This window comes from Antrihabitans stalactiti, from assembly GCF_012932915.1.
In the GTDB taxonomy this organism is placed as follows: Bacteria; Actinomycetota; Actinomycetes; order Mycobacteriales; family Mycobacteriaceae; genus Antrihabitans; species Antrihabitans stalactiti.
This window is the reverse complement of the sequence record NZ_VCQU01000011.1, coordinates 1-230,082: the sequence shown is the minus strand read 5'-3', so window position 1 is coordinate 230,082 and position 230,082 is coordinate 1. Positions and strand designations below refer to the sequence as shown.

At 63.5% G+C, this 230,082-nt stretch carries 216 protein-coding genes, 5 tRNA genes, 1 other RNA gene, 1 pseudogene and 1 riboswitch (1 of these 224 only partly in view); of the genes and pseudogenes, 119 read left to right on the top strand and 104 right to left on the bottom strand.

Features of this window, described 5'->3' with window-relative positions; translation table 11 throughout:
* The 4 genes in view from FGL95_RS26830 to FGL95_RS26815 are tightly spaced (at most 60 nt apart) and all read right to left on the bottom strand, a layout consistent with a single transcriptional unit that may run on beyond the window.
* A protein-coding gene (locus FGL95_RS26830; RefSeq protein WP_338080039.1) for an ABC transporter ATP-binding protein crosses the window boundary here: on the bottom strand, positions 1-470 show its 5' portion. The gene continues 1,387 nt to the left of window position 1, outside the view; the window shows 470 of its 1,857 coding nt (coding positions 1-470); it begins with the start codon at positions 468-470; the stop codon falls past the left edge of the window.
* Positions 467-1,393, bottom strand: a complete 927-nt coding sequence (locus FGL95_RS26825) for an ABC transporter permease subunit (protein WP_169593122.1) — start codon at positions 1,391-1,393, stop codon at positions 467-469. The genes FGL95_RS26830 and FGL95_RS26825 overlap by 4 nt, the downstream gene beginning before the upstream one ends.
* Positions 1,390-2,367, bottom strand: a complete 978-nt coding sequence (locus FGL95_RS26820) for an ABC transporter permease (RefSeq protein ID WP_169593120.1) — start codon at positions 2,365-2,367, stop codon at positions 1,390-1,392. Before FGL95_RS26820 ends, FGL95_RS26825 begins: the two co-directional genes overlap by 4 nt.
* A gap of 60 nt (positions 2,368-2,427) precedes the next feature.
* Complete coding sequence (locus tag FGL95_RS26815) at positions 2,428-2,910, bottom strand: DUF4190 domain-containing protein (protein WP_169593119.1); 483 nt, start codon at positions 2,908-2,910, stop codon at positions 2,428-2,430.
* Between the two features lie 121 nt (positions 2,911-3,031).
* On the opposite strand from FGL95_RS26815, the gene FGL95_RS26810 reads away from it, so the two are divergent.
* Positions 3,032-3,862: a Cof-type HAD-IIB family hydrolase gene (locus FGL95_RS26810; RefSeq protein ID WP_169593117.1), complete on the top strand. Its 831-nt coding sequence runs from the start codon at positions 3,032-3,034 to the stop codon at positions 3,860-3,862.
* Between the two features lie 7 nt (positions 3,863-3,869).
* Here the strand turns inward: FGL95_RS26810 and FGL95_RS26805 are convergent, their stop codons facing one another.
* A complete protein-coding gene (locus tag FGL95_RS26805) occupies positions 3,870-5,972 on the bottom strand; it encodes an N-acetylmuramoyl-L-alanine amidase (protein WP_169593115.1) in 2,103 nt (700 codons plus the stop codon).
* 295 nt (positions 5,973-6,267) lie between these two features.
* On the opposite strand from FGL95_RS26805, the gene FGL95_RS26800 reads away from it, so the two are divergent.
* The gene (locus FGL95_RS26800) at positions 6,268-7,623 is read left to right on the top strand and encodes a SpoIID/LytB domain-containing protein (RefSeq protein ID WP_240963317.1); all 1,356 of its coding nucleotides are present in this window, start codon (positions 6,268-6,270) and stop codon (positions 7,621-7,623) included.
* Between the two features lie 52 nt (positions 7,624-7,675).
* Here FGL95_RS26800 and FGL95_RS26795 read toward each other — a convergent pair whose 3' ends face one another.
* The 4 genes from FGL95_RS26795 to FGL95_RS26780 form a co-directional block, all read right to left on the bottom strand.
* Entirely contained in the window at positions 7,676-8,428 is a 753-nt protein-coding gene (locus tag FGL95_RS26795) for a hypothetical protein (RefSeq protein ID WP_169593112.1), read from the bottom strand.
* A gap of 23 nt (positions 8,429-8,451) precedes the next feature.
* Positions 8,452-10,770, bottom strand: coding sequence for a TPR repeat domain-containing protein (locus tag FGL95_RS26790; RefSeq protein WP_169593111.1), 2,319 nt, complete (start codon positions 10,768-10,770; stop codon positions 8,452-8,454).
* Entirely contained in the window at positions 10,767-11,078 is a 312-nt protein-coding gene (locus FGL95_RS26785; protein ID WP_169593109.1) for a hypothetical protein, read from the bottom strand. Before FGL95_RS26785 ends, FGL95_RS26790 begins: the two co-directional genes overlap by 4 nt.
* 103 nt (positions 11,079-11,181) lie before the next feature.
* A complete protein-coding gene (locus FGL95_RS26780) occupies positions 11,182-11,646 on the bottom strand; it encodes a MarR family transcriptional regulator (protein WP_169593107.1) in 465 nt (154 codons plus the stop codon).
* A gap of 58 nt (positions 11,647-11,704) precedes the next feature.
* On the opposite strand from FGL95_RS26780, the gene FGL95_RS26775 reads away from it, so the two are divergent.
* Positions 11,705-12,907 carry an FAD-dependent oxidoreductase gene (locus tag FGL95_RS26775; protein ID WP_169593106.1) on the top strand — a complete coding sequence of 401 codons (1,203 nt, stop codon included), beginning with the start codon at positions 11,705-11,707 and terminating at the stop codon, positions 12,905-12,907.
* 1 nt (position 12,908) lies between these two features.
* Here FGL95_RS26775 and FGL95_RS26770 read toward each other — a convergent pair whose 3' ends face one another.
* Positions 12,909-14,972, bottom strand: a complete 2,064-nt coding sequence (locus FGL95_RS26770; RefSeq protein WP_169593104.1) for an AMP-binding protein — start codon at positions 14,970-14,972, stop codon at positions 12,909-12,911.
* A 113-nt stretch (positions 14,973-15,085) separates the two neighbouring features.
* Between FGL95_RS26770 and FGL95_RS26765 the strand changes: the two genes are divergently transcribed.
* From FGL95_RS26765 to FGL95_RS26675, 19 genes are all read left to right on the top strand, one after another.
* The gene (locus FGL95_RS26765) at positions 15,086-15,502 is read left to right on the top strand and encodes a DUF5990 family protein (RefSeq protein WP_169593102.1); all 417 of its coding nucleotides are present in this window, start codon (positions 15,086-15,088) and stop codon (positions 15,500-15,502) included.
* A gap of 31 nt (positions 15,503-15,533) precedes the next feature.
* Positions 15,534-16,751 (top strand): cytochrome P450, encoded by a 1,218-nt coding sequence (locus FGL95_RS26760; RefSeq protein WP_169593101.1) that lies wholly within the window; start codon positions 15,534-15,536, stop codon positions 16,749-16,751.
* On the top strand, positions 16,748-17,323 hold the full coding sequence (locus tag FGL95_RS26755; protein WP_169593099.1) for a TetR/AcrR family transcriptional regulator: 576 nt from the start codon (positions 16,748-16,750) through the stop codon (positions 17,321-17,323). The genes FGL95_RS26760 and FGL95_RS26755 overlap by 4 nt, the downstream gene beginning before the upstream one ends.
* A 55-nt stretch (positions 17,324-17,378) precedes the next feature.
* A complete protein-coding gene (locus tag FGL95_RS26750; RefSeq protein ID WP_169593098.1) occupies positions 17,379-18,134 on the top strand; it encodes a MerR family transcriptional regulator in 756 nt (251 codons plus the stop codon).
* Positions 18,135-18,331: 197 nt separating this feature from the next.
* Positions 18,332-19,537, top strand: a complete 1,206-nt coding sequence (glf, locus tag FGL95_RS26745) for a UDP-galactopyranose mutase (protein ID WP_169593096.1) — start codon at positions 18,332-18,334, stop codon at positions 19,535-19,537.
* The gene (locus FGL95_RS26740; RefSeq protein WP_338080038.1) at positions 19,534-21,441 is read left to right on the top strand and encodes a glycosyltransferase; all 1,908 of its coding nucleotides are present in this window, start codon (positions 19,534-19,536) and stop codon (positions 21,439-21,441) included. Before glf ends, FGL95_RS26740 begins: the two co-directional genes overlap by 4 nt.
* Positions 21,425-21,973 (top strand): phosphatase PAP2 family protein, encoded by a 549-nt coding sequence (locus tag FGL95_RS26735; protein WP_338080037.1) that lies wholly within the window; start codon positions 21,425-21,427, stop codon positions 21,971-21,973. Before FGL95_RS26740 ends, FGL95_RS26735 begins: the two co-directional genes overlap by 17 nt.
* Positions 21,970-22,893: a decaprenyl-phosphate phosphoribosyltransferase gene (locus FGL95_RS26730; protein WP_169593094.1), complete on the top strand. Its 924-nt coding sequence runs from the start codon at positions 21,970-21,972 to the stop codon at positions 22,891-22,893. The genes FGL95_RS26735 and FGL95_RS26730 overlap by 4 nt, the downstream gene beginning before the upstream one ends.
* The gene (locus FGL95_RS26725) at positions 22,874-24,814 is read left to right on the top strand and encodes an arabinofuranosyltransferase AftB family protein (RefSeq protein ID WP_420838092.1); all 1,941 of its coding nucleotides are present in this window, start codon (positions 22,874-22,876) and stop codon (positions 24,812-24,814) included. Before FGL95_RS26730 ends, FGL95_RS26725 begins: the two co-directional genes overlap by 20 nt.
* A 234-nt stretch (positions 24,815-25,048) precedes the next feature.
* On the top strand, positions 25,049-26,098 hold the full coding sequence (locus tag FGL95_RS26720; protein WP_206072328.1) for an alpha/beta hydrolase: 1,050 nt from the start codon (positions 25,049-25,051) through the stop codon (positions 26,096-26,098).
* A gap of 216 nt (positions 26,099-26,314) precedes the next feature.
* Positions 26,315-28,192: an alpha/beta hydrolase-fold protein gene (locus tag FGL95_RS26715; protein WP_169593092.1), complete on the top strand. Its 1,878-nt coding sequence runs from the start codon at positions 26,315-26,317 to the stop codon at positions 28,190-28,192.
* 34 nt (positions 28,193-28,226) lie between these two features.
* On the top strand, positions 28,227-31,289 hold the full coding sequence (locus FGL95_RS26710) for a hypothetical protein (protein ID WP_169593091.1): 3,063 nt from the start codon (positions 28,227-28,229) through the stop codon (positions 31,287-31,289).
* Positions 31,290-31,355: 66 nt separating this feature from the next.
* Positions 31,356-31,868 (top strand): DUF732 domain-containing protein, encoded by a 513-nt coding sequence (locus FGL95_RS26705; RefSeq protein ID WP_169593089.1) that lies wholly within the window; start codon positions 31,356-31,358, stop codon positions 31,866-31,868.
* A gap of 7 nt (positions 31,869-31,875) precedes the next feature.
* Positions 31,876-32,841, top strand: coding sequence for a cutinase family protein (locus FGL95_RS26700; RefSeq protein WP_169593087.1), 966 nt, complete (start codon positions 31,876-31,878; stop codon positions 32,839-32,841).
* Positions 32,842-32,949: 108 nt separating this feature from the next.
* The gene (locus FGL95_RS26695) at positions 32,950-33,936 is read left to right on the top strand and encodes an LLM class F420-dependent oxidoreductase (protein ID WP_169593086.1); all 987 of its coding nucleotides are present in this window, start codon (positions 32,950-32,952) and stop codon (positions 33,934-33,936) included.
* A 206-nt stretch (positions 33,937-34,142) separates the two neighbouring features.
* Complete coding sequence (gene fadD32 / locus FGL95_RS26690; RefSeq protein ID WP_206072327.1) at positions 34,143-36,053, top strand: long-chain-fatty-acid--AMP ligase FadD32; 1,911 nt, start codon at positions 34,143-34,145, stop codon at positions 36,051-36,053.
* A 145-nt stretch (positions 36,054-36,198) separates the two neighbouring features.
* Positions 36,199-41,067 carry a polyketide synthase Pks13 gene (pks13, locus tag FGL95_RS26685; RefSeq protein ID WP_169593166.1) on the top strand — a complete coding sequence of 1,623 codons (4,869 nt, stop codon included), beginning with the start codon at positions 36,199-36,201 and terminating at the stop codon, positions 41,065-41,067.
* A complete protein-coding gene (locus FGL95_RS26680) occupies positions 41,064-42,608 on the top strand; it encodes an acyl-CoA carboxylase subunit beta (protein WP_169593084.1) in 1,545 nt (514 codons plus the stop codon). Before pks13 ends, FGL95_RS26680 begins: the two co-directional genes overlap by 4 nt.
* 111 nt (positions 42,609-42,719) lie before the next feature.
* A complete protein-coding gene (locus FGL95_RS26675) occupies positions 42,720-44,906 on the top strand; it encodes an outer membrane protein assembly factor BamB family protein (protein WP_338080041.1) in 2,187 nt (728 codons plus the stop codon).
* Here FGL95_RS26675 and FGL95_RS26670 read toward each other — a convergent pair.
* From FGL95_RS26670 to FGL95_RS26660, 3 genes are all read right to left on the bottom strand, one after another.
* Positions 44,903-46,069 (bottom strand): sugar ABC transporter substrate-binding protein, encoded by a 1,167-nt coding sequence (locus FGL95_RS26670; protein ID WP_169593081.1) that lies wholly within the window; start codon positions 46,067-46,069, stop codon positions 44,903-44,905. The genes FGL95_RS26675 and FGL95_RS26670 overlap by 4 nt on opposite strands.
* Positions 46,070-46,150: 81 nt before the next feature.
* Positions 46,151-49,468 (bottom strand): arabinosyltransferase domain-containing protein, encoded by a 3,318-nt coding sequence (locus FGL95_RS26665; protein WP_420838091.1) that lies wholly within the window; start codon positions 49,466-49,468, stop codon positions 46,151-46,153.
* A 39-nt stretch (positions 49,469-49,507) separates the two neighbouring features.
* Positions 49,508-52,708, bottom strand: coding sequence for an arabinosyltransferase domain-containing protein (locus tag FGL95_RS26660; RefSeq protein WP_338080036.1), 3,201 nt, complete (start codon positions 52,706-52,708; stop codon positions 49,508-49,510).
* 186 nt (positions 52,709-52,894) lie between these two features.
* Here FGL95_RS26660 and FGL95_RS26655 point away from each other — a divergent pair, with 186 nt between their 5' ends.
* From FGL95_RS26655 to FGL95_RS26645, 3 genes are all read left to right on the top strand, one after another.
* Positions 52,895-54,658 (top strand): sensor histidine kinase, encoded by a 1,764-nt coding sequence (locus FGL95_RS26655; protein ID WP_338080035.1) that lies wholly within the window; start codon positions 52,895-52,897, stop codon positions 54,656-54,658.
* A 126-nt stretch (positions 54,659-54,784) separates the two neighbouring features.
* Positions 54,785-56,521 (top strand): sensor histidine kinase, encoded by a 1,737-nt coding sequence (locus tag FGL95_RS26650; protein ID WP_338080034.1) that lies wholly within the window; start codon positions 54,785-54,787, stop codon positions 56,519-56,521.
* Between the two features lie 46 nt (positions 56,522-56,567).
* Positions 56,568-58,130: a protein kinase domain-containing protein gene (locus FGL95_RS26645; protein WP_169593079.1), complete on the top strand. Its 1,563-nt coding sequence runs from the start codon at positions 56,568-56,570 to the stop codon at positions 58,128-58,130.
* 50 nt (positions 58,131-58,180) lie between these two features.
* Here the strand turns inward: FGL95_RS26645 and FGL95_RS26640 are convergent, their stop codons facing one another.
* A complete protein-coding gene (locus tag FGL95_RS26640; RefSeq protein WP_338080033.1) occupies positions 58,181-58,486 on the bottom strand; it encodes a DUF4242 domain-containing protein in 306 nt (101 codons plus the stop codon).
* 73 nt (positions 58,487-58,559) lie between these two features.
* Entirely contained in the window at positions 58,560-60,215 is a 1,656-nt protein-coding gene (locus tag FGL95_RS26635; protein ID WP_169593078.1) for a LuxR C-terminal-related transcriptional regulator, read from the bottom strand.
* A 105-nt stretch (positions 60,216-60,320) separates the two neighbouring features.
* Between FGL95_RS26635 and FGL95_RS26630 the strand changes: the two genes are divergently transcribed.
* The 3 genes from FGL95_RS26630 to FGL95_RS26620 all read left to right on the top strand — a co-directional run bounded on the left by FGL95_RS26630 (position 60,321) and on the right by FGL95_RS26620 (position 62,620).
* On the top strand, positions 60,321-60,869 hold the full coding sequence (locus FGL95_RS26630) for an HNH endonuclease (RefSeq protein WP_169593076.1): 549 nt from the start codon (positions 60,321-60,323) through the stop codon (positions 60,867-60,869).
* A 52-nt stretch (positions 60,870-60,921) separates the two neighbouring features.
* Positions 60,922-61,164: a WhiB family transcriptional regulator gene (locus FGL95_RS26625; protein WP_169593074.1), complete on the top strand. Its 243-nt coding sequence runs from the start codon at positions 60,922-60,924 to the stop codon at positions 61,162-61,164.
* A gap of 151 nt (positions 61,165-61,315) precedes the next feature.
* A complete protein-coding gene (locus tag FGL95_RS26620; protein ID WP_169593073.1) occupies positions 61,316-62,620 on the top strand; it encodes a cytochrome P450 in 1,305 nt (434 codons plus the stop codon).
* 42 nt (positions 62,621-62,662) lie between these two features.
* Here the strand turns inward: FGL95_RS26620 and FGL95_RS26615 are convergent, their stop codons facing one another.
* From FGL95_RS26615 to FGL95_RS26605, 3 genes are read right to left on the bottom strand one after another with little or no spacing between them, the layout of a single operon-like run.
* A complete protein-coding gene (locus FGL95_RS26615) occupies positions 62,663-64,504 on the bottom strand; it encodes a galactan 5-O-arabinofuranosyltransferase (RefSeq protein ID WP_169593154.1) in 1,842 nt (613 codons plus the stop codon).
* Between the two features lie 45 nt (positions 64,505-64,549).
* Complete coding sequence (locus FGL95_RS26610; RefSeq protein WP_169593071.1) at positions 64,550-65,311, bottom strand: decaprenylphospho-beta-D-erythro-pentofuranosid-2-ulose 2-reductase; 762 nt, start codon at positions 65,309-65,311, stop codon at positions 64,550-64,552.
* Positions 65,312-65,324: 13 nt separating this feature from the next.
* Positions 65,325-66,722 carry a decaprenylphosphoryl-beta-D-ribose oxidase gene (locus tag FGL95_RS26605; RefSeq protein WP_169593070.1) on the bottom strand — a complete coding sequence of 466 codons (1,398 nt, stop codon included), beginning with the start codon at positions 66,720-66,722 and terminating at the stop codon, positions 65,325-65,327.
* Positions 66,723-66,758: 36 nt separating this feature from the next.
* On the opposite strand from FGL95_RS26605, the gene FGL95_RS26600 reads away from it, so the two are divergent.
* Complete coding sequence (locus FGL95_RS26600; RefSeq protein WP_169593068.1) at positions 66,759-67,217, top strand: GtrA family protein; 459 nt, start codon at positions 66,759-66,761, stop codon at positions 67,215-67,217.
* Here FGL95_RS26600 and FGL95_RS26595 read toward each other — a convergent pair.
* The 3 genes from FGL95_RS26595 to FGL95_RS26585 are packed head-to-tail and all read right to left on the bottom strand — an operon-like array spanning position 67,204 to position 70,543.
* The gene (locus FGL95_RS26595) at positions 67,204-67,830 is read right to left on the bottom strand and encodes a pyridoxamine 5'-phosphate oxidase family protein (RefSeq protein ID WP_169593067.1); all 627 of its coding nucleotides are present in this window, start codon (positions 67,828-67,830) and stop codon (positions 67,204-67,206) included. The two genes, FGL95_RS26600 and FGL95_RS26595, sit on opposite strands and share 14 nt — an antisense overlap.
* A gap of 50 nt (positions 67,831-67,880) precedes the next feature.
* Positions 67,881-68,537: a Crp/Fnr family transcriptional regulator gene (locus FGL95_RS26590; protein WP_169593065.1), complete on the bottom strand. Its 657-nt coding sequence runs from the start codon at positions 68,535-68,537 to the stop codon at positions 67,881-67,883.
* Complete coding sequence (locus FGL95_RS26585; RefSeq protein WP_169593063.1) at positions 68,534-70,543, bottom strand: adenylate/guanylate cyclase domain-containing protein; 2,010 nt, start codon at positions 70,541-70,543, stop codon at positions 68,534-68,536. The genes FGL95_RS26590 and FGL95_RS26585 overlap by 4 nt, the downstream gene beginning before the upstream one ends.
* A 120-nt stretch (positions 70,544-70,663) precedes the next feature.
* On the opposite strand from FGL95_RS26585, the gene FGL95_RS26580 reads away from it, so the two are divergent.
* Positions 70,664-71,098: an AMP-binding protein gene (locus FGL95_RS26580; RefSeq protein WP_169593062.1), complete on the top strand. Its 435-nt coding sequence runs from the start codon at positions 70,664-70,666 to the stop codon at positions 71,096-71,098.
* 69 nt (positions 71,099-71,167) lie between these two features.
* Here the strand turns inward: FGL95_RS26580 and FGL95_RS26575 are convergent, their stop codons facing one another.
* Positions 71,168-73,315 (bottom strand): molybdopterin-dependent oxidoreductase, encoded by a 2,148-nt coding sequence (locus tag FGL95_RS26575; RefSeq protein WP_169593060.1) that lies wholly within the window; start codon positions 73,313-73,315, stop codon positions 71,168-71,170.
* A 91-nt stretch (positions 73,316-73,406) separates the two neighbouring features.
* Between FGL95_RS26575 and FGL95_RS26570 the strand changes: the two genes are divergently transcribed.
* On the top strand, positions 73,407-75,680 hold the full coding sequence (locus FGL95_RS26570) for a helix-turn-helix transcriptional regulator (protein WP_169593058.1): 2,274 nt from the start codon (positions 73,407-73,409) through the stop codon (positions 75,678-75,680).
* A gap of 7 nt (positions 75,681-75,687) precedes the next feature.
* Here FGL95_RS26570 and FGL95_RS26565 read toward each other — a convergent pair whose 3' ends face one another.
* Together FGL95_RS26565 and FGL95_RS26560 are read right to left on the bottom strand one after the other, a co-directional pair.
* The gene (locus FGL95_RS26565; protein ID WP_169593056.1) at positions 75,688-75,981 is read right to left on the bottom strand and encodes a putative quinol monooxygenase; all 294 of its coding nucleotides are present in this window, start codon (positions 75,979-75,981) and stop codon (positions 75,688-75,690) included.
* An 18-nt stretch (positions 75,982-75,999) separates the two neighbouring features.
* Entirely contained in the window at positions 76,000-76,566 is a 567-nt protein-coding gene (locus FGL95_RS26560; RefSeq protein WP_169593054.1) for a dihydrofolate reductase family protein, read from the bottom strand.
* Positions 76,567-76,645: 79 nt separating this feature from the next.
* On the opposite strand from FGL95_RS26560, the gene FGL95_RS26555 reads away from it, so the two are divergent.
* Entirely contained in the window at positions 76,646-77,311 is a 666-nt protein-coding gene (locus FGL95_RS26555; protein ID WP_169593053.1) for a winged helix-turn-helix transcriptional regulator, read from the top strand.
* On the opposite strand, the gene FGL95_RS26550 is transcribed toward FGL95_RS26555, so the two are convergent.
* The 6 genes from FGL95_RS26550 to FGL95_RS26525 all read right to left on the bottom strand — a co-directional run bounded on the left by FGL95_RS26550 (position 77,306) and on the right by FGL95_RS26525 (position 84,186).
* A complete protein-coding gene (locus FGL95_RS26550) occupies positions 77,306-79,822 on the bottom strand; it encodes a polynucleotide kinase-phosphatase (RefSeq protein WP_169593051.1) in 2,517 nt (838 codons plus the stop codon). The two genes, FGL95_RS26555 and FGL95_RS26550, sit on opposite strands and share 6 nt — an antisense overlap.
* Positions 79,815-81,227, bottom strand: coding sequence for a 3' terminal RNA ribose 2'-O-methyltransferase Hen1 (locus FGL95_RS26545; RefSeq protein WP_420838090.1), 1,413 nt, complete (start codon positions 81,225-81,227; stop codon positions 79,815-79,817). Before FGL95_RS26545 ends, FGL95_RS26550 begins: the two co-directional genes overlap by 8 nt.
* 64 nt (positions 81,228-81,291) lie before the next feature.
* Positions 81,292-82,509: an alpha-hydroxy-acid oxidizing protein gene (locus FGL95_RS26540; protein WP_169593050.1), complete on the bottom strand. Its 1,218-nt coding sequence runs from the start codon at positions 82,507-82,509 to the stop codon at positions 81,292-81,294.
* Positions 82,510-82,518: 9 nt separating this feature from the next.
* Complete coding sequence (locus tag FGL95_RS26535) at positions 82,519-82,671, bottom strand: hypothetical protein (protein WP_169593048.1); 153 nt, start codon at positions 82,669-82,671, stop codon at positions 82,519-82,521.
* A 170-nt stretch (positions 82,672-82,841) separates the two neighbouring features.
* Positions 82,842-83,324, bottom strand: coding sequence for a hypothetical protein (locus tag FGL95_RS26530; protein ID WP_169593046.1), 483 nt, complete (start codon positions 83,322-83,324; stop codon positions 82,842-82,844).
* Between the two features lie 94 nt (positions 83,325-83,418).
* Positions 83,419-84,186 carry an alpha/beta hydrolase gene (locus FGL95_RS26525; protein ID WP_169593045.1) on the bottom strand — a complete coding sequence of 256 codons (768 nt, stop codon included), beginning with the start codon at positions 84,184-84,186 and terminating at the stop codon, positions 83,419-83,421.
* An 82-nt stretch (positions 84,187-84,268) separates the two neighbouring features.
* Between FGL95_RS26525 and FGL95_RS26520 the strand changes: the two genes are divergently transcribed.
* Entirely contained in the window at positions 84,269-84,817 is a 549-nt protein-coding gene (locus FGL95_RS26520; protein WP_169593043.1) for a DUF4282 domain-containing protein, read from the top strand.
* On the opposite strand, the gene FGL95_RS26515 is transcribed toward FGL95_RS26520, so the two are convergent.
* Both FGL95_RS26515 and rfbA read right to left on the bottom strand, forming a co-directional pair.
* Positions 84,814-85,395, bottom strand: a complete 582-nt coding sequence (locus FGL95_RS26515; RefSeq protein WP_169593042.1) for a dTDP-4-dehydrorhamnose 3,5-epimerase family protein — start codon at positions 85,393-85,395, stop codon at positions 84,814-84,816. The two genes, FGL95_RS26520 and FGL95_RS26515, sit on opposite strands and share 4 nt — an antisense overlap.
* A gap of 2 nt (positions 85,396-85,397) precedes the next feature.
* The gene (gene rfbA / locus FGL95_RS26510) at positions 85,398-86,273 is read right to left on the bottom strand and encodes a glucose-1-phosphate thymidylyltransferase RfbA (RefSeq protein ID WP_169593040.1); all 876 of its coding nucleotides are present in this window, start codon (positions 86,271-86,273) and stop codon (positions 85,398-85,400) included.
* A 123-nt stretch (positions 86,274-86,396) separates the two neighbouring features.
* Between rfbA and rfbB the strand changes: the two genes are divergently transcribed.
* Positions 86,397-87,401: a dTDP-glucose 4,6-dehydratase gene (gene rfbB, locus FGL95_RS26505; protein ID WP_169593039.1), complete on the top strand. Its 1,005-nt coding sequence runs from the start codon at positions 86,397-86,399 to the stop codon at positions 87,399-87,401.
* A gap of 7 nt (positions 87,402-87,408) precedes the next feature.
* Here rfbB and FGL95_RS26500 read toward each other — a convergent pair whose 3' ends face one another.
* The gene (locus FGL95_RS26500) at positions 87,409-88,929 is read right to left on the bottom strand and encodes a DUF2142 domain-containing protein (protein ID WP_169593037.1); all 1,521 of its coding nucleotides are present in this window, start codon (positions 88,927-88,929) and stop codon (positions 87,409-87,411) included.
* The gene (locus FGL95_RS26495) at positions 88,919-89,875 is read right to left on the bottom strand and encodes a glycosyltransferase (RefSeq protein ID WP_169593036.1); all 957 of its coding nucleotides are present in this window, start codon (positions 89,873-89,875) and stop codon (positions 88,919-88,921) included. The genes FGL95_RS26500 and FGL95_RS26495 overlap by 11 nt, the downstream gene beginning before the upstream one ends.
* A 60-nt stretch (positions 89,876-89,935) precedes the next feature.
* Between FGL95_RS26495 and FGL95_RS26490 the strand changes: the two genes are divergently transcribed.
* From FGL95_RS26490 to FGL95_RS26475, 4 genes are read left to right on the top strand one after another with little or no spacing between them, the layout of a single operon-like run.
* Entirely contained in the window at positions 89,936-90,400 is a 465-nt protein-coding gene (locus FGL95_RS26490) for a GtrA family protein (protein ID WP_240963316.1), read from the top strand.
* Entirely contained in the window at positions 90,397-90,711 is a 315-nt protein-coding gene (locus FGL95_RS26485; RefSeq protein ID WP_169593032.1) for a hypothetical protein, read from the top strand. The genes FGL95_RS26490 and FGL95_RS26485 overlap by 4 nt, the downstream gene beginning before the upstream one ends.
* A 44-nt stretch (positions 90,712-90,755) precedes the next feature.
* Complete coding sequence (locus tag FGL95_RS26480) at positions 90,756-92,612, top strand: glycosyltransferase (protein WP_169593030.1); 1,857 nt, start codon at positions 90,756-90,758, stop codon at positions 92,610-92,612.
* A 38-nt stretch (positions 92,613-92,650) separates the two neighbouring features.
* On the top strand, positions 92,651-94,099 hold the full coding sequence (locus FGL95_RS26475) for a glycosyltransferase family 39 protein (RefSeq protein ID WP_338080032.1): 1,449 nt from the start codon (positions 92,651-92,653) through the stop codon (positions 94,097-94,099).
* Here FGL95_RS26475 and FGL95_RS26470 read toward each other — a convergent pair.
* On the bottom strand, positions 94,080-94,667 hold the full coding sequence (locus FGL95_RS26470; protein ID WP_169593027.1) for a TetR family transcriptional regulator: 588 nt from the start codon (positions 94,665-94,667) through the stop codon (positions 94,080-94,082). The genes FGL95_RS26475 and FGL95_RS26470 overlap by 20 nt on opposite strands.
* Before the next feature lie 21 nt (positions 94,668-94,688).
* Between FGL95_RS26470 and FGL95_RS26465 the strand changes: the two genes are divergently transcribed.
* Positions 94,689-95,084: a hypothetical protein gene (locus FGL95_RS26465; protein ID WP_169593025.1), complete on the top strand. Its 396-nt coding sequence runs from the start codon at positions 94,689-94,691 to the stop codon at positions 95,082-95,084.
* A complete protein-coding gene (locus FGL95_RS26460) occupies positions 95,081-95,578 on the top strand; it encodes a hypothetical protein (RefSeq protein ID WP_169593023.1) in 498 nt (165 codons plus the stop codon). The genes FGL95_RS26465 and FGL95_RS26460 overlap by 4 nt, the downstream gene beginning before the upstream one ends.
* Here FGL95_RS26460 and FGL95_RS26455 read toward each other — a convergent pair.
* The 9 genes from FGL95_RS26455 to FGL95_RS26415 all read right to left on the bottom strand — a co-directional run bounded on the left by FGL95_RS26455 (position 95,567) and on the right by FGL95_RS26415 (position 105,140).
* The gene (locus FGL95_RS26455; RefSeq protein WP_169593022.1) at positions 95,567-97,669 is read right to left on the bottom strand and encodes a putative bifunctional diguanylate cyclase/phosphodiesterase; all 2,103 of its coding nucleotides are present in this window, start codon (positions 97,667-97,669) and stop codon (positions 95,567-95,569) included. The genes FGL95_RS26460 and FGL95_RS26455 overlap by 12 nt on opposite strands.
* A 41-nt stretch (positions 97,670-97,710) precedes the next feature.
* Positions 97,711-98,568, bottom strand: a complete 858-nt coding sequence (locus tag FGL95_RS26450; RefSeq protein ID WP_169593019.1) for an SDR family oxidoreductase — start codon at positions 98,566-98,568, stop codon at positions 97,711-97,713.
* A 72-nt stretch (positions 98,569-98,640) separates the two neighbouring features.
* On the bottom strand, positions 98,641-99,693 hold the full coding sequence (gene rsgA, locus FGL95_RS26445; protein WP_169593016.1) for a ribosome small subunit-dependent GTPase A: 1,053 nt from the start codon (positions 99,691-99,693) through the stop codon (positions 98,641-98,643).
* Positions 99,694-99,852: 159 nt separating this feature from the next.
* Entirely contained in the window at positions 99,853-100,701 is an 849-nt protein-coding gene (locus tag FGL95_RS26440; RefSeq protein WP_169593013.1) for an SGNH/GDSL hydrolase family protein, read from the bottom strand.
* Positions 100,698-101,867, bottom strand: a complete 1,170-nt coding sequence (locus FGL95_RS26435) for a lipase family protein (protein WP_169593010.1) — start codon at positions 101,865-101,867, stop codon at positions 100,698-100,700. Before FGL95_RS26435 ends, FGL95_RS26440 begins: the two co-directional genes overlap by 4 nt.
* Positions 101,868-101,994: 127 nt before the next feature.
* Positions 101,995-102,885, bottom strand: coding sequence for a galactofuranosyltransferase GlfT1 (glfT1, locus tag FGL95_RS26430; protein WP_169593009.1), 891 nt, complete (start codon positions 102,883-102,885; stop codon positions 101,995-101,997).
* Complete coding sequence (gene wzt, locus FGL95_RS26425) at positions 102,878-103,678, bottom strand: galactan export ABC transporter ATP-binding subunit Wzt/RfbE (protein ID WP_169593007.1); 801 nt, start codon at positions 103,676-103,678, stop codon at positions 102,878-102,880. Before wzt ends, glfT1 begins: the two co-directional genes overlap by 8 nt.
* 8 nt (positions 103,679-103,686) lie before the next feature.
* Positions 103,687-104,553 carry a galactan export ABC transporter permease subunit Wzm/RfbD gene (wzm, locus tag FGL95_RS26420; protein ID WP_169593006.1) on the bottom strand — a complete coding sequence of 289 codons (867 nt, stop codon included), beginning with the start codon at positions 104,551-104,553 and terminating at the stop codon, positions 103,687-103,689.
* Positions 104,554-104,573: 20 nt separating this feature from the next.
* On the bottom strand, positions 104,574-105,140 hold the full coding sequence (locus FGL95_RS26415; RefSeq protein WP_169593005.1) for a bacterial proteasome activator family protein: 567 nt from the start codon (positions 105,138-105,140) through the stop codon (positions 104,574-104,576).
* A gap of 159 nt (positions 105,141-105,299) precedes the next feature.
* Here FGL95_RS26415 and FGL95_RS26410 point away from each other — a divergent pair, with 159 nt between their 5' ends.
* Entirely contained in the window at positions 105,300-106,499 is a 1,200-nt protein-coding gene (locus tag FGL95_RS26410; RefSeq protein ID WP_169593004.1) for a cysteine desulfurase-like protein, read from the top strand.
* Positions 106,500-106,502: 3 nt separating this feature from the next.
* On the opposite strand, the gene FGL95_RS26405 is transcribed toward FGL95_RS26410, so the two are convergent.
* The gene (locus FGL95_RS26405) at positions 106,503-107,489 is read right to left on the bottom strand and encodes an NAD(P)H-quinone oxidoreductase (RefSeq protein ID WP_169593003.1); all 987 of its coding nucleotides are present in this window, start codon (positions 107,487-107,489) and stop codon (positions 106,503-106,505) included.
* A gap of 85 nt (positions 107,490-107,574) precedes the next feature.
* Positions 107,575-108,123 (bottom strand): hypothetical protein, encoded by a 549-nt coding sequence (locus FGL95_RS26400; protein ID WP_169593002.1) that lies wholly within the window; start codon positions 108,121-108,123, stop codon positions 107,575-107,577.
* Between the two features lie 297 nt (positions 108,124-108,420).
* On the opposite strand from FGL95_RS26400, the gene FGL95_RS26395 reads away from it, so the two are divergent.
* The 3 genes from FGL95_RS26395 to FGL95_RS26385 all read left to right on the top strand — a co-directional run bounded on the left by FGL95_RS26395 (position 108,421) and on the right by FGL95_RS26385 (position 109,866).
* The gene (locus tag FGL95_RS26395) at positions 108,421-108,855 is read left to right on the top strand and encodes a MarR family winged helix-turn-helix transcriptional regulator (RefSeq protein WP_169593151.1); all 435 of its coding nucleotides are present in this window, start codon (positions 108,421-108,423) and stop codon (positions 108,853-108,855) included.
* A 10-nt stretch (positions 108,856-108,865) separates the two neighbouring features.
* Positions 108,866-108,953: transfer RNA gene (locus FGL95_RS26390), tRNA-Ser, on the top strand.
* Between the two features lie 34 nt (positions 108,954-108,987).
* Complete coding sequence (locus tag FGL95_RS26385) at positions 108,988-109,866, top strand: alpha/beta fold hydrolase (protein WP_169593001.1); 879 nt, start codon at positions 108,988-108,990, stop codon at positions 109,864-109,866.
* An 8-nt stretch (positions 109,867-109,874) separates the two neighbouring features.
* Here the strand turns inward: FGL95_RS26385 and FGL95_RS26380 are convergent, their stop codons facing one another.
* A complete protein-coding gene (locus FGL95_RS26380) occupies positions 109,875-110,708 on the bottom strand; it encodes a class I SAM-dependent methyltransferase (protein WP_169593000.1) in 834 nt (277 codons plus the stop codon).
* A gap of 672 nt (positions 110,709-111,380) precedes the next feature.
* Between FGL95_RS26380 and FGL95_RS26375 the strand changes: the two genes are divergently transcribed.
* A complete protein-coding gene (locus tag FGL95_RS26375; RefSeq protein ID WP_169592998.1) occupies positions 111,381-112,124 on the top strand; it encodes a dienelactone hydrolase family protein in 744 nt (247 codons plus the stop codon).
* 186 nt (positions 112,125-112,310) lie between these two features.
* Positions 112,311-113,261, top strand: coding sequence for an alpha/beta hydrolase (locus tag FGL95_RS26370; RefSeq protein ID WP_169592995.1), 951 nt, complete (start codon positions 112,311-112,313; stop codon positions 113,259-113,261).
* On the opposite strand, the gene FGL95_RS26365 is transcribed toward FGL95_RS26370, so the two are convergent.
* Positions 113,262-113,807 carry a hypothetical protein gene (locus FGL95_RS26365; protein WP_169592993.1) on the bottom strand — a complete coding sequence of 182 codons (546 nt, stop codon included), beginning with the start codon at positions 113,805-113,807 and terminating at the stop codon, positions 113,262-113,264.
* A gap of 138 nt (positions 113,808-113,945) precedes the next feature.
* On the opposite strand from FGL95_RS26365, the gene FGL95_RS26360 reads away from it, so the two are divergent.
* Positions 113,946-114,917 (top strand): alpha/beta hydrolase, encoded by a 972-nt coding sequence (locus FGL95_RS26360; RefSeq protein WP_169593149.1) that lies wholly within the window; start codon positions 113,946-113,948, stop codon positions 114,915-114,917.
* Here FGL95_RS26360 and FGL95_RS26355 read toward each other — a convergent pair.
* Together FGL95_RS26355 and hisC are read right to left on the bottom strand one after the other, a co-directional pair.
* Complete coding sequence (locus tag FGL95_RS26355; RefSeq protein WP_169592990.1) at positions 114,914-116,566, bottom strand: 5'-nucleotidase C-terminal domain-containing protein; 1,653 nt, start codon at positions 116,564-116,566, stop codon at positions 114,914-114,916. The two genes, FGL95_RS26360 and FGL95_RS26355, sit on opposite strands and share 4 nt — an antisense overlap.
* Positions 116,567-116,634: 68 nt before the next feature.
* On the bottom strand, positions 116,635-117,705 hold the full coding sequence (gene hisC / locus FGL95_RS26350; RefSeq protein ID WP_169592987.1) for a histidinol-phosphate transaminase: 1,071 nt from the start codon (positions 117,703-117,705) through the stop codon (positions 116,635-116,637).
* Between the two features lie 52 nt (positions 117,706-117,757).
* Here hisC and FGL95_RS26345 point away from each other — a divergent pair, with 52 nt between their 5' ends.
* From FGL95_RS26345 to FGL95_RS26320, 6 genes are all read left to right on the top strand, one after another.
* Positions 117,758-118,441, top strand: coding sequence for a dienelactone hydrolase family protein (locus FGL95_RS26345; protein ID WP_169592985.1), 684 nt, complete (start codon positions 117,758-117,760; stop codon positions 118,439-118,441).
* Positions 118,442-118,514: 73 nt separating this feature from the next.
* A tRNA-Ser gene (locus FGL95_RS26340) sits at positions 118,515-118,606 on the top strand.
* Positions 118,607-118,630: 24 nt separating this feature from the next.
* A tRNA-Arg gene (locus FGL95_RS26335) sits at positions 118,631-118,703 on the top strand.
* 104 nt (positions 118,704-118,807) lie between these two features.
* Positions 118,808-118,869: riboswitch (guanidine-III (ykkC-III) riboswitch) on the top strand.
* Positions 118,870-118,880: 11 nt separating this feature from the next.
* Positions 118,881-119,195 carry a DMT family transporter gene (locus FGL95_RS26330; protein WP_169592983.1) on the top strand — a complete coding sequence of 105 codons (315 nt, stop codon included), beginning with the start codon at positions 118,881-118,883 and terminating at the stop codon, positions 119,193-119,195.
* Positions 119,196-119,271: 76 nt separating this feature from the next.
* Positions 119,272-119,892 carry a ClpP family protease gene (locus tag FGL95_RS26325; protein WP_169592981.1) on the top strand — a complete coding sequence of 207 codons (621 nt, stop codon included), beginning with the start codon at positions 119,272-119,274 and terminating at the stop codon, positions 119,890-119,892.
* On the top strand, positions 119,889-120,476 hold the full coding sequence (locus tag FGL95_RS26320; protein ID WP_169592979.1) for a ClpP family protease: 588 nt from the start codon (positions 119,889-119,891) through the stop codon (positions 120,474-120,476). Before FGL95_RS26325 ends, FGL95_RS26320 begins: the two co-directional genes overlap by 4 nt.
* A 6-nt stretch (positions 120,477-120,482) precedes the next feature.
* Here the strand turns inward: FGL95_RS26320 and FGL95_RS26315 are convergent, their stop codons facing one another.
* The 8 genes from FGL95_RS26315 to FGL95_RS26275 form a co-directional block, all read right to left on the bottom strand.
* Positions 120,483-120,824, bottom strand: a complete 342-nt coding sequence (locus FGL95_RS26315; RefSeq protein WP_169592977.1) for a helix-turn-helix domain-containing protein — start codon at positions 120,822-120,824, stop codon at positions 120,483-120,485.
* A gap of 127 nt (positions 120,825-120,951) precedes the next feature.
* Positions 120,952-121,275: a hypothetical protein gene (locus tag FGL95_RS26310; protein ID WP_169592975.1), complete on the bottom strand. Its 324-nt coding sequence runs from the start codon at positions 121,273-121,275 to the stop codon at positions 120,952-120,954.
* Positions 121,276-121,386: 111 nt separating this feature from the next.
* The gene (locus FGL95_RS26305) at positions 121,387-122,274 is read right to left on the bottom strand and encodes a short-chain dehydrogenase/reductase (protein ID WP_206072363.1); all 888 of its coding nucleotides are present in this window, start codon (positions 122,272-122,274) and stop codon (positions 121,387-121,389) included.
* A gap of 11 nt (positions 122,275-122,285) precedes the next feature.
* Entirely contained in the window at positions 122,286-124,595 is a 2,310-nt protein-coding gene (locus FGL95_RS32070; RefSeq protein ID WP_206072325.1) for a diiron oxygenase, read from the bottom strand.
* Positions 124,596-124,661: 66 nt separating this feature from the next.
* Positions 124,662-125,402, bottom strand: a complete 741-nt coding sequence (locus FGL95_RS26290) for a pirin family protein (RefSeq protein WP_169592971.1) — start codon at positions 125,400-125,402, stop codon at positions 124,662-124,664.
* Between the two features lies 1 nt (position 125,403).
* Entirely contained in the window at positions 125,404-126,021 is a 618-nt protein-coding gene (locus FGL95_RS26285) for an FMN reductase (RefSeq protein WP_169592967.1), read from the bottom strand.
* On the bottom strand, positions 126,018-127,118 hold the full coding sequence (locus tag FGL95_RS26280; protein WP_169592964.1) for a CE1758 family FMN-dependent luciferase-like monooxygenase: 1,101 nt from the start codon (positions 127,116-127,118) through the stop codon (positions 126,018-126,020). Before FGL95_RS26280 ends, FGL95_RS26285 begins: the two co-directional genes overlap by 4 nt.
* Positions 127,119-127,240: 122 nt before the next feature.
* Positions 127,241-128,551: a serine/threonine-protein kinase gene (locus FGL95_RS26275; RefSeq protein WP_169592961.1), complete on the bottom strand. Its 1,311-nt coding sequence runs from the start codon at positions 128,549-128,551 to the stop codon at positions 127,241-127,243.
* A gap of 163 nt (positions 128,552-128,714) precedes the next feature.
* Here FGL95_RS26275 and FGL95_RS26270 point away from each other — a divergent pair, with 163 nt between their 5' ends.
* From FGL95_RS26270 to FGL95_RS26245, 6 genes are all read left to right on the top strand, one after another.
* Positions 128,715-130,046, top strand: a complete 1,332-nt coding sequence (locus FGL95_RS26270) for a cytochrome P450 (protein WP_169592959.1) — start codon at positions 128,715-128,717, stop codon at positions 130,044-130,046.
* A gap of 74 nt (positions 130,047-130,120) precedes the next feature.
* Positions 130,121-130,615, top strand: coding sequence for an RNA polymerase sigma factor (locus FGL95_RS26265; protein WP_169592956.1), 495 nt, complete (start codon positions 130,121-130,123; stop codon positions 130,613-130,615).
* Positions 130,608-131,189 (top strand): hypothetical protein, encoded by a 582-nt coding sequence (locus FGL95_RS26260; RefSeq protein WP_169592955.1) that lies wholly within the window; start codon positions 130,608-130,610, stop codon positions 131,187-131,189. The genes FGL95_RS26265 and FGL95_RS26260 overlap by 8 nt, the downstream gene beginning before the upstream one ends.
* Positions 131,186-131,665, top strand: coding sequence for a hypothetical protein (locus FGL95_RS26255; protein ID WP_169592952.1), 480 nt, complete (start codon positions 131,186-131,188; stop codon positions 131,663-131,665). The genes FGL95_RS26260 and FGL95_RS26255 overlap by 4 nt, the downstream gene beginning before the upstream one ends.
* Positions 131,619-132,164 (top strand): carboxymuconolactone decarboxylase family protein, encoded by a 546-nt coding sequence (locus FGL95_RS26250; RefSeq protein WP_169592950.1) that lies wholly within the window; start codon positions 131,619-131,621, stop codon positions 132,162-132,164. The genes FGL95_RS26255 and FGL95_RS26250 overlap by 47 nt, the downstream gene beginning before the upstream one ends.
* Positions 132,165-132,188: 24 nt before the next feature.
* On the top strand, positions 132,189-132,728 hold the full coding sequence (locus FGL95_RS26245; protein ID WP_169592948.1) for a hypothetical protein: 540 nt from the start codon (positions 132,189-132,191) through the stop codon (positions 132,726-132,728).
* On the opposite strand, the gene FGL95_RS26240 is transcribed toward FGL95_RS26245, so the two are convergent.
* From FGL95_RS26240 to FGL95_RS26210, 7 genes are all read right to left on the bottom strand, one after another.
* A complete protein-coding gene (locus FGL95_RS26240; protein ID WP_169592946.1) occupies positions 132,725-133,573 on the bottom strand; it encodes an oxygenase MpaB family protein in 849 nt (282 codons plus the stop codon). The genes FGL95_RS26245 and FGL95_RS26240 overlap by 4 nt on opposite strands.
* Positions 133,574-133,642: 69 nt before the next feature.
* Entirely contained in the window at positions 133,643-134,041 is a 399-nt protein-coding gene (locus tag FGL95_RS26235; RefSeq protein ID WP_169592943.1) for a RidA family protein, read from the bottom strand.
* Positions 134,025-134,726 carry a DUF998 domain-containing protein gene (locus FGL95_RS26230; RefSeq protein ID WP_240963314.1) on the bottom strand — a complete coding sequence of 234 codons (702 nt, stop codon included), beginning with the start codon at positions 134,724-134,726 and terminating at the stop codon, positions 134,025-134,027. The genes FGL95_RS26235 and FGL95_RS26230 overlap by 17 nt, the downstream gene beginning before the upstream one ends.
* 5 nt (positions 134,727-134,731) lie before the next feature.
* Positions 134,732-135,142: a DNA mismatch endonuclease Vsr gene (locus tag FGL95_RS26225; protein ID WP_169592941.1), complete on the bottom strand. Its 411-nt coding sequence runs from the start codon at positions 135,140-135,142 to the stop codon at positions 134,732-134,734.
* A 78-nt stretch (positions 135,143-135,220) separates the two neighbouring features.
* On the bottom strand, positions 135,221-135,604 hold the full coding sequence (locus FGL95_RS26220) for a DUF4189 domain-containing protein (RefSeq protein ID WP_169592937.1): 384 nt from the start codon (positions 135,602-135,604) through the stop codon (positions 135,221-135,223).
* A gap of 137 nt (positions 135,605-135,741) precedes the next feature.
* On the bottom strand, positions 135,742-136,593 hold the full coding sequence (locus FGL95_RS26215; RefSeq protein ID WP_169592934.1) for a hypothetical protein: 852 nt from the start codon (positions 136,591-136,593) through the stop codon (positions 135,742-135,744).
* Positions 136,590-137,735, bottom strand: a complete 1,146-nt coding sequence (locus tag FGL95_RS26210; protein WP_169593147.1) for a DNA cytosine methyltransferase — start codon at positions 137,733-137,735, stop codon at positions 136,590-136,592. The genes FGL95_RS26215 and FGL95_RS26210 overlap by 4 nt, the downstream gene beginning before the upstream one ends.
* A gap of 239 nt (positions 137,736-137,974) precedes the next feature.
* Here FGL95_RS26210 and FGL95_RS26205 point away from each other — a divergent pair, with 239 nt between their 5' ends.
* Genes FGL95_RS26205 through FGL95_RS26195 form a run of 3 tightly spaced genes read left to right on the top strand, consistent with a single transcriptional unit; the run spans position 137,975 to position 142,211 of the window.
* Positions 137,975-139,750: an ABC transporter ATP-binding protein gene (locus FGL95_RS26205; RefSeq protein WP_277351822.1), complete on the top strand. Its 1,776-nt coding sequence runs from the start codon at positions 137,975-137,977 to the stop codon at positions 139,748-139,750.
* Positions 139,737-141,566 carry an ABC transporter ATP-binding protein gene (locus FGL95_RS26200; protein WP_169592931.1) on the top strand — a complete coding sequence of 610 codons (1,830 nt, stop codon included), beginning with the start codon at positions 139,737-139,739 and terminating at the stop codon, positions 141,564-141,566. Before FGL95_RS26205 ends, FGL95_RS26200 begins: the two co-directional genes overlap by 14 nt.
* A 36-nt stretch (positions 141,567-141,602) precedes the next feature.
* Positions 141,603-142,211 carry a putative glycolipid-binding domain-containing protein gene (locus tag FGL95_RS26195; RefSeq protein WP_169592929.1) on the top strand — a complete coding sequence of 203 codons (609 nt, stop codon included), beginning with the start codon at positions 141,603-141,605 and terminating at the stop codon, positions 142,209-142,211.
* A gap of 39 nt (positions 142,212-142,250) precedes the next feature.
* Here the strand turns inward: FGL95_RS26195 and FGL95_RS26190 are convergent, their stop codons facing one another.
* Positions 142,251-143,195 (bottom strand): prephenate dehydrogenase, encoded by a 945-nt coding sequence (locus FGL95_RS26190; protein WP_338080031.1) that lies wholly within the window; start codon positions 143,193-143,195, stop codon positions 142,251-142,253.
* 96 nt (positions 143,196-143,291) lie between these two features.
* On the opposite strand from FGL95_RS26190, the gene FGL95_RS26185 reads away from it, so the two are divergent.
* The 6 genes from FGL95_RS26185 to FGL95_RS26160 all read left to right on the top strand — a co-directional run bounded on the left by FGL95_RS26185 (position 143,292) and on the right by FGL95_RS26160 (position 146,304).
* Positions 143,292-143,831, top strand: a complete 540-nt coding sequence (locus tag FGL95_RS26185; protein ID WP_169592926.1) for a tRNA adenosine deaminase-associated protein — start codon at positions 143,292-143,294, stop codon at positions 143,829-143,831.
* 14 nt (positions 143,832-143,845) lie between these two features.
* On the top strand, positions 143,846-144,295 hold the full coding sequence (tadA, locus tag FGL95_RS26180) for a tRNA adenosine(34) deaminase TadA (RefSeq protein ID WP_169592923.1): 450 nt from the start codon (positions 143,846-143,848) through the stop codon (positions 144,293-144,295).
* 96 nt (positions 144,296-144,391) lie between these two features.
* The gene (locus tag FGL95_RS26175) at positions 144,392-144,583 is read left to right on the top strand and encodes a CsbD family protein (RefSeq protein ID WP_169592921.1); all 192 of its coding nucleotides are present in this window, start codon (positions 144,392-144,394) and stop codon (positions 144,581-144,583) included.
* 42 nt (positions 144,584-144,625) lie between these two features.
* A tRNA-Ser gene (locus FGL95_RS26170) sits at positions 144,626-144,716 on the top strand.
* Positions 144,717-144,997: 281 nt separating this feature from the next.
* Complete coding sequence (locus FGL95_RS26165; RefSeq protein WP_169592918.1) at positions 144,998-145,213, top strand: hypothetical protein; 216 nt, start codon at positions 144,998-145,000, stop codon at positions 145,211-145,213.
* A gap of 95 nt (positions 145,214-145,308) precedes the next feature.
* A complete protein-coding gene (locus FGL95_RS26160) occupies positions 145,309-146,304 on the top strand; it encodes an alpha/beta hydrolase (protein WP_169592916.1) in 996 nt (331 codons plus the stop codon).
* 1 nt (position 146,305) lies between these two features.
* Here FGL95_RS26160 and FGL95_RS26155 read toward each other — a convergent pair whose 3' ends face one another.
* Positions 146,306-148,462 (bottom strand): MMPL family transporter, encoded by a 2,157-nt coding sequence (locus FGL95_RS26155; RefSeq protein ID WP_169592913.1) that lies wholly within the window; start codon positions 148,460-148,462, stop codon positions 146,306-146,308.
* Between the two features lie 104 nt (positions 148,463-148,566).
* Here FGL95_RS26155 and FGL95_RS26150 point away from each other — a divergent pair, with 104 nt between their 5' ends.
* Together FGL95_RS26150 and FGL95_RS26145 are read left to right on the top strand one after the other, a co-directional pair.
* Complete coding sequence (locus tag FGL95_RS26150) at positions 148,567-149,127, top strand: TetR/AcrR family transcriptional regulator (RefSeq protein ID WP_169592910.1); 561 nt, start codon at positions 148,567-148,569, stop codon at positions 149,125-149,127.
* 29 nt (positions 149,128-149,156) lie between these two features.
* A complete protein-coding gene (locus tag FGL95_RS26145) occupies positions 149,157-149,612 on the top strand; it encodes an Rrf2 family transcriptional regulator (protein WP_169592908.1) in 456 nt (151 codons plus the stop codon).
* Here FGL95_RS26145 and FGL95_RS26140 read toward each other — a convergent pair.
* Complete coding sequence (locus tag FGL95_RS26140; RefSeq protein ID WP_338080030.1) at positions 149,609-151,039, bottom strand: threonine/serine exporter family protein; 1,431 nt, start codon at positions 151,037-151,039, stop codon at positions 149,609-149,611. The genes FGL95_RS26145 and FGL95_RS26140 overlap by 4 nt on opposite strands.
* Positions 151,040-151,161: 122 nt before the next feature.
* Here FGL95_RS26140 and FGL95_RS26135 point away from each other — a divergent pair, with 122 nt between their 5' ends.
* Positions 151,162-151,767, top strand: coding sequence for a TetR/AcrR family transcriptional regulator (locus tag FGL95_RS26135; RefSeq protein ID WP_169592902.1), 606 nt, complete (start codon positions 151,162-151,164; stop codon positions 151,765-151,767).
* Positions 151,768-151,801: 34 nt separating this feature from the next.
* On the top strand, positions 151,802-154,123 hold the full coding sequence (locus FGL95_RS26130) for an MMPL family transporter (RefSeq protein ID WP_169592899.1): 2,322 nt from the start codon (positions 151,802-151,804) through the stop codon (positions 154,121-154,123).
* Here the strand turns inward: FGL95_RS26130 and FGL95_RS26125 are convergent.
* The 4 genes from FGL95_RS26125 to FGL95_RS26110 are packed head-to-tail and all read right to left on the bottom strand — an operon-like array spanning position 154,116 to position 157,196.
* On the bottom strand, positions 154,116-154,430 hold the full coding sequence (locus tag FGL95_RS26125) for a hypothetical protein (RefSeq protein ID WP_338080029.1): 315 nt from the start codon (positions 154,428-154,430) through the stop codon (positions 154,116-154,118). The two genes, FGL95_RS26130 and FGL95_RS26125, sit on opposite strands and share 8 nt — an antisense overlap.
* Positions 154,427-155,965, bottom strand: coding sequence for a radical SAM protein (locus FGL95_RS26120; RefSeq protein WP_169592897.1), 1,539 nt, complete (start codon positions 155,963-155,965; stop codon positions 154,427-154,429). The genes FGL95_RS26125 and FGL95_RS26120 overlap by 4 nt, the downstream gene beginning before the upstream one ends.
* Complete coding sequence (locus tag FGL95_RS32065; RefSeq protein WP_206072323.1) at positions 155,962-156,414, bottom strand: hypothetical protein; 453 nt, start codon at positions 156,412-156,414, stop codon at positions 155,962-155,964. Before FGL95_RS32065 ends, FGL95_RS26120 begins: the two co-directional genes overlap by 4 nt.
* Positions 156,411-157,196: a prolipoprotein diacylglyceryl transferase gene (locus tag FGL95_RS26110; RefSeq protein WP_338080028.1), complete on the bottom strand. Its 786-nt coding sequence runs from the start codon at positions 157,194-157,196 to the stop codon at positions 156,411-156,413. The genes FGL95_RS32065 and FGL95_RS26110 overlap by 4 nt, the downstream gene beginning before the upstream one ends.
* An 82-nt stretch (positions 157,197-157,278) precedes the next feature.
* On the opposite strand from FGL95_RS26110, the gene FGL95_RS26105 reads away from it, so the two are divergent.
* Genes FGL95_RS26105 through tgt form a run of 3 tightly spaced genes read left to right on the top strand, consistent with a single transcriptional unit; the run spans position 157,279 to position 162,190 of the window.
* Positions 157,279-159,036 carry an ABC transporter ATP-binding protein gene (locus FGL95_RS26105; RefSeq protein WP_169592894.1) on the top strand — a complete coding sequence of 586 codons (1,758 nt, stop codon included), beginning with the start codon at positions 157,279-157,281 and terminating at the stop codon, positions 159,034-159,036.
* Positions 159,033-160,949, top strand: a complete 1,917-nt coding sequence (locus FGL95_RS26100; protein WP_169592892.1) for an ABC transporter ATP-binding protein — start codon at positions 159,033-159,035, stop codon at positions 160,947-160,949. Before FGL95_RS26105 ends, FGL95_RS26100 begins: the two co-directional genes overlap by 4 nt.
* A 23-nt stretch (positions 160,950-160,972) precedes the next feature.
* Positions 160,973-162,190: a tRNA guanosine(34) transglycosylase Tgt gene (gene tgt / locus FGL95_RS26095; RefSeq protein ID WP_169592889.1), complete on the top strand. Its 1,218-nt coding sequence runs from the start codon at positions 160,973-160,975 to the stop codon at positions 162,188-162,190.
* Here tgt and FGL95_RS26090 read toward each other — a convergent pair.
* Positions 162,167-162,913: a queuosine precursor transporter gene (locus tag FGL95_RS26090; protein ID WP_338080027.1), complete on the bottom strand. Its 747-nt coding sequence runs from the start codon at positions 162,911-162,913 to the stop codon at positions 162,167-162,169. The genes tgt and FGL95_RS26090 overlap by 24 nt on opposite strands.
* A gap of 64 nt (positions 162,914-162,977) precedes the next feature.
* Between FGL95_RS26090 and FGL95_RS26085 the strand changes: the two genes are divergently transcribed.
* Positions 162,978-163,553: a DUF4190 domain-containing protein gene (locus FGL95_RS26085; RefSeq protein WP_169592886.1), complete on the top strand. Its 576-nt coding sequence runs from the start codon at positions 162,978-162,980 to the stop codon at positions 163,551-163,553.
* Here FGL95_RS26085 and gluQRS read toward each other — a convergent pair.
* The 4 genes from gluQRS to FGL95_RS26065 are packed head-to-tail and all read right to left on the bottom strand — an operon-like array spanning position 163,543 to position 166,092.
* Complete coding sequence (gene gluQRS, locus FGL95_RS26080; RefSeq protein ID WP_169593137.1) at positions 163,543-164,421, bottom strand: tRNA glutamyl-Q(34) synthetase GluQRS; 879 nt, start codon at positions 164,419-164,421, stop codon at positions 163,543-163,545. The genes FGL95_RS26085 and gluQRS overlap by 11 nt on opposite strands.
* Positions 164,421-165,005 carry an LURP-one-related family protein gene (locus FGL95_RS26075; RefSeq protein WP_169592884.1) on the bottom strand — a complete coding sequence of 195 codons (585 nt, stop codon included), beginning with the start codon at positions 165,003-165,005 and terminating at the stop codon, positions 164,421-164,423. Before FGL95_RS26075 ends, gluQRS begins: the two co-directional genes overlap by 1 nt.
* Positions 165,006-165,015: 10 nt before the next feature.
* A complete protein-coding gene (locus FGL95_RS26070) occupies positions 165,016-165,573 on the bottom strand; it encodes a TIGR03086 family metal-binding protein (RefSeq protein WP_169592881.1) in 558 nt (185 codons plus the stop codon).
* 51 nt (positions 165,574-165,624) lie between these two features.
* Positions 165,625-166,092, bottom strand: a complete 468-nt coding sequence (locus FGL95_RS26065) for a DUF309 domain-containing protein (protein WP_169592878.1) — start codon at positions 166,090-166,092, stop codon at positions 165,625-165,627.
* A 72-nt stretch (positions 166,093-166,164) separates the two neighbouring features.
* Between FGL95_RS26065 and FGL95_RS26060 the strand changes: the two genes are divergently transcribed.
* The 3 genes from FGL95_RS26060 (at position 166,165) to FGL95_RS26050 (ending at position 169,288) form a co-directional block, all read left to right on the top strand.
* The gene (locus FGL95_RS26060; RefSeq protein ID WP_169592876.1) at positions 166,165-166,968 is read left to right on the top strand and encodes a maleylpyruvate isomerase family mycothiol-dependent enzyme; all 804 of its coding nucleotides are present in this window, start codon (positions 166,165-166,167) and stop codon (positions 166,966-166,968) included.
* A gap of 95 nt (positions 166,969-167,063) precedes the next feature.
* Entirely contained in the window at positions 167,064-167,285 is a 222-nt protein-coding gene (locus tag FGL95_RS26055; protein WP_169592872.1) for a hypothetical protein, read from the top strand.
* The gene (locus tag FGL95_RS26050; protein ID WP_169592869.1) at positions 167,282-169,288 is read left to right on the top strand and encodes a hypothetical protein; all 2,007 of its coding nucleotides are present in this window, start codon (positions 167,282-167,284) and stop codon (positions 169,286-169,288) included. Before FGL95_RS26055 ends, FGL95_RS26050 begins: the two co-directional genes overlap by 4 nt.
* Before the next feature lies 1 nt (position 169,289).
* Here FGL95_RS26050 and FGL95_RS33040 read toward each other — a convergent pair whose 3' ends face one another.
* Positions 169,290-169,388, bottom strand: a complete 99-nt coding sequence (locus FGL95_RS33040; RefSeq protein ID WP_338080026.1) for a DUF202 domain-containing protein — start codon at positions 169,386-169,388, stop codon at positions 169,290-169,292.
* Positions 169,389-169,527: 139 nt separating this feature from the next.
* Here FGL95_RS33040 and FGL95_RS26040 point away from each other — a divergent pair, with 139 nt between their 5' ends.
* The 9 genes from FGL95_RS26040 (at position 169,528) to FGL95_RS26000 (ending at position 177,928) form a co-directional block, all read left to right on the top strand.
* A complete protein-coding gene (locus tag FGL95_RS26040; RefSeq protein ID WP_169592866.1) occupies positions 169,528-170,646 on the top strand; it encodes a ferredoxin reductase in 1,119 nt (372 codons plus the stop codon).
* Between the two features lie 26 nt (positions 170,647-170,672).
* Positions 170,673-171,806, top strand: a complete 1,134-nt coding sequence (locus tag FGL95_RS26035; protein WP_169592863.1) for a fatty acid desaturase family protein — start codon at positions 170,673-170,675, stop codon at positions 171,804-171,806.
* Positions 171,807-171,922: 116 nt separating this feature from the next.
* Entirely contained in the window at positions 171,923-172,363 is a 441-nt protein-coding gene (locus tag FGL95_RS26030; protein ID WP_169592860.1) for an Rv0361 family membrane protein, read from the top strand.
* Positions 172,364-172,468: 105 nt separating this feature from the next.
* Entirely contained in the window at positions 172,469-172,711 is a 243-nt protein-coding gene (locus FGL95_RS33200; RefSeq protein ID WP_169592857.1) for an excalibur calcium-binding domain-containing protein, read from the top strand.
* A 589-nt stretch (positions 172,712-173,300) separates the two neighbouring features.
* Positions 173,301-174,230 (top strand): hypothetical protein, encoded by a 930-nt coding sequence (locus tag FGL95_RS26020; protein ID WP_169592855.1) that lies wholly within the window; start codon positions 173,301-173,303, stop codon positions 174,228-174,230.
* Positions 174,230-174,472, top strand: coding sequence for a hypothetical protein (locus FGL95_RS26015; protein WP_169592852.1), 243 nt, complete (start codon positions 174,230-174,232; stop codon positions 174,470-174,472). The genes FGL95_RS26020 and FGL95_RS26015 overlap by 1 nt, the downstream gene beginning before the upstream one ends.
* Positions 174,473-174,895: 423 nt before the next feature.
* The gene (locus FGL95_RS26010) at positions 174,896-175,558 is read left to right on the top strand and encodes a hypothetical protein (RefSeq protein WP_169592850.1); all 663 of its coding nucleotides are present in this window, start codon (positions 174,896-174,898) and stop codon (positions 175,556-175,558) included.
* 25 nt (positions 175,559-175,583) lie between these two features.
* Positions 175,584-176,531 carry an McrB family protein gene (locus tag FGL95_RS26005; protein WP_206072322.1) on the top strand — a complete coding sequence of 316 codons (948 nt, stop codon included), beginning with the start codon at positions 175,584-175,586 and terminating at the stop codon, positions 176,529-176,531.
* Complete coding sequence (locus tag FGL95_RS26000) at positions 176,528-177,928, top strand: 5-methylcytosine restriction system specificity protein McrC (protein ID WP_169592848.1); 1,401 nt, start codon at positions 176,528-176,530, stop codon at positions 177,926-177,928. The genes FGL95_RS26005 and FGL95_RS26000 overlap by 4 nt, the downstream gene beginning before the upstream one ends.
* Here the strand turns inward: FGL95_RS26000 and FGL95_RS25995 are convergent.
* The 6 genes from FGL95_RS25995 to FGL95_RS25970 form a co-directional block, all read right to left on the bottom strand.
* The gene (locus FGL95_RS25995) at positions 177,907-179,163 is read right to left on the bottom strand and encodes a DNA-methyltransferase (protein WP_240963312.1); all 1,257 of its coding nucleotides are present in this window, start codon (positions 179,161-179,163) and stop codon (positions 177,907-177,909) included. The genes FGL95_RS26000 and FGL95_RS25995 overlap by 22 nt on opposite strands.
* A 61-nt stretch (positions 179,164-179,224) precedes the next feature.
* Complete coding sequence (locus tag FGL95_RS25990) at positions 179,225-179,437, bottom strand: helix-turn-helix domain-containing protein (RefSeq protein WP_169592845.1); 213 nt, start codon at positions 179,435-179,437, stop codon at positions 179,225-179,227.
* Positions 179,438-179,584: 147 nt separating this feature from the next.
* Positions 179,585-180,730, bottom strand: a complete 1,146-nt coding sequence (locus FGL95_RS25985; RefSeq protein ID WP_169592844.1) for a hypothetical protein — start codon at positions 180,728-180,730, stop codon at positions 179,585-179,587.
* Between the two features lie 425 nt (positions 180,731-181,155).
* A complete protein-coding gene (locus tag FGL95_RS25980) occupies positions 181,156-181,908 on the bottom strand; it encodes a cysteine peptidase family C39 domain-containing protein (RefSeq protein WP_169592842.1) in 753 nt (250 codons plus the stop codon).
* Between the two features lie 7 nt (positions 181,909-181,915).
* Positions 181,916-182,824, bottom strand: a complete 909-nt coding sequence (locus tag FGL95_RS25975) for an ATP-grasp domain-containing protein (RefSeq protein ID WP_169592840.1) — start codon at positions 182,822-182,824, stop codon at positions 181,916-181,918.
* Positions 182,825-182,849: 25 nt separating this feature from the next.
* Positions 182,850-183,722, bottom strand: a complete 873-nt coding sequence (locus FGL95_RS25970; protein WP_169592837.1) for a hypothetical protein — start codon at positions 183,720-183,722, stop codon at positions 182,850-182,852.
* Positions 183,723-184,066: 344 nt separating this feature from the next.
* Here FGL95_RS25970 and FGL95_RS25965 point away from each other — a divergent pair, with 344 nt between their 5' ends.
* From FGL95_RS25965 to FGL95_RS33195, 13 genes and pseudogenes are all read left to right on the top strand, one after another.
* Complete coding sequence (locus FGL95_RS25965; RefSeq protein ID WP_169592835.1) at positions 184,067-184,393, top strand: hypothetical protein; 327 nt, start codon at positions 184,067-184,069, stop codon at positions 184,391-184,393.
* A 131-nt stretch (positions 184,394-184,524) separates the two neighbouring features.
* Positions 184,525-184,860 carry a hypothetical protein gene (locus FGL95_RS25960; RefSeq protein WP_169592833.1) on the top strand — a complete coding sequence of 112 codons (336 nt, stop codon included), beginning with the start codon at positions 184,525-184,527 and terminating at the stop codon, positions 184,858-184,860.
* 5 nt (positions 184,861-184,865) lie between these two features.
* Positions 184,866-185,129: a hypothetical protein gene (locus FGL95_RS25955; RefSeq protein ID WP_169592830.1), complete on the top strand. Its 264-nt coding sequence runs from the start codon at positions 184,866-184,868 to the stop codon at positions 185,127-185,129.
* Positions 185,129-185,482, top strand: coding sequence for a hypothetical protein (locus tag FGL95_RS25950; RefSeq protein WP_169592828.1), 354 nt, complete (start codon positions 185,129-185,131; stop codon positions 185,480-185,482). The genes FGL95_RS25955 and FGL95_RS25950 overlap by 1 nt, the downstream gene beginning before the upstream one ends.
* 2 nt (positions 185,483-185,484) lie before the next feature.
* Positions 185,485-185,667: a hypothetical protein gene (locus FGL95_RS25945; protein WP_169592825.1), complete on the top strand. Its 183-nt coding sequence runs from the start codon at positions 185,485-185,487 to the stop codon at positions 185,665-185,667.
* A gap of 386 nt (positions 185,668-186,053) precedes the next feature.
* On the top strand, positions 186,054-186,263 hold the full coding sequence (locus FGL95_RS25940) for a hypothetical protein (protein ID WP_169592823.1): 210 nt from the start codon (positions 186,054-186,056) through the stop codon (positions 186,261-186,263).
* A complete protein-coding gene (locus FGL95_RS25935) occupies positions 186,256-188,376 on the top strand; it encodes a type IV secretory system conjugative DNA transfer family protein (protein WP_169592820.1) in 2,121 nt (706 codons plus the stop codon). The genes FGL95_RS25940 and FGL95_RS25935 overlap by 8 nt, the downstream gene beginning before the upstream one ends.
* 121 nt (positions 188,377-188,497) lie before the next feature.
* Entirely contained in the window at positions 188,498-189,325 is an 828-nt protein-coding gene (locus FGL95_RS25930; protein ID WP_169592817.1) for a replication-relaxation family protein, read from the top strand.
* Positions 189,322-190,332 (top strand): DNA-methyltransferase, encoded by a 1,011-nt coding sequence (locus FGL95_RS25925; protein ID WP_169592815.1) that lies wholly within the window; start codon positions 189,322-189,324, stop codon positions 190,330-190,332. The genes FGL95_RS25930 and FGL95_RS25925 overlap by 4 nt, the downstream gene beginning before the upstream one ends.
* A gap of 14 nt (positions 190,333-190,346) precedes the next feature.
* On the top strand, positions 190,347-190,955 hold the full coding sequence (locus tag FGL95_RS25920) for an antirestriction protein ArdA (protein WP_169592812.1): 609 nt from the start codon (positions 190,347-190,349) through the stop codon (positions 190,953-190,955).
* 94 nt (positions 190,956-191,049) lie between these two features.
* Positions 191,050-191,436, top strand: a complete 387-nt coding sequence (locus tag FGL95_RS25915) for a helix-turn-helix domain-containing protein (protein ID WP_169592809.1) — start codon at positions 191,050-191,052, stop codon at positions 191,434-191,436.
* A 90-nt stretch (positions 191,437-191,526) separates the two neighbouring features.
* A complete protein-coding gene (locus tag FGL95_RS25910; RefSeq protein ID WP_169592807.1) occupies positions 191,527-192,183 on the top strand; it encodes an ImmA/IrrE family metallo-endopeptidase in 657 nt (218 codons plus the stop codon).
* Positions 192,180-193,427: pseudogene (locus FGL95_RS33195) on the top strand (recombinase family protein); the annotation flags it as partial. The gene FGL95_RS25910 and the pseudogene FGL95_RS33195, both read left to right, overlap by 4 nt.
* A gap of 21 nt (positions 193,428-193,448) precedes the next feature.
* Here the strand turns inward: FGL95_RS33195 and FGL95_RS25895 are convergent.
* Positions 193,449-194,066 (bottom strand): hypothetical protein, encoded by a 618-nt coding sequence (locus tag FGL95_RS25895; RefSeq protein WP_169592804.1) that lies wholly within the window; start codon positions 194,064-194,066, stop codon positions 193,449-193,451.
* Positions 194,067-194,124: 58 nt separating this feature from the next.
* Positions 194,125-194,212, bottom strand: a tRNA-Ser gene (locus tag FGL95_RS25890).
* A gap of 252 nt (positions 194,213-194,464) precedes the next feature.
* Here FGL95_RS25890 and ffs point away from each other — a divergent pair.
* The 4 genes from ffs (at position 194,465) to FGL95_RS25870 (ending at position 197,136) form a co-directional block, all read left to right on the top strand.
* Positions 194,465-194,559, top strand: an RNA gene (gene ffs, locus FGL95_RS25885) — signal recognition particle sRNA small type.
* Between the two features lie 76 nt (positions 194,560-194,635).
* On the top strand, positions 194,636-195,925 hold the full coding sequence (locus FGL95_RS25880; RefSeq protein WP_169592802.1) for an aspartate aminotransferase type Ic: 1,290 nt from the start codon (positions 194,636-194,638) through the stop codon (positions 195,923-195,925).
* Positions 195,926-195,940: 15 nt separating this feature from the next.
* On the top strand, positions 195,941-196,516 hold the full coding sequence (locus FGL95_RS25875) for an HhH-GPD-type base excision DNA repair protein (protein ID WP_169592799.1): 576 nt from the start codon (positions 195,941-195,943) through the stop codon (positions 196,514-196,516).
* Positions 196,517-196,530: 14 nt separating this feature from the next.
* Positions 196,531-197,136 (top strand): FHA domain-containing protein, encoded by a 606-nt coding sequence (locus FGL95_RS25870; protein WP_169593132.1) that lies wholly within the window; start codon positions 196,531-196,533, stop codon positions 197,134-197,136.
* On the opposite strand, the gene FGL95_RS25865 is transcribed toward FGL95_RS25870, so the two are convergent.
* From FGL95_RS25865 to FGL95_RS25850, 4 genes are all read right to left on the bottom strand, one after another.
* Entirely contained in the window at positions 197,133-197,921 is a 789-nt protein-coding gene (locus FGL95_RS25865) for a thioesterase family protein (protein WP_169592796.1), read from the bottom strand. The genes FGL95_RS25870 and FGL95_RS25865 overlap by 4 nt on opposite strands.
* Positions 197,918-198,532 carry a TetR/AcrR family transcriptional regulator gene (locus tag FGL95_RS25860; protein ID WP_169592793.1) on the bottom strand — a complete coding sequence of 205 codons (615 nt, stop codon included), beginning with the start codon at positions 198,530-198,532 and terminating at the stop codon, positions 197,918-197,920. The genes FGL95_RS25865 and FGL95_RS25860 overlap by 4 nt, the downstream gene beginning before the upstream one ends.
* The gene (locus FGL95_RS25855) at positions 198,529-200,769 is read right to left on the bottom strand and encodes an MMPL family transporter (protein ID WP_169592790.1); all 2,241 of its coding nucleotides are present in this window, start codon (positions 200,767-200,769) and stop codon (positions 198,529-198,531) included. Before FGL95_RS25855 ends, FGL95_RS25860 begins: the two co-directional genes overlap by 4 nt.
* A gap of 76 nt (positions 200,770-200,845) precedes the next feature.
* The gene (locus FGL95_RS25850; RefSeq protein ID WP_169592788.1) at positions 200,846-202,126 is read right to left on the bottom strand and encodes an ammonium transporter; all 1,281 of its coding nucleotides are present in this window, start codon (positions 202,124-202,126) and stop codon (positions 200,846-200,848) included.
* Between the two features lie 128 nt (positions 202,127-202,254).
* Between FGL95_RS25850 and FGL95_RS25845 the strand changes: the two genes are divergently transcribed.
* Positions 202,255-202,479, top strand: coding sequence for a hypothetical protein (locus FGL95_RS25845; RefSeq protein ID WP_169592785.1), 225 nt, complete (start codon positions 202,255-202,257; stop codon positions 202,477-202,479).
* Positions 202,476-203,666, top strand: a complete 1,191-nt coding sequence (locus FGL95_RS25840; RefSeq protein WP_169592782.1) for a hypothetical protein — start codon at positions 202,476-202,478, stop codon at positions 203,664-203,666. The genes FGL95_RS25845 and FGL95_RS25840 overlap by 4 nt, the downstream gene beginning before the upstream one ends.
* Here FGL95_RS25840 and FGL95_RS25835 read toward each other — a convergent pair.
* The 3 genes from FGL95_RS25835 to FGL95_RS25825 form a co-directional block, all read right to left on the bottom strand.
* Positions 203,643-205,454 (bottom strand): patatin-like phospholipase family protein, encoded by a 1,812-nt coding sequence (locus tag FGL95_RS25835; protein WP_169592780.1) that lies wholly within the window; start codon positions 205,452-205,454, stop codon positions 203,643-203,645. The genes FGL95_RS25840 and FGL95_RS25835 overlap by 24 nt on opposite strands.
* Positions 205,455-205,514: 60 nt before the next feature.
* Positions 205,515-206,603, bottom strand: a complete 1,089-nt coding sequence (locus tag FGL95_RS25830; protein WP_169592777.1) for a DUF2855 family protein — start codon at positions 206,601-206,603, stop codon at positions 205,515-205,517.
* Positions 206,604-206,713: 110 nt separating this feature from the next.
* Entirely contained in the window at positions 206,714-207,403 is a 690-nt protein-coding gene (locus FGL95_RS25825; protein ID WP_169592775.1) for an alpha/beta fold hydrolase, read from the bottom strand.
* Between the two features lie 279 nt (positions 207,404-207,682).
* On the opposite strand from FGL95_RS25825, the gene FGL95_RS25820 reads away from it, so the two are divergent.
* From FGL95_RS25820 to FGL95_RS25810, 3 genes are all read left to right on the top strand, one after another.
* Positions 207,683-209,560, top strand: coding sequence for an ArnT family glycosyltransferase (locus tag FGL95_RS25820; protein WP_338080024.1), 1,878 nt, complete (start codon positions 207,683-207,685; stop codon positions 209,558-209,560).
* 58 nt (positions 209,561-209,618) lie between these two features.
* On the top strand, positions 209,619-211,634 hold the full coding sequence (locus FGL95_RS25815) for a DNA polymerase III subunits gamma/tau (protein ID WP_169592773.1): 2,016 nt from the start codon (positions 209,619-209,621) through the stop codon (positions 211,632-211,634).
* A gap of 61 nt (positions 211,635-211,695) precedes the next feature.
* Positions 211,696-211,863 (top strand): hypothetical protein, encoded by a 168-nt coding sequence (locus tag FGL95_RS25810; RefSeq protein ID WP_169592770.1) that lies wholly within the window; start codon positions 211,696-211,698, stop codon positions 211,861-211,863.
* 17 nt (positions 211,864-211,880) lie between these two features.
* Here the strand turns inward: FGL95_RS25810 and FGL95_RS25805 are convergent, their stop codons facing one another.
* Positions 211,881-212,087 carry a hypothetical protein gene (locus FGL95_RS25805; protein ID WP_169592769.1) on the bottom strand — a complete coding sequence of 69 codons (207 nt, stop codon included), beginning with the start codon at positions 212,085-212,087 and terminating at the stop codon, positions 211,881-211,883.
* A gap of 50 nt (positions 212,088-212,137) precedes the next feature.
* Here FGL95_RS25805 and FGL95_RS25800 point away from each other — a divergent pair, with 50 nt between their 5' ends.
* The 3 genes from FGL95_RS25800 to FGL95_RS25790 all read left to right on the top strand — a co-directional run bounded on the left by FGL95_RS25800 (position 212,138) and on the right by FGL95_RS25790 (position 216,777).
* Positions 212,138-213,352, top strand: coding sequence for an acetyl-CoA C-acetyltransferase (locus tag FGL95_RS25800; RefSeq protein ID WP_169592766.1), 1,215 nt, complete (start codon positions 212,138-212,140; stop codon positions 213,350-213,352).
* Positions 213,353-213,384: 32 nt separating this feature from the next.
* Entirely contained in the window at positions 213,385-215,544 is a 2,160-nt protein-coding gene (locus FGL95_RS25795) for a 3-hydroxyacyl-CoA dehydrogenase NAD-binding domain-containing protein (RefSeq protein ID WP_169592763.1), read from the top strand.
* Between the two features lie 144 nt (positions 215,545-215,688).
* Positions 215,689-216,777 carry a type IV toxin-antitoxin system AbiEi family antitoxin domain-containing protein gene (locus FGL95_RS25790; protein ID WP_240963310.1) on the top strand — a complete coding sequence of 363 codons (1,089 nt, stop codon included), beginning with the start codon at positions 215,689-215,691 and terminating at the stop codon, positions 216,775-216,777.
* On the opposite strand, the gene FGL95_RS25785 is transcribed toward FGL95_RS25790, so the two are convergent.
* Complete coding sequence (locus FGL95_RS25785; RefSeq protein WP_169592760.1) at positions 216,719-218,035, bottom strand: class I SAM-dependent methyltransferase; 1,317 nt, start codon at positions 218,033-218,035, stop codon at positions 216,719-216,721. The genes FGL95_RS25790 and FGL95_RS25785 overlap by 59 nt on opposite strands.
* The gene (locus FGL95_RS25780; RefSeq protein WP_206072333.1) at positions 218,032-219,405 is read right to left on the bottom strand and encodes an FAD-binding oxidoreductase; all 1,374 of its coding nucleotides are present in this window, start codon (positions 219,403-219,405) and stop codon (positions 218,032-218,034) included. The genes FGL95_RS25785 and FGL95_RS25780 overlap by 4 nt, the downstream gene beginning before the upstream one ends.
* A 203-nt stretch (positions 219,406-219,608) precedes the next feature.
* On the opposite strand from FGL95_RS25780, the gene FGL95_RS25775 reads away from it, so the two are divergent.
* Positions 219,609-220,043 carry an SRPBCC family protein gene (locus FGL95_RS25775; RefSeq protein ID WP_169592755.1) on the top strand — a complete coding sequence of 145 codons (435 nt, stop codon included), beginning with the start codon at positions 219,609-219,611 and terminating at the stop codon, positions 220,041-220,043.
* A 56-nt stretch (positions 220,044-220,099) separates the two neighbouring features.
* On the opposite strand, the gene FGL95_RS25770 is transcribed toward FGL95_RS25775, so the two are convergent.
* Genes FGL95_RS25770 through FGL95_RS25760 form a run of 3 tightly spaced genes read right to left on the bottom strand, consistent with a single transcriptional unit; the run spans position 220,100 to position 221,896 of the window.
* Entirely contained in the window at positions 220,100-220,453 is a 354-nt protein-coding gene (locus FGL95_RS25770) for a VOC family protein (protein WP_169592753.1), read from the bottom strand.
* A gap of 30 nt (positions 220,454-220,483) precedes the next feature.
* On the bottom strand, positions 220,484-221,284 hold the full coding sequence (locus FGL95_RS25765) for a MerR family transcriptional regulator (protein WP_169592750.1): 801 nt from the start codon (positions 221,282-221,284) through the stop codon (positions 220,484-220,486).
* Between the two features lie 45 nt (positions 221,285-221,329).
* Positions 221,330-221,896, bottom strand: coding sequence for a hypothetical protein (locus FGL95_RS25760; protein ID WP_169592747.1), 567 nt, complete (start codon positions 221,894-221,896; stop codon positions 221,330-221,332).
* 130 nt (positions 221,897-222,026) lie between these two features.
* Between FGL95_RS25760 and FGL95_RS25755 the strand changes: the two genes are divergently transcribed.
* From FGL95_RS25755 to FGL95_RS25745, 3 genes are read left to right on the top strand one after another with little or no spacing between them, the layout of a single operon-like run.
* A complete protein-coding gene (locus FGL95_RS25755; protein WP_169592745.1) occupies positions 222,027-222,368 on the top strand; it encodes a YbaB/EbfC family nucleoid-associated protein in 342 nt (113 codons plus the stop codon).
* Positions 222,369-222,376: 8 nt separating this feature from the next.
* A complete protein-coding gene (recR, locus tag FGL95_RS25750; RefSeq protein WP_169592742.1) occupies positions 222,377-222,985 on the top strand; it encodes a recombination mediator RecR in 609 nt (202 codons plus the stop codon).
* 2 nt (positions 222,986-222,987) lie between these two features.
* Positions 222,988-223,815, top strand: coding sequence for an SAM-dependent methyltransferase (locus FGL95_RS25745; RefSeq protein WP_169592739.1), 828 nt, complete (start codon positions 222,988-222,990; stop codon positions 223,813-223,815).
* Here FGL95_RS25745 and FGL95_RS25740 read toward each other — a convergent pair whose 3' ends face one another.
* The 3 genes from FGL95_RS25740 to FGL95_RS25730 form a co-directional block, all read right to left on the bottom strand.
* Positions 223,816-223,977, bottom strand: coding sequence for a hypothetical protein (locus tag FGL95_RS25740; protein ID WP_169592736.1), 162 nt, complete (start codon positions 223,975-223,977; stop codon positions 223,816-223,818). It abuts the gene before it with no gap.
* Between the two features lie 146 nt (positions 223,978-224,123).
* Entirely contained in the window at positions 224,124-224,843 is a 720-nt protein-coding gene (locus FGL95_RS25735) for a type 1 glutamine amidotransferase (RefSeq protein ID WP_169592734.1), read from the bottom strand.
* Positions 224,840-226,081, bottom strand: coding sequence for a Mur ligase family protein (locus tag FGL95_RS25730; RefSeq protein WP_169592731.1), 1,242 nt, complete (start codon positions 226,079-226,081; stop codon positions 224,840-224,842). The genes FGL95_RS25735 and FGL95_RS25730 overlap by 4 nt, the downstream gene beginning before the upstream one ends.
* A 140-nt stretch (positions 226,082-226,221) precedes the next feature.
* Between FGL95_RS25730 and FGL95_RS25725 the strand changes: the two genes are divergently transcribed.
* Complete coding sequence (locus tag FGL95_RS25725) at positions 226,222-226,587, top strand: YrdB family protein (protein WP_169592729.1); 366 nt, start codon at positions 226,222-226,224, stop codon at positions 226,585-226,587.
* A gap of 7 nt (positions 226,588-226,594) precedes the next feature.
* Here the strand turns inward: FGL95_RS25725 and FGL95_RS25720 are convergent, their stop codons facing one another.
* Positions 226,595-228,037: a lipase maturation factor family protein gene (locus FGL95_RS25720; protein ID WP_169592726.1), complete on the bottom strand. Its 1,443-nt coding sequence runs from the start codon at positions 228,035-228,037 to the stop codon at positions 226,595-226,597.
* Positions 228,004-228,978 carry an EamA family transporter gene (locus tag FGL95_RS25715; protein ID WP_169592724.1) on the bottom strand — a complete coding sequence of 325 codons (975 nt, stop codon included), beginning with the start codon at positions 228,976-228,978 and terminating at the stop codon, positions 228,004-228,006. The genes FGL95_RS25720 and FGL95_RS25715 overlap by 34 nt, the downstream gene beginning before the upstream one ends.
* A 72-nt stretch (positions 228,979-229,050) precedes the next feature.
* On the opposite strand from FGL95_RS25715, the gene FGL95_RS25710 reads away from it, so the two are divergent.
* Positions 229,051-229,944 (top strand): LysR family transcriptional regulator, encoded by an 894-nt coding sequence (locus FGL95_RS25710; RefSeq protein ID WP_169592722.1) that lies wholly within the window; start codon positions 229,051-229,053, stop codon positions 229,942-229,944.
* The last annotated feature ends 138 nt before the right edge of the window (positions 229,945-230,082 follow it).

Genomic DNA, 230,082 nt, shown 5'->3' with positions numbered 1-230,082 from the left:
GCCTTGGCCCGGGCCGTCGGATCGGGGATGCCGACCAGATCGAGCAACTCGACAGCCCGCTCTCGCGCCTCGGCACCGTTTTCGGCAGCACCGTGGACAAGCAGCGCTTCGGCGATCTGGTCGCCGACCCGATAGACCGGCGTCAGCGCCGAGAGTGGATCTTGGAAGACCATGCTGATCGACTTGCCGCGCAGTTTCGACAGTTCCCGGTCGCCGAGCCCGAGAAGTTCCTTACCGCGCAACCGAATCGAGCCGCTGACGCGAGCATGGTCGGGTAGCAGGCCCATCACGGCGAGCGACGCTACCGACTTGCCGGAGCCCGACTCCCCCACGACTGCAAGGACTTCGCCGTCGGCGACGGAGTAGTTCACGCCCCGGACCGCGTCGATCCGGCCTTCCTCACCGGGAAAGCTGACGCGCAAGTCCGCGACGTCGAGCAACGTGGCCTTGGCAGGCGACGGGCCCGTCACTTCGCGTCCTTCCGCTTCTTGCGGGCACCCTTGGACGTCGGGTCGAACGCATCACGCAGACCGTCGCCGACCAGGTTCGCCGACATCACGGTCAAGACCAACAACCCGCCGGCGAACATGAACAGCCACGGATAGGTCGACGCCGATTTCGTTCCCTCGCCGATCAATGTGCCGAGCGAGATGTCGGGCTTCTGCACGCCGAAACCGAGGTAGCTCAGACCGGTCTCCGCGAGGACCGCCGAGCCGACGTTGAGGGTGGTATCGATGATGAGGATCGACGCCACGTTCGGAATGATGTGGCTGGTGATGATCTTGCGCGTTGGTACGCCCATATACCGTGCGGCCTGGACGAATTCGCGTTCGCGCAAACTCAGGGTCATGCCGCGCACGATGCGAGCGGTAATCATCCAACCGAAGATCGACAACAGCAGGATGAGGAGCGCGATCGACTCGTTCGCCTTCACCTTCGGCGTGAAGATCGCGATGATGATCAGGCTGGGAACGACGAGCAGCAGGTCGATGACGAACAGAATGACCTTGTCGGGCCAGCCACCGAGATACCCGGCGAAGGCGCCGACCAAGGCGGCGATCGTCGTCGTGAACAGCGCTACGCAAAATGCGATGATCAGCGACTTCTGCAGGCCGCGCATCGTTTGGGCCAGGACGTCCTGACCGATCTGCGATGTGCCGAACGGATGCCGCCCGCTCGGCGGTTGAAGCAGTGCGGTGTAGTCGAGTTGCTCGTAGTCGTACGGAATGAAATGCGGCACGGCGAACGCTGCGACATACAGCGACACGAGGATGATCGCACCGACAATGGCCGGCTTGTTCCTGATGAACCTCCGCAAGACCAGCGCGCCGCGTCCCCTTGCCGCTGGACCTGCCGGGTCCGATCCCCTTGTTGCAAGCTCGATCTCGGTCACGACACCCGCACTCTCGGGTCGAGGGCAGCGTAAAGCACGTCCGACAGCAAGCCGGAGAGCAGCACGATCAGGCCGATGAACGACGTGACCGCGGCGACGATGTTCGTGTCCTGGCTGTCGATGCCGAACTTGATCCATTCGCCGACGCCATGCCAGCCGAAGATGTTCTCGATGAACACCGCGCCTGTGACGAGCCCGCCGAACCCGTAAGCGAAGAAGGTCGCCATCGGGATCAGCGCGGTCCGCAGACCGTGTTTGATCAACGCCCGACCGCGAGTGAGGCCTTTGGCGCGAGCCGTTCGAATGAAGTCACTCGACAGCACATCGAGCATCGCGTTGCGTTGATAGCGGCTGTAGGCGGCGATGCTGGTCAGTGCGAGCGCGACGGTCGGGACGACAAGGTGTTGCAGTCGGTCCGTCACCTGTGGCCAGAAGCCCTCGATCGCATTCGCCGACGTCTGGCCGGTGAACTGGAAGAACTGCTCACCGGTCGCGGCATTGAATTCGATCGCGCCGGTCTTGAGCAGCGCAGCTGTGAGGAAGACGGGAGTGCTCAAGATCAACAACGACAGAGCTGTCGTGAAGTAGTCGCTGAACTTGTACTGGCGAATCGCCCCGGCGGCGCCTATCAGCACGCCGAAGACCGCGCCGAGGATCGAACCTACGAACAGCAACTGCAAACTCACACCGATTCGTCGGCCGAGTTCCTCGGATACCGGATGCCCGGTGTTGGTCTTACCGAAGTCGCCATGGACCGCACCGGCCAGCCAACTCGCATACCGCTCCGGAATGGGGTCGTTGAGCCGCAACTCCTCGGCCTTCGCGTCGATCGTCGATTGCGGCGGTCGCGGACTTGCCTGCTCGTAGCGGTCGAGCGGGCGGAACGTGAGAGACGCGAGGCTGAAGGTCAGAAAGGATGCCAACAACAGCAGGACGGCGTAATTGAGCGCTCGTCGTAGGAGAAAGCCTGCCATCGGACCCTTTCGTGCACGGAATGGTGGTGATGCTACGACACGCCGCCACCCCCGGCACGCTTAAGTCGACGCGGTCAGCGCTGCAAACAATCCGATGTAGAACAGCCAGAAGATCAGCCAAGCGCCGGTCACGATGTAGCCGAGAATCAGCCCTGCCAGCGCCATCCCCTCGCCCTGCTCCCCCGTCTGGGCGATCTGCGACTTGGCAATGTGGCCGAAAATGATCCCCAAGATCGATGTGATGCCACAGAACACGATTCCGACGACACCCATCACCAGCGCGGTGATCGCGAGTCCGTTGGTCTTGGTCGCCGGGGCGCCATAGCCGTAATTTGGCACCGGCGCTGCGTAATACGGCTGTTGACCGTAGGGCTGCGCGGCGTACGGATCGGGCTGACCGTAAGGCTGCGGCTGCCCATACGGCTGAACTTGGCCGCCGTAGGGGTTCGACTGGGCATAAGGATCCGCCGGCGGGAGATACGGGTCCTTGTACGGATCCGACGGCTGGCCATAGGGATCCGGGCCATACGGCGGAGTGCTCATGTTTCCCCCAGGGTCCTTTGGGTACGAAAAGTAAGTATGACAGGCGAGATCGCTTGACGTAGTGCGTGCCTCCGCGGTGGTAAGCACGCCTGCGCGATGACGGTCCGGCAGTATTGACCCGGTGCACCCCGATCGCGTACCGAAGCCACGACTCGTTGCAAGCGACGTCGACGGCACGCTGATAGATCACGAAGAGCGAGTCAGCGCGCGCACCAAAGCCGTCGTTGCTGCGCTCGTCGCCGACGGCGTGCCATTCGTGCTCGCGACTGGCCGTCCGCCGCGGTGGATCGCACCGGTCGTCGAAGGGCTCGGCTACGCGCCGCTGGCGGTGTGCGGCAACGGCGCCGTCGTGTACGACAGCAACACCGACCGGGTGATCAGCGCCCAGTCCCTCGACGTCGAGACGTTGACGTGGGTCGCCGAGGTCGCTCTCGAAATTTTGCCTGGGTGCGGACTGGCGGCAGAACGAGTAGGTGCAAGTGCGCACGACGCGGCCACGCCGCAATTCGTCAGCTCGCCCGACTACGAACATGCGTGGCTCAATCCCGACAACACCGAAGTGTCGTTGGCCGAGGTACTCGCCGCGCCAGCGATCAAACTCCTGATTCGCCTCGCATCGGCCCAGAGCGAGTCGATGCGGGCGGCGCTGGCTCCCCTGGTCGGCGACCGCGCTGCCATCACGTACTCCACCAACAACGGATTGATCGAGATCTCGGCGCCCGAGATCACCAAGGCTGCGGGCCTGGCGAAAGTTGCTGAGCGGCTCGGTGTCCCGCATTCCGGAATCGTCGCGTTCGGCGACATGCCGAACGACGTTCCGATGCTGCGGATGGCTGGTCACGGCGTCGCCATGCAAAACGCGCATGCGGACGCACTCGCCGCTGCCGACGAGATCACCGCCGCCAATATCGACGACGGTGTCGCGAAGGTGCTCGAGCGTTGGTGGTCCTGACGCAGAGTCAGTTCGGCGGGTTGTTGTAGTTCTCCTCGTAGGAATCGTTGTAGGTCTTGACCAGCGTCGACACGAATCCCGTCACCTGATTGAAGATCAGCGAACCGTGCTGGAAATCGACTCGAACACCTTCGGGGACTGGGATCTCGTCGGTCAGAGGCAGTCCGAGCGCGCTCGCGTCGAGCCCTAGCTGGAGGAATTGCTCGAGGATCCTGCCGACAACGGTGACGATCTTTCCGCCCGGCGCCGAGTAGATGAAGCCGTTGGCGAACTTTGCGTACTGCTGACCGTCCTTCGCAGGGAGCAAGCCGGACAACGCTGCCCCCAATCGCCCTTGTTCGCCACCTTCAGCTACCCAGCGCTGCGCGATCGGGTGCGTGTCGGTTGCGCGGACCAGCTCGGTTGGCAGCGGCGACGGGCGAGTTTCGACTGGGGCGGGTGGCGCGACGGTCACAGGGGATTCCGGAGCGACCTCGACCTCGGTCGACGGCGTGGGTCGGCGGGGGACCACTGGCGCAGGTTCGGACACGTCGTTCGAGGCGTCGATGAACGTCTCCGCGATGTCCCGAATTTCGTCCATCTTCTCGTACGCCAGCTCGCCGGGGCAATCGGTGTTTCCGACGTCACGGTGGGCGAAAATGACTGGTAGATCTACCTCTTCACCTTCGGCGAACGGCGTGAATTCGGTGCCTTCGGAGTACATCACCGTCGTGCCCTTGGGGTCGAGGTTTGCGCTCTTGAGCCGCCAGCCGATGAACGAGCCGATCGCATTCAGCGTCGCCGCGGTCGGCTCGACCTCGTCGTAATTGCCCATCATCGCAACGCCGACCGTGTTCTCGTTGAAGCCGCCGGCGTGCGCACCCTGGACAGCCTTGTCCAGGCCACCTGCGCGGCCTTCGAAGATCTGTCCGTACTTGTCGACGAGTGCGTTGTAGCCGATGTCGCACCAGTCCAGCGTTTGGGCGTGATAGGCGTAGATCGCGCGGACGATCTCCGCGGATTCGGCTTTCGTGTAGTCGTTGTTTCCGGCCGTATGGTGCACGGTCGCACCACCGATGAAGTCGTCGTAATCCGGGTTCTGGCAGCGAATCGACTCGTCGGCTCCCCACTGTTCGCGGGTGATCACCTTCGGTCCGCCATGGGGCAGCGGCTCGGCGATGTCGGACAGGTTGGCGTCGTCGGGCGCCGAGCCCGGGTCGATCAACGCGACGGACATGTCGTCAGTTACGTCGTCGCCCGGTGCGGGCTCTTCACGCAGCGGCTTGTTCACCGAGGCAGGCATGTAGCCGAGCGGCTCGGCCGGTACCGGTTCTGCCGCCGGCGTGGGTGCCGGAGGTGTGGCTTCCGTTGTCGGCGGAGTCGCCGGTGCCGGGGCGGCGGGTGCCTGCGGTGCTGTTGTTGCTGGCTCGGGATTCGCAGGAGCCGGAGGCGCGGGAGTCGGTGTCGTTGGTGTTGGTGTCGCCGGAGCCGCGGGAGCGACCGGCGGCTTCTCGGTCTTACGCGTCACGAGAACTTGCGCTGTCTTGGTCTCGCCGACATAGATCGGCTCGGTGCCGGTCTTCGTGCCAGGAGCGGTCGAGTCGGTGCGGCGGGTGTCGAGTTGCTCGGTCGACCACCAGGGACCCCAGGTGCCGTCCTCCTTCTTCACCCGGACCTTCGCATCGGCCGACGCGAGATTCTTTGCGGTCAAGGCGATCATGCTGAACGGAGTGTCGTGCGTGACCTCTTTCACGGTCGTGCCGACTCGGTCGACCACGCCGGGTGGAAGTTGGTCAGGGGTGACTGGTGTCGCCGGATCGATCAACCCGGGAATTTCGGGGATCGGCAGCGCTGAGGGGATCACGATCTCGTTCGGGAGCGGAAGGTTCTTGAGGTCGCTGAGCCGGAGGTCGGGTAGATCGAGGCCCGTGATGTCTTTCAGTGGGATGACGATGTCGGGCAGCGACGCGACGACGAGCTCGGCGATCTGCGTCGGTACCGCGCTCCGCTTGTCGTTGGCGTGAGTGACGTCGGTTGTCGGTCCCACTGTGTATGCCGCGATCGGACTCGCGACAGCGATCGCTGCCACTGCCCCCAGGACGATCGAAGGTTTCGGTCGGCGGTACGGCAAGAGTCTCTCCCATGGTTGTAGTCGGCGAACGGTGGAGCGTTTGCAGCAATGCGCCGATCTCATAGGTGCTCGAGATCGGTGTTGTCGCTCGCCTGTATCTGCAACGTCGTGGTATGCGGTTTTGTAATTGGGCCGTTACTTCTGTGACTTATGTTGCTTCTGAACACCTCGCAAGTCACACTAGTCACACCAGTCCCAAGACTCAACCTGAACTTGAGACTTCGTGTCGGATATTAGCCGTCCCATTTGTCGGTTGCGTCGCGACATGCCGAAGCCGAGCCAAGGAGCAGATCTCATGCGTGGAATCGATACCCGGCGATGGTTCGTGCGCGGACCAGGTGGCGCCTCACCCGGCCGAAAGAAGCGTTTCGTCGCAGGCAGACCGATCCGCAGTGGCTGGCGCCCGACAGCGTTGCGCTACGGCCTCTACGCGATGGCGCCGACTCTCATCGTCACCGGAACGCTTTTCGCCGTCGGTTCCAACCACCTGGTCCAGTCGACGGGACAGGTCGAGGATATTGCGGGTCGAGGCTCCGGACACGGTCGCGGTCTAGGGCAATACGGTGCTTTCGACTACGCGAAGGCCGGGTGGACCGCGGAGCAAATCGTCGCGCACTACTACCCCGACAGCACCCTCGGCACGTTCACTCCGGGCACGATCCTGGTCCGGCTGCAAGGCCGCGACGACAAACCGCTCGATGTCTATTCCGACACCGGCATGGTGGTCGCGGGCAGGCAGGTCGAAGCCGGTCAGGCCGCTCATCTCGAACCGTCGCCGGGTGGTGCAAATGTCGTAGTCACCGATAAATGCGGTGGCGATGTGGTGTGGCAGGCCGCCACTGACAACCCGTGGATCGATCCCGTCGACCTCGGCATCGATCGCCCCGCGAGCGAGCACCTGAAGTTGTGCGACGGCGACACCTCCTACCGCGGCGCCCTCGGTGTCGCAACCGAAGGCAACGCGCTACGGACCGTCAACTCGGTCGAGATGGAGGACTACCTTCGCGGCGTCGTGCCGAGGGAGATGGAAGCAGGCTGGGCCGACAAGGGCGGGGCGGAAGCACTTCGCGCACAAGCGATTGCCGCGCGGTCTTACTCGGCGGTCGAAAAGCGCTACGACTACGCACAGACGTGTGACACCACCGACTGCCAGGTCTACGGCGGGTCCGCAGGCGAAGATCCGCGCACCGATGAGGCGGTAGCGTCGACGAGCGGAGTCGTCTTGATGAAAGACGGCGCGATCCTTCGGGCCGAGTACTCCGCTTCGAGCGACGCCGACGGCACTGCCGAAGACAGTCTCGCCAAGGCCCCACCGATCGTGCCCGCCGCACCTGTCGTGCCCGACACGACATTGACGCCAGACGAGACGATCGTGCCCCCGGACGTCGCTGTAGCTCCTGAGCTACCGGCGACACCGCGAGTTCCCGTCGACCCGAGCATCGTGGTCGCCCCTGGCTCGGCGATCGACGCAAAATACCGTGAGGTCGGCGGCCTGACCTCGACCCTCGGCGCCCCCATCGGCCCCGAATTGCCGCTGCCCAAGCAGACCGGAAAGTTCCGCATCTTCACCAACGGAGCCATCATCTGGACTCCAGACGTCGGCGCCAAGGTTGTGGACCTGAGCTTCCTCCGCGAAGTCGGCGTCGAATAGCTTGTCAGTCTTTTCGGAGTCCAGGGACTCCGAAAAGACTCACAACGGAACATCATTCGGGATGGGATGGACCGATCCACTCCGGATACTGATGTGCGACCGGCATCGGCGGAAGCTCGAAGCCCGGTGGCGAAAGCATGTAATTATTCGCTGATCGAGTGAACGTAGGGAATTGTTTTTGCCACCAGTCCGCGCAACGACCAGGCAAATCAGCCTCTTGCCAGGACTGGAGTTCTACGATTCGCCACGTTCCGAAGACGTTCCAATCGGGCCGTCGGTGCGCGCGTGGATCTTTGCGAGAGGCCTCGGCATCTGGAATGCCCGCGACGCCCGGGGCATCGGCGGTGTTCACGAGGCGAATCCGATGGACTGTATTCAGAGACATTGGTCTGTTCTCCGGCTGCCGTTTGCCAGGAAACGTCAAGTAGCCGCAAACCGTGGCTGACACGCTCGTCGACGTGCCGGAGTAATCGGTCATGTACTCGAAGTTGGTGTGCGGACGCTGCCTGGCGAGGGCGAGGCTATCGGCTTCGATATGGTCGATTTGCTTGTTCCGCCGAACGTCCGGCCCCAGTGCGTCGGCAAAGCCCGGATACGAATTCTTAATCCCGACGTAGTAGCCGTAGATGCGCGTTTCCTGTGCGGCGCGCACGAGTTCTGCTCCACGGCTGAACAAATCGATGCCCTCGTCCGCAGACCACACGTGGTTGTACGGGATCACCGGCACGCCGCTCAGGCCGCGGGTTTCCTCGGAGTTCGTCGAACAGCCGGACGATGAGCAAACTGCAATCAGTGAGAGTGCCACGATGGTAAACCTAAATTTAGTCATCACTTGCCTGCGCCCCCGAAATGCGTGACTTGGTTGTAGGAATCCTCGAACTTGCCGAGATCCGCCGGATTGCCGAGAAGCCGAACCATTGTCTGGAACTGCCCAAGGTCATTCGGACGTTCACGCAAATCGAACTGAATCTCTTCCAAAGATCTGAGCCGCCCTGCCGCGTCGAACGCATCGGGAAAGGTATCTGGAAAGGTAGACGGGAGATGGTCCGCAGCTGCGTTCAAGATGCTGTAGTAGTGGCTATTTAGGTCCGGACCATTCAAGTCGGCGTGCTCTGCGTCGCCGGGCTCCTTGCCGATAATCCCCTCCTTGACCGAATCGCCAGCCATGTCCAGCAGTAGCCCAGCGGCCTCACCGTGCGGGCTCTTCTCGGCGGCGGCGCCGAGGAGTGTGCTCGCGATGTCGAACGCCTTGGACTGCCGTTCGTAGACCTCCTTCTCGTGCGCGTTCTTGTCGTTGTATTCGTCCTGAAGAGCCGCCTGCATGCCGGTATCCATCAGGCCGTCGAGTCGTCCAGCAGCGCTGAGGTACTGGCCAGCCTGTGGATCTCGGGGGTTCGCGGCGTATTCGCCCTCGTCGCGGATGATTTCCGCGATCGTCGCCTGAGTGAAGTATCCGCCCGCGTTGCTTCCTGAGTTCAGGACTGTGAACACGTTTCGGGATCCGGCGTAATCGTTGTGCCCTGTATTTGGGTTGAGCCACTCCGCGGTGTCGAATCCAGGCCTCGTCGGCTGGTCGACACCCGCCAGGTCCGGTATGTATGGGGCGAGTCCGTGCGAGATCGAGTTGAGCAACTCCGGATTACGTTGCCCGACCGATTCGGAGTTCTCTCCCTCGATGTTCAGCAGCGCCGCGGCCCCTTCGTCGGTGCTCATGTATTGCGCAACGGCCTGCATGATGTTGCCGGATCGCGTCGCTGCTAGGACGTCAGCGCGATTGTTGGAGTCTTCGACCGTTGAATCGTTCTCGGCGAATTCGAACAATGCCATCGCCGGTCGTTCGTTGGACCAGTTTCGAGTCAGCAGGTCGTGGACAAAATCGCCGCCGTGCTCGGTGTTCGCCAACGCCTGTTCGACCGCTGCTTTGTCTGGCGCGACGCTGCTGAATATGTCCTCGGTGATCGCCGTGTACAGGGCCTCGCCTGACCGGTCCTCACCTGAGATCGCAGGGTGCCCGTCGAAGAAGATGTATTCGTATGGCTTGTCGTCGTGGCTGGCCTGGGCGTCCAAATATTGCCGACCGACCTCGAGCAATCCGTGGTCCAACGCGCTGCCCGCCTTGTACTGGTCATCGCCTGCGGCAACCAGAAGAGCAATCGCCTGGTTGTCCTTGACGCCGTTCAAGTCGATTTGCGGGCGGACATCGCCAGGCGACATGCTGCCGTAAGTCCGGACTACAAGGTCGCGTCGCGTCAACGACTCCCGAATCTTCTGGGGCAGCAGGTCTGCACCACCGTTCGTGGGGCCTTTCGGGTCACCTTTGACCGAGGTGGTCACGCGCTCGTTGGAGATGATCTGCATTGCGTTCGCCAGCGCCGTGCGTGCGTTGGGTGGCAGTTGGGTCGCAATCGCCTGGATTTCCCTCGGCGACTTGCCGTCCAGTGACCGTGCGACTTGGTTGATGTACTCCATCTGCGAGGCGGGAATAGTGACCGGACCGTCGCCGGCCATCGAGGCGAGTTGCGTCGGTGTCAGCGTTCCCGCCTCGACGATCCGTTGTACCTGTTCGGGGGTCAGGGTGGCGGGGTTGGTCGCCAGGTCGTGACCGTCTTCGGCGCCTTGATCTGCGCCGAGCGTTTCGGCGCTCGTGAAGGTCGCGCGCAGGTCGTTGGTCGCCGTCTGCAAGTCCTGGTTGAGCTGCGCGTCGGCGTCTTCGGCCAGTTTGGCTTTGTCGCGCAGGGTGTTCTGAAGTTCGTGCATCAACTTGATGCGTTCGTCGGTCGGATCGGACTTGCTGTCGGACACGGTGAGATCGTCCGCGACGACGAACTTGTTCTCGACCGCGATTGCGAGGGTGTCTCGCGCGTCGCCCAAGTAGCGGCCGATCGATTCCGCGCCGAGCTTCGCCTTTTGGGCGACCGCGTCGAGCTTGTCGACGATCGCGTACGCCGTTTTTCGATCCGCGGTCGCCTGAGCCTGTGCCGCGTCGGCGGTGATGCCCTGCCAGTCGTGGTTGTTCACCGTGGTCACGGCATTCACGTAGTTCTCGAATTGCTCTTCGACCTTGCGGCCGACCGCCAGCCACGCCTCGCCGACATCGTTGAGCGCACTTGGATTCCAGGAATGAATGTCGTGCCGGGTCAGTGTCATGGCGCGGTCCAGTCGCCGATCGCATTGCGATATGCGCTGACCATCAGCTGGGCGTTCCGCTCGTCCTGGTCCTTGTATTCATTGGCGATATTGACCATGACGTCACCGGTTTCGGTGAGCCGCTCCTTTATGGCCGGAATTAGCGCCGCGTCGACGATCTGATTGGAAATCTCGATCGCGGTGCGCACCGACGGCATGACATCACCACGAATCGCGGTGCCCATCCCGATCCGGAATCCATCGGCTTCTTCCCCCAGTGCGTTGACCTTGCGCCCGAGATCCTGCAGGACGTCCAAGTCGACCTTCAATGTCCCCATGATTGGTTGGACGCGGCAACGGGCCGATCGGTTCCATCGGGTCGTGAGTCTTTTGGGAGTCCCTGGACTCCAAAAAGACTCACGAGGGTGGGGGTTACAGCGATCGAGTTGCCTGCATCTGCCGTTCGGAGACCTCGGTGAGGTAGCGCGCGATCGTGCGCAGTTGGTCGTCGTCGAACTCCTCCATCAGCTCGCGATTCAGCCGGATCAGCTCGTCGAAGTAGTGCAAGTTGTCGGTCGCAAATTGCGGATTGAACTCGACGAACACCTTGCGGCCGTCGCCCGGATGCGGGACCCGGCGTGCGGCGCCGATCTTCTCCAGCCGGCCGATCAGGCCCGTCACCGATGCGGGCGCCAGCCCGGACCGCTCCGACAGCTGACCTGCTGTGAGCGGTCCGTATCTGACGATCAGGTCGAGCGCCTTGCCGTCGGATTGATTGAGGCCCTGTAGCTCTGCGAGTCGCGTGTGAAACATCATCGCCGCCGTGCTGAGCATCCTGCCGCCCATCTCGACCGCCTGGATGAGTTTCTCCCGATCGGCGCTGTTCGCTGTTGACACACAAATACTCTAACGCATATATTTCGTTCGGCCAAACGAAATATATGGAGGAAGAGAAATGACGAGGGCATTGGTAGTTGGCGGGGGAATCGCAGGACCCGTCGTCGCGATGGCGTTGCAGCGAGCCGGGATCGAATCGACTGTGTACGAGCGGTATCCACACGCCGCCGCGGACGTCGGCGCATTCCTGACGTTCGCAGTGAACGGAATGGACGCGTTGCGGGCAATCGACGCGAATGGGGTTGTGACCGGGATCGGCTTCCCAACGCCCACACTCGTATTCCGTAGCGGAACCGGGAAAGTGTTGGGTGAGATACCTCTTGGCGGCAGTCTCGCCGATGGAACGGTCACCCAGACGATCAAGCGCGCCGAGATCTACGGAGCGCTGCAAGACGAGGCAGCGAGACGCGGCGTCGATATCGAGTACGGAAAGAAACTGATTGGTGCAGAGCAACTCCCAGGCGGCGGCGTTCGGGCGAGGTTCGATGACGGCTCGCATGCCGATGGCGATCTCTTGATCGGCGCCGACGGCATCAGGTCGACAGTTCGCAAACTGATCGATCCGGCCGCGCCGGAGCCGCGCTTTGTGCCCGTTCTGAACGTGGGCGGCTACGCCCGCGGAGTCGATGTGCCCGTCGGACCTGGCACGTTCGAGATGACCTTCGGCAAGCGATGCTTCTTTGCCTACGCAATCAACGAGAACGGCGAGATCTGGTGGTTCGCGAATCCACCGCGCAAGCGGCAGCCCTCACAGGCTGAACTGGAGGCGATCACCGACGCGCAATGGCGCGATGAGCTGCGCGAACTGTTCGCCAAAGACAACGGTCCGGCGCAGGCGATCATCGATGCGACGCCCGGTGAGATCAGGGCATGGCCGACGTTCGACATGCCGAAAGTCAAGACGTGGCACAACGATTCGATGATCATCATCGGTGATGCGGCACATGCGGCTTCGCCGTCGTCGGGGCAAGGGGCGTCGTTGGCGATCGAGGACGCGGTGATCCTCGCCAAGTGCTTGCGCGACGACCGCGACATTCCGACCGCGTTCGCGACCTATGAAGGCCTGCGTCGTGACCGGGTGGAGAAGATCGTCGAATCTGCGGCGCGGACGAGCAACAGCAAGGCTGCCGGACCGGTCGGTCGAGTGCTACGTGACCTCTTCATGCCCGTCTTCCTGAAGAAGATGGCGAAGGGTGGCGACAAGTCCGCGGCATTCATGTTCGACCACCACATCGACTGGGATGCACCGGTTTCGGTATGACCTAGCTGGTAGGGGCGATGAGCATCCGCTTGAGGATCTTGCCAGTTGCGTTGCGTGGCAAGGCCTTCAGAAAAGTGACGTCGCGGGGGACCGAGAACCGGCTGAGCCGATGGTGGATATACGACGTCACCATGTCCTGGTCGAGGCGAGCGCCGTCACGCGCGACCACGAACGCGACCAACCGCTGGCCGTATTCGTTGTCCGGCACGCCGACGACGGCGACTTCGCTGACCTGGGGAAGGTGCGAGAGCGCCTCCTCCACCGGGCGCGGAAAGACGTTCTCGCCACCGGAGATGATCATCTCGTCATCGCGGCCGGACACGAACAGCCGACCGTCGGCGTCGAGATAGCCCAGGTCACCGGTGTCCATCAGGTTCCCTGCGATGGGTGGCGGTGCGGCATCGGTGTAGCCGTCGAAGAGCATGTCGTTGCCGACGAAGATCCGGCCGACGCCGCCGGTCGGTAGGGGAGTGCCCGTCTCGTCGAGGATCGAGACTCTCGTCCCCAGCGGTGGCCGCCCGGCGGTGGTCGGCGCGGCGCGCAGATCGGCGGGGTCGGCGATCGTGGCCCACGACACCTCGGTCGACCCGTAGAAGTTGTACAGAACGTCGCCGAAGGTGTCCATGAAGTTCGTGACGAGCGAGCCCGACATCGGCGAACCGCTGCTCGCAACAACCCGCAAGCTCGACGTGTCGTACCGCGACCGGACCGATTCCGGAAGGTCGAGGATTCGCTGCAACATCACAGGAACCGCGACCAGTGAGGTACACCGGTGCACCGAAATTGCCCGAAGGCAGTCTTCGGCGTCGAAGCGATCCTGGAGGACGACGGTCGACCGGAGCGGCGTGCTGATCTGCAGCGCAGCGAGACCCCAGCTGTGGAACAGCGGCGCGGCGATCAGCATCGTCTCGTTCATCTGCAACGGCATTCGGCTCAGCATTGCCGCGACGGTGCCGAAGCCTTTCGGCGTTGGGCGGCGAGCGCTTTTCGGGCTGCCGTTGGTCCCGGACGTCAAGACGACCAGGCGGCCGGGGTCGCCCGCCTTGAGCGAACTCGGCGGCGCCAACGCAATGATCTCGTCGACCGTTGGTCGTCCCATTGTCGTAGACGTCGGCGCTGTGCTGATCATGGTCAGACCGGGGCGCAGATATTGGATGACCGACTCGAATTCTTGGTCAACGAAAATCGCGGTCGGGTTGTGCCGCGCTAGCACCTCTTCGATCTGGCGGGCGCCGAGGCCGGTGTTCAGCAGGATCAGGTCGACGCCGAGCTTCCCGCACGCGACCATGCACTCTACCATGGTCGTGTGGTTTCGCGCCATGATCGCGACTGTGCTGCCTGCGCTCGCGCCGATCGACGGCAACGCCGATGCGAGCCGGGACGTTCGGTCGTGCAGCTCGGCGAAGGTCCGCGATCCCCGCGCGTCGGCCAGCGCGATGTGCTTCGGCGACCGCGCGGCGGCCGCGGCGAAACCACCCGCGAGGGTAAAGCCCCACTTCGCAAGGGAATTGAGCTGGCGTATCCCGCGGTCGGGGCGGGCGGCCCGGACGACCCCGGTTTTGACCATTGTCTTCGCGATGCTCAGCTGCAGTGACTTGTAATCGCCGGTGTTCGTGACCTCGGACGTCGGGTTACCGGCCAAGTAGTCGTCGATACGCCCGATGCCGTCGCGCGCCCAGTCGACGAGGTCGAAGTTCGCGAAGCGAGCGAGGTCTTGGTGGGTCAGGCCGGCTTTGAAGAAGGTGGCGACGATTCTGGTCTTTTCCGGCCCGACTTCGGCAAGTCGTATCGATACGAAGCCGCCCGTATCGAGGTTTTCGACATTGAAGCCTTCGCCGGCCTTGCCCGCGACGACGCGGAGTCGGACGGTGCGTGCAGGAGCATTCGGTGGTCCGACGAGCGCCGCATAGACCGCGGGTACGCCAGGCTGCTCCTCGGAGACGCGCTCACAGACGCCGATTCCCCGAAAAAACCGGGGGTACCAATCGGGGACGCTCAGGTATTCCCAGATCTCGTGACGCGGATGTTCCAGCAGAACATCGATATCGATAACGTCGGATAGCACTGAGCGGTCCTGTCGGTAATGGCCCCCACATCGAAAATGGTGCGTACGGGTGTATTTGTACTGACTGCGCTGACTCCGGGTCAAGATAAAGGCTAAAGGTTAGGTAGACCGTTATGAGGATTCGAATTGTCGGAACTGAATTACCTGGCTGTAAGCACGATGAATATTCGAACGTCCACCTCGGTTTGCAGGTGCGCAATGAGGTAGTTGATCGGGTCCGGGCCGATGTCGAGCGCGCAGTATTCGAGTTGGATGTGAATCTGGTCGAAACCCCCGATGGAATCGACTTCCGCGGACCCAGCGTCCACGGCAGACGTGGCGAACGATTCTTGTATCTGAGCTGGGGAAACGTCGAAGCCGACGGCACCTGGCAGATGTTCCGGCGAGCAAAACTGCAACTCGGCGCGATCGACGCCGAGTTGTTCAGCGCGCCGGTCGTCGTGGGGGCGCTCGCGCTGACCGACGAGTGTGGCGCGCCGCGCTGCGCGTCGGTTCGACCGCCGCGGATCGAATGGTCCCGCGAGGGTTGACAAATTGTGGGATATGTCTCATGTTTGAAACATGTCGGTCAAGTCGTCCAGCGCGGTCTCCTTCGAACCGAGATCAGGTGAGTCGTGGCGCGATCCCTGGCCGATGTATGCGCAGTTGCGCGACCTCGACCCGGTCCATCACGTGCCAGACGGCGACGACGACTACTACGTACTCTCGCGGCACGCGGACGTGCTCGCCGCCGCCAACGATGCGACGACCTTCTCGTCCGCGCAGGGTCTGACCACGACCTACGGCGAACTCGAGAAGATCGGGCTGACGGACAATCCACCGCTGGTGATGCTGGATCCGCCCGACCACACCGCTTTCCGCAGGCTCGTGTCCAAAGGATTCACACCTCGCCAGGTGGTCGCCGTCGAGCCGGCGGTCCGAGCGTTCGTGGTGGAGCGCCTCGACCGGCTGTGCGAGGCGGGCGAAGGCGACATCGTGGTCGAACTGTTCAAACCGCTGCCGAGCATGGTGGTTGCGCACTATCTCGGTGTCGACGAGGCGGACCGCGCGCAGTTCGATGGATGGACCGACGCGATCGTCGCCGCCAACATCGAGGGCGATCCGCTGCAGGCCGCGACCGCTGTAGCCGAGTTGATGGCGTACTTCCATGCGTTGATCGCTCGTCGACGGACCGATCCGGCCGACGACGTCGTCTCGCATCTGGTCGCGGCAGGAATGGCGGCCGACGATTCCGACATCGCGGGGTTGATCTCGATCCTTGGCTTTACGTTCACCATGGTCGCCGGTGGTAACGACACAACCACCGGAATGCTCGGCGGGGCAGTGCAATTGCTGACCAGGCACCGTGATCAGCGCGAGCAGTTGATCGCCGAGCCGAGCTTGATTCCGGATGCCATCGATGAATTGCTGCGCCTTACTTCCCCTGTGCAGGGTCTGGCGCGCACGACGACGCGTGACGTAGTGATCGACGGCGCGACCATTCCTCGGGGTCGGAAGGTCCTGCTGCTCTACGGTTCGGCGAATCGCGATCCGCGAGAATTCGGCCCGGACGCAGACGATTTGGACGTTCGCAGGCGCCCGACGAAGATCCTCACCTTCGGTCACGGTGCTCACTTCTGCCTCGGCGCCGCGGCCGCTCGACTGCAGGCACGCGTCGCATTGGAAGAACTGTTGGCCCGCTGTCCCGACTTCTCCGTCGACTTCGACGGCGTCGAATATGCCGGCGGAAATTACGTTCGCCGGCCGACGAAAGTTCCGTTCGTCGCGGGGCGTGCATGAGCCGTGACTGGCTCGCCGACGGCCGTTCGAGCATGGCCGCCGACCGAATACTCGACGCTGCTGCACGTGAGTTCGTCGAGAAAGGTGTTCCCGCGACCGGGATGGGCGACATTGCACGGGCCGCGGGTTGTTCACGGGCCACGCTGTACCGCTACTTCGAGAACCGCCGAGCGCTTCATGTCGCGTTCATCCATCGAGCCGCGCGACAGATCGGACGGCGCATAGCCGAGACCACCCGGCAGGGTGCAGAACCCGGCGACCGCGTCGTCGAGGCGATGTTGACCGCCTTACGCGAGGTCCGGGCCGATCCAACGTTGGTCGCGTGGTTTCGAGCAGGTGAGGCCGGCATAGCGATCGAGATTGCGCATTCGTCCGAGGTCATCGGCGTGCTCGGTGCCGCAATAGTCGGCGACGCAGGTGCCGACGAAACTCAGGCTCGGCGGCTGGGAGCCTGGCTGGTTCGCGTGACCGTCTCCTTGCTCGCCGTGCCTGGCCGCGATGAAGACGACGAGCGGGCGATGCTGGAGCAGTTCGTCGTACCGCTACTGAAATCCTTCTCGGTAACGCATTGACATTGACGTAGCGTCAACTTGCAGACTTGTCCTATCGACGAGATCGAGGGAAGGAATGCAAGTGGAGTGGTCCATTCAGGACCTCGCGAAGGCGGCCGGAACGACAAGCCGAACCCTGCGCCACTATGGGCAGATCGGTGTGCTGCCGCCGTCGCGGATCGGTAGCAACGGCTACCGGTACTACGACCAGGAGTCCCTCGTGCGGTTGCAACGGATCTTGTTGCTGCGAGAGCTCGGCCTCGGCCTTCCGGCTATTGCCGAAGTATTGAGCGGACAACAGGGAACGGCAACCGCATTGCGGATCCATTTGGAACTGCTCGAACAGGAGCAGGACCGGATCAGCAGGCAGATAGCGTCGGTGAAAACGACACTGCGAAAAACGGAAGGAGGTGAACAACTCATGGCAAGCGAAGTTTTCGACGGCTTCGATCACACCCAGTACAAGGACGAGGTGATCGAGCGATGGGGCAAGGATGCCTACGAGAGCGGCGACCGCTGGTGGCGTTCGATGTCGGACGCCGATCGCCAGAGCTTTGCGCAACGGCAGCTCGACATCGCAGCCGACTACGGCAAGGCGCACAACGCAGGCCTTGCCGTTGACAGCCCGGAAGTCTTGGCGATCACCCAGCGTCATTACGACTGGATCGGAGTGAGCTGGCAGGGGCGCAAGCCCGACGCGGCGTACTTCGAGGGTCTCGGCGAGATGTACGTCGCCGACCCGCGGTTCGGCCAGAACTATGACGTCCACGGTGCGGGAACGGCCGAGTTCGTCCGCGACGCGATGAAGGCATATGCCCGAACGCAGCTCTAAGTGGCCGTGAGTCTTTGGTGGGCGCCCACCAAAGACTCACGACCTTTCGCGGTGTCGCCCCCGACTCGAGTTGACAGCGCACCACATATTGGACAAGCGACCGGGCGGTATCTTGCGGCGACTCGCCGCGTCTGCAAATAACGAAACTGGACTTGGCTGGGTAGCCCGCCGACGTCGGTCGGATACGCTGGTTTCCCGTGACCGCTGCTACGCCCGACGGAAGATACGACCTCATCATCGTCGGCTCCGGATTCTTCGGACTGACCATCGCGGAGCGATCGGCCACCCAACTCGGCAAACGAGTTCTGGTGCTCGATCGACGCCACCACATCGGCGGGAACGCCTACTCCGAGCCCGACCCCGAGACGGGCATCGAGGTGCACAAATACGGAGCGCACCTCTTCCACACCTCGAACAAGCGCGTGTGGGACTACATCAGCGCATTCACCGAGTTCACCGGATACCAGCATCGGGTCTACGCGCTGCACAACGGTCAGTCGTATCAGTTCCCCATGGGACTTGGACTGATCTCCCAATTCTTCGGCAAGTACTACAGCCCTGAAGAGGCCAAGAAGCTGATCGCCGAGCAGGCTGCCGAGTTCGATAGCAAAGACGCGCAGAACTTCGAGGAGAAGGCGATCTCGCTGATCGGCCGCCCGCTCTACGAGGCGTTCGTGCGCGCGTACACGCAGAAGCAGTGGCAGACCGACCCGAAGGAACTGCCCGCGGGCAACATCACCCGGCTCCCGGTGCGCTACACGTTCGACAACCGCTACTTCAACGACACCTACGAGGGTTTGCCCGTGGAGGGCTACACGAAGTGGCTGGAGAACATGGCGGCCGACGAGAAGATCGAGGTCCGGCTCGACACGGACTGGTTCGATGTTCGCGACGAGCTGCTTGCGGCCAACCCTGATGTGCCGGTCGTCTACACCGGACCGCTCGATCGCTACTTCGATTTCAGCGAAGGCGAACTGGGCTGGCGCACGCTCGACTTCGAGACCGAAGTGCTCCCGGTCGGTGATTTCCAAGGCACCCCGGTCATGAACTACAACGACGGTGATGTGCCGTTCACTCGGATTCACGAATTCCGCCACTTCCACCCCGAGCGCGACTACCCCAAAGACAAAACGGTGATCATGCGCGAATACTCGCGCTTCGCCGAGTCGGACGACGAGCCGTACTACCCGATCAACACCACCGAGGACCGGCAGAAGGTCCAGGCCTACCGCGCATTGGCGAAGCAGGAAACCGCCACGGCGAAGGTGCTGTTCGGTGGCAGGCTCGGCACCTATCAATACCTCGATATGCACATGGCGATCGCCAGTGCGCTCTCGATGTACGACAACGTGATCGCTCCTTACTTCACGGCGGGCGTAGCGCTGCACGGAGAAGACGAGTGAGCCCGAAGCACGAGTTGGCGACCGAGGAAACAAGCGTCGTCGTCGAACCGGCAGGAAAGTCGCTGCTGCAACGCATCCTGTTGCCCAGGCCGGGTGAGCCGCTCGACGTGCGGACCCTGTATCTCGAGGAAGCAAAGACGAATGCTCGTCGCGCACACGCGACCTCGCGGACCTCGCTGACCATCGGTACCGAATCCGAAGTTTCGTTCTGTACCTATTTCAATGCGTTTCCGGCGAGCTACTGGCGGCGCTACAGCGTCCTGCAATCGGTGGTACTGCGGCTGGAGCTCACCGGCCACGGGCGGGTCGACGTCTACCGGTCGAAGGCCGACTCGTCGCGAATTCACGTGCAAGGCAGTGAGTTTCGGGACGAGGGCGTCGAGGTCGAGGTTCCGCTCGCGCCATTCGAAGACGGCGGCTGGATCTGGTTCGACATCACGACCGACACGGACGTGACCCTGCAGTCGGCAGGATGGTTCGCAACGGTGCCCGCGCCAGGTGAGGGCTCGATCGCGGTCGGCATCCCGACCTTCAACCGGCCGACGGACTGCGTGAAATCGCTGGTCGCCCTGGCATCCGACCCGTTGGTGCTGGCGAAGATCAAAGCCGTCATCATCCCCGATCAGGGCACTCGGAAGACGCGTGACGAGCCAGGTTTCGCAGAAGCAGCCGCGGCACTGGGCGACCGACTCGCGATGCACGACCAGCCCAACCTCGGTGGGTCCGGCGGCTACAGCCGCATCATGTACGAGGCGCTGAAAACCACCGACTGCGAACACATTCTGTTCATGGACGACGACATCGAGATCGAGCCGGACTCGATTCTGCGCGCGCTCGCGATGTCGCGGTTCGCCAAGAAGCCGACGCTCGTCGGCGGGCAGATGCTGAATCTGCAAGAACGCAGCCACCTGCACTCGATGGGCGAAGCGGTCAACGGCGGGATCTTCATGTGGACCTCGGCGCCGAACGTCGAATACGACCACGACTTCTCGAAGTACCCGCTCAGCGACCGGGAGAATTCGAAGCTGCTACACAGGCGCATCGATGTCGACTTCAACGGCTGGTGGATGTGCATGATCCCGCGCTCGGTCGCCGAGGAACTGGGCCAGCCACTGCCGCTGTTCATCAAGTGGGACGACGTCGAGTACGGACTTCGTGCCCGCGCCGCCGGCTACCCGACGGTGACGATGCCGGGAGCCGCGATCTGGCACATGGCCTGGTCCGACAAGGACGACGCCATCGACTGGCAGGCCTACTTCCATCTCCGTAACCGACTGGTCGTGGCGTCGCTGCACCAGCCGGGCAACGGCCGCGGGCTCATCGTGAACAGCATCAAGGCGACGCTCAAACACCTGCTCTGCCTCGAATACTCGACTGTCGCAATCCAGAACCTCGCGATCTCGGACTTCATGGCCGGACCGGACCGCCTGTTCGACCTGCTCCCGTCGGCGCTCGGTACGGTTCACGATCTGCGCAAACAGTTCCCTGACGCGGTCGTGCTGGCCTCGTCCACGGAACTGCCGATGGCGTCCGGTGCCGGAGTCGGTGCAGTCGGCGACCCCGGCAACACGGTCGCGAAGGTCGGTCGGCTGGGCAAGGGGATCGTGCACAACCTCAAACCAGCCGATCCCGCGCATCACGAACGCCCACAGCTCAACGTCCCTACGCTGGACGCGCGGTGGTACTTGTTGTCGCAGGTCGACGGCGTCACGGTCACAACCGCCGACGGCCGCGGAGTGGTGTTCCGCAAGCGCAGCCCGAAGAAGGCGGTCGAGCTGTTCAAGGAAGCGATGCGGTTGCGTCGCGAACTGGCGAAGCGATTCCCCGCGTTGAAAGAGGAGTACAAGGCCGCCCATCCGGAGCTGACGAGTAAGGCGAGGTGGGAACGTGTCTTCGGAATTTGAGTTCGAGTTCGAGGTTCCGCCGGTGGCGGGTGAGGTCGCGATCTTGCAGGCCGTGCAGTCGGGACTGGGTTCCCATCCATCGGTGATTTCGGTTGCGCGTGGCATGTCGCACTTCGGTGAGCATGCGCTCGGGTGGATCGCACTCGCCGCTGTCGGCTATGTCGCCGACCCACCGCGGCGCCGGCAGTGGGCGGGTGCCGCCGTGGGCGCTGTCGGCGCGCATGCCGCGTCTATTGCGATCAAACGTGTTGTGCGACGGCCTCGGCCCGACCATCCGGCGGTTGCGGTCAACGTCTCGACGCCGAGCAAACTCAGCTTTCCTTCTTCTCACGCAACGTCGACCACCGCGGCCGCCGTATTACTCGGTCGGCTGACCGGTCTACCCTTGCCTGCGTTGCTCGTACCGCCGATGTTGCTGTCGCGGATGGTTCTGGGTGTGCACTACCCGAGTGACGTGCTCGCAGGAGCAGCGCTCGGGGCGCTGTCGGCCACGGCGGTAATTGCTGCCGAGAAGAAGTTTGGAGACGCATGAGTGAGGAGCCGACCGGGCACGACCTCGAAGAGGCCGTAGTCAAGGGTCCGCCGAAGACTCTTCTCGGCGGGATCGTGAAGGCCGTTCGTCCCCGGCAATGGGTGAAGAACGTGCTCGTTCTCGCCGCGCCGCTGGCGGCAGGATCGGTCAACGATCTCGAAGTTCTCGCACCCGTCGGTATCGCGTTCGTGGTGTTCTGCATGGCTGCGTCGGGCATCTATCTCGTCAACGATGCACTCGACGTCGAGGCGGATCGCGCGCATCCGACGAAACGCTTCCGTCCCATCGCGGCGGGTGTATTGCCCGTCAATCTCGCGTTCGCGATGGCCGTGGTTCTGCTCGTCGGCGCAATCGGGCTGTCGTTCGTGGCGAACTGGCATTTGGCGGTCGTGATCGCCGTCTACATCGTCATCCAGCTCGGTTACTGCTTCGGACTGAAGCATGAGCCTGTCATCGACGTGTGCATCGTGTCGTCCGGCTTCTTGCTGAGGGCCATCGCCGGCGGCGCGGCAGCCGATATCAAGCTGTCGCAGTGGTTCTTGTTGGTCATGGCGTTCGGATCGCTGTTCATGGCGGCCGGCAAGCGCTACGCCGAGTTGCAGCTGGTGATCGGCACCGGCGCGAAAATCCGCAAATCGCTCGAGTACTACACACCGACCTACCTGCGGTTCGTCTGGACCTTGTCCGCAACCGCGGTGGTGATTTGCTACGGGCTGTGGGCGTTCGAGCAAGGCGAGCGAAACGACAGTGTCTGGTACGCGATTTCGATGGTTCCGTTTACGATCGCAGTCCTGCGCTACGCGGTCGACGTCGATGGTGGCGAGGCCGGAGAGCCCGAGGAAATTGCGCTCGGCGATCGGGTGCTGCAACTCCTCGCGATTGCCTTGATCGGAGTCGTTGGTGTCGCTATCTACGTCTGACGAGTTGTCCGACGTCGTCTCGGACGATCCCCCTGCGCTACGAGCGCGGGGTACCCGCGGGCGTGGTGTGCTGCGGCTGGTCTATCCGGCGGGCATCGTCATCACCGCACTCCTGTTTCTCGACGGTGGTTGGGAACGGCGCTGGATCGCCGACGACGGACTGATCGTGCTGCGCACCGTCCGCAACCTCCTCGCAGGCAACGGACCGGTGTTCAACCAGGGTGAACGAGTCGAGACCAATACCTCTGCCGCCTGGACCTACATCGTCTATGCCTTCAGCTGGCTGACCGACGGACGGCTCGAATACGTCGTTCTGACGCTGTCGTTGACCCTGTCGGTCGCTGCGATCGTGCTCGCGATGCTGGGCGCCGGGCGCCTGTATCGCGGCCGCACCGCCACGTTGCTGGTGCCGGCGGGTGCCTTGGTCTATATCGCGGTCCCGCCTGCTCGGGATTACGCGTCGTCGGGGCTCGAGAGCTGCCTGGTCATCTTCTGGCTCGCGCTCGTGTGGCTGCTCTTGATGCGGTGGGCGACTCCGACCGTCTCACGTCGGTCCGGCAGCTCGCCCGTGGCAGGCACGCTGACCGTCGCGTTCTTCGCCGGCCTCGGACCGCTCGTGCGGCCTGAACTCGTCTTGGTCTCCGTTCTGATTCTCGGAATGGTGTTTTTCTCGCCGCAGCCGCGCTGGTGGGTCCGCCCGGCGATGGTGGCAATCGCAGGCACAGTGCCCGTCGGCTATCAAATCTGGCGGATGGGCTACTACGCGCTCCCGTACCCGAATACGGCGGTCGCGAAGGAAGCCAGCGGGTCGAAGTGGTCGCAGGGCTTCTCTTATCTGGGGAACTTGGTCGAGCCCTATTACTTGTGGCTGCCGTTGGCGATCCTGCTTGTTGCCGGTGGTGCCCTTGTGTGGACGGCCCGCCGTCGCGGTCCGGCGACGGCCGATGCTTCGCTCTCAGCGGTCAAACGCTGGCAGGCCCGCCTTCGGTCGCCTGGGGCGGTCGTGTCGGTCGTGCTGCTCAGTGGCGTCTTGCTCTGTGGCTATTCGTTGCGAGTCGGTGGCGACTTCATGCATGGCCGCATGCTGCTGCCGACGCTGTTCTGCCTGATCCTGCCTGTCGCTGTGCTCCCGATTCCGGCGTCGCTGCCGCGGCTACGCGGAGTAGGGGAGCGTACGGGTGCGGTCGGTGCGGTCACGGCGGTCGCCTGGGTTGCGATTCTCGTCTGGTCCGTCGTTGTTGCCGGGTGGACCGGCTCGGCTGCGGGCACGACGATCGGAAAGACGGGCATCGTCGACGAGCGTGCGTACTACGTCCTCAACACGGGCCACGAGCATCCGATCCTGGCCGAGGACTATCTGGATTACGCGCGGATGCGGCCAATGCTCCAGGCGATCAAAGACAGCCCCAACGGTGGCCTGCTGATCAATACACCGTCGTTCATGTACTGGGATATCGTGCCGCCGCCCGAGCCGATCCCCGAAGGTGGCGCAGGTCACACTGTGTATTTTCTCAACCTCGGAATGACGAGCATGAACGTTCCGCTCGATGTCCGAGTCATAGATCAGGAGGGGCTCGCGTATCCGCTCGCGGCTCATTCGGATCGCATCGAGAACGGGCGAATCGGTCATGACAAGAACCTGTTTGCCGACTGGGTGATCGCGGATCTCGGTCTGGTGGGCACTCATCCCTGGTTGCCGTGGTATCTGGACGAGGATTGGGTGGCAGATGCGCAGGTCGCGATCACTTGTCCCGAGACGAAGGACCTGCTCACCTCCTACCGTTCGGAGCTGACTTTCGACCGATGGAAGCAGAATTTCAAGCACGCCCTGAAGTTCGCCGACTATCGAATCGACCGAGTGCCCAAGTACGAGATTCAGCGATGCCATCTGATTCCGCCTCCGCACGCGGATGGGAAATGATTTGTCGGTATTGCTGGGCGATCGCTGCCGTGTTGTCTCTGGGGTATGGCGGTTCGGTCACTTTCGAACTACTTTGAGTCTCGGTTCCGTAACGGAGGGTCTGTAAAGGTCGAAGTAGCCAGAAGATATGGCTGTCCAGTCACATCAGTCACTCTGGCACCAAGAAATTTCAAGCGAACCTGCGCGTGGAAGAATGCGGTCCAACCTGGACCGTGAAACGAAAGGCGATAGTCGATGCGAGCGCTCGCACAACTGAGCACCAAACCCGGCGGGGGCCGGACAATGCGATCGTGGGCTAAGCGGCTCTCTACCGCTGTGGCCCTGTCCCTCCTCCTGCCGCTGTGCGTCGCGCTTTCGAGCAACGCGCCGACCGCGGAAGCCGCGTTCAACCCGACTGGGATCGACGTCTGGGCTCGCGATGCGAATGGGTTCAACCTCAAGTCGCGTGTTTTCCGGGCGCGTGACGGAAACACCAGCCGGGTGGTTTACGCCCTCGATGGTCTGCGTGCGCGCAACGACCTCAACGGCTGGGAGATCGACACCAACGTCGCCGAGGCTCTGGTCAACGCCAACATCAACGTGGTCATGCCGGTCGGCGGCGAGAACAGCTTCTACTCCGACTGGATCGCGCCGAGCAACGCGTTCGGTTCGTCGGGCTCGAGCAGCGGCTCTTCGCAGACCGCGCCGTACCGCTGGGAAACCTTCATCACGAACCAGTTGCCCGCACAGCTCGCGGCGCAGTTCGGCTTCTCCCGGCACAACAACGGCGTCTTCGGATTGTCCATGGGTGGCAGCGCGGCGCTGATGTTCGCGGCGTACTACCCGCAGCAGTTCTCGTACGCGGGATCGTTCTCGGGCTACCTGAACGTCTCGGCGCCTGGCATGAAGGAAGCCATGCGGTTGGCGATGCTGAGCCAGAACGGCTACAACATCGACGCCATGTGGGGACCGCCGTGGGATCCGCGTTGGCTGCGGAACGACCCGTTCGTGTTCGCACCGCGTCTGCGCGACAACGGCACGCGTCTGTACATCGCGTCGGGTAGCGGTATCCCCGGCGTCCACGATCAGCCGCGCTCGCTGATCGACGTGTACAACACGGCCAACGGCATGGGGCTGGAAGCAATCTCGTTGATCAACACCAAGGCGTTCCAACTGCGCTTGGCGACCCTCGGCTACGGCAATGTCGTTTACGACTTCCCGCCGGTCGGCACGCACAGCTGGCCGTGGTGGGCGGACAACGTGTACCGGATGATCCCGGACATGAGCAACTACATCAACGGCTGACAACTCGCACTAGGCATCGAGCCGCCCCGCATTCCCTTCACGGGACTGCGGGGCGGTTTCGTTTGTGCTGCACATGATGTACCAATTGCACCATCTGTCACACAGAAAACTCTGGCACCCGCGCGTCGTCCCTGGAAACGCCGTGAGCTGCGTGTAGAAACAGACGCATAAGGGCGCCCGGATGCGCCCTTGCGACTGAAAGTGAGGCGAACCTCGATGCGACGCGCAGTTGGACTCCGTGACATATTCCCGTCGCTCCGCTCGCCCCGCCCCCGAAAATTCGGGTTCGGCGCAGCTCTACTCGTGCTGCCCCTTGCGGTCGGCCTGACACCGGAGGTCTCGGTGGCCCCGGCGAACGCGACGCCGGCGTTTCATCAGGAGACCCCAGGCGGAGCGACAGTACAAAGCGTCACCTGGCTCAACGACCGTCGCGTCGCGTTGTTCATCAACTCACCGTCGATGGCAGCGCCGGTGCAGGTGCAGCTGCTTTTGGCGCGCGATTGGAATGCGCATCCGGAAGCCAGGTTCCCGTCGTTGCTGATGCTGGACGGCTTGCGCGCGCAAACCACCGAGAACGGCTGGACGCTCGACGCAAAAGCGGAGCCGTTCTTTGCCGACAAGAACGTGAACGTCGTGCTCCCCGTCGGTGGCCAGTCCAGCTTCTACTCCGACTGGCTGCAATCCGACAAGGGCGTCAACTATCAATGGGAGACGTTCCTGACCAAGGAACTCCCGCCGTTGCTGGAGAGCCAGTGGCGCACCACCAACGTCCGCGGCGTCGAAGGACTGTCGATGGGCGGCACGTCGGCGATGTTCCTCGCAGCGCGCAATCCGGGATTCGTGAAGTACGCGGCGTCGTACTCCGGCTTCCTCACGACGACGTCGCTCGGCATGCCACAGGCAATCCAGTACGCAATGAACGACGCGGGCGGCTTCAACTCGGGTGCCATGTGGGGACCGCCGTCCAATCCCGCATGGGCAGAACACGATCCGTACCAGATCGCCGACAAACTGAAGGGCGTCAGCCTCTACGTTTCCAGCGGTAGCGGATCGACCGGACCGTTCGACCAGGCCTCGGGCATCCCCGGCGTGAGCACCAACTTCGCAGGTATGGGCCTCGAGATCCTCGCACGACTTACCTCGCAGAACTTCGCGACGCGGCTGAACAAGCTCGGCATTCCCGCGCAGGTGAACTACCGCCCGTCCGGCACGCACTCGTGGCCGTACTGGGACTTCGAGATGCGGCAGTCGTGGCCGCAGGCAGCGACCGCGTTGGGTGTGGAAGTGGACAAGCCCGCGTGTGCGCCGGCAGGTGCGATCGCCGACGTGGTTGCAGCGAACAACTGGGTAGGTGACTGCCTGACCGGCGAATACAACGTGGCAGGCGGAGTCGCGCAGGACTTCAGGTCCGGCCGAGTGTTCTTCTCGTCCGCAACCGGTCCGCAGGTCGTCTCCGGCCGAATCGGCGGCGCCTACCAGCTCAGCGGCGCTGCGAACGGTCCGCTCGGACTGCCGGTCGGCGCAGAGTTGCCCGCGCCGGATGGTCGTGGGCGATTCCAGAACTTCCAGAACGGACTCATCTACTGGACACCGCAGACCGGTGCCCATGCGGTCCGGGGCGCAATCCTCGACGAGTGGGGCAAGCAGGGCTTCGAGCACGGACCGCTCGGCTACCCGACCGCCGACGAGGTGAAGACGCCGAACAAGGACGGCGTTGTCCAGGGTTTCGAGATCGGCGCCATGTACTTCAGCCCGAAGACCGGCACGAACCGCGTTCAGGGCTTGATTCTCGGCAAGTACGCCTCGATGGGCTACGAAGACAGCTGGCTGGGCTTCCCCAAGACCAGTGAGCGCAATGTGAAGGACTTCGGCAAGTTCAACGAGTTCGAAAACGGCGTCGTCTACTGGAGTCCGCTGTCCGGTGCTTGGGCGATTCGCAACGGCCCGATCTACGACGCGTGGAAGAGCGTTGGCTACGAGAACGGCAGACTCGGCTTCCCGACGGGCGACGAGTTCATCATTCCTGGCGGTATCCAGCAGAACTTCCAGCTCGGCTACATCACCGTGAAGGACAACAAGCCAGAGATTCACTGACCGCGACCGTAGGGCCGCAACGAGTGAGTTCTGAATGTCGACCCCCTCAGCGCAACGGGTAGTCGCTCCGCACCGGCCCGACTGGGCCGCGGTTCGATGGTGGTTCACGGCTCTTGTCGTGGGGCTCTGTGCGGCGATCATGATGGCCGAGATCAATCGGCTCATCGCGACCGTCGTCGACAATGGCGGCGAGCAGGCATGCGTCGATGCGGACCTGCTCGCAGGCAGAAGTAGCGCGTGGGCGGAGTGGCGCTGTTCGAGCTTTCATGCGTCGATCGGGTGGTGGATCGCGCTGCAGGCGCTGCTCGGCCTCGTCGTGGTGGGATCGGTCGTTGCCGGCACCCGCATCTTCCAGCAGCGTGTTGACGCTCCGGGGCTGACGCGGTTTGTGGCCGCGCTGGTCGTGTGCGCCGCTGCTCACGCCGTGGCGTATTTCGTGGCAGCCGGATTCGTCGGTGCGGGTGCCGCCGTTCCCGCACTGGTCACCGGGGTGGTCAACGCTGCTGCGATCGTCACAGCGATTGCGTTCCTCGCACTGGTACTGGCAGTCGGGCGCGACGAACTGTTTCGCGACATCGTCTGGAGTGCGGTCAAGCGGGTAGGTCGCGCGCTGTGGCTGCAACGCCTCGCCGCGATCGTCGTGTTCGGGTTGGCGCTGCTCGCGCTCGTCCCGTCGCAAAACATCTTCGATCAGCTGCCCGACGTGGTCCGCAGCTGGTTCGATCCGGGCGGGGCAGGTCAGGCTGTTGCTGCGATCGTTGTGACGCTGCTGGTCGCGGTCTTCCTTCTTGCGCTAAGCAGGCAGCGAACGGAGGTCGCCTATCGGTTGGACAGGTTGGGCGACTGGGGAATTCCGGAGACCACCGAGGGCGGACCTGTCGACGATCGCACCGAGAATCCGTGGGTCGACGAGCTGCAACGCTACGGCTGGTGGCTCGCCGCTCCTGCTCTTGTCCTTGCTGTTGCGGTTGTGTTGCGGGTCCACCGGGAATGGGGGACCGCGCATAGCGGGACCGTGCTCGCCTTCGTCGCGGTGCCGGTTGCCGTGGTCGGCGCCTCGATCGTCATCCGAGTCGTGTGCAATCGACGCAAGTACTTATTGTGGCGCCCCGACGACCATCCGAAGCGTTATCCGGAACGGCGCGGCGCCAGTACGTGGATCGCGGGCGACCTTCTCGCGCTCGGCCTTCCGATCGTGAGTGCGCTGGGAGTTGTCCGCGCGCTGACCGCTCCGGTCGTCCTCAGGTTCAGTGCCGTGGATCAGCCGTACGATCCGCCGCGATGGACTGCGGTGTGCCTGGTCCTCGCGTTGATCGTCATTGTCGTGCTTCCGTTGTGGGGCACGTCGGTGATCGGGTTCCCCGGCCTGTCGTACGACCCGGCAGGCACCTTCGGTGCGATCGGGCGATTGCTCGACCCGCTCTTCCCTGCCGCCAAGCCGTCACCGTGGGCGAACGTCTTTCCGGTGCTCAGCATTACCGGGATTGCGCTGTCTCTGCTGTGGCCGAAGGCCATCGCCGGCGCGCTCGGCGAGGTCGCCACGGTCGTCGTGGTCCTCGGTATCTGGTCGATGTTGTTGGGGTTCTTGATCGTTCACCTACAGTCACGACAACCGCTCGAAATCTTCCGGTTGCTCCGGATGCGCGCGAATCCGTTTTTGAGCATCACGGCCGTCGCGGCGTTGGCGGTCGGCGCGTTTGCCACTCATCCGTCGCTGCACAGCATCGAGGAGCAGAAAGCCGACCGCGGCGCCGTCGAGGCGCGACCGGATCTGCACGCCAGGTTCGATGCGTGGTTGGCAGCCAACCGGCAGTGCGATCGCCGGGTGCCGAACTCGCAAGTGCAGGTCCGGCCGATGCTGCTTGTCGCAGCGAGTGGCGGTGGGATTCGCGCAGCCGAGTGGACCGCGGGAACGATGACCGTGTTGGCCGATAGCGGGGTGTGTGCGGCAAACTCGACGTTGCTGTCCAGCGGAGTCAGTGGCGGCTCGGTGGGGCTGGCGTTGTCGCGTTCAGTTCGCCCGCAGGAGGGCGGCGACCCGATCAGGTTGTCGCTGCCACTCGGCGAGTCCGATGCGCTCGCAACAGCGTCTGCGGGGTTGATCGTCAACGATTTCGTGGCGGGCGTGACAGGTTTGCGAATACGACCGGTCGGTGCACCCGCCTGGATGGACCGCGCCGGGCTCATCGAGGACGTGTGGGACGCGCAGGCACCGCAATTGGCAGACTCTTTCGATCCGCGCGACATCGAAGGTCCGGCGGGCGCGCTCATCTTCAACGCGACAGCAGGTGGCTCGAAGTGCCGCGTGCTGATCAGTCAACTCACCCTCGCCGCAACGTCCGGCCTTGCCGAGGACTGCAGCGGCAACGACGGTGGACCGGCTGGTTCCATCGACATGCTGGCGGTGTCCAAGAACTGCCCGCTCCCGAAGACCTGGGCGACCGCGGCGCTGATCTCCGCCCGCTTTCCCTATGTCACGCCGACCGCCCGCGTAGGTATAGGTGAGCAGACCGACTGCCGCGAGCGTGACCTCCAATTGGTCGACGGTGGCTACGCCGAAGGTTCCGGTCTCGGCACCATTGCCGACCTTGCACCCGCAATCGCGGCGATCGTCCTGCAGCACAACCAGCAGGTCCTTGCCGGCATCTCGGACGGACCGATCGTCGTCCCTCTGGTCGCCTACCTCGACGACGAACCACGCGTCGAGACACCGCGGACCGCGGTCGACAAACCCGTGTCCGAAGCCCTCGCGCCGCCGTTGATTTTCGGACCCGCGACCGCCCAGCTCGCATCGACAACGAGCTTGACCCAGCGGATAGCCAACGAGTTCCGGCACAGCTGCGTCGCATCGCCAACTGCTGACGACGGCGTTTGCGCGACGGCGACGACGGCAATTCTCGGGATGATGGACGAGACAGCCGACTATGTGGTCACCATCGCGCCGCCGACCAAGCCGAGTGTTCGCGTGCCGCTGGGCTGGGCTTTGTCGGACTACAGCCATCGGACGGCCCGGAATGCGCTGCAATCGAGCGCCGCGTGTGTCGCCCCCAAACGCCCCTTGTGCACTCTCGTCGAATTGCTGCGTCGTAGTGAATGAATCTCATCTCTGTAACCTGGACCCCAACCACCTGAGCCGCCGAGCTCCGACTCCGAGGAACGCCGAATGCGCAGTACCGCACTGAAACGCACGTTCGCCGCCGCTGTGATCGCGACCGCCGCGTGCGGCCTCGTCGCGGGTTGTGGCGACGATTCGACGGCGACGAGTACGCCGACCGCGCAGCTCACCACAACGAAACCGCCGCAGACGTCGTCGAGCAACGATGGCGATGCTTCGTCCTCGGCGGTCACCAGTCCGAGTACAGCCGCGACCGCACCTCCGGAGAAGCCGCAGCCTGTTCCGAGTGGCTTCCCCGGGCCGACCGGCACAGCAGCACCGACCGCAGCCGATCAGGCGTTCCTCGCCGCGCTGGAGAAGAGCGGCATCACACCCACACCGGAGAACGCGCGATCGATCGGCGGCTACATCTGCAACGCGATCAAGCAGGGCAGCTCACCGGAAGAGATCACGACCTTTGTGACGGCATTCGTCGGCACCAATCCGGAATCGACGAAGCTCGAACCGGGCGATGCCGCGAAGGTGTACATCGAAGCCGCCAAGACGACGTACTGCAAGTAAGGCGATGATGACCAGCCGAGGTACCAGGAAACGCTCCAGAGGCAAGTTGCTCATTGTGCTGCTCGCCCTGGTCCTCGCTGCACTGTTGGCTTTGCTGCTCTGGTACCAACTCGCAGGGCGGCTGAAGCTGCCCGGTCCGGGCCCGACCGAGCCCGCGCGACCGAAATCACAATCGGCTGCCTGCCCCGACGTTCAGGTGGTTGCCGTTCCGGGAACGTGGGAGTCGAATACCAACGACGATCTGCACAACCCGACGGCGAATCCGAACGCGTTGATGTTGAACGTGACGCGGCCGTTGCAAGCGCAATTCCCGACCGAGCGGCTCGACGTCGTGACGGTGCCGTACGTGGCGCAGTTCTCGAATCCGATCGCGTTTCCGCCGGACGGGCAGCAGTCCTACAACAACAGCCGCAGCGAAGGAACGCAGAAGGCGACCGACATATTGGTCGGCATGCACACCAACTGCCCGCTGACGAGCTTCATCCTGACGGGCTTCTCGCAGGGCGCTGTGATCGCCGGTGACCTCGCGTCGCAGATCGGCGCTGGAAAGGGCCCGGTACCTGCAGATTTGGTGTTGGGCGTGACACTGATCGCCGACGGTCGTCGCGATACGGGACAAGGAATTCCGATCGGTCCGGACCCGTCGGGCGTGGGCGCCGAAGTCGCTCTCCGGGGGCTGGAGGTGCCGGGCATCAAGATGACCGGTCCGCGGCCGGGTGGATTCGGGACGCTGGCCGACCACGTGTATTCGATCTGCACGCCGGGCGATCTGATCTGTGCGGCACCGGCTGCTGCGCTGAATCCGCTCAACATGATTCCGAGCGCGGCAGCGCTTGCGAATGCAGCTGGAAATCCTGTGCACCAGCTCTACAACGGGTTCCAGGTCGACGACTCCGGCACGACCGCGCCGCAGTGGACCGCCAATTGGGCAGCGGGACTCGTCGAATCCGCACCGCATCCCGCGCATACGTGACCGGCAAATAGGTCCGCGTCGGTGCAGCCGCTAGAGTTGCGGACTGGCTGCGCGGCCGAGAGGCTCGCGCCACCATGACCAATAGCTGTTCTCCAGGAGGCGTGAAGAATGACTTCGGACGTGCCGCTCCGTAAGTTCCGTTTCGCGGCCGGCGGCGAAGGTAACCGTGAAGAGGGCGGCGCTCGCAAGTTCATCAAGCTGGCGCAGACGGCCGAAGAATACGGCTTCGACAGCTTCATGATCCCGGACCACCTGGGCGAGCAGATCGGTCCCATCGCGGCACTCGGTGCCTTGGCTGTCGCCACGGACAAGATCCGCATAGGCACCTCGGTGCTCGCGAACGGCTTCAGGCATCCGGCGGTGTTGGCGAAAGATGCCGCGACGATCGACGTGTTGTCCCGTGGTCGGCTCGAACTCGGCATCGGCGCAGGCTGGATGAAGGACGAATTCGACAAAGCGGGCATTTCCTACGAGCGTCCCGGCGTCCGGATCGAGAAGTTGGACGAGGCGCTGACCATCCTCGACGTGCTGCTGCGCGGTCAGGAATGCAATTTCGAGGGCAAGCACTACCAAATTCGCGGATTGAAAGGCAGCCCCCGCCCGCGGCAGGGGCCACGCCCGCCTATCGGAGTCGGTGGCGGTGGACCCAAAATGCTGGCACTCGCCGCGAAACACGCCGACATCATTTCCGTGGTTCCTGTCACAACCAAAGACGGCAAGGCGTTGCTGTCCGGAATCACGATGGAGAAGACGGCCGAGCGGGTCGATCTGATCCGTAAAGCAGCGGGTGACCGATTCAAGGACATCGAGCTGAACTGGACGATCACGACCATCGTGATCACCGACGATCGCCAGCAGATCGCCGAAATGGCGTTGGCGGCCTTGGACAAAGGCTTCCCGCCGAACATGGAGGTCGACACCAAGCTCAGTGTCGAGGACATCCTCGGTTCGCCGTACATCGCGATCGGGACCTTCGAAGAGATTGCAGAGCAGATCCGTAACGTGCGGAAACAGACGTCGATGTCCTATGTGGGTGTGTTCCCGACTCAGATGGACGCGTTTGCGCCGATCATTCCGCTGTTGCGCGGTGAGTAGAGTTATCGGGTGCTCTGCGGGCTCCGCACCCATGCCAAACATCTGTAACATATTTTTGGTTTCCACACATGTAGCCGATACGGCCAACGCCGCGTTCGATTGCCAATAGATTTGCCGACGAGAGAACACCAGCGGGCGAAGCAAGTCGGGGCGTAAAGGATGTCGAGTAGACATCGATTACGCAGGGACGCTTCGGAGGAGAAGGAATGATCGACGAGACTTTCGATGACTACCTCGATGCGACGGGGAACATTCACATCCCCGAGGGGCGGACACTGATCGATCACGTCGAGAAGCACACCCGCAACGACTCGGACACCCTCGCGTATCGCTATATCGACTACTCACGTGAGCGCGACGGCGTTGCCAACGACCTCACGTGGAAAGAGTTCGGTAATCGCCTACGCGCGGTCGCCGCTCGGCTCCAGCAGGTGACCAAGCCGGGCGACCGTGTTGCCGTATTAGCGCCACAGGGCCTCGAGTACGTCATCTCTTTCTTTGCTGCAATCTATGCAGGCACGATCGCGGTCCCGTTGTTCGATCCGGACGAGCCGGGCCACACCGACCGTCTGCACGCTGTGCTCGGCGACTGTGAACCGACGGCAATCCTCACCTCTACTTCGTCCGCAGCCGGTGTTCGTCAGTTCTTCCGTGCGCTCCCGCATGCACAGCGTCCGCGGATCATCGCTGTCGACGCCATCCCGGACAGTGTCGGTGAGACCTGGGTTCAGCCCGACCTCGTGGTCGATGACATCGCGTATCTGCAATACACGTCCGGTTCGACTCGTGTGCCCGCCGGCGTGGAGATCACACACCGCGCCGTTGGAACGAACATCCTGCAGATGATCAACGCGCTCGGACTGACCGAGGATTCGCGTGGCGTCACCTGGCTGCCCCTGTTCCACGACATGGGTCTGCTCACCGTCATCGTCCCGGCGGTCGGTGGCAAATACATCACGATCATGTCGCCCAGCGCGTTCGTTCGTCGTCCGTATCGCTGGATCAAGGAACTGGCCGCCGTCTCCGACGGTGCAGGTACCTTCGCCGCCGCCCCGAACTTCGCCTACGAGCATGCTGCCGCGCGTGGCTTGCCGAAGGATGGCGAGTCGCTCGACCTCAGCAACGTGATCGGTCTGATCAACGGCAGCGAGCCGGTCACCACGTCGTCGATGAAGAAGTTCAACGAGGCCTTTTCTCCGTACGGCCTGCCGAAGACGGCCATCAAGCCGTGTTACGGAATGGCGGAGGCGACCCTGTTCGTCTCGGCCACCAAACACGAGGACGAGGCAAAGGTCATCTACGTCGACCGCGCCAAGCTCAATGCGGGCCAGATGGTGCGGGTCGACCAGTTCGCTGAAGGTGCGATCCCGCAGGTGTCGTGCGGCTACGTCGGCATCAGCCAGTGGGCGGCCATCGTCGACCCGGATACCGGTGTCGAACAGCCTGACGAGCATGTAGGCGAGATCTGGCTCCATGGCCAGAACATGGGTGTCGGCTACTGGGGTCGTCCCGAGGAGACTGCCGAGACGTTCCACAACAAGATCGACCAGCCGCTCGCCGAAGGCAGCCATACAGCAGGGGCGCCGGAGAGCGCGACCTGGATGCGGACCGGCGACTACGGCGTCTACGTCGACGGTGAGCTCTACATCACCGGCCGCGTCAAGGATCTGGTGATCGTCGACGGTCGTAACCACTACCCGCAGGATCTCGAGTTCTCGGCGCAGGAAGCGAGCAAAGCGCTGCGTCCCGGGTTCATCGCAGCCTTCGCGGTGCCGGCGAACCAACTTCCGTCGGTGGTATTCGGCGAGGGCAGCCATTCGGGTTTGAAGTTCGACCCCGAAGACACCTCCGAGCAGCTTGTGATCGTCGCTGAGCGCGGTCCGGGTGCCGGCAAGGCCGATCCGCAGCCGATTGCCGACACGGTCCGTGCTGCGATCGCCAGCAGGCACGGTGTGACGGTGCGCGACGTGCTGCTCGTACCCGCCGGTTCGATTCCACGAACGTCGAGCGGCAAGATCGCGCGACGCGCATGCAAGACCGCTTATCTGGAAGGAACGCTGCGTGGTGGATACCAGCAGACGGCGTTCCCTGACACAGCCGGAGACGCCGACGAGTGAGGATCGCAGCGAGGCACGAGCGAGGACCGGAGCGAGGAGAAGTCGACAATCCGGCCAACAGCGATGACGGTTCTACGGACGGGTAACTTGGTTAACTGTGGCTGACAACGATGCAGATACTTCCGGGGGCGCTACAACTACCGAGCTGACTGTCGCAGAGCTGCGTGATTGGCTGCGGAACTGGGTCGCCGAGGCGACTGGCCAGCCGAAAGAGAACATCACCGAAGACCGGCCGATGGAAGAATTCGGCCTGAGTTCGCGCGATGCGATCGCGCTCGGCGGCGACCTCGAGGACCTGACGGGCGTTGTGCTGACCGCAACGGTCGTGTTCCAGCACCCGACGATCGCGATGTTGGCGAGCCGGATCATCGATGGCGAGCCCGAGGCTCCCGAAGAATCGGCGGACGACGAGTACTACACGAATGTCGCCGCAGCGGGCGAAAGCCACGACATTGCCATCGTCGGTCTGTCGACTCGGTTCCCGAAGGCTGGGGAGACGCCGGAATCGACGTGGGATTTCCTGATCTCCGGCGGCGACGGCATCACCGAGCTGCCAGAGGGTCGCTGGGAGGAATTCCTTTCCGATCCCGAAATCGCCGCGGCGGTTGCAGCGGCGAACACCCGCGGTGGCTACCTCGACGACGTGAAGAGTTTCGACGCGGAGTTCTTCGCGATGTCGCCCACCGAGGTCGAGCGCGTCGATCCGCAGCAGCGGCTCGCCCTCGAATTGACCTGGGAAGCGTTGGAGCACGCCAGGATTCCGGCGAGTTCGCTCAAAGGCACGCATGTCGGCGTTTTCGTCGGCACGTCGTCGCACGACTTCTCGTTCCTATCCGCGTTGGATCCGCAAAAGGCGGAAACGCCCTATGCACTGACCGGAGCGGCAACCTCGATCGTTGCGAACCGAGTGTCGTACTTCTACGACTTCCGCGGTCCGTCGGTGGCTATCGACACCGCGTGCTCCTCGGCACTGGTCGCGGTCCATCAGGGTGTGCGTGCGCTGCGCGGTCGTGAAGCCGATGTGGTTCTCGCCGGTGGCGTGAACACCCTGCTTGCGCCTGCCGTGACCCTCGGCTTCGACGGGGTAGGTGCGGTCGCGAAAGACGGCCACATCAAGGCGTTCTCGTCCGACGCGGACGGCATGGTGCGGTCCGAGGGCGGCGGCCTGGTCGTGCTCAAGCGACTAGAGGATGCCGAACGCGACGGCGACAACATTCTCGCCGTGATCGCAGGCAGCGCTGTGAACTCCGACGGCCGGTCCAATGGCATCTTCGCGCCCAACCCGGACGCGCAGGCCGACGTGCTTCGCATGGCCTACCGCGATGCCGGCATCGCACCGTCGAGCGTCGACTACATCGAGGCCCACGGCACCGGAACGATTCTCGGTGACCCGATCGAGGCAGATGCGCTGTCGCGCGTCGTCGGTCGTGGTCGTGCGGCCGACAAGCCCGCACTGCTCGGTTCGGCCAAGACGAACTTCGGCCACCTCGAATCGGCCGCTGGCGCGGCCAGCCTCGCCAAGGTCATTCTGGCGATGCAGGAGAACAAGATCCCGGCATCGAAGAACTTCGCCGGACCCAACCCGTACATCGACTTCGAGCGCTCGCATCTGCAGGTCATCCCCGAGAACTCCGACTGGCCGCGTTACTCGGGCGCCGCAGTTGCCGGTATTTCTGGCTTCGGTTTCGGTGGGACGAACGCGCACGTCGTCGTCAAGGAATACACGCCCCCCGTGCGCGAGTCTGAGCCGCAGGAGGGTGAAAATCGCGCACAGTTGCCGGTAGTCCTCGCGGTCTCGGCGTACATGCCGTCCCGACGTCGTCGTGCCGCTGCGGACCTCGCGGACTGGCTCGAAGGCGAAGGTGCCAGCGCGTCGCTCGAAGACGTCGGGCGTTCGTTGGCGAAGCGCAACCACGGTCGCTCGCGTGCGATCGTCCTGGCCAGCACGCACGAAGAGGCCATCAAGGGTCTGCGTGCGGTCGCGGCGGGCAAGCTCGCACAAGGCGTGCTCAGTGCGGATTCACCCGCATCGCAAGGTCCGGTGTGGGTGTTGTCGGGATTCGGTGCCCAGCATCGCAAGATGGCGAAGCAGCTGTACCAATCCAATCCGGTGTTCGCGAAGGCGATCGACGAGGTCGACGAGCTGATCCTCGACGAGGCCGGTTACTCGGTCAAAGAGATGATTCTCGACGACGCGCAGGATTACGACGTCGGGACGTCGCAGGTCGGGATCTTCGCGATCCAGGTCGGACTCGCCGCCTTGCTGCGGCATCACGGTGCTGAGCCCGCGGCTGTCGTCGGGCACTCGCTCGGTGAGGTCGCAGGCGCGTACATCTCGGGTGGGCTCAACCTCGAAGATTCAGTTCGCGTGATCTGCGCGCGGTCGCGACTCATGGGTGAGGGCGAATCAATGCTCTCGGGCGAGGCGATCCGCCGGATGGCGTTGGTCGAGTACAGCGCCGAGGAGATCGTCGGCGTACTGACCGAGTTCCCGAACCTCGAGGTCGCGGTCTACGCAGCGCCGACCCACACGGTCATCGGCGGGCCCGAGCCCGAGGTCGAGGCCATCATGGCGCGCGCCGAGGCCGACGGAAAGCTGAACCGGCTGCTGCAGACGAAGGGCGCGGGCCACACGTCGCAGATGGACCCGCTGCTCGGCGAGCTTGCTGCCGAGTTGGCAGGCATCGAGCCGACGAAGTTGAAGGCCGGCGTCTTCTCGACTGTCGACAAGGAAGCGTTCTACCGCGCAGGTCATGAGCCGATCCATGGCGTCGACTACTGGGTCAAGAACATGCGCCACAGCGTGTGGTTCACCAATGCGGTCAAACTCGCGGTCGAGTCCGGCCACACCACGTTCATCGAGCTTTCCCCGCATCCGGTCGCGTTGATGCAGGTTGCCGCGACCACATTCGCTGCCGGACTGCGCGACGCTCAGTTGATTCAGACCTTGAAGCGCAAGGAAGACGAGGAACTCGGCGTTCTCACTGCCGTGGCGAATCTCTACGTGCACGGCCATAAGGTCGACCTCACGACTCTGTTCGGACCCGGCGAGTACGTCGACCTGCCCCGGACCGCGTTCATCAAGCGGCCGCTCTGGATTCAGGGTGCACGGATCAGTGTCGGTGGCGGTGGCAAAGCGCCTGGTTCGCATGTCGCGCTGCCTGACGGTCGGCATGCCTGGGAGGTCTCGGCCGACCTGGTCACCGACCTCGCTGCACTGGTGAACGCTGCTGCGTCGCAGGTGCTGTCCAACGTCACGGCTGGGGCATCGATCGCACACGCTGCGATCCCGGCCGGCGGAACGCTGACCACAACGCTCAATCCGCATCCGGGTGGCGCGTCGATTCAGGTCCATGCCAAGGAAGGCGCGACGTTCCGTTTGCTCTTCGACGCGGTCGTGACCTCCGGTGAAGCGTTACCGGCACCTGCGGCCGTAGTGGCTCCCGAGCCGGTGGTCGAGGAAAGTTCGGTCCCCGGATTGCCGCCCATCGAAGAGTCTTTCGGCGAGAAGTGGGACCCGAACGGCTCGCAGACGCTGGAGGAGCGCCTGGCGTTCATCGTGGCGGAGTCGATGGGCTATGCGCCCGAAGACCTTCCACTGGAAATTCCGCTGATCGAGCTGGGCCTCGACTCCTTGATGGGCATGCGTATCAAGAACCGCGTGGAGTACGAGTTCGACATCCCCGAGGTGCAGTTGCAGGCCGTGCGGGACGCGAACTTGCACGACGTCGCGAAGTTCTTGCGGTACGCCGTCGAGCACCGTGACGAGGTCGCGGCATTGGCGGAGCAGCAGAAAGCGGAGAAGGCTGCGGCGGCCGAGTCGACCGAGCCGGCCACCGAAACAACCGAGTCCGTTCTCGCCGTCGAAGACACCACGGTCATTGCTGAGGCCGAGGCGATCATCGAAGCCGCGGCGCCGGCCGAAGAAGAGCCCATCAGCGCAGGCGGTTCCGACGACGACGTACCGCCGCGCGACAACGCGGAACGCCTGACTTATGCGGCGTGGGCCGTCGTGACCGGCAAGTCGCCGGGTGGCATCTTCAACACCCTTCCCGTCCTCGACGAGGATCGGGCGGAGCAGTTGGCGGCTCGTTTGTCGGACCGCGCCAAGGCCGAGATCACCGTCGACGACGTGCTCGACGCGGAGACCATCGAAGAGCTCGCCGACGTCGTCCGAAAGCACATCGAGGGCGGCATCGACGGATTCGTCCGGACGCTGCGTGGCCGTGTCGAAGGATCCACCGCGACGCCGGTGTTCGTCTTCCACCCCTCGGGCGGATCGACGATGGCGTACGAGCCGTTGCTCAAGCGGCTCCCGGCGGACACGCCGATGTTCGGTTTCGAGCGGGTCGAGGGTGAGATCGAAGAGCGTGCGCGCCAATATCTTCCGGAGCTGCGCAAGATCCAGGGCGACGGACCGTACGTCTTGTACGGCTGGTCGTTGGGTGCGGTGCTGGCCTTCGCAGTCGGCAAGCTGCTGGCCGCCGAGGGCGCCGACGTCCGCTGGGTGGGCATGATCGACCTGGCGCTGCCGGTCGAGGCGCCGTCGGATTCGCCGGAGGAAGCCCGCGCACGGATCGAGCGCTACGCGGCCTTCGCCAAGAAGACCTACGGCGTCGATGCACCGCTGCCGGTGGACGAATTGGCCGCCGCGAAGTCGGAAGACGAGCGAATCAAGATCATCATGGACCTCGTGAAGTTCAGCGGCGCCAAGATTCCTGGTGGTGTCATCGAGCATCAGCGGACGTCCTGGATCGACAGTCGCGCGCTTGCGAATGCGCAGGCATCGCATTACGACGGCGATGTCGTCCTGTACCTCGCCGACCGCTACCACGACGGCATGATCGAACTCGAGCCCGCGTACGCGCACCGAGCACCCAATGGTGGCTGGAGCGACTTCGTGCCGAAGCTCGAGGTCATACATGTGGGCGGTGACCATATCCAGATCATCGACGAGCCTTACATCGCGAAGATCGGTGCCGACTTGACGAAGAAGCTGGAAAAGATCCAATGAGCACAACGGCCGAGAAGCTCGAAGACCTGCGCAGGCGGATGGCGCTGTCGCAGGAACCAGCAGGCGAGAAGGGCATAGCCAAGCGCGCGAAGAAGGGCATCCCCAGTGCCCGCGAGCGCATCAACATGCTGTTCGATCCGGGGACGTTCATCGAAATCGGCGCGCTGGTGAAGCAACCCGGCGACCCCGATGCGCTCTACAGCGACGGTGTCGTCACCGGGCACGGACTGGTCGATGGGCGTCCGGTCGCGGTCTTCTCCCACGACCAGACCGTCTTCGCAGGCACCGTCGGCGAGATGTTCGGTCGTAAGGTCGCCGCGATCCTCGACTTCGCGTCGAAGGTCGGGATACCGCTGGTCGGAATCAACGACTCGGGCGGCGCGCGAATCCAGGACGCTGTGACGTCGTTGGCCTGGTACGCCGAGATGAGCCGACGCCACGAGCCGCTGCTCGGTGTGGTTCCGCAGGTCTCGATGATCCTCGGGAAATGCGCGGGTGGCGCGGTCTACGCGCCGGTGTCCGGCACCGAAACGATTGTCGCAACAAAAGATTCGTACATGTTCGTTACGGGTCCGCAGGTAATCCAGGACGTCATGGGCGAGGACGTCACCATGGAGGAGCTCGGCAGCGCCACGAACCAGGAGCAATACGGCACCATCCAGCACGTCGCCGAGGACGAGAAGGCGGCGTTCGAATGGGTGCGCCATCACTTGAGCTTCCTGCCGTCGAGTTGGCAGGAAGAAGCGCCCATTGTGAATCCCGGGCTCGAACCTGAACTGACCGACAGTGATCGATCGCTCGACGCTTTCATCCCGGACGCCGACAATGCCGGCTACGACATGAAGGACTTGCTGCTGTACCTCTTCGACGACGGTGACTTTCACGAGATCGCGGAGAAATACGCGCCCAACATCATCACCGGCTTCGCGCGCATCGACGGTCGCACCGTCGGGGTCGTAGCGAACCAGCCGCTCGTGCTGAGTGGTTCCATCGATGCTCGCTGCTCCGACAAGGCGTCGCGTTTCATCCGGATCTGCAACGCCTTCGACATTCCGCTCGTGTTCGTGGTCGACACGCCAGGCGTGCTGCCTGGCGTCGAGGAAGAAAAGATCGGCGTCATCCGACGCGGCGGTCGCTTCTTCTACGCCGTCGTCGAAGCGTCGGTTCCCGTGGTCACGTTGATCGTCCGTAAGGCATACGGCGGCGCGTTCGCGGTCATGGGCTGCAAGCAACTCGGTGCGGATATCAACTTGGCGTGGCCGACCGCGCGCATCGCTGTCATGGGTGCCGAGAGCGCGGTGAGCATCTTGTTCCGCAAGCAGGTCGAAGATGCGGGCGAGAACGGTCCGGCGGTGCGCAAGCAATTGATCGACTTCTACAACGCAACGGTCCCATCGCCGTGGGTGGCCGCCGAGCGTGGCTACATCGACGCGGTGATCGAGCCGTCGTCGACGCGGTTGGAGCTGCGGAAGGCAATGCGACTGCTCCGTGACAAGCAGGTGCTTCGGGTGCCTCGCAAGCATCACCTGATGCCGATCTAACTGAACCTGATTGGACGTCCGACCAGGTAAAATACATCCTTTTCGTCGCCGAAGGTTGACCTCGTTGTCGGGTTACGCGGGGTGCGCGCTCTCTAGAATCAGACTGGAGTTCTGCTTCTAGACCCGGAAAGGCGTCGTGGCGCGCTGAGCACACCCCGTGTTCTTGCAGGGCGATACCAGCTTCATGAGGTGCTGGGTGTCGGCGGAATGGGGCGTGTCCACAGGGCCTGGGACCTGACGTTGAGCCGTCCCGTGGCGGTCAAGGTGCTACGGACCGAGCTACTCGACACCGATACCTCCGGCAACAGCATCGAGCGGTTCCGGAGGGAAGCCCGGATCGTGGCGGGGTTCGACCACCCTGGGATCGTGCACGTTTACGACATGGGCCAGGTCGAGCTCGACGAGCAGACGACCCACTTCCTCGTCATGCAGCTGGTGAACGGGCGAACGTTGCTGAAATCGCACCGCCATACGGCGTTGCCGCCCGACCGGCTGATCGAAGTCATCGGCGACGTACTTGCCGCCTTGCACCACGCGCACGAACGCGGCGTCGTGCACCGCGACGTCAAGCCGTCGAACGTCATGCTCACCGACTCGGGCGCGGTGAAGGTGATGGATTTCGGAATCGCGCACTTGAAAGGCGCCGAGCACACCCTCTCGTTGACAGGGACGGGAAATATCGTCGGCACCGTCGCGTACTTGGCGCCGGAGCAGGCCCAGGACAGCCGCAAGGTCGACGCGCGGAGTGACGTCTACTCGGTCGGGTGCATGCTCTACCACCTCCTGACCGACCAACTGCCGTTTCCTGGCAGCACGCCGTGGGAGATTCTGGCAGGCCACATCGAGCATCGCCTCCAGCCACCGTCGGCGGTGGCGCCATGGCTGGGTCCGCACTTCGATGCGGTGCTGGAGCGTGCGCTTGCGGTCGACCCTGTGGAGCGCTACCCGAGCGCTGCTGCCATGCGTGACGACCTCTTCGACCTACGTTTGCAGCTGCCCGATATCGATGCGCTACACCCGCCCGAACCGGACGAGGACTCGACAGAGCCGGATATCGCCGGCACCAGCGACGCGCCCGCGTCCGCAGGGACGAGCACCCGTCAGATTCCGCCGCCCACTCCGCTGGCAGCGCCCGTCGAGCCGGTGGCCCCTGTCGAGGAGGCGGCACCTGCCGAGGAGTCCGAGGCACCGCCGCAACCGCCTCGCAGACCGAGCAGGCGAGCTGTCCTCGCTGGCTTGGGCGGGGCTGCCGTGCTTGTCGCGGGTGGGTCGGCTGCGTTCGTCATGGCGTCGTCGGACCCCGCAGATGTCGTTAAGCCGCACGGCAATCCCGGTGCCGTGTGGTGGAAGAGCCATGCCGGATCGATGATCATCCTGTCGACGCCGACAGTAGCGGACGGGCGGGTTTACATCGCCGGCTACGACACCAATGTGTATGCGCTCGACGCTCGCACCGGCGTGACGCGCTGGAAGGCACCGACCGGCGATCGAGTCAGGCCCTCGCCGGCGGTCATCGACGGACTGGTGGCCGTCGCGGGCTGGGACGGGTCGGTCTATGCGTTCGACAGCAAGACCGGCTCGCAACGGTGGAAGACCCCCACGGGCGATCAAGGTGCCTCATTTCCCGTGTCGCCCGCGGTAGCAGACGGAGCTGTCTACGTGAGCACCACCGATTGGTATGTCTTGGCGCTCGACGGTGCATCCGGCGCTTTGCGGTGGCGAACCCAGACTCGTGGCGCGGCCAACTCTGCGGCGGCGGTAGCAGGCGGTGTGGTCTACCTCGGAACCGACGGGTACGTCTACGCGCTGGACGCGGCGACCGGGACCGTTCGGTGGAAGACCGCCGGGGGCGGTCCGGTATGGTCGTCGCCCGCGGTGTCGAACGGCGTGGTCTACCTCGGCAACGAAGATTTCTCGGTGTATGCGCTGGCAGCGGATACCGGCGAGATCAGGTGGAAGACCGCAACGGCGGACCGCGTCTACTCCTCGCCCGTCGTCGTCGACGGACTTGTCGTCGTCGGCAGCTACGACAAGAACGTCTATGGACTCGACGCTGCGTCGGGCGAAGTCCGCTGGAAGACGCCGACCGGTGATCGGGTCTACTCGTCGCCGACCGCCGCCGACAACGCGGTCTACGTAGGCAGCTGGGACGGCTTTCTCTATGCGATCGAAGCGCAGACGGGGAAGCTTCGCTGGAAAACCCCTCTGGGTGGGCCGGTGTGGTCGTCGCCGACGGTAGCCGACAAGGTCGTCTACGTCGGGAGCGCCGACGGCATGATTTACGCGGTCGACGCTTAGTTGGGGATGTATTCGTCGCGCCAGATCGTCTCGCGGGTTCGATAGCTGACATTGCCGAGCAGCGGGAGATACCGCTCGTAGCGTTGCCGAACTGCGAAAACGGCGCCAGGGTTTGCGTTGTCGGCGAGGTAGGCGTCGACGCCTTCGGGCGAGTCGACCACGATCGGTGCCGCGACGACGACCCGCGGAATGTCCTTGCCGTCGATCCAATCGGCGGCGAAGCGACCGAGCCCGTAACCCATCAACTGCCACGCGAACGCGATGCTGGCACGGTACGGTCCGCGTGCCTTCACCAGGGTCAATGCCTCACGATCGCCGTCGACGCCGGAAAAGTACATGTCTTCGGTCAACTTGCCCGAACGGTCCAGCTCGCGATACGCACCGACGGCCGCCGCGTCCCCGCCTAAAATGACCTTGATGTCGGGATACTCTGCGATCACCTCGCGCATGATCTCGCCGCCTTCGTCGTAGTCGACGAGGCCAGCGACGTCGCTGACGACACGTATTCCGGCACCACCGGTGCGCAGGCCGTCGAGGACACCGGTATGACGGAGCTTGAGCTGCGGCGAGACCGAATCGCCGTTGAAGTAGTGCACGGCGGCCTTCGATTGCAGGCGCTGCACGATGTAGTCGGCCGCGGCCTTGCCCTGGGTGAAGCCGATGTTGTACTGGCTTGCGGCTATCTGCAGGGTGCTCGTCGGCGAGATCAGGCCTTGCACGCAGATGCCTTGTCGCAGTGCTGCTTCGAGCACAGGGCGTTGGATCTGCTGGTCGAGCGGCTGAAAGGCGAGCGCTCCTATGCCGCGAGCAACGAAGGATTCGAGCTGGCGCAGATTAGCCGCAGGATCGTCGCCCGACACCGCGGTCAAGTACTGCAGACCACGTTCTTTCGACGCCGCTTCCATCCCTGCGCTGAGCGCCAAGAAGAATTGCACCGACGCGGTATTCGCCCATGCAGCACGGCGGGGGAGGCCCGTCGCAGGACCAGCGGGTCGAGTCGAGTCGAAGGGTTCCAGCGCGGCTGGTGGCTCCGGCAATGCCGAGGCAGGTGAGTCGCCGGCGCCGTTGTTGCGGTCCGAGCCGCAGGCGGATAGGACGGCGGCCGCCGCGATACCCGATGTGCCGATCGCACCGTGTTGGAGAAGCTGCCTGCGGCTCCACATAACGCGAGCCTAATCCCAAACCGTCTCACCGCTGTGAGTCTTTTCGGAGTCCAGAGACTCCGAAAAGACTCACGAGGGGAGCTACCAGACGCGCAACCTGCCGGGCGTCCACAGCCCGGACCGTACCTTCTCGCCGGTCTTGATTTCGGCGGGCACGGCCTTCGGGTAGTAGGGGTCGTAGCGTTCGAGCGAGCCCCAGTCACGGCCCCAGTCGTCGCGCAGGTAGGTCGGGATCGTGACCGAACCGGCGAGCATGTCCGAGAAGCCGAGCGGTCCGCCGTTTTCCTCCGATTGCCATGTGTCGGTGGAGCTTACGGCCAACGGACGGTCCGGGAGGATGCGGTATTCGGGCACCTCCGCAACGCCGTAGCGGTGCGCGAACGGACGCTGGCAGGGGAACTGCAGCCCGACCGCCCAGTCGAGCAGGATCGGACGCTCACTGCCGATCAGAGAGTTGAGCGACTGCAGCTTCGGGACCCGCGGCGGAGTGAAGGCAAGCCACTGGTCGCCGATCAGGATCGGGTCGTTTGCTACGATCCGGACCACGTCTGCGTCGGCGGGCAAGTCCGCCAACGGCACCCGCAAGTTTCGCCACGAGGGCGCAGGACCGATGTCCTTCGGCAGGTACTGACCCAGCGTGGTGACCGAGCCGTCGGCTTCCCGGTGCCCGTACTGAACCTCGAGCGACTGCCCGTACGTGACCGCACCGGTGGAGTCCACGGACCAGATACGCCCTGCAGCGGAGATGACGATCAGCGGCGCATCCTCGGACCGTGCCGGGAGTTGGTACCAACTCGACGTCAACGAGGCAGGCTCCTGCACACCTGGCTGGTAGCTGCCGAGCACGGGGGTCGTCTTGGGATCGAGGCCGTACGGCAGTTTCGCCGTGCTGCCGTTGATGCCACGTTCGCCCTTACCGCCTGCGGTGCCTGCGTTTTCGCCGGTCTCGGCGACCGGACCCACGCTCTGCGCATCGGTGTTGCCGGTTCCCGGCTTCACCTCGACGGAGTCAGCGGAAATGTCGTCGGGAACTCCGTTCGGGTCGAAGCCGACCGGCGATCCACCTGCGAGCGGATCGTTGGGGTCCTTCGGCGGATGCGCCGGGTCGATGATCGGCTCGAGCTTGCCGGAGTTCACGTCCGATTCGACGAGAACGTCGTTGGCGAGACCACACGAATTACCACGAATGGCGTCGTAGTTGGACCGTCCGATGGAGTACGCCGGATACTGCGCGACCGCTCCCTTGGCCAACGACAGCACCTCGAACAGCACCATCATTCCTGCGACGAGAGTCAGCGGAGCCGCGGCGAACCGCCGGATCCGGCGTCCCCGTGCCGAATTGGCCTTGGCCTGGGGTTTCGCATAGCCCTCGCGCAGATAGTGCCAACCGACCAGCGCCAGTGCAAGACCGAACAGTGCAAGGAAGATCGTGTTCGATTCCTCGCCCGCAAGCTGGACGCGCTTGTCGAACCACGGCACCCCGTAGCTCGAGACGTACCAGTACGCGTTCCAGCCGGAGAACGAGAGGGCGAGCACGAACAGCAGACCCGCCGCGAACATCGTGCGGTTTCGGCGCGAGCGCAAAGCTGTGGCCGACACCGCCACTGCCGTCAGAGCGGCAAGCGAACCCGCGATACCGGCGTAGGCACCGAAGTGGTGGGTCCACTTGGTCGGGTTGAACATCATGAAGAAGATCGTTCCGAAGACGACGCCCATCAATCGCCATGCCGGACCGGTCGCCACGCCTGGAATTCGCTTGCGTCGCAACAGAATGAACAGTGTGGTGAACAGGCAGAGCAGCATCACGAGGAACGCGAAGCGACGCGCCAGCGAGCCGTCGGCAGTTTCGACGAAAAGGTAGTAGTAGCGCAGGAAATCCTTGTACCACTCGAGGTTCGGTCCGATGACCTGGCGAACTCGGTTGGCCTCCTGGATTCCGGCGAACGTCTGGTCGTTGTAGACGACGGTGAGCACCAGCACGCCGGCAGCGGCTATGGGGGCCAGCAATGGCAGCGTCCCGACCTCGCGGTGCCTGCGAACGACGATCCGCGTGATCGGTCGGACACCGGCGAGCAGCGCGGCAACACACATGAGGCCCGTCGGCGCTGCGGCGAGGGTGAAGGCGCCGATCAACGCAGCCATGGCGGCGGGAAGCAATCGCCCGGTCGCGATGGACCGTTCCACCGAGCACCAGGTGAGCAGCGCACCGAGCGCAACGATCGGCTCGGAGCGCAGGCCGTTGTCGTAGGGCAGCCAGAACGCGAGGAAAACGAAACCGCCGGTCCACAGCGCGATCTGATTGGTACGGACCGAGCGGCCCAGGCGCGGTGCGACCTCGCGACTGATGACGAACCAGCACAAGACCGCGCAGATCAGCGCAGGAAGTCGCATCCAGGGACTTGCGGTGGAGACTTTCGCAAACGCTTCGAGCACGTCGTAGTACCAGCCGAACGGCGCTTCGGGGACGCCGAACCAGCGGAAGTAGTTCGCCATGTAGCCGGCATGTTCGGCAACGCGTGCCATGTTCAGCAGGTAGCCGTCGTCGGAGGTGTTGGCGCCGATGAAGTGCCACACAACGAGGATGCCGACGATGACAGTGTCAACCGGCGTCGGTCGCAGCCAGTGCGATGGGAAGAAGCGGCGATGACCACGGCCGTCGGTGCCGTCGAGCTTGGCGAGCGCGCCGAGCGCAATCAGTGTGCAGAGCAGCGCGGCGATCATCGCGACGATCTTCACGATCGTCGGCGTGGACGAGTACCGGGAGTCGACGTCGATGGAGAAGAAAAGTCCTTGCGGGACGGCGCCTTCCAGGTCACTGAACACGCCGACGACCTGGGGACGAAGGTCGCCGCCCAGGGTGCCGCCGACGGTTTCGCCCTTGTCGTTCGTCAGCCCGACGAACTCGGCGTGCGTGGAATTGATGTCCGACGAGATCGTGATCTCCGAGCATCTGGTCATGTCCGCACGCGGCGCCGACGCAACGACGGCATTGCGGTCCAGCACGTCGACCGTTGTCTCGGAGACACGGACGAACATGGCATTCAGTGCCGCGCTCGCACCTTGCGGCGGCGCGGTCGACAGCAGGATGCCACCTCGTTCCGGCAACTGCGCGACCGCTGAACACGGAATCGTGCCGTGCACCTCGATCGGCGCCTGCGCCATCAGCGGCGCATCGATGCCCTGGAGGCTGCCGTTCTGGGGCCACTCGATCGTCGCAGTGGTCTGAACAACCGGCAGGAACGGCGTCGCAAGAGCGAACAGCGTGCCGAGTAATCCGGCGACGATCGCAATCAGTCGTGCGTTGCGATACTGCGCGCGGAGATCTTCACCGATCCGCCGGTGCGGTACCACTGGCGACGCCGGCGGATCGGCTTGTGGGGCTTCAACAAGGTCGGGCACGGTTCACGATCGTATAGGGCGCACCTTCGAACGAGCGCGTTACCGCACCGGTATCGGCGCTGGGCTCCATGTTCCCGACCGATCGACAGTCGTGATGTCCAGCTTCGCCGGTACTGCCGATGGGACATACGGTGTCAATCGCTCCAACGAACCCCAATCCCTGCCCCAGTCTCGGTAAAGGTACGTCGGCATCGTGTCGGCCTTCAGCAGGAGCTCGATCCAGCCGAGCGGTCCGCCGCCGATGTGGTCCTGCCAGTGGTTCGTGGCGTCGGACCCGCCTCGGTCGGGCAAGATGCGGTACTTCGGCACCTCCGCCACCCCGTCGCGGTGATTGAACGGCCGCTGGCACGGGAACGCCAACCCCACCGACCAGTCGAGCAAGACAGGATCGGTCGTACCGACGACATCGCTCAACGTCTGCAGATGCGGCACCCGCGGTGGGGTGACAGCGAGCCACTGGCCCTGGGTGATGTCGTTGTCGTTGGCAACGATGCGGACCACGTCGGCGTCACGCGGAATGTCGTCGAGCTTGACACGCAGATTGCGCCACGACGGCGCTGGACCGATATCGATCGGGGTGACGGATCCCTTCACCGCGACTTCGTCACCTGGGCCCCGCGTCCCGTACTCGATGCGCAGGTCCTGGCCGTAGGTCGGAATACCGTCGGCATCGAGCGACCAGATCTTGCCTGCAGCACTGACGACGAGAATGTCGTCGTACTTGTTGTCGGGGCGGTCCAGGCCGTACCACTGCGACTTCAGGTTCGCTTTTTTCTGATCGTCGGTCTGGTAGCTGCCGAGCACGGGCACACGGGCAGGATCGAGCCCGAACGGCAAGGCGACAGTCGAGCCGTTGATGCCGGCCTTCTCGTCGGTGCCGCCGCCTGTGCCCGAGCTCGTCGTCGATGTCGTCTTGTTGTTGGTCGTGCCGACGGAGTTGGCCGAACCGATCGTCCTGAACTCTTGCTCTGCCGTCAGATCCGCGGCTACGCCGTCCGGGGTGAATCCCTCGCCTTCGGCCAGGAGTCCATCCTTCACGTCGCCGGTGATCGGCTTCAGCATCGACGAATTGGGATCGGCTTCGACAAGGACCTGATCGGCCAGGGCGCATGGGTGACCGCGCAGTGATTCGAGATTCGACAACGCGATCGAGTACGCCGGGTATTGCGCGACAGCGCCTTTCACGAACGACAGCACTTCGAAGATCACGACGAAACCGGCCGCGATGGTCAGTGGCGCAGGCGCGAAACGCCTAGCTTTCGGTCGGTCAATAACGTAGGGGTCCCGGAAGTGATGCCATATCGCTACCGCGAGCAACACGACTGTGAGGCCGAGCATGATCGTCGCGAAGCCCTTGCCCGCGATCGATGGTGGCTTGTCCCACCAGGGAATGCCGTAACTCGAGACGTACCACCAGCCGTTCGAGCTGGTGAAGGCCAGTGCAAGCAGGAACATCACCGCAGCGGCGAACAGGGTCCGGTTGCGTTTGGACCTGATACTCGCCGAACTGACCGCCATCGCAGCAAGCGCGGCAAGTGAGCCTGCCAGTCCGGCGTACACGCCGAAGTGGTGTGTCCACTTGGTCGGTGTGAACATCATCAGCAGCAGTGCGCCGAAGATGATGCCGAGTACCCGAGTCGAGGGTCCCTTGGTGGTCCCGGGGATCCGGCCACCCTTGCGCAACGCCTGCATCACGCACACGACCAGGCACAACAGCATGATGAAGACACCGAATCGGCGGGCAAGCGAACCATCGGGGGAGATGGTCATCAGCGCGTCCCAGCGGAAATGCTCTTCGAACCACTTGGTGTCCGGTCCGGGAATCATCCGGACTCGCGTCGACTCCTGGACGGACGCAAGCGTTTGGTCGGCAAACGTCGCGACGAGGACCAAGGTGCCTGCGGCAATTCCTGGCGCGAGCAGCGCCGCATAGTCGAAGACCGAGCGACCCCGTTTGACGATGATCTGCAACACCGGTCGAGCGCCTGCGATCAGCGCGGCAATACAGATCAGCCCGGACGGACCGGCCGCCAGCGAGAACGCGGCGATCAGGACGGCGATGGCTGCCGGTAGCAAGCGTCCAGTTGCGACCGCGCGCTCGATCGAGCACCAGGTCAGCAGGGCACCGAGGGCAATGATCGGTTCCGGCCGCAGACCGTTGTCGTAGGGCAGCCAGAAGGCGAGGAAGACCAAGCCTGCGGTCCACACCGCAACCTGGTTGCGTCGGACGGCCGCACCCAGCCGCGGTAGCACTTCGCGGCTGATGACCATCCAGCACAAGATGCCCGCGATCAGCGTTGGCAGCCGCATCCAGGGACTCGCGGTCGAGACCTTCGCGAAGGTCGCGAGCACTTCGTAATACCAGCCGAACGGGGCTTCTGGCACCCCGAACCAGCGGAAATAGTTAGCCATGTAACCCGCGTGGTCGGAGACTCGCGCCATGTTGAGCAGGTAGCCGTCGTCGGAAGTATTGGCGCCGATCAGATGCCAGACGCCGAGCGTGCCGATGATCACGACGTCCGCGATGCTGATCTTCCACCAGGACGAAGGTAGGAAACGACGCGGTCTGCGGCCGTCGGTGCCGTCGAGAATGTGCAGCGCGACCAGCGAAGCGAGCGTCGCCAGCACTGCGACGACCATGGCCAGCCGTTTGAGGATGGTGGGGCTCGACGAGAAGCGCGAATCGACGTCGACGTGGGCTTTCAGGTCCGGGGGGAGTGCGGTGAGGTCGGTGAAGATGCCGACGACCTGTGGCCTGATGTCGCGGGTGATGTCGGCCTTGGCGGCTGGGTCGGTGTTGGTGAATGTCGCTGTGGTGTGCTTGTCGTCGGAATCGATCTGCAGCACCGAATCTGGGCTCAATTTGTTCAACGGGAGCGAGATCACCGGGTTGTCGAGCACGATGACGTCGACACTCGCGTCGGCACCCTTACCCACCTTGACGATCAGGCCCTCGCTAGCCGCTTTGCCGGATTTATCCGGGATCGTCGACAGCGCGACCCCGCCTTCGGGGCCCACCGAGGTGATCGCGGCTGCGGGGACGGTCGCGTCGAAGCGCACCGGCGTATACGAAACAAGAGGCGCCTCAACACTTTCGGCGCTCGCCTGCGGCCAATCGATGCTGACGACGTCCTGCTGAACCGGCAGCAGGGGAGTCAGGATGGCGGCGAGAAAGCCGAGCAACCCCGTCACGATGGCGAAAAGACGGACTCGTCTGAGCTTGACTGCTTCGGCTGGCACGCAGCCGATGGTATCGGCGGCTGGGACCGCGCACCCGTGCAGACACTCTCTTGCCGCTACGTGCCAGCACGGTGGTGGGTGGCGCTACGTGCCAACACGGGCGGCGTGAGTCAGTGCCAGCACTGTAGTGAGCAGCGCATTTCTCCAGCATCCTGATCTCAACAGGAGAAATGTGGAGGTTGGGCGGTGAAACGAAGCGGCGTGCTGGCGGTTGCGTCGGTGACGGGCGCGCTGACTGCTGCAATTCTGCTGCTCGTCGATTACCGGTCGTTCGTATCGGTGAACAGCCCTGGTGTCCTCGTCACCTTCATTGCCGTCGGTTGGGCGTTCGTCGCTGCCGGCGTGGCGGCGTGGCGCACTCGTCCGCACGACCACACCGGTCGGCTCACGGTGATCGCAGGATTGCTGTGGTTGGTCTGGGCCTTCAACTTCTCCAGCAATTCGATCGCGTTCACGGTCGGCGGAGTTCTCGTAGTGACCTACTCGGTGGCGATCATCCAAGTGCTGCTGGGCTATCCGCTCGGACGCTTGCGGACCCGCTGGGAGCGGTGGTTCGTCGCAGGTTGCTACGTCTATTCGATCGGCTCCGCGATGACCGAGTTGGCGTTCGGTGACCCGGGTCCGGTGGGATTCGAGCACGAGCACCCGGTCAACTTGCTGCTGATTCGTGACGACCCGGGCTTGCTGAAGTCGCTGCAGATGGTCTTCGCCCCGATCGACCTGGCCATCGCCTTCGTTGTGCTCGCCGTGCTCATCACGCGGTGGCGCAACGGAACCCCGGCCTATCGCGCCGCATTCGCGCCGCTGTGGCTCGCGACGTTGGTCGGCACCGCTATGTCGGCGACAGTGTTCCTCGTCAAGCAGCGCTCGCAGGACTCGACGATGGAGTGGGTCACCAGCGTGAACTTCGCGGCCATCGCGCTGGTTCCGCTCGCCATCGTCGTCGGCTTGTGGCGTTATCGCGGGGCTCGCGCCGCCAGCCAGGTGATGGTCGAGGTCGGGGCCGCACCGTTGGGTGAGGGATTCACGACCGCATTGCGGCGTGCACTGCGGGATCCGAGCTTGGTGTTGTGGTCGTGGTCTCCGGAGCTCGCAGAGTTCGTCGATGCCGACGGGGTCGTGCACGAGCTGCCCGGTGACGGCGAGGACCGCGCGGCGACCGTGTTGGAGAACGACTCCGAGCCGGTCGGCGCATTGGTCTACGACCAGTCGCTGCGCGATCAACCACAGCTGATCGCTGCGGTCCGCAGCGCGACAGTGGTCACGCTCGACAACCAGCGCCTGCAGACCGAGCTCGAAGCCCAGCTCGAGGAGGTCCGGCGCTCTCGGGGCCGGATCGTCTCGTCGGGCGACGAGCAACGACGCAGGCTGGAGCGGGACCTGCACGACGGCGCCCAACAGCGCCTCGTTGCCGCGGCAATTCTGCTGCGACGTGCGCAGCGCAGCATGAACGAGCAGCAATTGCGTGACCTGCTCAGCCAGGGCGCGGCCGAACTGGATCTAGCGGTGACCGAACTGCGCGAGCTGGCCCGCGGCGTCTACCCGCCGGTGCTGAAGGAGCGCGGTCTCGGCGCGGCGTTGGATTCGCTCGCCGAGCGCACGCCGCTGCCGTTGGAAATTCGAGACGAACTGACCGTCAGGCCAGGAGAAGCGGTGGAGTTGGCGGCCTATTACATCGCCGCCGAGGCTGTTGCGAATGCCACCAAGCATTCGTCGGCGTCCTTGGTCGAGATTTCGTTGCGAATGGTCGACGGTGCCTTGCGGGTTACCGTGTCCGACGACGGTTGTGGCGGAGCGGGATTCACCCCTGGTGGTGGGCTGAGCGGTCTGCAGGATCGCGCCGCGGCTCTCGCCGGCACGCTCACGCTCGACAGTCCTGTTGCGGGCGGCACCGTGCTGACCGTCGACCTGCCGACCGTCGATCTGCCCACCGTTGGTATTCACGCGTAGGTGCCAGCACGTAGTGCGATCAGCGCTACGTGCCTGCACGGTAATGGCGACTCAGTGCCTGCACTATGGCGCTTTCCGGCCAAGTTCGGAGATGCTGAACCCACTACCGACACAGGAGGTCCGGCCGTGAGCCGTCGCGATGTGGTCACCGCTGTGGCGCTGATCGCTGCGCTGAGCGCCGGTGTCGCTGCACTCGTCGACTGGCCAGCATTTCGGGTCGAGCATTATTCGAGCGAGCTGGTCGTCTTCCTCCTGGTCGGCGTCGCTTACGTCGCCGCAGGCACCATCGCATGGCACACGCGCCCGTACGACAACACCGGGCGGTTGCTTGTCCTCGCGGGATTGCTGTGGCAAGCCCGTGGATTCGGCTTCTCCTCGAACCCGTTCGCGTTCACGATCGGCTCGGTACTGACGGTCACCGTCTTCGCGGCTTTGATTCAGGTGTCGCTCGGATTTCCGCTCGGCCGCTTGCGGCAACCGTGGGAGCGGCGCTTCGTCGGGGGTATCTGGGCGTACTACCTGGTGTCCGCCGCTCTCGAGTTGACGGTGGGCGATACCGGACCGATTGCGAGTCAGCACCCCGAGCCGATCAACATCCTCTTCATTCGCGACAGCGAGACGACTCAACAGGTCATGCAGGCCATCTTCGGCGTGTGTGACATCAGCATCGGGTTGATCGTCGCGGCAGTTCTCATCAGACGGTGGCGGAAAGGCACGTCCGCGTATCGGGCGGCTTTCGCACCCGTCTGGATCGCGACGATGCTCGGAACCGTCGTCGCTGTCGCCGTATACGTCGGCAACGCGAGTACGGACACGAAGGCGAACGAATGGGCGCCGAACGTCGCCTATACGGCGCTTACCTTTCTACCGATCGCGGTCGTGGTCGGGCTGTGGCGCTATCGAGGTGCCCGCGCTGTCAGCGAAGTGATGGTCGAGGTCGGGGCTGCGCCGTTGGGCGAGGGTTTCACCAGCGCGCTTCGTCGGGCGCTGCGGGATCCGAGTTTGGTGCTGTGGTCGTGGTCGCCGGAACGCAAGCAGTTCGTCGACGCGGACGGGGTCCCGCAAGCGCTGCCGAGCGAGGGCGCCGACCGTGCCGTGACCGTGCTGGAGCGCGACGGCGCGCCGGTGGGTGCGCTGGTCTACGACAAATCGCTGCGGGACCAGCCGCAGCTGATCGCCGCGGTCCGCAGCGCGACCGTCGTGACCTTGGACAACCGGCGGTTGCAGACCGAGTTGGAAGCGCAGCTCGAGGAGGTCCGGCGGTCGCGCGGCCGGATCGTCGCCGCTGGTGACGAGCAACGCCGCAGGCTGGAGCGCAACCTGCACGACGGTGCCCAGCAACGGCTGGTGGCAGCCGCAATCCTGCTTCGCCGCGCGCAGCGCAGCAAAAACGAGGAGCAGCTTCGGGAACTGCTCGCGCAGGGCGCGGTCGAATTGGACATCGCGTTGGTGGAACTTCGCGAATTGGCGCGCGGCGTGTACCCGCCGGTGTTGCAGGAACGCGGTCTCGGCGCGGCGCTGGATTCGCTCGCCGAACGGGCGCCGCTGCCGCTGGAGATCCGGGACGGCTTGACGACACGTCCGCCCGCCGCGGTCGAGTTGGCGGCCTACTACATCGCCGCTGAAGCGGTCGCGAATGCCAGCAAGCACTCGTCCGCCTCGTTGATCGAGATCTCGCTACAGGTGGTCAACGGCGAACTGCGCGTCGAGGTCTCCGACGACGGTGTCGGCGGCGCCAGTTTCGAACCTGGTGGCGGTTTGACCGGCCTGCTGGACCGTGCCGCGGCACTCGGTGGCCGACTCCTCCTGAAAAGTCCGGTCGGACGAGGGACCACGTTGACGGTCACTCTTCCGATTAAGTAGGCATCACTTGCGCACGTAATAAGGCCTTTGGGGTTCAATTGATTACATGAGTGGCTACGACCTGGAGGCTGGTGCGGTTTTCGCTGGCTACACGGTCGAGGGCGGAATCGGCACAGGCGGCATGGGGTCGGTCTACGTTGCGCGGCATCCCAATCTGCCACGCAAAGTCGCATTGAAATTGCTGCATCGGAATCTGACGTCCGACGACTACGTCCGCTCTCGCTTCGAATTCGAAGCCGACCATGCCGCCCGCCTCGAACATCCCAACATCGTCGCCGTGTACGACCGTGGTCGCGACGAGGATCAACTGTGGATTGCGATGCAATTCATCCTGGGCACCGACGCCGCGCAGTTGGTGAAAGACGGTCCGCTGGTGCCCGACCGCGCGGTCCGCATTGCGAGCGAAGTGGCCAAGGGCCTCGACTATGCGCACCGCGCCGGCGTGTTCCACCGCGACGTGAAGCCGGCGAACATCCTGCTCGCCAAGCCGTCTTATGCCGGTGAACCCGAGCGAGTACTGCTCACCGATTTCGGTATCGCGAAGGCACTCGACGACACAGTGCATCTGACCCAGACCGGAATGATGGTCGCGACGCTGCGCTACGCGGCGCCCGAGCAGATCGACGGCGGCGAGGTCGATGGTCGGGCGGATCAGTATTCCCTGGCCTGCACGCTGTTTCACCTGTTGACCGGCGCGCCGCCCTATCCCGGGCCGAACCCGTCGGCCATCATGAACGGTCATTTTCTGGGCAAGATTCCGAAGGCGAGCGCGGCGCGGCCAGAGCTGCCGGTCGCGATCGACGCGGTGTTCACCCGTGCACTTGCGAAGAATCGCGAAGAGCGCTTCGGCTCATGTGAGGAGTTGGCGGCTGCGGCGCGTGCGGCGCTGACGTCGGATGTTCGCGACGAACTGGACGTGACATTGCCGTCAGGTCGGACGCCGCAGGCGATGGGTCTGCGAGTGGTCCTGACCGACGATTCGGTGTTGCTGCGCGAAGGTATCGCGAGACTCCTGCAGGACGAAGGTATCGACGTCGTCGGGCAGGCGGGCGATGCCGAAGGGCTGCTGAAGCTCGTCGCCGAGCAACATCCCGATGTCGCCGTGGTGGATATTCGGATGCCGCCGACCCATACGGTCGAGGGCATCGATGCCGCGGTCGCGATCAGGCGGGATTTCCCGGACACAGCGGTCCTGCTGCTGTCGCAATATGTCGAGACCGAGAATGTGATGAATCTGCTGGGCGGGGGAGCGGCGAGCCTCGGCTACCTGCTCAAGGACCGCGTCACCGACATCGACGAGTTCGTCGACGCGCTCAATCGCGTGGCGTCGGGTGGTTCGGCGATCGACCCGGACGTGGTCGGGCGGCTGGTTTCTCGACCGCATCGAGGGCACCGCCCGCTCGACGAGCTGTCCGCTCGGGAGCGGGAGGTGTTGCACCTCATGGCTGAAGGACGTTCCAACAAGGCGATCAGCGCGTCGCTGTTTCTCGGTGAGCGCACGGTCGAAGCACATGTGCGGAGCATTTTCGTCAAGCTCGGGTTGGCGCCCGAGCCGGAAGATCATCGCCGCGTCCTTGCAGTTCTCACGCACCTGCGCGCCAAAAACTAACTGCTGTGAGTCTTTTCGGAGTCCCTGGACTCCGAAAAGACTCACGAGGGTTAGGCGTCGGCGGAGGTCGGGTCGAGGATCGTCACGACCCGGCTGATCTTGTTCGCGGGGAATCCGGACAGCTCTGCATGCTCGCGCACACCGTCCTCGTCCTCGGCGATGTAGACGCAGTAGAGCTTGTCGCCGGTGACGTAGCTGTGCTGCCACTGCACGGTAGGGAGCTTGTCCAGGACGGCGTTGCTCTGCGCCGCTGCGCCGACGAACTCGGGCTGGGTGAGCTGTCCGACGCTGGGCATTTCGCGCTCGATAACGAACTTCGGCATGGTGACCTCCGGGGGAGTTGGGATGTTCACCACTGAAATTACGTTCGGCATCACGTCGGCTCATCGGTATGAGCTGCCTATTACTGACTGGCCGGAATGGGCATAACTACCCAGCGGAGGGTTGAACCTCGACGAGGCCGTGTGCGTATGCGAACGCTGTGACCGCCGACCGCGACGACACCCCGAGCTTGGCGAAGATGTTGGACACGTGGCGATGCACGGTCCGCTCGCTGAGGAACAACTTGGTGGCGATCTGCCGATTGCTCTGGCCGACGGCGATCAGTTGCACCACTTCGGTTTCCCGTTTGCTGAGGCCGTTCGACGCTGTGTGTGCACCGGTGCGATCGGCGACGGCCTGGGCGTCGGGGCGCGCGCCGAGACGTTCGAAAACCGATGCAGCAGCTTCGAGTTCGAGTGCTACTGCGTCCACGTCGCCGAGAGCTGCGTAAACGTCGGCGAGGAGCACCCGGGTCAGTGCTGCGTCGTAGGGCGCGTCGAGCTCGAGCCATCGTCGGCATGCCGACCACAGCACACGCAGCGCGCCGGCGGCGTCGCCCTCGGCAAGCAGCACCGCACCGCGTGCCCGCTGCGCCGCGGCGGCAAGTCCGGAACTCGCTTGGAAGTCGGCGGCAGCTTCGAGTTCGGCAGTGGCGGCGCGGGCGGTGTCGAGGTCGTCGTCGGCGAGCGCGATCTCCACCTGTGCAACGTTCAGTCGGGCGCGAGCGAGCCGGTCGACCTGCTCGCCCGCCAACGCGGCGCGGATCGACGCCGCAGCGAGGTCGACGCGGCCTTGGGCGAGGCGCAGCAGGGCAAGTCCTGGCTGAACGTCGCCGCCCATCTCGTGCGCGCGCTTCAGTGATTCCTCGGCTCCGGTGAAATCGCCTCGCAGCCTGCGGATTTCGGCAATCTGATAGTTCGCCTCAGCTGCGGTCACCAGATGCAGCTGCTCGGTGTCCGCACACGCCTTGACCGCCAAATCTTCGGCCTGATCCCAACTGCCACGCAATTGCAGTACCTGCGCGCGATGGACCCGACAAATTCCGGGGTACAGGTTCGCGTCGGGCAGCGGTCGGCACCATTGTTCCGCGGAGCGAGTGAATTCGGTCGCGCGTCGTAGGTCGAGCAGTTCGTGGCACACGCTCATCAGGTGGCAATAGATCGCTCCGGCCCAGAACGGATTGATCTCGCCCGACGACGCCGCAAGCATCGCGTCGTCCAACAGGAGTAGTCCTTCGTCGATCTTGCCCTGTTTGATGAGCGTGCGGCCCTCGCCCAAGGTGCCGACTGCCACGAGACTGGGGTCGTTCCAGCGCCGCCCGAGCGTCTTCATCTCGAGTGCGTGATTCATTGCTGCGTCGTAGTCGCCTGCGCCCATCGATTGATAGGTCGCCCAGTAACGGGGGTAGCCGTGGGCATTGCATTCGGGTTCTTCGGCGAGCAGCTGATCGCAGCGTCGCAGCCAGGCATTTCCGTTCGCGGTGTCGCCGCGAAGGGACGTGTGCAAACCCCTGTAGAACGCCGCCAACGCTGCATCGGTGCCGCGACCTTCGGCGAGATAACGCCGGTTCGCCTGTGCGTATGCATCGAGGCTTTCGTTGATTCTGCCCAGCCACCATGCCGAGTCGGCGAACGCTCTGAAGTCGTCGCCGGTGAACGCGTCGGTCGGACCCGCGGCGACGAAGCCGTCGAACGCGGCCTGCCACTCACCCCGCAAATGGGCGCGGCGCGCGTCGCTGGTCGGGCCCTCTACAACGTCGTCCACCGCACCATTTTAAGTCCGTCGGTCGTCTGGAAAACCTGATGCGCCCCAGGTCGCGACTGTGCCACCATGGTCCGTCGACTCGCACAACGAAAGTAGGTGATTACCATGCGTTTTCGCATACAGCACCAACCCGCGGCCCTGACCGCGCACAACTGGATGAACGCAGGCGTCTTGGTTCTCAACGTCACCTACGAGGCGCTGACCGAGATTCCGGCCGAGCGTGCCGTCGTGCTGCTCAGCATGGGCGTCGCGGAGACCGTTGCCGATCGTGAGCCGCCGTTTCCGGTCCGGAGCCAGCGGGTAGCGATCGCACTGCCGCAAACGATCCGGCTGCTGCGGTATGTCTACGTGCCGCATCAGGTGATCGTCGACGACGGCAGTCGGGCGACGTTCGCAGGAGTGCTCCGCCGCGACAACTACCGCTGTGGATACTGCGATGCGCATTTCGCTGGCACCGTCGACCACGTATTGCCGCGAAGTCGTGGTGGTCCGAACAGTTGGGCCAACCTGGTCGCCTGCTGCGCTCCGTGCAATTCGTTCAAGAGCGACCGCACGCCGGAAGAGGCCGGCATGCGGCTGCTCTGGGAGCCGAAGGCGCCGCGTCACGCCGAAAAGGCGCAGCGCCGCATTTGGAAGGAACTCGCAACGGTGTAGCCGGTCCCGACTTCGGGACCGGTTTCACCGGTCTCCGGAGAGGGGGACACCGATGACCGATCTGCTTTTCACCCTGGCCGACCTGCTGCCGTTCTCGCTAGCACCCGATTGGCAGCTCGCGGCGTGCCGCGACGACCCCAACCCTGAGGCGTGGTTCCCGTTCCCGTCGCAGGACTTAGCCCATGCGCGCGCGGTCTGCGGGACCTGTCCGATTCGCAAGCGCTGCGGCGAATTCGCCCGCGCGACCGGGCAGTCCGGCGTGTGGGGTGGCGAGAACCTCGACCGCGGCCGATGAACTGTGCGCGCATTTCACCCCTGGAGGGGTGAAACGCGCGCACGGTGATCCTCCGCCCGTGGTAGGAGATGGCGCTGGTACTCGGGTCCGATGTGCTGCCGGTCACAAGGGGTTAGCGTCGATGCGGACTACACCGGCGAGGGGAGACGGGATGAGTTTACGAATCTGGGCACGATGGGCGGCACTGCATGCGGGCCCGCGTACGTTCATGAAGGTCGCGGCGCTGCGGGGTGCGCCGTTCCCTCGAATCATGAACGGTGATGCGGACAGAAACGCGCTGGTCGAGCAGGTCCGTGCGCAAGGCCGGTTGATTCACACTCCTTTCGTCGGTGTCACCGCAGATCACGAATTGACTCGAACAATATTGCGGGACAATAGGTTCGGCGTAGTTTCGCCGGCGGCGATGGACCTGCCGAAAGCGATGAAGTGGGTGATCGCGAAGACCGAACTGGATGTGGTCAGCCCAGTCGAGCCGCCGTCCATGCTGATGACGAATCAGCCGGATCACACGCGCTATCGCAAAGCTGTAGCCCGCACGTTCACCCCACGGGCGGTCGCGAAACTCGAAGACACCATTGCGCACACGACAGAAGCGCTGCTCGACACCTTGGCGAACACGCGCAACGTCGAACTGATCGCTGACTTCGCGGCCCGCCTCCCCGTCGCCGTGATTGCCGAGATGCTCGGCGTGCCCGAAGAGATGCGTCCGAATCTCCTCGGTTGGGGCAACGCGGGAGCCCCCCTGCTCGATGTCGGCCTGCCGTGGCACGTGTATCGGGATGCAATCGAGACGATGCGTGAGGTCAACGAATCGATCGACGAGCGAGTCGTGGGAGGAGCTGACGACGGGGACGACACCATTCTCGCCGACCTGACACTCAACAGTGGCTTCGATCGACGCGAACTTATTGCCAACGCGGGCATCCTGGTCGGTGCCGGTTTCGAGACGACAGTAAATCTGATCGGCAACGGTGCGGTGTTGCTGAGAAACCATCCAAACCAGCTGCAGTTGCTCCGCGAACGTCCCGAGTTGTGGCCCAACGCGATCGAGGAGATTCTCCGTTACGACAGTCCGGTGTCGATGACTGCGCGCGTAGCGTTGGAAGACGTCGAGGTATGCGGGCAGAGGTTCCCGAAGGGAGCCAACACGGTGCTGCTGCTCAGCGGCGCGAACCGGGACCCAGCGGTGTTCGCCGATCCTGCGAGGTTCGACGTCACGCGGTCCAACGCCAAGGAGCATTTGTCGTTCAGCACAGGCATTCACGCGTGCCTGGGCGCGCACCTGGCCCGCACCGAGGGCATCGTCGGCCTGCGGTCTCTGTTCGACCGGTTCCCGGATCTGCAGATCGAGGGAACACCGCATCGGCGTGAGCTCACCGTGCTGCAGGGCTTCGAAAGCCTTCCCACCTCGCTCGGCCGAGCCCGCGACCGTGCCACCGAACGGGAAAGTGCCTGACCGGTTGTGAGTCTTTTTGGAGTCCATAGACTCCAAAAAGACTCACGAGGGGTTGCGGGTGACCAGGGCGAACGGTCCGATCTGGCTGACCGTGAAGCGGGGGTCGTCGAACAGCGATTTCGGGAACGTGACGGTGTAGCGACGCACGTTGGGGTCGTTCGGATAGACGTCCTCGGCCAATCGCAGGGTGTAGGTGTCGCCGCTCTGGCGGAAGAGGAAGGCATCGGGTGCGCGCCATTTACTGGCGTCGAGCGCCTTGACCAGCTCGTCGGGCGTCTTCAACTCGCTCCAGGCTTTGATCGCCGCAGCTCGACCGTTGAAGTCGGCGAGCGGATTCGCATAGTGCGACGTCAACGCCTGGAACCCGAGGTACGGGTAGTAACTCAGGAAGGTCGTGTCAGCCGTCAGCACGACCGTGTCGGCCCGGGGCCGGTGGATGCGGTCGGCGAGGGACTTGTCTATCTCCGCGTAGTACGAGACGGCGGACGGCGGTCGTTTGTCGGCGCGTACCCCATCGCCGTCGGTGTCGGTGTAGGCCGTGGTGATCTCGGGCGCGAGCACATGCGGGATGTCTTGCGAGAAGGCGATTGCACCGGCGACGCCCACCGCAATCACCGCGCACTTGAAGCGCGTCGGCTCGCCCATCACCTGCCACATCGCCCGCGCACCTTCGACGAAACCGAAAACGCCGGCGGCAGCGAGCAGCGCAAGCAGAATCGGCTCGAGCCGGAACGAGAGCAAGGTGGACCCAACCGCGGTGGACGCCATCGATGCCAGCGACCACAGGTAGATCGCGACGACACCGACGCCGAGTGCCTGCGCGCGCCGAGAGCTGGAGGCGCGGATGGCCAACCAAATCGTGCCGATCATGCACAGTCCGCCGAGTAGGGAGAAGTGCAGCATCGGCAGCGCCAGCTGGGCGCCAGTGTCGGGAAGGTAGTGGAAAGCCGTACCCGAGTTAGCGGGTCGGCCGTGACGTAGATCCAGGACGAACGGCAGCCACACGACCAGCGCCATAACGATCGCGATAGCTCCGGCAACGGCCAGCCGGACCGCGATCGGAATTGCCGCGCGCCAGCCCGCGCTGCGCACGGCCAGCACTGCGGCGAGCAGCGCCATCAGCACCACGGCAAACGCGGCCAACCCGAGATAGAGGGTGTAGAAGGTCGCCGCGATGCCGAGGAAGATTCCGGTGCCGACGACCGCGCCCCAGCCGCCGACGCGCGACGGCCGGTGCAGTCCGCCCCACGCGAGAATCAGCGCCGGTGGAATCAGGATCGCGATGACCGCGCCGTATGGCTCTGGCGAACCGACCGCCAAAATGACCGCGACTGTGGCGAGGGCGGTGACGATCGCCCAGTCGCTGCGAATCAGCTTGTTCCACAGCACGAGCGCCACCACAGCAGCGACCGCGAGCGACCCGATCGCATACGGCTTGAACACTTCCCAGCCGTCCATGCCGAGCAGGTTCGCTGTCCGGCCGCCGATCCAGAACCATCCGGCCGGATAGAACGGCGGAATGTCGGCGTAGGTCATGTCGTGCAGCGCAGGCGAATCCGTCAGCCGCGTGAGGTACTCGGTGCGAAATTCCTGGTCGACCGAGATGCCGAACAGATAGAGCTTCGTCGCAGCCAGGGGCATTCCGAGCGTGACCGTGACGAACGCGGACAGGCCAGCCCACGACAGCAATTTCGCGACCAGCGGCCAGCGCCGCGCACGGACCAGATATACCGAAACGCCGAGCACCGCAATCGATGCCACCTGCCCCAACGTCGTCAGTGCTCGCGTGACGTTCGAGGCGTTGAAAGCCGGCCACTGCACTTGCGCGAAGGCGAACAGGCCGACGGCAGCGACGACGATAGCGACCAGCGCGGCGAGCGCCATCTCGGCAAGCGTCGAGAGCGCCTGCCGCGCAACGACCTTCAAGGGTTAGATCGGCAGTTTGCGGAAGATCGGGCGCGGGACGTGCCGCAGCACCGACATGACGTACCGCATCTGGCCCGGCGCCCACACGAGATCTTTGCCCTTGTCCGACGAGCGGACCGCCAACTCGGCGACGAATTCCTTGTCGACGGTCAGCGGGGCTTCCTTGACGTGAGCGCTGAACTTGGTGCGGACCATGCCGGGGCGGATCACCAGCACCCGGACCCCGAACTCGCGAAGTGCCTCGCCGAGACCGAGGTAGAAGCCGTCGAGCCCGGCTTTGGTGGAGCCGTAGACGAAGTTCGTCCGACGGACCCGCTCGCCTGCCACGGTCGACATCGCGATGATGCGGCCGAAGCCCTGCTCACGCATCTTCTCGCCGAGGAGGACGCCGACCGAAACAGCTGCCGTGTAGTTGACCTTCGCGATCAGCACGGCCTTGCGTTGGTTCTGCCAGAGCTCTTCGGGGTCGCCGTCCAAGCCGAACGCGACGATTGCGACGTCGATATCGCCGCCACCCCACGCTGCCTCGATGACGGCGGGGTGACTGTCGGTATCGACCGCGTCGAAGTCGATGAGCTCGACTGCGCTTGCTCCAGCGTTCTTGACCTGGGCGACCGCGCCATCACGAAGCGGGTCGTTGGGGAGCGCAGCAAGGACGACTCGTGCCGGACCCTTCTTCAAATACTCCTCGACGATCGCGAGTCCGATCTCGGACGTCCCGCCCAGGAGCAGAATCGCTTGGGGATTGCCCACGGCATTAATCAATTTCTCGTTCCGATCACTGCAGTTCCAACCTTCTTGCCATATCGGACATGAAAACGCCTGTGGGATCGACACTTCGGCGGACCTTGATCCACTCGTCGATCCGCGGGTACATCGCATGGAACGTCTCGGCGGTCGTCCGCGAATCTTTGGCCGTGTAGAGGCGACCACCGAATTTCAGCACGCGGGCGTCGAGTTCGGTGACCAGCTCGTTGAGCCCGGGCTTGATCGGGAAGTCGACGCAGATGTTCCAGCCGGGAATCGGGAAGCTCAGGGGCGCCTGGTTACCCGGACCGAACAGCTTGAAGACGTTGAGGAACGAGTAATGCCCGCTCGCCTGAATGTCGACGATGATCCGTTTGAACTCGTCGACCGCTTCCGGTGGAACGACGAACTGGTACTGCAGAAACCCATTGGAGCCGTAGGCCCGGTTCCATTCGCTCATCATGTCGAGCGGGTGATAGAACGCCGTCAGGCTCTGCGGCTGGTTCCGGTAACTCTTCGACTTGCGGTACCAAACCTCGGTCGCGAGGGTGAAGCTCGCCTTGTTCAACAAGCCGTTCGGGAAGATGTCGGGGAACGTGAACAGCGGCTTTGCGGTGAAGCGCAGCGGATCCTTCTGCAACTTCGCAGGCAGCTGATCGAGTGTGGCGAGTGAACCGCGAGAAATCGCCGCCCGACCGAGTTTCGGCGGTGCGCTGATCGCGTCGAACCAACCCGAGCTGTAGGTGTAGTTCTCTTCCGACCCGTCGCTGTGGATTGCGATCGTCTCGTCGAGAGACGCAGTCACATCACCGTCTGCGATGAAATATGCAGTCTCGGTCGGCGTCATCTCGATGACCGCGCGCAGGATGATGCCGGTTAAACCGTTGCCGCCGACCGTCGCCCAGAACAGCTTCGACGTCGGACCCTTCGGCGTCAGGTGCCGGACCTTGCCGTCTGCGGTGAGCAGCTCCAGCGAGCGCACGTGGTTACCGAAGCTGCCCGCGCTGTGGTGGTTCTTGCCGTGGATATCGCACGCGATGGCGCCGCCGACGGTTACTTGTCTGGTTCCGGGCAGCACAGGTACCCACAGGCCGAACGGCAAAGCTGCACGCATCAGCTGATCGAGGGTGACGCCTGCGTCGACGTCGACCAGACGCGTATCCGAATCCATCTTGTGGATCCGCCCGAGCGGAGTCATGTCGACGACCAAGCCGCCGCCGTTCTGGGCGTTGTCGCCGTAGGAACGGCCGAGCCCGCGCGCGATGACGCCGCGTCGCAGATGGGCGGGTTTGGAACTGTCTTGCTCGGCGACCTGGCCGACCGCCTGGGCGATCACGTCGATATCCGGGGTCGAGAGCACTTGCGCTGTCGAGGGGGCGGTTCGGCCCCAGCCGGACAACACGCGGGATTGCGTCGGTAACGTTGACATCGGAGTAGAGGCTACCGGAGGCATATCCTGCAACGCGTGCAAGAGCATCACGATCCACACCTCCCGTTGCCGGTCGAACTGCCGATCGTCGACGAGCCTGGCGGAACCGACGTCGATCTCAAGACCCAGATCGTCCGATTCACGCTCACCGGCGGGTTGTCCGCAGTCGTCGATTACAGCCTGTACATCCTCGGGCTGGCGCTCGGTCTGCAGCGTGAGGTCGCCAAGTCGCTCTCGTTCATCGCGGGCACCACGACGGCGTACCTGATCAACCGCCGCTGGACCTTTCAAGCCGCACCCAGCCGGGCGCGGTTCATTGCGGTGGTCGTGCTCTATGCGGTCACATTCGCCGTGCAGGTCGGTATCAACCGCGCGATGAGCCTCGCATTACCGGACGAGTGGTGGCGTACGCCGCTGGCATTCGTCGTTGCGCAAGGCACTGCGACGGTCATCAACTTCGTGGTTCAGCGTGCGGTGATCTTCAGAATCCATTGAGCTGGATGGCCAGCTGCTCGGCTTTAGCGTTGAAGAAGTCGCCACCCTTGGTGACGACGTTGTCGGTTCCCCAGGCTCGGTGGCGAGGTGCGGGGACCATGCGGGGGATGTGCTTGCGGCAGTGGATGTAGGCCTCTTCGACGTCGACGACGACCCAGCGTTCCGGTGTGCGACCGCGGATTCGCTCGGTGTGTAGCCGTCCGACCATCGATCGGAGCACGTCGTCCTCGACGATCCGTGCGCGGCCATTGATGTGCAGACCGATGAGGTCGTGCACGAAGTCGATCAACAGAATGCCGACGTGCGGGTTCTCCGAGATATTGCCCAGGCTGGCCAGCACACCGTTGCCGCGATATTCGGGGTAGGCGATCGTGTTCTCGTCGATGACGTTCAGAAAGCCGGGGGTGCCTGCGCGGAAGCTCGAGTCGCATTCGCCGTTGGCGTCGGACGTCGCGATGAACGCCATGTCCTGTTTTCTGATGAACTCGATCATCGTGTCGTTGAGGCGGTCGAGGACCTGATCCTCGTAGAACCGGTGGGCGCGGTCTTCTGTGCCGTATTTGCTCTGCAGCTCGTGCTCCCCGTTGCTGCCCGGCCGATGTGGGTCGGTCATGGGTCCCTTCGTGTCGCGTGAACTCAACAGAATCCGCGCAATCCTATCCGCTACCGCGCCGCGCGCTCTAGCGTCGCGCGGTCGGTTACCGTGATCGTCCCTCGTCCCAGCGTCAGAACTCCCTTGTCCTCCAGCTCGCGCAGGACCTTGTTTGCGGTCGCTCGCGTGGTCCCGGCCATCGACGCGAGATCGTCCTGCGTCAGCTTGATATCGGCGATCGCGTTCGGACCGCCGTAGGCGCGAGCGAGGTGGGCGAGCCGACGAACAACCCGCTCATCGACCGGCAGATACAGCGCCTCCAACACCATCGCCGACAGCCGACGGACCTGGGCAGCCAGCTTTGCCGTGATGATCCGGTCGATGTGGGGGTGCTCGCGTCGTAACCTTGCAAGCTGTTCGCGACTCAAGGTGAGAGTCTCGGAATCTTCGATCGCTACGACGGTCGCGGTGCGGCGGGCATCTGGGCTCAGTAGCGCCTGCTCGCCCCACGAATCTCCGGGCCCCATCAGCGAGAGCGTAGCAGTGTGCCCGAGCGGTGTGGTGACCCGAACGATCTGCCGACCGGACCGGATCAGATGCAGGCAGTCGCCGGGATCGCCTTCGTGGCACAAGATGTCTCGACGGCGGAACCGTCGTGGCGTGCAGGTCGAGAGCAGTTGCCTGCGCTCCTCGGGATCGAGTCCGCTGAGCAGTTCGAAGTCCGTCATGCCAGTCCTTCCAACACGAAACACTCGACCGGTTCGCGCCGACCCTTGACCTGTAGTTCGCCACGGCTGTGCACCACCGCGCGGTCGCCGAGTTGCTGCCGAGTCAGGGGACCGATCACGACGGTGCCCGGTTCGGCCATGCTTTCCAAGCGTGCGGCGAGGTTCGTCGTGTCGCCGATCGCGGTGAAGTTGCGCATCGCAGCTGCGCCGACATTGCCGACCAGCGCCGGACCCGTATTCACCCCGACCCGAAAACGAGGCCAGTCCGCGTGCCCGGTGGCAACGTTGGCGATCGCGGTGTGAATTCCGAGGCCGGCTGTGGCTGCGCGGAGTGCATGATCGGGCTGGCGGGTAGGGGCGTTGAAGATTGCCATGACGGCATCGCCGACGAATTGCACGACCGTGCCGCCCGACTCGAGAATCACGGGCACGATCGCGCCGTAGTAGGTGTTGAGCATGTCGACAACACGGTCCGGCGTCGATTGCTCCGAGAACATCGTGAAGCCGCGAAGATCGGCGAAAAGCACGGTGACTTCGGCTATTTCGCCCCCCAGGCCGGCGCCGGCCGGGTCGGCGATCAACGCGGTCGCGACAGCGGGGGACATGTAGGACCGAAACAGTCCGTCGAGTTGCTGGTAGAGCCGAGCGTTTTCCAAAGCGACGGAGATCTGGCTGGCGAACGAGCGCAACAGCGCAAGGTCGGTGTCGTCGAACGTGCCGTCGCGGTGCACCTCCAACACCCCGGCCGGAGTGCCTTTCACAGTCAGCGGCAAAGACAGAGCGGTGGCATCGGGGCCGCGGCCGTCGTCGAAGGTCAGGTGCCCGTCGCGAATCAGGCCGAGTCGCAATCGGTCGTCGTCGAAAGCGCCCGACGCCAACTCGAGGACTTCCGCCAGCAACTCGGCTTCGCCGCGGATCACGCTCGACCGCTCGCCGACCGCGACCAATGCGCCGAGCCTGCGGACCTGTTCGCGTTCGTTGCCGAGAGCGCGCGCACCATGCTGCAACACCGATAGCTGGCGTTCGGTCAGGCCGAACCGCTTGGCCAGTTCGGTGCCGACTGCGCCGAGCGGCTCGGTCGGCGCAACACCGCCGTCGGCCCGTTGCCGCAGCGCGTCCACCGTCGCTTCGAGTGCATGCGCATAGTCCCGTTCCAACGCCGCGACCGTCTGGCGCAACGTGATGCTGTCGAAAAGCCCGAGCGCCGACCCTTCGCGCCGGAACTGCAAGTGAGCGCTGAACACGATGAGCGCGAACGCCACGACGAGCAGGAGATGCCACTCCCACCACGATGCTCGCCAGCTGCGACCGAAGCCGACGGCGAACAGTGCTTCGGCTAGGAGGATGAACGCCGTCAGCACGCTGAGCAGCACAACTCCGCGGGTCCGGATATAGCGCTGTAAGTACCGCAACGCCGCGACCAAGTAGAACGTCGACCCGACGAATGCGGCCGCGACGAGCGGTCCGTGTGCTTCGCTCGGCGTCGGCGCGGTATCGAGCGGAGGAATCTGTGCCAGCGACATGACGGCCCAGATGGCGAGCAAGACGATCGGAAGGGCGGCGATCACCCATTCGAAACGGAGAATCCGCGCGGCGGCGGGCGGTCGGTATTCGATCGCCGATGCCAGCGCGACGATTCCGCCCAGAACGAGGCCGACCGGTGTGGCTGCGACGAATCCTGCGTTCGGCGTGTGCAGGATGATCCCTGGCGTCGCCAGCGCATGCAGCCCGAGGAATCCCGCGTTGAACTGGAAGACGAGCGAGACCAGGATCAATCGAGCATCCGAACGGCGTCGCGCGGCGCGAAGCAAGACCACCCCCAGCGCCATAGCAATCGATGCTGTCGTCAATACCAGCCAGAAGTGCACCGGGTGGTGCTCGTAGTGAACGTCGAGTTCGGGCTTCGATACGAGCAGCCACAGTCCGACCGCGGGAATGCAGACGTGAAACAGCCAGACCGCCAACCGGACCGGGCTGTTGGGCATGCTCCACAGCCTTTCGTTCATGAAGCTGCAGCTTCGTGTGAACCTTCGAGCTATCTGCAACGAATAAATAAGTAGTCCACCACGGAAGCCATCAGGTGCGCTGGGCGTTCTACGTAGAGCAAGCCAATCAAGGAGGCTCCGATGACCAGGCCCTCTGACATCGACCGTCGTTCGAACCAGCTCGCGCGCATGTTGATCGCCTATGGCGTCGGACCCGGCGTTTCCGTTGTGCTCGCGCTCGGCGGCCGAGGAGAGTCGGTCCTTGCGCATCGTGCTGTCGCAAAGCTCGGCGGCGACGTAGTGCACATCGACCCGCTGATGCCGCGCGACCGGATTCTCGCGACCATCGCGAACGCGCGCGCCGACCTCGGCATCACCATCGCGCCGTACTCTGCACCCCTGCCGAGCTCAGTGCATTGGCTCGAGCTCGACAACCCCGACATCGAGCGCGAATGCGATGAGCAGTGGCCAGGGCCGCTCACCGTCCGCGACCGCGGTGGCGCGCTATGGGCGCGGTCGCTGGCGGAACTGCGGTGGAGCGCCCCCGAGCAGCACGGAATTATCGAAGGCGCCTAACACCCGCGCGCCCCAACCCTCGTGAGTCTTTTGCGAGTCCAGGGACTCCAAAAAGACTCACGAGGTGGTCTAGCCCACCGCCACCGGCCCGACCGTGACGGGCACGCCGTTGAATACCGCGTTGCCGGATAGCACGTCGACGATCGAATCGTCGGTGAGGGTGTTCGCGTTGACGCCGGCGTGCGCGGCGGCGACCGTGCGGGTTCCGCCGACGTGTCCCCAACCGTGGGGCAGGCTGACAACTCCGGGCATGATCGCGTCCGATGCCTCGGTGGGCACGGTCAGTTCGCCTGCCGCGGACTTGATTACGGCGTCGCCGTCGATACCGAGTCGGTCGATGTCGATCGGATTCATCACCAGCGTGCACTTGTTGGAGCCGCCGACCAGCGTGCCGACGTTGTGCATCCAGCTGTTGTTGGACCGCAATTGCCTGCGTCCGATCAGCACGATCTCCGGTTGCTGCTGGTCCAGCCCGGACCGAAGGCGGTCGACGTCGTCGAGCAACTTGGGCGGCGCCAATTCGACCCTCCCGGACGCGGTCACCAGTCGCTGCGGCAGTTGCGGCTGCAGTGGTCCGAGGTCGATGCCATGTGGATTGTCGAGCAGCTTCTGCAGGGACAGGTCGCCCCCGTTCCATTCACCGTAGGGTCCGGTGCGGAGCATCAAGTCCAGGCGCAGTTCGGCACCTGAGTTACCGATCAAATCGGCACGATTCCCGACTCCGGCTTTGTGCAGCGTTCCAGCGATGATCAGTTCGTCGACCGCCATCGGATCGCCGTCCTCGCCGCCGGCGATCATTGCCAGCCTGGCCAAAATCTCGCTCTCCGAAGGCCGATCGCCCAATGGCGCGATCGGTGGCGAGTAGCGGGTGTAGTTGCGGACAGCGAAGGCGAGCAGCGCGAAGTCGTAATGCCCCGACTGGGTGGTGCGCGGCGGCGGCAGGATGACGTTCGCATGCCGGGTGGTTTCGTTGATATAGCGGTCGACGCTGACCATGAAGTCGACCTTCGCCAGCGCGGCATCGATGCGCGGACCGCTCGGCGCCGACAACACGGGATTGCCTGCGACGGTCACCACGCCACGGACCTGTCCGTCGCCAGGCGTCTCGATTTCGTCGGCCAGCGTGGCGATCGGCAGTTCGCCCATCGTCTCGGGGAGGCCACGCACGCGGCTCGTCCACCGGCCCGTGGTGAACGGGCGGGTGCGACGCGGCGGTGGAGCAGCCGGGTTGGCGAACATCGCGCCGCCTGGGCGGTCCAGGTTGCCGGTCAAGACGTTGATCACGTCGACGAGCCACTGCGCCAACGTGCCGAATTCGGCCGTGCAAGTTCCGATCCGGGCATAGACCGCCGCCGTCTTTGCCTCGGCCAGTTCGCGAGCCAGCCGCACGATCACCGTTGCGTCGACACCGGTCCGCGCGGCGACTGCGTCGGGAGTGAACGGTTCCGCGGCCGCCCGGACCTCATCGATGCCATCGACGTCCAGGTTCACCGCGGTGAGGTCTTCGGCGAACAGAACATTCACTATCGCGAACAGGAGATAGGGGTCGGCGCCGGGCTTGATGAACACGTGCTCATCTGCGAGATTCGCGGTCCGGGTGCGACGGGGATCGATGACCACCACTTTGCCGCCGCGGCGTCGAATCGCTTTCAACCGGCCCGGGAAATCCGGCGCGGTGCACAGTGATCCGTTGGACTCGAGCGGATTTGCACCGAGCATCAGCAGGTAATCGGTGCGGTCCAGGTCGGGAACCGCGACGGTCAAGGGATCGCCGAACATGAATCCGCTTGCCACTTGCTTCGGCATCTGATCTGCAGTGCTCGCGGAGAAGATGTTTCGCGTCCCGAGGGCGCGAATCAGCGGCGTCCCGTACAACTGGCCCGCCATCGTGTGCGCGTTCGGGTTGCCCAGATACAGCGCCAGCGATCGTCGGCTGTGTTCGGCGATCACCTTGCCGAGCCCGTCGGCGACAGCCGCGAAAGCCTCGTCCCACGTGGCTGACCGCCAGGTCGTACCCTCACGAATCATCGGCTCGGTCAGTACGTCCGGGTCTTCGTCGAGGTGCCCGAGGCTCGCACCCTTCGGGCAGATGAAGCCCTTGCTGAACGGGTCGTCGCGGTCGCCCTTTACGGAGAGCACGCGATGGTCGTCCGAGAGCGTCAGAGTGAGGCCGCATACCGCCTCGCACAACGGACAGGTCCGAGTTGCTGTGGTCATGGGTCCATACTCACCCAAATGTCGGCTCCCCGACAGTTCCAGCATCAAGCTGCTGACAGACTCTGCCGTTCGTAGCCAGCACGCTAGGGGCATGACTGTTCCGAATCGTTTGCAGGAGCGCTCGCAGGTGCTTGGCGTGCTTGCGGCGAAATGGATCGACGCCACCAATGGTGTCGGGTCCGCCGTGGCTGTGACCGGGGCAGCGGGCATGGGAAAGACTGCTGTCGTCAAGGCTTTTCGAGATTCGGTTGGGGCGGGCACCGTCCTGTTCGGCGCGTGCGACGACCTGCATGTGCGCCGACCGCTCGGACCGTTCCGCGATGCTGGACTGCCAGGTGACTTCGATGAGATCGTCGCCGAGCTACGACGGTCCGGACCGACTCTGCTGATCATCGAGGACGTGCACTGGGCCGACGAAGCGACGCTCGACCTGTTGGCGTACGTGGTCCGACGGATCGAAGACGCGCCTGTGCTGGTCGTCGTCACGACGCGCGGCAGCGGGCTCGGCGGGCTGCCAGTGCGCCGGGTCAGCGTCGACGGGCTGTCGGTGAACGCGGTCGCCGAGCTGGCGGTGGGCTCGCATTGGGACGCTGCGGCCTTGCACGAGCTGACCGGCGGGAACCCGTTCTTCGTCACCGAAATGCTTGACGCAGCACCCCATTCGGCCTTGCCTGCCACGGTTGTCGACGCTGTGCGGGCATCGATCCGGGGGCTCGACTGCATCGATGCATTGGAGCGGCTGTCGGTGCTGACGTCCGTCGTCGAATTCGACGTTGCCGAATGCCTGCTCGGCGGTTCGCTCGACGTTGTCGCCCCTGCCGAGGAGGCGGGAATCCTCGACGTGCGCGATGGCGGCCTGGTTTTTCGATACGACATCGTGCGCCGTGCGATCGAGGCGAATCTGTCGGGGTTGCGTCGCCGCGTTTTGCATCGCGATGTCGTCGGTGCGTTTTTGAGCAGCCACGCGCATCGTGATCTCCCTCGGCTGGTTCGGCATGCCATTGCCGCGAACGACGCGGAAACCCTGCGTCGATTCGCTGCCGCGGCGGCGCGACAGTCCGACGGTGCCCAGGCTGTCGAGTTCTTCGAGGTGGCTTTGCTCAACGGCGACGACGTTCTCGACGATTATGCCCAGGCGCTGAGCGCCAACCAACGCTATGCAGAGGCAGTCGACACAGCTCACGAGGCTGTACTGCGCCATATCGAGGCGGGTGATCCCGTCGCGGTCATCGAGTCCGAGATCAGGTTGTCGCGGCACTACTACCAGCACGGCTACACCGCCGATGCGTTGTCGGTGGCGCGGGATGCCGCAGCGCACGGCGACGCGGCGAGTCTGGCCAACCTCGGAGCTTTACTGGCCCTCGTCGGTGATCCCGACGCGGCGACGGTCTTGGGCCGTGCCCTCGAACTCGCCAACCAAGCCAATCGGAGCGATCTGATCGCGCTGTGCCTCATTCACAACGGTGAGGTCCACGCCGGGCTCGACCTCGCCCGGAAGCATGGGCACAGCGAGCAGATCGCCGACGGTCAGTTGCGGCTGGCCGAGCTGCTGTATGCCAAATCTGACCTCGACGGACTCGAGGGGTTGCTCGTCGCGGGATCCGCCTCGCAGGCGGGCGAATTGGACGGCTATCGGGCGCAGCTTCGGATCCGCCGGGGCGATCTGAGCGACGCCACACAGCTGCGGGTCCGGGCGCGACTCGGCCACGACGTCGCGGACGAATTGGTCAGTGCGTTCGAGGATGCTGTCGGGCGGGGTGCGCGGGCCGCGATGGCATTGGCCGGCGCCGCGCTCGCCGAGTACGCGTGGCTTGCGGACCGCGTCGACCTGGCCGAACTCGTCCGCGAGCACAGCGGGCGCGACGCGGCCTGGGGCGAGGCCCTTCGGTACTGCGCTCGTGCCGGAATCGAGGCCACCACGGACGTCCAGCCATGGGCGGCGGGGATCTGCGGTGATTGGCGGACTGCGGCGACCGAGTGGGAGCGCATCGGCGACCCATACGAGCGAGCCCTGGAACTTGCCGAATCCGGCGACGACCAGTTGTCGCGCCGGGCGCTGCTTGCCCTCGACGAGTTGGGTGCCGTAGCTGCCGCGGCCGCCCTGCGCCGCAAATTGCGTGGCGCGGGTGTGCGATCGATCCCACGCGGTCCGCGGCGTGCGACCCGTTCGCACCCTGCCGGATTGACCTCGCGGCAAGCTGACGTGCTCGAACTCCTCGCCGAGGGATACACCAACGCCGAGATCGCCAAGCGGTTGTTTCTCTCCGTCAGAACGGTGGACCACCACGTTTCGTCGATCCTCGGCAAACTCGGCGTCGGAACACGGCGAGAGGCACGCGAATTCGCGATGACGTTCGCGGCCTAGTCGGCGGTCACCCGAACAGCGGCCGCACCTCGGCAATGTCGTATTCCTCGACCGACACGGCGAGTCGTGCGTCTGGTTGCTCGTCGCTCGCTCCGCCGCTGGTGCGGAAGGTGTCGAGGGCCTCCCGAGACTCCCAGCGTTCGAAGAGGTTGATACGGCTCGGGTCGATCAGGTCGGCGCCGAAAGAGATGTCGAGGCAACCCTGTGCGGCGCGGGCGATTTCGAGGATGCGGACGCCGCCTGCAAGGTAGGACTCGCGTCGGGAGGGGTCGACGGTGATGTGACCTGCGACGATGACCATGTTGTGTGCTCCTTGTTGTCAGGCTCTTGGGATGTCTTTGCCAGTCGGGCGGTATTCCAGCAAGAGCACCCGCCGGTCGAGGACGCGGTGGTCGACCAGTTCCAGATCGGCAGACGCGACGTTCGCGAAGGCAGGTTCGCGACCGGCTTCACCGGCGAGAAGTGGGAAGGTCATGAGGCGGAGCGTGTCGACGACGCCCGCGGCGAGCAGTTGTTGTGCCACCGAGAGACTTCCGATTGTCCGCAACGGCAGATCGCCCTCTGCTTTCAACCGCCGAATCTCGTCGGCGGGGTCGTCCCGGCAGATCGTGGCGTTCGGCCAATCCACCTGGGTGAGGGTCCGGGAGAAGACCACGGTCGGCTGCCGACTCAGCTGCTCGTACCCCTCGTCGCGGTGCTCCTCGGGTAGCGAAGCCATGATTTCGTAGGTTCGCCGCCCCATGATCGAGACCTGTTCTGCGCCGGAATTCGTGTCGATCCATTCCGCGAGCTCTGGTCCTAGGTAGCCGAAGTATCCCGGCAGCCCGTCGGAACCCGCCCAGCCGTCGACCGAAATGAAGAGGTCGACCGTCAGTGTCGTTGCCATCTCATCGCTCCTGTCTTCAGGGTTACTTCATTTAGGCAAGCACACTTGCTTGAACGAAGCAACCCGCTACCATGAAGATATGCGGACGCGTGAGTACGGGCAGTTCTGTGGACTGGCGCGCGCCGCGGAAGTGATCGGGCAGCGCTGGACGATTCTCGTTCTTCGTGACCTGCTGGTCGGTCCGCGGCGCTATTCCGACCTGCTCGCCGGGCTGCCCGGGATCCCGACCAGTGTGCTGGCGAATCGGCTCAAGGAGCTCGAAGACGACGGCCTTGTCGTCCGCGAGGCGCGCGCCGGGTCCGACCGGTCGGTGGTCTACCGGATCACCCCGCGGGCCGAGGAGCTCGTGCCCGCACTCGACGCATTGGCGCGCTGGGGAGCTGCGGGGATGAGGGAGCCACGCGAGGGCGAGGTCGTCACGAACGCCTCGTTGGTGGGCTCGCTGCGCGTCGCCGCGCAGGGCGCCGCTCCTCCACGCCGCACGCCGGTGACCTACGAGGTCAGGGTGGGTCCCGCCGTCGCGCATGCGACCGTCGCAGGAGACGCGGTCACGGTCGGGGAGGGCGCGCACCCAGACCCCGACCTGACCATTGTCGGCGGACTCGGTTTTCGCGACGTTCTCGCCGGCGTTCTCGAGCCCGATGCTGCGCTCGCCGAGGTCGAACTCATCGGCGAGCGAGCACTGTTCGCCGACTTCACAGCCACTTTCACCGTGCCGTACAGCGACGCGCTTTCCAGCTCATAGCCGCGGATCCACTGGCTCAGATTCCAGCGCTAGCACCGCGAACACCGTCTCGTGCACGCGCCACAGCGGTTCGCCTTCCGCCAGCCGACTCAGCGACTCGAGGCCGAGCGCGTGCTCGCGCAACGCCATCGACCGCTTCCGGCCGAGCATCCGATTACGCAGGACGGGAAGGGCATCGGTGTAGTCGGGTCCGTAGATGATGCGGAGGTACTCGCGCCCGCGGACCTTCACCCCCGGCTGGATTCGCCGTTCCGCGGCGTCGGCAGCGCTGATGCCCAACGGTTTGACGACCATCCCCTCGCCACCGGACTCGGTGAGGCTCGTCCACCATTCGACCGCGGCATCACGAGAACTCGGTTTCGCGAGGTCGACGTATACGTGCCTCGTGGTGGCGATGATGTCGTCGTCCAGCAGCGCAAGCTTTTCCAGATGCCACGAGTGCGCCTCCGTCACCGCGGTAGCCCGACCCTCACAGGCAAGAACCTGAAATGGAGCGACCCGGATGCCATCGACACCCGTCACCGTCCAGCAATAGCGGCGATAGGCGTCGGTGAAGCGGGCCGCGTTGTCCGCCCGCCCCTTGGTCTTTGCGAGCAACGCCGCAACATCGAGACCGCGCCGGGACGCAGCCTCGAGCACGCCGATGGCGTCGGGCAGGGCTGCGCCTGCCGCAGCACCGACGGCGGCGTACTGGCTGCGGATCAACCCTTCCGCCTTCGCCGACCAGGGCAGCAGTTCGCAATCGAGTGCGAGCCAGTCTGTTTCGAGGTCGGCGAACAGTGGACCGCACGCCTGCCGCATTCGATCGACCAGCTCCGCCATCGTGTCGGCGTCGTCGAAGAACGGCCGACCTGTACGGGTGTAGACGACACCGGTCGTACCGTCGGTGCTGCCGAAACGCTTCGCGGCTGCCTCGGCGTTGCGGGCCAACACAAGGATCGCGCGCGACCCCATGTGCTTCTCCTCGCACACCACGTGCGTCACACCTGCACTGGCGAACTCTGCCAACGCTTCTGCCGGATGCTCGAGGTAGCCGTCGAGGCTGGACGTGGCCGACGGCGCCATGGTCGGTGGCAGGTACACCATCCACCGTGGGTCGACCGCGAATCTACTGACGATTTCCAGCGCGGCGGCGGCGTTCTCCTCCCGAACCTTGATCCGGCCGTTGTTGTGCCGAACGTCGATGTGCCGCGTTCCGGCGACGTCGTCGATTGCCAGCATGCCCGGATCTCGCAGTGGCACGACGTCGTTCCCGAACGGCCGGACCGATTCGTACCACACCTGTTCAGCAGGGACCGAAACAAGTTCGCGGCTCGGGTACCGCAGTGCAGTCAGCTTGCCGCCGAACACCACTCCTGTGTCCAGGCAGATCGTGTTGTTGATCCACTCGGTCTCGGGCACGGGTGTGTGGCCGTACACGACCATCGCACGACCGCGGTACTCGTTCGCCCATGGATACCGGACAGGAAAGCCGTACTCGTCTGTCTCGCCCGTCGTATCGCCGTACAACGCGAACGAGCGCACCCGACCCGACGCGCGGCCGTGATAGGCCTCCTTCAGCCCTGCGTGCGCAACTACGAGCTTGCCTCCGTCCAGCTGATAGTGGCTGATCAGGCCGTCGATGAATGCATGTGCTGACCGCTGGAACTCCTCGGGCTCGGCCGCGAGCTGATCCATCGATTCCTGAAGTCCGTGCGCGACCCGCACCTTGCGTCCGTTCAACGCCCGCGCGAGCTTCTGCTCATGGTTACCCGAAACGCACAGCGCGGTACCGGCTTCCACCATGCCCATGACCAGGCGCAGCACGCCGGGGGTGTCGGGTCCGCGGTCGACGAGGTCGCCGACGAACACCGCGGTCCGGTCCTCCGGATGCCGCGCGCCGTCTGCGGAGACTTCCCAACCGAGTTCGCGCAGTAAAGATTCCAACTCACTGCGGCAGCCGTGGACGTCACCGATGATGTCGAACGGACCGGTCAGCTCGCGCTTGTCGGTCCACGCCTTCTCGGTGGCGACCGTCGCGGACTCGATTTCTTCGACGCCACGCAACACATGGACCCGGCGAAACCCTTCTCGGTCCATCGTGCCGAGACTCCGGCGAAGATCCTTGTGCTGGCGACGGATGACATGCGGACCGAAGTCACGGTCGGGCCGCGCAGCGTTCCGTTCGATCGCGACCTCGTCCGGCACATCGAGAACGATCGCGTCCACCAGCACGTCGTTGGCCTTGGCCAGATCGATCAAACCCTTGCGAGCATCGCGTTGAACGTTCGTCGCATCGACGACGGTGAGCAGACCGCGCCGCAACCTGGTCCGCGCGATGTAGTGCAACACGTCGAAGGCGTCCGATGTTGCTGCTTGGTCCATCTCGTCGTCGGAGACGAGTCCGCGGCAGAAATCGGACGACAGCACCTGCGTCGGCGCGAAATGCTTTGCGGCGAACGACGACTTGCCGCTGCCGGATACCCCGACCAGCACGACGAGTGACATTGCCGGAACCGAAATGTCACTCACTGCTGCCCCCTTGCGCGAACACTGCCATTTGGGTCGGTGGGCCGACCTCGGGGTCGTCGTCACCGACCGGCTGGAATCGGACCGTGTACCCGTAGCGGTCGGCGATCTGGGTTGCCCATGAGCGGAACTCGGACCTGTCCCACTCGAAACGGTGGTCGGTGTGCCGCATGCCGACCAGTCCCTCGTAGCGAATGTTGTACTCGCAATTGGGGGTTGTGACGATGACGTGGCCGGGACGTGCAGCGCCGAACACGACGCGTTCGAGCGCGTTCAACCGAGGCGGGTCCACGTGCTCGATCACCTCCATCAACACGGCAGCGTCGTAGTCGCCGAAGCGGTCGTCGGTGTAGGTCAGCGAACTTTGGAATAGGTCCAGCCGTTCGCGTCGTCGGTCCGGCAGCCGGTCGAGGTGCAACCTGCGCGCTGCAAGCGACAACGCTCGCGTCGACACATCGACCCCGGTGACCTTGGTGAACATCGGATTGTCCAGCAATGCCGCAACGAGTTGTCCTGAGCCGCAACCCAGGTCGATCACGGTCTGGGCGCCGACTTCCTCCAACGTGCGGACGACGGCCTTCCGTCGCAGCGTGTTCAGCGGCACCGTGACCTGGGCCTCGTCGTGCTCTGGCTCTTCCTCGACCGGCGGATCGAAAGTCTGGTCCACGTCGTCGCCGATCTCGGCGAGACGTTCGAGCGCCGACCGCGTCAGCTCCGATCGATGCCGGAGGAACCGTCGGGTGATCAGCGACTTCGCGGGGTGGTCGGCCAGCCATCCCTCGCCCGCACGAATCAGCTTGTCGACCTCGTCGGAGGCAACCCAGTAGTGCTTTGCGTCGTCGAGAACGGGCAGCAGGACGTAGAGGTGATTGAGCGCGTCGGCAAGCCGGACCGTTCCCTCGATCGTCAGCCGGACGTACCGCGAGTCACCCCACTCCGGAAACGTAGGGTCCAACGCGATCGGTTGTGCGTCGACCGTCCAGCCCATCGGCTCGAACAATCGACGCGCCAACTCCGGACCGCCTCGGCACGGCAGCGCGGGCAGCGTGATCGTGAGTGGAATGGGCGTCGCAGCGAGCACAGGCAAGTTATCGCAGCGCCCGGACCTCGCGGTTCGGAACACCTGCGCCAGAGCGACGGCGAGCAACGACGACGCAGCATACGGTCGATCGTTGACGTACTGGCCCAACGCATAGTCCGGGGTGGTGCGCCCGCGTGACCGTGCGAGCTGGATCGGATCGACCTCGAGCAACAGGGCTGCGGTACAGCGTTTTTCGTCCGCCTCCGGATACAGCACCCTGGCGACGCCGAACGACTGCTCGAATTCCTGCACACGATCGGGATGTTTGTGAAGCAGGAATCCGAGATCGGTGGCTGGTTCGTTGGTCGTGGAGATGGTCAGCATCACCGGTTCCAGTGTGCCGCAGTGCAGGTGCCGCCTGCGACTGGTTATCCGGCGTGTCCCGAAACCCTCACCGGAGCGTGACGTGCTCCGGTCGGACGTCGTCGATGCTGTTGACGCCGAGCAATTGCAGGGTGCGAGTCGTTTCGGTCTGCAGGATCTCGATTGCCCGCGCGACGCCGCGTTCGCCGCCGGCCATCAGGCCGTAAAGATAGGCGCGCCCGACCATTCCGGCGGTCGCGCCCAAACCGACGGCGGCGACCAAGTCGCCGCCGTGCATGATGCCGGTGTCGACGAAAACTTCGGCCCGATCGCCGACGGCTTGCACGACGCTTGGCAGCAGTTCGAGGGGTGTGGGTGCTCGATCGAGCTGCCTGCCACCGTGATTGGAGACGACGACGGCATCGGCGCCGAGGTCGACGACAGCCCTCGCGTCTTCGGTGCTCTGAATTCCCTTGACCACCAGCTTGCGTGGCCAGGTCGCACGCAGAGTAGCGAGGTCGTCGAGGGTGACCGACGGATCGAACATCTGCCCGATCAACTCGGCGACCGTACCGTCGAATGATCGCAGCGAGGCGAATTCGAGCGGACCGGTGGTGAGCAAGTTGAACCACCACGCGGGGTGACGCGCCATATCCGCGAGGGTCTTGACCGTCAGTTGCGGCGGGATGGTCAGTCCGTTGCGGACGTCGCGCAACCGAGCGCCCGCGACCGGTGTGTCGACGGTGATGACGAGCGCGTCATAGCCGCTGCTGCGGGCACGCTCGACCAGTTGCATGCTCGCGTCGCGGTCGTGCCAGACGTAGAGCTGAAACCATCGCCTGCCGTCGGCCGCCGCTGCGAGGTCTTCGATGCCCGTGGTACCCACGGTCGAGAGCGCGTAGGGGAGTCCGGCCGCTGTTGCCGCTCGGTAGACGGACGGCTCGCCCTCGTGCTGCATCATCTTCGTGAAACCCGTCGGCGCGAGAACCAAGGGCAGGGAAGCTTTGTGACCCAGGATCGTTCGCGAGGTATCGACAGTCGTCACGTCCCGTAGGACGCGGGGGTGGAACTCGACCCGGGAGTACGCGTCACGCGCTCGGCCCAGACTGACCTCACGCTCCGCGGCGCCGTCGACGTAATCGAATACCGACCGCGGAGAGCGGCGGCGAGCGATGTCGCGAAGGTCGGCAATCGTGTGGGCACGAGCCAACCGGCGTTCGACCGGGTCGGCAATCGGCTTACGGGCACCGAGTAGCGGTCGAACCTCCGACCACCGCGGTAGTTGACGTTTCGTTCCCTCGGTCACCCGACGAAGTTACATCGACCGAACTGGTGCAACGGCCAGCGGAACAACCATGAACGCGACGAGCCACAGTTGCGGGCTGCTGACGTGCAACGCGATCAGAGCTGAGAAGACCGCGCAGATCAGCGCCACAACAGGCCAGCTCAACCGATAACGTCGCGTCATACCAACCACTTTCCGGTTGGACGCTCTCCCGGAAAAGAAACCCTGGGGTGCGAAGGTGCTCACCTTCATGGCAACGCGCGAGATGCGGCGGATCTTCCTGAAACGGTCTCGAGGCAAAAAACTGCCTCCCGTCGTCGTGCGTAACGGGAGGCAGTGGGGGAAAGCTAGCTTCAGCAGGCGACGCTTGCGCTGCGTGCGGTCCAGCGGCGCGAGGTGGTCGCGCGGACGGCGGCGGCGAGTGCTACGACCGGCGGGGTCCAGCGGCAATCCTCGGGTGCGATGGCCCAACGAGCAGAACCGGCACTGAGCTGGGTCGGCGGCAACGGGATGCCTGCGCCGTCCTGGTAGATGATCGCGCCGAGCTTACGAAGCGCCTCGAGGGCCATCGTCGCCTTGGCGACGCCGGTGACGAGGTGGATTTCGCGGTTGGTGGCGCCCGGAAGGGTGATGACCGGACCGACCAGCCCGTTGGCTTGCATGAACGCATGCACGCCCTCGGCAAGTTCTTCTGGGAGCTCGATCCCGCAGACGGCAGCGTCGGTGATGAGTGAGATTCCGTTCGCGGTCGTCGATACCAACCAGCCGCGGTCGCGATAGCTGTCTGCGGTAGCAGCTAGGACGCTTGGCGAGGTTGTTCCGGCGGTCGTACGCACTCTCTTCTCCTTTGAACGTTGCTTCTTTTTGGGAGTCACAGGGCGTATCGGCACCGAGCCAAGAAAGGTTACTGAGAAAATCCTGTGAGAAATCCTAAGAAGACGGCGTGTCGCTGCGGCGCGCCCAAGCGGCCACAACCTCGATCCACTTTTTTCCAGCGATGCTGACAACGTCGTTGTGTCCGACTCCAGGAAGAATGTGCAGGTCCTTGGGCTGCACAGCGGCCTCGTACAGACGACGCGCTTGCTCGGGCGGCACCAGCTCGTCGTTTTCGCCATGGATGATCAAGAGTGGCGCACGTAACAGCGGGATTCGGCGCTCAGTTGGAAACGCGTCGGGAACAGCGAAGTTCGGTATGAGTGGGTAGTGTCTTCGCGCGATGTCGCGGATGCTGGAAAACGTCGACGTGAGCACGACACCGGCAGGCGGGTGCGCGAGCGCGAGTTCGGTGACCACGCCGCCCCCGAGCGATTCGCCGAGGTAGAACACGCGACCCGGGTCGACGCCTGGTTGTTCGAGCAGCACCGACCGCGCGGCGCGCGCGTCCGCGTACGTGCCTGCCTCATTCGGGCGACCGCCGCTGCGCCCGTAACCGCGATAGTCGAACGCCAGCACGTCGAAGCCTGCAGCCGTCAGCAACGCCAGATGCGCGACGCGGTCGCTGATATTGCCGCCATTGCCGTGTGCGAACAGAACGTGGCCCAGGCGCTCGGCCGAAGTCGGTAGCCACCAGCCGTGCAGCGACGTCCCATCGGCGGCCTCGAACCGGACGTTGGTATAGGACAAACCGATGTCCGATGGTAGCCAAGGGAATTCGCGCGACGGGAAAAACATCAGGGCATCGAGCACACGACCTCGCATGATGTTGCCAACTTACCGCGACGTGCCGACGACTCGCCGAGGGTGCGGGAATTGTGGTGCCGAAGAAGGCAAGATGTAGGCAATGAGCGAGTACTACGTCGAACCCGAGTCGGTCTGGGAGGAATCGGACTACTGGGAGGAGTACGAGTACGCGGACGTCGAGGAGACTCCCGCCGAGCCGAAGAAGCCGTCGGCGCTACGCCAGTGGGCCGGCGAGGCCGGCCGCGGTCTGGCTGACGTCCGGTTCGAACGCAGCGCAACAAGAACCTTGCTACCCGTCGTGTACCTACTCGGTCTGACGTTCGCGGTCGTCATTCCGATTGCGCTGACCGGGCTGGCGTTCTCGTGGTCGGTGACTGCGGGCGTCGTCATGGTGCTCGTCGCACCGGGGATGATCTTCTGCCTGGCGGTCGCCGTCCGGTTGGCCATGGAATTCCTGCTGAGCATGGCCAGGATGTCCGGCAAGGTCGGCGACCTGATCAAGATCGCAGGTGAGTTGGCATCCACCATGGACGACGTCGTCGATCCGCTCCACCAGATCACCGCAGATTTCCGTGCAGTCCAGTTCTGGCGGTTCAAAGCTCGCCGCGAGGCCGCGCAGGCGCGCCCGATGCGCCGCGCGAGAGGCTAGAGCGCCGGCAGCAGCCCGGATTCCTGCGCCACCGCCAATGTCGGGGCGATCGAGTCCTTCGCCGACAGTATGTATTCGAGCGGTTCACCGTTTCGGCCTACGGTCGGCCAGTCGATGCGGAGATCCGGATCCAACGGGCTCACGTCGTGGTCGAGCTCCGGGGTGTATTCGAGCGAGCAGAGGTAGACGACGGTCGATCCGTCTTCCAGCGACAGGATCGCGTGGCCCAAACCGGGGGACAGGTAGACCGCGCGCCGGTCGACGTCGTCGATGAGGACCGAATCCCAGGTGCCGAACGTGGGTGAACCGACCCGCAGATCGACGACCACGTCGAGGAATGCGCCTTTGAAGCAGGTCACGTACTTCGCCTGGCCAGGCGGGTTTGCCGTGTAGTGGATGCCGCGCAGCACGCCGGCCGCCGAGACCGAGCAGTTGGCCTGCTTGAGTGAGAGCGGCTCGCCGGCGGTCGGGGTGAACGTCGAATCCTTGAACCACTCGAGGAAGACGCCGCGGTCGTCGCCGAACTGCTTCGGCGTGAACTCGTATGCGCCAGGTATCGACAGCTCTCGGATCTGCATGCTCACCATTCTTTGCCGCGCTCGAGCAACCCGAGCAAGTAGTTTCCGTAGCCGGACTTCACCAATCGTTCCGCGCGCTCGCGCAGTCCGTCGTCGGTGATGAAACCACGCCGCCAGGCAATTTCCTCGGGGACGCTGATTTTCAGTCCTTGCCGATCTTCGATGGTGCGGACGTAATTGCATGCGTCGAGTAGCGAATCGAATGTGCCGGTGTCGAGCCACGCCGTTCCGCGCGGCAATACCTCGACCTGAAGGCGATCGGCTTCCAGGTACGCGCGGTTGACGTCGGTGATCTCGTATTCGCCACGATCGGACGGCTTCAGATCCTTCGCGATCTCGACGACGTCGTTGTCGTAGAAGTACAACCCAGGGATCGCGAAGTTCGACTTCGGCTTGGCGGGCTTCTCCTCGATCGAGATCGCACGACCGTTTCTGTCGAATTCGACCACGCCGTACGCGGATGGGTTGCTGACCCAGTAGGCGAAGACTGCGCCACCTTCGATATCGGTGAACTTCTTGAGCTGGCTGCCTAGGCCTGAGCCGTAGAAGATGTTGTCGCCCAGGCACAACGCGGCCGATTCGGTGCCGATGTGCTCCTCGCCGAGCACGAAGGCCTGCGCCAAGCCGTCGGGGGAGGGTTGTTGCTTGTAGGTGATGTTGATGCCGAACATGCTCCCGTCGCCGAGCAATCGCGTGAATGCCTCGGCGTCCGCAGGAGTAGTGATGAGCAGAATGTCGCGGATGCCCGCCAGCATCAATGTCGAAAGCGGGTAATAGATCATCGGCTTGTCGTAGACCGGAACTAGTTGTTTGCTGACCCCGAGTGTGACCGGGTGCAAGCGTGTCCCGGTTCCGCCGGCCAGGATGATTCCGCGCATGAAACGAAAGTGTTCTGTGTCGACGCGAAGGACGCAAGTTCGTCCGACCGGAACAGGCCTGGGCGAAGGCAAGATCATCATGGCCCATCGGCCAGGTATCGTCGTCAGCCGGAGGTAACTGCCATGCGGCTACTCGTAACCGGCGGCGCTGGATTCATCGGCGCGAACTTTGTGCATCAGACCGTCGCCCAGCGTCCCGATGTGACGATCACGGTGCTCGATTCGCTGACCTACGCAGGCAATCGGGCGTCGCTCGACCCCGTCGCGGACAAGATCGACTTCGTGCACGGCGACATCGCCGACATGGACTTGGTCGACGAGCTGATCAGCGGTGTCGACACGGTCGTGCATTTTGCAGCGGAGTCGCACAACGACAACTCACTCAACGATCCGTGGCCGTTCGTCCAGACGAACGTCGTCGGCACGTTTTCGCTGCTCCAGGCGGTCCGGCGCTACGACGTTCGCTACCACCACATCTCGACCGACGAGGTCTACGGCGATCTCGAACTCGACGATCCGGAGCGGTTCAGCGAGTCGACGCCGTACAACCCGTCGAGCCCGTATTCGGCGACCAAGGCTTCCAGCGACCTGCTGGTCCGGGCATGGACGCGGTCGTTCGGCGTGCGCGCCACGCTCTCGAACTGCTCGAACAACTACGGTCCGTATCAGCACGTGGAGAAGTTCATTCCGCGGCAGATCACCAACCTGATCGACGGCGTCCGGCCGCGCCTCTACGGCGAAGGCCGCAACGTCCGCGACTGGATCCACGTGGACGACCACAACAGTGCAGTCTGGGCGATTATCGAGAAGGGCCGCATCGGTCAGACGTACCTGATCGGTGCAGATGGCGAGCAGAACAACAAAGCCGTTGTCGGCATGATTCTCGAAGCATTCGGCCGTCCAGCAGACGATTACGACGCGGTGACCGACCGAGCCGGTCACGACCTGCGCTACGCCATCGATTCGTCGCTGCTACGCGACGAACTAGGCTGGACGCCGTCGTACCGCGACTTCCGGTCCGGGCTGGAGGCGACCGTGCAGTGGTACCGCGACAACGAGGCATGGTGGCGCCCTCAGAAGGCGACGACCGAGAAGAACTACGCCGCCCAAGGCGAAGCCACCCTCTAGCGGAGGGTCAGCCCCAAACGTAGAGGTTGTACCTCGCTACCGCCGTGATCAGCGAAATCACAGTGGCAACGATGATGATGATCACCGGCGCGCGCAGGTTCAGCCCGCCCGATGGGTCGGACAATCGCAGCGATGTCCACCGCAACAACGCGGCGAAGAACAGGATTGCCAGCGGGACGAAATAGCGGCCCTGGATTCCGTCGATGATGTAGAAACCGACCGGCGAGAAGGTCAGGTACAGCGTCACGTAGATCATACCGACCGTCGCTGCGACGACCAGAGTGACGATCAGAGCCTTGCGGAACGACACGGTCATGCGCTCGGCAATACCCACCGACAGCGCGATCGCGAGCAAGCAGGCCACGATCGTTGTCGCAGGCACCTCGACCCAGCTGAAGCCGAGTTCGCCGAAGAATCCGTCGAACCACTTGTTGTCCCGGCGCAGGATGCTTCGCCAGAAGACGGCAATGAAATTCACCGGATCGGTCAAGATGCCCTGCAACTGCTCGCTCGGCCGGACCGAATTCCATTGGTCCTTCGTGCGCATCAAACCCATGCCGTTCGTGGTCCCGCCCGAAATCTTGGTCCAGGCGAGGAACGACAAGGTGCCGACGGCAGCGAAACCCCATGGCACCAGCCGAAATCGCGGTGACAGACCCAGCCGGTCGAGCGGAACGAGCAAGACGAGGAGCGCGACGAAGATGTAGGTCGGCTTGCACAACGGCAGCACGATCACCGACGTGAGCAGCGCCGCGGATTCGAGCTTGCTCAGTCGGTCGCCGAGAAACAGCGATTTCAGCAGTAGCGCGCCGACCAGAATCGCGACCGCGTTGGTCACGGTATCGGCGGTGATCGTGCCTGCTTGGAAGATGGCGATCGGCAACATGGCGACCGTGAACACAAGCCACTGCGCCCGTCGCTCCCGTAACGCGCGCAGGGCGAAGCCGACGATCAGAACATAGGCGAGCAGTCCGGCCAGCCGGGTCATGAGCAGGAATCCGCCGACGTCCAGATCGAACACCTCGGCGGTCTGAATGCCGACCGCCGCCGGTAGATATGGGACCGGTGAATATGCAGCGGTATTGGTGAACCAAATGGTGTGCATGTCGCCGTTGAGGTGCTGCGACTCGAGGCTGTCGTAGCCGTCGCTGTCGCCGACGCGAGGCTCTGGGTCTTCGCCGTTGTTCACGTAGTCGCGAACGGCGTAGCCCATGAGGTCGTCGAAGGTGGCGTCGACGTCGCCGCCGTAGGCGATTCCACGCGAGTCGTTGATCTCGTGGGGCAACAACCCTCGATGTGCGACTTGATACGCGCGACCGAACTGGGTGACCTCGTCGTGGCCCCAGAACGGCGGTGTGACGACCGCGAACACCGTCCCGAAAATCGCGGCGATGATGGTGAAAGCGCAGGATGCGATACCCCATTGGCGGACCACGCCGACCGCCCGTTCGGAGAGTTTCGGCTTGCTATCGGTTGCCGCGGTCTCGCTGTCCGTCACCGGGCTATCCGTCACGGCGCTATCCGTCATTGCGTCGATTTTCCGACACCGCCGAATAGCGCAGGTAAACCAGCCTCGCGGCTTCGTGCCGGGACCGTCGGATGCCGTCGAGGACAAGTCCGGCAGTCCATGCGAGGCACCCGAGCATCACGAGCGTGAACGCAAGGAACAGCGTCGGGAAACGGGGGACCAGCCCGATGTCGTAGTACTCGATCACGATCGGAATGGTCAGAACTATCGCCACGATCAGGCTCAAAGTGCCGAACAACCCGTAGAACGCGACTGGCCGCTCATGGCGAGCGAGTCCGATGATCAGCGACAGAATCTTGAAGCCATCGTGGTAGGTCCGAAGCTTCGATTCGCTGCCCGGCGGTCGGTCGCGGAAATCGACCGTCACCGACGCCTGCGGCACTCGCAGATGCAATGAGTGGATGGTCAGCTCCGTCTCTATCTCGAACTCGCGTGAGACGGCCGGAAAGCTTTTGACGAAACGACGTGAGAAGACCCGGAACCCGCTGAGCATGTCTTGCACGTTCTCGCCGAACACCTTGCCGACCACGCCGTTGAGGACTTTGTTGCCGGTCTCGTGGCCGGCGCGGTAGGCGGTGTCGGTGCTTTCTACCTGGCGCCGAACACCGAGGACGTGGTCGTACGGACCCTCGAGCAGCGTTTTGATCATTTCGGGTGCGGCCGATGCCTCATAGGTGTCGTCGCCGTCGATCATCACGTAGATGTCGGCCTCGATGTCTGCGAACGCTCGCCGGACGACGTTGCCTTTTCCTTTTGCCAGCTCACGCCGCACGATTGCGCCCGCCTCCAACGCCCGCTCGGCGGTCGCGTCGGTGCTGAGGTTGTCGTACACATAGACCGCTATGCCAGGGACTGCTGCCTTCAGATCGGCAACTACCTTGGCGATCGCCGCTTCCTCGTTGTGGCAAGGGACGAGTGCGGCAAGGCGAAGCTCTGCGGAGTCCACCCTTGATAGTCCTCTTTGAGTCCGGTGCGAATGCGTGCATGGGCAGGTTACAGTCCCTCGATGCCGATCACCGACTCCACCCTGACGAAGGTAACCACAGCCGTGCGTCTCGGCGGTGCATTTCTGGTCGTCGGCGCCATCGGATTTCTCGTCGATGCCGGAATCTTCAACGCCCTTGTCTTCTGGGGAGGCAAAGGTCCGATGTTCGACGCGCCCTTGTACGCGAAGCTCCTCGCTATCGCCGCTGCCACCGTCGTCACCTACTTCGGCAACAAGTGGTGGACGTTCTCGCACAGGCCCACCAGCAATCCGCTGCGCCAATACGCTCTCTACGCGGTTTTCAATGTCATAGCCATCGGCTTGCAACTTGCCTGCCTCGGGTTCTCGCGCTACGTGTTGGACTTGTCGACGCCGTTGTCCGACAACATTTCCGGGACCCTGATCGGGCAGGCCGTGGCCATGGGGTTCCGGTACTGGGCGTATGACACGTTCGTGTTCAAAGGTGAGAAAGCGAGTGCCGAATGACGATTCTGCGCGAGTGGCGAGGCGAGCTTCGTCGCGAATTTCGAGACGAGTACGTCGAGTACATCGCGGGGACCGGACTGGCTGAATACCGCGCGACGCCGGGCAATCTCGGCGCGCAGATCGCGGTCAGGGATATCGACGACGAGCGCTGCGAAGTCATCACGCTCAGCTGGTGGCCGTCGTTGGACGCCATCCGTGGATTCGCCGGCGACGACATCGACAAAGCGGTCTATTACCCCGAGGACGACCGCTTTCTCTTGACGAAGCCGGATACGGTGAAGCACTACGAGGCGCACGGGACCATCGGCTGATTGGTATCCTCGCCGCGCACGAAGACATCGACGCAGGGAGCGGAATGGATCAGATAGAGGCCGCGCCGAGCAGCCTGCTCGTCGACCACGAAGCGCCCGACCGTCTGGTGGTGCAGCGCGGCATCTACGTCGGGCCATCGCCGACGATCAACGACGATCTGTACGTCTCGGTAAAGGGCAATTCGCAGCGCGACCGGTTGTCGTTGCACCTCGGCAAAGGCGCGCAGGCCAACCTCAACACCTACTTCGGCCGGTTTGCGGCGAGCTATTGGCAGCGCTGGACGACCGTCCGCGAGGTGACCGTCTCGGCGCAGCTCAAGGTCGAGAAGCGTGCACGCATCCAGTTGCTGGCGTCGGATATCGCAGGTCACCGGCGCATCGTCGACAGCGTCGACGTCACCAGGTCCGGCGTCGTGTCGATGACTGCGTCGCTCGACAAATTCGTCGACGGCGGTGCGCTGTGGCTCGAAATCACCGCAGCCGGGGGCAGTGTCGACATCACGGACCTGAAATGGACCGTAGCAGCACCTGAGCGCGTCCGTCCGGTTGCCATCGCGATCTGCACCTTCAACCGCGCCGACGACTGCGCCAAAACCGTTGCTGCGCTGGCCAGTGACGAAACGGTATTGGAAGCGATCGACGCCGTGTTCGTCGTCGATCAAGGTACGGACCTGGTCGCGGAGCGCGAGCTGTACCAGAAGACAGCCGTGACGATGGGCGACAAGCTGCGCTACCTGCAGCAGCCGAACCTCGGTGGCGCGGGCGGTTTCAGCCGCGGACTGTTCGAGGTCTCCTCGGTCAACGAGCACGCCGACGTTATCTTGATGGACGACGACATCTTGTGCGAGCCCGAAACCGTGCTGCGGCTCAACGCTTTCGCGAACCTCACGGTCGAGCCGACGCTGGTCGGTGCGCAGATGCTGTTCCTGCTGAATCCGGACTACCTCAATGTCGGCGCCGAATACGTCGACCTGCCGAAGCTGAACCACGGGCTCAAGGTGCCGAAGGCCCTGCGCAACGTCTCGATGCTGACCAAACGGCAGGAGCGTCGCGTCGACGCAGGCTACAACGCTTGGTGGACCTGCCTGATCCCCGCCGAAGTCGTCGCGCGCATCGGCCTGCCGATTCCCGTCTTCTTCCAATGGGATGACGTCGAGTACGGAATCCGCGCGCGCGAAGCCGGATTCGTGACCGTGACGCTCCCGAACGCGGCGGTCTGGCATGCCGACTTCTACTGGAAAGATTTCGACGACTGGGCGCGCTATTTCTCCACCCGCAACTCGCTGATCGTCGCGGCCCTGCACATCGACCTCGATACGAAGGCGATCAGCAAACAGTTCTTCCGGCAACTGTCCGAGCATTTGGTCGCGATGCAGTACGGCCTGGTCCACACGACTTTGCAAGGCATCGAAGACTTCTTGGACGGCCCGAAGACGCTGGAAGACGGTGGAATCGCGGCGATGGCCGCGATCCGGAAGGCGCGTGCCGAATATCCCGAAACGATCAAGCACGACGCGGCGACTGCGCCGATTCGCGACGCCGACGTGAACGTTCGTCGGGCCTCGGGCGAACCGAGTCACGATCGGCTGGTCCTGATCAAGCGCGCCATCGACCAGTGGTTCGGCCGGACCCAGCACGGCGTCATAGGCGTCACGCGTGAAGACGCGTATTGGTGGCACGTCTCGTTGTTCGATCACGCGGTGGTTACCGACTCGTCCCAATCGGGTGTGCGCATTCGGCAGCGCGACAAGGCGAAAGCGCGTCAGCTGCTCGTTCGCACTGTGAAAGTGTTGCGCAGGCTACGAAACGAGTTGCCGGACGTCGCGCAGCAGTACCGCGACGCAATGCCGACCTTGACCAGCCGCGAGAACTGGGAGAGGTTGTACGGCCTCCGGTCGTGAGTCTTTTTGGAGTCCAGGGACTCCTAAAAGACTCACGAGTGTGGGTTGGGCTGTTTGCGGGGGTCCTGGGCGCAGCCTTCTCGTGGCGCCCGTCGTATTGGTACGACGAGGGCGCGACCGTGTTCGCGGCGCAACGACCGCTGCCCGATCTGCTGCGGTTTCTCGATCACCAGGACGCGGTGCACGGCCTCTACTACTTGGCGATGCATTTCTGGTTTCGCCTGGTCGGTGAATCGGAGTTCACGGCTCGATTGCCGAGCGCCCTTGCCGTCGGTGTCGCTGCCGCTGGGGTGGTCACTCTCGGCCAACTGGTCGCCGACCGCCGGACCGCGCTGCTCGCAGGCCTGGTCTTCGCAATACTGCCGCGCGTGACGTGGGCGGCTGTCGAGGCGCGGTCCTACGCGTGCACGGCGACGGCCGCGGTCTGGCTGACGGTCGTGCTCGTCGTCGCGCTGCGCCGCGGTCGTTGGCCGTGGTGGGCCGGCTATGCACTTGGCTGCGCCGTCTCGATCGTGCTGTTCATCGATATGGCGACGCTGGTGATTGCGCACGCGCTGGTCGTCGTCGTGCTCAATCGAAAGGCGTTTGCGGCGTGGGGAACCGCGGCCGTCGCGGGCGGTCTCCTCGCCTTGCCCGCGGCGAGGGTGATCAGCAGTCAGTCGGGGCAGGTTGCGTGGATTCCTGCGCCGGACCGGCACATGATCCGAGCCCTGCTGGAATACCAATGGTTCGTTGGCGCGCCGGTGTTCGCGGTACTGGCGTTGGCGCTCATGGTGGTCGGGGTGGTGCGGGTTCGTGGTCGGCTCGTCGCCGTCGCGCTGCCCTGGGCGTTGGTCCCGACCGGGCTGCTCGTCGGGTACTCGTTGATCGAGCCGGTTTACCTGGACCGCTATCTCACGTTCACGACCCCTGCGGTCGCGCTGCTTGTCGGCGCGGGCATCGGAGCACTCGCTTCGACGCGGTGGATCGCGCTGGCCATGCTCGGTGCGCTCATCGCCGCGGCGGTGCCCGCATACGTGGCGCAGCGCGGCGAGTGGTCCAAGCCGAGCGGCATGGATTTCAGCGCTGTCGCGGCGTTCATGGCCGATCATGGCCGACCGGGTGACTGCGTACTGTTCGCCAATAGTTCTGCGTGGAATCCGACGTCCGCGCGCGTGGCGAAGAACATCCGGCCGTCGGCTTTCGATGGCCTGCGTGATGTGGGAGCCGGACGGTCGGCGGTGGCCGAGGGCTGGCTATGGGACGAGAACCTGCAGCTTTCGGCAGTGAATCTGGGGGACTGCACTGTGCTTTGGTACATCGGCGATGCCGACCGCGATGCCGCGCACACGATCCGGCACACGTCGAACGAGGTCTGGCCGCTCGGTCCGTATCACTTCGACGCATCACCCGACCACGCGCTGCTCGTCGAACGCGGTTTCGTTGTCGATCAGCAGTGGCAGCTGCACATGTCGCAGATTGTTCGGCTCACCGCGGCGCGACGCTGAGTAGCGCTCGGACGTCACGGGCGATGTCTTCCTCGAGCCATTCCGGCATATGCGCGTCGTACACGTGCCATCGGACGACCGCGTAGGGGAAGAAGGCGACAGCGCGCGCGAGGGTGTCGAGGTTGCGTTCGTCTGCGCTACCCATCAGTTCCCTCGCGAGATAGGCCAGCCGCTCGAAGATCGGCACGTTCATTGCTGCCCGTTGCTTCTCGAACTCGTCATCGGTGCCGCCGTCGAGGAGGTCCCTCGGCCTGAGCAGCAGCAACTTTGCATCGTCGGGCTGCGCGCGTGTGAAGGCGATCGACGCGACAGCCATCGCGACCGCGCACTCGAGCGGGTCCGTCGGATCGCTCGCCATCGCCATCGTCTGAAATCGCTCGAGAGCGCGCAGCCACGCCGCGGTCAGGATGCCGTTTCGATTGCCGAAGCGGTGATACAGCGTGCCTGCGGGCGCTTCGCTTGCGTTGGCGATCGCGGCGACGCTGGCGGCGCGCGGACCGTCGGCGAGGACGAGTGCTCGCGCTGCGTCGAGGATCACGTCGGTGTCGTGCTTGCGAGGGGGAGCCACGATCTAGTACATTCCTTCTATATGGAACGTTTACCCTATATCGATGAGCATGCCACATCCGTCAAGGCCTCCCGCGCAACGACATGGGATGCGTTGCTCCGTGTCACCTGTCGAGGTGGCACCGAACCTCTGAAGGCGATGAACGGTTTCGTCGTCGACTCCGCGACCCCGGTGGAACGTCTCGCGCTGAGCGGGAGGCACCCGTTCTCGATTTACGAGCTGGTATTCGTGCTCGAGGAGGATGGCCCTGGCCGGACGATCGTGCGGGCGCAAACGTGGGCAGATTTCCCCGGCGTGCACGGCAAGGTCTACCGAGCACTAGTCATCAGCTCCGGTCTGCACAAGATTGCGACCCGGCTCTTGCTGTTGGGACGGATTGCCGCGACCGCCGAGCGAGCTGGGGAGAACGTCGCATGATTCCCGGAATGAACTGGGGCGCGACCCCGCAGGAGCGAAAAGCCGATCTACCGTGCGACCGCCTCGCCGAAAGCATCCAGCGCGCCGACCGCGCAATTTCGATCGCCGCACCGCCGTCGATCGTGTTCGCCTGGCTCTGCCAGCTTCGCGTCTCGCCGTACAGCTACGACGTGCTCGACAACTTCGGCCGCCGCAGCCCGCAGGAGCGCAACCCCGAACTTGTCGACCTCGAAGTCGGTCAGAGATTCATGACGATTTTCTCGCTCGTCTCGTTTCGCTCCGACGAACACATCACGTTGCGGACGAACAACGTCGCGGTGACCTACGCCGTCCGCCCGGACGGCATTGGCACTCGGCTGCACGTAGGCGTCGTTTTCGGCGGTATTCGGTTGATCGGTCGCGCGCTGGCGCTTGGCGATCTGGTGATGATGCGTAAGCAACTGCTCACGCTGAAATCGCTGGCCGAGCGGGATTTCGCGCGGTCAGTCGTCTAGGACGAGCTGCACTGCCGCGGTGGCCGGCATCGACTTCGCGAAGTGCCAACCCTGCCCGTATCGATAGCCCAGGCGACGCAGTACCTGCAGCTGCTCGTCGTTTTCGATGCCCTCGGCAACGGCAGTGACGCCGAGCGATTCGGTCATGGTGAAGAACATCCGCAGCAGTGTTTCCGCGCGCGCGGTCGGTAGATCTGCGACGAAGGTGCGGTCGATCTTCACCCCGTCGAGGATGCCCGCGGCGGACAGATCACCGAGCCGCGCCATATTCGAATAGCCAACGCCGTAGTCGTCCATCCATACGCGAATACCTGCGTCGCGGAGCGCGCTCAGCACCCGCAGCGTGCGCGGGCCTTCGTCCATCAACGCGGTTTCGGTCAGTTCGAGCGTCACACACGAGGGCGGTAGCCCGACCGCGTCGGCGGCACCGACGATCCGGCCCGGCAGCGACGTGTCCCGCAGTTGTCGCGCCGCGATGTTCACGCTGATGCCCACCAGCGACGAAGAGTCGTGCGTCGAGTTCCACACCGCCGCAGTAGCGAGGGACTGGTGCAGAACGAGTTCGAAGATTTCGTCTATCAGTGGGGAGCGCTCGGCAAGCGCGATGAACTCGTCCGGGCTTACCGAACCGAGCGTGTCGTCGTTCCACCGTGCCAATGCCTCGAAACCGACGATCGTGGAGTCGGTGAGGTCGTGCACCGGTTGATACTCGACACTGAGTTCGCCTGCCTTGATGGCGTTGCGGAGACGTGTCGAGACCGCGAGACGTCTGCTCGCGCGATCGGCGTCGGCGCGATAGAACCGGTGCGCGGATCGGCCTGAGCGCTTCGCGGCGTACATCGCGCTGTCCGCTCGAGTGAGCAGACTCGAAATTGTGTCACCGTCAGCCGGGGCCATCGCGATGCCGACGCTGGCAGTCACTGCGACCTCGAGGTTCAGCGCCTCGTCGACCAATTCGAGGTCGATGTGCATCGGATGCGAAATCGCGTCGAGGATCCTCCGGGCAATCGGCTCGGCATCCTCCAGCCCGGAGTCCGGGATCCCGACGACCAGCTCGTCGCCGCCCAATCGTCCGAGGATCGAGCCTGCTGGCACCGTGGCTTGCAAAAGCATGCCGACGCGATGGAGCACCTTGTCGCCCACGGTGTGTCCGTGTGAGTCGTTGATGTCCTTGAAGTCATCGAGGTCGACCAGCATCAAGACCAGCGATCGTCCGGTGGCGAGAACCTCGGCAATCAGGTCCTCGGTGTGCGACCGACTGGCCAGCCCAGTGACCGTGTCGGTCTCGGCCAGTAGGCGGAGTGCACGCTCGCTGACGACTTGTGCCGTGACGTCCATGCTGATCGCGATTGTTCCGCGGAGTTCGCCGACCTCGTCGTACAGCGGCTGGTACTGGGTCTCCCAATCCCGCTCTTCAAGTACGACTCGGGAGCGGAAGCGTTCGCCGGCGAGCGCACGCTGGTAGTTCGCGGTCAGGTCGTCGCGTTCGGGACGGAGGGAGAAGATGCTGCGGCCGACCAGTTCACCCGTCCGGACGCCGATCCGGGCGAGGCCACCGCCAGTCGACATTCGGATGATCCCGTCGAGGCCGACCGTGAAAATGATGACGGGCGCCCACTCGAGAACCTCGGCGATGCGGTCGCCGAAGTCTTCGGGCGGCTGCTCGGCTGTGAGCGGGATAAAGGGTTTGCGCGGTGCACCCGGACCGCGACGGTCCGGGTCGCGAATGAACGCGACGATCAGTTCGGGACCGCCGTTCGCGCCGCGTGGCACACGCGTCGAACTGATCCCGGCCTCGATCGGTGCTGTCGTGCCGTCCCCACGCTGGATCAACGTTCGAAAGCGGACGACGGCACCCGGCGCGTCGGCGGCGCGCAACCTGGCGATGATCGCGCGATGCGCGCCGCGCAGCCCAGCAGGGACCAGCACGTCGAGCATCGTTTTACCGACTACATTCGCGCGGTCCTGGCGAAAGATGCGCTCAGCAATTGCATTGAACTCGATGATGGTTCCGTCGACCGTGGCGATGATCAAGCCCTCGGTCGTCACCCGGGCGACGGTGTTCCAGATTTGCGCTCCATACTCGCGCATCTCTGGATCCACCCTCGTGTCCTCCCCGGGGCCGAGCCGGACTAGGCGTCCAGGAAAAGGTCGAGCTGAAGTTCGGTACCTGGCGTCCCTGCCCGGTACTTTTCCAGATCGGTCACGCCCGCGCTCGCCATCACCTCATCGTCGATGTAGAAGTTTCCAGTGGCCTCGGTGCTCGGCGATGTCAGCACGATGTACGCCGCGTCGGCATAGATGTCGGGAGTACGCGACGCATTCATCATGTCGTCGCCGCCGAGCAGGTTCTTCACGGCCGCGGTCGCGATCGTGGTGCGTGGCCAGAGCGAATTGACCCCGATGCCGTCCTTCTTCAGCTCCTCGGCGAGTCCGAGCGTTGTCAGGCTCATGCCGTATTTCGCGATCGTGTACGCCAACGCCGTACCGGCCCATTTCGGATTGAGATTGAGCGGGGGTGACAACGTCAAGATGTGCGGATTGCGACCCGCCTTAGCCGATTCGCGCAGCGCCGGAATCGACAGCTTCGACAGCAGGAAGCTGCCCCGACAGTTGATGTCCTGCATCAGGTCGTACTTCTTCATCGGGATAACATCGGTCGGACTCAGATCGATCGCGCTGGCATTGTTGACGACGATGTCGATGCCGCCGAACCGCTCGGTCGTCTGCCGGACGGCTTCGGCGACAGCATCGTCGTTTCGCACGTCGCCGACGAACGCCAGCACCTGACCGCCAGCCGCCTCCAGCTCTGCTGCTGCCGTGTGAATCGTGCCCGGCACCTTGGGATTCGGGGTGTCGGTCTTCGCGATCAGCGTGATGTTCGCGCCGTCGGCGGCAGCACGCAGAGCGATCGCGAGACCGATTCCGCGGCTACCTCCCGACATGATCATTGTTCTGCCGGCCAGCGGCTTTGCGTCCGATGTGGTCATCTGCGCTCCCTGAGATCTCGTCTGCGGCGGCTTTGCCTCCTCAGCAGAGTATCCAGGTGATCATGGGTCGACTCAGCGGGATTGCCAGGATCGGCGGTTGTTGTACAGCTGCCGCAGCGCCCGTGATTGCGACTTCACCGCACGAGTCCGTTCCGACTGCAATCGGGCGTCCGAACGTGCTGCCACCCAATCATTTTCGCGCGTCAGCTTGCGATAGCTGTCCAGTCGGCGTTGCGGAAGATCGCCCGATTCGACGGCTCCCAGCACAGCGCACCCAGGCTCGGCCACGTGCGCGCAGTCGTCGAAGCGGCAATGCTGTGCAAGCTCTTCGATGTCACGGAAGGCAAGCTCGATTCCCTCCGCCGCGTCCCAGAGGCCGATCCCGCGCAATCCAGGAGTGTCGATCAGCGCGCCACCGGACGGCAGCGGAATCAACTCACGGTGGACCGTGGTGTGCCGGCCTTTGCCGTCGACAGCCCGGACGTCGTTGGTGGCGAGCAGATCCTCGCCGAGCAACGTGTTCGCCAACGTCGATTTGCCAGCACCCGACGGACCGATCAGCGCGACCGTCCCGTCGAGAACAGCAGTGAGGATGTCGATGCCTTCCGCGGTCCGGGCGCTGACGGCAAGGACGGTGGCTCCCGGCGCAACGGCGCCGACTTCGGCAAGTGCCAACGCCGGATCCGGTACTGCGTCAGCCTTCGTCAGCACGACGACCGGCGTCGCGCCGCTTTCCCACGCGAGGGCGAGCATGCGCTCGATCCTCCCGAGGTCGACGTCGCCGTCGATGGCGGTCACGACGAGGACCGTATCGACATTGGCCGCGAGGACCTGTGCCTCCGACCGCGCCGACGCCGACGACCGCATGATCGTGCCGTGGCGGGGGACGAGGTCGACCACCGTCGGGTGGCCGCCGCGGTCACCGATCGTCACCCAGTCGCCGGTGCACAGATAGTGCTCGGCGATTCGAGCGCGAATCGGTCCAGTGGATGTGATGGTGTCGCATTCGCCGCGGTCGACTCGCGTGACGCGAGCGGGAATCAGGTCGTCGGTGAGATGCGGGGTGAAACGTGCGGAAACAGCGTCGGTCCAGCCGTAGCGGCCGAGCTGGCCAGGATCAAACAACGTAGTGGTTCTTTCATCGAGGAGGGTTTTCGAGGGTGTGCAGCACAAAACCCGGCGTGACAAACATGGACCGACACCCTCCCTCTACTCGACGCGAATTCAGTGATTTCGAGAATGACAGGTCCGCATAGGGACTCGCAAGAGGTTTTTCTGGAGGAGCTAGAGCGCTGCAGCGATCAGGTCCGCGACTGCGGCCTGACCTGCGGCGTTCGGGTGAAAAGGGCTCGTGATGGTCGACGGCAGCAATGGTTCGACCCACCGCACCCCCGCCGGCTGGCACAAGTCGTGGCCGGTCACGGCGCTTGCGTCGACTATCAATGCGCCGTGCGCCGAGGCCGCTGCGGTGAAGGTGTCGACCATCCTCTTGTGCACGGCCTTGATGTAAGGAATATCGCCGTCGGCAATCGGTGTGGTCGCGCACGGACCGGCCTCCGGCAGCGGTGCGAGATAGCCGACGTAGACGATCGTGGCCTTCGGCGCGCGGGCCCGGATTCCTTCGACCACCCTGCCGACGCGGTCCGCGACATCGGCCAACGGGCCGTTTATCGACTCGAGTCCGTTCATCTGTTGGCAAGGGTTGCCTGCACGGTCGAGCAGCCCGTACATCCCACACGTTGCAAGTGCAGTGACGGCTCCGACGTCGTTGCCGCCGATGCTGACGGTCACGAGGTCTGTGTCGGGGGTGATCGCGTCGAATTGAGGGGGGTTGACGCCACCCGTAATCGGCTGCGGTTGCGTCATGTTCTCGGTTTTGGCGTCGCCGCAACTAGCGTCATCGTGGCGGCGGACGCCCAGCATCGCCGCAAGGTCGGAGGCGTAGTTCTTGGTCGACCGGAAACAACCGGGCTCGCCCCGCAGCGACGTGTGGTCGGCGACCGCGGCATAGGAATCACCGAGCGATACGTAGTGCTGAAACATGGTCCGTGGTTCGGCATGTGCCGGGTTTGCAATCCCCGTGAGAATCGTTCCTGCCATCGCCGCGAGCGCTGTCGTCGTGCGCAGGTTCATCGATAAGCCTCTCGGGTAAGACGGTCGGCGAGGAAGGTCAGTCCGCCGGGCAGTTCGCCCCACCCCGCACCGGTATGAGTCGGTATCTGCGACCGCACATAGGTGACGTCAGTGCCGTGGGCGCGGTACTCCGCAACTGTGGCGTCGACGCTGTCGATCGGAATCAGTTCGTCGGCAACGCTGTGATACACGTACAGCGGCGCGGCAGGTGCGCAAGTTCCGAGGTTCTGCGCCGCGAGCACTGCCTGCACTCGTGGCTCGGCGAAAAGGTCCGGGACAGCGCTGAATTCGTTGATGTCGGCATTCAGGTATTTCGGCAGTAGCTCGCTTGCGCAGGCGGTCTGATTCTCTGCGAGCACCGCCCGACCACGTTCGTTGAGCAGTTCCTCGAGTCGCGACTCCGGATTGTTTCGCACGGCCGCGACGAGAGCGAGAACTAGAAGCCCAGCCTCTGGCCCGCGATTGATGCCGTTCAGCGACGCAGGTCGGGCGGGCAGGTCGCCGAGCAGTGCTGCAGCCAGCGGGATCTCAGGGGCGTACGACGGCTGCAATTTGGCGGCCCACGCGGTCGCGAACGCACCACCCGAGACGCCGTATGCGCCGATGGGCGTGGAGGTCGGCAGACCAGCTGGCGCAAAACGCAGCGTCGCCCGAATCGCGTCGAGCACGCTGTGCGCATTCTGCGGACCGTCGAAGAAGCGCGCCTGCGGGCCCTGGAAGTCGGCGATGACGAGCGCCCACCCGCGTAGCAATCCAGCGAGTGCGAATGGCATTTCGGCTTGTGAATTGGTGAAACCGGTCGTCTGAATGCCGTCCCGGATCGCGTAGGACGGATCGCATCGAGTGCCGACGCTGTCGATCGCCGCTTGGAACGCCACCAGCGGGCGCGGTCCGGGCCCCGGCCAGGGTGTGTTCGGCACGAGGATCGTGGCGACGCCTGTCGTGGCGTTGTCGTCGGAGTCCGACGATTTGTACTGCACCTGCCACGACCGCACAGGCAGCGGGACGAGCAACGCCGAAGCCGCAATCTCGCGGGACTGCAAGATCTCGCCGTTGGCATGGGCGGCGAGGTCCTGGGGCGGGAGATAGAGCGGATCCGCTGCTGCCGGAGTGGCCGCGAGGGCGCAGGCAACGACTGCTACGCCGACGGCACGACGAATCCCCATGGGCAACGACGCTAGCAAAAGACGTGACTGAACATGCGAGGTTTACGGGATTTTCACGCACAAACGCTCACCACCCAACCGTGCGCGAGTCTCACCCCCGGAGGGGTGAAACTCGCGCACGGTTGGGCTAAGGCCTGGTGAAGCGTTCTTTGCGGCCGAGCTTGCGTAGATGCAGCCATTCGCGCAGGCCGGCGGGGTCGCGGGTCGTGATCAGGAAGTACCAGCCGAAGCGGATCCACTCCTGCGGCAGCAACCGACGCATGCCGGGCTGAGCCATTACATAGCCACGGTTGCGGTAGGTGAAGAACCGCTTCGTCGGATCGTCGGGATATTGCGTGTGCATCCGGCCACCGAGTATCGGCTTGAATTCGGCGGCGCCATTGGGGTGCAGGTACGCGGTCTGCAAGCAGGTGCCGAACGCCAGCCCGGACCGTACCAATCGTCGATGAACCTCGACCTCATCGCCACGGACGAAGAGTCGCAGGTCCGGCACGCCGACTGCCTCGATCGCCGTGGACGACAACAACGCTCCGTTGAACAGTGAGGCGATTCCAGGCAGGAGATCCTCGTTGCCCAACTCCGATCGCTTGCGTCGCCACACGACGCCGCGTCGCAATGGGAAGGCCAAGCGGTCCGGGTCGTCGATATCGCACACGACCGGTGAGACCTCTTCGAGGCCATTGCGTTGCGCGCAGTCGAGCAGCGTCGCCAACACCTCCGGACCGTCTGGTCGGCCGTCGTCGTCCGCTAGCCAGACCCAGTCGGCACCCAGCGACAACGCGTACAAGATCCCGAGTGCGAAGCCGCCCGCGCCGCCGAGATTGTGTGCCGAGCCGAGATAGGTGGTCGGGATCGGTTGACCCTCGACCAGCGCCTTCACCTCGGCTTCATTCCCGTTGTCGACGACGACCAGGTGGTCGACCGGGCGAGACTGCGTAGCCAAGACTTTCAACGACTCGCTCAGCAGCTCCCGCCGCCGGTGGGTGACGACGACGGCGACGATGCGCGGGTTACTCACGTGCTTCTTCCGCCGCCATCTCCTCCAGCGTGCGCCGAACGTGTGCGGCAGCGTCCGGACCCTCGTACGCACGAACGACGTCTTCGATCTCGCCCTGCATCCGGATCGTGCCGTGATCGATCCACATGGCGGTGTCGCAGAGCTGCGCCAGGAATTCGTTGGAGTGGCTCGCGAACACCAGAATGCCGGACCGCGCCACCAACGCCTGCAAGCGCTTGCGGGCCTTCTTCAGGAACTCTGCGTCGACGGCGCCGATGCCCTCGTCGAGCAACAGGATTTCCGGGTCGATGCTGGTCACGACGCCCATTGCGAGGCGGACCCGCATGCCGGTCGAGTAGGTCCGTAGCGGCATGTCGAGGTAATCGCCGAGCTCGGTGAAATCCGCAATCTCGTCGACCTTGTCGAGCATCTGTTTGCGCGTTTGCCCGAGGAAGAGGCCGCGGATGATGATGTTCTCGTAGCCGGAGATCTCGGGGTCCATGCCGACGCCGAGGTCGAAGACGGGCGCCACCCGACCGTGGATGGCCGCACTGCCGCGCGTGGGCTCATAGATCCCCGACAGCAATCGCAGCAATGTCGACTTGCCTGCGCCGTTGTGGCCGACCAGCCCAATCCGGTCGCCTTCCTTCAGCGACAAGGTGATGTCGCGCAAGGCTTCGACCACCACGACATCGGACGGATTGCGGCCGATCGCGCCGCCGGCTTTGCCGAGGAAAGCCTTTTTCAGCGAGCGTGACTTGGCATCGAAGATGGGAAATTCGACCCACGCGTTGTGCGTTTCGATCCGTGACATTTTGCCCCTCAGACCCAATAGGGCACGCGCGCCCGATAGCTGCGCATAGCCAGAATCGCGACAATCCAGCCGACCGCTGTGATGGCCAGGACGATGTACCAGTGATAGGCGTGCTGATCCTCGCCGAGCAGCGGCGCCCGAACGATCTCGAGGTAGTGGAACGTCGGGTTCAGCTCGGCGAGCTTCGCCCGATCGGCCACCTGACCGCCTTGGGCTTCCAACGTCTTCGTCGTCCACATGATCGGTGTGAGCACGAAAAGCATCAGCGTCATGCTGCCGAGGATCGGAGCGATGTCGCGGTAACGAGTACTGAAGATCCCGAACACGATGCTTACCCACATCGCGTTCAGCACCAACAGCGCGAGGCCTGGGATGGCAAGCACCACGGTCCAATGCAAGTTTCGCCACACACCGAAGGCCACAAGCATGACGACATAGATCAGCAAGTTGTGCGCGAAAAATAGAATTTGGCGCCACACCAGCCGATAGACGTGAACGCTCAACGCCGAAGGCAGCTGCTTGATCAGCCCCTCGTTGGCGATGAACACTTCCGACCCCTCGAGAATGCTCGCGGCGATCAGATTCCACATGATCAGGCCGACGGTGACGTACGGCAGGAACTCTTTCAGCGGAAGGTCGAGCAGCGCCGCGTAGAGGATGCCCATGGCTGCGGCTTGGAAGCCGGTCGCGATGGTGATCCAGAACGGTCCGAGCACCGATCGCCGGTAGCGCTGCTTGATGTCCTGCCAACCGAGCGACAGCCAGAGCTGGCGTTGGCCGAAGCCGTCCCGGAGATCCTTGAACGCGCGCGCAAACGTCTGCGAGTCGGAGACGGGTAACGCGCGGTCGTCGGTATCTGTGGGAGGAGCTGGCACGGGTGTCGAGCCTACCCGGCTCAGAGGTACTGCCCGGTGCCCGCTACGCCAGGTTGGCCCCCGCGGCCGTCAGCCACGTGGATTCCCGGCGGGAGTGCACCTTGGCGCATTTGTTCCAGCTGCGCACGAGCGGCCATCTGCTGTGCGAACAGTGCGGTCTGAATGCCGTGGAACAGACCTTCCAACCAGCCGACGAGCTGAGCTTGCGCGATCCGCAACTCGGCGTCGGTAGGAACCGACTCGTCGCTGAAGGGGAGCGTGAGCCGTTCCAATTCGTCCCGAAGCTCCGGGGCAAGGCCCGCCTCCAGTTCGCTGATCGACGAGCGATGAATCTGCTTGAGCCGGTTCCGGCTCGCGTCGTCGAGCGGCGCCGCTCGGACTTCTTCCAGCAACTGCTTGATCATCGTGCCGATCCGCATTACCTTCGCGGGCTGCTCGACCATGTCGCTGATCGATTCGTGCTCCACTCCGTCGGCGCCGTCGGCGTCGTTCGTTTCGGTGGTCGGGGAGCCGGGTACTGCAGCAGTGAGTGCCAAGGGTTGCCCGTCCGGTCCGATAACGACGACCTTTTCATTGTCCGATTGCATGACCCCATCATTGCCCGTCCGAGGCGAATTGCGTCAACTCCGGAGGGAACTATCCTTGTCCGATCGAAGGCTGAACATTTTCGGGAGTGAAGGTCGAGCACCGCAAATGACAGGGATGTGCGTCACAACGTCGTTCGCGGACCATTTAGAGTGGCGGGCATGACATACGACGTCGCGAGTGTCCGGGGCCGCATCCCGTCACTCGGCGACGGTTGGATTCATCTCGATCCGCAAGCGGGAATGCTGGTCCCAGACGCGGTTTCGCGCGCGGTTTCGACCGGTTTCCGCACATCATCGTTCTCACATTCTGGGAGACACGTCTCATCGCAGCGCAGTGCGGCGATCCTCGAGAGCGCGCGCGAAGCGGTCGCGGATCTCGTGGGTGGCGATCCTGCCGGTGTAGTTCTCGGCCCGGATCGAGCGTTGTTGCTGGCTTGGCTCGCGGAGTCACTCAGCTCGCGGCTCGGGCTCGGCACGGGCATCGTGCTGTCGCGGCTCGATGACGAGGCCAACGTTGCGCCGTGGCTGCGCATCGCGAATCGGTACGGCGCTCATGTGCGTTGGGCCGAGGTCGAGATCGAGACGTGCGAGCTGCCCGCGTGGCAATTCGAGGAGCTGATCGGTCCGACTGCTCGGCTGGTTGCGCTGACGGCGGCGTCGCCGATCGTTGGGTCCGCGCCGGATGTGCGTGTTGCTGCAGACCGAGTCCACGAAGTCGGCGGATTGCTTGTCGTCGACGCGATCGGCGCGGCGCCATATGCGCACATCGACATCGACGAACTCGGTGCAGACGTGGTTGCCGTGAGCGCGCCGTCCTGGGGCGGTCCGCCGGTGGGTGCGCTCGCGTTCCGAGATCCGGCCTTCCTGGATCGGATTCCGGCGATGTCGCTCAACCCGTATGCGAAGGGCGCCGAACGCCTCGAGGTCGGCGGCCATCAGTACGCGATGCTCGCGGGTTTGACGACGTCGATCGACTACTTGGCCAACCTCGACCCCGAAGCAAGCGGCTCCCGCAGAGAGCGCCTCGAAACGTCGATCAGTTCGCTGCAGGCCTATCACGACACGCTGTTCGAGCATCTGATGGACACCCTGCAGGACCTGCCGAAGGTAACCGTGATCGGCCGCGCTGCTACGCGTATCCCGACGGTCAGCTTCACGGTCGCGGGCGTGCAGTCGGAGAAGGTTGCTGCCAAGCTTGCCGACGACCGCATCGGTGCCCTCAGCGGCAGTCACGGCGGTAGCCGGTTGCTCGACGCGCTCGGTGTCAACGACGAGGGCGGCGCGGTCACGATCGGCCTTGCCCCGTACACGATCAAGTACGAAATCGACCAGCTCGGTAAGGCTCTCGCTGCCTTCTAGGCCTCACCTGATCCGCAGCACGACCTTGCCGACGGTGTCGGACGAATCGAGCAGCTCGTGCGCTGCTGCCGCCTCGGTGATCGGCAGCTCGGCATGCACAACCGGACTCACGGTGCCGTCGGAGACGAGTGGCCACAGGTGTTCGGTCACATCGGCGACGATCTCTGCCTTGCTCGAACGGCCGGTTGCCGGCCTTCCGCGCAGGCTGGTCGCCTTCACGCTGGCTCGCTTCATCAGCAACTTCCCCAGTTGCAGTTCGGCGGCCGCGCCACCTTGCATTCCGATGATGACGAGCTGCCCGTCGGGGGCGAGCGCGTCGACGTTGCGGTCGAGGTATTTGGCGCCAATGTTGTCGAGGATGATGTCGGCGCCGTGGTGTCCATCGGCTTTGACTGCCTCGACGAAGTCCCCGGAGTGGTAGTCGACGAGGATGGTGGCGCCGAGCTCTTTGCAGCGATCGAGCTTGTACTGCGAACCCGCGGTGACCGCGACTGTCGCGCCGCGAGCAACACCGACCTGGATCGCGTGCGTGCCGATGCCGCTGCCACCACCGTGGATGAGCAGCAGCTGCCCGGAATGCAGACCCGCAGACATGACGACGTTGGACCACACCGTGCACGCCACTTCGGGGAGCGCGGCCGCCGCGTAGAGGTCCAGGCCCGCGGGAATCGGCAGGAGTTGCGTCGCAGCGACCACTACCTGCTCCGCGTAGCCGCCGCCGGCCAGCAGCGCGCAAACTCGGTCGCCAACTTTCCAGCCGGTCACTCCGTCGCCGAGTTCGGCGATGATTCCCGAGCACTCGAGCCCGAGGATGTCGCTCGCTCCCGGCGGTGGAGGGTAGAAGCCTTGGCGCTGCAACAGGTCCGCGCGGTTGACGCCGGCCGCGACCACGTCGATCAGCACCTCACCGTGGCCGGGTGTGATGTCCGGACATTCCGACCACGTCATGACATCGGGTCCGCCGAAACCGTTCAAGGTGATCGCGCGCATAGCCACGACGCTAGCCCGACCCGGAAACGAAAACGTCCCAGGGTGCCCGTTGAGAGGCGCCCTGGGACGTGATCGGAGCTGGGGGTTACTTGACCGGCAGGCCGGGAACCTTGATCGGCAGCTTCTGGCCGGATTCCTGTGCGGCGAGTGCACCGAAGTAGGTCAGCGCCGCAGTGGTGATCAGTGCGACGAAGACGCCGAACGACGGTCCGAACGTGACGCCCGAACCCTCGTAGGCGCCGCCGTAGGTCGCGGTGTCGATGATCGCGAGGATGGTAACCACGAACGCAGCCAATCCGCCGTAGACGTACAGCAAGCCCAACTTCGCCTGGGCGGGGATGACTTTGAACACCGACAGTGCGTAGACCACACCGACGGCGAGTGCGAGAAGCGGAACGAGAATCCAGAACCGATTCCAGCCGCTCGCCGAGTCCGAGCTCTCGATGCCGAGAATCGACACCGACACGTGCCACCATGGGAGCAGGCTCGCGATGAAGGTGAGAATCGCCGAACCGAGCAGGCCCCAGCCCGTGATGGTGAGGTTCGACAGCGGTGAAGATCCGGGGTTGTTGTTGCCACCCTGCGGGGGGTAGTAGCCGCCTGGATCGTTCGGTCCGACTGGAGGTTGCGACATTGATTCGTACCTTTCTCGGGTATTCGACACGCTCGCAGACGCGGCGTCAGTCGGGATTCGGTGACATTCGTCCGTGCCAGACTAGGCAATTCGGCGGTGATCGTCGTTGTCAATGCCCGCCAGCGCCTGGGACCGGATAGTTGCGCCCGTTACGATCCACGGCCAGGGGCGACTCGTCAAGAGTTTCTTGGGGGCAAGATGTCAGCACGATGTTTGCTGGCTGAATAGGATAGGTCGGTGGACCCAGAACCGTTCGCTGCTCCGCAGTCTGAAACACACTGGCTGTCAGCCGACGAGATGCGGTCCTGGCGCGCCTACATCGCGGGCAATCAGCGCCTGATGGACCAGATGAACAAGGACCTGCAGGCCAAGCACGATATGACGCTTGCCGAATACCGCATTCTGATCATGCTCAGCGAGGCCCCAGGCAACTCGTTGCGCATGAGCGACCTTGCTGATGGTGTGCTGTCGTCGCGAAGCCGCCTGACTCATCAGATCAGGCGTATGGAAGAGCAAGGAATGGTCCGTCGAAGCACCTGCGAAGACGATGGTCGCGGCGTGCTCGCCCATCTGACCGACGAAGGACGTCGACGCCACGAGGAAGCCGCACCGACCCACGTCGACGGTGTTCGACGCAACTTCATCGATCTCCTCACCCCCGAGCAGCTCAGCATCGTCGGGGCAGTCTTCGCCAAGGTGGACGAAGTGATCGCCGAACGGGCGTCCGGGTAGTATCTGCGACGGAAGCGTGGCAGAGCGGCCGAATGCACTCGCCTTGAAAGCGAGCGTCGTGAGAACGACCGGGGGTTCAAATCCCTCCGCTTCCGCCAACAATCTCGCGTCGGGTGGATGAAGATGTTGCCCATGAAATCCACGCGCGCCCGGACCGCCGACGTTGCCGGTGAGTCGACCGTCGGATACTACGAATACGGCGATTCAGCGGGCATCCCGGTCATCGCGTTTCACGGTGTGCCGGCCTCCGGGGCAGGGTTTGCCTGGGCAGAGGAGCCGGCAGCGGCTCGTGGCATTCGAGTGATCGCCCCGGATCGTCCTGGCGTCGGCCTTTCCACCCGACGACCGACCGGCTGGACGGTGGCCGACTACGCAGCCTCGGTCCGGCAGTTCACCGATGCGTTGGGGATCGACAAATTCGGCGTCTGGGGCTATTCCGGTGGCGGTCCGTACGCGTTGGCCTGTGCGGCAACGTTTCCGGCGCAGACCGCTGGGGTCGTCGTAGCGGCGGGAATGGGTCAGATCGGTGAGTGGGCCTCGGCGGACGATTTCGAGAAGACCGATCGCCAGATGCTCGACCTCGCCCTGCGCAGGCCGTGGCTGGCCCGTCGAATCATGGCGGCCACGGCATTCGCTGCGAAGGTCTCGCCGAGAGTTGCGGTGCGGTCGTTCGAAGGTGAGCTGACGAGTTCCGATCGCGAGGTGCTGGAGTCGTTCGACACTCCCGCCGCGGCGATGGAGATGTTCACGTCGGCGTTCGTGAGCGGTCCGCACGGTGTGATCGACGACTATGCGGCGATTGCCCGTCCGTGGGGTTGCGATGTCGCAGCCATATCGGTTCGCGTCGACGTTATGCATGGATCCGAGGACACGATGGTTCCCCTCGCACAGGCGGAGGCATTGACGGCTCTGCTGCCTGACGCCCGACTGACCGTGTGGCCTGGCGAAGGGCACCTGGCGACCATCAGCCATGTCGGCGAAATACTCGATCGATTCGTCGCTTCGGACTGACTAGACCCCTACCTACGCACGACCGCCGTGCCGACCAGGGTTCCCATGTCGAGGGTATGAACACCGCGTTCGGCCAGTAGCTCGAGAAACTCCTGGCGAATGCGGGCGATCGTCGCCTCGTCCAGCCGTGCGAGCGGTGCGCGAAGTCCACTGCCGAGCACCAGGTCCCAGGTGAAATCGTCCGTGGCGGGAAGCAAATTCGACAGCTCGTTCACGACGACCGACTCGGTACCGAGATCGCCCAACCACGAGGCGAACTTGTCGGCAGTATCGATGCGGCCGTTGGCTTCTCGCGGACTTTCCATCGGTCCCGGTGGGGGCGGTGCCGGCACGTACTTGCTCAAGACCTCGAAATACGGACCAGCAAAGCCTTCGAGGGAGTGTTCGCGCCATACCGTGAAGCCGATCCGCCCGCCGTCGCGGACCAATCGGGTCAAGCGTGCCGCGGCGGAATCCATGTGCGGGAGGAAGAACACGCCATAGGAGCTCGATACGACGTCGTAGCCGGCAGCAGGAACAGAACTCGGCGGTTCCCATGTGGTCGCGTCGGCGGTGACGAAGTCGATGTTCTGCAATGCCCAATCGGAGACGATCAGCCGGCCTTCTTCGAGGAGATCGTCGGCGACGTCGATCGCATGGACCAGCCCCTCAGGACCAACCGCGGTCGCCGCCGGGATTGCGGACGCGCCTGTCCCGCAACAGACGTCGAGGACGGCCTCGCCAGGCCGGAGCTGCAACTGGAACGCGAGCGCGGTGCCTGCGGGCCCCCACACTCGTGGTGTCACCTTGGTGAAAGCGGTGGTGGTCGCGTTGAAAACGTCCGCGTAGTCGGAAGTCGCCATAGCCGCGACCGTACAACCGAGGTCGTCAAAGCCGAATGGCCGCCCATGGTGGGCGGCCATTCGGAAGATCGCAGATCAGCTCGTGAAGATGTTGCTGCTGCCCCAGGAGGAGTTGTAAGGCCCGAGAATGGCGCCGAGAACATTGTGAGCGATGAACTGCAGTACGTCAGGCATGCGGTAACCATTCCTAGGTGTCGATCGTGAGGGGGATTGCGACGTCGACTTTGACGAGCGGTCAAGACCGTACCGTGACCAAACCGTGATTCGCTAGAGTCCGGATCGTTAAATCTTGGCTACGGCAGTGCAACGCCTGAGACAGAGCAAAAGCGCCCGATCGGGGAATCGGGCGCTTCTGTCGAGAGTCAGGCTAGGAGAGTCCGGTGTACGTGCTGGCCAACACGAGCATCTTCACAGACCCAGTCTTCAACGGCTCTTTCATCGATTTGCGAACACTCTTTACTGCTCAATCGAGCGCTCGTATTTTCAACTGGCCGCAGTACGTATTCAGTCCCCCGGGGGTCACCGTTTCCGGAACGATGGCCGGGGCTATTTCGAATGTGTGAGTTTGTCTGCAGTACTTTCTCACCGCACTCTGGCTAGTCCCATAACTTTACTGCTACCGAAGGCGTCGAGCAACGGTCGATTTCGACCGAGCTGGTGTACCGTCCGGCCATGATCTTGGCTCCCGAAGCCCACGTCGACGTCGACACACCCACCGGTCCGATGCGGACCTACATTCTTTATCCTGCCGCGCCTGGGAAGTATCCGGGCGTCGTGTTCTATTCGGAGATCTTCCAGGTCACGGGCCCGATCCGACGAATGGCCGCCTACCTCGCCGGGCACGGCTACGTGGTGGCTGTGCCGGAGATCTTCCATGAGCTGGAAGGCGAACCAGGCGTCGTTCTCGAATACGACCAAGCCGGTGCCGACCGTGGAAATGCGCACAAATTCACCAAGACCCTCGCCTCCTACGACGGCGATGCGCGCGCCGCCTTGGACCTCCTTGCGAGCCACGAATCCTGCTCCGGTGCGCTCGGCGCGATGGGTATCTGCATCGGTGGCCATTTGGCCTGGCGGACGGCGTTTCAGCCCGACGTCAAAGCGACAGCGTGCTTCTACGCCACCGACATTCATTCGCACACTCTCGGCGAGGGTCGCAACGACGACACAATTACGCGATTCGCCGACATCCAGGGGGAGTTGCTCGCGATCTGGGGTCGCCAGGATCCGCACATTCCGCGTGAGGGACGCGAGCAGATCCACACCGCGCTAGAGGACGCCGGTGCCACGTTCACGTGGCACGAGGTGAACGGTCAACATGCGTTTCTGCGTGACGAAGGTGCGCGCTACGACGCCGAGTTGGCGACCCAATGCCTCGGTCTGGCGTTGGACCTGTTCCACCGCGTTTTGCGCTGACCCAACCCTCGTGAGTCTTTTAGGAGTCCCTGGACTCCTAAAAGACTCACGAGTGATTCTGTTAGCGGACCGGTTCGCCTGCCATTCGACCCGACGACAGATCGTTGTCGTAGTGGACGAATTCCGTAATCTCCGAATCTGCCTTGTGCGCTAGTTTGAACCGATTCGGCAAGCCAAGGGGGCGTCATGCGGCGGGGGATTATCGGGGCGGTCGTCATGGCGCTCGCGTTGCTGGGGCTCGGCGCAAGACCGGCCGCTGCGGAGGGCGCATCGGTCGTCAACGTGGCCAATTTGTCGCCGACTCGCACTGCGGTCTTCATTTTCTCGCCAGCCATGGGCCGCGTCGTCCAGGTGCAGATCCTGCATCCGGCAGGCGGCGGAGCCCGCCCGAGCTTCTACCTCCTCGACGGTTTGCTGCCAGGCGTGGACCAGAGCACCTGGACCACCGCAACCGACTCCGAACGGTTTTTCCTCGGCAAGAACGTGAACGTCGTGCTGCCGGTCGGCGGTATCGCCAGCTATTACACCGATTGGCAGAACGTCGACGCGCGCTTCGGCAACTACAAGTGGGAAACGTTCCTGACGAGAGAGTTGCCGCCGATCATCGACGGTCAGTTCGGTGGCAACGGCTCCAATGCAATTGGCGGACTGTCGATGGGCGGCAACAGCGCCTACATCCTCGCGGCGCGCAACCCGTATCTGTACCGCGCAGTTGCCGGCTACAGCGCGTGCCCGGATACCGCCATGTCGCTTCCTGCGATGCTCTTCTCGATCGCGCGGCACGGTGCCGACCCTGGGAACATGTGGGGCGCCATCGGCGGACCAGGTTGGGGTGCGCACGATCCCGCGCAGATGATCGAGCGGTTGCGAGGCAAGGCCCTGTACCTGTCGTCGGGTAGCGGAATCCCTGGACCGCACGAGCTGGAACTCAAGCCCCAACTCGCCGAGAACATCTTCACCGGCGGTCCGGTGGAGACGATGGTCTTGGCTTGTGTTGCCAGTTTCGATGCGCGAGCGCGTGGCGCGGGGATCCCGATCCACGTCGCCTATCTGCCGGTCGGCACCCACTCGTGGGGCTATTGGCAGGACGCGCTGCACGACTCGTGGCCGATGGTGGCCGGGGCAATCGGGGCCTAGCTAGTCCGTCCGCGCAGCTGTCCTTGTCTCGTCGTCGGCGGCGCTGCTTCTTGCCTTCGCCAGGCTTTGCTCACCGGTTCGCGAGGCACTGGTCTGCTTGGTGGACGACTTTGCTGTCGGCGGCTTAGGAGTCGACGGTTTCGAGGGCGACGGCTTCGATGTGGACGCCTTCGGGGATGCCGCAGGCTGGCTCGGCGGCACGCCGGTCTGAATCTGCACGACGGCCTCGACACCGAATTTGCCGAGCTCCTCTTTCATCATTTTTGCCGCGCGTTCGTAGACAATCTTTGTCACCAGAGCGGGCGCCAGCGAGCTGGCGATTCCTGCTACCCAGTTCTGTGATGCTGCCAACTCGAGGGGGTTGAGAATCTCGATCGTCAAGACCCGGCCCTTTGCGACGGACCGGGCGCCTTGCAGCACCGCAACGGGCGGCGGTGGTTGGGTGATGTGGTCGTCGATGCGCCGTGACCAGCGCCAGGCGACGAATCCCAGAACAATGACGATGACGAGTAGCACCGAACTCACCAAGAGGAGGAGTATCTCCATGCGCTTCTTCCTGCCTCCGCTTCACTGTTGATTCGCGTTCAATTGTGCCTGATGTTGGGTACTGCTCCACCTAACCGAAGTTCGTTCGTGAGTTACCTTGGACGGGCGACCATGCCCGTCGTGTCAGGAAGTGAGGCCATGCGCCGGTTATTCGTCACGGTCGCAGCAGTCGTCCTCGTCCTCTCCACTTGCAGTGTTGGCGCAGCGACGCCGCAACCTTCAGCTGCTGCCAGAGTAGTCGCGACAGCTCAGCTGTCGCCGACGCGAACGGCAGTGTTCATTGACTCACCTTCGATGCAGCGCGTGGTTCAGATACAGATCCTGCACCCGTCGAACAGTGCTCCCAGGCCGACGTTCTACCTGCTCGATGGCGTCGACAGCGCGACCGACGAGAGCAACTGGACCAAGAAAACCGACGCGGAGTCCTTCTTCGCACGCAAAAACGTCAACGTGGTGCTGCCCGTCGGCGGTGTCGGCAGCTATTACACCGACTGGGCGCGGCCGGACCCGGTGCTCGGGGTCAACATGTGGGAAACGTTCCTGACCAGCGAGCTGCCACCGCTTATCGACGGTCAGTTCGGCGGCAACGGGACCAACGCGGTCGGCGGCCTGTCGATGGGGGGTCAGGCGGCGCTGATCTTGGCGACGCGGCATCCTGATCTCTACACGGCGACGGCGGCGTTCAGCACGTGCCCGGATTCGGGGTCGATGACCGGCAAGCAGTTGGTCAGGGTGACGGTGGCCAGTCAGCGCGGCGATGCGACCAACATGTGGGGTCCGGATAACGACCCTGCTTGGCTTGCGCACGACACGTTCACCAATGCCGAGCAACTGCGCGGCAAGACGTTGTACATCTCCGTTGGCAGCGGTGTCCTCGGACCGTACGACTTCCAGAGTGGCTCCGACTTTGCGACGTTGATGTCGCGTGGCGCCCCGCTCGAACTCGGCTCTCTGACCTGTACTCGCGACTTCCAGGAACGGCTCGATTCGCTGGGCATTCCTGCGCAGTTCGTCTACCGGCCGATCGGAACGCATTCGTGGCCGTACTGGCAGGACGACCTGCACGACGCCTGGCCAACCATCGCTGGAGCGCTCCGCACCGCCGGCTAGCGAACACCGACCCGGTCGGTGGCGGGCCGGGCGACGGGCGAGTGCACGCTCAGATAGGTCGTGAGCGCGTCGGTGTCCTCACCGATGTCGACCGCGTCACGACCGTCCTTGAACGCGGTAAACCCGTTCCCGCCACTGGCGAGGAAGCTGCTGATCGCGACTCGGTACACGCCGTCGGCAGCGACGGGAACACCGCCGACAGTGAGATCGGCGACCTTGGACCCGATAGGCGCCCGATCGTCGACGACGTAATGCACGGTTGCCGATGGCGCGAGGACTTCGTGCCGGGGCGACCCGTCGGCGCGAGTCCCGAACTGCTGCTCCAATGCTGCCCTCAGTTGTGCGCCGGTCAACGTGACTACTCGCAGTGGATTCGTGAACGGTTGCACCGCAAATACCGCACCATAAGTGACGGGTCCGGACTGTAGGTCCGCGCGGATGCCGCTGGGGTTGGTCAACGCCAGCTGTGCGCCCGCTGGCGCGGCCTTCGCAAGTTGGGCGTCAGCGATGAGATTGCCCAAGGCGGACTCGCCGCTGGCCACGCGATCGCGACCGATATTCGTGGTCACCGTGCCGACGACGCTGTGAGCGATCGACTCGACCATGGCCTTCGCGCTGTCGACGAGCTCTGCAGTCGCGCGATCCGGCGTGATGTCGCGGGTGACGATCTGATTGAACGAGCTGGTCCGGTCGCGTAGGACGTCCTTGGTCGAGCGATCGACGACGACGTCGATCACCGACACGCCGCGACCGTTCGACGCGCCCTGCATGAACGCGCGTGGATAGCCCGCGGGGTCGGTCACCGTGCAGTTGTGCTGCCGGTTGCCGCCGGCGGTGAACACCGCGTCGACCTTGGGGCTGGCTTGTTCTGCGATGCGACGCGCGGTGCTCGTTGTGAGGTTGCAGGCATCCGGACCGCCCGGCGCCGAATCGTCACCTTTGTGCAGCAAGAGGGCGATCGTCTTGACGCCGAAGAAGTCGAGCATGTCGGCTGTGCGGTCGATCGCACTCAGCTCGTCGCCGAACGCGAGGTCGGAAGTGGTGAGCTGGCTGGCGTCGCGGGGGAGCACGCCGATCACCCCGACCGGAACGTCGTCGACGAAGTTGACGGTGAACGGCAGCGTGGCAGGTGTGCCATTTGCGAGGGTCAGGTTAGCGGCGAGCATCGGAAAGGATGCTCCCGTGAACTCGGGCCGGAAGCGGCACCCGTCGACGGGATGGCAGCCACCGTGCTGGAGGCGAAGCAATTCGTCGTAGCCGCCGACGAGTTCCATGTTGCCGATACCGGATGCCGTGACGCCCATCGAGTTGAGCACGTCGACGACGGGCTCGTCGTGGAACATCGACGACTCCAGACCGGCCGATCCCCAGTTGTCGCCGACCGAGTACAGGAGCGAATTCTTCGATTGGGACCGGAGCTGTTTGACGAACGCCGCGAGATACGCGGCGCCGCCGGCCTCGACCGCAGCTCCGTTGGTCTGCTCGACCACCCCGGACGTGCCCTCCGGCGGCAACAAGCTGCCACGAAAATCGTTGAAGGCAAGCAAACGGACATCGACGGTATCGTCCGGCTGCGCCGTGGCCGGTGCTGGAACGCTGATGCAGCCGCTCAGGGTGCAGAGCACGGCGAATCCGAGGCGTCCGAGCACGCGTGCACCATTTTTCACCGACGTGTGAAGTCTGCCAAGGGGTTCCGTGCCGCGATCGAAGGCTCGAGTTACGTTTTGGTTTCGAGTGCTGTGGCCGCGAACGCCAGGAATTGGTCGTTCTCGTGCCGATCGCCGATGGTCACGCGGACCCCATCAACACCGTACGGACGAACCAGCACGCCCGCTTCTGCGCTGGCGGTCGCGAATCGTACCGAATCAGCTCCGAGCGGAAGCCAGACGAAGTTCGCCTGCGAGGGTGGCACGTCGTAGCCGCTGCCGATCAGCGCGGCACGGACCCTCTCCCGCTCGGTCACGATCCAGTCCGTGCGGCTGAGCAACTCGGCCTGCGCGTGCAGCGACGCGACGCCTGCCGCCTGCGACAGGCGGCTGACGCTGAACGGCACGTGGACCTTGCCGAGCGCCGCAATGACCGTCGGGTCGGCGACGGCGTAGCCCAACCGCACCCCAGCCAGTCCGTACGCCTTCGAGAAGGTGCGCAGAACAACGACATTCGGTCGGGTTCGGCCGATCTCGACGCCGTCGGGGTGATCGTTCTCCGGGAAGCGCAAGTATTCGAAGTAGGCCTCGTCGAGGACGACGATGACGTGGGCAGGCACTGCGTCCAGAAACCGCTCGATCTCGGCTCGTCCAGCCGCGGTCCCGGTCGGATTGTTCGGATTGCAGACGAAGATCAGCCTGGTTCGGTCGGTGACCGCAGCGGCCATCGCGTCGAGGTCGTGCGCGTGCTCGGCCGTCAATCCGACTGTGACCGCGGTGGCGGCGGCAATCTGGGTGACGATCGGATACATCTCGAACGAACGCCATGCGTAGAGCACCTCGTCGTCGGGGCCTGCGCAGGTGATCGACACCAGGTCCTGGCACAACGCCACGCTGCCGCAACCGACGGCGACGTGATCAGCCGACACCCCCAGGCTCTCGGCAATCGTCTCGATCAGCTCGACCGACCGGTTGTCCGGGTATCGATTGGAAAGCTCGATTTCCGCGGTGATCGCCTTGGCCACGCTCGGCAGTGGACCGAACGTCGTTTCGTTGCTCGCCAGTTTGATCGCACCGGGAAAATTGCGGCCCGGAACGTAGGACGGAATCGTCTCCAGATCTGGCCGGGTACGCGGATTCACGGCTTCAAGTATGTCCTTACGCTGCACGTGCATGGCACCTACCCTTGTTGCTATGTCGGTAATCTTCGAAGACTTGGCGGTGCTCCGGGGGTCGGCGGGCGGGGTTCCGGTGACTGCTATCGAGCCGGACGGTCACGCCAGAGGTGGGATCGTGGTGCTCCACGAATCGCGCGAATTCACGTCTTCGCTGCTCGCGCTGTTGCGATCGCTGGCGGCCGAAGGATGGATAGCCGTTGCTCCCCAGCTTTTCCATCGCGAGCCTGCCGACAGTGACGCGGAGGTTTTCGGCGACAACCTCTTCGCTGATTTCGACGGCGCGTTCGACTGGTTGATCGGTCGCGGGGTGTTTGCCGATTGCATCGGCGTTCTCGGTTTCGACGACGCGGGCACTGCTGCGCTGCTGGTCGCGACGAACCGCCCGGTCGGGGCGGCAGTCAGCGTCGCGGCCCGCGGCATCGTCGATCCGATCAACGACGACGCGCCCTCGCTGCTGGACGCGGCGCCCAGGCTGCAAGCACCGTGGCTCGGTCTGTACGGCGCCGACGACCCGGAAATCCCCACCGAACACGTCGAGCTGTTACGCGATGCCGTCGCAAAGGCCGACGTCGCGACGAACGTCGTCAGCTACGACGGAGTGGGCCACCGAGCCGACGAAACTGCCAGTTCGGACGGAGCGGATGCGCTCGTCGACGCACAGACTCGAATCTTCGACTGGTTCGACAGCAACCTGCGCTGACTATGTGTTTTGCGTCCACCCGGCAGGCTGTGTAACCTTGCCCCTCGGCGGTTCGAAAGGATCGGGCCACTCAGGAGGCGTGCCAGAGCGGCCGAATGGGACTCACTGCTAATGAGTTGTCCCTTTTACGAGGGACCGGAGGTTCAAATCCTCTCGCCTCCGCCATATAACTGAATAGCTGGACCCCGAGCGCCCGTAGCTCAACGGATAGAGCATCTGACTACGGATCAGAAGGTTAGGAGTTCGAATCTCTTCGGGCGCACAAGCAATCCGCCCCTCACCGCACCGGTGAGGGGCGGATTTCGTTTCTCGCGGTGAGTCGCCGCACCATTGCTTGCCCGGTGGTTACCCGCGTGACAAATTGGAATGGAGCCCCCAAAGAGGGCCCCGGACGAGCTGCCGTACCCGGACTGCGACAAGACGGCTGTGGAGGCTCGTCATGGCGTGGATTCTGTTGGTGATTTCCGGTGTGCTGGAAGCCGTCTGGGCTACCGCCCTTGGCCGGACCGACGGTTTTACTCGGCTCGCCCCGACGGTGGTGTTCGGTGTCGGTCTGATCGCCAGCATGGCGGGGCTGGCGTTGGCGATGCGCGACCTTCCTATCGGGACCGCCTACGCAGTCTGGGTGGGGATCGGCGCGGTCCTTACCGTCTCCTACGCCATGGCAACGGGCGCTGAGTCGGTCTCGATCGTGAAGGCCGTGTTCCTGGTGATGATCGTCGCCGGCGTGGTCGGGCTGAAACTGGCGCACTAATTGACGCTGCTGGGAGCAGATCTGCTGGCGGCAGCATCGGCGGCGAATAGGGCTGCGCGCCCTGCATTCTCGAGGCATGACCACAGATGAGCAAGTGCCGCGCTTCGACCGCCAACTCCGCGACAAGCTGCTGCGCCAACGGGTGCTCGTGCTCGATGGCGCGCTCGACGACGACAATGGGACCGTTCTGGTCGCGCAGCTGCTCAGCCTCGCGGCCGATGATCCCGACCGCGACATCACCCTCTGGATCCACTCGCCAGGGGGTTCGGTGCCCGCGATGCTGGCAATCCGGGATGTGATGAGGCTGGTGCCGTGCGATGTTTCCACGCTCGCGCTCGGATTGGCGTGCAGTGCAGGTCAATTCCTGCTGTCGGCGGGTTCGCCGGGCAAGCGGTTCGCGCTCCCGCATGCCCGGATCCTCATGCACCAGGGGTCGTCCGGAATTGCCGGATCAGCGGTCGAGGTGGAGGTGCAGGCCGACGACCTGCGGCACACCCGCGACACCGTCCTGCGCCTGATTTCGGAAGACACTGGCCAGGACGTCGACCAGATCTTCGTCGACTCGCTGCACGACCGCTGGTACACGGCCGAACAGGCTCGTGACTATGGCTTCATCGACCACATTGTCGACAGTCTGACGCAGGTCATCCCTGTCAGGAACCATTCATTCGGCCTCGCATCGGTGGATGCGCGATGAGCACTTACACGATCCCCAACGTCATCACTCGCAACGCGAGCGGCGAACGCATTCTGGATGTGTATTCGCACCTGCTGTCCGAACGCATCGTCTACCTGGGCACTGCCATCGATTCGGGCGTGGCCAACGCGCTTATCGCGCAACTACTGCATTTGGAGGCAGACAACCCCGAGCAGGAGATCAGTCTCTACATCAACTCCGAGGGCGGTGACCTGTCCGCGATGCTGGCCGTCTACGACACCATGCGCTTCGTCAAAGCCCCTGTCGCCACAACGTGCATCGGCCAGGCGGTCGCCGCCGGAGCGGTGCTGCTCGCGGCTGGTGCTGCGGGACGCCGCGCTGTGTTGCCGCACAGTCGCGTGGTGTTGCATCAACCGGCAGCGCAGGGCCGAGGCACGATTCCGGACCTGATCCTGCAGGCTGACGAGGTGGTGCGGGTCCGCTCACAGCTGGAGGAGATCTTGTCCGTGCATACCGGTCATACTGCGGCCCAACTTCGGCACGACACCGATCGCGACCGGGTTTTCACCGCCGCCGACGCTGTCGCATACGGACTTGCCGACCGCGTCCTCGACCAGCGGTGAGCAGGATCAAGCGGCCAGCAACACCGGGCCGGACGGGCGCCGTCGTGCGACGGGAAACGCGGATCGGCGCCCGGCCAGGTCGGCCAAGATGCCGCCGAGCAGCGCGTCGAGGCTGACGCCGAGCGCACCGGTTACGGCAGCGATCATCTCGCTCGACGGTTCCTTGCGGCCACGCTCGATTTCGGAGAGGTACTGCGGCGAGATTCCCGCTCGTTCGGCGACATCGATGAGTCGCGACTCTTGCTCTTCGCGCGTAGCGCGCAGACTTCGCCCGAGCGCTTCGCGCCACAGTGGCTCGTTCTCGCGCTCGGGTTCGCGTTCCGGGTGAATGCGGACGACGTCAGCCATGACTCATGGTCGCATCGGTCCGGCGCTGGGTGAAAGCGGTTCTGCTCACGGCGGAACCGCCCCCCAAACCCCTGTGCGCGAGTCTCACCCGCATAGGGGTGAAACTCGCGCACAGTTTCTCAGCTAGTTATCCGTAGGCGATGTCCGCAGACCGAAGGCTGAGCGGAAGGTCGCAGCTGGAGATGGACTGCTGGCCACCGAATTCGACCGGGTTGCCCCAGCGCTCGTAGAACTGGTTGCTGGAGCCGGCCGACCAGTTCCAGCACGTGATGTGCACGCGGTGCCAGCCGTTGGTCCCGCAGGTCGAGTACGCAGTGGTCTGGAAGTTCGAGGTCACCGTACAGAAGAGGGGGACCTCAGCCGACGCCGTTCCGGCACCGATCAGGGACGCCGAACCTATTGCGGCGGCACCGACGGCACCAATGATCGATCGTTTGGCCAACTTGCGCATGAACGAACCTCCGTGTGATGTGAAAATCGTGATGTCCAATACATCCTGACGAATGTCGAATCGTTACGGGCGCTATCGAACAAGATCGCCGCAACGTGTCGCGGTTGGCAGCTACGGGGTGTCGTCGATTGCGACCTGTTCGGCTTGACGCTCGCTCAGCGATCGTCCGAGGCCGCGGATTTCATCTTCGAGTTGTGGGATCAGGTCGTTGCTGATCATCCGCATCAGCGCAACCGCGCGCGGCGACTGCAGGACCGAGCGTGACCAGTAGACCAACTCGACCGAACCGGGGCTGAACACTCGGGCCGAGCGCTTCTCCATTCCTTTGACGATGGCCGACGCGCATTCGGTGACCGACGTCGTCGAATGCAGCGGCCACGGCAGCATCTTGCGGATCTTGACGAAGGTCGGCAGGTCCGTCTCGGCATCGCGGACCATGTCCGTGTCGATCCAACTCGGATGGACCGACCCGACGGTGACGCCGCGGTGAGCGACTTCCATGGCAAATGCCGTGGTCAGCGATTCCGCAGCGGCTTTGCTGGCGGTGTACGCGTGCAGCCCGCCGAGCGGAGTGAACGACGCAACCGAACAGACCGACATGACGTGGCCCTTTGTGTCGGTGACGTAGGGCAACGTTGCATTGAAGGTGTTCCAGACCCCGGTGACGTTGACAGCCATTGCGCGGTCGAAGGTTTCACGTCCGATGGTCGCGACCGTGCCGTACGGCGCGATACCCGCGTTGGCAAGCACGATGTCGATCCGGCCGAAGCGCTCGACGGCTGCCGCCGCGGCCCGCTCGACCGCAGGCAAGTCGGTGACATCGAGTTCGATCGAGTCGGCGTTCTCGGTGGAGATTTCGGCACAGACCTGTGCCATCAGCTCGGGTTCGAGTCCTGCCAGAAACACCTTCGCGCCCTTCGCCCCGACCTGCCGAGCGACCTCGGCGCCGATGCCGCGGGAGCCGCCGGTGATGAAGACAACCTTGTCCTCGAGCTTCACCGTCAGCCTCCTCAGGCGTCGTAGTCGAGGCGCAGTTGCTTGCTCGCGGCTCGGGTTTGGCAGGTGAGCACGTACCCGTCGGCGACTTCGCTGTCGGTCAGTGAGTGGTTCTCCGTCATCGCCGTCGTCTTGCCGTCGCACACCTTCGCCCGGCACATGCCACATACGGCTTCGCGGCAGGACCACGGAATGTCCTGTCCCGTCCGCAGTGCGCCGTCGAGCAGCAATTCACCGCTGCGCAGTTCGATGGTTTCGTCTGCGCCCTCGAAGCTGAATCGCAATTGCGCCTCGGTCGCCGCGTCGGCAGGGAGGTCGACTTCAGCGGGCTTCGACGCCGGCGCCAGACCGATTGTGTTGAACAATTCGAGGTGGATATTGGACTCGGCGATATCTTTGCCGCGCAGCACATCTCGCGCAGCCTCGGTCATCGGGGCAGGTCCGCACAGGAACCAGTGCGCGATGTCCTCGGTATCTGCCAGTGCAGTGAGACGCTCGGCGTCGATGCGTCCGTTGGCGAACCCCAGCCCGCCGTGTCCGCCCTCTTCGAGGACATGCAACACAGTGAATCGATCGCCGTAGCGCTGGTGGAGCTCGGCAATTTCGTCGAAGAACATCACCGAGTCGCGATCTCTGTTGGCGTACAGGAGCGTGAAGCGACTGTTCGGCTCCTCCTCGAGGACGGTCATCAGAATCGACAGGATGGGCGTGATGCCGCTGCCACCGGCGAGACCGACGTAGTGCAGCGCGTTCGCCGCGTCGAGTTCGGTATGGAAGCGCCCCGCAGGCGGGACGACGTCGACCTCGTCGCCCACCTTCAGCGCGTCCACCACGTAGTTGGAGAAGATTCCGTCCGGCACCTTCTTGACGCCGACGCGCAGGGTTTGCGCGGACACGGGCGCGCAGATCGAATAGCTGCGTCGGACCTTCTCGTTGTTCACCATCGCTTCGATGGTCACGTGCTGTCCCTGAACGTAGCGATAGGTCTCGCGGAGTTCCTCGGGTACCTCGAAGGTGACGGCGACGCTGTCGGCGGTCAGCCGGCGAACGTCGGCGACAGTCAGTCGATGCACACTCTTGGACGATTCCGGCTTCTGCCGCGGGCGCTTGGACGGCGCCAGCGGATCGCCAATCAACCCCCACGGGAGAAAATCGGTCGCCCGTCGAAGCGCTTGGACTGGTGCGGAATCGGTAATCGCGCGAACTGGCTGTGTCAGCGTCGACGTCAGGCTGCTTTCCGGTTCTGCTTCCTCGGGTTTGGGCTGCTTACCTGGTCCGGAGCCGATCCCTGCGAGGGTGCCGCGAGCGAGTTTGCGCAGGCCAGGGATGTTGGGCAGTACCGATTGGGCGGCTTTGAGAGCGGCGACCGTTCCCGTATCCACCGTTCGCCCGATGAGCCCGCGCTCCACGTCAGCGTCGGAGATGAGGTGGCTTGCTCGCCACAGTCCCGCAGCCGGACCACCGATCAGGCCGTTCTCGTCGAGGAATTCGACCACCTTCTTGCCCCACTCGGCCCTGGTCTTGTGCGTGTTGGGGTTGTTGCGGGCGGCCTTGTAGGCGCGCTTGCCGTCCAGCCCGACCGCGGCATACACGCCTGGGCTGATCAGCGACTCGACGATTGCGAACGCAACCACGGCGCACAACGTCTGCTGCGCGAGGAGTTCGGCGGGGTCCATGCCCTGTTTCATGATGTCGGCGATCTGCTCGCGCGCGAAGCGAATGTGCCGTGCTTCCTCGGTCACGTGAATCTGGCTGACCCGACGGACCAGCGGTTCGACCGTCTCGTCGATCATCATCTCCCGCTGCGCCTCGTCCAGAATCTCTTCGGCGACAAGGATTCCCGCGTACGAACTGGGGCCCCAGGTCAGCGACTTGAAGACCCGGCCAAGTTCGTTGAACGCCTTCGAATGGCGGTGCGGAGGCATGCCGGTCCGGGCGAGTGCCTTACCGAACATGATCGAGTGGTGGCATTCGTCCGCGATTTCAGTAAGTGCCCAATGCATGTGCGCGGTCCGCGGGTCCATGTCGTAGGTCGACCGCAGGACGAGCTGCATCAAGATCATCTCGAACCAGATACCTGAGCTCGCGATGCTCGCACTCTCGTGCCGGGTGAGTTCGATGCGCTGTTCGGGACTCATCTCGTCCCAGATTTCGGTGCCGTACAAGGTCGACCGATGCAACGGGATGAATGGCGCATCTTTGACAAGTGGAGCGTCCCAATCGATATCGCTCCACGGATCGAAGGACTGCTTGATCGAAGACTTGATCAGCCGGCTGGAGATCTTCTCCGAGGCCTCGAAGCGCTGGTCGACTACACCGGTCATCTTGACTCCTGAACTCCGCGTTGAGTGATCTACATCACAACACGAAGTCAGCGCTGCGACACGGTTTTACGAGAGACCGCGCAGCATTTCCCAGATCAGCAGTTCGCTCGTGACCTTGGCGGTCACGCGGTGGCCACCGGTCGCGGTGAGGCGTACCGCGTCGCCGTGTTCGAGAATGCCGACGTCTTCGTAGTCGACCGAACCTTTCGCGACGAACACGTGTCCGTAAGGCGCATCGGGCACAGTGAAGGACTGGCCGGGCGCCAACCGGACCGCATGCAGCGCCGCGAAGCGATTACCGAGCAGGACCGCTGTGGTGTCACGGTGTTTCGGCATTCCCGAGGCGACGGTGACGAGGTCGCCGGTGCTGAGCTCGGCGTTGATGTCGACCTCTTGGTAACTGGGCGTTGCCGCGGCCGTGTCCGGCGGTATCCACATCTGCACGATGTGGAGGTTGCGCCGCTCGCGCCGCCCAGCACCGTTGCGTTCGGAGTGCAGGATGCCGGTGCCTGCGCTCATCCGCTGGGCGAGGCCCGGGTGGATGAGACCCGAATTGCCGGCCGAATCCTGGTGCACGACCGTGCCTTCCAGCACCCAGGTAATGATCTCGGTGTTGACATGCTGGTGCGTATCGAAGCCTTCGCCGGCCTCGACGACGTCTTCGTTGTGCACCATGAGCAGACCGTGCGCGTTGGTGGCGAGGTCGAAATTTCCTGTCGCAGGAAACGATTGACGCGAGTCGAGCCACTCGTTCCACCAATGCCGACGGTCTGCGCCCGGCACCACGGTGACCTGCGGCGCAGCCATGTCAGGCTCGCTGTTCGGCGAGCAACTGCTCGAACGGTGTCGGTTCATCGAACGGATCCACGGGCTTACGCCGATTGCCGACCAGGTCGGCGAGTTCCGTTGCGGCGCGGTCGATGCGGTCGACCAACCCGCGGTCGCCGTCACCACTGGCACCCCAGTCCTGCGATGCCGCGTAGACCGAGGTCGGCACAACGATCGAGCGCAGGTAGGCAAACATCGGCCGGACAGCGTGCTCGAGTGCCAGCGAATGGCGCGGAGTGCCGCCGGTCGCGCCGACGAGAACCGGCATCCCGACCAGTGCGTCCTTGTCCAGCACGTCGAAGAACGTTTTGAACAGTCCGCTGTAAGAGGCGTTGAAGATCGGTGTCACCGCGATCAACGCGTCTGCAGTCGTCACCTGATCGATGACCTCCCGCAGGCTGGCTGCGGGAAATCCGGTTACCAGGTTGTTCGCCAGATCGTGGGCGTGGTCGCGGAGTTCGACGACGTCGACCAACGGAGTCCGGCCGGTCGCGGCCAATGCACGACTGGTCGCTGCGGCGAGGCGGTCGGCGAGAAGTCGAGTCGACGACGGCTGGCTCAGTCCGGCCGAGACCACGGCGATTCGGGGTGTCGTCATTGTGAAACCTCCACGGTTTCGACGTTCCGGGCAGCGGCAATGAGACTGGCGTGGGTGGGACCATCCGGCACATGGGCCGGGCGCAGGGCGTCGAACTCCTTGCGCAACACGGGGATCACTTCCTCGCCGAGCAGGTCGAGTTGCTCGAGCACGGTCTGTAGCGGCAGGCCTGCGTGGTCGACCAAGAACAGTTGACGCTGGTAGTCGCCGAAGCTCTCCCGGAAGGTGAGCGTCTTCTCGATGACCTGCTGGGGGCTGCCGACAGTCAGCGGCGTGTCCTCGGTGAACTCCTCCAACGACGGACCGTGCCCGTAGACCGGCGCGTTGTCGAAGTACGGCCGGAACTCACGAATCGCATCCTGCGAATTACGGCGCATGAAAACTTGGCCGCCGAGTCCGACGATCGCCTGGTCCGCACTGCCATGGCCGTAGTGCTCGTAGCGGCGCCGATACAACTCGATCAGCCGCTGGAAATGCTCCTTTGGCCAGAAGATGTGGTTGGCGAAGAATCCGTCGCCGTAGTAGGCGGCCTGTTCGGCGATCTCGGGGCTGCGGATGGAACCGTGCCAGACGAAGGGTGGTACGTCGTCTAGCGGACGCGGTGTGGACGTGAACGACTGCAGCGGCGTGCGGAACTTGCCAGCCCAGTCGACGACGTCCTCGCGCCACAGTCGATGCAGCAGCGCGTAATTCTCGATCGCGAGAGGGATTCCGTTGCGAATATCCTGACCGAACCACGGGTAGACCGGGCCGGTGTTGCCGCGTCCCAACATGAGGTCGACACGTCCGTCGGCGAGGTGCTGCAGCATCGCGAAGTCTTCCGCGATCTTGACGGGGTCGTTGGTGGTGATCAGGGTCGTCGACGTGGACAGCAGGATCCGCTCGGTCCGTGCGGCGATGTAACCGAGCATCGTGGTCGGCGAAGACGGGACGAACGGCGGATTGTGGTGCTCGCCGGTGGCGAACACGTCCAGGCCCACTTCCTCGGCCTTCTGCGCGATGGCCACCATCGACTTGATTCGCTCGGCTTCGGTGGGCGTGCGACCAGTCGTCGGGTCCGTCGTGACGTCGCCGACCGTGAAGATTCCGAACTGCACGTGCCCTCCAAGTAATTGAATGTTTGACTACAAGGGGAACAGAATTGGTGACTTTGGTATTCCCATCTACAGGGTTGTGAGTCTTTTAGGAGTCCCTGGACTCCTAAAAGACTCACAAGCAGCTAGGGCAGGCAAGGACCGTTCGGCGGCGGCTTGTGGCTGTAGCCGGGGTAGCAGGGCAGGACCTGCGGTTGCGCCGGTGCGGGCGTCGGCGCCGGGGCAGGAGCTGGAGCAGGCGCGGGTGCAGGTGCTGGTGCGTTCGGCATGCACGGACCGTTGGGCGCCGGTTGGTGGGAGTAACCGGGGTAGCACGGCAATACGTCCGACGTCGTGGGTCCGGGAGCGGGGGCCGGTGCGGGCGCCTGCGTCGTCGCTGGAGGTGGTGCAGGCGCAACCGTTGGTTCCGCGGGCGCTTGGGTCGCGACCGGTGTTTCCGTCGTCACGGGCGGATTGGTCGTCGTAGTTGTCGGCTTGGGCGCTGACGACTGCGTGACCGGGGCGGTTGTCTGCCGCTGAGTCGTGACGACGGGCGTTGTGCCCTCATCGGGGAACGACGCTCCGGAACCTAGGACGATGCCCGCGATCACTCCCAGCACAACGATCGCGCCGAATACTGCGAGCGGTACGAACCAGCGGTGCTGCCAAAAAGGCGCCGCTGCAGCCGGAATTCGTTCCGTCGCAGGTTCGGGCTCGATGGGTGGCTCGACGACTGCGGCTGCAGGTGCCGGTGCCGGCGCGGGCTTGGCGATCTCGACCGTCGCGGCAGCGGCCGCAGCGTTCGGATTCAATGCTGCCCTCGCGGCGGACGCGAGTTCGCCGGCGGAGCCGAATCGGCGCGCAGCGTCGGTCGACGTTCCGCGGGCGATAACCGCAGCTAGTTCGGCGGGGAGTTCTCGGCCCTCCAACGATGCTGCCAAGACACCTGCGAGGGCGCTGATATCGGCGGCGCGGTCGACCTTGCCACTGCGGGCGAGTCCGACGTCGGCCAGATAGACGACGCCGTTCTCGTGCAACAAGACGTTGTGTGGGGCGACAGCGCCGTGGACCAGTCCGGCCTTGTGTACAGCGTCGAGGGCTGCCGCCACTCGCTCGACCACGCGGACCGACCGCTTTGTGTCCATGGGACCGTCGGCGGCGAGCAATTTCGCCAGGTCGGTGCCGTCGATCATGCTCGACGAGAGGAACAGTTGGTCGTCGACCAGGCCGAAATCGTGCACGGTTGGCACGTTGGGATGCTTGATCGCCTTTGCGAGTGCGGCTTGGCGCTCGAATTCCGCTCGGTAGCCGGCGTCGCTCGACTCCTCGGCAGACAGAATGCGCAGCGCCACCCGCCGTGCCGTCGACAAGTCGAGGGCGGTCCACACGGCACCGACTGTGCCCGCCTTGAGCGGAGCATCTAGTCGGTACCGACCGAATCGTTCTCCTGCGTGCATCTTCACTCTTCCAGCGCTCGCATCCGTACGTTGACAACGGGCAAGGGCTTCCGCGACCTTGCGTGGGAGTCTATTTGGTCTGCGCGGGCACCTGTTACCAGAGCGATCGTTGCTTACGATAAGGAGTTGAGTTCGTACATCCAGGGGGAGGATCACAACGTTGGTGACGCAACTTTCGGCAGTTCCGACTGCGCGGGGACGGTTGCCAGTGCTCGGGCATAGCCTGTCTATCCTGCGTAATCCGCTCGATTTCATGGACTCGCTGTCCGAATACGGCGACATCGTTCGCATCTATTTGGGACCGCGGCCGGCATATCTGGTCACCACAGTGGAACTCATCCGACACATCAGCCTCAACGAAGACCTGTGGCGTCGCGACGAATTGGCCGAATCGATCAAAGAGATCTGCCTGAATTCGGTGAACATTCTCACTGGCAAAGAACATGAACTGCGCCGCCGGATGATTGCACCCGCGTTCAAGCAGGCCCGGCTTGCCGAGTACGCCGTCATCACTGCTGAGATCGCCGACAAGTGGGCCGACGGGATGCGCGACGGCAGCGACGTCAATTTGATGGAGTCGATTCACTCGCTCGTGCTCGAGACCGTGTCGTCGACCCTGTTCACCGGCGACTTCACCGAGCACGCCCGCGAACAGATCCGCATCGACATCCCCTGGTTGTTGACCGAAGTCATCCGCCGCGGCTCGTTACCCGCTCGGGTCCGAAAGAGCCGACTGGTCGCGAACTGGCGATTTGCTCGCAGGTCTGCGCGACTGCGTGCGGCGATCAGAGCGGTAGTCGTCGCCTATCGCTTGCAAGACGCCGATCGCGGCGACGTGTTGTCCGCGCTCATTCGACATACCGACAAGGCGACCGGTGCCACGCTGTCCGACGACGAAATCATCGACGAGCTGATCCTCGTAATGGCGGGAGGCGTCGGCTCGCAGGCGTCGCTGCTCGGCTGGATTCTGCACGAGACCATGTCGAACCCGGTGGTCGCGGCGAAGGTGTACGGCGAGCTGGACGAGATCGTCGGGTCCGGACCGGTCGAACCGCAGCATCTGGCGTCGTTGCCGTATCTGCGCATGGTCGTGCGAGAGTCGCTGCGTATGTGGGCGCCATGGGTCAGCACTCGGACCGCGGACGGCCCTGTCACGCTCGGGGACGTGACGTTGCCGGACGGTGCGATCGTCGCCTACAGCCCATACATGGTCCATCGCAACGACGACTACTACGAGAACGCGAACGTGCACGACCCGGAGCGGTGGTCTGCCGACCGGGTCTCCAGCGCCGAGAAGTCCGCCTCGCTGACGTTCGGGATCGGTCCGCGGCGATGCCCAGGCAACCACTACTCGGTGCTTGCGATCAGCCTGCAAGCCGCCGCGTTCTTCACGAGGTGGCGACCGGTGCCCGACGCGAATTTCGTGGTCACACCGTCGAACAAGGACTTCGTGCTGTCGCCGTCGAAGTTGCCGGTGCGGCTGGCTCGCCGTTAACCGCGCGATTCCTACGAGAGCCGCCGAAATTCGTTTCGTTACAGCAGGCCTTGTCGAGGCGAAGGATGAGTGACATGCCGGCCGAGTTCGGAGACATCTACCGCGAACACGTGGCGCCCATCTGGCGCTACGTGCGGTCTCGGGTGCCTTCGGACGTCGACGCCGACGATGTCACCAGCGAAATTTTCATGCAAGCAATGCGGTCGGCGGAGCGATTCGATGCAACACGAGGAACGGTCGGCGGTTGGCTGGTCGGGATCGCGCGTCACGTCGTCGCGGACTGGTGGCGGCAGCGTGCCCGGGAGTCGCCGTCGGCCGAAGTGGGCACCGATTCGGTGAGCGACGCGACCGATCCGGAAGGCGCGGTGCTGCGTCGAGACGGCGCCGACGAGGTCCGTCGGCACTTGGGCCACCTCACGCCGCGCGAGCGGGAGGCGGTCGCGCTGCGATTCGGTAGCGAAATGACGTCCGAGCAAATCGGTGCGGCACTGGGCATTTCGGCGACCGCCGCGCGAATGCTCGTCTACCGAGGAGTCGGAAAGTTGAGGGAGGTGATGGGTGATGACTGACAACGATTTCGGAGAATTCGACCCAGCCGAGCTCGCTGCGGCCGAGCAGCTGGACCGCGAGATCAGCGACACGTTCGCAGGCCATCCCAGCGTCGGCAGCGATCCGACCGTGTTGTGGTTGGCGTCCTCCCTGCGGGTCACCCCGCCCGCGAAGCTCGGGCGCCGTATCGGGGCTGCTGTACGTCGATCCGACCGCCCCCGCCCGCTTATGCAGTACGCCGCGCTTGCCCTCGCCGCTGTGTTCCTCTGGCACGGTGTGACCAACTTGCTGTTGACCGACTGGATCGCCCGCAACATCGGTGAGCCTGGGCACCACGCTTTGATAGAGCTCGGCTTCGCGATGATGGCTGCCGCCGTCGCCGTCGGTGCTGCCGGGCTTCGGAAGCGGTGGACGCCGATCGGGGTCGGTGCGGGCGTCCCGTTGGGTGTGCTGCTGGGCGCGCACGGCAGCACCGAAGTGACCGTGTTCGCGTGGGGAGCCGCGCTGCACATCACCGAAGGTGTGCTGGCAATCACAATGTTCGTCGTCTGGTGGCGTTACAGCGGGGCGTCTCGCCGAGAAGGCAAGGTGTGAGCAGAACATCGGTATCGGAGTGGGTGCGTGTGGGTGGGGTCGTGATTGCGATCCCGCAACTGGTCGTCGGTGGTTGGGCATATGCCAGCCCACGCAATTGGTACGACAACTTTCCAGGGTTCGGACCGATGCTCGTCGCCGCCGAGCCGCCCTTCAACGCGCACTTGGCGACCGACGCGGCGACGGGGTTCCTCGCCACCGGACTGATGGTCTTGCTCGCATCGTATTGGGGCGAACGGCGACCGTTCCAACTCGCTATCGGCGGCCTGCTCGTCTTTGCCGTCGCGCATCTCTATTTCCACGCCACCCACCCGTCCGACCTCCTCACCAGTGCCGAGAAAGTCGGAAACGTCGCGACGCTCGTCGTCGCCGCCCTTGTTCCTGCTGCCCTGCTCTGGGCAGCCACGATCCCGTCGAAAGGGAAACACCATGAGAATGCTCAAGCGGATCTGGATCCACATTCGAGTCTTCGGTAAGGCAACGCAGAACAAATCCGATCTGGTTCGCTGGCTGATTCGCCGTCCGCAGTACCTCTTCGCGACCGGGTTCGTCGAGACGATGCTCCTGTTGTCCGGGCGGCTCGACCCCGAGCTGAAGACGCTCGCCACCGCGAAGGCAGCGGGCATGGCGAACTGCGAATTCTGCATGGATATTGCGACGGCACTCGCCGGCATGGAAGGGATGACCGAGGAAAAGCTGCTCGGCCTGCGGACTTACAAGACTTCTGCGGTGTTCACCGAGCTCGAGAAGCTGGTCATCGCGTTCGCCGAAGCGATGTCGGCAACGCCTGCGATCGTGTCCGACGAACTGCGCGACGAGCTGTTGACGCACCTCTCGAAGGCACAGTTGGCGGAGTTGGCCGCGGAAGTCGCGTGGGAGAACCAACGTGCCCGCCTCAACCAGGCGCTCGGTGTGCGGCCGGCCGGCTTCTCCGAAGGTGCGATCTGTGTGCTGCCGGAGTCGGCCGCGAGCTGACCTGGCCGGTGCAACACTGATCGAGTGACCGCACAGATTCACGATTCGGTGTTCTACGACGGCGCCGACTACTCCCTCGTCGGGGTAGGCGGCGCCGGTTTGTTCGACCCGGCCGAACACGGGTTGGCGGTCCGCATGATCCACACCGCCTGCTGGCGGGGCTACATCTGCGGCTACACCGTCGCCGAGAAGGAGCTCTTTCTGACGTCGCTGCAGGTTGGGATGGACGACCCTCCTGCGAAGCTGTTCGGAGCGCGGGTGCAGACCGGCAGCGGGACCGTATACGCCCCGATACGGGAGCCTGTGCCGTTCACCGGCGGACTGCTGCTCGGTGCCGGATTTCTTCGGGAACTGTACGTGCACATGGGTTTTCACCCAGCGTGGAAGTACGAGCGGGTGGTCGAATTGCTCTTCGACAACGGAAAGCTGACCGCAGCGCACGACCGCTCCGCAGCCATGGCCGAACGGCGGTCGGCACAGGGATCGCTACAACCGACGGATCCAAGAGACGCGAAGGACTGGATCGAAACGGCGTTCGACCGCAACTACGATTCGCCGGTCTAGACGATTGCCTTGTTGTAGCGGATTCGGAACCGCGTTTCCATCAAGTAGAAATTGCTCGGAAAACGCCTGACCGGTCCGGGCAGTCTGCGATTGACTGCACCGATCACCCGTAATGCTCGATCGAATCGGCGTTGATCCTCGTCGGTCCACCGCAATTGCATCTCGTCTCGAAACTTCTGCGGTAAGACGCCGGTCACGACGAACCGTTGTAGCGGGCCGAATATTCGAATCGGCCACGGCATGAAACCGAGCATGACCAGGTCGTAGAGGTACTCGCGCACGACTGGGTCGATCGACTTCGTTGCCACCGTCCGGTTCCAGTACGCATCGAAAGCTGCGCGGTCCGCCGGCCACATGGACTCGGGCATCTGCAGCGTCGTCCCCAGGCGCGAGCAGTAGTGGTACATCGCATCTGCTTCGGCGTCATCGAGGGGACCGTGCAATTTCTCGACCATGTCGACCAGGCCCCAATAGATGCAGGCGGCAACCCAAAGCTGCAGTTTCGGGTCGAACGCGTTGTATTTGACCGGGCTGTCGGGTCCGGACCGGACGTTGCGATGGCTGCGGTTGACTTCGTTTCGGTAGTACTCGCGCTCGGCTTCTGTGCCTTCCAGGGCGACGGCGATGTAGGCCAGCGTGGTGCGCAAGCGCTTGACCGGATGCAGCTTCACTTTGCCCCAGTCGACGGTACTTTCGGCGACGCCATGGCCGACCGGCGGGCTGCTGAGCTGCATGATCACATTCGCCGTGCCGCCCAGGAGGCCCGCGACGCCATCGATGTACTCGGTGATATCGAAGTCGCCGTCAGGGGCCTGACGAGATGTCTGCGCGTGGGCGAGAGTCATGTGAGCCTTCCCGTTCGCATCGGCGGTGATGCAAAGACACATCTAATCTCTCAGTATCGCGCAGCGGTGTCAACGACCGTCGTGCACGACCGCGTCGACCTCGATCTCGACCATGAGTGCCTGCGTGATCAGAGCCTTCACCTCGACCATCGTCGCCGCAGGTCGCGCGTCTGCGAAAACCTCGCCGTGCGCGTCGCCGACCTCGGACCACCGGCCGATATCCGTCACGAACATCCTGGTCCGCACGACGTGTTCAGGCCCGGCGCCGACCTCGGCAAGTGCCGCGACGATTCTGCGGAGGGCTTCACGGGCTTGGGCGCCGATGTCGTCACCCCCGACCGCCGTGCCGTCCGGGAGCTCGGCCGTCGTCCCCGCGACCCAGATCTGATCGCCGACGCGGACCGCGCGTGAGTACCCGACGGTAGCTTCGAAAGTTCCCCCCGAGGGAACGTTAATCCGATCGCTCATGATGCCGCAGCGTAGGCGATCGCCACACCGCAACGCCCAACGTGACGAGCCACAGCGAGAAGCCGCCGACCTGCACACGCTGCGCGACACCGAGGGCGTAATCGCCCGGCAGATTATCGGCGATCAGCAGCCATGCGGTCGTCGTCGATGCGCAGATCAACAGCACCAAGCCGGTGGCACGAAGAGCATGCCAACCGCCGTACCTGAACTCGGCCCATGTGAAGGCGATCATGGCGATGAAGATCGCGTTGACGGCAACAGTGCTGGTCAGGGCATGAATGTGGTGGAGCTGCGGGAACAGCCCACTTGGTTCGGACGGGCACGGGTGCAGCGCGCTCGGGACGCACGTAATCGGCAGGTTTGCGTCGGCAATCGTGGCAACGCCGAAAACGAACAGCGCAACCCAGCCGACGGTGGCGAGCTTTTTACGGGGCAGGACGAACAGTGCGGCTACCGCCGACGCGGCGAGCAGGGAACCTGACACCGTGTCGGCGATCGAGAAGACATCGCGATAACGCTGACCGACTGCATCGAGTTCGCTCAAGAACGAGGTCGTCGGGTCGAGGCCCGTGTGCAGAACATATTCGAGTAGCCAGGAGGAATATGCGATCCCGGCAACGACGATTGCGAGCGCCAACGCCGTCCGCACGGCGGCGATCATCCGGGTGCTCGACGGCGTTGTCATCGAGTTCAGGGTAATCGCGGTTTCAACGCGGCCTGTACGACGTCTGCCGCAACGTCGGGTGCAACGTGTTCCCACACCCGAACCACCTGCCAACCTGACTCGGCGAGCCTGGCGTCGGTATCGCGGTCCCGCGCGACGTTCGCCGCGAGTTTCGCCGCCCACCAATCCGCATTGTTCTTCGGGTGGGTCGCGTGCTGAGGACAGCTGTGCCAGAAGCACCCATCGACATACACGGCGACCCGCAGCCGAGGAAAGACGAGGTCAGCGCGGCGACGCAGCCCTGGTAGTGGCGCTCGATCGACGAAGAACCGCAGCCCGCGGCGGTGGAGTTCTCTGCGCAGCGCCACTTCCGGCGCCGTGTCACGACGGCGCTGTTTTGCCAACCGGGCGCTGGTGGCAGGGTCCGTCGACGGCACAGGTCCACGGTAGGCGCCCCGGACAAGACCGTGCCCGGTCAGCCTGTCGGCCAACCGGGCACAGATCGCAAATGCGGCTTACTGGTGACCAGTGGTGCAGACCCAGCGGACGATGTGTCCGTTCGGTCCGGGGGTGTTGCGGAGCGCGTGGTACTCGGCGCCCTCGCGGGTCGGGGCGTACCCCCAGCCGTAGGCGCCGTCGGATGCGACCGACAGTGCGCCGCAGCCGTTGTAGAACCACACGACGGCCTGGCAGTCGGAGGCGTTGCAGTAGCCGGTGGCTACTGCCTCGGCGGTGGCGCGGTTGGCGTAGTCGTAGGACCAGCCGACGTTGCCGGTGGTGGGGGAGTAAGCGATCGACCCGTAGTTATCGACGGCCGCGTTGGCGGGGGCGGTCGCGAGGGCGAGGGCTGCTCCAGCGGCTGCAGTGATGACGGCCGCGCGGGCGAGGATCTTGTTCATTGGGGTTTCCTTTACTCGGTCTTGTAATACAAAGATTGACCGAGCCCGCTATCTCGCCCCTTATCGAACGCTGAAATACCCCTCTGAACTGCATAGATTCGATCCATAAGGGCGCAGAAGGCGGCCCTGAACTCCCTTTACTCGTCGCCGTCGAGGTCCGACCAGGTCGGGGCGAATCGATTGCGATTCTCGACTTCGTGATGGACCGCCTCGACGAATTCGTCGAAAGACTTCGTCGCCGAGTCCGGTGGCCGTCCATTGCGTGGCGGCGGTTCGTCGACATCGAAGAAGCGCACCGCGCCGTCGGAGTCGTAGAGCCCGATGTACACCTTCTCGAAGAGGTCGTAGCGAGTGTCGTCGGCACCGAGGTCGACCCACATCCGCCCACGTCCGGCGTAGACGCCGTCGCCGACCACGGCTCGTTTGCCACGCCCGGACCGTTTCGACAGCGTTGTCGCCTGATGTGCGAACGACGATTTGGCGCTGTCGCTCTGTTTCGTCGGGTCGCCGTCGTCACAGGTGGTGAGCGGCTCGAACATCACGGCGATGAGAACGCTGTACGGCTGGCGCTGGTGTAGGACCATCGCCTCGCCGCGAAGTTCATGGTCGTTGCGGACGATGTTCTTGGTCCATCGGCCGAGCTTCCCGGTGGTCGGGCTGTAGTCCTGGAAGCTGTAGGTCTTGATCGACACGCACAAGATGAGGCCGAGGGTCGGGTCGACGGCCTTGACGTCCAAGCGCTTTCGGCCTTTCGCGACGTCGACGGTCGCTTCCTGCCCCAAGCCGCCTGCGGTCGGCGTGATGTCCGGGTACAGCGGCCGCAAGGCGTCTGCCACCGTTTGTGCGAGGTGATTGGACAGTCGCTGCGCGTAGTTCTTCTTCGCTGCGCGGTCGCCATCGGGGGGCGGTTTGGTTCCCGACCGGCGCAGCGCCTGTGCCAGCGGCGGTGGCGTGGGCACGACGGGCAGTGGAAACAGCCCATCCGTCATGCGGCGACCTCGGGATATCCGCCCATTCTGTCGAGGTGATTTTCCACATCAGTCAGAAAGCCAGGCGGAAACCGCAAGTTGCCCTGCTGAGTTCGCCGGAGGAAGCCGGCGGTCGCCCGCGCCGAGAGCAGCCGAGTTTCGTCGAGGAACCCGGCAAGATCCTCATACGGTGCCTGCACGGGCCACGTCGACATGGGCACACGATAAGACACGCGATCACGCCCCCATGCCGCTGTCGGCCACCGCTGCCCAGGCAGGAGTAGTGACTCGTTCGTCGCGACGTACGGCGTGGGATCTGCCAGTCGATTGCCGACCCACGACGCCATCCGCACGCTGACCGCATTGCCGACCAACTTCCAGCGGTGGCCCTGCCTGACCCCGAGCGCGTCGGTGGCCGGAGCGGTCCAATCCGGGTCGAAGCCCTGCAATCGCTCGGCATCGGTGATCCCCGGTGTGACGATTTCGCCGGACGGCAGCCTGACGGCCGGCGGGCTGGCGATGCCGATCGTCGAGCCGCCTTTGAGCGTCGGGACCGCGTTCACCGCCCACCCGAGCCCACGGATGCCTTCGGTCCAATAGAACCCGCAGGGGTGCGCCCCGTCGTCGATAACGACCTCCGGCGGAGCGTCTTCGGCGAACAGGATCTCGCGTGGATCCTCGGTGCGCGACGCGAGCATCAGCACCCGCTGCCGACGTTGGGGCAGCCCGAAAGCGCGGGCATCGACGACGCGATATGCCCAGGTGTAGCCGAGATCCTCCAGCGCGTCGGTGATGTGGCGCATCGCGGCCCCGCGGCCGAGTTGGAGCATGAACGGCACGTTCTCGATGAGCAGCCAACGCGGACCTCGCTTGCGCTTGACCAGCCGAAAAACCTCGTCGACCAGCCCGGACCGGGCGCCGGTGATGCCAGCCGTCTTGCCTGCCTGAGATAGATCCTGACAAGGAAAGCCGGCCGCGACGAGTTCGGTATCTGCCGGGAGAGCGCGTAGCCGGGTGACGTCGGAATGCAGTGGGACATCGGCGAATCGGTTGCGCAACACGGCCTGAGCGCCTGGATCGATCTCGCACAACAGCTCTGTGCGCCAGCCGTGTTCGCTCAAGCCGAGTTCGAGCCCACCGATGCCGGCGAACAGCCCGACCATGCTTCCGCCAGCAGTCACAGCGTCCTTCCGCGTCTCGTGCGATTGGGGATTTGCAACCGAACGTTACTCGAGATCACCGACAGCTTTGCGCAGCGACGCTGGAATGCCCGGCGCGGAAAATCGGTTGGAGCTGTCGGTACCCCGTGGGAGCATCCAAAACAAGCCTGAAGGGGGTTTCGGTGACCGCGACGACTGACGTTCGTGCGCCGGTCTGGGATCTGCTCGAAGAAGACGAGCGATTGCAGTCCGGGGTCGAGCCGACGCCGGAGCAGCCTCGCCGACGCCACTCGCTCCGTCGGTTCTGGCCGTACATTCGCCCGTTCCGGTTCACCCTGGCAGGCGCAATCGGGCTGTCGTTCGTCGCCATGCTCACCGGAATCGTCATCCCGCTCGTCACGGCGCGCATCATCGACGGGCCCATTGCCGACGGAAACCTTGATGCGTTGTGGTGGCCGGTGCTGTTGGTCCTCGCACTCGGTGTGCTCGACGCCGCCGGTGTGTGGGGTCGGCGCTGGTTGGTCGCGCACACGTCGAGCCAGTTCGAAATCAACATGCGCGCCAAGCTTTTCCGCACGCTGCAGGCGTTGTCGGTCGGCGTGCACGACAGTTGGGATTCAGGCCAGCTGCTGTCGCGCGCGATCGGTGACATGTCGACGATGCGTCGCTTCGTCGCCTTCATCGCGCCGTTCATCGTCACCAACTCCGCAATCGTCGTTGTCGGAGTCGTAGCGTTGTTCGTGCTGAACCCGGCTTTCGGGTTGATCGAGCTGGCGTTCGCAATTCCATTGCTGTTCGCCTGCATTCGCTTCGAGCGGTTGTACCGAATCGCTGCTCGGCGCGCGCAGGACCAATCCGGCGATGTCGCTACGACCGTCGAAGAGGCGGTCCAAGGCATCCGCGTCGTCAAGGCGTTCGGTCGTGGTGCGTATGTGGGCTGGCGTTTCGCCCGGCAGTCGCACGAGCTCAAATCGATCGAGCTGACGAAGGTCCGCTATGGCGCGGCACTCTGGTCGACGATCGTCAGCCTGCCGCCGGTTTCCATTGCGTTGATGCTCGCTGTCGGCGCGCATGGAATCGTCGACGGCACGATGACGCTCGGGACGGTCGTCGCGGGGATCACCCTCGCCACCTTCATCCAGTGGCCCATCGAGTCGTTCGGATTTCTGTTGGCGGAGTTGAACAATGCTCGCACCGCCGCCGACCGGTTCTGGGAAATCATCGACACCCCGGTTGCGATCCACGAACCTGTCCAACCGGCCGAATTGCCTGCCCCACTGACCGGCGAACTGCGGTTCGAACACGTCGGCTTCACGTTTCCCGATGCCAGGCGTTCGCAACTGCGCGATGTCAGCCTCGTGGTCGAACCGGGGGAGACGCTCGCTCTGGTCGGCGCCACCGGCAGCGGCAAGACTGCACTGCTGAATCTGGTCCCTCGACTGTTCGACGTGACGGCCGGATCCATCACGGTCGACGGAATCGACATCAGGTCGCTGCGCTTGGCGGACCTGCGGTCCTTCGTGTCGGTGGCTTTCGAAGAGCCCGTGCTGTTTTCGGCGAGCGTGCGCGAAAACGTCGCGCTCGGTAAGCCTGACGCGACCGACGACGAGATCAGAACAGCTCTCGAACTCGCGCACGCGACCGAGTTCGTCGACGCGCTGCCGTGGGGATTGGACACGCGGATCGGTGAGCAAGGGCTCAGTTTGTCCGGCGGTCAGCGTCAGCGGCTGGCGTTGGCGAGGGCGGTTCTCGCCAAGCCGCGCGTCCTTGTCCTCGACGATCCGCTGTCGGCGCTCGATGTCGATACCGAGGAACGGGTCCAAGCTGCGTTGCGGCGGGTGCTGCACCATTCGACGACGCTGCTCGTCGCCCACCGTCCGTCAACGGCTGCCCTTGCCGATCGGGTGGCCGTCCTCGACCGCGGTCGCATCGTCGCCGAAGGCACTCACACGAACCTGCTGGAGACATCCGCGCTGTATCGCCACCTGATGGGTGGTGATCGACATGGCGGAGAATGATTCCGACGACAGCTGGCGTGGCGTCGCGAACGAGGACAAAGAGGTCACCGCCGCTGGAAATCTGGTGCTGGCCAGTCGTTCTCGGCGGTTGCTGGCCTCGTTGGTTCGGCCGTACCGGCGCCTGGCTGCTGCGGCAGGCGGGATCATCGTCGTCGACAACCTCGCGATGGTCGCTGGTCCGTTGTTCGTTGCCTATGCCCTCGACGTCGGCGTGCGGTCTGCGGCGGACGGTCGGTGGACGCCGCTGTACGTCGCGGTCGGCGGTTTCATCGCGATGGCGTTGCTCGGTGCGGCCACGACTTATGCGTTCCTGATGATCAGCGGCAAGCTCAGTCAGAGCATTCTGTTCGATCTGCGGCTGCGCGTGTTCGGTCACACTCAGCGCCTCAGCGTCGGCTTCCACGAGCGGTACACATCGGGTCGGATCATCTCGCGGCTCACCAGCGACCTCGAATCACTGGAAGGGCTGCTGGAGAGCGCGCTCAACGACGCGATCAGCGCGATCCTGTCGGTCGTCACTATCGCCGTCATCTTGGTGTACCTCGACGTTCCGCTCGCGCTCGTGGTGCTCGCCGGCTTCATCCCGCTGGCCTTCATCACCCGCGCGGCGGGAAGGCGTCAGCGGGCGGGTTATCGACGGACGCGAGGTGCGATCGCCAACGTGGTCGTCCATTTCGTCGAGTCGATGGGCGGAATCCGTGCCGTGCAGGCGTTTCGGCGCGAGGCACGCAACGATTCGATCCTCGCAGGCGAGGACGCGCGCTACCGCGCCGCCAATACCGACGCATTGCACGGTATGGCGACCTACACAGGTCTGACGAGACTCATCGGGAACGTCACCACAGCAGTGATTCTGGTTGTCGGTGGTTGGCGAGTGATGCACGGGCAGACCGAGATCGGCGTGCTCGCGGCCTATCTGTTGTACCTGCGGCGGTTCTACGGGCCGTTGGACGAGCTCGCGCAGGTCTTCAACTCCTACCAATCGGCGGCAGCCGCGCTGGAGAAACTCTCCGGTGTGCTCGAAGAAGAGCCGTCGGTCGTGGAGCCGGAGCACCCTGTGCCGATCGGCCGGGCCGAAGGCGCGATCCGCGTCGACAATGCGTGGTTCTCGTACTCGAACGAGCCCGATCAACCTGTGCTACCTCGCTTTTCGCTCGATGTGCCAGCGGGTCAGGTCGTTGCGCTGGTCGGTGCCACCGGCGCGGGCAAGTCGACGCTGGCGAAACTGCTCGCGCGGTTCTACGACCCGTCCGGCGGCACGGTCACACTCGATGGGATCGATCTGCGGGACATCTCCGATACCGACCTGCGGCGCAACATCGTGATGGTCACCCAGGAGGCGTACCTGTTCTCCGGTTCGGTCGCCGACAACATTCGCCTCGGCAAGCCGGACGCGACCGATGAAGAGATCGTCGCGGCGGCACGCGCGGTTGGGCTTGCCGAGATCGTCGCCAAGCTTCCGGACGGTTTCGATACAGATGTTCGGCGTCGCGGCGGTCGCTTGTCGGCCGGTCAACGCCAGCTCGTTGCCTTCGCGCGAGTATTCCTCGCGTCGCCCTCGGTGATCGTGCTCGACGAGGCGACGTCGAGCCTCGACATCCCCGGCGAGCGGCTGGTGCAGCGCGCGCTGGAGACCGTGCTGAACGGACGAACCGCCCTCATCATCGCCCACCGCTTGTCGACAGTCGCGATCGCCGATCGAGTGCTGGTGATGGATGGCGGCCGCATTGTCGAAGACGGTAGCCCCGCAGAGTTGATCGGCGGCACCGGTCGGTTCGCCCGACTACACGCCGCGTGGCGCGAATCGCTGGTCTGACTTCGGGGATCGCTCAAGATCGCATACCGTAGACGGGTGACCAACCCAGCCCAATGGTCCGCACAGACAGACCGTGCCCCGTCGACTTGGCCTGCCATCTTGACGTGGCGTGCGCACAACGCACCCCGGATGGAGTCGGTTCGGGTGCAGCTCAACGGAAATCGGATCAAAGCGGTCGGCCGGATCATCGGCGGCGCCTGCCCGGAACACCCCGCGTTCAGCGCGTCTTACGACCTGGTGACCGACGAAAATGGCGTCACCCGCCGGCTTTCGCTGCGGACCAGCATCGCGTCGGGTGAGCGGCACATCTCGATCAGCCGGGACGAAGAAGGCTATTGGATGGTGGAGAGCCCGACGACGCACCTCCGGTCGACGTTCGGCGGCGCGCTCGATGTCGACGTTGTGCTCAGCCCGTTCTTCAACACGCTGCCGATTCGCCGGTACGGGATGCAGGCCGACTCCGAAGACCTGCAAGTGCCGGTCGTCTACGTCAACCTGCCGGATCTCAGCGTCGCCGAAGCCAGCCTCACTTACAGCAGTGGTGGCGACGGGATCCACGTGCTCTCGCCGGTCTCCTCGTCGTCGGTCACGGTCGACGCGGATGGTTTCATCCTCGATTACCGGGGCCTCGCCGAGCGCATCTAAACCGTGCGCGCGTCTCACCCCTCCAGTGGTGAAATTCACTCACAGTTCGAAGAGTGCCCCACCTTTGCGGCCGGCGTTGCGAAGGCGACCGAGCCAGCCTGGAGTCCCCGGTTCGAGGTCGGTGATCGCCCATCTTTCGTGCCGTTCGTAGCGAAGGCGCGCCGCATGACCGGCGTCGACGAGATCGGCAGTCGAGCCGTCGCGTGCCAACGCCGACCGTGCGGCCTCCAAAACCGCCAGAGTTTCGTCGAGTGCTTCGAGCAATGCCCGGTCGTTGGCCTCGCACATCGCTCGGACCAGCGGGGGAGCGGTGGCGGCAACGCGAGTGCCGTCTCGGAACGACCCGGCGGCCAACGTGAGCGCAAGACTGCCGCCGCGCGCACCAGACAGTGCGAGTGCCTCGGCCAGTAGGTGGGGTAGATGGGAGATGCGCGCGACCGCCTGGTCGTGCTCGACGGATTCGGCAGGCACCACAACCGAGCCGCAGTCCAGGGCCACACGCGCGACCTGCTCCCATACGACAGGGTCGGCATGATCGTCGACCCCGACAACCCACACCGCATCCCGGAACAAGCCACCGTCGGAGGCTGACCAGCCTGATTCGGCTGTACCAGCCATCGGGTGTCCGCCGACGTACCGCGCGCCGAGCCCACGCCGACGGACCGCTGCGGCCACCGGCGCCTTCACACTGACGACGTCGGTCAGCGCGCAGTCAGGCGCGTGCTCCGCGACGATCCCCAAGATGCCGTCGACCGCGGGCATGGGCACGGCGATGACGACGAGCGCGTCGGCGGCACGTGCCCTTTGAAGCACGGCGACCAGGTCGGTGCTCGCATCGAAGCCGTCGGCGACGGCTTGGTCGACTGCGTCAGCTGAGCGGTTGTATCCCCACGCATCGCGACCAGCCGCAACGGCGGCACGCAGCAGCGATCCGCCGATCAATCCGAGGCCGAGGACACACACGGGTGGTTGGACGTCAGGCACCCACAAAGGTTTTCATACGGCGCCGCGCCGGGTGTCGTTCGCCCATTCGCCGTAGCGACTTCAACAATCCGGGCTGGGCGGACTACCGTTGCGGCCATGGCTGCACAGCGCTCGAGTACGAATAGGGCGACCCCCGAGGAGTTCGACGATCTCGAGGGGTTCGGCGTCGCCGTCGTCCGCGAAGAGGGCAAGTGGAAGTGCACACCGATGACAGGTGCTGCACTTACCAGCTTGGCCGCCGCGGAGACCGAACTTCGTGAACTACGCAGCTCAGGAGCTGTTTTCGGGCTTTTGGACGTCGACGACGAGTTCTTCGTCGTGCTCCGGCCTGCGCCGTCTGGCACGCGAATTCTGCTGTCCGACGCGACCGCTGCGATCGATTACGACATCGCCGCCGACATCCTCGACGCGATCAACGTCGAGATTCCGGACATCGACCCGGACGAGTTGGACGACGTGGAGCCCTGGGAGGAAGGCGATCTCAGCGTGCTGGCGGACCTGGGCTTGCCCGAGCCGGTGTTGAGTGTGATCGTCGCCGAAACCGACCTGTATCCCGACGAGCAACTCGGCATGATCGCGGCCCGATTGGGCTTCGCGAACGAGTTGGCCGCGGTGCTCGACAAGCTCCCCCGGTAGTCGGACGACCGTCGTTGGATGACAAAGAGCTGATCCGTGCCGCGATCGATGCGGCGCGGTCGGCGAGTGCGGCCGATGTGCCGGTCGGGGCTGTCGTCGTCGACGCGAACGGAACGGTCCTCGCGCGCGCGGCAAATGCGCGTGAGGAAACCGGCGACCCGACGGCTCATGCCGAGATCCTGGCGCTGAGACAAGCTGCGAAGGTGTACGGCGACGGCTGGCGCCTCGACGGTCTCACCCTGGCCGTGACGCTCGAGCCCTGCACGATGTGTGCGGGTGCGTTGGTGGCGGCTCGTATCTCGCGAGTGGTGTTCGGCGCGTGGGAGCCGAAAACGGGCGCGGTGGGCTCGCTGTGGGACGTGGTCCGCGATCGCAGGCTCAACCACCGACCAGACGTCAAGGGTGGTGTGCTCGCCGACGAATGCGCCGCGTTGCTCGACGAATTCTTTCGCTCCCAGCGTTAGAAATGAGCTTGCAAGAAACTCCTTTCAACGGTGGCGTGAAGTGCGACGATGTGACCGTGCCGGACGACCGGTGCGCCAAACGTCACGGAGGATGTCATGGGTATTGCAGACGACGCAAAGGCAAACGCGGAAAACGTTGCTGGTCAGGCCAAGGAAGCTCTCGAAGGAGCGATAACCAAGGCGCAGGAACTTGCAGACAAGGCTCAGGACGTTCTCAAGGAGGGCATCGAGAAGGCCAAGGAGACGGCCAACGAGCTGAAGGACAAGGCCACGGGCGGCGGCGCATAGAGCGATTTAGCGGTCCTGCCGAGTTCCGGTAGAGTCTGCGGCGGTGGCGTGTCCGAGCGGCCTAAGGAGCACGCCTCGAAAGCGTGTGAGGGGTAACCCCCCTCCGAGGGTTCAAATCCCTCCGCCACCGCCAGAGCTCCCCATCTGCGTAATGCAGGTGGGGAGCTTTTTTGTGCCCGTTGATGCCCTTTCGGTGTGTCGCGGTCGGATCGTGGGGCTTTTGTGCTTCCCATCAGCGATTTCGCCCCATTAACCCCACTCGTAACATCTGCATCATCGGTAACAAACGCGACACCATTGCGAATCGGTTCAGAATCTTTGCGGCGCGGGCCTTTCCAGCGTGCGAATCTCTGTCTTGGTCGGGAGCCGGGTTCGTCGAAGTATTTGTCAGAGCAAGACAGAATTGGAGCAATCATGTCCAGATCAGGCCTCAAACGATCTTTCGCAGTGGGCATTGCGGGTTTTGCGGTCGCGGCGGGGGCGGCCTTCATGAGCCCAGGGACAGCGAGTGCAGACATCATCGACACCGTCTGCGTTTATCAAGGAAAGTTCGTTCCGTGCAAGGCGGAGTCCGAAACGGCGGCGAAGTGCGCGCTCGGACCCTTGTGCCTCGTTCTCGGAAGTAGCTAGTTCGTTCGATCCGACGGCCCGCAGCGGTGTGTGCGATTGTGCCGCAGCATGATTCGCACTCACCGGTCCGTCGAAACTGTTCTGCATAGAGAGGCATGAGGGTGTTCAAGGCGATACTGGCAGTTGCGGCACTCGTCGCCGCGCCACTGCTGGCTGCCGCGCCTGTACAGGCTGAACCGGCAGCGCCGTCGCTGGTCAAGACGACGAAGGTCGATGATCGCCATTCGATCTTCTCGGTGCATTCAGCGGCGATGGACCGCAATATCGACATGCAGGTCTTTCATGCGGCGGATAACAGTGCGCCCCGTCCGGTCCTGTACTTGCTCAACGGTGCAGGCGGCGGTCTCGACTCGCTGAACTGGTACACCCAGACCGATATCGACAAGTTCTTCGCAGATAAGAACGTCAACATCGTGATCCCGGTAGGTGGCGCCTTCAGCTACTACACCGACTGGCAGCGCGATGATCCGTCGATCGGCAGACAGAAGTGGACGACCTTCCTGACGAAGGAACTGCCGCCGATCGTCGATGCCGCGCTCGGGACCAGTAGGACCAATGCGATCGCCGGCGTGTCGATGGCGGGCGGCGCTGCCCTCGCCCTCGCGCAAGCGGCGCCGACGCTCTACAAAGCGGTCGGCGCGTACAGCGGTTGCGCCGAAACCAGTACTCCGGTCGGCCGTCAGTTCGTCCGACTGGTCGTCGAAGGACGTGGACGTGCGGACGCGGCGAACATGTGGGGCGAGGACAACGACCCCGCATGGACGAATGCCGATCCCTACGTCAACGCCGAAAAGCTGCGTGGCATGTACTTGTACTTATCCAGCGGTAACGGGTTACCGGGAGTCCATGACACGCTGGCGAATCCACGGCTCCTCGACAGTCCGTTGATGCTGGCGAACCAGGCGGTGACCGGCGGCATCATCGAAGCCGCGACCAACGCCTGCACGCACCATCTAGCCGATCGCCTGGCCGCGCTCAACATTCCTGCGACGTTCGACTTCCGCGCGGGCGGCACGCACTCGTGGGGCTACTGGGAAGACGACATCCACAACTCGTGGCCCGGCTTCGCCAAAGCTCTCGGCATAGGCTGAATCAGCCCACCTTCACCAGGTCGACTTCGTCGTCCGGCTTCGCAGCACCGACATCGCCATGGCCGGGCCACCACGCCTTGTGACCGAGCAGCGCGGTGATGGACGGCACGAGGAACATCGCCATCACGAACGACGAGAGCAGAATGCCAAGTGCGACAGCGAATCCCATCTCGGTGAGGAAGGCGATACCAGCGAGCAGCATCGAAGCGAAAGTGCCTGCGAGGATCATGCCTGCCGCACCGACCGACGGACCGCCGTGTGCGATCGCCAAGCGTGCCGCGTCTCGCGGTTCTCGACCTTGCCGCGCTTCTTCTCGAAGCCTCGCGATCATGAGGATGTTGTAGTCCGTACCGATCGCTACCACGAACAGATACAACATGATCGGTAGCGAAAAGCTCACTCCCGCACGGCCATCGAGCGTGACGAAGGCAAACGCCGTCGCACCCATCGTGGAGAAGAACAGCAGCAGCACCGATGCCATCAGGTAGAGCGGTGCGACGACGCTGCGGAGCAGTAGACCCAGGATGATCGCGATCAGGATGCCGGCGACCGGGAAGATCACCGTCAAGTCGCGCGAATTCGCGTCCCGGATGTCGGCAAAGGCCGGCGTCGGGCCACCTACGAGGATCTCGGTCCCGGCAGGTGCCAGCGAGTGTGCCTTGTCGCGGAGCGGCTCGACGGTATCGAGGGCCTCGTTGGCATACGGACTTGCGTTCAGCAGCAACGTGATGACCGCGGTCTTGCCGTCCTTCGAAATGGTGCCGAGATCGCCTGTCGCGCCTGGCATCACGCCGCCCACGCCGGGTGCTGTCTTCAATTCTTGGGCGACGCGCTGGACGTCGGCGGGCGCCAGCGGCTGACCGTTCGTCGAATGGATGTACGTCAGGGTGGGATTGAGGGCGCCTGCCGGGAAGCCGAGGGTGAGGTCCTTGATTCCGCGAGCAGATTCGGTATCGCTCGGCAGCTGCGCGACCTGGTCGTAGTCGGTCTTGAAGCTGAACATTCCCAGCGCCAGCACCACCATGATCCCGCCGGATACCAGGGCGACGAGGGCGGGTTTGCGACCGGTCAAATCGCCGAGCTTCGCGAATCTCGTTCCCTTGGGCTCGTTCTGCCACGATTTCGACGGCCAGAACACCTTCGGACCGATCAGCGAGACGACGGCCGGGATGAGCGTGAGTGCGGCAACGGCCATGATCCCTACGGCGATCGCCAAACCTGGCCCGAGCGACCGGAACGCACCGAAGATGGCAAGCAGCAGTGCCATGAACGCGACGATGATTGCCCCCGCTGCGGACGCGATGACTTCACCGACGCGTTCCAAGGCGAGTTCGAGCGCGGCCTTCGATTCCATGCCCTCGCGCAACAGTTCCCGATAACGGAACAGCAAGAAGAGGATGTAGTCGGTTCCAACGCCGAACAGCACGATCGTCACGATGATCTGCAGCGATTGGTCGACCTGCAGGCCGGTCGCTTTCGCGACGAGCGCGATCACGCCGGGTGCGATCGAGGACACGATGGCAACGCAGACGATCGGCAGGAACGCGGCAACCGGGCTGCGATAGATGATGAGCAGCAACGTGATGATGAGGACGATCGTCGCGAGCGACAGGATGACGAGGGCGTTCTCGAAGGCGTCCGCGTTGTCGACGCCGAGGGCGGCATCGCCGGTGACGGCCATGCGAATTCCGCTGCCCTTCAGGTCTTCGGTGCCGACCTTGCGAATCTCTTTGATGGCGTCGAATACTTCTGGTTTGTCCGGCAGGCCCTGGAGTTGGACCGAGATCAGTTGGACCTTCTTGTTCTCCGACACCGCCTGCGGGCCGGTCGCTGCTGCGACGACACGGTCGATCTTGGCTGACGCCAGCTTGTCCGACAGTGCTTGCACCTTGGCTTGATCGCTGTCGGAGAGTGCGCCGCCGTCCTCGCGTGTGACCACGATCTGCGCGGTCGCGTCGTCGGACTTGGCGAACGCCGTCTTTGCGACGTTCCCCGCCTGCACCGATTCGTACTTGTCGGGCAGGAAGCCTTGCTGCTCTCGGTTGAGTACATCTGCGAGAGTGGGTGCGAACGAGACCACGGCGATAGCCGCAATGATCCACGCAGCGATGATCTTCCACGGATTATGGACTACGAATCTTGCCAGGCTTGCAAACACTGTGCCCCTCCGAAACAGGTGTTTGGACGACCGTCCCTCGGTAGACTACCTACCGCACGGTAGGTAGAACAACCTTATTTCGAGGGTCCGGCGGGAGAGGGAATATGCGCGCCCGCGACACACGAAGTGCAATCCGCGACGCCGCGATCCGGCTGATCGCGACGAAGGGTTTCGACCAGACGAGCTTGCGTGAAGTCGCCGACGAGGTGGGCATCACGAAAGCATCGCTCTACTACCACTATGCATCGAAGGCAGACTTGCTCGTCGCCATCGTCGGACCTGTGCTTGACGAAATCGGCTCGATAGCAACTGCTCTGGACGAGACGTCGTTCACTGAGGACGACGTGCGGCCGATGCTCGGTCGCTACATCGCCAGCCTTGTCCGCCACCGCGAGACCGGTGTGTTGTTCGTGCGGGACGCGATCCCGATCATGAATGCCATCGGCGATCGCTTTCCTGAGGTGCTCCGGATCAACGAACGGATGCGGACCTGGTTGGCTGGGCCGCACCCCACGGTCGAGCAGCAGTTGCGAGCGGCCGCCACTCTCGAAGTGCTCGGTATTGCGCTCACCTCCAACGAACTGGTCCCCGAAGCGTCCGTCGAGGAGGTCGAGCGCGTGCTGCTCGACGTCGCGATGTCGGTATTGCGCGCCGACCACTCATAATTGGCTCACTCGCCCGAGTAAGGAGATACGTGCACATCACGGCAAGAGTCGACTGTGCTGTGCGTGTTCTGCTCGAACTCGCCCATTCCAGCGGCGAACCCGCGAAGGCCGAGGCAATCGCGAGCGCGCAGGCGATCCCGCCGAAGTTCCTCGAAGCGGTCCTCGGCGACCTGCGTCGTAGTGATCTCGTGTGCAGTCGACGCGGTCCGGACGGTGGGTACTGGCTGGCCAAGCCTGCGGCCGAGATCAGCATCGCTGACGTGATTCGCTCGGTCGAGGGACCACTTGCGTCGGTCGTCGGGCAGCGGCCGGAGGATGTTCGATATTCGGGCTATGCCGAGCCGTTGCAGCAGGTGTGGATCGCTGTACGCGTCAATCTGCGTGCCGTGCTCGAAAAGGTGAGTATCGACGACGTCGCGCGTAATGAGTTGCCGGAATTCATTGCCGACCTCACTGCGGACCCGGGAGCATGGCGTCGCCGCTAATCCAGGCGTCGATCGGCCGGTTCGAGCGGTCCGGCCATGCGCGGACCGGAGAGCTTCCGTTCGAGTCTGCCGAGCCCGGTACGGACCGGCTGGGCCAGGAATTCGCCGAGTACGACACCTGCCGCGAGCGCCAAGCCGATTCCGATGGCGGACATGATGGTCGAGATATCGCCGCTGCGCTCGACGCCGAGTTGATAGAGACCGCGATAGGTAGACAGGCCGGGTAGCAGTGGAGTGATGCCGGATACGGCGACGACGAGCGGTGTCACTTTGAGCCTGCGGGCGAGGACGCCGCCGCAGAATCCGACGAGCGCTGCCGCGAAGGCCGAGGCCCCGACCGCGCCGATGTCGGTCAACATGAGTCCGCCGTAGACCGCGCCGCCGATTCCGCCGGCTGCTCCGGCGACCGCCATGCCGCGAAAGGTCGAGTACGACGCGAGTGCGAAACACGCCGCTGCGCCGATGCTGCCCAGGACGATCAGCGGCAGCCGTTGCGGCGTTGTGCCGACGACCTCGGGCAACGGCGTCCGCGGCAGCCCCAGTAGGACCGCAATCTTGAGCGCCAAAACCACGCCCGCAATCAAACCGGCGCTCATCAGGATCGTTTCGACGATGCGACCGGCGGCGGTCACGTTGTAGCCGGTGATCGCATCCTGCACCGCCGAGACTGTCGAAAGCCCGGAGAGCAGCACGGTGATCGCAGCGGCGACCAGCAGCGTGGGTTTGTCCGTCGTAAGGAGATTGCTGCTCACCACGGCCATCGCCGACAGCGTCGCGACCAGTCCACCCACTATCTGCTGGTAGAAGAACGGCAACTGGTAGCGGTTGAGCCTACGACCGACGCGGTCGACGACGGCGCTGATGACCATGGCGACGATCGCGATATCGAAGCCGCCGCCGAGGATCATGGTGATGAACGCGGCGAGGCCGCCCCACGCAAGCGTGGCAACCCAGCGGGGGTAGGGGTGCGGCGCGCTAGTCATGGCCTGGAGTTCGAGGTGGGCGGCCTTGGCGTCGATGTTCCCTCGGACGATCTTGTGAACCAGGATCTCCGCAGCGGTCAACCGGGTGTAGTCGAGGCTTCGGGATCGGACGACGCGCAGCGCGGTGACCGGCGCCATCGTCGTGCCGCGGTGGCACGTGACGGTGATCGACGTGAAGATGACGTCGACCTCGCATTGCGGGAGTCCGAGCGCGGTGGTGAGCGCGATGATCGTGGCCGTGACGTCGGATGCACCTGCGCCACTGGACATTTGGACCTCACCCAGGCGCAAGGACACGTCGAGTACGAAGTTGACGGTCGCGTCGTCGGGTGGCTGTGGACCGATGGCGTCGTGTGCTGTAGCGACGGGTTCTCGCGTTCTGACGGCCTTGATCTGTCTGCGCACCCGCTGCCGCAGCCGTGCGGTGCGCACGTTGACACTCACGTTCGGACCTCCCTGTGTTGCGTGACTGCCGTCACAGCTTGCTCCGTTGTGTAACCAAACACACTCACATTGCATATCTCTGCAAACTTGCACGGCTCTGCAAGTTCCGTATGGTTGAACGCATGACCAGTTCAACCGGACTCCGAGACCGAAAAAAGGCTGCGACCCGCGCTGCGCTCAGTGCGGCCGCCGTCCGGCTCTCGCGCGTGCACGGTCTGGATGGGGTGACCGCGGAGGCCATCGCCGCCGAAGCCGATGTTTCAACGCGCACCTTCCACAACTACTTCGCTTCGAAGGAGGACGCAATCCTCTACCAAGCGGAAGCGTCCGTCCAGGAGTGGGTCGATGCACTTCGCGCCTGCCCGGAGGATGAGTCGATCTGGGACTCGCTCGAACGGTTGGCCGTCGCATATGTGTCCGATACGACCCGCGACATCGAAGAGATGTGTGCCCTACCTCGGCTCATCGAAGAGTCGCCTGCACTCATGGTCAAGACGATGCAGATGCACAACAACGTGTCTCGGCTGTTCGGCGAGGCGCTTGCGGAACGGACCGGCACCGACATCGATTCCGATCTCTATCCCAACCTCCTTCAGGTAGCCATCGGCGGCGCCGTGAAGACGGTGCTCGAACTGTCCATCAGCGAGAACGCACAGGGCAGAACCCCAGCTCAACTCATGACCGAAGCGCTCGCGCTCATTCGTCGCGGCCTGCCGCAACCCAACTGAGAACTGCTCGAACCACCCCCACCAGGAGTACATCGTGGCTACCTATTTGTATCGAATCGGTAAGTTCGCTTACCGAAAAAAAGCGATCGTGTTGTCGCTCTGGCTCGCGGCGCTGGTCCTCGCCGGAATCGGCGCGGCGACGCTCTCCGGCCCGACCAGTGAGTCGTTCTCGATTCCGGGAACGCCTGCGCAGAAGGCGCAGGACCTCATGGCCGAACGATTCCCGGCTGCCCAGGCCGACGACCCGTTCAACTCGTTGAGTGCGCGCTACGTCTTCGCCGCTCCGGCCGGGCAGACGCTCGAATCGCAGCAGAACCAGGCTGCGATGGATGCCGTCATCGCGAAGATCCGCGAGATTCCGCAGGTCAAGGACGCGGCGAAGGCAGGGGACCAGGCAATCGTCAATCCGGTCGTCGCGGCGCGCAATATGACCGACGGCATGGTCAAGCAGGCCGAGAGCAAAGGCACATCGGTCGACCAAGCGGTGGCGAACGCGAAGGCACTCGAACCGCTGAGTCCTGACCAGTCCGTCGGCTACGTCACGGTCCCGTTCAACGGTGGCCAGGGAGACGTGGATGACGAACTACGCAGCGCGATCGACAACGCCGCCCAGGTTGGACGCGACGCGGGCCTCACCGTCGAGGTCAGTGGCAACGCAGCTTCGACCCAATCGCCACCGGGCGGTGCCACCGAACTGGTCGGCATCGGCGTTGCGGCTGTGGTTCTGATGATCACCTTCGGTTCGCTCGTCGCAGCGGGTCTTCCGCTCATCACCGCGATCGTCGGCATCGCCATCGGCAGCATGGGCATCACCATCGCCACCGGATTCATGGACCTGTCGTCCATGACCCCGACTCTCGCCATCATGATCGGTCTGGCTGTTGCGATCGACTACTCGCTGTTCATCGTGTCGCGCTACCGACATGAACTCGAAAACACCGACGACCGGGCAGAAGCTGCAGGTCGAGCAGTGGGAACCGCCGGTTCGGCCGTGGTGTTCGCAGGCTTGACGGTCATCATCGCACTCGTCGCATTGCGAGTCGTCGGCATTCCGTTCCTCTCGGACATGGGTGCTGCCGCAGCGTTTACGGTGCTGATCGCGGTGCTGATCGCGCTGACCCTGTTGCCCGCGATCCTCGGCTTGTTCGGCACGAAGGCCTTCGCAGGCAAGGTGCCTTTCTTGAAGTCACGGGATGCCGAAGGCGATTCGACCAAGCCGACCCGAGCGGTTCGCTTCGCGACCTTCGTGACTCGGGTGCCCGCAGTGCCGCTCATCGCCGGCGTGCTGTTGCTCGGGCTGCTGGCGATCCCAGCGACGAGCCTGGCGCTGTCACTCCCGAACCAGGGCACCGCCGATCCGGCGACCAGCGCTCGCAAGGCCTACGACCTGGTCAACAACAGCTTCGGTCCAGGCAAGAACGGTCCGTTGATGGTGATCGTCGATGCGAAGAACTCTTCGGTCGGTCCGCAGGATGCCTTTGGTCAGGTGCTGTCCACGATCGACGCGCAGAGCGATGTTGCGAACGCGCAGATCGTCGCTGTCAACCAGGCCGGCGATACCGCACAGGTCCTCGTGACGCCCAAGAGTTCACCGAGCAGCGACAGCACAAAGGACCTCGTCCAGAATCTGCGCGACGCCGAGTCCGGGCTGAACTCGAAGATCGGTGTCAGCTACGGCGTCACCGGCCAGACCGCACTCGAGAACGATGTGTCCGACCGCCTGCAGAGCGCCCTGATTCCGTACCTCGCCGTCGTGGTCGGGCTGGCGTTCGTGCTGCTGATGCTCGTCTTCCGCTCGATCCTCGTGCCGCTGACCGCAACCTTGGGCTTCCTGCTCAGCGTTGTCGCAACCTTCGGCGCAACGGTCGCGATCTTCCAGGAAGGCTGGCTCGGCATCATCTCGAACCCGCAGCCGATCGTCAGCTTCATGCCGATCTTCCTGATCGGTGTGGTGTTCGGTCTCGCAATGGACTACCAGGTGTTCCTGGTCAGCCGGATGCGTGAGGAATACATGAAGGGCGCCACCGCGAAGGAAGCAGTCGTCGCAGGCTTCAACCACGGCGCTCGAGTGGTCACTGCAGCGGCCATCATCATGATGTCGGTGTTCGCAGCCTTCATGGCTGAGCCGGATTCCTTCATCAAGGCAATGGGCTTCGCCCTCGCCGCGGCCGTCTTCTTCGACGCCTTCGTGGTCCGGATGGTGATCATCCCGTCCGTGATGGCACTGCTCGGCGACAAGGCGTGGTGGCTGCCCGCATGGCTAGATCGCATCCTGCCGAATGTCGATATCGAAGGCCAGAAGCTGGAGTCCGCTCCGGTCGACCTCGAGAAGAAGGAACTGGTCCCGGTCAGCTAGCCCAGGACCACAGTCGCCAGACGATGGCTGCCAACGCGGCCACAGCGATAACTGCGAGATACCCGATCACCAGTCGGGTATCTCGCAGTTTGCATTTGCTCTGCAGCAGACCCGCTTGCCGTGCCCGGATGTAGCCCACCAGTCCCAGGATCGCGAAACCCAGGACCGCCCACGGACCGAGCAGCCAGGCAAGGACCGCGACCGTCGCGTAAACACACAGCCGCAGGGGGTCGTACGGCTCCTCACCCCTCGTGAGTCTTTTAGGAGTCCCTGGACTCCTAAAAGACTCACGACCTGGTGGGGTCACAGGAGCTGCACTTTCGCGGCAGCCGAGAGGCGCTGACGACCCAACGGCACCCAGGCCTGGACCGCACAGAATGGCGCGCACTGATCCTGCTCGGAACGCGTGCTCACGTGCACACAGCATTGGGTGAGGCGTTCCTCGAGCATCGTCGACATGTCCATGAACGGCTTGACGGTGATGCGGACGACGCGTTCGCCGAGCATCCGACGCAAACGCCGCCGACGACCAGGCAAACCCGACGACGCCAAGGTCAGCAGCGTGGACAGGCCGAGATCGCAGTTCTCACAAATGTTTCGCCATACTTCACCCATCTGCGGATGCGACAGCGACGACTGTTCCGACAGCAATCCGAGCAGCGATTCTTGCACCGCAAGCCGTAGTTCGCGCGGGACTTCCTGGTCGGCGATCCGGTTCGACACCAGACCGAGGTTCTCTTTCAGCCGGTCGTGACCGATCAGCGCGGTGAGCGACCGCCACTGCTCTGAGTCGTCGCGAATCATGTACCCGACCGAGCAGCAATGCGGGTGCGAGCACGGCAGCGCGGTCAGGTCGCGCCAGGTCACCAGGCCGTCGGTCTGCGGACCGAGCCGCTTCAAGACGCCGGTGTGGGTGAGCCTGTTCACCGGATCGATCGCCCCGGACCGGCCCGACCCGAACTGCGGCTGCAGCGATACTCCGCTGATGTAGGGCGTTGCCAGGGCGAGCTTGACGACGTCGCCGATCTCGCCATCGTTGACGCCGAGCGCCGCGGTCATCACGAGGGTCGTGAAAATTGCGCGCTCGGAGAGCCGTTCGACGGCGAGGGCCTTCTGTTTCCGCAGGTCCCCGCCGCGGTGATGCCGCGACGCTTCCGCCGACAGCCCATCGAATTGGAGGTAGACCTCGACGCGCTCCCGATGCTCGGTCAGCAGGTCGAGCAGGTCGTCGTCGCGCGCGATCAGCAGACCGTTGCTGTTGATCAAGATCCGGGTGATCGGCCGACTCGTCAGCTCGTACAGCAGTTCCGGCAGCTGTGGGTGCAACGTCGGTTCGCCGCCGCTGAGCATGACGACGTCGAGCTTGCCGTCTTCGCGTTCGAGCCGCTGGTCGATGTTGGCAAGGATGTCGGCGACCGGGACGATCCCGTTCAGGTCAGGGGACGAGTCGGTGAAACAGGTCGGGCAGCGCAGGTTGCAGGCCTCGGCGATATCGGCCAACAGAATGCACGTGTGCTGGGTCTGCATCTCCGGTAGACCGCGTAGGTAGGCCGACGGAATCGGATCGAAGTTTCCGGCGACGTCCGGGGTGTGCTGTTTGGTCGGCGCGGTCCACTCTTCGAGGTAGGCAAGGATTTCCGGATCCTCGTCGTAGAGCGTGCGAACCAATCCGTGCGTGCGGCAAGCACGTTCGAGCCAGACGCGGTCGTCGCGCGCGGCCAGCCAACCGGACAGCCGAGCGACGTCGGTCAATGGGCGCCAGGGATCCTCGTCGTGGCACAGCGGACAGAAAGCATTGACGTAGCGCAGGATTCGGTCGCCGCGCAGGGGTTTGCCGGTCACCCGAGGCTGCCTTGGAGAATCGAGACGCAGAAGCCGACGAGTATCGACATCAACGCCCAGCCGATCATCAGCCCGATCCCCATCCCTTTGGTCCAGGGCTTCTTGAACGCGATCAAACCGCCGCCACCACCGAACGCGACCACGACGCTCAGCACACCGGAGATCCACAGAAATTGGGTGCCGTCATTGCCGACGTTCGAATCCGCCCCGACGATCGACAGCGCCGCAATCATCACAAGGATGTTGAGGACCACCGACACCGTGATGCCGACGAACACGAAGCCGATGACGATTCCGCCGTCATTGTTGCGCCGCGGCGGCGGATACCCCGGCGGATAAACCGGATACTGCGGCGGCGGATAGGCGGGGTAACCCTGCGGTGGTGGCGGCTGCTGTGGATACGGCCACGGCTCTGCGTCGTCCGGCGGCGGCTGGGGAGGAGTGGTCACGTAGCAACCTTGTGTCGGTGGAATATGTCGTCGTAGTAGCCCCTGCGATAACCGCGGTGCAGGCGCCAGCCGACCAGGACGAGCCCGGGCAGCAGAAACCATTGCGGCCGGGTCAGATCCAGCCACACCGTGTCGTTGGCCCTGGTGAATTCCACGAAGAATCGGAACACCGCGTAGGCCGACACGTACAGCGTGAACAGTTCGCCGGGCTGGCTGATGCGCGGCCGCAACCACAACAGAACTGCGAAAGCGGTCGCCTGGAAAGCGATTTCGTAGAGAAACGACGGATGCATCGCGACGCCGGCAAGGCAGCCAGGGCATTCCGGTCGACTTGCCGGTGCGTGAATGCCCCACGGCAAGCTGGTCGGCCGCCCGGGCGCCTCGGTCAGGAAGCAACCGATCCTGCCGACTGCCATGCCGGCTGCGACTGCGGGAGCGAACAGGTCGCCGGTCTTGGTCTTGTAGCCGATGATCCGCTTCGCGACCAGCACACCGACGTACGCGCCGACCAGACCGCCGAGGATGCTGTGCGAACCGAACGCCCACGCCTGCGCAAAATCGGGGTTGCGTTCCGGGTCTATATGCGGCGTCACGCCGGACAGTCGCATACCGATCGCGCCGCCGACCAGCGCGCCCGTCACCGCGACCAGCGACTGTTCGTGCATTGCCCCACGTCGGCGTGCCTCGGCGGCGAAAACTGCCGCAGCTACAGCAACTCCGAGACCGACGAAAAGGCCGTGCAGACCGATCGTGTGCGCAGCTTCCCCCCATGTCGGACCCACCCGAACACCTTAGAGCCGGAACCGGACACAAGGAGGCGCAACTGTGCGCGGCGCTACAAAGGACCGGTAGCCTTCGATCAAGATGTTGATTCGATTGCTTCGCACCTACCTCTACCCCTACCGACAGCAGTTGGTGGGGGTCGTTGTCTTGCAGTTGATTTCGGTCATCGCATCGCTGTACCTGCCGAGCCTCAACGCCGACATCATCGACAACGGCGTGGTCAAGGGCGATATCGGGTACATCTGGTCGACCGGTCTGACGATGTTCCTGGTCACCGGCCTGCAGATCGCGTGCTCGGTGGGGTCGGTCTATCTCGGTGCGAAAGCCGCGATGGCCGCGGGGCGAGATATTCGCGGCGCGATCCTGCACCGAGTCGGCACGTTCTCCGCGCGCGAAGTGGGTAGTTTCGGTGCGCCGTCACTGATCACGCGCAATACCAACGACGTTCAGCAGGTCCAGCTGCTGATCGTCATGAGCGCGACGATCATGGTGATGGCGCCGATCATGTGCGTCGGCGGCGTCATCATGGCCCTTCGTCAAGACCTCGGCCTGTCGTGGATTCTGGTGCTCGCCGTGCCCGCGCTCGGCCTGTCCATGGGCGTCATCATCGCCAAGATGGTGCCGTTGTTCAGGTCGATGCAGGTCAAGATCGACGCGGTCAATCGAGTTCTACGGGAACAGATCACGGGCATCAGAGTCATTCGGGCCTTCGTCCGCGAACGCAACGAGATGTGGCGATTCGGCGTTGCCAACACCGAACTTACGGAAGCTGCGTTGGGAGTCGGCAGGCTGCTGGCGCTGATGTTCCCGACGGTCATGCTGATCAGCAACGTGACCAGCGTCGCCGTCATCTGGTTCGGTGGCCACGAAATCGACGACGGCTCGATGCAGATCGGGTCGCTGACGGCCTTGCTGAGCTACATCATGCAGATCTTGATGTCGGTGATGATGGCGTCGTTCATGGCGATGCTGGTGCCGCGCGCATCGGTGTGTGCCGAGCGAATCGTCGAGGTGCTCGATACCGAGTCGACTGTCGAGCCGCCGCGTCATCCCGAACCGTTCCACGCTCACCCCGGCTTCGTGGAATTCTCGTTCGCCGAATACGCGTTCCCCGGCGCGGAGGAGCCGGTCCTCAAGTCGATCAGCTTCCGAGCCGAACCAGGCGAGACGACGGCCATCGTAGGGGCCACCGGTTCCGGCAAGTCGACGCTGCTCAACCTCATTCCGCGGCTCATCGACGTGACCGACGGCGTCGTCTACGTCGGCGACACCGACGTCCGCAACCTCGACCCTGACCTGCTGCGCAGCCAGATCGGACTCGTTCCGCAGAAGCCGTACCTGTTCTCTGGGACCGTCGCCAGCAACCTGCGCTACGGCAATCCCGATGCCACCGACGACGAATTGTGGCGATGTCTGGAAATCGCGCAGGCCGCAGACTTCGTCCGCGAGATGCCCCAAGGATTGGATACGCCGGTCGCCCAGGGCGGCACGACGGTTTCCGGCGGCCAGCGCCAGCGCTTGGCCATCGCGCGCGCACTTGTGAAGAAGCCGAACATCTATCTGTTCGACGATTCGTTCTCGGCGCTGGACCTCGCCACTGACGCCCGCCTGCGGGAAGCGCTGCGCCCGGTCACCGAGCAGGCGACGGTCATCATTGTGGCGCAACGGGTGTCGACGATCGTCGATGCCGACCGCATCATCGTGCTCGACGACGGCGAGATCATCGCGATAGGCCGCCACGAGAAACTGCTGGCCGAGTGCCCTGAGTACGCAGAAATCGTCGACTCTCAGATGGCCGCAGCCGGCGCACCACGCTTCGAGAAACGAGACCGGACATGACGCGCCCCGGGATGGCCGCCGCGATACCGGGCGCGCCGGGGACAAAGCCCAAATCCTTCGGTCCCTCGCTGCAGCGGCTCCTGAACAGACTGGCACCCGAGCGGGCATCGATCATGGCGATCGTCGCGTTGGCGATCACCAGCGTGGTGCTGACGACGCTCGGACCGAACCTGCTCGGCCGCGCGACGAACATCATCTTCGACGGCGTCGTCGGCAAGCAGCTCCAGCCCGGGCTGACGAAGGATCAAGCGATCGAGGCGCTTCGAGCCAGCGGCAACGACAAGGTCGCCGACATGCTCTCGGGGATGGCCGTCGTTCCTGGGGTGGGCGTTGATTTCGGTGCCGTGGGCCGGGTGTTGCTGCTGGTCCTCGCGCTCTACATCGGTGCCTCGGTCTTCCAGTGGATGCAGGGTGCACTGCTCAATGTCGTGATTCAGCGCAGCGTGAAGCGTCTGCGCCGAGACATCGAAGACAAGATCCACCGGTTGCCGCTGAGCTATTTCGACAAGGCACCTCGCGGCGACTTGCTGAGCCGCGTGACCAACGACGTCGACAACGTGTCGACGAGCCTGCAGCAGACGATGAGCCAACTGTTGATGTCGGTGCTGTCGGTCCTCGGCATCTTGGGCATGATGCTCTGGATCTCGCCGCTGCTGTCGGTGATCGCATTCCTGACCGTGCCCGCGGCGATCTGGGTGACCGCGCAGATCGCGAAACGGTCGAAGCCACACTTCGTGAACCAGTGGAAGTACACCGGCGAAGTCAACGCGCAGGTCGAGGAGGCCTACACCGGCCACGAACTGGTGAAAGCGTTCGGTCGTAGCAAGGAGGTGGAGCAGGTTTTCGACGAAAAGAACGAAGCACTGTTCCAGGCGAGCTTCCGTGCGCAGTTCATTTCCGGGCTGATCATGCCTGCGATCATGTTTCTCGGAAACCTGAATTACGTGCTCATCGCGGTCGTCGGCGGGCTTCGGGTCGCGTCCGGTTCGCTGAGCCTGGGCGAGGTCCAGGCGTTCATTCAGTACTCGCGTTCGTTCACGCAGCCGCTCACCCAGATCGGCGCGATGGTGAACCTGCTGCAGTCCGGCGTCGCATCGGCCGAGCGCATCTTCGAGATCCTCGATGCCGAGGAGCAGATTCCGGACCCGACGGAAGAAGAGCCGCCGCCGGTCGATCGCGGTCGCGTCGAGTTCCAGAACGTCTCGTTCAGCTACGACCCAGACGTCCCGCTGATCGAACACCTGTCGTTGATTGCCGAGCCTGGTCAGGTTGTTGCGATCGTCGGTCCGACGGGGGCGGGAAAGACGACGCTCGTCAACTTGATCATGCGGTTCTACGAGGTGGGCGCCGGTCGCATCACGGTGGACGGCGTCGATATTTCGACGATGAGTCGCGACCATCTGCGCGCGCGAATCGGAATGGTGCTGCAGGACACTTGGCTTTTCGGCGGGACCATCAAGGAGAACATCGCGTACGGAAATCCGAACGCGACCGATGACGAGATCTTCGATGCCGCCAGGGCTGCCTACGTCGATCGCTTCGCGCACTCGCTGCCCGACGGCTACGACACGATGATCGATGAAGAGGGCGGCGGGGTCAGTGCGGGCGAGAAGCAGTTGATCACCATTGCCCGAGCGTTCCTGGCGAAGCCGTCGATCCTCATCCTCGACGAAGCGACCAGTTCGGTCGACACTCGGACCGAGACGTTGGTCCAGCACGCGACCGCCGCGCTCCGCAGCGACCGGACCAGTTTCGTCATCGCCCACCGGCTCTCGACCATCCGCGACGCCGATCTCATCGTCGTCATGGAGCACGGTCGCATCGTCGAGCAAGGCACGCACGATCGACTGCTGGCGTCCAACGGCGCATACAGCAGGCTCTACAACAGCCAATTCGTCGGCGCTGAAGCCTAACCGTGCGCGAGTCTGACCCCTCCATGGGTGAAAAGCGCGCACAGTTCGGGTTCGAGGTGCGCACCGAACTGCCAGGCAAGCACGGTCGAACAGGTCTGGTGACAACCCCGCACGGCGACATCGCCACCCCGGCGTTCGTTCCGGTAGGTACCAAGGCCACTGTCAAGGCCGTGCTGCCCGAAATGGTGAAAGCTCATGGCGCCCAGGCGGTTCTGGCAAATGCGTATCACCTGTACCTCCAGCCCGGGTCCGACATCATCGACGAAGCCGGCGGACTGTCGAAGTTCATGAACTGGCACGGACCGACGTTCACCGACAGTGGTGGCTTCCAAGTGATGTCGCTGGGTGTCGGGTTCAAGAAGGTCCTGGCGATGGAAGCAGTCGGCGTACGGTCCGACGATGTCATCGCCAAAGGCAAAGAACGTCTTGCCGTGGTCGACGACGACGGTGTGACCTTCAAGTCTCACCTCGACGGGTCGACACACCGATTCACGCCGGAGATCTCGATGCAGATCCAGCACCGAATCGGTGCCGACATCATCTTCGCGTTCGACGAGCTCACCACCCTGCTCAACACCCGTACCTACCAGGAGAAGTCGGTCGACCGGACGCAGGCGTGGGCTGCTCGGTGCGTCGCCGAGCACCAACGACTGACCGCTGAGCGCGCGACCAAGCCGTATCAAGCACTCTTCGGTGTGGTGCAGGGCGCGCAATACGAAGACCTGCGCCGGCAGGCCAGCAAAGGGTTGGCGGCGTTGGACTTCGACGGCTTCGGCATCGGGGGAGCGCTGGAGAAACACAATCTGGGCACGATCGTCGGCTGGTGCAGCGACGAACTTCCAGCGCACAAGCCACGGCACATGCTGGGTATCAGCGAACCCGACGACCTGTTCGTCGCTATCGCGAACGGCGCAGACACCTTCGACTGCGTCAACCCGTCACGCGTCGCCCGCAACGCTGCGATCTACGCACCGACCGGGCGCTTCAACATCGACACCAGCCGGTTCCGTCGCGATTTCACGCCGATCGACGACGAATGCGACTGCTACACCTGCACGCATTACACCCGCGCCTACCTTCATCACCTGTTCAAGGCGAAGGAGATGCTGGCGTCGACGCTGTGCACGATTCACAACGAGCGCTTCACGATTGCGCTTGTCGATCGAATTCGCGACAGCATCGACGGCGGCTATTTCGACGACTTGAAGGCGCAGACGCTAGCGACTTTCTACAAGTCCTGACGCACCGTAGGTAGGCTCGCGCTTCTTGATGATCGCGATCGCCTGGTAGGTGAACGGCATCACGACCACCTCGACGAGCGTCTTCCACAGGAACCCGACGAGCACGTAGTTTATGAAGTCGCGCCAGGTGTTGATACCGATGGCGCCTGCCGCGATCGAGCAGAAGATCAACGTGTCTGCGAATTCGCCGACGATGGTCGAACCGATCAGCCGCGCCCACAGGTGCTTTTCCTTGGTTTTTTCCTTGATGAGAACCAAGACGTAGGAATTGAGGATCTGACCTACGAGGAATGCGACGACGCCGGCAAGGACCAGTCGGGGGACCACACCGACGATCGATTGGAAATCGTGCTGCCGGACAGGGTCCGCCGAGGGCAGTTCGGTCGCGATCCAGAAACAGAAGGCGCCGAGGATGAGTGCCCCGAAGCCGATGTAGATGGCGCGACTGGTCGCCCGGAATCCGTAGACCTCGCTCAGCACGTCGCCGAGGATGTAGGCGAGTGGGAACAGGAAGAACGCGCCGTCGGTATTGATCGGCAGAATTTGCAGCGGACCGACGGAGACGTCGAAGTTGCCCAGGAACACCACCCATTTGGCGGCGCACACATTCGAGATGATCAGCGTCGCGGTGAACAGCGCCACGATGATGGGGTAGTACCCCCTGCTGACGTGGGCGAACGCTGCATGCTCGGCATCTCGGTCCTGCGATTTCGACTCGGTCACGGCCAATATCCAATCAGCCCGAACTGTCTCGCATGTACGCGGCCGGTACCTTACGCTCATCGGCATGACGAATTCTGGGTCGGGCGACTGGTTACGTAAGGGCGACAACGACGCTCAGTCGAACGACAACGTCCCGGCGGACGCACCCCCGCCCGGGTCCCGGCCACAGTTCGACGACATTCCACCGCCGCCCGGACCGTACGAGCAGACGTTGCGCTACGAGACGCCCGGACCGCCCATCCCGCCGTACCCAGGCCCGCCGCCGCAGCAGCCGTACGGTCAGCAGCCGTATCAAGGTCAGGGTGGCTACCCGCCGCCCGCGTACCCGCAGGGCTACGGCGATTTTCCGCGACCGGCAGGCCAGAACGGCATGGCTATCGCGTCATTGTGCGTCGGTATCGCAGCGCTTCCCCTGTCTCTGTTCTGCGGAGTTCTCGGACTGGCGGGCATCGTTGCCGTGATTCTCGGTGTCGTCGCGCTGAATCAGATCAAGCAGACCGGCCAAGACGGCCGTGGCCTGGCGATCGGCGGAATTGTCATCGGCGGCATCGACATTCTGCTTGCGGCCATCGTGATCATCTTCTTCGCCGCAGCGATCGGGAGCATCAATTACAACTCGCTCGGCGTCGCTACGTACTGACCACCCACGGCGTGGTCGGTAGCCGGCGCGGATCGAACGTGTCCAGCATTGCGTGCGACGTAGTGCCGACCAGGCCCAACGACGCCGCGATCGTTTCCAACACCTGACCTGCCGTCTGCCCGCCGGCGATCAGCTCCGACAGCGTCACCGGACCGTCCCGTTTTGCCAGGCGCTGACCTGTTTCGTTGAGCGCCAACGGAACATGCGCGTAGGTGGGAATCGGCAGGTCGAGGACCTCGGCGAGGTAGGCCTGCCGCGGCGTCGAGGAGAGCAGGTCGTCACCTCGGACCACTTGGTCTACGCGCTGGTCGGCGTCGTCGACGACGACCGCGAGGTTGTAGGCGGTGGTGCCGTCGCCCCGGCGTAGCACCAGGTCGTCGACGAGGCCGGTGAACCGCCCGTGCAACTCGTCGACGATCGTGAACTCCCGGACCGCAGCACGAAGCCGCAGCGCAGGCGGTCGACCCGCGGCTCGCTTTGCGGTTCGCTCGCTGTCGGTAAGGCCACGACACGTCCCCGGATATGCACCTTGTGGCGCATGCGGAGCCGACGCTGCCTGCTGGATTTCCCTTCTTGTGCAATAACATTCGTAGGTCAGGCCAGCGTTGATCAGCCGCTCGATCGCTGCGTCGTACACCCCGGACCGCTCGGTTTGGCGGACCACTGGACCGTCCCAGTCGAGCCCGATCGCAGCGAGGTCGGCGATCTGCCGTTGCGCGGCCCCGGGACGGACTCGGTCCAGATCATCGATCCGGAGTACGAAGCCGCGCCCCGTGGACCGTGCGAACAGCCACGCCAACAATGCGGTCCGTAGGTTGCCGATGTGCAGATCACCCGACGGACTCGGGGCGAACCGGCCGTTGCCGATCAGCGACCTTGGAAAGCGTCGAGCGCGACTGCCATGGATGCAGCCACGCGGAAGTCGATTCGCGGATCGCTCACGCGGATGGCGTACGCATCCCGAATGGTCTTGATTCGCTCGCTGACCATCGCTTCTTTCCCCGTCGCTGTGTCGACGAAGTCGAAGTGGAAGATGAACGGCACCCAAAAGTCGCTGAGGTAGGGAATGTAGTCCCAGACCCGACGCAGGACAGCGATCACTGGGCGTCGCTCTTGGCCCTTCGCCTCATAGCCTGGTCCGGCCATGAGCCAGGTCGAGCGGAAAAGGCTCGAGCCGAAATCCTTCTTGAACCAGCCAAGCGGCTGGCCCGACGCATCGAGCACATCGTGCTCGGCATGCAGGTCCAGACGTTGCCTGGCTTTGAAAGTGAAGGCGAGTTGCGACTTGCTGTCATCGGTGAAGAACTGCACTTCTTCTTTCATCTTGAAGCGCTTCTGCTCGGCGAAAGCGAGGAGCTCCCCAAAGCTGCCGTCCGGATTGGCGGCATTGATCTCGTACCGATTCACCAGCAGGGTAATGCGCTGCAGGACGTAGAAGTCGCGGACGTGCATGCGGAGATTCTCACATGGTGCGGCCAAGGTAGGCGAGGACCTTCGTTTGTTGGTCGGCATCTACGGGCACGTCGACAGCTGGACCGAAGGATCCGGAGGTCCGCATCATGTCGCCCATTCCATCAGCGAAGCTCTTCAGGAAATCGAGGTCTTTCGGAGCGATCGACTCGTCGATCCCCGTCGCGTGGGCGATGTCCCAACCGTGGACGACGAGGTCGAAGCAGAAGAACGAATCGACGGTTTTGGCCAACGTCGAGCTGCCGAAGGAACTGTCGTACGAGCGGTTCGCTTTGGCGGGATCATCGAGAATTGCCTGCATAGCGTCGCGTGTGTGCTGCCACGCCGCGCTCGGATCGTCGTCGACGGACGGGCCCGGTGGAATCTCCAAGTCGACTTTGGTGACGAAGTCCGCCTGCGAATCGACGACGTGTCGCAACACATCGCGTGCGCTCCAGCCGTCGCACGGCGAGGCGTCGTCCCACCGGTCCTGCGGTACCGAATCGACGCGTTGCGTGAGAGTGGCAGCGAGCCTGCGGAAGCGGTCTGCGGTGTTCTCTTCTGTAGTCATCCTTCGAGTGTTCCCCCACCGCGCGGCTGTGGATTGCATATTTCGGACAAGCTAGTTGTTAGTCAATCGCGGCTTCAGCTGCTCCGTCGAGAAGGGAGCATCGGCGGCGAGGGATTCGAGCAGGCCATCCGCAAAGTCGACGAGACCGGCTGCGTCGATGCCGTAGGGAGCGGCGCTCCTTCCGATGCGACTCGACGCCCGTCGGAGCAGGGTGCGCGCGCCTTTCGGATTTCCTCGTTGGATATGCGTAATCCCGACGGCAAGTTGCGCTAGCCCCTGCCACAGCTCGCGTTCGTCCTCCGGACCGTTCTTCCAGGCCGCCTCCAGCACTTCGTGCGCATTGAAGGCGAGGCCGCTGTCGAGTAGCTGTTGGGCGTAGGTCAGCGTCTCTTCCGGAGGAAGATCGAGGTCGTCCGGGATGCGCGCTGCGCCGATGCTGCCCGGGGGCAAGGGGCGCCCCAGCGCATCTCGCGCACGGGCGTTGCGCGCTCGGCCCGTTTCATCACGGTCTCGGTCCACTCCTAGACCTTAGGCTCGGCCGATCCCGCCGAACCGATGTGACGGCTTGGCGCCTGTACTAACGTCGCGGACGTGAGCGATATTGCGGAGATCGTCGATGATTTGCAGGAGGAATGGGCGGCGACCGACCGCCTCCTGGAGAAGCTGAACGATCAATTGTGGAAGACGCAGACACCGAGTCCGGGCTGGAAGATCAAGGATCAGATCGCCCATCTCGCAACCAGCGACGCCGCAACGCTGACCGCATGCAAATTCGTTCGGGTTGCCACTCCTGCCGCGGCGGTCGGCTCGGCCGGACGTGCGATCGACCCCGCGCTGTTGGGGGACGGCACCGCACGCCTGACCGGTTTTGCCCCGCGACCGGTCATGCTCGGTCTGTGGCGAAGTACCCGCAAGTCGTTGGCCACGGCATTGAAGAATCTGCCGCCTGACAGCCGCATTCCGTGGTTCAGCGGGTTGGTCACGCCTGAGTGGATGGCCAAGGCCAGGTTGATGGAGGCATGGGCGCACACCCTCGATATCGCGGACACGATCGGCGTCGAGGTCGTCGGCACTGACCGCCTGAAGTACATCGCCGAACTCGCCGTCCACAACCAGAAAGCATCGTTCGACGCGCACAACCAGCCGCTTCCCGACGAAGAAATCAGGGTCGAGTTGTCGCTACCCAGCGGAAAGACGTGGACCGGCGGGCACGCGCACACCTCGCAGCGCGTTCTCGGCAGCGCCCTCGACTTCGCCTTGGTCGCCACCCGTCGTAGGCATCGCGAAGACACGGCATTGCAGGCCGTCGGGCATGAAGCCGACCGTTGGCTCGAAATCGTGCAGGCCTACCAAGGCTCCCCCGGCGCGGGTCGCGAACCGCTCAACGAGCAATAACGGGGAAAACGTCGGTTCTCCTGTCTCGCCAGCAGCGCGAGCTTAGGGTCGAAATCACGACAGCAGGGTCGTGGGACTTCGAGCGGGAGAGTGCAATGAGTGAACGCGCGCAAACACTGGCGGACGAGCTGGGCGGTTCGCTGCCCGACAAGTTCAGGGCTTTGCCCGAGGAGCGGCTCACCTGGCTCGTCGACACGCTCAAACACGCAAAAGTCCATCAGTTGGCCGAGCTGGACAAGAGCACCGAAGCGACGATCAACGGCTTGCCGATGATGCTTCGCGGACCGGTCCGGGCGATCATCGGGGGCAAGAAATGAGCGACGCTGTCGACACAAAAGCAGAGATCATCAAGCTGTCCCGGGTACTCGGGGAAGACGTTGCCGCGCTCGAATTCCTCGAAACGATCGGTTGGCGCCAGCTTCGCGAATTTCGCTACCTCGTAGCCGATCAGTTCTTCGAAGGCGCAGAGTCGCGATTGAAGAACCTCGCCGCCGCCGCCAAGTTGGTACCGAATCCGATAATCGTCAAGCTCGCCCCGATCTACTTCGAGCCTCGCCTGGCTGCCGGCGTCGCGGGCCTGGTCGACGAGGAGAAGGCGCTGAAGCTCGTCCCGAAGTTGCCGGTGAGCTTGATGGCGGAGACGCTGCCATACGTCGACCCCCGCAAGATCGGCCAGCTGGTGTCGAAAGTTCCCGTCGACGTGGCCCGCAAACTGCTTCCCGTGATGATCGCCTCCGGTGAATACATCTCGATGGGTCAGCTCGTCGATTTCGTCACCCCTGAGCAATTGGCAGGCGTGCTGCCGATCCTCGATGACGTCTCGCTGCTCAGAATCGCCGAGGTCACCGAGAACAAGGATCAGTTCGACATCATCATTCCGCTCATCGACGACGCTCGGATCGCGCGGGTGATCCAGACCGCGAGAGAAGAGAATCTGCTCGACGTCGCCATCGAGCTCCTCAACGAGGTCAACGTTCACACGCGGGGGCGCATGGCGAACATCGCCGCCCAGCAGAGTGACAAGGTGCTGAACGCGCTGGTCGAGGCGGTGGATTCGGCAGGTGAGTGGGACATGCTGCTGCCGACCACCCGGCAGATGACCCCGCAGAATCTCGCACGGTTTGCGAAGGCCAAGGCGCTCGACGGCGCCGAGGTGATGAGTACGTTGGTCGAATCTGCGGTCCGCAACGATGTATGGGACGCGCTGTTACCGATGGTTCCGCACCTGAGCGATGCGGGGTTGAGCGGCCTCGCAAGTGTCTCGGCATTCCAGGATCGAGCGGTCGTCGCCAAGGTCGTCAACGAAGCAGTAGGCACCGCACAAGGGTCGGCCGCACTGTTCGCGTCTGCATTGCCATTGATTTCCCGAGTTTCTGAGCAGGTCAAACGGGTATTCGCCGACGAGATCGGCAAGCTCGACCCAGCGACCTTCGAGCGTGAAGTGAAGGGCGTCGTCGCTGCAGGCAAGCTGTCGGACTTGTTGCCGCTGGTCTCGCTGCTGCCGAAGCCGAAGCAAGACGCGGTGTCCACGATCGCAGCGAACTTCGATCCGACCGAAATGCACAGCGCCCTCGTCGCCGCGAGTGACAACGGCGTGCTCCCCGAAATGCTCGAAGTCGCGGCGGGGATGCCGCTCGACAAGCGGGAGCAAGCCATCGGCATCATCACCGACAACGAAGACGACGACCTGCTGGGCACCACTCTCGAGCCGGATCAGCAGCAGAACGTCTGGAATCAAGTACTGAAGCTGTCGAGCAACGTTCCGCTGCCTGCGCTGCAACGACTGTCCGACCAGGCTGCCTTCCTCAATCTCGAGAACGTGCTACCAAGCGTCATGCAGGCTGCGGAATTCACGAACGAGTGGAATACCGGGCTGGCGATTCTGGGTGGCATTCACGACCGCGCGCGTAAGGACGGCGTCCCCGTGCAGGTGACGGTCCAGGGTCGTCTCGTGCAGAAGGCCGCCGAAAAGGCGCTGGAAGCGGGACTACTCGACAAGGCCGGGCTCGGCAAGGACTTGTTGGAGCAGTACGCGAAAGAGCAAGGGATCGCGAAAGAATTCGACGAAACCGTTCTGCTCGCATCAGGGGCCGCCAGGGGCGCCGCGACGCAGGTGGTGCAGATGTCGTTCGGTGCGATCGAAGACGGCGTGAGCCCGATCCGGGCCTTGGCAGATCAGGTGCCCGGCGGAAAGTCGGTTGCCGGCGCAGTGAGCGAGGCAGCTGGGAAAGCCAGTGGGCTCGCGTCGAGTCTGTTCGAGCGCGCGAAGGCAGCCACGCATGCAGTCACTCAGGACAAGGCCACCCACGAAGGGGAGTAGTTCAGAAGAGGGTTACCAAGCCGAGTGAGGTCCGCATCCAGGCGAGAAAAGTGTGCTCACTTGCGAGGGTGAACCGTAATTCTATTCGGCGCCCCGACACAGCGCCATCCTTCAGCTTTCTGTGAGCTGGGTCATAAAGACCGCGCTGTGTGGCGGAAGTCGCTGCCCCACGTCTTGCTGTTACCAGCAATCACCCCTAACGTATTCGGTGTACAAACGTTCACCGAATGGAGCAGATCATGTCCGCAGGTACCCAAGTTCTGACATCGTCGAAGCTGGGCCGGCGCGTGCTGCGTTCGTCCCTGGTGAAGGCAGCCTTCACGCCCCACGGCGTAGACCGCTACGTCGAGATGATCGATCCGCTGTGGTCTCCTACCGAAGTTCGGGCCGAAATCAAGCAGGTCACCCGCAAGACCGCGGACAGTGTCACGCTGGTCCTGCGGCCGAATTCCAACTGGCAGGGCTTCCGGGCAGGGCAGTTCGTCCGCCTGTCGGTCGACATCGACGGAGTGCGTCGAACCCGGTGCTACTCGCCGGCGAACTCGCAGTTCCGCCGCGACGGTCTCATCGAGTTGACGGTCAAGGTCGACCCGAACGGGCTCGTGTCGAGGCACCTCCGAGACAACGCTGTTTCCGGAACAGTTGTTCACTTATCGCAGGCGCAAGGCGAGTTCGTCATGCCGTTGCCGCATCCGCGACGCATCCTGCTCATCAGTGGCGGCTCGGGAATCACCCCGGTGATGTCGATCCTGCGCACCCTGTGCGACAAGGCCTACAACGGCAAGATCACCTTCTTGCATTACGCGTTCACCCAAGACGACGTCATCTATCGCGAAGAACTCGACGCGATCAAGGCGAAGTACGAGTCGGTCAAGATCGTCCGCGCCTACACGAACCAGCCTCTTGGCGGCGACCTGTCCGGCTTCTTCAGCCGCGAGCATTTGATCGCCGCTGACAAGCACTACGCCGAAGCCGAAACCTTCGTCTGCGGTCCGCTGCCGTTGATGGACGCAGTCCGCGGATTGTGGGCCGAGGAAGGCATCGAAGACCAACTGCACCTCGAGCAGTTCGCCGCACCGGTCCGGACCGTCAGCACCGACGACGCCGAAGGCGAAATCAGCTTCTCCAAGTCCGGAATGTCGGCGCCGAACAGCGGCCGCACATTGCTGGAGCAGGCCGAGGATGCCGGGCTCACGCCGGAATACGGCTGCCGCATGGGTATCTGCTTCTCCTGCGTACGTCGCAAGGACGAGGGCACCACTCGCAACGTCATGACCGGTGACCTGTGCAGCGAAACCGAAACCAGCATCAAGCTCTGCGTATCCGTGCCAGTCGGCAACGTTTCCGTCGACCTCTAATCATCTATTCAACCTGGAGGACAGCCATGACCACCACAGCCCACAAAAGGCTCTCGCCCGAAGAAATCGAAGCCTTCGGCAAGGAAATCGACGGTATTCGTCAGCGCGTAGTCGCCGATCTCGGTGAGCGCGACGCCGACTACATCCGCAACATCGTGTCGATCCAGAAGAAGCTCGAAATCGCCGGACGCGGGTTGCTCTTCGTCGGCTTCCTGCCGCCTGCGTGGATCGCCGGAGTGACCGCGCTGTCGCTGTCGAAAATCATCGACAACATGGAGATCGGCCACAACGTCATGCACGGTCAATACGACTGGATGCAGGACCCGGCGCTGACCTCGGGCACCTTCGAGTGGGACAACACGATCGCGAGCGACAGCTGGCGCTACACCCACAACTACATCCACCACACGTTCACCAACATTGTCGGCAAGGATCACGACGCCACCGGTTACGGCGTCATGCGCCTGACCGAGGAAACGCCGTGGCACCCGGTCTGGCTCGGTAACCCGATCTATGCGTTCCTGCTGCAGAGCTTCTTCCAGTGGGGCACCGCCCTCCAGGAGCTCGAGTCGGAGAAGATGATTCGCGGCGAGAAGACCTGGGCCGAAGCTCAGGACGCGTTCGGTCGCTTCCTTCGGAAGTCCGGTCCGCAGGCGCTCAAGGACTACGTGATCTTCCCGGTCCTGTCCGGTCCCTTTGCTCCGCTGACCTTCGCCGGTAACGCGACGGCGAACTTCATTCGCAACTGGTGGGCCTCGTCGGTCATCTTCTGCGGTCACTTCCCCGAAGGCGTGCAGACGTTCTCGATCGAAGAGACCGAAGACGAAAGCAAGGCCGGTTGGTACTACCGCCAGGTCTGTGGCTCGGCCAACTTCACCGGCGGCCGCTGGTTGCAGATCCTCTCGGGCAACCTGAGCTTCCAGATCGAGCACCACCTCTTCCCCGACCTGCCGGCGAGCCGGTACGAAGAAATGTCGGTCGAGGTCAAGGAGATCTGCGAACGCTACGGCGTGCCGTACCACAACCAGGCGATGCACAAGCAGCTCGCCAGCGTATGGAAGAAGATCTTCAAGCTGGCTCTGCCGGACCGTAAGTCGGCAAAGCTCTCGCTCGTTCCGACGCGCGTTGCCGATAAGGCGAAGGAACTGATCAGCGCCTGACCCGCACAATTAGACCGAAGAAGCGGCGTCCCCAGCTGGGGGCGCCGCTTTTCGTTGGGTGTTTTGTCGCTTACGTTCTACATGCCAACCCCAGGCCTCACCGACAGGACTGCTCAATGACGAAATCTCAGCGACCACTCAAGAGACGCGCGATCGCTGCCGGTGCGTTGGTCATCGTAGGTCTGTTCGCGCCCGCGTGTTCGTCGACGAACGACAAGTCAGCACTGACCGAAGAGCAGCAGATCGAAGCGGCTGTGAAGTCCTTCTACGAGGCCTGGTCGTCCGGTGGCGCAAAGGCAGCGTTGGCATTGTCCTGCGAGGCGAGTCGCACCGAATTCGACCAAGCTTCCAAAGACGAGCTCGCCGTTCTCGACGACGTCGAGATCGAGCTCGTCAAGATGGAGAACATCAAGGTCGTGGGCGACAGCGCACACGTCGATGTCACGACGAAAGCCACGTACAAAGGCGAGGCGCAGAAACCGTCCACCGAGAACAGCCTCCTCAAGAAAGAGGACGGCAAATGGAAGCCGTGTGACGACATGACGGAGGAGAAGTAGCGAAGTCCCCCAATAGGGACATTTATTTGCCGTTCGGCTGCGAAGACGCGCGCGGTATGTCCTACTTGCCGAGGGCCGGGATCCGTTTGCTTGGGAGGGCAAATCATGATCAAGGCCATTCGTACCGTTGGCATCACCGTTTTCGCGTCTGCCGGAGTGCTGCTGACGCCGTTGGTGGCGGCAAATGCGCATCCCCTCGACGTGCAGTTGCAAAGCTCGCCGTACAAGAACTGCACCGAAGCATGGAATGACGGTGGGGCGCCGGTGCTTAAGGGTGACGAAAGATACGGCCCGCACTTGGACCGTGACAACGACGGCATCGGTTGCGAAGTCGATCCGAGGAAATAGCGACTGACTCACAAGCAAACAAGCCCCGACCGATTATCCGGTCGGGGCTTGCTTGTGGCGGAGGGAAGTGCATGGCTTTCGAAACCATCGCCGGAAACGAAACGCCTGCTAGACACGTTGGACGACTCGGTCGTTGGCTGAGCATGCCTGATGCGGCTTGTTCGGCCCGGACTAGCTCGACAGCCCGACGGGCGTACGGGAGCCAGTCTGCGGGCTCGCCAACGGCAAGCACACGCCAGTTGTCGACTTGTCGCCCATGAGGAAAAAGTCGAGGTGGTATGGCAGCGGATCTTGATCGGCTGATTCTGCAATCCGGTAGACGAGGCGTCCGGCGTCGATGACGACAAACGGTAGATCGGATCAGAGGTATGTGATCTTAACGAAGGGAATGGTTGCGCTGAGGCGGCTGCGGTACGGTGGCGTTCTAAAGCCGATACACCCAGCATCGGCGGGAATGGCAGCTTCGTTTTCCTGGGGGACTGCAGAATGCTTGGTGGCGTGTCGTGGGGCACATCCGATGTTGTCGTGGCCTTTGGGGCAGAATCACACCCGTGTGATTTGCTGACCCGACAGGCGAAATCGTGACCCTATGAAACCGTCCTTCAAAGCTCGCGCCGTGAGTCCCGGACCGATTGCTAACTGGACAGGTGTGGTTTTCGGCATCGTCGGTACGTGCGTGACAATTTTCGCCACGATCGCGACTGTCAAAGGGCGCGTCACGCCCCTTGAGTCCGCCTTTCTTACCGCCTTCATCGTTTTGACATACGTCGCATTGACTGCCTATATGGTTCGGGTCTTCTCGCGTAGTAACCAAGCGCTCGTAGAGTCAGTCGACAATATTCGAAAAGATTTTGAATCACTTAGAAACGCTCAACGAGCCGGAATGCTAGTGCTTGAGGTTGCTCACACGTTGAATGACGAAATTGCTGAACTACGTACACCTTTGAGCAAGCGGGAAACGCTGAGGTTCATGCGAACGGCATGTAACGACATGGCGCGTTCATTTACGGACGCCCTGGGTGTTGACTGTCGCGTTTGCGTAAAGGAGATTGTGGACGCGGAGACCGCGCGACCACGTGTCAGGGCTGTGGTCCGAAGCAATAGGCATGTAGGCGGAGCCGAGTCAGAGCTGCATTACATCGATCAGAATACCGACTTCAACGAATTGTACCGCGAGGGTAAGAAATTTTGGTTCAGCAATAATGTCGATCTGTTTCCTGGTTACCGGAATTCGAGCCCGAATCGCACGTATAAATCCACGGTCGTTTGGCCGATCCTAACTCGTACAGTCGAGAATAACGGGGACGATAACTTCGCGCCGATCGCGGCATTTCTGTGTATCGATAGCGACCCGCCCGACACATTCACAGCGGAAATCCATGTACCCCTTGGCTGGTCGGTCGCCGACGCAATAGCGCGTGCATTCGAAAGTGATTCTGAACATGCCGCAAATAATTCTCCACCAGCGCGAAATAAAAATGTTAATATTAGATCATCAGACAAAAGTAAGGAGACCTAATGGTAAATCATGAAATTGACCCGTCATCTAGAGAGGCTGCAGCAGCGGACTCATCCTCGGAAGTTCGGCGAATTGAAGTTGCAAGGACATCAGAAAAGGTGGTGAGAATCGTCGGCGACTGGGCCGTGCACACCTTCCTTGACGAGAGCGGCAATGAGCTTCACAGCATAGGGTTCCCCCGGCAACCGCTCTTTTCCGAAGAAGACATCGCGGCGTCCGAGAATGAAACACAGCTAGTGTGAGGATTAGTTGTTCTGCGATTTCGTCAGATTCCTTACAGGCCGATTCCGTGGACTCGGGACTTATTGAGGATTTGCTCAGACCAACATGACAACGGCGGATCGGGCCAAGCCTGACGCCGATGACGCCAGCCATCATGGTGGACGGTTCGTGACATGGCAGACTCCTCCGCTAGCCAGCCGGACTTCCGATGTGCTGCCTAGAAGTCAGCGCCAGAGAACCTGCCCTCAAAAGATTCGACATGTGAATTATTCTCTCAGCTGGCTAATACGCGGCTACAAGCACCCGACAGCCGCCACATCTGTTCAGCCCTTCAGGCAAGCTCACCGCGCCGAACAGATATCGGGCTCGGCGCGAGCTTCTTGGAGACGGCTCGCTGGATATATGGACCTTAGTTCTCCGCCGTCGCGACTAGATTGGCTCATGTGGCTGACCATGATCGCGTTGTTACGCACGTCTTAACGATGAATGCTGTGCGCTGGGGAATCGACACACTTGGCGCGGAACGTATCCATCCCACTTTCGTGATGTACCTGTATCTCCGGATGCAACAGCGGGCTGGCAAGCTGCATGATGCGTCGGCAAAGTCGGCCGAGTTGATGAAGCTGATTCAGATGCCGGGCAACCCGACAAAGCCGTACTACTTTCCAATGATCGACCGCGGCAAGCGCACGGGTAGGCCGCTACCCACCTTCTGGAGAGCTGAGAACATCTCCGGCAGCTGGTCGCCCGGCTCCATTCGTCGCCAGCAAGGGGGCGGGTGGCTAGGGGCGGACGAGAGCGCCTACGCATGGCCGGATAATCACGTAGAACTCGCACGCACGCAGATGCTCTACGACAAGCCCGTGTCCGCACTCGCGATGGGGGCCTACTTTCTCCGAAACGATGGTTTCGTGTTGTCCGGTAATCCTGATCCCAATGACCTGATTGCGGCGTTCAGAACAAAGTTCGCCTATCCGGGTGGCACCGAGAACGAGTTCGTGACGCTGTTCACGACTGAAGTGCCTACTGACATCGACTTCGTCTGGTTCGCCGAGCCAAGTGTGGCCGCCGGTCCGACATCCGGCTCTTGGACTGCCAATGTTTGAGGAACTCATCCCCGAGGTCCGGACTTTGACAGCCGACGACCTCGGTATCGGGATCAAAGCAAAGGCCGCTACTGGCCATGCCTCGTCGGCTCCCGATGCACCTGAAATCGCAGCCAACGACCCGCGCGTTCAGGAGATCATCAGACTGGCGAATCAGTTCGGCGGTGTCCTTCTGTCCGGCCCACCAGGAACATCGAAGTCGTTCTACGCAGCGGCCGCCGCGCAACATTTGACAGGTGGTGACAACGCTCGCTGCCGATTCGTCCAATTCCACGCCAGTTACCAGTATGAGGACTTTATGCTGGGCTTCTCCCCTGAGAACGATGGCTTCGGCATCAAGAAGGGCCCGTTCCTTAGTCTGGCACATGACGCCAAGGATGACCCCGGCAACGCGTACGTGCTTGTCATAGACGAACTATCCCGCGCCGACGTGGGGCGCGTATTCGGCGAGGCTCTTACCTATGTCGAACGGAGCAAGCGAGAGCTTCCGTTCAGAATCGCCAATGGCGACGAACTCGTGGTCCCGACCAACTTGATCATCCTCGCAACTATGAACCCCTTCGACAGGGGTGTCGACGAGGTCGACGCCGCGTTCGAGCGCCGCTTCGCCAAAATATCGATGGACCCGAGCGCGGAACTGCTGGAAGGCATCCTTGTCGACAACGAGATGGACGAAGCCCTTGCGGCTGGCGTGCTTCGCTGGTTCCGCCGGGTCAACGAGCACGCCCGCAAGAACCCGGCCGCTGCCGTTGGACATGCGTACTTTGCCGATGCTTCTGACACGGCCTCACTGATGGACATTTGGGAGTATCAACTCAAGTATCTGGTCCAGCGGGCATTCCGGCGCGATGTGAACACACTGGCGGACGTCGAAGCCGCATGGAAGCGGACCTTTGTGGTTCCGGCCCCCGAAGGGACGCCTATGGGCGCAAGTGGTCGCGAGCCGCCGCCGGACCCCGAGGCGGGCCAGTGACTCACCTGCCGAACGACATCGAAGTGGTGGAGTGCGCCGAGTACGATCACATCGAGATCGACACGGCACTGTGGCTGAACGACGCCCATCAGATCGTCCTCAACTCGGAGATCGATGGGCGTGACATTCTGCGCGCCAACTTCCGTAAAGGCGTGCTTCGTCTGCAGGCCACCTCGTACGTGGGCGTAATCCCGCTCAACGAGCACGTCGTCGTGCGGGTGAAGCCACGGGTTCCCATCGCCAACCTCACCCGCATGGTGATCGAGACTGGCCATACGGTGCTGGCACTTTCGGCGTTTCGGGAGTATTCAGGCCGTGGTACCGCCGACGACTGGGCGATGGATCTTTACACCGACGCACTCCTCGACTACGCGGACGAATTGGTCGATTCGGGCTTGCAACGCGAGTACGAGCGACGAGCGAGCGAAGGCCACTTCCCGCATGGCCGTATTGATTTCAAGCGGACAATGCAGCGCTTCGGCGCGCGCGGCATACCGAACAAGGCCGCCTACTCATGGTTCGAGCGTACGGTCGACACGTCGCTCAACCGGTGTGTCAAGGCCGCGATGGAGGCTGTTCACGCCCACTTGGTGAAGGCGAAGGACAAGCCGCGCAAGGGCGACCGAGGGAGGATCGCGCGTCTGGCTGGCCAGCTCTTGGCATTCGAAGAGGTGGCGCATGACCCCGATTACCGTTTCCTCGATGATCCGCAGGTTCTCGGCCTGACGCCATTGCCCGACCCTCGCGCCTACTACCGACCCATACTCGACCTCTCTGTCTTGATCTTGCGCGGCGTCGGCATTGCGCTCGACCTCGGTGGCGCCGACGTGAAGCTGGGCTCGCTGTTGATCGACACGAACAAGTTGTTCGAGAACTTCGTACGCGTCACCCTCTCGAAACACGCGGCGAGACACGGCTGGCCTGTCGACGTGCTGGATGGCAACACCGACGGGAAGGTAAACCTGTACGACGTGCCTGATCCCTTGCCTGCGCCGCTCGGGACACCGCTACAGGCTCTTGCCACACGAGACCCGGGCAAGGCACAGCCCGACATAGTTCTCCGCGCGGCCGACGGCACCTTCCTATTGATCGCAGAGGTGAAGAACACTGCCCATGGCAAACACGCTGATGCCGATGACGTGTTGCCCGAGCGCGGCGAGGTCGAGCAGGCCGTCACCTACGCTCTTCGGTACGGGCGGCCACTGACCCTGCTCATCCACCCTTGGATCAAGGGCACAAAGGGCCTCGTCTACGTTGGCCGTGTTCGATCAGTCGACGTGTACGACTATCGGCTCGACCTCTCCTCTGAAGAACACATTGACGAGTCACTGGCTGTAATGGCAAACACGATCTATAGCCTGGCCGGGCTCCCGATTCAGATACCGACTTCGGGCTGATTCATTAGTGGGACAAGGTCAACGCCGATCGCGTCGCGCCCTTCCTCGATCGCAACTTTGAGGGTCGTGCCGGTTCCTGCGAATGGGTCGAGCACAACTCCGCGGGCGGGCGTCCCGTGTCCGCAGTCGGTCCAGCCCACCGTGCGCTTGTTGGCAAAGGTGAACTCACGGAAGTAGCCGCCGAGTGCATCCTTGGCTTCCTTCGCGAGGCGCTGGACCTCAGCGCTGTTGCGGCCAGTGCCATTCTGGAACTTAGTGGCCTTGCCAACGTCTGACACGCCGAACGCTTGGATCGCTCGGATGTGCTCGGGGGTTAACCTGTGCAGCTTGGCAAGCTCCATCGCCCGTTTCGCCTGCGGGCGCGATGCGTTCAGTTCAGCGGTGCGCTCCACTACACGGCGACGGGGCACATTGCACGTGGCGCAAATCTGTGTCGGCGCGGCCAGCATGATCGCGCGGCGCACCAGTTCGCGAGGGAACGGCGCGAGATGCTGCCCCATGTTCCGCTCCGGGTTGATCGTCCACACATCGCCCGGGTTGGCCCCGTTGCCGATCGCCTCTGAGTAGCCAACCAGGTCGTAGTAGTAGTCCGGCTTGTACGTGAGGTGGATGACGTACTCGTGACGGTTGGCGAGACGGTTCTTCGCGGGCTCGGGCATGCCGGAGTCTTTCGCCCAAATGATGCGATTACGCACGAGCCACCCCTCCTCGACAGCCCGCCACTCGATGCGGCCCGGGATGCCAAGCAAAGACTTGTTGTAGTAGGTGTCACCGACGTTCAGGAATACAGATCCATGAGGACGGAGGACGCGCCTCCACTCATTGAGGCACTCAAGAATTGCGTCAATGTAGGCGCCGGAGGTCGGCTCTAGGCCGATCTGATCTGCATGCCCGTAGTCACGCTTGTTCCAATACGGCGGGGATGTAACGATCAAGTCGACCGAGTTGTCTGGCAGTCCGGTCTGGCGTGCATCACCGCTCACAAAGTTGAGTGTCGGGTCGACCAGGTTCGTTTCCCAGTCGGATAGTTGACCAACCGATGCCGTGCCGAGAATAGGCCTGGGTGCGTCAGGCTCCGCATCTGCTTGCCGCGGTTTCGCGGCTGCGCGTTGGGTATTGCGACTCATCGTCGTCGTTGTCCCTTCGATTTCAAGCTCGACCCCGCGGGCGAATGCTTGTTCGATTCGAGCGTATGTGCGGGTACCGACAGGTTCGGTGATCCCGATGTCATGCATATGTATAGCGGGAATTTGCACGGTCGTCGAGCACCGATGCGGTGCGCCGTTGACTCGATCACTACTCGGAAAGTAGTGCCAGCGGATCGATGCCGATGATGTCGGCGATTTTCTCAAGGCTGCGCAGCGTCAAGTTTCGCTCGCCACGCTCGACGCCGCCCATGTACGTCCGATGGACACCAACCAGGTCGGCGAAAGCTTCCTGGCTCAGGCCACGTTCCAGCCGGTACCGGCGCAGATTTCGGCCAACAGCGCGTTGCAGGTCACCTTCCATGTTGGGACATGACGCTGCCGAAATGCTACTTGTAGGTCTACAGACTTATAAGTAGCATCGACTGGCTGAAGGGCTCTTCGGCAGGTGACGAAAGGAAAACAATGTCTGGCGGCGGATCGTTATTTTCTGAGCAACAGCGGAGTGGTGTTACGCAGCGGGGCTGGCGGATGTTGGGCGTGTGCCTGGATGCGCTGTCGTCTCTTCGGAGTCGAGGGTCCACACAAAGGTGAAACCAGTACCGGCTTGAATCCAGCCGGAAAGCTCCATCGTCAGCTCCCTGCCGGTTGTGCCGGCGGGGAGCTGACTCACGTACGGGCGACGTGCGCTGGGGACGAGGTCGATCACACTCAGCCGCGATATGTCCGTTGCCGAGTAGTCAATAGCAAGGGAGACGTCACGAGCAGGTTGCGCGGCGGTCAGGAACAGGCGGTGGTTGGCGGGATCAGTGATCGTGCGAAAGGCGTAGCGCACGCGAACGGGTCGGCCAGCGCGGACGACCTCTTCACCGATGTCGACGCTGTACGTCTGCGCGCCTTGCCGTTCAGTTCGTCGAATCTTGCGCTGTTCGCCGTCGATGCTGAATGTCACTAATTCGTAGGCCGCGCGGTCAGATGCGTCAAAACCTGGACGTTGCGGCATCAGCCACACCGAGGTGGCGGGAACATCGGAGAGCAGTTCGTGAAATTCATCCCAGTCTGAGACGCACGTGAAGCGAGCCGTCGGATGACTGAGCGTGGTCGTGTATTCCCATTCAACTAAGACATCGAACCGAGGAGCACCTACGGTGCTCCTCTCTACTGCAGTAGAGAGCCGAACGCTGACCTTCACGTCATGCCAACGCTCTGGCGTATGGATGGCTTGGTCGCGTATGTCGGAATAGATCTCTTGCGCAAACTGATCATCGCCGAGGCGAAGTGACAGCACGTTCGTGGCGATGTCATCGAGCAACTCCGGCGAGGCAACTCGCTGCAAGTCTTCCTTGTTCACCCGGAATCCCTTGATGACCGCATTAGCGAAATCTGGCGTCAGCTCCTTCAGCACCGTTCTAGTTCGCTCGGTGTCGGCGGCGTCCTTATCCCGGCCGGTGAAGAAATCTATCGCGATACCTATTGCGCCGGTCACGAGTAAGACGTCAGAAAGACCTCGGGCGAGCGCGACGATAGCGTGCGCTATTTGCGTTGATTCGAGCCAATCGGCTGTTACGGAGGAGAGCATTCCCAGAACGATGAGAATAACGCCACTAAGTATCAGCTTTAGTCGGTAAAATCGAGTTAGGAGTGACGTGTTCTTCATGCAGTGTCACTATTATCCATGAAATAAAGCAAAATTGAAAGCACCTATATTGCGCGAGAGCGCCTATCGAGGATTTGCGAGGTCGTCTAGCGCCGACGTCGACGGTGCCTCACGATTGCTAAATGGGGACGAACTCCGATCGAATGTAGGATGACGTTGTCCGTTAGCGCAAGCAAGGGTTAGGAGAAGTCGTGTCCGGAGCTGAGCAAGATAGCAGCGCACATTTCGAGGGCGAGAAAACGACGGAGAATGAAACGTCGGACTACTCTGGCATGTACACCGAGCCGAACTCAGGTGGTCCGATTCCGCTGTCGGGTGAGTTCTATCCAGACCAAGTCTCCAAGGAGTCAAGCAAGAGGGTGTAGGTACACAAGTCTGTCGCTCGACTGAACTCGGGTACCTACAACCATCCATCAAAGCCTTCGTTAGCCGGACGGCTGTGGGTCAAGTCCCTGACCGCTCGCTTCAGAGGCGAGCTGTTCACTTAGCTCCACGGTTGCACCTCCCTTCAGCCTTGCGGCCGGGCGTCTTACGAGCGTGATCGTACCTGACGTCTCTGCGATCGAGCGCATGGATTTCACAATTTGATCACCGGTTACTTCCCAGTCCCATCGAGCAGGCGGGCCTGAATCCTGAACTAGAAATCGATCGTTTTCAGCATCAAACCCTGTTATCAGAACGGTGTGGCCCTGAAATCCGTCGCGTACCTCTTGCGTTAGGGCAGCAGCGTCAAGCGCCACTACGGGCAACCACCCGCTCTTTAACCCCCGGGTCAAGTCCAGCTTCTCTGGAATCCGTATTGAGAACTTAACTCCCGCCTTAATGCAGCGACGAATCGCAACACCCTCCGCTTCGAAATCAGTGATCTGAAAGTAGTAATCAATCGTTTCGGAGTCGAGGTTGCACCGTTCCAACTCCGTACGTGGACTCTCGATGAACGCGACGGGATCGAGGGCATCAATATGTTCGACCTCAAACCCGTTCTCTGCGAACCATGCAAGCATGCGATAGGGCCAGGTCTCTACGCCGGCGGTGAAACCAGTCAGTTTCTCCGCTAGGTCATTATCGACCCGTGCGTTGGTAAGCGACTCCACAGTCATCGAAAACGCGGCCTGGACACAGTGGAGCGCGTCGTCGCTATTTTGAATGCGTCGTGGAACTGTGAATATTATTTCCATGGCCTGATTACCTATCCCCTGTTAAGTTGTCCAGAATAAACGAAGTTACATCAATGTCGAAGTCTCTCGATAGGTAACGCCAGCTACCTGTTGGGTTAATATCCGTTAGCCAAAGCTGACTGGATTCATCGACGATGAAATCGAAACAGCAATAGAAGACATTGATCCTGCGGCAAAGTTCTATCAACCCTTTCATAATATCACGTGGCAGGCATTCTTGGTAAAATTCGGCACTCCCCGTATCTGTAGTTAGTAGCCTGAAGTCAGATAATTCAGAAGTTCCGCTGTCCACCTTCACGCACGCGAACTTTCCTCGGGCGAAATAGATGCGCAGTTCGCATTTGTGCGGAACGTATCTCTGGATCATGATAGGAGTGTTGTTTCCGCCTTGGCTTAACGCAAGAATTTGGCCAGCACTCAATTCGGTTGTATTGAAGAAGCGTCCCTTATGAACCTGTTGCCAGGCATTCAAAGCTTTTCCGACGAATCGATTGTCAATATCCAGACCAGGAAACCTGGTGCCAAGGTGTGTCGCAGGTATCGTCAGTTCTGGTTCTATTTGTCCGGCAAGGTTTAATAAATAGATCTTCCTGTCCTGGAGGACTTGTGCACCAGGCGCAATAAGCCAATTCCTGTCGCATGCATCCCACCATTGTAATAAGGCGCATTCAATCGTCGTATTCCACTCTCTCGTTGTGAAATCGCTGCCCTGTGGGTTGACCCACGGAGGATTGCTAACATCAAACGGAAGAAACAGAACTTCTGATTGTTCGGCGGATTGTGCGGAATATTCAAAGTTATCAAAGTCAATCGTTAGACCATAGTTGGCACTCCTCACCGTGTAATACTTATCGATTAATCCGAGGCGCAGGTGACGAATCTCAATGCCCAACGACGCTGCGCGTTTTGTGATCAACTGAGCGTGAGGATCGTTATGTCTACTAATCAACATTATCGGCCGATTCAATCCGATCTCCAATCTTTGACCAATTCACGTAGACGCCCTGGCCAGACTCAATCCAGCACGGTCCGATGATCGACCAGCGCTTCAACGCATGGCTACCGAAGACTGACAACACTCCCATCCTCGGGATAATATCGAACTCATAGCGATCAGCGTTGGGAAAACCGGCGAAATCAAGCTCTACTGAGCGCAGATGAAGTCGACGTGGCGCGCTCCAAAAGCAATGAGTCGTTATCGACAATTCATGATCAAATACTAAACGATATTGAAGATTTCCCGTGTAGTCGGGTGACTCGAACTTTGTATAGCGAACCCCGCTCGTCGGGGCACTTGGCCCGATAATTTTGAGTACATCAGTGTCGGAAAGAGCAATCGGAACTAGATCGGTGAGGCGAGCGTTGTCGGTTGGGTCGTAGCACTGAATATGGGCGCGGCTTGTCATGCCTCGGGAAGGTACAAGAACCTCGGTGATGGTTGGATACTTCGCGCATAACATATCGGCAATACCTTCATTGTCGGTGACGCCAAGAACTATGTCACACGAACAACAATAGAATTCGAGTTCGACGCGTAGATAATAGCGTTCCGCGTGTGACGGATGTGGCCTTGCAGAAAGACTTACTTCACAGTCAAGCCATTCCGACTTCAAGTTTGGAGAACCTGCGCCTTGCAATTCGATTGCGCGAAGTATCTTCGGCGCGATTTCCGTTGCCAGGATTTGATTCACTCGGCGTTCGCCGATGGCTTTTAGCTCCATCAATGTTTCCCGAATAGCCTCCGCCGTCACGTATCTCCGCGCTAAAGCACGTTCCTTCTTGCCGACAAGAATCGAGACTACTTCGTCGTCCACGTACTTGTTCGAAACGAGGTGCTTCTCGCAAGCATTTAGGATCGCAAGTCGAATGGATCCAGGTAGTGCACTCTCGGGGATATCTCGCAAGTGTGCAAATCGCTCTCGCGCCCATGACTTGATCGGTTCCGACTCTAGTACTTTCCAGTCTGAACAGCCCTCACGCAACAGGCTCAGCAGCGCCGAATCCGAACTGGAGGAGGTGCTCACGGATCGCGATCTACCAGGGAAATTTTTGGGAAATCTGTCGGAAGGAAGCTTCCACGGGTGGGCGTATTGCATTTCCGAGAATTTCGTCAAATTCGACATGTAGTTCACTGCCACCGCCCCAGAAGGAGCTCCCAATGGATATTTCGCCGATCGAGTTGAACACGTTTGCAGAGCGCGACATGTTGACATCTTACCCGGACGAGGACACGAAAGGTTGCAGGACAACGGCCAATGACCACCTTGACGTCCTTCGTCTCACTCCTGACAACCCCCACCTGATCGCGTCCGCGATCGAATTGTTCCTAGCTCGTGAGCGGAGTGCTGCAGAGCGGACGCTCGGGAGGTCGCTAGTTGATCCGGAGCAATTCGCATTCAACTGCTGGAAGTACGGCCTTGGTGCAGCGCTCAATGCTGAACAGGATCGAGTAGATGAACTGGACGAGGCCTTTCGCACACGTTGATCTGACGAGTCAGGGATTCTGATCGGACCCTGACTCGTACAACCCGCCGTGGAGGCTCCTCCTCGCGCTGGCTCTCTGCTCGCCGTGCCCGCCCGGATCGTCCGGGCGGGTTCGGCAAAGGAGGAACCAAAATGCCAACCAACCTTCCAAACCGCCTGCGTGATGCGGTCGGCGTCCGCCCGATCGGCCGAACGCTGGCCGTTGGCCGCCAAACTGTGCCTGCTCGGATACATCGGGCGGTAAACGAAGGCGTCGCCATCGAGCACGGCCGAGGCATGGTGCAAGCCGCGCGTGTCAGAGCGCTCGAATACGTCGCCAACGAGGCGATGCAATCTGTCGCCGGACTCACTGAGCTCGAAGCGTTGTACATCAGCCGGTGCCCCCTCGGCGAAGGCCGGTACCGAGCTATTGCTGACACCGCAGCCGTCATGATGGCCAACATCGTGGCCGATACGGGACGGGAGTAGTAGCCATGATCGAGACAATCTTGGTCCTGCTCCTGCTGGCGATTGTCTGTCTCGGGCTGGTAGCCATCGGCTTCAAGCTCTCGGAAAACAGGCTCTCGACTGACCGCAGTCAGCTTGAGCGCCAACGCCGCAGTCTTGATGCCGAGTGGACGGCCCTCGACAACACCCGTCGTATTCGAGAGGTGTTCCTCGGTGCTCGCCGGATGATGCAGGACGAAGATCGGGCCCACGCTGCTCGGCCAAACTCACCGAGGGCTGGTGATCGGTGATGTCTGATCGCCAAAATCCGAGGGCTCGCGATCCCGAAGTCCACAGAGACAGCTGGCGAGAAATGGTCGGTCCGCGGTCTGGTGGTGAGCTGTCCATACAGGTCGGCGAACCGAAAGCCCGCAATTCGCTGCAATCCCAAACTCGATTGGATCGCGCCGGAATAGCCGACATTGCCACACGGCGCCGGGCGGCAAACGAGTCCGCACGTCGGCAGAAGGGCACGGATTCCGCCGAACTGCTGGCTCGCTGTCAGCAACTGCGGGCAACGCACCGCTGCCCTGGCCGCTGCGTCTTCACTGGTGAACTGCGCCAACGTGGGATCGACGCATTCCGCAAAAGTCTGGGCGAGTAACCGTGACAGACAGCATCAAACCGCCGCTGCCAGGCCGGATCCTCGGTCTGGCGGTCGGTGTGCTGGCCGTGGCGGTCGCGGGCCGAGTGGCATGGGAGTTGCTGCACCCGTTGGTGCCGCTGCTGGCCATGGTCGTCGGACTTTCCGTGGTCTACCGCGTCATGGTAGGCAGGATCGGGCACTAGAAATTTGGAACAAAGGGTGGCCTTGCGTCTCCCGGTGTAGGTGTACCGATCGCTGTTGTGGAATCGTCACACTGTATTGACGTGGTAATCGTTGCCCCGCATAGTAATTGGTGGACGACGTGGTAATTCAAGCCACGGTCGACTGAGCCAGAGGCGCGTGGTTCGCGATCATCTCGCAGTGTCGTGAATGAATCCGGGCCAGCCCAGCATCGTCCAGAGCGATCCAAATCCAGTCCGCCCGCACCGTCATCGGTGTCTGGGTCATTCGAGGGGACTCTCCCTCGGACACGCACGTGTTCCGACGGTGTCTTTCGTGCACCCGAAAATCGGGCGTACTGGAGCGGATCACGAGCAGTACCAACCTATTTCAACGAGAGGAGGGAGCCATGACCCACAAGCAACGAGCAGAGCTAACCAAGAAGCGAGCAGACGAGGCAGTGCGAATCGTCGGCGTCACCCGTGACGAAAACGATCACCCAGCCCTGCGCAAGATCGCTCGGGCCTGTATTGCGCTCGCCCGGCAACAGCTCGATCAGGAACGGCAGCCAGCAAAATCGAACGAACAGATGTCGTCACGCGAGGCAGAACATGCCTGACCGCGCTCTTCAATGGTGGGAGCTGTTCATCCCGCGCGGTTTGACGCTGGAAAGCGTCACGGCATTCGTCCGTCCGATGGCCTCGCGGCCGGTGATCGGGATGATGCGACGAACGCCGTTGGTCGTGATCGAACAGTGGCAAATCACCGGCACCACGCGGTATCTGCTGGCGGTGGAGTCACCGCTCGGTGAACCATTTGTGCGGCAACTAGCCGCAGCACTACCTGGCCTGTTGTTTCGGCCGTTCAACCCCGCTGGTCGACCAACCGTCAGTACGGCTGCCGACATTCGCCTGACTAGCCTGGCCGCCAGCCTGCGCACCGATGTTGCCGGTCAGGTCAGCACCGCCGTGGGCGCGGCACTCGCCAGCTGCCCCGAAGACGACGCCCTGGTATTGCAGTGGCTACTCGGCCCATCGCAGGGAAGACGAACAGCGCCAACCGAATTCACCCTCAGCGAACAGCTTGGCTTCCGACCGATTCATGAACCGTCGGCCACCGACCACAGCGTCTGGCGTCAGAAGGCCAGTGAACCGTTGTTCGCCGTTCGGGGACGTATCGGCACCACGAGTAATGCTGCTTCACTAAGCGGATTGCGAGGTGCGCTGCAGCTGGCCGACAGTGCCCACGGGCACCTCCGGATCGACCGACCATCGATACGAAGTGCCCAGGCGCTCAATCTTGTGGCAAGGAAGCGCTGGACGGGGATTGTCAGCGCCAAAGAGCTGGCGGTCCTGCTCGCACTACCGCTTGATGACGCCACCGGCCGCATCGTCCCGATCGGCAACGTGCCGCCGCTTCCGTCTGCGAGCGGTCGTGTGCTCGGTGTCAGCAAGCATCCGGCCACGCTCGGCCAAACGGTCGTGCTGCCAGCATCAGCGATCAGCCGTCATACCCACACCATCGGGCCGACTGGCTCTGGCAAATCGAATCTCTTGGCGCATATGGCATTAGACGACATTCGAGCTGGTCGGGCACTGGTGCTGATCGAGCCGAAGGGCGATCTCTGCGACGCGGTCCTCGAGCGACTCGAGGATGATGCTCGAGGGCGCGTCGTGGTTGTCGAGGCAGGTGAAACCAACCGGCCGATCGGCACCAACCCCTTGGCCGGTGATCTGGACACCATCGAGCGGCGAGCTGACGAAATTGTTGGGCTGTTTCGTGATCTGCACGGCGCGGCACTCGGTCCACGGTCGACTGACGTGCTGCTCCACGCACTGCTCATTGCCAGCCGCATCCCCGACGGCACCCTCGTCGACGTGCCAGCGATACTCGCCAATCCGGTCTTCCGTAGGCGGGTGGCTGCGAGGATTGACGACCCGCTCGTGCTCGGACCCTGGCTGGCGTGGTTCGACAACCTGTCTGACGGCGAACGCGCCCAGGTGGTCGCACCAATCATGAACAAGCTGCGCGGCTTCACGTCTCGGGCCAGCATCCGCCGCCTACTCGGCCAAAGCGATCCCGGCTGGAGCTGGGACGACGTTCTGAACAACCGAGGCATCGTGCTTGTCAGTTTGAACCGTGGCGTCATCGGGCCAGAGGCATCGGGTGTGCTCGGGGCACTGCTCCTCGGGCAGCTGTGGGCAGCCATCCAGCGGCGGACGCGGATTCCGGAATCTCAGCGGCGATTGGCATCGGTGATCGTAGACGAGTGGCAGTTGTTCGCGGGCAGCTTGGATTTTGCCGACGTACTCGCAACCTCTCGCGGCATGGGAATTGGGGTTACGGCTGCCCATCAACATCTGCCGCAACTGACTCCGGCTATGAGGGCGGCAGTCAGCGCCAACATGCGCTCGCGGGTGGTGTTCAAACCAAGTGGGGATGACGCGACTTCGCTCGCAGCGCAGCTCGGCAGCCTCGCGGTCACTGCCGACGACCTGTTGAGACTGCAGCAATACGAGGCCGTGACCGCGATGCACGACCATGACGGCGCGTTTCATCTGGTAACGCAACCACTGCCCGCAGCAATCAACAAGGCCAGTGATGTTCGGCGAGCCAGCCAAGCACGGTTTGGCCGAAGTGGCGCTGCCATCGATGCCGAACTACTGCGCCGCTGGGAGCAACCGCCGGATACAGGAGTCATAGGCCGGCTGCCAGGTGGAGGCAGGCCATGAACCGCCGGCCAACTAGCCCTACCGGTCGGCCTACCGATCATGTCGAGTCAAAAGGCCTGGCCACGTGCGTGGATGACCGGAAAGTGCTGACGAATCTCTGCGCTTCTCATGGAGGTTTGCCATGAGCGCCCGGAGCCGCACGGGGGTCGGCGGGCTCAGCGAACGGGATGTCGAACTGCTTCGGTTGCTGTCTGTGCTGCGGCTACTGAATGGCGGGCAGCTGCAACGCCTGCTCGTTTCGGATGGGTCACCCGCTACCAGAGCGCGCCGGGCCCGCTCGGTGCTGCAGCGCTTGTATATCAGAGGACTCGTCGGGCGACTCGATCGCCGAGTAGGCGGAATCCGTGCCGGTTCCGATGGTTTCGTCTACCGCCTGACGAGCCGTGGCTTCACTGCGTTGGCCCAGATCGACGGTTCACCACGTCGTCGGGTAGCCAGTGAACCTGGCGAGCGCTTCGTCGCGCACGTGCTGGCGGTCAGCGAGTTGTACGTCGGATTGGTCGAAACCACCCGTGACGCGAATGAAACGTCACTCCGCCTGGTCAGCTTCGACGCCGAACCGGCTTGCTGGCGACGCTATCCAGCGGCGCACGGCGGCACATCCACGATTCGGCCAGACGCTTTCGTCCAGACGGGTGACGGTGAGCGCGGCTATGTCCACTTCATCGAGTGCGACATGGCAACCGAAAGCCTGACCACGATCCGCGCCAAATGCCGTAGCTACGTCAGTTACTGGCGCTCGGGTAGCGAGCAGCGACGAATCGGCACCTTCCCGCGCGTGTTGTGGGTCGTGCCGAATACGGCTCGGGCCGAACGGATCGCAGGAGTGATCCGGCACCTGCCCGTGGAAGTTCGGCCGCTGTTCGCCGTCACGACCGCTGAAAATTCCATCGGCTTACTGCTCGGGCAATCAAACGAAGCACCAACACTGAAAGGAGGTGAATCATGAAAACCAACACGATTCTCGTGGGCGATGCCCTTGATCGGCTCGCTGAGCTGCCCGACGATTCAGTCGACTGCATCGTCACCAGCCCGCCCTACTTCGGGTTGCGTGACTACGGCCGCGATGGCCAGCTCGGAAGTGAGACCAGTGTTGACGACTGGGTGAAGCATCTGCGGCTCGTCGCTGCCGAATTGGCGCGCATCTTGACGCCCACAGGCACATTTTGGTTGAACGTTGGCGACAGCTATTCGTCGCACCTCTCGCAGGGAGCACCGAAGAAGGGGCTGCTGCTCGGCCCGCAGAAACTAGCTGTCGCGCTGGCCGACGACGGCTGGCTGATTCGTAACCACGCCATCTGGGCCAAACCCAACGCCATGCCGTCAAGCGTCACCGACCGGCTGAGTAACAGCCACGAGATCCTGTTGCTCCTGACGCGCGGCCCCCGCTACTACTTCGATCTTGACACCATTCGGGTTCCGGCGGCCAGCATGCGCGGTGCCCAACCGCGCAAGAAGATTGCTGGCTATCCGCCGAACAGCGTGACACCAGCTGGTGGCAGCGTCGATCGCAATCGCGGGCTCGATCGAATGAAACGACACGGCGCCAATTCGCATCCGCTCGGCAAGTCACCCGGTGATGTCTGGACGATTCCGACCGCTGCGTATCGCGGGGCACATTATGCCGTCTATCCACTCGGGCTGGCTGAGCGCTGCGTATTGGCTGGGTGCCCCGAACGGGTCTGCACCGCCTGTGGCGCTTCGTGGCGGCGAGCCAACCGACGGCACGATGACCGGTTGCTCCGTACCGGCGTGCTGCGCCCGCAGTGTCGATGCCGAGCAGAACCGTGGCGGCCGGGGCTGGTGCTCGATCCATTTGTGGGGTCTGGCACGACCGCCATCGCCGCCGAGAAACACCGGCGCGAATGGCTCGGCATCGAATTGAACGCGGACTATGCCAGGCAAGCCGATGAACGAATTACTCAGTCACGCAATACAACTGAACAACAACGGTAAAGGAGACCACGACGATGGAGAGGAAACAATCACACGACAACGTTCAAAACAACACTGACACGACCGAAGCCAGTACGGAGCAGGAGGCTTCGCCTGCGACGAGGCCACACATCTATGTGGCGTCGCTGAGCGATTACAACGACGGGCGGCTGCATGGCGTCTGGATCGATCCGACGCTTGAGGTTGACGAGATCAACGACCAGATCGAACGCATGCTGCGTGTCTCGACGGACGAAGGAGCCGAAGAGTTCGCAGTCCACGACTATGTCGGCTTCGAATCGTTGCGGCTCCAGGAGTACGACACCATCGAGACTATCCACCGACTCGCTGTTGGTATCGAGCAACATGGCGATGCCTTCGCCACCTATGCCGAATGGGTCGGTACCGATCAGGCGACCACCGACGGCTTCGAAGACTGCTACTACGGCACGTACCAGTCTATGCGTGAGCTGGTTGAAGAATGGGCCGACAGCATGGGATGGACAGACGAGGTCACCAGGCTTGGCGACAAACTTGGCATCGCCCCGTTTCTGAAGATCGACTACGCGCTGCTGGAAGACGTGTTCCGGACAGAGTGGTATGTGGCGGAAACGAGCAGCGGCGTTCATTTGTTCACCTCGTGACCCCCTGAAACAAATGCCGTTGTCAATTCCACACGTGGTAGATATTGCCCCGACTCGCAATTCCTGCGAAAATAGAGACAAAGGAATTGAGAATATGGAACAGAATCTGGCACCCACACCACTATCCGAGCTACTGAAGCGTCTGCGCGATGAGCGTGGCCTATCGCTGTACGCGCTCGCGCAGGTTAGCGGCATCGACCGCGGCAACCTACGACGGATCGAGACGGGTGCCATTTCCAACCTCACACCTGCGACGATGCAGAAACTCGCCGACGCTTTGGAGGTCGATGTCGAGGATTTTTACGCCGCCCACTTCGAGACGACGGGCCAACCGCTGCCGAGCTTGCCGGTCTACTTCCGCACCAAACATCAATCCCTGAGCGACGAGCAAATAGCCGAAATTGATGCCTACGTCCGACGTATCGAGGAATCGCATCGTATGTCAGGAAATCTGGGGCCGAGGAACGGTGAAGACGAATAGCGAGAGCGGCGGAAACAGCGCGACGCGCAAACAATTAACTCATTACACATCTTAAAACAATTTCAACCAACCACCGGAAAGGAGGTCGTCATGACACCACAAAAACAACTCACACTTACCGAGGTACGTCGCATCCTGCCACGCCGCGCGCTCACCTACGACGAAGCCATCACCGTTGCCGAACACCAAGCCAACCGACTTGCGCAGGCGCTTGGCGCCGACCAGCGCTCGATTCAAGAGGCAGCGCTGACCAGCCTGACCCGCATGGAAATCGTGCGTTCCAGTTTCGAGTCAGACGACCACCACTCCGGCAGTAGCAGCTACCAAGCTGGTCGGTGGATCGTTCAACTCGACGCCTCTGAATCCGCTGCTCGGCAACGTTTTACGCTGGCACACGAACTGAAACACATCATCGATGCTGGCAGTGGGCGTGCTTACCGGCAGCTGACCGATCAGCAGATTGAGCGCGTCTGCGACCATTTCGCTGGGTGTCTCCTGATGAGCAAGCGTGCCGTATACCGCCTCTGGGGCGATGGGCTGCGGACACCGGAAGCCCTTGCCAGTGCCTGCCGAGTGTCGCTTACCGCCATGAAAGTTCGGCTGACGATCATGGGGCTACCGATCAACAGTGGGCCACGGCAACGGTTTTCGTGTCGGAGGGCCTACCGAACGGGCGCCTTATCAGATAGCCTGCGTACCTCCGAATCCGCCGTACATGGTGAGATAGCGCAAGGAGTTCCCGCATGACCCACCGCGATGATGGACTGCCCATTTACACCGAGGCTGAGCAAGGCGTCGCCGATGACCTGCGGGTGCCGTCCGAAGCTGGTCAGCGATCAGCGCAATCGGCTGCCATCTACGCCGGATCGCGCACCAGCTTGGTCGAGGGACTGCGCAGCGGCAGGTTCGACAGCGGGGTGGAACTGGTCACGCCGGAGATGTTGCGGCGGCGAGCCACGGTGGGGCGGGCCGGTATTTACCTCCGCGTCAGCACCGAAGAGCAGGCGCGGGTCGGTGGCGGAGCGGAGGGGTACTCGATTCCGTACCAACGCGAGGCAACCCGGCGCAAGGCCGCCGAATTGGGCTTGCCGGTTCTAGAGGAATATCCCGAACTTGGCTATACCGGCACAACCACCCGGCGTCCAGAATTCCAACGGCTGCTGCGCGATCTTGAGAGCGGCAAGATCAGCCATGTCATCGTTCACAAGCTCGACCGGCTGTCCAGATCGAAAAAGGCTGACTACGCCATCGACATGGCCATCGAGAATGCTGGAGCGCATATCGTGTCGGTCGCCGAGCATGTCGATGACACTCCCGCTGGCAAGCTCAACCTGCAGATGTATCGCGGCATGGCTCACTACTACTCAAATAATCTCGCTACCGAGGTCGTCAAGGGCCTGACCACCAAGCTCGACCAGGGCGGTACGCCAGGTCAGGCACCGCTCGGGTATCTGAACAAGCGCGAAATCCGTGGATCGGCTGACGTGCGCTGGGTTGAGGTCGATCCGGAACGCGGGCCGCTGATGCGCTGGGCGTTCGAGGAGTACGCCACTGGCGACTGGACGCTGTCATCGCTCGCCGACATTCTCGAAGCCAAGGGCCTGACGACCCGTGCCGGCCCCAAGCGGCCGAGCAAAACCCTCGGCATCGGCAGCCTGCATAAGCTGCTGACGAATCCGTATTTCGTCGGGATCATCGCGTACAAGGGCGTCTACCACCAGGGCAGCCAGGAACCGCTGGTCACGATGGATACCTGGCTACGTGTGCAAGATGTTCTGGCCGCGCACAACTTTGCTGGCGAAAAAGACCGGCGCCACCCGCACTACCTCAAGGGCTCGATCTGGTGCGGTGGCTGCGGCACCCGACTGGTGTACTCGCGCAACACCGGCAAAAGCGGTGGCACATACGAATACTTCTTCTGCATGGGGAAGAAGGATAGGAAGAACCCCTGTCCGCGGCGCTACGTCAAGCTGGCAGCGGTCGAAGCCGGAGTCATCGATTTCTACGGCTGTCTACAGCTCAGCCAAGAACGAGCCGACAAGATCAGGGCTGTGGTCCGAGAAGAACTGGCCAGCAGCCGGGATACGGCGGCTCGCGACATTGCTGGTGCCAAGCAGCAGAAGCAAAAGGTTGAGCGGGAACGGGCCAAGCTGCTTGAAGCCCACTACATCGGTGCCATCCCGCTCGACATGCTCAAGCGCGAAATGGATCGCCTGACCCGCGAACTGAACAATGCTGAGACGGCAGAGGCAGCCGCCAGGCTGTCGCTGACCGATCTTGACCAACAACTCGAACGAGCGCTGGACATTGCTCAGCACTGTGCCCGGCTGTACGAAGTGGCCAAACCACCCACCCGGCGCATGATGAACCAAGGCTTCTTCTCTCGGCTGTACATAGCTGAGGACGGCAGTGTTGAGGATGCTGAGCTGCAGGAACCGTTCGTGCAGCTGTTGGCTCGGGACGAACAGACCACAATTGAGGAGCGCAAGGCGCGGGTACGCCGAATTTTCGGTGAGGGTGTCGTTGACGTCGAGGAGACGACCGCAGCGACGCCGAGTGATGAGCCGGAAGAAGATTCCGTATCTGACCAGCGCAGACGGTCGCCGAGTGGCGTTCTGCTCAGCTTCCACCGGCACAAACAAACCCGACCCAAACTTTCGTTTAGGTCGGGTTCGAATGAACTACTTTTGGCGGAGGATAGGGGATTTGAACCCCTGAGGGCGTTAACCCAACCCGCGTTCCAGGCGAGCGCCATAGGCCACTAGGCGAATCCTCCGCCGGTGAGTCTACAGCAGCTACGCTGCGGTACTTTCCGGCTCCGGATCCGCCTAGTGGCCTGCGGCTCTGTGTTGAATGGGCGAATCCTCCGTCGAGGTCTACCGGCTCGACCGCCCGAACCGACAATCGTCACCCCGCACCCCGTTTTGTTCGCCGCAGATGCAATTGCGTCTGCGGGTTACAAATTGCCATGCGGCGTAGGCACCAACCACCCCTGCACAGGGCCGGACCGGGCCCCGCTACACTTTCAAACGGATCCCGCGCGGCGCGCATCCTGTGAACTCCCCCAGGGCCGGAAGGCAGCAAGGGTCAACGGGCTCTGCCGGGTGCGCGGGGTCCCTTTTATTCGCTGCGGTCGTCAGCAGGTCTCCAGGTAACGTGGCTACTCGAATCGTCCGCGCTGTCGAAAGGTCGCTCGAGGATGCCCACCCAGACTCAGTACGGTCTGATGAGCCCAGAAGAACTCGCCGCCGAGCACGATCGTCAGAAGGCGAACTATGCGCAGCTCAAGACGGAGAAGCTGACCCTCGACCTCACCCGCGGCAAGCCGTCGCCCGAGCAGCTGGACCTCTCGGCCGGGCTGCTCTCGCTGCCGGGTCCCGATGACTTCCGCGCCGCCGACGGCACCGATTGCCGCAACTACGGCGGACTGACGGGGATTGCGGAGATCCGCACCATCTTCGGTGAGCTGCTGGGTATTCCGGCATCGAACCTGCTTGCGGCGAACAACGCCAGCCTCGAGGTGATGCACGACAACATCGTGTACTCGCTCTTCTTCGGCAATGCCGATTCGGAGCGGCCCTGGGTTGCCGAGCCAGTTCGCAAGTTCTTGTGTCCGGCTCCCGGTTACGACCGACACTTCGCGATTACCGAATCGTTCGGCTTCGAGATGCTGACAATCCCCATGCGCCACGACGGACCCGACGTCCACGCGATCGAAGAGTTGGTTGCGACCGACCCAGCGATCAAAGGCTTGTGGGCGGTTCCGACGTACTCGAACCCGACCGGTGCGGTCTACTCCGAGGAAGTGGTGCGCGCGCTGGTATCGATGCCGACCGCTGCGCCTGATTTCCGCCTCTACTGGGACAACGCCTACGCGGTCCATCCGCTCGTCGAAGAAGTCGCCCCGGCGATCGACGTGCTGGGTCTCGCCGCGGCTGCGGGACACGCGAACCGGCCACTGGTGTTCGCGTCCACCTCGAAGATCACCTTCGCAGGCTCCGGCGTCAGCTTCTTCGGCGCATCGGATGCGAATCTGAAGTGGTACCAACAGCATTCGGGCAAACAGAGCATCGGCCCCGACAAGCTCAATCAGCTGCGGCACGCTCGCTTCTTCGGTGACGCTGACGGCGTCCGCGCGCACATGGCGAAGCATCGCGAGATCCTCGCACCGAAGTTCGCGCTGGTACGAGAGATCCTCGACGACCGCCTCGGCGCCTCGAAGGTCGCGTCCTGGACCGAGCCCAAAGGCGGCTACTTCATCAGTCTCGATGTGCTCGATGGGACGGCCACCCGGACCGTTGCGCTTGCCAAGGAGGCGGGGATTGCGTTGACGCCCGCCGGGTCGGCGTTCCCGTACGGCAAAGATCCTGACGATCGCAACATCCGGCTTGCCCCGAGCTTCCCATCGCTGGACCAACTCGCGAAGGCGATGGATGGAGTCGCGACGTGTGTGCTGGTCGCAGCGGCGGAGAAGCTTCTGAACACCTAATTTTGGGGAGACAATGTGACTGTGACGCTGAATCTGGTCGGCGACAAGGAAGCGGACGAGCTGCTCGCAGCTGATCCGCTGGCGCTGCTCATCGGCATGCTGCTGGACCAGCAGATTCCGATGGAGGTCGCGTTTCTCGGCCCGAAGAAGATCGCGGACCGCATGGGTGGCCTCGACGTGCACCGCATTGCCGAGACGGATGAAGACAAATTCGTCGCGCTGTGCACCACACCCCCTGCGGTGCACCGCTTTCCTGGGTCGATGGGCAAGCGGATCCACGCGCTCAGCCAGTACATCGTCGAGCACTACGACGGCAATACCGCGGCCATCTGGACCGAAGGGGATCCCGATGGGCGAGAGGTTCTGCGCCGGCTCAAGGCGCTGCCCGGCTACGGGGATCAGAAGGCGCGGATCTTCCTCGCCTTGCTGGGCAAGCAGATCGGCGTGCAGCCGACGGGATGGCGTGCGGCTGCGGGCGCGTATGGCGACGAGGGATCGAGTCGTTCGATAGCCGACGTCGTCGATGCCGAATCGCTGCTGCAGGTCCGGGCATTCAAAAAGGAAGCGAAAGCGGCGGCGAAAAAGGCGTGAGCACGCAACCGGGGATGACCCGCCTGCTGTACGCCGACGAACAAGGTTCGCGGCAGGAGGTTCTGCTGTCGCCGAACAAGCCCCGGCTCGTAGTCGGTCGGTCGCCGCGCGCGGACGTCTCGTTGTCATGGGACCCGGAAGTCTCGCAATTGCACGCGATTCTCGAATGGATCGGGCACTACTGGGTTGTCAACGACGACAACATGTCTCGCAACGGCACCTTCGTCAACGACGAGCGATTGACCGGCAGCCGCCGGTTGCATCAGGGCGACATGATCCGGGTGGGGACGACGACGATCGCCTTCGTCGGCACCCTGGGCATCGATGAAGGCGTCACGAACGACGGATCGAAACTTGGTGCACTGCAGCCGCTGACAAGTGCGGAGACGCGAGTATTGATCGCGATGTGCCGGCCCTACAAGAACAAAGCGGGCTTCGGCAATCCCGCATCGAATCAGCAGATCGCCGACGAACTGGGGGTCGGGATTGAAACCGTCAAAACCCATTTGCGTTCGCTGTTCGCCAAGTTCGGGGTCGACGATCTCCCGCAGAACCAGAAACGCGCCGGCCTGGTCGAACGCGCGATGCTGAGCGGAACGGTCAAACGCAGCGAGCTTTAGCGACGACCGAGCAGCAGGGCCTGCGTCGATCGCCCGATCGGACCGGTCTCGTCGAACAACGACGACTCCGCGAGACCGATCCCGTGCGGTTGCGGGTACGTCGCTGCATCGAGGCAAATCCACTCGCCGACTGGCATGCGATGCAGCGTGACCGTCAGGTCCGTGTTGATGAACAGATACTTCGACCAGTCGAGAACGGCGCTGACTCCGTTGCCGGAATCTGCAGCGGCAAGGGTGCGTTCGAGCGGGCTCGGTTCGAAGCCTTCGACGATGGGATGGCGGAGCCGAATCCAGCAGACCGCCGGACCTGGATCGTCGAACGAGCCGGAGACGAAGCGGTAGTCGATCGCGGTGTGGAATCCGACCGGCAAGTCCGACGGGAATGGGTGCGCTCGCGCCTGCTCGGGACCTGGTCTGTTGCCGACCGGCAGGAGCGACTCGTCGATGTCGAGTGGCGGTTCGGCCGTCTTGAACCGCCATGCATTCGCCTTCATCACCGGACCGCGGTCGCTGACCAGCTCGGCTTCGATCAGCTCGACGCTGCGACCCGGCCGTGTCACCCGTGCACGGACCTCCAGCGACGCGACCGGCACCGGACCGAGAATCTCCACGGCCACTCGCCCGACCTGGAAGCCCTCGCGGGGCTCGCAGCGCTCGATCGCATGCCCTAGCAGCGCTGACGGCGGACCCCCGTGCTGTGCATTCGGTGACCACGGACCTATCGTGAGGTCCGTCGATTCGAACCGCGCAGGATTGTCGGGATCGGGAATGTAGAACGCGCTCATCGATTCGCCCTTCCGAGGCAGGCAGTTTCGAGGACGCGACTCGCGGACTCGTCGAGATCACCCCATGGCAGGTATGGCTTCGCTATCTGCAGCGACGCGATGCCGTGGGCCACCGCCCACATCTCCAGAGCGATCTGGGTGGTGTCACCGGCGGCGAAGAAACCGTCGTCGATGCAGTCCTGCACGCTCGCGACGAAGTGGTTGAACGCGCTGGAGCCAAGCACCTCGTCTACCGCGCCTCCTGCGCACGCTGGTTGCATCGTCGCGAGTCGGTACTCCTCGGGGTGCGCGCGAGCGAACTGCACATACGCCAGGCCCTGCCGTTCGAGGCGACCGGCAGCGTCTGCGGCGGCCGCACCGGCCTTGACCAGCACGTCGCTGAGCTCCTCGAACAGCTCAGCCACCACGGCAGCGATCAGCTCGTCCTTGTCGGCGAAGTGCCGGTAGATCGAAGGCGGACTCACACCGACCACTTCGGCGACCGCACGGATCGATACGTCCTCCGCGCTGCCGGTGCGGGCGAGAAGGTCGCGAGTGGTCGCGAGAATTTCGGCACGGAGCTGATCGCCCGAACCCCGCGCGGCCCGTTGCCTGCGGATGCGCACCGTCATGTCTGGAGCTTCTCTTCGACGTGGGCAGGCTCTTCGTGAAGACCGATCCGCGAGTGCAATGCGACGAGCGGTTTGGGAGCCCACCAGTTGGCCCGGCCCATCAACTGCATCAATGCAGGCACCAAAACCATGCGAATCAAGGTGGCGTCGGCAAGGACCGTCAACGTGAGTCCGAGCCCGAACATCTGGATGAACGAGATCTTCGACGACACCATCGCGAAGAACACGATGGCCATCAATGCGGCTGCGGCCGTGATGATTCGACCGGTCCGGGCTACGCCGATGGCGACGGCATGGGTGTTGTCCGCTGCAGTTTTACCCGAGGCGAGCCATTCTTCTCGTACTCGGGATAGCAGGAAGACCTCGTAGTCCATCGACATTCCGAACGCGACGCAGAACATCAGGATGGGCATCGTGGCGACGAGGTATCCCGTCGCAGTGAAACCCAGCAGGCCGGACAAATGCCCTTCCTGGAAGATCCAGACCATCGCGCCGAACGCCGCCGTCAATGACAACGTGTTGAGCACAAGCGCCTTGAGGGGCAGGACGACGCTCCCGGTGAACAAGAACAGCAGGATGAAAGTTGTCAGCGCGATCAAGCCGAACGCCAGCAGCAGCTTCTCGCCGATGGCGTCGAGTCCGTCCTGGTTGATGGCGGCTGCACCCGTGAACAGCGCCGTACCTCCCGGGGCAGGTGTGGCGCGGAGGGCGTCGATCTGCGCCTCTCCAGCGCTCGAGAACGGCGCCACCTTGGTGCTGATGGTGAACTGGGCTGCGTCGTCGACTGCGAACCCCGGAATGGGTGGTGTCGGAACGAGATTCCCGTTGACGTACACGCCTGCGGCCGACACCACATTCGTGACACCGTCCACCTTCGACAACTGCTTCGCGTAGTCGCCCAATTCGGCTTTGTCGCCGTGGAAGTCCGGCAGGATCGCGGCGATGGTGGCGCCGATGTTCGCGGGGAAATCGGCTCTCAGCTCGTCGCCGACCTGTCGGCTCGATGCAGAAGGCTGGTTCACGCGGTCGTCCGGCAGACCGAACTTGACCGAGAGAAACGGCGCACCGAGGAGCAGGAGCACGACGATGACCGCGACGCCGACGATTGCCGCGCGGTGCGTCACACCGGTCACGAACCGGTACCAGAAGCTTTCCTCTGGAACGACCGACTCTTTCTGCGCGCGGCCGAACAGGCGCTTGACCGGGACACGGACGTCGAGTGAATTCACCCGCTGGCCGAGCAGAATCAATGCCGCAGGCAAGATCAGGATCGACGCCACGGCTGCCGTGCCGACGACGGCCAGACCGGCATAGGCGAACGATTTGAGGAAGTAGAGCGGGAACACAGCGAGTGCGGCGAGCGACAGCGCGACCGTCAAAGCCGAGAACACGACGGTTCGACCGGCTGTCTGGACCGCGCGGCGAACGGCTTGCTCAGGTTCGAGACCGCGGGCGAGTTCTTCCCGATACCTGCTCACGATGAACAGGCTGTAGTCGATGGCCAGCGCCAGCCCCATGGCGGTCACCATGTTGAGGGCGAATACCGACACGTCGGTCAACTCGGCAATGATCCGAAGGCTCGCCAAGGTTGTCACGATCGCGAAAAGGCCGATCATCAGCGGTAATGCGGCAGCGACCACGCTGCCGAACACCCAGATGAGCAGCAGGAGCGTCAGCGGTATGGCGATCGCTTCGGCGATCGCGAGGTCTTTGGTGATCTGGCTGTTGATCTGGTTGAACACCACGGTGAAGCCGCCCGCGCGCACTTCCACACCGTCGGTGGTCCCGCTGAGTTTCTCGGCGATCTCACCGCCGCGCTGCGGTGCGACGGTGTCGTCGCCTGCAACCCGTGCCGCAACAACTGCGCTTTTGCCGTCCTCGCTGCGCAGCGCTGACTTCACATTGTCCGGCAACGCCCAATAGGACTGGATCGCTGAGACGTCGGACTCGGTGGCGAGTTCGGCTGCGATTCGGTTGCCGACGTCGCGCGCAGCTTGGCTGTCCACGCCGTCCGGAGCGGTCACCATCAAGATGAGATTCGGCTCGCCACCATGGAATTTCTCAGCAAGAAGGTCGGTCGCCTGGGTCGATTCGGCATCGGGCGCGACGAACCCGCCTGCTTTCAGATGAGCTGCGACCGACGACCCGAACACGATCGACAACACCGCGATGAGAAGCGCAGCGGCGAGAACCCATTTTGGTCGGTGAATGGCGAGCGAGGCGATTCGGTTGAGCAAGGTGACCCCCGTTGTCGGCGCTGCTGCGCGAAGTTAACGGCGCTAGCGTAACGCTGTTAACCAACAATGGCCAACCCTAATGGGCGCCGAAGCCACCGGGGTTCGGACGCTTCGCCTGGTGCCCGTGCACGCCTTCGGAGTAGGCGGTCTCGGCATGCTGCGCGAAGTCGATGCCGGCGTTCTCGTCCTCGGCAGACACACGGAAGCCGATGGTCGCGTCGATGAGTTTGCCGATCCCGTACGACACAGCGAAGGCGTAAATCGCCACAACTGGGATGGCGACCAACTGCTTGCCGAGCTGCGCCAGTCCGCCACCGAACAGCAGGCCTTCCGGACCGCCGGTCATAACGTTCGCGGCGAGCAGTCCGATGAGGAAGACGCCCACGACACCGCCGACGAAGTGGACTCCGACCACGTCGAGCGAATCGTCGTAGCCGGCCTTGAACTTCCAGCCGACGGCGAACGAACACACGACACCGGCGGCCAGGCCGACGATGAGCGAGCCGAGCACTGTGATGTAGCCACACGACGGAGTGATGGCAACGAGTCCAGCCACGACACCCGATGCGGCACCGAACGTCGTCGGCCGACCGTCGCGGATCTGCTCGACCGCGAGCCAGCCGAGCATTCCCAGGCAGCCCGCGATCAGCGTGTTGAGGAAGATCGCCGCTGCCGTGCCGTTGGCGGCGAGAGCGGAACCGGCGTTGAAACCGAACCAGCCGAACCAGAGCAGCCCGACACCGAGCAGAACGAACGGCAGGTTGTGGGGTCGCATCGCTTCGGTCTTGAAACCGATGCGCGGTCCGAGGACGAGTGCAAGCGCGAGCGCCGAAGAGCCGGAGACGATTTCGACGACCAGGCCACCCGCGTAGTCGAGCGCGCCGAACTTTGCGAGCCAGCCACCCGTACCCCACACCCAATGCGCGACAGGGGAGTAGACCACGATCGCCCACACGGGAACGAAGATCATCCACGCCGAGAACTTCGCGCGATCGGCGATCGCACCGCTCACCAGCGCCGCGGTGATAATCGCGAACGTCAGCTGGAAGGTGGCGAACAAGAATTCAGGAACGGTGCCGTGCACGGTGTTCGGGTCGATCCCAGCCATGCCGAAGTGCGCGAGGTTGCCGACGAACCCGCCACCCGCGTCATCGGAGAACGCCATGCTGTAGCCGGCGAGCAGCCAGGCCACGGTCACGAGCGGGATCGAGATGAAGCTCATCATGATCATGTTGAGAACGCCGGTCGTGCGGACCATGCCGCCGTAGAAGATCGCCAGGCCCGGCGTCATCAACAGCACCAACGCCGTGCTCGCGAGCAGCCAAGCTGTCGCGGCGGGATCGATTGCCTCGGGCACGTAGGTCTCCTTCGCACGGCGGAAATGCTCGAACGAGAATAGAGGCTGCTCTCCTCGTGAGTCTTTTCGGAGTCCAGGGACTCCGAAAAGACTCACGACCAGGTGGGGCGCTGACTAGGCTTTCGCGGATGCGAGTCACGTCCATCAACCAGTTGGCGGTCACTTTGCGGCTGCCACCATCGAGCCTTGCCGAATTGCGTGACCTGAGCCTCGACGATGTTGCAAGGCTCACCGGACTGATCGATCAGGCCAAGGAAACTCATCGATCGCAGATGCAGCAGGCGATGGACAAGGCGATGGGCTTCCTGCCGGTCGGCCGGATCTACAAGTTTGCGACGCGAGGACGACGATGAGTCTGCTGGCAAGTCAGGCCGAGGTCATCAAGCTCGGTCGCGTGCTCGGCGTCGAGCCAGACGAACTCGAGTTCCTCGGGGGTGCTTCGGCAGAGTCGCTGCGAATGCTTCGAGAGTCCGTGACCGAACATTTGCTGGAGGAAGATCGCCCGTTCTTTCGTCGGCTGGCCCAGGTGTTCGAACACGTTCCGACCGTGCTCGCCGCGAAGATTGCCCGAGGCATCGACCCGATGGTGGTCGCAGGCGTCGCGGTGGAGATCCAGGCTCGGCGCGTGGTCACTCTCGGGCAACGACTGGCAACGCCGTTTCTTGCGGACGTCTGTATGCACCTGGATCCACGGCGTGCTCGCGATGCGATTCGGCTGTTCCCGGTCGATCTCGTCGTCGACGTTGCCTTGGAACTGGATTCGCGAGACGACCTGGTCACGATGAGCCGATTCGTCGACTATGTCTCCGACGACACGATGCTCGCGGTGGAAGAGGCGCTGCACGACGAAAGTCGTCTGCTGCGCGTTGCGTTCCTGATGGAGTCGAAGAACCGCGTAGACCACATCTTCAGAATGCTTCCGCCCGAACGAGTGCAACGCCTGCTCGTCCGCGTCCAGGAAGACCCCGAGGGATTGCTGTCGGGATTCCTCTCCTTGCTGATCCATGTCAGCTACGGCTTCAAGCGCGAACTCGGCGACATTCTCGCTGCCCAGGACGAGGAACTCATCGACGGCTACATCCGTGCTGTCGACCAGCGCGGACTGTGGTCGGATGTGCTGCCGGTCGTCGCCGCGATGTCGGATTCCTCGCGCGCCCGCGTCGTGAATTTGCCTGCGCTGCGCGAAAAGCACCTGCAAGCGAACATCCTGCGCACCGCAGAGGAAAGCGATCTGTGGGGCCAGGTCCTGCTTCTGATCACCATGATGGGCGAGGACAACCGCGCCGCCGTTGCGCGGATCATGGCGAACACGGTGACGCTCGACGCGGTCACCGATGCTGCGCTCATCGGCGAATATTGGGAAGTGCTGCTCGACCTCGTCGCGCGCATGCCCGACGACAAGCACCGCGAGTTCGCCGGAATCATCCGCGCGATCGGTGACGTCGACCATCACCTCTACGAGCGAATAGTCGCTCGCGCCGAGGTGCACGGCATTTCGATCACGAACGCAGCGACCTCACACGAGCCGGTCGCGCAGTAGCTCCAACTGTGCGCGCCCGTGCTCGTAACCGAGTTCGACCAGCGCGTCGAGACCCTTCCAATCGAAAATGCGGAAGTCTTGCACCGGCATCTTGACGTAGACGTCGGCGTTGCGCGCCGATGCCTCGACCGCGACCGCACTCGACAACATCGCCGTCCGGACCAGGATTTCAGGTAGCGACGGTGCTTTCGTCGCGCCCTTCCAGTTCAGCATCGCCTGCAGGTCGGGTTCGCCGAGACCGGCACCCGGCGCGAGCAGCGCGCCGTCGGTACTGACGTTGCAGGCGATGACGGCGCCACGTTCCAGTCCGCGCATCACGTCGATCGGCAGGTTGTCGACAACGCCACCGTCGCACAGCAACTCGCCGTCGAACGCGACCGGCGGCGCAACACCTGGGATTGCCATGCTCACCGCGAGCCAGCGGTACAGCTCACCGCGATCGGCGATTTTCGCCTGGCCGGTCGTGATGTTCGTGCCGACGCAGAAGAAGGTCCGACGAAGGTCCTCGATGGTCCGATCGCCGAAGATGTCGTGCAGCCGGCCCGCGAACCTTTGACCGCGGATCAACGAAGCGCGGGGGACCGCCCAGTCGTTGAGGTAGTTCACGCGAACGAAGGTCTCGCGCGCGATCTCGGTCATGTCCATGCTGTTGTATCCGCAGGCCACCAATGCCGCCATGAACGCGCCCATGCTCGTCCCGCCGGTGACATCGACGCGGATGCCCATGTCTTCGAGCGCACGGACCAGACCGATGTGCGCGAACCCGCGGGCGCCACCGCCGCCGAGGACGAGGGTGATGCCGCGGTTGGTGACCTGGCGCGCGAGGGAATCGAGTTCGGCCCGCTCCCACGGGTGGACGAAGTAATGCGCGCGGGCGCCGGTGACTTCTCGCCAGGCCATCGTGTGCGGCGACGAATCGCCTTCTGGGCGAAGCAAGACGAGCTCGACTGGGGCGACCATGCCGTGGCTGCGCAACTCCTCCAGCACCGGGACGGCTGCCGGGGTCGCGAGCGCCTCGGCGAGTACGAGAACACGGTCCGCGTTGTGTAGGCAGCGCGCCGCCCAGGGATCGCGGCCGGAGTCCGCCGCAAAGACCAGGTAGTGATGGGTGCGTTCGAGGTCGTCGAGCCAGTCGGCGATGCGGGCGGATGCTTCACCGTCGTCGAGTGGTGCGCGTGCCGTTCCCTCACCGAGCGCAGCGTCGACGTGCTGTGCAGTGATCAGCCGCGCCGATGGCCAGCCCGACAGCCGATTGACCATGGTCTCTGCCAACACCCGCACCGGCACGTCGGCAGTACTCGGAATGACGGCGAAGGTTCCCTTGACGCCCGACGCTGTCGATTTCGCTCGCGGACCCTGCCGAAGCCGCGTCAGCGCCACCTTCATCAGCGCCCGGTATCCCGTCGGGTGCTTGTCCATGAAGTCTCGGTAGATGTCGGCATCGATGCTCAGGATCACGCTGTCGCGGACCGCGCGCACCGTCGACGTGCGCGGCTCTTCGGTGAGAACGCCCATCTCACCGACGGTTTGGAGCCTGCCGATGTAGCCGACGAGAACCTCGTTGGAGGTGACGCGAAGGCGACCGTGCGTGACGACATAGATTCGGTCCGAAGGCTGTCCAGCGCTGTAGAGCGTGGCGCCACTCGTTAGCTCGATGACTGTGCCGAGTTCGACGAGTTTCTCGATGGTTTCGAGGTCGAGGCCCGCAAATTCGGGACACTCGGCGACCTGCGACGCGATGTGCTCATCCGATCGAGTGCGGGACTTCGGCATAGTCTGGCGCGTCATCCGCCGAGCGTAGCGGGAGGTTAGCCATTCGCGGTTGGAGTTGGGAAGGTCAACGGAGACTTATCCACTCAGCGTTGCGACGATGCCTGTCGAGGCGTCCGTATTGCCGTTTACTTGGTCGATCCACGCCTGCACGACCATGTCGGGTGTCGTTGCCAGCCGTACTTCGGTCGATTTCCCGTAGACCTCGGTGTACTCCGTCTGCGCTGTGCTGACGAGGCGGACGAACTCACCTCGCCCGAGTTCTTCCGCCCGCTTCACACCCTGTGAAGGGGCGAAGAACATCTGTGGAGTCGGTCCGGGAAGGTCCGCGCTACCGCTCCACCCGCCGGGGTTTTCCCAGTGGGTGCTGCCCACGATGAGGGAGAAGGCGAGGTCGGACTCGCAATGCCGATGCACCGACTCCCGGACCGCTGCACTTCCGGCAACGTCGACGAATACGACGGGCGTGGCGATGGACGCGGTGGTCAAGTCGTCGTAGGTCACGGTCTCGTCGTAGCCCGGGAGCCGCTCGACGAACTCGCGATTACGCACCGACGTCAGGCCGACGATCTGGGGGCGGTGCTCGTACTGAGCCAAGCACCACGCCGTCGCGGCGGCAGTCTTGCTGGATGCGCTCGACAGCAGCACGCTCGCTGCGTTGTGAAACCCTTCCTGCGCCAACGAATCTGCGATCAACCACGCCGTCCCGAACAGCGGGCGCAGCAAGGATTCGAGCTCTTCGCGCCGCGAATCTTCGGCACCGGCGGGCAAGTACGCGTTGTACAACGGCGGTAACGGCACGCGATGGGCGGTGGCGTCGATCAACCGGGAGCCCTTGCGTCCGGTCGGTTCGATCGTTGCGTGCGAAGACATCGGCCAGAAGCCGTACAGCCGGTCGCCTTCGTCGAGCAGCTCGGACCGTGACGCCACCACCTCCGCGAACCCCCACGCCGGGACGCGCCCCCAGGTGGAGTCCACCGGGAAGAACTTCCAATAGCCGAGCACATCGCCCGCAGTCGCATACGTGACGTTGTTGGCGGTAACGGCAAACCGCTGAATCCGCAGTACTGCCTGCCCGTCTCGCGGTTCATCGACAGTGACCTCACGCACTTCGCACACCCGCGGATCGTCGCGGCGGACGAGTAGATCGACACCGTTGATCGTCATACTCGGCACGCTACCGATCGACCATGACACCCAGGTATTCCCAACCGAACTGTCGTGAGTCTTTTAGGAGTCCAGGGACTCCTAAAAGACTCACGAGGGGTGGGGTGCGGTCAAAGGCGTGCTCCCACAGCGGCGACGTGTGCAGCGATCGCCGCCGCAATCGTGTCCGGGATGGTCTTCGGCAGGCTGTGGCCGCCCTCGGCGACGAGTTCGAGCTTCGAGTCCAGCAATTGTTCGTTCAGCAGCTGTGCGGTCGCCACGGGGACCACGCTGTCGGCTGGGTCGGCGATGATCAGGGTCGGCATGTCGATCGCATCGAGTCGGCCGAGCAACCGACCGAGCGACCGGACCAATTCGCGCTGCTCGAAAAGGAACGAACGCCACGGTGCACCCGGCAACATCGCGCACATGGCGATCGACGCGACCGGCCCGACGATCGGCGCCGCCAACAGGTAGTCCCACCATTTCAAGCAGCTCGGGCCGATGCTGGAGATCAGAACCAAGCCGCGGACCCGGTCAGGAGCCAGCGCCGCTGCGGCGAGCGCAACTCCGCCGCCGTAGGAATGCCCCACGACAATTGCATCGCGGATGCCGGCTTTGTCGAGTTCGCTGATCAACCAACGGGCGTTGCCGTCGATAGTGGCTGGTGGCAGCGGGTTCGCTCCGTATCCCGGCCGATCGAGGACGACGACGTCTACCTCGTCGGGCAATGCCGACGCGACAGCAGCCCAATCCGACACATCGCCAGGTTGGCCGTGCAGAAGTACGACGGCCGAGCGCTGCAGTAGCGAGGTAACCATGTCTGCCTCCTGTCCGGTCGAGACCCATTGGAGGCCAAGACTCATCCTTCGTCCTGATGCAACGCTGGACGGGACTTGAGAACTTCCCGTGAATACCCGTTTGCCACTCGCAGGAAACTGCCAGCTCGCGCACAGGTCCAGGTGCGCTCGCCGATAGAGGCTGTTCCGGTGACATCGACGATTGCTATTGAACCTACCGAGAGCTCCGCGCCGACCGACGGCCCCGTCCACAAGGCGGACGACCGACATTGGGGTCTGTCCAAGTCCAGGTGGGAGCGCGTGGGACTGATCGTCCTCCTGGTGGGTACCGCGGTCGCCTATTTGTGGAACATCACGATCAACGGAATGGGTAACCAGTTCTACGCGGGGGCCACCCAAGCCGGTGCGAAGGACTGGAAAGCCCTGCTCTTCGGTTCGCTCGACACCGGAAACTTCATCACCGTCGACAAACCGCCGGTCTCGCAGTGGGTGATGGGTCTGTCCGGTCAGCTCTTCGGTTTCAGTAGCGCGAGCATGCTCGTTCCGCAGGCTCTGATGGCCGTCGCTGCCGTCGCTTTGCTCTATGGAGCGGTCGCGCGGGTCAGTGGCCGGGGTGCAGGCTTGCTCGCAGGCTCGGCGTTGGCCCTGTTACCGGTAGCAGCCATGATGTTCCGCTTCAACAACCCAGACGCAGTCATGGTGTTGCTGATGATGGCAGGCGCGTATTGCACCATCCGATCATTGCAACGCGCGAGCGCGATGTGGATCGCACTTGCCGGTGTCGCACTCGGCTTTGCGTTCCTGGCGAAGATGCTCGAGGGTTTGATGGTGTTGCCCGCGCTCGGGTTGGCGTACCTCATCGTCGCGCCGACGTCGTTGCCGAAGCGGCTGCTGCATCTGGTCGGTGCACTCGGCGCGCTGCTCGTGTCGTCCGGCTGGTACGTCCTGCTGACCATCATGTGGCCTGAGTCGTCGCGCCCATTCATGGCTGGGTCGACGGACAACACCTTCATGAACCTGGTCCTGGGATATAACGGCTTTGCCCGAATACTCGGTCGTAACCACGGGGGCGGTCGCGGGCCGGGCAATCCTCAACAGCCCTTCGAGATGCCGGCCGGCTTCGAGTTGCCACGCGGTGGACACGGCGGATTCGGTGCGGAATCACACGGCCTGACCCGGTTGTTCGGCGGTGAGATCGGCTTCGAGATCAGCTGGCTTCTTCCTGCGGCACTGCTCGCGTTCGTGCTCGTGCTTGTCGCGCGCGGACGGCGGCCACGCACCGACCTGGTTCGTGGCGCGGCACTCGTTTTCGGCCTGTGGCTGATCGTCGACGGACTGGTGTTCAGTTACATGAACGGCAACATCCATGCCTACTACACGCTCGCGATCGGGCCAGCCATCGCGGGTTTGATCGGCATCGGCGTGCACGAGATGTGGACGATTCGCGACCGCGCGCTTGGCCGGTTCGGTTCGGCTGCAATCATTCTCGCGGCCGGTGTCTGGGGATTCGTCCTGCTGCACCGCAATGCGGACTGGTTCCCGTGGCTGCGCTGGGTCATTCTTGCTGTGGCGGTCGTTGCTGCGCTCGGCGTGGCACTCAGCTCGCTGAAAGCACTGCGTAGGTTCACTTCGACTCTCGTGATCGTCGGCGTCATCGCGGGATTCGGCGGCTCGTCGGCCTACGCGGTCGCGACGCTGGGCCAGCCACATACCGGCGGCAGCCCGAGCGTTGGGCCAGTTCGCAAAGATGACGACAATCGGGGAAACACGGCGATGGCCGCGATGTTCGGTGGGGGACCTGCCAATCCAGAACTCGATGCGTTGCTCTCTGCCACGCATACGACGTGGTCAGCGGCGATCGACCGATCTTCTCCTGCTGCGGGACTGGAGTTGTCGAGCAACACCGCCGTCATGGCCATCGGTGGGTTCTCGAACGACCCGACACCGACCCTCGACCAGTTCAAGGCCTACGTCAGCAACCGCCAAGTGACCTACTACATCGTGCAGAGCCGCGGCCAGGGTGACGACGAACGCGGGCCGCAGGCGGAGGACCCGGACGAGAGCGCTGCGCGGCAACGAACAGGTGGCCATGCTGACATTGCGGACTGGGTGGCTGCGAACTTCCCAACGAGCAAGGTCGGTAGTGCGACTGTGTACGACCTGACCAAGACGAAGTAGTCGGTCGCGATCACCAGCCAGGGGTACCGATGTCCGACGGCGCCGGTACCCTCGGCGCGTGGCCCTGTACCGGAAATATCGACCCGCGACTTTCGCTGAAGTTGTCGGGCAGGAGCACGTCACCGAGCCGCTGAGCACTGCCTTGGATGCTGGTCGCGTCAACCACGCGTACCTGTTTTCCGGGCCTCGCGGCTGCGGTAAAACGTCGTCGGCACGCATTCTCGCTCGGTCTCTGAACTGTGCCGAAGGGCCGACGTCGACGCCCTGCGGCGTCTGTGGGTCGTGCGTGGCGCTCGCACCCGGCGGTCCGGGCAATCTGGACGTGATCGAACTCGACGCGGCGAGCCACGGCGGCGTCGACGACACTCGTGAACTTCGCGACCGCGCGTTCTTCTCGCCGGCCGAATCGCGGTACCGAGTGTTCATCGTCGACGAGGCGCACATGGTCACGACGCAGGGTTTCAACGCGCTGCTGAAGATCGTCGAAGAGCCGCCAGAGCACCTCATCTTCATCTTCGCGACGACAGAGCCGGACAAGGTGCTGCCGACCATTCGGTCACGCACCCATCACTACCCGTTCCGGCTGCTTCCGCCGTTGACGATGAAGGGTCTGCTGCAACGCATCTGCGCCCAAGAGAATGTGCCGGTCGCGGATCCGGTGTATCCGCTGGTCATTCGCGCCGGCGGTGGTTCACCACGCGATTCGCTCAGCATCCTCGACCAACTCCTCGCCGGTGCGGGCGAGGAGGGCGTCACGTATGCGCGGGCGCTCGCGCTGCTCGGTGTCACCGAGATTGCGCTCATCGACGAAGCGGTCGACGCGCTCGCCGTGAGTGATGGCGGCGCACTGTTCGGTGCTGTCGACAAAGTGATGGAAGCGGGTCACGATCCGCGACGCTTCGCTGTCGACCTGCTCGAACGCATCCGCGACCTGATACTTCTGCGCGCCGTTCCCGACGCAGGTGAACGCGGTCTCGTGGACGCCCCGGTCGACGTGCTCGAACGGATGAAAGACGAAGCATCGCGGATCGGGCCGGCCACACTGACCAGGTACGCCGAGTTGCTCCATGCCGGTCTAACCGAGATGCGCGGTGCTACTGCTCCTCGCTTGCTGCTCGAAGTCATCTGCGCGCGCATGTTGCTGCCATCGGCGTCGGACGCGGAATCGGCCGTGCTGCAACGCATCGAGCGGTTGGAGCAGAACCCCGTCGCGAGGTCGGCGCCCGCAGCCTCGGCTCCCGCTCCCGCAACCGATGCGCCGGTGATTCGTCGACGCAGTGTCGAACGTGAAGAACCGCCCAAGCCTGCATCGACGCCAGTACAACCGCCGGCTCAGCAGGTTCAGCCTGTGCAGGAAAAGCCCGTGCCGCCGCGAGTTGTTGCCCGTCCCCGCGTCGAGCCGCCACCCGCCGAGCCGGTCGCGGCTGCGCCGCCCGCGCAACAGGTGCCGCCCCCTCCCGCGGCGCCTCCCGCGCCGGGTCGCCCCGATGCCGACGCGGTCCGCGCGGCGTGGGCGCAGGTCCGCGCCAAGGTTCGTGAGCGCAGCAAGATCGTCGAAGTGATGCTGTCCGGCGCGACTGTCGCCGAGGTGCGTGGCGAGTCGATCGTGCTCGCGCACGAATCACGTCCGCTTGCAGCGCGATTGGTCGAGCCACGCAACGCCGAAGTCATCAGGGATGCACTGCGTGCAGTGTTCGGCGTCGACTTCGAGGTGCTCAGTGCTGCCGGAGCAGGTCCGGCCGCTCCGGCGGCGAAGCCTGCCCGTAGCCAGCCGCAGCGGTCTGCGGCGCGTGAAGGGGGCGGTCCGCGTTACTCGCGGCCGAGCCAGGAGCGGAAGGGTCCGGCGCAGGCAGCTCCGCCGCCGCCCGAGGACGAGGTGCCGCTGCCCGACGGACCCGATTACCCGGACGATCCCGGTCCGCCGCCGGATCCGGCTGTCACCACGGCAGCGGAAGAAGAAGAGATGCTCGCCGCCGCGGTCCAACCGGTCGAGAACGCGGATCGCCGTGATCCCGACGACGTCGCCCTAGCGCTGCTGCAGGCCGAGTTGGGTGCCAAGCCGATCGACGGATAAGCCAGTGCGGCGGCCCAGCGGCCTCCATACTTGTTCCCAATCGACAGGCAAGGAAAGCGACATGATTTTCGGCATCGACGTGGTCGGGTTGATCCTCCCGGTCCTACTGCTACTTCCCGAGACGCTCATCGGTTTCGTTCCGCAGCTCTTCGGCGATCTCGGTGGCTGGGCGGGATGCATCGCGCAGCATGGTGCCGAGTCCCCGCTGTGCATGGGTGGGATCCAGTAAGTTAACCGGGGTTCGCATCATTTTGTGTTTTTCGGCACCCCGATTTCGCCTAAATCCCGGCTGCATCTATCGTAGATAGTGCTAACGCGCACCCTTTGGCTGTGGCGATGTTTATACAGCGTCAGGAAACTCTCGAGGTAGTGCGCGGTTTGCACGACAAAATGCGGGACCGCCTGCCAGCCTCTTACACGGCTTGCTTCGACAGAGCGGTCGAACAGGTTCATGAACGCACACCTGCGAACGCAGCTGTGTACATAGGAAGGAAATCGTCATCGTGACGACTGAGGCATACATCTACGAGGCCATTCGCACCCCGCGTGGCCGTGGCAAGAAGACCGGATCGCTGCATTCGGTGAAGCCGATCGACCTGGTAACCGGGTTGGTCCAGGAGCTTCGTGTCCGTTTCCCAGACCTCGATGAAGACCGAATTTCCGATCTCATTCTCGGCGTCGTCGCCCCGGTCGGCGACCAGGGTGCAGACATTGCGCGCACCGCCGTCCTCGCGGCCGGTCTGCCCGACACTGTCGGTGGATTCCAGCTCAACCGGTTCTGCGCTTCGGGCCTCGAAGCCGTGAACCTCGCTGCGCAGAAGGTACGGTCCGGCTTCGACGACCTCGTCATCGCAGGCGGCGTCGAGTCGATGTCCCGCGTTCCCATGGGCAGCGACGGCGGCGCATGGGCAATGGACCCGGCGACCAGCTACGACACCTACTTCGTCCCGCAGGGCGTCAGCGCTGACCTCATCGCCACGATCGAGGGCTTCAGCCGCGACGATGTCGACGCATACGCGGTCCGCTCGCAGGACCTCGCAGCGAAGGCAACCACCGGCGGCTACTTCGCCAAGTCCATCGTGCCGGTTCGCGACATCAACGGCCTTGTCGTTCTCGACAACGACGAGCACATGCGCCCGGGCACCACTGCCGAAGATCTCGCCAAGTTGAACCCGTCGTTCGCGGGTCTCGGCGAAATGGGCGGCTTCGACGCCGTGTCGCTGCAGAAGTACCACTTCGTCGAGAAGATCAACCACGTCCACCACGGTGGCAACAGCTCAGGCATCGTCGACGGCGCCGCCCTGCTGCTCATCGGCACCGAAGAAGCGGGTAAGGATTCCGGTCTGACGCCGCGTGCCCGCGTTGTTGCGACCGCCACCAGTGGCGCCGACTCGACCATCATGCTCACCGGTCCCACCCCGGCGGCGAAGAAGGTTCTCGCCAAGGCCGGCCTGACCCTCGACGACATCGACCTCGTCGAGATCAACGAGGCCTTCGCCTCCGTGGTCCTGAAGTTCCAGAAGGACCTCAACATCCCGGACGAGAAGCTCAACGTCAACGGCGGCGCCATCGCCATGGGCCACCCACTCGGTGCCACCGGCGCGATGATCACCGGCACCATGATCGACGAGCTCGAGCGCCGCAACGGCCGCTACGCGCTCATCACCCTTTGCATCGGTGGCGGCATGGGCGTTGCCACCATCATCGAGCGCGTCTGATACCGGCGAAGACCAACAGGAGACACAGAGCTGTGACCACGACTGAAACCAAGAACATCATCGGTTGGGACAAGGATGCCGACGGCATCGTCGTCCTCACCATCGACGATCCGGCACAGGGTGCCAACACCATGAACGAGGCCTACAAGACCTCGATGGCCGAGACCGTCGACCGCCTCGAAGCCGAGAAGGACGACATCACCGGTGTCGTCATCACCTCGGGCAAGAAGACCTTCTTCGCCGGCGGCGATCTGAAGAACATGATGAAGGTCGGGCCGGAAGACGGCCAGGCCCTGATGGACGAGCTGAACGCAATCAAGGGCCCGCTGCGCCGCCTGGAAACCCTCGGCAAGCCGGTCGTTGCAGCGATCAACGGTGCGGCCCTCGGCGGTGGCCTGGAAATCGCACTCGCGACTCACTACCGCATCGTCGCCGACGTCAAGGGTGTGCAGATCGGTCTGCCCGAGGTCTCGCTCGGCCTGCTCCCCGCAGGTGGCGGCGTTACCCGTACGGTCCGGATGCTCGGTATCCAGGGCGCCCTCATGGGCGTGCTGCTGCAGGGCCAGCGCAACAACCCGACCAAGGCCAAGGAAATCGGCCTCGTGAACGAGCTCGTCGGCTCGGTCGAGGAGCTGGTCCCGGCTGCGAAGGCATGGATCAAGGCCAATCCCGAAGGCGGAGTTCAGCCGTGGGACAAGAAGGGCTTCCGGATTCCCGGCGGCACCCCGTCCTCGCCTGCGTTCGCAGCCAACCTGCCTGCGTTCCCGGCCAACCTGCGTAAGCAGCTCAAGGGCACGAACATGCCGGCACCGCGTGCCATCATGGCCGCCGCCGTGGAGGGCTCGCAGGTCGACATCGACAACGCGTCGTTGATCGAGTCGCGCTACTTCATCTCGCTGCTGACCGGTCCGGTCGCGAAGAACATGATCCAGGCGTTCTTCTTCGACCTGCAGTCGATCAACAACGGTGGCTCACGCCCCGACGGCATCGAGAAGAAGCCGATCAAGAAGATCGGTGTTCTCGGCGCAGGCATGATGGGCGCGGGCATCGCCTACGTCTCGGCCAAGGCCGGTTACGACGTCGTCCTCAAGGACGTCACGATCGAAGCTGCCGAGCGCGGCAAGAACTACTCCGAGAAGATCGAGGCCAAGGCGCTTTCGCGTGGCAAGACCACCGAGGAGAAGTCGAAGGCTCTGCTCGACAAGATCACGCCGTCTGCCGATGCTGCCGATTTCGCGGGCGTCGACTTCGTGATCGAGGCCGTCTTCGAGAACACCGAGCTCAAGCACAAGGTGTTCCAGGAGATCGAGGACATCGTCGACGCCGACGCGCTGCTCGGCTCGAACACCTCGACCTTGCCGATCACCGGTCTCGCGAACGGTGTGAAGCGTCAGGAAGACTTCATCGGTATCCACTTCTTCTCGCCGGTCGACAAGATGCCACTGGTCGAGATCATCCGTGGTGAGAAGACCTCGGACGAGGCGCTGGCCCGCGTGTTCGACTACACGCTCGCCATCCGCAAGACGCCGATCGTCGTCAACGACAGCCGTGGCTTCTTCACCAGCCGCGTCATCGGCACCTTCATCAACGAGGCCATCGCGTTCCTGACCGAAGGCGTCGACCCGCAGACGATCGAGCAGGCGGGCATGCAGGCCGGTTACCCGGCCGCGCCGCTGCAGCTTGCCGACGAGCTGAACATGAAGCTCATGCAGAAGATCGCCAAGGAGACCCAGGAAGCCGCCGAAAAGGGCGACACCACCATGGGTCGCGAGCGGCACGCGGCCCAGGACGTCATCGATTACATGGTGTCCGAAGGTCGTCCGGGCCGTCTCGAAAAGGCCGGCTTCTACGAGTACGACGAGGACGGCAAGCGCACCGGCATCTGGCCCGGTCTGCGTGAGCACTTCAAGACCTCGACCGAGCTCTCGGTGCCGTTCCAGGATCTGATCGACCGGATGCTGTTCGCCGAAGCGATCGAGACGCAGAAGTGCTTCGACGAGGGTGTTCTGACCACCACCGCCGACGCGAACATCGGCTCGATCTTCGGCATCGGCTACCCGGCCTGGACCGGTGGCGTTCACCAGTTCATCGTCGGGTACCCCAACGGTGGCCAGGCGGCCTTCGTTGCTCGCGCCGACGAGCTTGCGGCGAAGTACGGCGATCGTTTCAAGGCGCCCGACAGCCTCCGCTGACCCTCGTGAGTCTTTTCGGAGTCCCTGGACTCCGAAAAGACTCACGACCTGGTTTATCCACAATGCGATAGTTATCCACAGGGCGAGCTAAAAGCCCAGGTCGCGACAAATGGTCACCCACGCCCGTGGGTGACCATTTGTGTTATGACCTCACCCGCGCGCACAGACGACCTTCAGGTCCTGCTCGACGCCCAATACGGACTTGCCACGCAATCGCAGCTCGAGGGCTACGGCTACCCGCGATCACGAGTGCGCCACTTCGTCGACGCCGGTCAATGGACGGTCGTCCTTCGAGGCGTCTATTCGCTCACCTCCGGACCGCTCACCCGCCCGATGATCCTCATGGCCGCGCTGCTCTACGGTGGCGGCTCCGCGCTACTCAGCCACTGGACCGCCGGTGAGGAATGGCGGATGGTTCGACTCGACGAAAGCCAGCCGGTTCACATCACGGTTCCCTACGGCGAGTCAGCCAAATCCCAAGCGCCGACTCGGATTCGCCCGCCAGCCGGTGGCGACAAACCGGTGCCGTTGGTCGGTGCGGTCCGGCATCCGGGTGTTGTCGTGCACCGATCTCGAGCGCACGCCCACCTTGCGGTCGATGGGTTGTTCCCGCGAACGAGCAAGGCGGTCACAGCAATCGATCTCGCTGTCGGCGCGTCGTCGGCTCGCGCTGCACGACTCTCGCTGGTGTCGTCGGTGACGAATGCCGGCATCCGGCTGATCGATATCAGGCAGTGCCTCGACGTGCGCGAGCCGCGGCGCTACCGCAAGGCGCTCGACGACGCGGTGGCAGTACTCGCCGACGGTGTGCAGTCGGTGCTCGAGTACCACTACGCGATCGACGTCGAACAAGCACACGGTTTACCAACCGCCCGCCGGCAGGGACCGGTGAAGGTCGACGGGCGCACCCTTTTCGAGGATGTCGACTACTCGGACACCGGCGTGCCCCTCATCGTGCGCCTTGACGGTCGCGCGACCCACTCGATGCGTGAGGTAGCGTTCCGCGATCGGCGGCGCGACAATGCCGCTGAACTGGCGGACCGTCCGCGGCTCGTCTATGGCTTCGAGGAAGTCGGCGACGACCCGTGCGGTGTCGCGCGGGAGGTGGAAACTGTTCTGGTGCGGGAGGGTTGGCGCAGGGAACGGCTGAACCTCTGCGCTGGTTGTGAGTCTGTCAGGCCACCCACCACGGACGAAGGGGCAGGTCCGCCTCGCCCTTCGGTCCGAGCTTGACCGCAAGGACCTGATGCAGCTGGACCACATTGCGCTCGAAACCGAGGCGTGAACCAGCCATGTACAGGCCCCAGACGCGCGCAGTTCCTTCGCCGACCTCCGCGACGCACGCGTCCCAGTTGTCGACCAAGTTCTGGCACCACTCCTTCAAGGTGAGGGCGTAGTGCTCGCGGAGGTTCTCCTCGTGCCGGACCTCCAGGCCGATGTTCTGCATTTCGGTGATGATGCGCCCGGACCCGATAAGTTCGCCATCGGGGAAGACGTATCGGTCGATGAAGTCGCCGGCCTTGGACGAGCGCACGTTGTCTTTGCGAGTAATGCAGTGATTGAGCAGCAGGCCGCCGTCGCGCAGTTTGCTTTGCACGAACTTGAAGTACGACGGGTAGTTCTGCACGCCGATGTGTTCGGTGAGCCCGATGGACGAGACCGCGTCGAAGCCGGTTTCGGCGATGTCGCGGTAGTCGGAATGCCGGACTTCCGCGAGGTCACTCAACCCTTCCTCTGCGATAGCCTTCTGCGCCCACTCGGCTTGCTGCTGCGACAACGTCGCGCCGATTACGTGGACGCCGCGACGTGCGGCATACCGGACCATCGAGCCCCAGCCGCAGCCGATGTCGAGCAGCCGATCGCCTTCCTTGAGGCGCAGCTTGTCGAACACCAGCCGGTACTTGTTCTCCTGGGCTTCCTCCAGCGTCCAATCGGGCGCTTCGTAGGTGGCACACGTGTACGTCATCGACGGACCGAGGACGTGTTCGTAGAAGACGTTCGACACGTCGTAATGATGCGAAATAACCTCAGCGTCACGACCTTTGGAGTGCCGCAGTCCTTCCGCGATACGGCGCCAGCGGGGGAGTGTCTCCTGCGGCGGTGGGGCGATGGGGCGCAGGATATCCCAGCCGAGCGACCGGGTGATGTTCGCCAGCGTCATCGCCGACGGCCGCCGAAACTGAAGGTGATCTTCCATCACCTTCAACACCTCGTAGGGGTCGCCGGGGTGGACGCCGATGGGCTCGAGATCGCCCGATACGTAGGCGCGTGCCATGCCGAGATCGCCTGGCGCGGTCGCGAGGTAGGTGGTGCCACGCGGCGTCTTCAGGTGCAGGCCGAGGGGAGCATCGGCGCGCCCGGCCTCGCTGCCGTCGTACGCGGTGAAACGAAATGGGACGTCGCCGTCAGCGAGAATCTCGAAAATCTCTGCGATCGTCAGTTTGGGAGCGCTGTCTGCGCGGGTATCGATGAAATCTTTGAACGTCGTCACTTGCGTTGCACCGCCTTCGAATACAGATCCAACAACCGGGACTTGGGGTCGTAGCGTTTCTTGAGCTCCGTGTAGCGCTCGCCCCCGTACAGGCTGGCGAATTCCGCCGGATCGTAATACGCGTCGGAGTACAGGGATTTATGGCCATCCAACGCCGACACCTGCTTTTCGATCAACCGATTTGTTGCACCTTCTTCCTCGCCGGACCGAGTCGGAACGGACGACCAGAAGCCGATGTTGACGTAGGTGCGGTTCGGCTCGATGGGATACAGCGGCCATGGCCGATCGCCTCGAGAGGACTCGCGTAACCGCAACGGGCACAACCACACCGGCTCGATAGGGACTTCGCGGAGGAACCACTCCATGAAGTCGGCGGTGTGTTCGATCGGTACCTCGATGTCCTGGACGACTCGCTCACGCGGCGGATTGCCTTTCCGTTTTTCGAGTCGGTCCGCGATGTCGTAGCGATGATCGAGTGCAATGAGTTTCCAGTAGAAGCTGCTGCGCCGGTAGCGCTTCGGCCACAGGCGCCTGATCCGCGGGTTCTGCGTGCCGAAAGCTCGCGAGCACCAGAACCAGTCCGTATCCCACCGCCACAGGTAGTCGTCAATGGTGAGCCGGTCAGTCGTTCGCTGCTGAATCGAGCGGTAGTAGATGTCCATTCCGGTGTAATCACTGACCGGACCGGGCTCGTCGGTTTGTGTGCCCAGCGTCAGGTAGCTTTCGTCGGCTGCAAATACGACACCGTCGAGGTAGTCGACGCGCACACCTTCCCAACTGCGCTCGTTGATGATCCGATCCATCGTGGTTTCGAGTTCGCGCAAGTCTCCGAAGCGCAGATGGCGGAGCGCGACGAACGGCGGCACACGCTCGAGCGAGATCTTGAGCCGTGTCGAATAGCCAAGCGTGCCATACGAGTTGGGGAATCCGTAGAACAGATCTGCGTTCTCGGTCGGTGACGCGGTGATGACCTCACCGCTGCCGGTGAGCACGTCGATCTCCAAGAGCGATTCGTGCGGCAGTCCGTTGCGAAACGAGGTCGACTCGATTCCCAGGCCGGTCACCGCACCACCGAGGGTGATCGTTTTCAACTGTGGAACGACGTAGGGCACCAAGCCATACGGGAGCGTGGCCTCGACCAGTCGTTCGTAGGTACATACGCCGCCGACGTCGGCGGTCTGCGCCTCGGCGTCGATTGCGATGACCCCGCCCAGTCCGGAGACGTCGAGGCCCGGTGCGGTCGACTTTGCGCGTGCGCGAAAGAGATTGGATGTCTTCTTTGCCAGTCGTACTGTCGCATCGGCGGGAATGGCGTGATAACTGGCCAGCAGTCGGTCGACGGCCGAGCGGTGAGCGGCAAACCCCACCATGCCGGTCGTCGAGGAATCTTCGTTCAAAGAAACCACCACCCTTCGACGGTATCGCGACATCGTTCGCGCTGCTACCGATGGGTGCTCGATTGCGGTCGAACTTCACGTAGATGTATCCAGCGCGTCGATCTGACACCCGATCGGCGTCAATTCGTTGCGCAAGGCAGGATATGTGTGCAAACGGTATCGAGAGGAGCTTTCACGTGGGTCAGGTCAGCGCGAGCAGTTCGATTGCGGTCAGCGCGGCGCCGGAGGCGGTAGTCACAGCATTGTCGGACTACGAGACGGTTCGGCCACGAATCCTCCCCGAGCAGTACCGCGACTACCGCGTAGTCTCCGGTGGGCAGGGCGACGGGACAGTCGCCGAGTGGACCCTGCAGGCGACGTCGAAGCGGTCGCGCAACGTCAAGGCGACCGTCTCGGTTTCCGGCAACACCATCACCGAACGCGACGGCAACTCGTCGATGGTCACCCGTTGGACCGTTGTGCCGAGCGGCACAGGCTCCGAGGTCACCACGAAGACCGAATGGGTCGGCGCAGGCGGCATCGGCGGCTTCTTCGAGCGGACGTTCGCGCCCCGCGGTCTGGAGAAGATCCAGGCGCAGGTGCTCGCGAACTTGGTCAAAGAACTCGGCTAGCCCTCGTGAGTCTTTTTGGAGTCCAGAGACTCCTAAAAGACTCACAAGCGGTGGACCTACATCCCGCAGCCGATATCGAACAGGTTGCCCTCGGGGTCTGCGAGGGTCGCCCACTTGGTGCCATATTCGTCGTAGTCGGCGACGTGTTTCGCCCCGAGGCTGACGGCGCGGTCGATCTGTTCGGTCCAGTCCTTCGCGACGAAATCGATGTGGATCGTGTTCTTGCCGGGCGTCTTGTCCGGGACCTGGATGAACATCAGGACTGGTGATGCTCCGGCGGATCGGCCGACGGTGGCGAAGAACGGGTTTGCCTCGGGGTCGACCGGTCGGTCGAGCAGCGATGCCCAGAAGGCTGCGAGGGCGGCGGCGTCGTGGCAGTCGAACGTGATGTGTTCAAGTGATAGTGGCATGGCTGTGCTCTCCTTATCGAGGGGGTGTGGTCATGGCCGGATCGGCCAACAAACTTCGGTTCGGAAACTGTCGGGGTCGGCTGTGTGGTTCGGCCCGACCAGGTAGATCTCGCGAATCGGATCTTGTTCTGCGACATCGTGTTCCGCGACATAGGAGCCGAGCGCGCCGTAGGTCCGGTCGATGCTTTCGAAAGGGCCTGTGTGCGCGGCGACAGCGAAACGGCCCCGCGGAAGTTCGATCAGTTCGAGGTCCTGCGGCACGCGCGGCAAGCCCGCGACCGGTACATACGCGACGACCTCTCCAGCGTCCTCCTCGAAGAACTCCATCGAGTACGTGGCACCGCCGGGTCCGACCACGGTCGGTCCGGCTGCCTCGTACAAACGGGGAAAGACCTCGCCGCACCATTGTCCAACTGCGGGTCGTGCGACGTGGTCGCGAAATGCGAGGACCTGCACATGATCGAAGGTCCGGTACTCGACCGACAATGCCGCCACCCCCGGACCGAGCAGCGACCGTAGCGACGCCACGACCTCCTGGGTGCGGACCAGCTCGGCCTCCATGCGGTCGAGGTGTGCGCGAAGAATCGCGTTGCGCTTCTCGATGTCCGCGGCACCCAATACTTCGCGCACCTCGGGCAGCGGCATATCGAGATCACGTAAGCGCCGGATCAGCTGAGCGCTGTCGACCTGAGTCGTCGCGTAGCGCCGGTAGCCGGACACATCATCGATCGCGGCTGGAGTCAGCAGCCCGATGTCGTGGTAGTAGCGAAGGGTCTTCACACTTAGATGGCTGAGTCGCGCGAACTCGCCGATTCCTACGTCTGCCGTCATGCGTTAGAGCAAACACCCTCCAGTAACTGGAGGGTCAAGCCTGGCTCAGGCGAGGACGAAAGTCAGCAGCGTCATGTTGGTGAAGCCGAAGTTCCACCACGACAAGCCGTACCAGACGCCTGGTGTGACCTCACGGATCTCATCGAACAGCGGCGGAGTCGGCGACATCCGATAGTCGAGCACCCACGCAGGTTTGCCGTCGGAAATCGACGTCCCGCGGGAAATGTTGGCCAGCCACCCTTCGAGTGCGGCTGCGGTCAGCCTGTTCTGCAACATGCCGCCGTTGGTATCGGTGTAGAAGTTCTTTCCGGTCCAGATGCCCGGCGCCATACCCGCTGCATAGTTGGGTAGCACGACCCAGCCGTTCTTCGACCCCTGGGGTGTCGCACCTTGCGGAGCTGCCGCGTAGATCGCGGTCAGTTGCTCGGGGGAGCATCGCAAGCGCAGCGAATCGACGGTCATGGCCTTGTTGTCCGGATAGAGAATGCAGCCGCCGCCGTACGGAACGGGGTCGGCTGACGCACTCGTTGTGCCCAAGAGGGCCGTAAGCATCACGGACGCGCCGAATACAACGAGGAAGCGGCGGAGAATCTGTGCAGCTCGGGAGTTCATATCGGCCTTCGGGTTAGTGCGGTGCGCGCCCGACGTGGTCTGGTCGATCTTAGTCCAGCGCGGGCGACGGTCCAACTGTTGTGCGTGAGTCTAGGCTGACGGGTAGATCCCGCGACCGAGAGGATAGCTCGTGCAACCTGGTGGACAGCCCGATATGCAACAGATCTTGGCGCAAGCGCAGGCGATGCAGCAGCAGTTGATGGCAGCGCAGGCGAAGATCGCCGAGACCGAGGTAGTCGGTCAGGCTGGCGGTGGCTTGGTAACAGCGACCATCCGCGGCAGCGGCGAGATCGTCTCACTTGTGATCGATCCGAAGGTCGTCGATCCCGACGACATCGAGACCCTGCAGGACCTCGTCATCGGGGCTATTGCGGACGCATCGCGCCAGGTTCACGAAGTCACGGCCAGCACACTCGGTCCATTCGCTGGAGCTCTCGGCGGCGGTTCGCTGCCAGGTCTTCCCGACTTCTAAGGGGCTGTGTGTACGAAGGTCCAGTTCAGGATCTGATCGACGAACTCGGCAAGCTCCCCGGAATCGGTCCGAAGAGCGCACAGCGCATCGCCTTCCACCTGCTGTCGGTCGAGCCGCCCGAGATCGATCGGCTACAGGCGGCGTTGCAGCGGGTTCGCGACGGCGTCCAATTCTGCATTGTCTGCGGGACCGTGTCGGACAAGGAGATGTGCAGGATCTGCGCCGACCCACGACGTGACCGCACCATGATCTGCGTTGTCGAAGAGCCGAAAGATGTGCAGGCCGTCGAGCGCACGCGGGAGTTCCGCGGCCGCTACCACGTGTTGGGCGGCGCGCTGGATCCGCTCAGCGGCGTCGGTCCAGATCAGCTGCGGATCCGCCAATTGCTCACGCGCATCGCGAATCAGGACGACGGCATCGACGTCACCGAAGTCATCATCGCGACCGACCCGAACACCGAGGGGGAGGCAACCGCCACGTATCTGGTCCGGATGTTGCGCGACTTCCACGGACTTTCGGTCACCCGGCTGGCCTCTGGACTTCCGATGGGTGGCGACCTCGAGTTCGCCGACGAACTGACTCTCGGCCGCGCGATGTCCGGCCGTCGCGCAATGTAGCGATGTCAGGTGCCGAGGCTCTACCGCCCGTCAGCAAAACCGCTGTCGGTGTTGCGATCGTCCGCGCCGACGAAAGCCGCCGTCCCGACAAGCTTTTCGACGACCCTTACGCGCAGGCATTCGTCGACGCCGCGCCAGGTGCGCTCAACCCGTTGGAGACGGTCCGGGATCAGAAGGTCGTGGCGAAGATCGTGTTCCACATCGCGATCCGGACCAAGTTCTTCGACGACTATTTCGCCCGCGCGGTAGCCGACGGCTGTCGGCAAATCGTCGTCGTCGCGGCCGGCTTGGATACGCGGGCGTTCCGTCTGCAGTGGCCGTCCGACGTCACGGTCTTCGAGGTCGACCTGCCCGAGGTCTTTGCCTTCAAGGAAGCAGTGCTGGAACGGGTCGGCGCGGTTCCTGCGTGCGATCGTCGCGTCGTCGCCGTCGATCTGCGGACCGACTGGCTGTCCAGATTGCGGTCCGCAGGCCACGACACCACAGCCCCGACCGCGTGGCTCGCCGAAGGGCTGCTCGTCTACCTCTCAGCCGCCGAATCCGAGGCATTGCTCAGTGCCATTACGAGCGCGTCCGCGCCAGGCAGCCGGTTTGCCTTCGAGTCGGGGTTCATCGAGGCCGTCCAGGCAGACCGTGCCGCAACCGCGGGTTCGTCGTTCAGTGCGGTGACCTCGTTGTGGGCTGGTGGGCTCGACGACAACGAAGGGCAGTGGCTATCGGAGCACGGCTGGTCGACGCAATTCCATCAGCAGAGTCGCCTTGCCGCTGACTACGGTCGGCCGATCTCGCGCGAGCGTCCGGGCGGATTCACCGAAGCCACGCGGGACTGATCAGACGGCGATCGCCTGCGCTCCGAGGCAGCTGCACCCGCCCGCGACGTCGTAGCAGTCGATGACGAAGCCGTGGCGGTCCGTATCGAAGTCGACGCAATCGGGGTCCGTGCATTCGACGTGCTTGCTCAAATGGGTGATCAGTGTGCCGGTGCAATCCATGGCTGACTTCTTCTCAGTTGCCGATCCGTGGTTCCGTACTACCACCGCGCATAGCGATTCTGTGGGACCTCGACCAGGCGTGTCGCCCATACCCTCGTGAGTCTTTTCGGAGTCCAGGGACTCCAAAAAGACTCACAAGCAGGACGTTAACGGCGGCCGGCAGCCAGCCGTTCCTTGCGTAATTGATCGACGTCGGGCAGGTCGAGCGGTGGAAGCTCGTCGACGCCGAGGGCGCGTTTCAGCAGCAGATCCGCGAGTTCGGGATTGCGGGCCAACGCCGGACCGTGCATGTACGTCCCGATCACGGAGCCCTGGACGACGCCTTCGCGACCATCGCCGACGCCGTTGCCGACACCGTGCGTCACGCGGGCGAGGCCCTGCGCCGACGACCCCACGGACGTCCCGCCGCGGTGGTTTTCGAACCCGGTCAGGGGAGCGGTCAAGCCGTCGATGGTCGGGATGGTCAGCACCTCGCCGATGGACCGCTTCTCCTGCGGCGACGTGGTGCAATCCAGCATGGCGACGCCGTCGACCTTCTCGCCGTTCGACGTCTCGTACCAGTGACCGAGCACCTGGATTGCAGCGCAGATCGCGAGGACCGGAGCACCGCGGTCCGCCGCTTCTTGGAGACCTGGGTAGCGCTGGAGGTGCCTGGTCGCGAGGCGTTGTGCGTAGTCCTCGGCGCCGCCGAGGGTGTAGACGTCGAGGGAATTGGGGACTGGATCGCTGAGCGTGATTTCGACGATCTCGGCGTCGTAGCCTCGCAGGCGCAGGCGTTGCCGCAGGATCAGCGCGTTTCCGCCGTCGCCGTAGGTGCCCATTACATCGGGCAGGACCAAGCCGATTCGGACTGTGGAGTCGCTCATGCCAGATCCTCCAATGCGCGATTGAGGTCGCGGAACGCCGTGTAGTTGGCGAGCACTTCCACGCGGCCGGGCGGGCATGAGGCGATCGCACGGACCGGGTCCGGGACGGTCGTGTGGTCGACGCCGGCGTAGGTGAGCCGGACGCCGAGGTCGGTCGCGCGTTCACCCGCTGCGACGACCTGGACGCCTTCGAAGTGCTCGAACCGCACGTCCCAGAGCCAAGAGAGGTCCTCGCCGTCGGGAACCTGACCGTTCACGGCAATGACCAGTCCGTCGACGGTGGGGTCGATCATCGACAAGGCTTCCTGCCAGCCTGCGGGGTTCTTCGCGAGAAGCATGCGCACGTTGTGCGATCCGACCTGGACCGTGCTGTACCGGCCCGCGACGTCCTTCACCGCGGCCGCGGCGGCGACAGCTTTTGCAGGGTCCGCGCCGAGAGTGACGGCGGCTGCGACCGCTTGCGCTGCGTTCCCGCGGTTCGCTTTCCCGGGCAGCGTGAGGCGCATCGGGATTTTGACGCCCTCAGGTCCGTAGAGGTTTTCGTCGTCCAGCCACCAATCTGGCGTCGGGCGTTCGAAGTCGGTCCCGGTGCTCTTCCAGTGGACGCCGTCCCACACGATCGGCTCGCCACTTCGCGGACAGCTGGTCGCGTCGACCGCCCACCCGCTGCCTGCGGCAACCCACACGACCTTCTTGTGGTCGTAGGCGGCGGATGCCATGAGGACGTCGTCGCAGTTGGCGATGACCGTCGCTTCGGGGTGGCGCGCGAGCCCTTCGCGCAGACGGCGCTCGATCATGTTGATTTCGCCGACCCGGTCGAGCTGGTCACGGCTGAGGTTGAGCAGGACGATCGCGGCCGGTTCGAGGGCGTCGCTGACATGCGGGACATGCAGCTCGTCGACCTCGATGGCGGCCAGTTGTGCAGTCTGATTGACGGTCAGGGCGGCGACGATTCCCGCGTCCATGTTCGCGCCGTCGGCCTGAGTGGCAACGTCGCCGATCGTGGCCAGCGCGGCTGCCGTCATGCGGGTGGTCGTCGATTTGCCGTTGGTTCCGGTGATGACGACGGTCCGTCGGCCGCGGCCCAGCTGCGTCATGATCGTTTTGTCGATCTTGAGCGCGATCAAGCCGCCGATCATCGATCCTTTGCCACGCCCGGCCTTCTGCGACGCCCACGAGGCGGCCTTCGCCGCGCGCAGGGCAGCTTTTCCGCGGCGGGTGATTCGCTTGTCACGCATCCCCAAAGGCTAGTGGGGCGCCTACTGCCCGTGCGCGCGTCTAGCCCCTATAGCGGCGAAATTCACTCACAGTTGCGCGCTGCCTCGGAAAGGAGCACACTGTTCACAACAGAGAGCACTGCTCACAATGAGGAGTTGGAATGTTCGAAGCTTGGCGTTGGGCGAACCTGACACTGGCATTCGCGTTGGAACTGGGCGCACTGGCCGCGATCGGACTGTGGGGCTGGAACGCGGGAAATTCCACCCTGCTCCGACTGGTCCTGGCGATCGGCCTGCCGATCGTGGCGGCAATCCTGTGGGGCGTGTACGCGGCGCCGAAGTCGACATTCGACGATCCATGGATGGCGATCGCGACGAAGGTTCTGGTCTTCGGTGCAGCGGCAGCGGCGTTGTGGTTCGTGGATTGGCGAGCAGGCGCAGTCGTGTTCGTGATTCTGGTGATCGCGAACCTGGCGGCGATCAAGGCCGGCGACTTGCAGGGAGTCGTGGCGGCCCCACAACTGTGAGTGAATTTCACCCCTGTGGGGGTGAGACGCGCGCACAGGGGGAGGGGAGGTAATCCTCGATATAGGTTCGGCTCCACCAGTTCCCCGTCTCACGGCGCTCTTGCGGAGTCGTGAACCGATACTCGTAGAGCAGGGCACGCACGAACATCGGCGGCTCGGTGGGGAAGGGGTTGGTGCGCAAGAGCTTCAAGGTCGCGGGATCGCCGTCGAGCAGCTTGCGCAACAGCGGGAACAACCAGGGTCGCGCGTAGATCGGTGAGATCGCGGCGAACCACATCAGCCAGTCCAGGCGCAGGTGGTACGGCGCGAATTGCCGGGGTCGGCGGCTCGGATCGCCTGGCTTGCCTTTGAATTCGTACTCGAGCCACTCGGCCTCGTCGAGCCGGTCGCGGGCCGACGTTCCTTCGAGCACGACCTCGAATCGGACCTTGGTCACCGTGCCGAAAGCGCCGTAGCTGTTCACCAGATGGAACGGGTCGAAGCTGTAGTTCATCAGCTGGTTGCGCGAAACCATGTTCCGCACAGGCCAATAGCTCAGGATGGCGACGCCGGCGGTCAAGCTCGCCACTGCAATCACCTGGGTGTCGGGCAGCGGGTCCAGCGCGGTCTGCGGCTCGACAGGCAACACCGCCGACCACCAGGTCCCGTCGACGACCGACAGCGCCAACACGATGGTCAGCACGTTGAGCCAGGAGAAGTTGCCGCTGAGCACGAGCCACAGCTGCGTGACGATGATGATCGCCGCGGCGGCACTCGCGATCGGCTGTGGTGCGAAGAGGCCGAAGGGAATGATCAACTGCGTGCAGTGGTTCGCCGCAACCTCGATGCGGTGCAACGGTTTCGGGAGGTTGTGGAAGAACCAGCTGAACGGTCCGGGCATGGGCTGAGTTTCGTGGTGGTAGTACAGGCAGGTCAGGTCGCGCCAGCAGGCGTCGCCGCGAATCTTGATCAGTCCGGCGCCGAACTCCAGCCGGAACAGGACCCAGCGCAGCAGGAACAACACGAGGACCGGCGGCGCCGAATCCGCGTTGCCGAGGAAGATAGCCAGAAAACCGACCTCGAGCAGCAGTGACTCCCAGCCGAACCCGTACCAGATCTGGCCGACGTTGACGATCGACAGATACAGCACCCACAGCAGCGTCCAGATCGCTGCGCCTGCCCAGGCGGGCACCCAGTCGGTCATGCCTACGATCACCGCACCCGACACTGCGACGCCGAACCATACCGCCGAGCCGAACAAGCGGTCCGAATAGCGGATGTGAAAGATGCTCGGCGCCTCACGAAACGTATTGCGCGCGAGGAATCGCGGAATGGGGGTGAGGCCGTTCTCGCCCATCAGCGCCTTGAATTGAAGGGCGGCGGAGATGAACGCGACGAGGTACACACAGGCAAGCGCTCGCTGAAAGACCAAGCGGCTCAACCAGTACCCGGGCTCCGTGAACCAATCCACGGCGATCCTTCCGTGAGCTCGGTGAGCTCATTCAGAATACTGGCGTCGCTCGCTTCAGACGGGGAAAACGTTGACGGCGAGGGAACAGCTGTGGCGGCCATCGCGCCCGCGATCACGACCACGCCGCCCGCCAACGACAGCGCGCTCGGCTGTTCGCCCAGCACCAGCCATGCCGCAGCGATCCCGACGACCGGCACCAGCAACGACAGCGGCGCGACGACGCCCGCGGGGTAGCGGGTCAGCAACAGCGTCCAAATGCCCGATCCCACAATGGTTCCCAGCAGCGCGATGTACGCGAGCCCAACCAGTCCCGGCGCGCCTGCCGAGTTGAACGACCCCGCGAGCGCCTTCCAACCCGTCGTCGGACCCTCGACCGCGGCAGAAAGCGCCAACATCGGGATGGGCGACACGACGGTCATCCACAACGTCAGGTGCAGCGGATTCGGTGGCTTCGCCAACCGTGAGCCGATGTTGCCGAACGCCCAACCCAGGCCTGCGAGCAGCGTCAGCAGTACCGGCAGGAGTGTGGCGTGCTGGGCTCGGTCCCAGCCGATGGCCACCATTCCGCAGATCGCGACCGCAATTCCGAGCACCTGCCGGGGATGGACCCGCTCGCGCAGGAACAGCACGCCAAGCACAACCGTGAACGGCGCCGACGATTGCAGCACCAACGACGCGAGTCCGGTCGGCATGCCCACCTTCATGGCGGTGAACAGGAATCCGAACTGCAGGACGCCGAACCCGGTCCCGTAGAGCAGCAACCACCGCACGGGCACGTTCGGACGCGGAACGAACGCAATGACCGGGACCGCGATCACAAGGAACCGCAACGCGGCGAAGAAGAACGGAGGATAGCGGTCGAGGCCTGCGCGGATTGCCAGAAAGTTCAGCCCCCACAGCACAACCACGGTCAAGCCAAGGAGTCGGTCGCGAGTGGTCATGGACCCATCGTGTGGCAGCCAGAACCATCAGCACAATCGAATAAATCTGGAGCAATAATGTAGTTTTCCTACATGGATGTCCACCGGTTGCGCGTGCTTCGCGAACTCGCGGACCGCACAACCGTCGCTGCGGTGGCGCAATCGATGTCCATGACGCCCTCGGCGGTATCGCAGCAATTGAAGATCCTGGCCAGGGAGGCCGGGGTCGCGTTGGTCGAGCCGGACGGGCGGAGGTTGCGCCTGACCGACGCGGGCAGGGCGCTGGTCATCCGCGCCGAAGATGTCATCGCCGCCCTGGACCGTGCGGCCGCCGAAATGGGCCGCTACCGGGGCTCCCCACACGGAACGGTCCGGGTGGCGTCGTTCCCTTCTGGCGCTGCCCTGCTGCTCCCGCATGTCCTGACCACGATGGTTGGCTCCGGCGTTGCCGTCGAAGCCAGCGACGAAGACTTGCCGCCGTCGCAGGTCCCAGCGTTGCTTGCCGACTACGACGTCGTGCTCACCCATCGTGACGAGCGTTCGCCGTCGGTCGCCTCCCCGCGTGTCGCTGCGCGAGTGCTGATGCGGGAGCCGATCGACGTCGTCATGGCGCCCGATCATCGATTGGCACAACGAGCGACGGTCGAACCCGACGACCTCGCCGACGAGTCATGGATCAGTGTCCGAGGTGGATTTCCGGTCGACGACGTCCTCCAGTCGGTCGCGACGGTCACCGGTGTCTATCCCCGAGTGGTTCAGCGGCTCAACGACTTCAACGTGATCGAGCATCTCGTCGCCGCTGGGCACGGCGTTGCGCTGATGCCGCGCCACGCGGTCCGGCATGCGGGGTTGGTCGTCATCCCGCTTGCCGGCGTGCGGGCCGCTCGCGTCTACGAGCTAGCGACGCGGCCGAATGTCGAGCAGCGACCGTCCGTTGCAGCGGTCCTCGATGCGTTCGAACAAGCTGCGGCCCCCTACGGGTCGTGAGTCTTTTAGGAGTCTCTGGACTCTGTGCTGTCTACATACATGTGGCACAGATATGTCTACATACATGCGGGACACATTCTAGGCCGCGAGGTGGAGTTGGCCTTGGTATCGCTTGGTCGGATCGAGCATCAGGTGGCC

What these genes read in the sequence shown, in the direction of transcription:
- FGL95_RS25980 (WP_169592842.1), bottom strand. Translation starts at nt 181,908, where the DNA reads ATGGAAATAATATTCACAGTTCCACGACGCATTCAAAATAGCGACGAC.
- FGL95_RS26310 (WP_169592975.1), bottom strand. Translation starts at nt 121,275, where the DNA reads ATGCGCAAGTTGGCCAAACGATCGATCATTGGTGCCGTCGGTGCCGCC.
- FGL95_RS26620 (WP_169593073.1), top strand. Translation starts at nt 61,316, where the DNA reads ATGAGTTTACGAATCTGGGCACGATGGGCGGCACTGCATGCGGGCCCG.
- FGL95_RS26085 (WP_169592886.1), top strand. Translation starts at nt 162,978, where the DNA reads ATGACGAATTCTGGGTCGGGCGACTGGTTACGTAAGGGCGACAACGAC.
- FGL95_RS26320 (WP_169592979.1), top strand. Translation starts at nt 119,889, where the DNA reads ATGAGCACTTACACGATCCCCAACGTCATCACTCGCAACGCGAGCGGC.
- FGL95_RS26345 (WP_169592985.1), top strand. Translation starts at nt 117,758, where the DNA reads ATGTCGGTAATCTTCGAAGACTTGGCGGTGCTCCGGGGGTCGGCGGGC.
- FGL95_RS26395 (WP_169593151.1), top strand. Translation starts at nt 108,421, where the DNA reads ATGCGGTCCTGGCGCGCCTACATCGCGGGCAATCAGCGCCTGATGGAC.
- FGL95_RS26260 (WP_169592955.1), top strand. Translation starts at nt 130,608, where the DNA reads ATGACTGACAACGATTTCGGAGAATTCGACCCAGCCGAGCTCGCTGCG.
- FGL95_RS26815 (WP_169593119.1), bottom strand. Translation starts at nt 2,910, where the DNA reads ATGAGCACTCCGCCGTATGGCCCGGATCCCTATGGCCAGCCGTCGGAT.
- FGL95_RS25765 (WP_169592750.1), bottom strand. Translation starts at nt 221,284, where the DNA reads ATGACGGCAGACGTAGGAATCGGCGAGTTCGCGCGACTCAGCCATCTA.
- FGL95_RS26165 (WP_169592918.1), top strand. Translation starts at nt 144,998, where the DNA reads ATGTCCAGATCAGGCCTCAAACGATCTTTCGCAGTGGGCATTGCGGGT.
- FGL95_RS25880 (WP_169592802.1), top strand. Translation starts at nt 194,636, where the DNA reads ATGCCCACCCAGACTCAGTACGGTCTGATGAGCCCAGAAGAACTCGCC.
- FGL95_RS26360 (WP_169593149.1), top strand. Translation starts at nt 113,946, where the DNA reads ATGCGCCGGTTATTCGTCACGGTCGCAGCAGTCGTCCTCGTCCTCTCC.
- FGL95_RS26700 (WP_169593087.1), top strand. Translation starts at nt 31,876, where the DNA reads ATGACCAGCCGAGGTACCAGGAAACGCTCCAGAGGCAAGTTGCTCATT.
- FGL95_RS25960 (WP_169592833.1), top strand. Translation starts at nt 184,525, where the DNA reads ATGCCAACCAACCTTCCAAACCGCCTGCGTGATGCGGTCGGCGTCCGC.
- FGL95_RS25710 (WP_169592722.1), top strand. Translation starts at nt 229,051, where the DNA reads ATGGATGTCCACCGGTTGCGCGTGCTTCGCGAACTCGCGGACCGCACA.
- FGL95_RS25825 (WP_169592775.1), bottom strand. Translation starts at nt 207,403, where the DNA reads ATGGTTACCTCGCTACTGCAGCGCTCGGCCGTCGTACTTCTGCACGGC.
- FGL95_RS26415 (WP_169593005.1), bottom strand. Translation starts at nt 105,140, where the DNA reads ATGCAATCGGACAATGAAAAGGTCGTCGTTATCGGACCGGACGGGCAA.
- FGL95_RS26705 (WP_169593089.1), top strand. Translation starts at nt 31,356, where the DNA reads ATGCGCAGTACCGCACTGAAACGCACGTTCGCCGCCGCTGTGATCGCG.
- FGL95_RS26455 (WP_169593022.1), bottom strand. Translation starts at nt 97,669, where the DNA reads ATGCGCGAGTATGGAGCGCAAATCTGGAACACCGTCGCCCGGGTGACG.
- tgt (WP_169592889.1), top strand. Translation starts at nt 160,973, where the DNA reads ATGGGTGAAAAGCGCGCACAGTTCGGGTTCGAGGTGCGCACCGAACTG.
- FGL95_RS26730 (WP_169593094.1), top strand. Translation starts at nt 21,970, where the DNA reads ATGAGTGAGGAGCCGACCGGGCACGACCTCGAAGAGGCCGTAGTCAAG.
- FGL95_RS26605 (WP_169593070.1), bottom strand. Translation starts at nt 66,722, where the DNA reads ATGTCAACGTTACCGACGCAATCCCGCGTGTTGTCCGGCTGGGGCCGA.
- FGL95_RS25745 (WP_169592739.1), top strand. Translation starts at nt 222,988, where the DNA reads ATGTCAGGTGCCGAGGCTCTACCGCCCGTCAGCAAAACCGCTGTCGGT.
- FGL95_RS26135 (WP_169592902.1), top strand. Translation starts at nt 151,162, where the DNA reads ATGACCAGTTCAACCGGACTCCGAGACCGAAAAAAGGCTGCGACCCGC.
- FGL95_RS26240 (WP_169592946.1), bottom strand. Translation starts at nt 133,573, where the DNA reads ATGACTCTCGCCCACGCGCAGACATCTCGTCAGGCCCCTGACGGCGAC.
- FGL95_RS26775 (WP_169593106.1), top strand. Translation starts at nt 11,705, where the DNA reads ATGACGAGGGCATTGGTAGTTGGCGGGGGAATCGCAGGACCCGTCGTC.
- FGL95_RS25910 (WP_169592807.1), top strand. Translation starts at nt 191,527, where the DNA reads ATGACACCACAAAAACAACTCACACTTACCGAGGTACGTCGCATCCTG.
- FGL95_RS26520 (WP_169593043.1), top strand. Translation starts at nt 84,269, where the DNA reads ATGAGCGAGTACTACGTCGAACCCGAGTCGGTCTGGGAGGAATCGGAC.
- FGL95_RS25770 (WP_169592753.1), bottom strand. Translation starts at nt 220,453, where the DNA reads ATGCCACTATCACTTGAACACATCACGTTCGACTGCCACGACGCCGCC.
- FGL95_RS26580 (WP_169593062.1), top strand. Translation starts at nt 70,664, where the DNA reads ATGACCAGGCCCTCTGACATCGACCGTCGTTCGAACCAGCTCGCGCGC.
- FGL95_RS26440 (WP_169593013.1), bottom strand. Translation starts at nt 100,701, where the DNA reads ATGAACCTGCGCACGACGACAGCGCTCGCGGCGATGGCAGGAACGATT.
- FGL95_RS25965 (WP_169592835.1), top strand. Translation starts at nt 184,067, where the DNA reads ATGGATATTTCGCCGATCGAGTTGAACACGTTTGCAGAGCGCGACATG.
- FGL95_RS26265 (WP_169592956.1), top strand. Translation starts at nt 130,121, where the DNA reads ATGCCGGCCGAGTTCGGAGACATCTACCGCGAACACGTGGCGCCCATC.
- FGL95_RS25725 (WP_169592729.1), top strand. Translation starts at nt 226,222, where the DNA reads ATGTTCGAAGCTTGGCGTTGGGCGAACCTGACACTGGCATTCGCGTTG.
- FGL95_RS26200 (WP_169592931.1), top strand. Translation starts at nt 139,737, where the DNA reads ATGGCGGAGAATGATTCCGACGACAGCTGGCGTGGCGTCGCGAACGAG.
- FGL95_RS26330 (WP_169592983.1), top strand. Translation starts at nt 118,881, where the DNA reads ATGGCGTGGATTCTGTTGGTGATTTCCGGTGTGCTGGAAGCCGTCTGG.
- FGL95_RS25810 (WP_169592770.1), top strand. Translation starts at nt 211,696, where the DNA reads ATGATTTTCGGCATCGACGTGGTCGGGTTGATCCTCCCGGTCCTACTG.
- FGL95_RS26695 (WP_169593086.1), top strand. Translation starts at nt 32,950, where the DNA reads ATGACTTCGGACGTGCCGCTCCGTAAGTTCCGTTTCGCGGCCGGCGGC.
- FGL95_RS26720 (WP_206072328.1), top strand. Translation starts at nt 25,049, where the DNA reads ATGCGAGCGCTCGCACAACTGAGCACCAAACCCGGCGGGGGCCGGACA.
- FGL95_RS25995 (WP_240963312.1), bottom strand. Translation starts at nt 179,163, where the DNA reads ATGCATGACATCGGGATCACCGAACCTGTCGGTACCCGCACATACGCT.
- FGL95_RS26450 (WP_169593019.1), bottom strand. Translation starts at nt 98,568, where the DNA reads ATGACCACATCGGACGCAAAGCCGCTGGCCGGCAGAACAATGATCATG.
- FGL95_RS26630 (WP_169593076.1), top strand. Translation starts at nt 60,321, where the DNA reads ATGCGTTTTCGCATACAGCACCAACCCGCGGCCCTGACCGCGCACAAC.
- FGL95_RS26570 (WP_169593058.1), top strand. Translation starts at nt 73,407, where the DNA reads ATGACTGTTCCGAATCGTTTGCAGGAGCGCTCGCAGGTGCTTGGCGTG.
- FGL95_RS26185 (WP_169592926.1), top strand. Translation starts at nt 143,292, where the DNA reads ATGGCTGCACAGCGCTCGAGTACGAATAGGGCGACCCCCGAGGAGTTC.
- FGL95_RS26230 (WP_240963314.1), bottom strand. Translation starts at nt 134,726, where the DNA reads ATGACAACGCCGTCGAGCACCCGGATGATCGCCGCCGTGCGGACGGCG.
- FGL95_RS26215 (WP_169592934.1), bottom strand. Translation starts at nt 136,593, where the DNA reads ATGACGGATGGGCTGTTTCCACTGCCCGTCGTGCCCACGCCACCGCCG.
- FGL95_RS25935 (WP_169592820.1), top strand. Translation starts at nt 186,256, where the DNA reads ATGCCTGACCGCGCTCTTCAATGGTGGGAGCTGTTCATCCCGCGCGGT.
- FGL95_RS26410 (WP_169593004.1), top strand. Translation starts at nt 105,300, where the DNA reads ATGACATACGACGTCGCGAGTGTCCGGGGCCGCATCCCGTCACTCGGC.
- FGL95_RS26375 (WP_169592998.1), top strand. Translation starts at nt 111,381, where the DNA reads ATGATCTTGGCTCCCGAAGCCCACGTCGACGTCGACACACCCACCGGT.
- FGL95_RS26800 (WP_240963317.1), top strand. Translation starts at nt 6,268, where the DNA reads ATGCGTGGAATCGATACCCGGCGATGGTTCGTGCGCGGACCAGGTGGC.
- FGL95_RS25805 (WP_169592769.1), bottom strand. Translation starts at nt 212,087, where the DNA reads ATGAACCTGTTCGACCGCTCTGTCGAAGCAAGCCGTGTAAGAGGCTGG.
- FGL95_RS26560 (WP_169593054.1), bottom strand. Translation starts at nt 76,566, where the DNA reads ATGGCAACGACACTGACGGTCGACCTCTTCATTTCGGTCGACGGCTGG.
- FGL95_RS26490 (WP_240963316.1), top strand. Translation starts at nt 89,936, where the DNA reads ATGCCGATCACCGACTCCACCCTGACGAAGGTAACCACAGCCGTGCGT.
- FGL95_RS26715 (WP_169593092.1), top strand. Translation starts at nt 26,315, where the DNA reads ATGCGACGCGCAGTTGGACTCCGTGACATATTCCCGTCGCTCCGCTCG.
- FGL95_RS26680 (WP_169593084.1), top strand. Translation starts at nt 41,064, where the DNA reads ATGAGCACAACGGCCGAGAAGCTCGAAGACCTGCGCAGGCGGATGGCG.
- FGL95_RS26380 (WP_169593000.1), bottom strand. Translation starts at nt 110,708, where the DNA reads ATGGCGACTTCCGACTACGCGGACGTTTTCAACGCGACCACCACCGCT.
- FGL95_RS25860 (WP_169592793.1), bottom strand. Translation starts at nt 198,532, where the DNA reads ATGACGGTGCGCATCCGCAGGCAACGGGCCGCGCGGGGTTCGGGCGAT.
- FGL95_RS26710 (WP_169593091.1), top strand. Translation starts at nt 28,227, where the DNA reads ATGTCGACCCCCTCAGCGCAACGGGTAGTCGCTCCGCACCGGCCCGAC.
- FGL95_RS26820 (WP_169593120.1), bottom strand. Translation starts at nt 2,367, where the DNA reads ATGGCAGGCTTTCTCCTACGACGAGCGCTCAATTACGCCGTCCTGCTG.
- FGL95_RS26565 (WP_169593056.1), bottom strand. Translation starts at nt 75,981, where the DNA reads ATGGTCATCGTCGCAGGTCACATCACCGTCGACCCCTCCCGACGCGAG.
- FGL95_RS26765 (WP_169593102.1), top strand. Translation starts at nt 15,086, where the DNA reads ATGAGGATTCGAATTGTCGGAACTGAATTACCTGGCTGTAAGCACGAT.
- FGL95_RS26325 (WP_169592981.1), top strand. Translation starts at nt 119,272, where the DNA reads ATGACCACAGATGAGCAAGTGCCGCGCTTCGACCGCCAACTCCGCGAC.
- FGL95_RS26285 (WP_169592967.1), bottom strand. Translation starts at nt 126,021, where the DNA reads ATGACGACACCCCGAATCGCCGTGGTCTCGGCCGGACTGAGCCAGCCG.
- FGL95_RS26625 (WP_169593074.1), top strand. Translation starts at nt 60,922, where the DNA reads ATGACCGATCTGCTTTTCACCCTGGCCGACCTGCTGCCGTTCTCGCTA.
- FGL95_RS25985 (WP_169592844.1), bottom strand. Translation starts at nt 180,730, where the DNA reads ATGAAGAACACGTCACTCCTAACTCGATTTTACCGACTAAAGCTGATA.
- FGL95_RS26100 (WP_169592892.1), top strand. Translation starts at nt 159,033, where the DNA reads ATGACGCGCCCCGGGATGGCCGCCGCGATACCGGGCGCGCCGGGGACA.
- FGL95_RS26150 (WP_169592910.1), top strand. Translation starts at nt 148,567, where the DNA reads ATGCGCGCCCGCGACACACGAAGTGCAATCCGCGACGCCGCGATCCGG.
- FGL95_RS26750 (WP_169593098.1), top strand. Translation starts at nt 17,379, where the DNA reads ATGCAAGTGGAGTGGTCCATTCAGGACCTCGCGAAGGCGGCCGGAACG.
- FGL95_RS26465 (WP_169593025.1), top strand. Translation starts at nt 94,689, where the DNA reads ATGGAACGTTTACCCTATATCGATGAGCATGCCACATCCGTCAAGGCC.
- FGL95_RS26035 (WP_169592863.1), top strand. Translation starts at nt 170,673, where the DNA reads ATGACCACCACAGCCCACAAAAGGCTCTCGCCCGAAGAAATCGAAGCC.
- FGL95_RS26220 (WP_169592937.1), bottom strand. Translation starts at nt 135,604, where the DNA reads ATGAACAAGATCCTCGCCCGCGCGGCCGTCATCACTGCAGCCGCTGGA.
- FGL95_RS26670 (WP_169593081.1), bottom strand. Translation starts at nt 46,069, where the DNA reads ATGTGGAGCCGCAGGCAGCTTCTCCAACACGGTGCGATCGGCACATCG.
- FGL95_RS26075 (WP_169592884.1), bottom strand. Translation starts at nt 165,005, where the DNA reads ATGCACGTCCGCGACTTCTACGTCCTGCAGCGCATTACCCTGCTGGTG.
- FGL95_RS25925 (WP_169592815.1), top strand. Translation starts at nt 189,322, where the DNA reads ATGAAAACCAACACGATTCTCGTGGGCGATGCCCTTGATCGGCTCGCT.
- rfbB (WP_169593039.1), top strand. Translation starts at nt 86,397, where the DNA reads ATGCGGCTACTCGTAACCGGCGGCGCTGGATTCATCGGCGCGAACTTT.
- FGL95_RS26555 (WP_169593053.1), top strand. Translation starts at nt 76,646, where the DNA reads ATGCGGACGCGTGAGTACGGGCAGTTCTGTGGACTGGCGCGCGCCGCG.
- FGL95_RS26160 (WP_169592916.1), top strand. Translation starts at nt 145,309, where the DNA reads ATGAGGGTGTTCAAGGCGATACTGGCAGTTGCGGCACTCGTCGCCGCG.
- FGL95_RS25845 (WP_169592785.1), top strand. Translation starts at nt 202,255, where the DNA reads ATGCGAGTCACGTCCATCAACCAGTTGGCGGTCACTTTGCGGCTGCCA.
- FGL95_RS25990 (WP_169592845.1), bottom strand. Translation starts at nt 179,437, where the DNA reads ATGGAAGGTGACCTGCAACGCGCTGTTGGCCGAAATCTGCGCCGGTAC.
- FGL95_RS26235 (WP_169592943.1), bottom strand. Translation starts at nt 134,041, where the DNA reads ATGAGCGATCGGATTAACGTTCCCTCGGGGGGAACTTTCGAAGCTACC.
- rfbA (WP_169593040.1), bottom strand. Translation starts at nt 86,273, where the DNA reads ATGCGCGGAATCATCCTGGCCGGCGGAACCGGGACACGCTTGCACCCG.
- FGL95_RS25730 (WP_169592731.1), bottom strand. Translation starts at nt 226,081, where the DNA reads ATGCGTGACAAGCGAATCACCCGCCGCGGAAAAGCTGCCCTGCGCGCG.
- FGL95_RS25915 (WP_169592809.1), top strand. Translation starts at nt 191,050, where the DNA reads ATGGAACAGAATCTGGCACCCACACCACTATCCGAGCTACTGAAGCGT.
- FGL95_RS25790 (WP_240963310.1), top strand. Translation starts at nt 215,689, where the DNA reads ATGACCTCACCCGCGCGCACAGACGACCTTCAGGTCCTGCTCGACGCC.
- FGL95_RS26370 (WP_169592995.1), top strand. Translation starts at nt 112,311, where the DNA reads ATGCGGCGGGGGATTATCGGGGCGGTCGTCATGGCGCTCGCGTTGCTG.
- FGL95_RS26435 (WP_169593010.1), bottom strand. Translation starts at nt 101,867, where the DNA reads ATGGGGATTCGTCGTGCCGTCGGCGTAGCAGTCGTTGCCTGCGCCCTC.
- FGL95_RS26030 (WP_169592860.1), top strand. Translation starts at nt 171,923, where the DNA reads ATGACGAAATCTCAGCGACCACTCAAGAGACGCGCGATCGCTGCCGGT.
- FGL95_RS26585 (WP_169593063.1), bottom strand. Translation starts at nt 70,543, where the DNA reads ATGAACGAAAGGCTGTGGAGCATGCCCAACAGCCCGGTCCGGTTGGCG.
- FGL95_RS26515 (WP_169593042.1), bottom strand. Translation starts at nt 85,395, where the DNA reads ATGCAGATCCGAGAGCTGTCGATACCTGGCGCATACGAGTTCACGCCG.
- fadD32 (WP_206072327.1), top strand. Translation starts at nt 34,143, where the DNA reads ATGATCGACGAGACTTTCGATGACTACCTCGATGCGACGGGGAACATT.
- FGL95_RS26040 (WP_169592866.1), top strand. Translation starts at nt 169,528, where the DNA reads ATGTCCGCAGGTACCCAAGTTCTGACATCGTCGAAGCTGGGCCGGCGC.
- FGL95_RS25735 (WP_169592734.1), bottom strand. Translation starts at nt 224,843, where the DNA reads ATGAGCGACTCCACAGTCCGAATCGGCTTGGTCCTGCCCGATGTAATG.
- FGL95_RS26790 (WP_169593111.1), bottom strand. Translation starts at nt 10,770, where the DNA reads ATGACACTGACCCGGCACGACATTCATTCCTGGAATCCAAGTGCGCTC.
- FGL95_RS26575 (WP_169593060.1), bottom strand. Translation starts at nt 73,315, where the DNA reads ATGACCACAGCAACTCGGACCTGTCCGTTGTGCGAGGCGGTATGCGGC.
- FGL95_RS26535 (WP_169593048.1), bottom strand. Translation starts at nt 82,671, where the DNA reads ATGACGCGACGTTATCGGTTGAGCTGGCCTGTTGTGGCGCTGATCTGC.
- wzt (WP_169593007.1), bottom strand. Translation starts at nt 103,678, where the DNA reads ATGTCACGGATCGAAACGCACAACGCGTGGGTCGAATTTCCCATCTTC.
- FGL95_RS25955 (WP_169592830.1), top strand. Translation starts at nt 184,866, where the DNA reads ATGATCGAGACAATCTTGGTCCTGCTCCTGCTGGCGATTGTCTGTCTC.
- FGL95_RS33200 (WP_169592857.1), top strand. Translation starts at nt 172,469, where the DNA reads ATGATCAAGGCCATTCGTACCGTTGGCATCACCGTTTTCGCGTCTGCC.
- FGL95_RS25830 (WP_169592777.1), bottom strand. Translation starts at nt 206,603, where the DNA reads ATGACGATCAACGGTGTCGATCTACTCGTCCGCCGCGACGATCCGCGG.
- FGL95_RS26405 (WP_169593003.1), bottom strand. Translation starts at nt 107,489, where the DNA reads ATGCGCGCGATCACCTTGAACGGTTTCGGCGGACCCGATGTCATGACG.
- FGL95_RS25760 (WP_169592747.1), bottom strand. Translation starts at nt 221,896, where the DNA reads ATGAACTCCCGAGCTGCACAGATTCTCCGCCGCTTCCTCGTTGTATTC.
- FGL95_RS25865 (WP_169592796.1), bottom strand. Translation starts at nt 197,921, where the DNA reads ATGAGCGCGTTCTACATTCCCGATCCCGACAATCCTGCGCGGTTCGAA.
- FGL95_RS26105 (WP_169592894.1), top strand. Translation starts at nt 157,279, where the DNA reads ATGTTGATTCGATTGCTTCGCACCTACCTCTACCCCTACCGACAGCAG.
- FGL95_RS26615 (WP_169593154.1), bottom strand. Translation starts at nt 64,504, where the DNA reads ATGGCGCTCGCCGCGCTGGTCGCTATCGTCGTCGCTGCCGTCGGCCTG.
- FGL95_RS26755 (WP_169593099.1), top strand. Translation starts at nt 16,748, where the DNA reads ATGAGCCGTGACTGGCTCGCCGACGGCCGTTCGAGCATGGCCGCCGAC.
- FGL95_RS32070 (WP_206072325.1), bottom strand. Translation starts at nt 124,595, where the DNA reads ATGACCGGTGTAGTCGACCAGCGCTTCGAGGCCTCGGAGAAGATCTCC.
- FGL95_RS26500 (WP_169593037.1), bottom strand. Translation starts at nt 88,929, where the DNA reads ATGACGGATAGCGCCGTGACGGATAGCCCGGTGACGGACAGCGAGACC.
- FGL95_RS25950 (WP_169592828.1), top strand. Translation starts at nt 185,129, where the DNA reads ATGTCTGATCGCCAAAATCCGAGGGCTCGCGATCCCGAAGTCCACAGA.
- FGL95_RS26400 (WP_169593002.1), bottom strand. Translation starts at nt 108,123, where the DNA reads ATGTCGCAACCTCCAGTCGGACCGAACGATCCAGGCGGCTACTACCCC.
- FGL95_RS26250 (WP_169592950.1), top strand. Translation starts at nt 131,619, where the DNA reads ATGAGAATGCTCAAGCGGATCTGGATCCACATTCGAGTCTTCGGTAAG.
- FGL95_RS26315 (WP_169592977.1), bottom strand. Translation starts at nt 120,824, where the DNA reads ATGGCTGACGTCGTCCGCATTCACCCGGAACGCGAACCCGAGCGCGAG.
- FGL95_RS26020 (WP_169592855.1), top strand. Translation starts at nt 173,301, where the DNA reads ATGAAACCGTCCTTCAAAGCTCGCGCCGTGAGTCCCGGACCGATTGCT.
- FGL95_RS26595 (WP_169593067.1), bottom strand. Translation starts at nt 67,830, where the DNA reads ATGACCGACCCACATCGGCCGGGCAGCAACGGGGAGCACGAGCTGCAG.
- FGL95_RS25835 (WP_169592780.1), bottom strand. Translation starts at nt 205,454, where the DNA reads ATGACGCGCCAGACTATGCCGAAGTCCCGCACTCGATCGGATGAGCAC.
- FGL95_RS26175 (WP_169592921.1), top strand. Translation starts at nt 144,392, where the DNA reads ATGGGTATTGCAGACGACGCAAAGGCAAACGCGGAAAACGTTGCTGGT.
- FGL95_RS26365 (WP_169592993.1), bottom strand. Translation starts at nt 113,807, where the DNA reads ATGGAGATACTCCTCCTCTTGGTGAGTTCGGTGCTACTCGTCATCGTC.
- FGL95_RS26070 (WP_169592881.1), bottom strand. Translation starts at nt 165,573, where the DNA reads ATGACTACAGAAGAGAACACCGCAGACCGCTTCCGCAGGCTCGCTGCC.
- FGL95_RS26760 (WP_169593101.1), top strand. Translation starts at nt 15,534, where the DNA reads ATGTCGGTCAAGTCGTCCAGCGCGGTCTCCTTCGAACCGAGATCAGGT.
- FGL95_RS26015 (WP_169592852.1), top strand. Translation starts at nt 174,230, where the DNA reads ATGGTAAATCATGAAATTGACCCGTCATCTAGAGAGGCTGCAGCAGCG.
- FGL95_RS26055 (WP_169592872.1), top strand. Translation starts at nt 167,064, where the DNA reads ATGAGTGAACGCGCGCAAACACTGGCGGACGAGCTGGGCGGTTCGCTG.
- FGL95_RS26485 (WP_169593032.1), top strand. Translation starts at nt 90,397, where the DNA reads ATGACGATTCTGCGCGAGTGGCGAGGCGAGCTTCGTCGCGAATTTCGA.
- FGL95_RS26050 (WP_169592869.1), top strand. Translation starts at nt 167,282, where the DNA reads ATGAGCGACGCTGTCGACACAAAAGCAGAGATCATCAAGCTGTCCCGG.
- FGL95_RS26385 (WP_169593001.1), top strand. Translation starts at nt 108,988, where the DNA reads ATGAAATCCACGCGCGCCCGGACCGCCGACGTTGCCGGTGAGTCGACC.
- FGL95_RS26275 (WP_169592961.1), bottom strand. Translation starts at nt 128,551, where the DNA reads ATGCACGCAGGAGAACGATTCGGTCGGTACCGACTAGATGCTCCGCTC.
- FGL95_RS26480 (WP_169593030.1), top strand. Translation starts at nt 90,756, where the DNA reads ATGGATCAGATAGAGGCCGCGCCGAGCAGCCTGCTCGTCGACCACGAA.
- FGL95_RS25930 (WP_169592817.1), top strand. Translation starts at nt 188,498, where the DNA reads ATGAGCGCCCGGAGCCGCACGGGGGTCGGCGGGCTCAGCGAACGGGAT.
- FGL95_RS26460 (WP_169593023.1), top strand. Translation starts at nt 95,081, where the DNA reads ATGATTCCCGGAATGAACTGGGGCGCGACCCCGCAGGAGCGAAAAGCC.
- FGL95_RS25920 (WP_169592812.1), top strand. Translation starts at nt 190,347, where the DNA reads ATGGAGAGGAAACAATCACACGACAACGTTCAAAACAACACTGACACG.
- FGL95_RS26525 (WP_169593045.1), bottom strand. Translation starts at nt 84,186, where the DNA reads ATGCGAGGTCGTGTGCTCGATGCCCTGATGTTTTTCCCGTCGCGCGAA.
- FGL95_RS25740 (WP_169592736.1), bottom strand. Translation starts at nt 223,977, where the DNA reads ATGGATTGCACCGGCACACTGATCACCCATTTGAGCAAGCACGTCGAA.
- FGL95_RS26590 (WP_169593065.1), bottom strand. Translation starts at nt 68,537, where the DNA reads ATGACGGACTTCGAACTGCTCAGCGGACTCGATCCCGAGGAGCGCAGG.
- FGL95_RS26290 (WP_169592971.1), bottom strand. Translation starts at nt 125,402, where the DNA reads ATGGCTGCGCCGCAGGTCACCGTGGTGCCGGGCGCAGACCGTCGGCAT.
- FGL95_RS26645 (WP_169593079.1), top strand. Translation starts at nt 56,568, where the DNA reads ATGAGTGGCTACGACCTGGAGGCTGGTGCGGTTTTCGCTGGCTACACG.
- FGL95_RS26210 (WP_169593147.1), bottom strand. Translation starts at nt 137,735, where the DNA reads ATGGTCGGGCTGTTCGCCGGCATCGGTGGGCTCGAACTCGGCTTGAGC.
- FGL95_RS25940 (WP_169592823.1), top strand. Translation starts at nt 186,054, where the DNA reads ATGACCCACAAGCAACGAGCAGAGCTAACCAAGAAGCGAGCAGACGAG.
- FGL95_RS25780 (WP_206072333.1), bottom strand. Translation starts at nt 219,405, where the DNA reads ATGGTGGGGTTTGCCGCTCACCGCTCGGCCGTCGACCGACTGCTGGCC.
- FGL95_RS25870 (WP_169593132.1), top strand. Translation starts at nt 196,531, where the DNA reads ATGACCCGCCTGCTGTACGCCGACGAACAAGGTTCGCGGCAGGAGGTT.
- FGL95_RS25715 (WP_169592724.1), bottom strand. Translation starts at nt 228,978, where the DNA reads ATGACCACTCGCGACCGACTCCTTGGCTTGACCGTGGTTGTGCTGTGG.
- FGL95_RS25840 (WP_169592782.1), top strand. Translation starts at nt 202,476, where the DNA reads ATGAGTCTGCTGGCAAGTCAGGCCGAGGTCATCAAGCTCGGTCGCGTG.